The sequence below is a fragment of the Pseudomonas canadensis genome (assembly GCF_000503215.1).
Taxonomy (GTDB): domain Bacteria; phylum Pseudomonadota; class Gammaproteobacteria; order Pseudomonadales; family Pseudomonadaceae; genus Aquipseudomonas; species Aquipseudomonas canadensis.
The window spans coordinates 115,344-346,029 of record NZ_AYTD01000011.1 but is presented as its reverse complement, the minus strand read 5'-3'; the positions used below and the strand labels follow the sequence as shown (position 1 = coordinate 346,029).

194 protein-coding genes and 8 pseudogenes (2 of these 202 only partly in view) are annotated in these 230,686 nt (G+C 61.2%); 95 read left to right on the top strand and 107 right to left on the bottom strand.

The genetic code is table 11. The features are described 5' to 3' along the window. The 6 genes from U367_RS0106655 to U367_RS0106625 all read right to left on the bottom strand — a co-directional run. Nucleotides 1-342: the 5' portion of a LysE family transporter gene (locus U367_RS0106655; protein ID WP_028616241.1), read on the bottom strand. It extends 270 nt beyond the left edge of the window; 342 of the gene's 612 nt are visible here — the first part of the coding sequence; its start codon is at nt 340-342; its stop codon lies beyond the left edge, outside the window. Nucleotides 343-416: 74 nt separating this feature from the next. Then, nucleotides 417-1,226: an AraC family transcriptional regulator gene (locus tag U367_RS0106645; RefSeq protein WP_028616240.1), complete on the bottom strand. Its 810-nt coding sequence runs from the start codon at nt 1,224-1,226 to the stop codon at nt 417-419. Nucleotides 1,227-1,276: 50 nt separating this feature from the next. Then, nucleotides 1,277-1,963, bottom strand: a complete 687-nt coding sequence (gene arsH / locus U367_RS0106640) for an arsenical resistance protein ArsH (RefSeq protein WP_028616239.1) — start codon at nt 1,961-1,963, stop codon at nt 1,277-1,279. A gap of 11 nt (nt 1,964-1,974) precedes the next feature. Next, on the bottom strand, nt 1,975-2,445 hold the full coding sequence (locus U367_RS0106635) for an arsenate reductase ArsC (RefSeq protein WP_028616238.1): 471 nt from the start codon (nt 2,443-2,445) through the stop codon (nt 1,975-1,977). Nucleotides 2,446-2,459: 14 nt separating this feature from the next. Beyond that, complete coding sequence (locus tag U367_RS0106630) at nt 2,460-3,743, bottom strand: arsenic transporter (RefSeq protein ID WP_028616237.1); 1,284 nt, start codon at nt 3,741-3,743, stop codon at nt 2,460-2,462. 19 nt (nt 3,744-3,762) lie between these two features. Further along, a complete protein-coding gene (locus tag U367_RS0106625) occupies nt 3,763-4,119 on the bottom strand; it encodes a metalloregulator ArsR/SmtB family transcription factor (protein ID WP_028616236.1) in 357 nt (118 codons plus the stop codon). Between the two features lie 177 nt (nt 4,120-4,296). Between U367_RS0106625 and U367_RS0106620 the strand changes: the two genes are divergently transcribed. From U367_RS0106620 to U367_RS0106605, 4 genes are all read left to right on the top strand, one after another. Continuing rightward, on the top strand, nt 4,297-4,512 hold the full coding sequence (locus tag U367_RS0106620) for a hypothetical protein (protein ID WP_005788169.1): 216 nt from the start codon (nt 4,297-4,299) through the stop codon (nt 4,510-4,512). Between the two features lie 71 nt (nt 4,513-4,583). Then, nucleotides 4,584-5,279: an AzlC family ABC transporter permease gene (locus tag U367_RS0106615; protein WP_028616235.1), complete on the top strand. Its 696-nt coding sequence runs from the start codon at nt 4,584-4,586 to the stop codon at nt 5,277-5,279. After that, the gene (locus U367_RS0106610; RefSeq protein ID WP_028616234.1) at nt 5,276-5,587 is read left to right on the top strand and encodes an AzlD domain-containing protein; all 312 of its coding nucleotides are present in this window, start codon (nt 5,276-5,278) and stop codon (nt 5,585-5,587) included. Before U367_RS0106615 ends, U367_RS0106610 begins: the two co-directional genes overlap by 4 nt. A gap of 172 nt (nt 5,588-5,759) precedes the next feature. Then, a complete protein-coding gene (locus U367_RS0106605; protein WP_028616233.1) occupies nt 5,760-6,113 on the top strand; it encodes a hypothetical protein in 354 nt (117 codons plus the stop codon). Nucleotides 6,114-6,259: 146 nt separating this feature from the next. On the opposite strand, the gene U367_RS0106600 is transcribed toward U367_RS0106605, so the two are convergent. From U367_RS0106600 to U367_RS0106565, 8 genes are all read right to left on the bottom strand, one after another. Next, nucleotides 6,260-6,964, bottom strand: a complete 705-nt coding sequence (locus U367_RS0106600; protein WP_028616232.1) for a YoaK family protein — start codon at nt 6,962-6,964, stop codon at nt 6,260-6,262. A 69-nt stretch (nt 6,965-7,033) separates the two neighbouring features. Further along, on the bottom strand, nt 7,034-8,656 hold the full coding sequence (locus tag U367_RS0106595; RefSeq protein ID WP_028616231.1) for an ATP-binding cassette domain-containing protein: 1,623 nt from the start codon (nt 8,654-8,656) through the stop codon (nt 7,034-7,036). A 124-nt stretch (nt 8,657-8,780) separates the two neighbouring features. Then, nucleotides 8,781-9,818, bottom strand: coding sequence for a DNA topoisomerase IB (locus U367_RS0106590; RefSeq protein WP_028616230.1), 1,038 nt, complete (start codon nt 9,816-9,818; stop codon nt 8,781-8,783). Nucleotides 9,819-9,897: 79 nt separating this feature from the next. Next, on the bottom strand, nt 9,898-10,977 hold the full coding sequence (modC, locus tag U367_RS0106585) for a molybdenum ABC transporter ATP-binding protein (protein WP_028616229.1): 1,080 nt from the start codon (nt 10,975-10,977) through the stop codon (nt 9,898-9,900). Nucleotides 10,978-10,982: 5 nt separating this feature from the next. Continuing rightward, nucleotides 10,983-11,663 (bottom strand): molybdate ABC transporter permease subunit, encoded by a 681-nt coding sequence (gene modB, locus U367_RS0106580; protein ID WP_016974800.1) that lies wholly within the window; start codon nt 11,661-11,663, stop codon nt 10,983-10,985. Beyond that, nucleotides 11,664-12,422, bottom strand: a complete 759-nt coding sequence (gene modA, locus U367_RS0106575; protein WP_028616228.1) for a molybdate ABC transporter substrate-binding protein — start codon at nt 12,420-12,422, stop codon at nt 11,664-11,666. Between the two features lie 113 nt (nt 12,423-12,535). Further along, nucleotides 12,536-13,597, bottom strand: a complete 1,062-nt coding sequence (locus U367_RS0106570) for an NAD(P)H-dependent flavin oxidoreductase (RefSeq protein ID WP_028616227.1) — start codon at nt 13,595-13,597, stop codon at nt 12,536-12,538. Between the two features lie 109 nt (nt 13,598-13,706). Next, the gene (locus U367_RS0106565) at nt 13,707-14,585 is read right to left on the bottom strand and encodes an alpha/beta fold hydrolase (protein ID WP_028616226.1); all 879 of its coding nucleotides are present in this window, start codon (nt 14,583-14,585) and stop codon (nt 13,707-13,709) included. 173 nt (nt 14,586-14,758) lie between these two features. Between U367_RS0106565 and U367_RS0106560 the strand changes: the two genes are divergently transcribed. After that, a complete protein-coding gene (locus tag U367_RS0106560; protein ID WP_028616225.1) occupies nt 14,759-15,337 on the top strand; it encodes a CGNR zinc finger domain-containing protein in 579 nt (192 codons plus the stop codon). On the opposite strand, the gene ada is transcribed toward U367_RS0106560, so the two are convergent. The 4 genes from ada to U367_RS0106540 form a co-directional block, all read right to left on the bottom strand. Beyond that, on the bottom strand, nt 15,334-16,380 hold the full coding sequence (gene ada, locus U367_RS0106555; RefSeq protein ID WP_028616224.1) for a bifunctional DNA-binding transcriptional regulator/O6-methylguanine-DNA methyltransferase Ada: 1,047 nt from the start codon (nt 16,378-16,380) through the stop codon (nt 15,334-15,336). The two genes, U367_RS0106560 and ada, sit on opposite strands and share 4 nt — an antisense overlap. Nucleotides 16,381-16,455: 75 nt before the next feature. Continuing rightward, on the bottom strand, nt 16,456-17,121 hold the full coding sequence (gene alkB / locus U367_RS0106550) for a DNA oxidative demethylase AlkB (protein WP_028616223.1): 666 nt from the start codon (nt 17,119-17,121) through the stop codon (nt 16,456-16,458). A gap of 4 nt (nt 17,122-17,125) precedes the next feature. Then, entirely contained in the window at nt 17,126-17,293 is a 168-nt protein-coding gene (locus U367_RS1000000132030) for a hypothetical protein (protein ID WP_162834920.1), read from the bottom strand. Nucleotides 17,294-17,318: 25 nt separating this feature from the next. Then, nucleotides 17,319-17,621, bottom strand: coding sequence for a DUF1883 domain-containing protein (locus U367_RS0106540; RefSeq protein ID WP_003191319.1), 303 nt, complete (start codon nt 17,619-17,621; stop codon nt 17,319-17,321). Nucleotides 17,622-17,835: 214 nt separating this feature from the next. On the opposite strand from U367_RS0106540, the gene U367_RS0106535 reads away from it, so the two are divergent. The 4 genes from U367_RS0106535 (at nt 17,836) to U367_RS0106520 (ending at nt 20,231) form a co-directional block, all read left to right on the top strand. Beyond that, entirely contained in the window at nt 17,836-18,189 is a 354-nt protein-coding gene (locus U367_RS0106535; protein WP_028616222.1) for a hypothetical protein, read from the top strand. Nucleotides 18,190-18,365: 176 nt separating this feature from the next. After that, nucleotides 18,366-19,013, top strand: a complete 648-nt coding sequence (locus U367_RS0106530) for a c-type cytochrome (RefSeq protein WP_028616221.1) — start codon at nt 18,366-18,368, stop codon at nt 19,011-19,013. A 62-nt stretch (nt 19,014-19,075) separates the two neighbouring features. After that, nucleotides 19,076-19,924, top strand: coding sequence for a c-type cytochrome (locus tag U367_RS0106525; protein WP_394365117.1), 849 nt, complete (start codon nt 19,076-19,078; stop codon nt 19,922-19,924). A gap of 76 nt (nt 19,925-20,000) precedes the next feature. Beyond that, nucleotides 20,001-20,231 carry a hypothetical protein gene (locus tag U367_RS0106520; protein ID WP_028616219.1) on the top strand — a complete coding sequence of 77 codons (231 nt, stop codon included), beginning with the start codon at nt 20,001-20,003 and terminating at the stop codon, nt 20,229-20,231. 9 nt (nt 20,232-20,240) lie between these two features. On the opposite strand, the gene U367_RS0106515 is transcribed toward U367_RS0106520, so the two are convergent. After that, nucleotides 20,241-20,522 carry a hypothetical protein gene (locus tag U367_RS0106515; protein ID WP_016974790.1) on the bottom strand — a complete coding sequence of 94 codons (282 nt, stop codon included), beginning with the start codon at nt 20,520-20,522 and terminating at the stop codon, nt 20,241-20,243. 142 nt (nt 20,523-20,664) lie between these two features. Beyond that, the gene (locus U367_RS0106510; protein WP_028616218.1) at nt 20,665-20,850 is read right to left on the bottom strand and encodes a hypothetical protein; all 186 of its coding nucleotides are present in this window, start codon (nt 20,848-20,850) and stop codon (nt 20,665-20,667) included. A gap of 310 nt (nt 20,851-21,160) precedes the next feature. On the opposite strand from U367_RS0106510, the gene galU reads away from it, so the two are divergent. Both galU and gorA read left to right on the top strand, forming a co-directional pair. Next, on the top strand, nt 21,161-22,000 hold the full coding sequence (galU, locus tag U367_RS0106505) for a UTP--glucose-1-phosphate uridylyltransferase GalU (RefSeq protein ID WP_028616217.1): 840 nt from the start codon (nt 21,161-21,163) through the stop codon (nt 21,998-22,000). A gap of 105 nt (nt 22,001-22,105) precedes the next feature. Beyond that, nucleotides 22,106-23,464, top strand: a complete 1,359-nt coding sequence (gorA, locus tag U367_RS0106500) for a glutathione-disulfide reductase (RefSeq protein WP_028616216.1) — start codon at nt 22,106-22,108, stop codon at nt 23,462-23,464. Here the strand turns inward: gorA and U367_RS0106495 are convergent, their stop codons facing one another. Then, nucleotides 23,465-24,472, bottom strand: coding sequence for a DNA-binding protein (locus U367_RS0106495; protein ID WP_028616215.1), 1,008 nt, complete (start codon nt 24,470-24,472; stop codon nt 23,465-23,467). Nucleotides 24,473-24,642: 170 nt separating this feature from the next. On the opposite strand from U367_RS0106495, the gene U367_RS0106490 reads away from it, so the two are divergent. The 3 genes from U367_RS0106490 (at nt 24,643) to ahpF (ending at nt 27,971) form a co-directional block, all read left to right on the top strand. Then, nucleotides 24,643-25,569, top strand: coding sequence for a site-specific integrase (locus tag U367_RS0106490; protein ID WP_028616214.1), 927 nt, complete (start codon nt 24,643-24,645; stop codon nt 25,567-25,569). 144 nt (nt 25,570-25,713) lie between these two features. Beyond that, nucleotides 25,714-26,277, top strand: coding sequence for an alkyl hydroperoxide reductase subunit C (ahpC, locus tag U367_RS0106485; protein ID WP_003173835.1), 564 nt, complete (start codon nt 25,714-25,716; stop codon nt 26,275-26,277). Nucleotides 26,278-26,405: 128 nt separating this feature from the next. After that, nucleotides 26,406-27,971, top strand: coding sequence for an alkyl hydroperoxide reductase subunit F (gene ahpF, locus U367_RS0106480; RefSeq protein WP_028616213.1), 1,566 nt, complete (start codon nt 26,406-26,408; stop codon nt 27,969-27,971). Nucleotides 27,972-28,021: 50 nt separating this feature from the next. Here ahpF and gloA read toward each other — a convergent pair whose 3' ends face one another. Next, nucleotides 28,022-28,543, bottom strand: a complete 522-nt coding sequence (gene gloA / locus U367_RS0106475; RefSeq protein WP_028616212.1) for a lactoylglutathione lyase — start codon at nt 28,541-28,543, stop codon at nt 28,022-28,024. Between the two features lie 196 nt (nt 28,544-28,739). Here gloA and U367_RS0106470 point away from each other — a divergent pair, with 196 nt between their 5' ends. Then, nucleotides 28,740-29,276, top strand: a complete 537-nt coding sequence (locus U367_RS0106470; protein ID WP_028616211.1) for a DUF4946 domain-containing protein — start codon at nt 28,740-28,742, stop codon at nt 29,274-29,276. Nucleotides 29,277-29,388: 112 nt separating this feature from the next. Here U367_RS0106470 and U367_RS0106465 read toward each other — a convergent pair whose 3' ends face one another. The 3 genes from U367_RS0106465 to U367_RS0106455 form a co-directional block, all read right to left on the bottom strand. Further along, on the bottom strand, nt 29,389-29,754 hold the full coding sequence (locus U367_RS0106465) for a histone-like nucleoid-structuring protein, MvaT/MvaU family (protein ID WP_028616210.1): 366 nt from the start codon (nt 29,752-29,754) through the stop codon (nt 29,389-29,391). 198 nt (nt 29,755-29,952) lie between these two features. Then, a complete protein-coding gene (locus U367_RS0106460; protein WP_028616209.1) occupies nt 29,953-31,494 on the bottom strand; it encodes an EAL domain-containing protein in 1,542 nt (513 codons plus the stop codon). A 99-nt stretch (nt 31,495-31,593) separates the two neighbouring features. Continuing rightward, on the bottom strand, nt 31,594-32,463 hold the full coding sequence (locus tag U367_RS0106455; RefSeq protein ID WP_028616208.1) for a LysR family transcriptional regulator: 870 nt from the start codon (nt 32,461-32,463) through the stop codon (nt 31,594-31,596). Between the two features lie 77 nt (nt 32,464-32,540). On the opposite strand from U367_RS0106455, the gene U367_RS0106450 reads away from it, so the two are divergent. After that, nucleotides 32,541-33,464: a DMT family transporter gene (locus U367_RS0106450; RefSeq protein WP_028616207.1), complete on the top strand. Its 924-nt coding sequence runs from the start codon at nt 32,541-32,543 to the stop codon at nt 33,462-33,464. Nucleotides 33,465-33,709: 245 nt separating this feature from the next. Further along, nucleotides 33,710-34,786: a 4-hydroxyphenylpyruvate dioxygenase gene (gene hppD / locus U367_RS0106445; RefSeq protein WP_028616206.1), complete on the top strand. Its 1,077-nt coding sequence runs from the start codon at nt 33,710-33,712 to the stop codon at nt 34,784-34,786. 55 nt (nt 34,787-34,841) lie between these two features. Here the strand turns inward: hppD and rarD are convergent, their stop codons facing one another. The 3 genes from rarD to U367_RS0106430 all read right to left on the bottom strand — a co-directional run bounded on the left by rarD (nt 34,842) and on the right by U367_RS0106430 (nt 37,927). Beyond that, a complete protein-coding gene (rarD, locus tag U367_RS0106440) occupies nt 34,842-35,723 on the bottom strand; it encodes an EamA family transporter RarD (protein ID WP_028616205.1) in 882 nt (293 codons plus the stop codon). Nucleotides 35,724-35,934: 211 nt separating this feature from the next. Further along, nucleotides 35,935-36,945: an aldo/keto reductase gene (locus tag U367_RS0106435; RefSeq protein ID WP_028616204.1), complete on the bottom strand. Its 1,011-nt coding sequence runs from the start codon at nt 36,943-36,945 to the stop codon at nt 35,935-35,937. Nucleotides 36,946-37,024: 79 nt separating this feature from the next. After that, nucleotides 37,025-37,927 (bottom strand): LysR family transcriptional regulator, encoded by a 903-nt coding sequence (locus tag U367_RS0106430; protein ID WP_028616203.1) that lies wholly within the window; start codon nt 37,925-37,927, stop codon nt 37,025-37,027. A 100-nt stretch (nt 37,928-38,027) separates the two neighbouring features. Between U367_RS0106430 and U367_RS0106425 the strand changes: the two genes are divergently transcribed. Then, nucleotides 38,028-38,732: an SDR family oxidoreductase gene (locus U367_RS0106425; protein ID WP_028616202.1), complete on the top strand. Its 705-nt coding sequence runs from the start codon at nt 38,028-38,030 to the stop codon at nt 38,730-38,732. Nucleotides 38,733-39,346: 614 nt separating this feature from the next. Here U367_RS0106425 and U367_RS0106420 read toward each other — a convergent pair. Continuing rightward, nucleotides 39,347-40,657: an MFS transporter gene (locus U367_RS0106420; RefSeq protein WP_016974773.1), complete on the bottom strand. Its 1,311-nt coding sequence runs from the start codon at nt 40,655-40,657 to the stop codon at nt 39,347-39,349. Between the two features lie 161 nt (nt 40,658-40,818). Between U367_RS0106420 and U367_RS0106415 the strand changes: the two genes are divergently transcribed. From U367_RS0106415 to U367_RS0106400, 4 genes are all read left to right on the top strand, one after another. Beyond that, nucleotides 40,819-41,925, top strand: coding sequence for a sugar diacid recognition domain-containing protein (locus tag U367_RS0106415; protein WP_028616201.1), 1,107 nt, complete (start codon nt 40,819-40,821; stop codon nt 41,923-41,925). A gap of 91 nt (nt 41,926-42,016) precedes the next feature. Further along, nucleotides 42,017-43,156 (top strand): glycerate kinase, encoded by a 1,140-nt coding sequence (locus U367_RS0106410; RefSeq protein ID WP_028616200.1) that lies wholly within the window; start codon nt 42,017-42,019, stop codon nt 43,154-43,156. 53 nt (nt 43,157-43,209) lie between these two features. After that, nucleotides 43,210-44,274 (top strand): DUF1176 domain-containing protein, encoded by a 1,065-nt coding sequence (locus tag U367_RS0106405; RefSeq protein ID WP_028616199.1) that lies wholly within the window; start codon nt 43,210-43,212, stop codon nt 44,272-44,274. 61 nt (nt 44,275-44,335) lie between these two features. Then, nucleotides 44,336-44,848 (top strand): GNAT family N-acetyltransferase, encoded by a 513-nt coding sequence (locus tag U367_RS0106400; protein ID WP_028616198.1) that lies wholly within the window; start codon nt 44,336-44,338, stop codon nt 44,846-44,848. Here U367_RS0106400 and U367_RS0106395 read toward each other — a convergent pair. The 3 genes from U367_RS0106395 to ccoN form a co-directional block, all read right to left on the bottom strand. Next, entirely contained in the window at nt 44,845-45,534 is a 690-nt protein-coding gene (locus U367_RS0106395; RefSeq protein WP_028616197.1) for an aspartate/glutamate racemase family protein, read from the bottom strand. The genes U367_RS0106400 and U367_RS0106395 overlap by 4 nt on opposite strands. Before the next feature lie 90 nt (nt 45,535-45,624). Continuing rightward, complete coding sequence (locus U367_RS0106390) at nt 45,625-45,852, bottom strand: cbb3-type cytochrome oxidase subunit 3 (RefSeq protein WP_050587841.1); 228 nt, start codon at nt 45,850-45,852, stop codon at nt 45,625-45,627. Beyond that, on the bottom strand, nt 45,836-47,263 hold the full coding sequence (ccoN, locus tag U367_RS0106385) for a cytochrome-c oxidase, cbb3-type subunit I (RefSeq protein WP_028616195.1): 1,428 nt from the start codon (nt 47,261-47,263) through the stop codon (nt 45,836-45,838). The genes U367_RS0106390 and ccoN overlap by 17 nt, the downstream gene beginning before the upstream one ends. A 166-nt stretch (nt 47,264-47,429) precedes the next feature. Here ccoN and U367_RS0106380 point away from each other — a divergent pair, with 166 nt between their 5' ends. Both U367_RS0106380 and U367_RS0106375 read left to right on the top strand, forming a co-directional pair. Continuing rightward, nucleotides 47,430-47,924 carry a hypothetical protein gene (locus tag U367_RS0106380; protein WP_028616194.1) on the top strand — a complete coding sequence of 165 codons (495 nt, stop codon included), beginning with the start codon at nt 47,430-47,432 and terminating at the stop codon, nt 47,922-47,924. Nucleotides 47,925-48,013: 89 nt separating this feature from the next. Continuing rightward, a complete protein-coding gene (locus U367_RS0106375) occupies nt 48,014-48,685 on the top strand; it encodes a DUF3313 domain-containing protein (protein ID WP_028616193.1) in 672 nt (223 codons plus the stop codon). Between the two features lie 49 nt (nt 48,686-48,734). Here the strand turns inward: U367_RS0106375 and U367_RS0106370 are convergent, their stop codons facing one another. Both U367_RS0106370 and U367_RS0106365 read right to left on the bottom strand, forming a co-directional pair. Then, nucleotides 48,735-50,135 (bottom strand): DUF1254 domain-containing protein, encoded by a 1,401-nt coding sequence (locus tag U367_RS0106370; protein ID WP_028616192.1) that lies wholly within the window; start codon nt 50,133-50,135, stop codon nt 48,735-48,737. A gap of 163 nt (nt 50,136-50,298) precedes the next feature. Next, nucleotides 50,299-50,658, bottom strand: a complete 360-nt coding sequence (locus U367_RS0106365; RefSeq protein WP_028616191.1) for a response regulator — start codon at nt 50,656-50,658, stop codon at nt 50,299-50,301. 240 nt (nt 50,659-50,898) lie between these two features. Between U367_RS0106365 and U367_RS0106360 the strand changes: the two genes are divergently transcribed. The 5 genes from U367_RS0106360 (at nt 50,899) to U367_RS0106340 (ending at nt 57,472) form a co-directional block, all read left to right on the top strand. Next, a complete protein-coding gene (locus U367_RS0106360; RefSeq protein WP_028616190.1) occupies nt 50,899-54,396 on the top strand; it encodes a response regulator in 3,498 nt (1,165 codons plus the stop codon). Further along, a complete protein-coding gene (locus U367_RS0106355; protein WP_012724198.1) occupies nt 54,397-55,227 on the top strand; it encodes a CheR family methyltransferase in 831 nt (276 codons plus the stop codon). It begins immediately after the preceding gene. Further along, a complete protein-coding gene (locus U367_RS0106350) occupies nt 55,224-55,829 on the top strand; it encodes a chemotaxis protein CheB (RefSeq protein WP_028616188.1) in 606 nt (201 codons plus the stop codon). Before U367_RS0106355 ends, U367_RS0106350 begins: the two co-directional genes overlap by 4 nt. After that, nucleotides 55,823-57,016, top strand: a complete 1,194-nt coding sequence (locus tag U367_RS0106345) for a hybrid sensor histidine kinase/response regulator (protein ID WP_028616187.1) — start codon at nt 55,823-55,825, stop codon at nt 57,014-57,016. The genes U367_RS0106350 and U367_RS0106345 overlap by 7 nt, the downstream gene beginning before the upstream one ends. A 78-nt stretch (nt 57,017-57,094) precedes the next feature. Further along, nucleotides 57,095-57,472, top strand: a complete 378-nt coding sequence (locus tag U367_RS0106340; RefSeq protein ID WP_027605876.1) for a response regulator — start codon at nt 57,095-57,097, stop codon at nt 57,470-57,472. Between the two features lie 25 nt (nt 57,473-57,497). On the opposite strand, the gene U367_RS0106335 is transcribed toward U367_RS0106340, so the two are convergent. From U367_RS0106335 to U367_RS0106315, 5 genes are all read right to left on the bottom strand, one after another. Next, complete coding sequence (locus U367_RS0106335; RefSeq protein WP_028616186.1) at nt 57,498-62,273, bottom strand: hypothetical protein; 4,776 nt, start codon at nt 62,271-62,273, stop codon at nt 57,498-57,500. 116 nt (nt 62,274-62,389) lie between these two features. Further along, the gene (locus U367_RS0106330) at nt 62,390-64,105 is read right to left on the bottom strand and encodes an ATP-binding protein (protein WP_028616185.1); all 1,716 of its coding nucleotides are present in this window, start codon (nt 64,103-64,105) and stop codon (nt 62,390-62,392) included. Beyond that, complete coding sequence (locus U367_RS0106325) at nt 64,105-65,604, bottom strand: ATPase domain-containing protein (RefSeq protein WP_028616184.1); 1,500 nt, start codon at nt 65,602-65,604, stop codon at nt 64,105-64,107. The genes U367_RS0106330 and U367_RS0106325 overlap by 1 nt, the downstream gene beginning before the upstream one ends. Nucleotides 65,605-65,748: 144 nt before the next feature. Next, nucleotides 65,749-66,807, bottom strand: coding sequence for a tetratricopeptide repeat protein (locus U367_RS0106320; protein ID WP_028616183.1), 1,059 nt, complete (start codon nt 66,805-66,807; stop codon nt 65,749-65,751). Between the two features lie 70 nt (nt 66,808-66,877). Further along, complete coding sequence (locus tag U367_RS0106315; protein WP_028616182.1) at nt 66,878-67,771, bottom strand: bestrophin family protein; 894 nt, start codon at nt 67,769-67,771, stop codon at nt 66,878-66,880. A 201-nt stretch (nt 67,772-67,972) separates the two neighbouring features. Between U367_RS0106315 and U367_RS0106310 the strand changes: the two genes are divergently transcribed. Genes U367_RS0106310 through U367_RS0106295 form a run of 4 tightly spaced genes read left to right on the top strand, consistent with a single transcriptional unit; the run spans nt 67,973 to nt 71,859 of the window. After that, entirely contained in the window at nt 67,973-68,740 is a 768-nt protein-coding gene (locus tag U367_RS0106310; RefSeq protein WP_028616181.1) for an SDR family NAD(P)-dependent oxidoreductase, read from the top strand. Nucleotides 68,741-68,752: 12 nt separating this feature from the next. After that, nucleotides 68,753-69,937 (top strand): acetyl-CoA C-acyltransferase, encoded by a 1,185-nt coding sequence (locus tag U367_RS0106305; RefSeq protein WP_028616180.1) that lies wholly within the window; start codon nt 68,753-68,755, stop codon nt 69,935-69,937. A 9-nt stretch (nt 69,938-69,946) separates the two neighbouring features. Then, nucleotides 69,947-71,074 carry an acyl-CoA dehydrogenase gene (locus U367_RS0106300; protein ID WP_028616179.1) on the top strand — a complete coding sequence of 376 codons (1,128 nt, stop codon included), beginning with the start codon at nt 69,947-69,949 and terminating at the stop codon, nt 71,072-71,074. An 11-nt stretch (nt 71,075-71,085) separates the two neighbouring features. Continuing rightward, entirely contained in the window at nt 71,086-71,859 is a 774-nt protein-coding gene (locus U367_RS0106295; RefSeq protein ID WP_028616178.1) for an enoyl-CoA hydratase, read from the top strand. Between the two features lie 137 nt (nt 71,860-71,996). Here the strand turns inward: U367_RS0106295 and U367_RS0106290 are convergent, their stop codons facing one another. The 11 genes from U367_RS0106290 to arnC form a co-directional block, all read right to left on the bottom strand. Next, the gene (locus U367_RS0106290; RefSeq protein ID WP_028616177.1) at nt 71,997-73,148 is read right to left on the bottom strand and encodes an acyl-CoA dehydrogenase family protein; all 1,152 of its coding nucleotides are present in this window, start codon (nt 73,146-73,148) and stop codon (nt 71,997-71,999) included. Between the two features lie 3 nt (nt 73,149-73,151). Further along, on the bottom strand, nt 73,152-74,255 hold the full coding sequence (locus U367_RS0106285; protein WP_028616176.1) for an enoyl-CoA hydratase/isomerase family protein: 1,104 nt from the start codon (nt 74,253-74,255) through the stop codon (nt 73,152-73,154). A 141-nt stretch (nt 74,256-74,396) separates the two neighbouring features. Beyond that, the gene (locus U367_RS0106280) at nt 74,397-75,107 is read right to left on the bottom strand and encodes an HPP family protein (protein ID WP_028616175.1); all 711 of its coding nucleotides are present in this window, start codon (nt 75,105-75,107) and stop codon (nt 74,397-74,399) included. A gap of 191 nt (nt 75,108-75,298) precedes the next feature. After that, nucleotides 75,299-76,921, bottom strand: coding sequence for an ArnT family glycosyltransferase (locus U367_RS0106275; protein WP_028616174.1), 1,623 nt, complete (start codon nt 76,919-76,921; stop codon nt 75,299-75,301). A gap of 3 nt (nt 76,922-76,924) precedes the next feature. Continuing rightward, nucleotides 76,925-78,304: a UDP-glucose dehydrogenase family protein gene (locus U367_RS0106270; RefSeq protein WP_028616173.1), complete on the bottom strand. Its 1,380-nt coding sequence runs from the start codon at nt 78,302-78,304 to the stop codon at nt 76,925-76,927. Further along, entirely contained in the window at nt 78,301-78,702 is a 402-nt protein-coding gene (gene arnF / locus U367_RS0106265; RefSeq protein WP_028616172.1) for a 4-amino-4-deoxy-L-arabinose-phosphoundecaprenol flippase subunit ArnF, read from the bottom strand. The genes U367_RS0106270 and arnF overlap by 4 nt, the downstream gene beginning before the upstream one ends. Beyond that, nucleotides 78,699-79,046: a 4-amino-4-deoxy-L-arabinose-phosphoundecaprenol flippase subunit ArnE gene (gene arnE / locus U367_RS0106260; RefSeq protein ID WP_028616171.1), complete on the bottom strand. Its 348-nt coding sequence runs from the start codon at nt 79,044-79,046 to the stop codon at nt 78,699-78,701. Before arnE ends, arnF begins: the two co-directional genes overlap by 4 nt. Continuing rightward, on the bottom strand, nt 79,043-80,698 hold the full coding sequence (gene arnT, locus U367_RS0106255; protein ID WP_028616170.1) for a lipid IV(A) 4-amino-4-deoxy-L-arabinosyltransferase: 1,656 nt from the start codon (nt 80,696-80,698) through the stop codon (nt 79,043-79,045). Before arnT ends, arnE begins: the two co-directional genes overlap by 4 nt. Then, nucleotides 80,695-81,579 (bottom strand): 4-deoxy-4-formamido-L-arabinose-phosphoundecaprenol deformylase, encoded by an 885-nt coding sequence (gene arnD, locus U367_RS0106250; RefSeq protein ID WP_028616169.1) that lies wholly within the window; start codon nt 81,577-81,579, stop codon nt 80,695-80,697. The genes arnT and arnD overlap by 4 nt, the downstream gene beginning before the upstream one ends. After that, nucleotides 81,579-83,570, bottom strand: coding sequence for a bifunctional UDP-4-amino-4-deoxy-L-arabinose formyltransferase/UDP-glucuronic acid oxidase ArnA (gene arnA / locus U367_RS0106245; protein WP_028616168.1), 1,992 nt, complete (start codon nt 83,568-83,570; stop codon nt 81,579-81,581). Before arnA ends, arnD begins: the two co-directional genes overlap by 1 nt. Continuing rightward, the gene (gene arnC, locus U367_RS0106240; protein ID WP_028616167.1) at nt 83,567-84,601 is read right to left on the bottom strand and encodes an undecaprenyl-phosphate 4-deoxy-4-formamido-L-arabinose transferase; all 1,035 of its coding nucleotides are present in this window, start codon (nt 84,599-84,601) and stop codon (nt 83,567-83,569) included. The genes arnA and arnC overlap by 4 nt, the downstream gene beginning before the upstream one ends. Before the next feature lie 412 nt (nt 84,602-85,013). Here arnC and U367_RS0106235 point away from each other — a divergent pair, with 412 nt between their 5' ends. After that, entirely contained in the window at nt 85,014-85,826 is an 813-nt protein-coding gene (locus U367_RS0106235; RefSeq protein ID WP_028616166.1) for a M949_RS01915 family surface polysaccharide biosynthesis protein, read from the top strand. A gap of 108 nt (nt 85,827-85,934) precedes the next feature. Beyond that, on the top strand, nt 85,935-86,849 hold the full coding sequence (locus U367_RS0106230) for a site-specific integrase (RefSeq protein WP_016975660.1): 915 nt from the start codon (nt 85,935-85,937) through the stop codon (nt 86,847-86,849). Between the two features lie 177 nt (nt 86,850-87,026). Here U367_RS0106230 and U367_RS0106225 read toward each other — a convergent pair whose 3' ends face one another. Beyond that, nucleotides 87,027-87,884: an SDR family oxidoreductase gene (locus tag U367_RS0106225; RefSeq protein WP_028616165.1), complete on the bottom strand. Its 858-nt coding sequence runs from the start codon at nt 87,882-87,884 to the stop codon at nt 87,027-87,029. A gap of 184 nt (nt 87,885-88,068) precedes the next feature. On the opposite strand from U367_RS0106225, the gene U367_RS0106220 reads away from it, so the two are divergent. From U367_RS0106220 to U367_RS0106185, 8 genes are all read left to right on the top strand, one after another. Then, nucleotides 88,069-88,824, top strand: a complete 756-nt coding sequence (locus U367_RS0106220; protein ID WP_028616164.1) for a GntR family transcriptional regulator — start codon at nt 88,069-88,071, stop codon at nt 88,822-88,824. Continuing rightward, on the top strand, nt 88,821-90,551 hold the full coding sequence (locus U367_RS0106215) for a fumarate reductase/succinate dehydrogenase flavoprotein subunit (protein WP_028616163.1): 1,731 nt from the start codon (nt 88,821-88,823) through the stop codon (nt 90,549-90,551). The genes U367_RS0106220 and U367_RS0106215 overlap by 4 nt, the downstream gene beginning before the upstream one ends. Nucleotides 90,552-90,625: 74 nt before the next feature. Further along, nucleotides 90,626-90,871 carry a 4Fe-4S dicluster domain-containing protein gene (locus U367_RS0106210; protein WP_028616162.1) on the top strand — a complete coding sequence of 82 codons (246 nt, stop codon included), beginning with the start codon at nt 90,626-90,628 and terminating at the stop codon, nt 90,869-90,871. Between the two features lie 118 nt (nt 90,872-90,989). Then, nucleotides 90,990-92,396 carry an ABC transporter substrate-binding protein gene (locus tag U367_RS0106205; protein ID WP_028616161.1) on the top strand — a complete coding sequence of 469 codons (1,407 nt, stop codon included), beginning with the start codon at nt 90,990-90,992 and terminating at the stop codon, nt 92,394-92,396. 1 nt (nt 92,397) lies between these two features. Next, nucleotides 92,398-93,174 carry an ABC transporter permease gene (locus tag U367_RS0106200; RefSeq protein ID WP_028616160.1) on the top strand — a complete coding sequence of 259 codons (777 nt, stop codon included), beginning with the start codon at nt 92,398-92,400 and terminating at the stop codon, nt 93,172-93,174. After that, entirely contained in the window at nt 93,174-94,004 is an 831-nt protein-coding gene (locus U367_RS0106195; protein WP_032864143.1) for an ABC transporter ATP-binding protein, read from the top strand. Before U367_RS0106200 ends, U367_RS0106195 begins: the two co-directional genes overlap by 1 nt. Further along, nucleotides 94,001-94,945, top strand: a complete 945-nt coding sequence (locus tag U367_RS0106190; protein ID WP_028616158.1) for a HEAT repeat domain-containing protein — start codon at nt 94,001-94,003, stop codon at nt 94,943-94,945. Before U367_RS0106195 ends, U367_RS0106190 begins: the two co-directional genes overlap by 4 nt. Further along, nucleotides 94,942-95,250, top strand: a complete 309-nt coding sequence (locus tag U367_RS0106185; RefSeq protein ID WP_028616157.1) for a DUF971 domain-containing protein — start codon at nt 94,942-94,944, stop codon at nt 95,248-95,250. The genes U367_RS0106190 and U367_RS0106185 overlap by 4 nt, the downstream gene beginning before the upstream one ends. On the opposite strand, the gene U367_RS0106180 is transcribed toward U367_RS0106185, so the two are convergent. Continuing rightward, on the bottom strand, nt 95,220-96,428 hold the full coding sequence (locus U367_RS0106180) for a multidrug effflux MFS transporter (RefSeq protein ID WP_028616156.1): 1,209 nt from the start codon (nt 96,426-96,428) through the stop codon (nt 95,220-95,222). The two genes, U367_RS0106185 and U367_RS0106180, sit on opposite strands and share 31 nt — an antisense overlap. A 161-nt stretch (nt 96,429-96,589) precedes the next feature. Between U367_RS0106180 and U367_RS1000000132690 the strand changes: the two are divergent. After that, a pseudogene (locus U367_RS1000000132690) lies at nt 96,590-97,345 on the top strand (MCP four helix bundle domain-containing protein); the annotation flags it as partial. Further along, nucleotides 97,340-98,203: a methyl-accepting chemotaxis protein gene (locus U367_RS1000000132685; RefSeq protein WP_372514807.1), complete on the top strand. Its 864-nt coding sequence runs from the start codon at nt 97,340-97,342 to the stop codon at nt 98,201-98,203. The pseudogene U367_RS1000000132690 and the gene U367_RS1000000132685, both read left to right, overlap by 6 nt. A 60-nt stretch (nt 98,204-98,263) precedes the next feature. Here the strand turns inward: U367_RS1000000132685 and U367_RS0106170 are convergent, their stop codons facing one another. Further along, nucleotides 98,264-98,623, bottom strand: a complete 360-nt coding sequence (locus tag U367_RS0106170; RefSeq protein WP_028616154.1) for a winged helix-turn-helix transcriptional regulator — start codon at nt 98,621-98,623, stop codon at nt 98,264-98,266. A gap of 104 nt (nt 98,624-98,727) precedes the next feature. Between U367_RS0106170 and U367_RS0106165 the strand changes: the two genes are divergently transcribed. Then, on the top strand, nt 98,728-99,477 hold the full coding sequence (locus U367_RS0106165; protein ID WP_028616153.1) for an SDR family NAD(P)-dependent oxidoreductase: 750 nt from the start codon (nt 98,728-98,730) through the stop codon (nt 99,475-99,477). Nucleotides 99,478-99,587: 110 nt separating this feature from the next. On the opposite strand, the gene U367_RS0106160 is transcribed toward U367_RS0106165, so the two are convergent. Next, nucleotides 99,588-100,199: a dTMP kinase gene (locus U367_RS0106160; protein ID WP_028616152.1), complete on the bottom strand. Its 612-nt coding sequence runs from the start codon at nt 100,197-100,199 to the stop codon at nt 99,588-99,590. Nucleotides 100,200-100,284: 85 nt separating this feature from the next. Between U367_RS0106160 and U367_RS1000000130720 the strand changes: the two genes are divergently transcribed. Further along, on the top strand, nt 100,285-100,416 hold the full coding sequence (locus U367_RS1000000130720) for a DUF2256 domain-containing protein (protein ID WP_073859999.1): 132 nt from the start codon (nt 100,285-100,287) through the stop codon (nt 100,414-100,416). An 18-nt stretch (nt 100,417-100,434) separates the two neighbouring features. On the opposite strand, the gene U367_RS0106155 is transcribed toward U367_RS1000000130720, so the two are convergent. Continuing rightward, on the bottom strand, nt 100,435-100,797 hold the full coding sequence (locus tag U367_RS0106155) for a response regulator (protein WP_028616151.1): 363 nt from the start codon (nt 100,795-100,797) through the stop codon (nt 100,435-100,437). Between the two features lie 23 nt (nt 100,798-100,820). Next, nucleotides 100,821-102,260 (bottom strand): ATPase domain-containing protein, encoded by a 1,440-nt coding sequence (locus U367_RS0106150; RefSeq protein WP_028616150.1) that lies wholly within the window; start codon nt 102,258-102,260, stop codon nt 100,821-100,823. A gap of 202 nt (nt 102,261-102,462) precedes the next feature. On the opposite strand from U367_RS0106150, the gene U367_RS0106145 reads away from it, so the two are divergent. Together U367_RS0106145 and U367_RS0106140 are read left to right on the top strand one after the other, a co-directional pair. After that, the gene (locus U367_RS0106145; protein ID WP_028616149.1) at nt 102,463-103,332 is read left to right on the top strand and encodes an isocitrate lyase/PEP mutase family protein; all 870 of its coding nucleotides are present in this window, start codon (nt 102,463-102,465) and stop codon (nt 103,330-103,332) included. A gap of 185 nt (nt 103,333-103,517) precedes the next feature. Next, nucleotides 103,518-104,291, top strand: a complete 774-nt coding sequence (locus U367_RS0106140; RefSeq protein WP_028616148.1) for an SDR family NAD(P)-dependent oxidoreductase — start codon at nt 103,518-103,520, stop codon at nt 104,289-104,291. Here the strand turns inward: U367_RS0106140 and U367_RS0106135 are convergent. Further along, a complete protein-coding gene (locus tag U367_RS0106135; protein WP_028616147.1) occupies nt 104,276-105,190 on the bottom strand; it encodes a LysR family transcriptional regulator in 915 nt (304 codons plus the stop codon). The genes U367_RS0106140 and U367_RS0106135 overlap by 16 nt on opposite strands. 386 nt (nt 105,191-105,576) lie before the next feature. Between U367_RS0106135 and U367_RS0106130 the strand changes: the two genes are divergently transcribed. Continuing rightward, a complete protein-coding gene (locus U367_RS0106130; protein ID WP_028616146.1) occupies nt 105,577-106,899 on the top strand; it encodes an OprD family porin in 1,323 nt (440 codons plus the stop codon). 46 nt (nt 106,900-106,945) lie between these two features. On the opposite strand, the pseudogene U367_RS1000000132890 reads toward U367_RS0106130, so the two are convergent. The 3 genes and pseudogenes from U367_RS1000000132890 to U367_RS0106120 form a co-directional block, all read right to left on the bottom strand. Then, a pseudogene (locus U367_RS1000000132890) lies at nt 106,946-107,422 on the bottom strand (methyl-accepting chemotaxis protein); the annotation flags it as partial. Nucleotides 107,423-107,533: 111 nt separating this feature from the next. Further along, a pseudogene (locus U367_RS1000000132885) lies at nt 107,534-108,211 on the bottom strand (PAS domain-containing protein); the annotation flags it as partial. Nucleotides 108,212-108,424: 213 nt separating this feature from the next. Further along, nucleotides 108,425-108,913 carry a winged helix-turn-helix transcriptional regulator gene (locus U367_RS0106120; RefSeq protein ID WP_028616144.1) on the bottom strand — a complete coding sequence of 163 codons (489 nt, stop codon included), beginning with the start codon at nt 108,911-108,913 and terminating at the stop codon, nt 108,425-108,427. 107 nt (nt 108,914-109,020) lie between these two features. Between U367_RS0106120 and fabF the strand changes: the two genes are divergently transcribed. The 3 genes from fabF (at nt 109,021) to U367_RS0106105 (ending at nt 112,785) form a co-directional block, all read left to right on the top strand. Further along, nucleotides 109,021-110,289 (top strand): beta-ketoacyl-ACP synthase II, encoded by a 1,269-nt coding sequence (fabF, locus tag U367_RS0106115; protein WP_028616143.1) that lies wholly within the window; start codon nt 109,021-109,023, stop codon nt 110,287-110,289. 65 nt (nt 110,290-110,354) lie between these two features. Then, nucleotides 110,355-110,735: a RidA family protein gene (locus U367_RS0106110; protein ID WP_028616142.1), complete on the top strand. Its 381-nt coding sequence runs from the start codon at nt 110,355-110,357 to the stop codon at nt 110,733-110,735. A gap of 70 nt (nt 110,736-110,805) precedes the next feature. Next, nucleotides 110,806-112,785 carry a peptidase U32 family protein gene (locus tag U367_RS0106105; RefSeq protein ID WP_028616141.1) on the top strand — a complete coding sequence of 660 codons (1,980 nt, stop codon included), beginning with the start codon at nt 110,806-110,808 and terminating at the stop codon, nt 112,783-112,785. On the opposite strand, the gene U367_RS0106100 is transcribed toward U367_RS0106105, so the two are convergent. Next, the gene (locus U367_RS0106100; protein WP_028616140.1) at nt 112,763-113,665 is read right to left on the bottom strand and encodes a DMT family transporter; all 903 of its coding nucleotides are present in this window, start codon (nt 113,663-113,665) and stop codon (nt 112,763-112,765) included. The genes U367_RS0106105 and U367_RS0106100 overlap by 23 nt on opposite strands. Nucleotides 113,666-113,774: 109 nt before the next feature. Between U367_RS0106100 and U367_RS0106095 the strand changes: the two genes are divergently transcribed. Then, complete coding sequence (locus U367_RS0106095) at nt 113,775-114,215, top strand: Lrp/AsnC family transcriptional regulator (RefSeq protein ID WP_028616139.1); 441 nt, start codon at nt 113,775-113,777, stop codon at nt 114,213-114,215. A gap of 288 nt (nt 114,216-114,503) precedes the next feature. Continuing rightward, nucleotides 114,504-114,962, top strand: a pseudogene (locus U367_RS1000000130715) (REP-associated tyrosine transposase). 222 nt (nt 114,963-115,184) lie between these two features. Here the strand turns inward: U367_RS1000000130715 and xylB are convergent. Genes xylB through U367_RS0106065 form a run of 5 tightly spaced genes read right to left on the bottom strand, consistent with a single transcriptional unit; the run spans nt 115,185 to nt 121,146 of the window. Next, complete coding sequence (gene xylB, locus U367_RS0106085) at nt 115,185-116,645, bottom strand: xylulokinase (RefSeq protein ID WP_028616137.1); 1,461 nt, start codon at nt 116,643-116,645, stop codon at nt 115,185-115,187. A gap of 7 nt (nt 116,646-116,652) precedes the next feature. Next, entirely contained in the window at nt 116,653-117,654 is a 1,002-nt protein-coding gene (locus U367_RS0106080; protein ID WP_028616136.1) for a LacI family DNA-binding transcriptional regulator, read from the bottom strand. Between the two features lie 22 nt (nt 117,655-117,676). Further along, nucleotides 117,677-118,609: an ABC transporter substrate-binding protein gene (locus U367_RS0106075; RefSeq protein ID WP_028616135.1), complete on the bottom strand. Its 933-nt coding sequence runs from the start codon at nt 118,607-118,609 to the stop codon at nt 117,677-117,679. A 34-nt stretch (nt 118,610-118,643) separates the two neighbouring features. Beyond that, nucleotides 118,644-119,621 (bottom strand): ABC transporter permease subunit, encoded by a 978-nt coding sequence (locus U367_RS0106070; RefSeq protein ID WP_028616134.1) that lies wholly within the window; start codon nt 119,619-119,621, stop codon nt 118,644-118,646. After that, nucleotides 119,614-121,146: a sugar ABC transporter ATP-binding protein gene (locus U367_RS0106065; RefSeq protein WP_028616133.1), complete on the bottom strand. Its 1,533-nt coding sequence runs from the start codon at nt 121,144-121,146 to the stop codon at nt 119,614-119,616. The genes U367_RS0106070 and U367_RS0106065 overlap by 8 nt, the downstream gene beginning before the upstream one ends. A gap of 281 nt (nt 121,147-121,427) precedes the next feature. Here U367_RS0106065 and U367_RS0106060 point away from each other — a divergent pair, with 281 nt between their 5' ends. Genes U367_RS0106060 through U367_RS0106050 form a run of 3 tightly spaced genes read left to right on the top strand, consistent with a single transcriptional unit; the run spans nt 121,428 to nt 124,354 of the window. After that, nucleotides 121,428-122,768: a sensor histidine kinase gene (locus tag U367_RS0106060; RefSeq protein WP_028616132.1), complete on the top strand. Its 1,341-nt coding sequence runs from the start codon at nt 121,428-121,430 to the stop codon at nt 122,766-122,768. Further along, complete coding sequence (locus tag U367_RS0106055; protein WP_028616131.1) at nt 122,753-123,136, top strand: response regulator; 384 nt, start codon at nt 122,753-122,755, stop codon at nt 123,134-123,136. Before U367_RS0106060 ends, U367_RS0106055 begins: the two co-directional genes overlap by 16 nt. A 9-nt stretch (nt 123,137-123,145) precedes the next feature. Then, nucleotides 123,146-124,354, top strand: coding sequence for an EAL domain-containing response regulator (locus tag U367_RS0106050; protein WP_028616130.1), 1,209 nt, complete (start codon nt 123,146-123,148; stop codon nt 124,352-124,354). 328 nt (nt 124,355-124,682) lie between these two features. On the opposite strand, the gene U367_RS0106045 is transcribed toward U367_RS0106050, so the two are convergent. Further along, the gene (locus U367_RS0106045; RefSeq protein WP_028616129.1) at nt 124,683-125,483 is read right to left on the bottom strand and encodes an alpha/beta fold hydrolase; all 801 of its coding nucleotides are present in this window, start codon (nt 125,481-125,483) and stop codon (nt 124,683-124,685) included. Nucleotides 125,484-125,624: 141 nt separating this feature from the next. On the opposite strand from U367_RS0106045, the gene U367_RS0106040 reads away from it, so the two are divergent. Beyond that, nucleotides 125,625-126,482, top strand: coding sequence for an AraC family transcriptional regulator (locus tag U367_RS0106040; protein ID WP_028616128.1), 858 nt, complete (start codon nt 125,625-125,627; stop codon nt 126,480-126,482). On the opposite strand, the gene U367_RS0106035 is transcribed toward U367_RS0106040, so the two are convergent. Then, on the bottom strand, nt 126,444-127,442 hold the full coding sequence (locus U367_RS0106035) for a M14 family metallopeptidase (RefSeq protein WP_028616127.1): 999 nt from the start codon (nt 127,440-127,442) through the stop codon (nt 126,444-126,446). The genes U367_RS0106040 and U367_RS0106035 overlap by 39 nt on opposite strands. Nucleotides 127,443-127,532: 90 nt before the next feature. Here U367_RS0106035 and U367_RS1000000132305 point away from each other — a divergent pair. Then, nucleotides 127,533-128,072: pseudogene (locus U367_RS1000000132305) on the top strand (TetR/AcrR family transcriptional regulator); the annotation flags it as partial. On the opposite strand, the gene U367_RS0106025 reads toward U367_RS1000000132305, so the two are convergent. From U367_RS0106025 to U367_RS0106000, 6 genes are all read right to left on the bottom strand, one after another. Continuing rightward, nucleotides 128,028-129,026 (bottom strand): DMT family transporter, encoded by a 999-nt coding sequence (locus tag U367_RS0106025; protein ID WP_028616126.1) that lies wholly within the window; start codon nt 129,024-129,026, stop codon nt 128,028-128,030. The pseudogene U367_RS1000000132305 and the gene U367_RS0106025 overlap by 45 nt on opposite strands. Next, nucleotides 129,023-129,721, bottom strand: a complete 699-nt coding sequence (locus tag U367_RS0106020; RefSeq protein WP_028616125.1) for an ABC transporter permease — start codon at nt 129,719-129,721, stop codon at nt 129,023-129,025. Before U367_RS0106020 ends, U367_RS0106025 begins: the two co-directional genes overlap by 4 nt. Nucleotides 129,722-129,727: 6 nt before the next feature. Further along, nucleotides 129,728-130,432, bottom strand: coding sequence for an ABC transporter permease (locus U367_RS0106015; protein WP_028616124.1), 705 nt, complete (start codon nt 130,430-130,432; stop codon nt 129,728-129,730). Beyond that, on the bottom strand, nt 130,432-131,286 hold the full coding sequence (locus U367_RS0106010; protein WP_028616123.1) for a transporter substrate-binding domain-containing protein: 855 nt from the start codon (nt 131,284-131,286) through the stop codon (nt 130,432-130,434). The genes U367_RS0106015 and U367_RS0106010 overlap by 1 nt, the downstream gene beginning before the upstream one ends. Before the next feature lie 25 nt (nt 131,287-131,311). Beyond that, nucleotides 131,312-133,306: an aminotransferase class I/II-fold pyridoxal phosphate-dependent enzyme gene (locus tag U367_RS1000000132560; protein ID WP_028616122.1), complete on the bottom strand. Its 1,995-nt coding sequence runs from the start codon at nt 133,304-133,306 to the stop codon at nt 131,312-131,314. Between the two features lie 137 nt (nt 133,307-133,443). Then, nucleotides 133,444-134,427 (bottom strand): aldo/keto reductase, encoded by a 984-nt coding sequence (locus U367_RS0106000; protein ID WP_028616121.1) that lies wholly within the window; start codon nt 134,425-134,427, stop codon nt 133,444-133,446. 113 nt (nt 134,428-134,540) lie between these two features. On the opposite strand from U367_RS0106000, the gene U367_RS0105995 reads away from it, so the two are divergent. Next, nucleotides 134,541-135,467 carry a LysR family transcriptional regulator gene (locus tag U367_RS0105995; RefSeq protein WP_028616120.1) on the top strand — a complete coding sequence of 309 codons (927 nt, stop codon included), beginning with the start codon at nt 134,541-134,543 and terminating at the stop codon, nt 135,465-135,467. A gap of 57 nt (nt 135,468-135,524) precedes the next feature. Beyond that, entirely contained in the window at nt 135,525-136,877 is a 1,353-nt protein-coding gene (locus U367_RS0105990; protein ID WP_028616119.1) for a cation:proton antiporter, read from the top strand. On the opposite strand, the gene U367_RS1000000132525 is transcribed toward U367_RS0105990, so the two are convergent. The 3 genes from U367_RS1000000132525 to U367_RS0105975 all read right to left on the bottom strand — a co-directional run bounded on the left by U367_RS1000000132525 (nt 136,868) and on the right by U367_RS0105975 (nt 137,791). Continuing rightward, nucleotides 136,868-137,002 (bottom strand): hypothetical protein, encoded by a 135-nt coding sequence (locus U367_RS1000000132525; protein WP_256581760.1) that lies wholly within the window; start codon nt 137,000-137,002, stop codon nt 136,868-136,870. The genes U367_RS0105990 and U367_RS1000000132525 overlap by 10 nt on opposite strands. A gap of 11 nt (nt 137,003-137,013) precedes the next feature. After that, nucleotides 137,014-137,175 (bottom strand): hypothetical protein, encoded by a 162-nt coding sequence (locus tag U367_RS1000000132025; RefSeq protein ID WP_010210501.1) that lies wholly within the window; start codon nt 137,173-137,175, stop codon nt 137,014-137,016. A gap of 70 nt (nt 137,176-137,245) precedes the next feature. Then, nucleotides 137,246-137,791 carry a hypothetical protein gene (locus U367_RS0105975; RefSeq protein WP_028616118.1) on the bottom strand — a complete coding sequence of 182 codons (546 nt, stop codon included), beginning with the start codon at nt 137,789-137,791 and terminating at the stop codon, nt 137,246-137,248. Between the two features lie 504 nt (nt 137,792-138,295). On the opposite strand from U367_RS0105975, the gene U367_RS0105970 reads away from it, so the two are divergent. The 3 genes from U367_RS0105970 (at nt 138,296) to U367_RS0105960 (ending at nt 141,195) form a co-directional block, all read left to right on the top strand. Continuing rightward, nucleotides 138,296-139,705, top strand: coding sequence for a circularly permuted type 2 ATP-grasp protein (locus tag U367_RS0105970; RefSeq protein ID WP_028616117.1), 1,410 nt, complete (start codon nt 138,296-138,298; stop codon nt 139,703-139,705). A gap of 2 nt (nt 139,706-139,707) precedes the next feature. Continuing rightward, nucleotides 139,708-140,658, top strand: a complete 951-nt coding sequence (locus U367_RS0105965) for an alpha-E domain-containing protein (protein WP_016975680.1) — start codon at nt 139,708-139,710, stop codon at nt 140,656-140,658. A 108-nt stretch (nt 140,659-140,766) separates the two neighbouring features. Beyond that, complete coding sequence (locus U367_RS0105960) at nt 140,767-141,195, top strand: nuclear transport factor 2 family protein (protein WP_028616116.1); 429 nt, start codon at nt 140,767-140,769, stop codon at nt 141,193-141,195. On the opposite strand, the gene msrA is transcribed toward U367_RS0105960, so the two are convergent. The 3 genes and pseudogenes from msrA to U367_RS1000000130705 all read right to left on the bottom strand — a co-directional run. After that, nucleotides 141,196-141,891 (bottom strand): peptide-methionine (S)-S-oxide reductase MsrA, encoded by a 696-nt coding sequence (gene msrA, locus U367_RS0105955; RefSeq protein WP_028616115.1) that lies wholly within the window; start codon nt 141,889-141,891, stop codon nt 141,196-141,198. 63 nt (nt 141,892-141,954) lie between these two features. Then, nucleotides 141,955-142,536 (bottom strand): annotated as a pseudogene (locus tag U367_RS0105950) (cytochrome c biogenesis CcdA family protein); the annotation flags it as partial. 32 nt (nt 142,537-142,568) lie between these two features. Beyond that, nucleotides 142,569-142,670: pseudogene (locus tag U367_RS1000000130705) on the bottom strand (peptide-methionine (R)-S-oxide reductase); the annotation flags it as partial. A gap of 317 nt (nt 142,671-142,987) precedes the next feature. On the opposite strand from U367_RS1000000130705, the gene U367_RS0105945 reads away from it, so the two are divergent. Continuing rightward, entirely contained in the window at nt 142,988-143,698 is a 711-nt protein-coding gene (locus U367_RS0105945) for a response regulator transcription factor (RefSeq protein ID WP_028616113.1), read from the top strand. Next, nucleotides 143,695-145,161 (top strand): sensor histidine kinase, encoded by a 1,467-nt coding sequence (locus tag U367_RS0105940; protein WP_028616112.1) that lies wholly within the window; start codon nt 143,695-143,697, stop codon nt 145,159-145,161. Before U367_RS0105945 ends, U367_RS0105940 begins: the two co-directional genes overlap by 4 nt. On the opposite strand, the gene U367_RS0105935 is transcribed toward U367_RS0105940, so the two are convergent. The 3 genes from U367_RS0105935 to U367_RS0105925 form a co-directional block, all read right to left on the bottom strand. Continuing rightward, entirely contained in the window at nt 145,124-146,056 is a 933-nt protein-coding gene (locus U367_RS0105935) for an alpha/beta fold hydrolase (RefSeq protein WP_028616111.1), read from the bottom strand. The genes U367_RS0105940 and U367_RS0105935 overlap by 38 nt on opposite strands. Nucleotides 146,057-146,135: 79 nt before the next feature. Then, the gene (locus tag U367_RS0105930; RefSeq protein WP_028616110.1) at nt 146,136-148,391 is read right to left on the bottom strand and encodes an ATP-dependent DNA helicase; all 2,256 of its coding nucleotides are present in this window, start codon (nt 148,389-148,391) and stop codon (nt 146,136-146,138) included. Beyond that, on the bottom strand, nt 148,388-150,034 hold the full coding sequence (locus tag U367_RS0105925) for a VRR-NUC domain-containing protein (RefSeq protein WP_028616109.1): 1,647 nt from the start codon (nt 150,032-150,034) through the stop codon (nt 148,388-148,390). The genes U367_RS0105930 and U367_RS0105925 overlap by 4 nt, the downstream gene beginning before the upstream one ends. 185 nt (nt 150,035-150,219) lie before the next feature. Here U367_RS0105925 and U367_RS0105920 point away from each other — a divergent pair, with 185 nt between their 5' ends. Next, a complete protein-coding gene (locus U367_RS0105920; RefSeq protein WP_028616108.1) occupies nt 150,220-150,444 on the top strand; it encodes a YgdI/YgdR family lipoprotein in 225 nt (74 codons plus the stop codon). Between the two features lie 39 nt (nt 150,445-150,483). Here the strand turns inward: U367_RS0105920 and U367_RS0105915 are convergent, their stop codons facing one another. The 10 genes from U367_RS0105915 to U367_RS0105870 all read right to left on the bottom strand — a co-directional run bounded on the left by U367_RS0105915 (nt 150,484) and on the right by U367_RS0105870 (nt 167,337). After that, the gene (locus tag U367_RS0105915; RefSeq protein WP_028616107.1) at nt 150,484-151,896 is read right to left on the bottom strand and encodes a polyurethane esterase; all 1,413 of its coding nucleotides are present in this window, start codon (nt 151,894-151,896) and stop codon (nt 150,484-150,486) included. An 88-nt stretch (nt 151,897-151,984) separates the two neighbouring features. Beyond that, on the bottom strand, nt 151,985-155,095 hold the full coding sequence (locus U367_RS0105910; protein ID WP_028616106.1) for an autotransporter serine protease: 3,111 nt from the start codon (nt 155,093-155,095) through the stop codon (nt 151,985-151,987). A gap of 43 nt (nt 155,096-155,138) precedes the next feature. Beyond that, nucleotides 155,139-158,096, bottom strand: a complete 2,958-nt coding sequence (gene eprS / locus U367_RS0105905) for an autotransporter serine peptidase EprS (RefSeq protein ID WP_028616105.1) — start codon at nt 158,094-158,096, stop codon at nt 155,139-155,141. Nucleotides 158,097-158,126: 30 nt separating this feature from the next. Further along, nucleotides 158,127-159,461: a TolC family outer membrane protein gene (locus tag U367_RS0105900; RefSeq protein ID WP_028616104.1), complete on the bottom strand. Its 1,335-nt coding sequence runs from the start codon at nt 159,459-159,461 to the stop codon at nt 158,127-158,129. A gap of 2 nt (nt 159,462-159,463) precedes the next feature. Continuing rightward, entirely contained in the window at nt 159,464-160,777 is a 1,314-nt protein-coding gene (locus U367_RS0105895; RefSeq protein ID WP_028616103.1) for an HlyD family type I secretion periplasmic adaptor subunit, read from the bottom strand. Beyond that, nucleotides 160,774-162,525: a type I secretion system permease/ATPase gene (locus U367_RS0105890; RefSeq protein ID WP_028616102.1), complete on the bottom strand. Its 1,752-nt coding sequence runs from the start codon at nt 162,523-162,525 to the stop codon at nt 160,774-160,776. The genes U367_RS0105895 and U367_RS0105890 overlap by 4 nt, the downstream gene beginning before the upstream one ends. A 102-nt stretch (nt 162,526-162,627) precedes the next feature. Further along, nucleotides 162,628-162,996, bottom strand: a complete 369-nt coding sequence (locus U367_RS0105885; protein WP_028616101.1) for an AprI/Inh family metalloprotease inhibitor — start codon at nt 162,994-162,996, stop codon at nt 162,628-162,630. Between the two features lie 49 nt (nt 162,997-163,045). Further along, nucleotides 163,046-164,494, bottom strand: a complete 1,449-nt coding sequence (locus tag U367_RS0105880; protein WP_028616100.1) for a serralysin family metalloprotease — start codon at nt 164,492-164,494, stop codon at nt 163,046-163,048. Nucleotides 164,495-164,859: 365 nt separating this feature from the next. Beyond that, nucleotides 164,860-165,963, bottom strand: a complete 1,104-nt coding sequence (locus U367_RS0105875) for a DmpA family aminopeptidase (RefSeq protein ID WP_028616099.1) — start codon at nt 165,961-165,963, stop codon at nt 164,860-164,862. Nucleotides 165,964-165,972: 9 nt separating this feature from the next. Beyond that, nucleotides 165,973-167,337, bottom strand: coding sequence for an APC family permease (locus U367_RS0105870; RefSeq protein WP_028616098.1), 1,365 nt, complete (start codon nt 167,335-167,337; stop codon nt 165,973-165,975). 198 nt (nt 167,338-167,535) lie between these two features. Here U367_RS0105870 and U367_RS0105865 point away from each other — a divergent pair, with 198 nt between their 5' ends. Then, entirely contained in the window at nt 167,536-168,321 is a 786-nt protein-coding gene (locus tag U367_RS0105865) for a helix-turn-helix transcriptional regulator (RefSeq protein ID WP_028616097.1), read from the top strand. Between the two features lie 202 nt (nt 168,322-168,523). Here U367_RS0105865 and U367_RS0105860 read toward each other — a convergent pair whose 3' ends face one another. The 4 genes from U367_RS0105860 to U367_RS0105845 are packed head-to-tail and all read right to left on the bottom strand — an operon-like array spanning nt 168,524 to nt 172,298. After that, nucleotides 168,524-169,603, bottom strand: coding sequence for a polyamine ABC transporter substrate-binding protein (locus U367_RS0105860; protein ID WP_028616096.1), 1,080 nt, complete (start codon nt 169,601-169,603; stop codon nt 168,524-168,526). A 60-nt stretch (nt 169,604-169,663) separates the two neighbouring features. Next, the gene (locus U367_RS0105855; RefSeq protein ID WP_028616095.1) at nt 169,664-170,005 is read right to left on the bottom strand and encodes a cupin domain-containing protein; all 342 of its coding nucleotides are present in this window, start codon (nt 170,003-170,005) and stop codon (nt 169,664-169,666) included. Nucleotides 170,006-170,032: 27 nt separating this feature from the next. Then, nucleotides 170,033-171,439, bottom strand: a complete 1,407-nt coding sequence (locus U367_RS0105850) for an NAD(P)/FAD-dependent oxidoreductase (RefSeq protein ID WP_028616094.1) — start codon at nt 171,437-171,439, stop codon at nt 170,033-170,035. 49 nt (nt 171,440-171,488) lie between these two features. Then, complete coding sequence (locus U367_RS0105845; protein WP_028616093.1) at nt 171,489-172,298, bottom strand: helix-turn-helix transcriptional regulator; 810 nt, start codon at nt 172,296-172,298, stop codon at nt 171,489-171,491. A 257-nt stretch (nt 172,299-172,555) separates the two neighbouring features. On the opposite strand from U367_RS0105845, the gene U367_RS0105840 reads away from it, so the two are divergent. Next, nucleotides 172,556-172,828 carry a DUF1652 domain-containing protein gene (locus tag U367_RS0105840; RefSeq protein WP_014718395.1) on the top strand — a complete coding sequence of 91 codons (273 nt, stop codon included), beginning with the start codon at nt 172,556-172,558 and terminating at the stop codon, nt 172,826-172,828. 135 nt (nt 172,829-172,963) lie between these two features. On the opposite strand, the gene U367_RS0105835 is transcribed toward U367_RS0105840, so the two are convergent. Next, complete coding sequence (locus U367_RS0105835; protein ID WP_028616092.1) at nt 172,964-175,411, bottom strand: UvrD-helicase domain-containing protein; 2,448 nt, start codon at nt 175,409-175,411, stop codon at nt 172,964-172,966. Between the two features lie 218 nt (nt 175,412-175,629). On the opposite strand from U367_RS0105835, the gene U367_RS0105830 reads away from it, so the two are divergent. After that, a complete protein-coding gene (locus tag U367_RS0105830; protein ID WP_028616091.1) occupies nt 175,630-176,325 on the top strand; it encodes a pirin family protein in 696 nt (231 codons plus the stop codon). A 76-nt stretch (nt 176,326-176,401) separates the two neighbouring features. Here the strand turns inward: U367_RS0105830 and pgm are convergent, their stop codons facing one another. The 4 genes and pseudogenes from pgm to U367_RS0105810 all read right to left on the bottom strand — a co-directional run bounded on the left by pgm (nt 176,402) and on the right by U367_RS0105810 (nt 182,690). Then, nucleotides 176,402-178,045 (bottom strand): phosphoglucomutase (alpha-D-glucose-1,6-bisphosphate-dependent), encoded by a 1,644-nt coding sequence (gene pgm, locus U367_RS0105825; RefSeq protein WP_028616090.1) that lies wholly within the window; start codon nt 178,043-178,045, stop codon nt 176,402-176,404. A gap of 106 nt (nt 178,046-178,151) precedes the next feature. Then, a pseudogene (locus U367_RS01000000129900) lies at nt 178,152-179,558 on the bottom strand (aminotransferase-like domain-containing protein). After that, on the bottom strand, nt 179,555-180,964 hold the full coding sequence (locus U367_RS0105815) for a hypothetical protein (RefSeq protein ID WP_028616089.1): 1,410 nt from the start codon (nt 180,962-180,964) through the stop codon (nt 179,555-179,557). The pseudogene U367_RS01000000129900 and the gene U367_RS0105815 overlap by 4 nt, the downstream one beginning before the upstream one ends. Nucleotides 180,965-181,667: 703 nt before the next feature. Next, nucleotides 181,668-182,690: a zinc-dependent alcohol dehydrogenase family protein gene (locus tag U367_RS0105810; protein ID WP_025854663.1), complete on the bottom strand. Its 1,023-nt coding sequence runs from the start codon at nt 182,688-182,690 to the stop codon at nt 181,668-181,670. A gap of 247 nt (nt 182,691-182,937) precedes the next feature. On the opposite strand from U367_RS0105810, the gene U367_RS0105805 reads away from it, so the two are divergent. Then, a complete protein-coding gene (locus U367_RS0105805; protein WP_028616088.1) occupies nt 182,938-183,852 on the top strand; it encodes a LysR substrate-binding domain-containing protein in 915 nt (304 codons plus the stop codon). Nucleotides 183,853-183,928: 76 nt separating this feature from the next. Here the strand turns inward: U367_RS0105805 and U367_RS01000000129895 are convergent, their stop codons facing one another. Next, nucleotides 183,929-184,918, bottom strand: coding sequence for a helix-turn-helix domain-containing protein (locus U367_RS01000000129895; RefSeq protein WP_073859997.1), 990 nt, complete (start codon nt 184,916-184,918; stop codon nt 183,929-183,931). 232 nt (nt 184,919-185,150) lie between these two features. On the opposite strand from U367_RS01000000129895, the gene U367_RS0105795 reads away from it, so the two are divergent. Both U367_RS0105795 and U367_RS0105790 read left to right on the top strand, forming a co-directional pair. Continuing rightward, on the top strand, nt 185,151-187,202 hold the full coding sequence (locus U367_RS0105795) for a TonB-dependent receptor (protein ID WP_084651051.1): 2,052 nt from the start codon (nt 185,151-185,153) through the stop codon (nt 187,200-187,202). 204 nt (nt 187,203-187,406) lie between these two features. Further along, nucleotides 187,407-187,865 (top strand): REP-associated tyrosine transposase, encoded by a 459-nt coding sequence (locus tag U367_RS0105790; protein ID WP_028616086.1) that lies wholly within the window; start codon nt 187,407-187,409, stop codon nt 187,863-187,865. A gap of 81 nt (nt 187,866-187,946) precedes the next feature. Here U367_RS0105790 and U367_RS0105785 read toward each other — a convergent pair whose 3' ends face one another. From U367_RS0105785 to U367_RS0105775, 3 genes are read right to left on the bottom strand one after another with little or no spacing between them, the layout of a single operon-like run. Beyond that, nucleotides 187,947-190,094 carry a TonB-dependent receptor gene (locus U367_RS0105785; protein ID WP_028616085.1) on the bottom strand — a complete coding sequence of 716 codons (2,148 nt, stop codon included), beginning with the start codon at nt 190,092-190,094 and terminating at the stop codon, nt 187,947-187,949. A gap of 33 nt (nt 190,095-190,127) precedes the next feature. After that, nucleotides 190,128-193,181, bottom strand: coding sequence for a membrane protein (locus U367_RS0105780; RefSeq protein WP_028616084.1), 3,054 nt, complete (start codon nt 193,179-193,181; stop codon nt 190,128-190,130). Next, the gene (locus tag U367_RS0105775) at nt 193,178-194,062 is read right to left on the bottom strand and encodes an ABC transporter ATP-binding protein (RefSeq protein WP_028616083.1); all 885 of its coding nucleotides are present in this window, start codon (nt 194,060-194,062) and stop codon (nt 193,178-193,180) included. The genes U367_RS0105780 and U367_RS0105775 overlap by 4 nt, the downstream gene beginning before the upstream one ends. A 294-nt stretch (nt 194,063-194,356) precedes the next feature. On the opposite strand from U367_RS0105775, the gene U367_RS0105770 reads away from it, so the two are divergent. The 14 genes from U367_RS0105770 to U367_RS01000000129890 are packed head-to-tail and all read left to right on the top strand — an operon-like array spanning nt 194,357 to nt 220,604. After that, nucleotides 194,357-200,776 (top strand): non-ribosomal peptide synthetase, encoded by a 6,420-nt coding sequence (locus tag U367_RS0105770; RefSeq protein WP_028616082.1) that lies wholly within the window; start codon nt 194,357-194,359, stop codon nt 200,774-200,776. Between the two features lie 38 nt (nt 200,777-200,814). Next, nucleotides 200,815-206,271 carry a non-ribosomal peptide synthetase gene (locus U367_RS0105765; protein WP_028616081.1) on the top strand — a complete coding sequence of 1,819 codons (5,457 nt, stop codon included), beginning with the start codon at nt 200,815-200,817 and terminating at the stop codon, nt 206,269-206,271. Then, entirely contained in the window at nt 206,268-208,001 is a 1,734-nt protein-coding gene (locus U367_RS0105760) for an ABC transporter ATP-binding protein (RefSeq protein WP_028616080.1), read from the top strand. Before U367_RS0105765 ends, U367_RS0105760 begins: the two co-directional genes overlap by 4 nt. Then, complete coding sequence (locus tag U367_RS0105755; RefSeq protein ID WP_028616079.1) at nt 207,998-209,743, top strand: ABC transporter ATP-binding protein; 1,746 nt, start codon at nt 207,998-208,000, stop codon at nt 209,741-209,743. The genes U367_RS0105760 and U367_RS0105755 overlap by 4 nt, the downstream gene beginning before the upstream one ends. Beyond that, nucleotides 209,737-210,840, top strand: a complete 1,104-nt coding sequence (locus tag U367_RS0105750) for a saccharopine dehydrogenase NADP-binding domain-containing protein (RefSeq protein ID WP_028616078.1) — start codon at nt 209,737-209,739, stop codon at nt 210,838-210,840. Before U367_RS0105755 ends, U367_RS0105750 begins: the two co-directional genes overlap by 7 nt. Next, complete coding sequence (locus U367_RS0105745; RefSeq protein WP_028616077.1) at nt 210,837-211,871, top strand: class I SAM-dependent methyltransferase; 1,035 nt, start codon at nt 210,837-210,839, stop codon at nt 211,869-211,871. Before U367_RS0105750 ends, U367_RS0105745 begins: the two co-directional genes overlap by 4 nt. Beyond that, the gene (locus tag U367_RS0105740; RefSeq protein WP_028616076.1) at nt 211,868-213,538 is read left to right on the top strand and encodes a class I SAM-dependent methyltransferase; all 1,671 of its coding nucleotides are present in this window, start codon (nt 211,868-211,870) and stop codon (nt 213,536-213,538) included. Before U367_RS0105745 ends, U367_RS0105740 begins: the two co-directional genes overlap by 4 nt. Next, nucleotides 213,535-214,713 carry a cytochrome P450 gene (locus tag U367_RS0105735; RefSeq protein WP_028616075.1) on the top strand — a complete coding sequence of 393 codons (1,179 nt, stop codon included), beginning with the start codon at nt 213,535-213,537 and terminating at the stop codon, nt 214,711-214,713. Before U367_RS0105740 ends, U367_RS0105735 begins: the two co-directional genes overlap by 4 nt. Continuing rightward, nucleotides 214,710-215,855, top strand: coding sequence for a Gfo/Idh/MocA family oxidoreductase (locus U367_RS0105730; protein WP_032864150.1), 1,146 nt, complete (start codon nt 214,710-214,712; stop codon nt 215,853-215,855). Before U367_RS0105735 ends, U367_RS0105730 begins: the two co-directional genes overlap by 4 nt. Further along, a complete protein-coding gene (locus tag U367_RS0105725; RefSeq protein ID WP_028616073.1) occupies nt 215,852-216,571 on the top strand; it encodes a VOC family protein in 720 nt (239 codons plus the stop codon). Before U367_RS0105730 ends, U367_RS0105725 begins: the two co-directional genes overlap by 4 nt. After that, complete coding sequence (locus U367_RS0105720; RefSeq protein WP_028616072.1) at nt 216,564-218,162, top strand: (2,3-dihydroxybenzoyl)adenylate synthase; 1,599 nt, start codon at nt 216,564-216,566, stop codon at nt 218,160-218,162. Before U367_RS0105725 ends, U367_RS0105720 begins: the two co-directional genes overlap by 8 nt. Continuing rightward, nucleotides 218,159-218,917, top strand: a complete 759-nt coding sequence (locus U367_RS0105715) for a thioesterase II family protein (protein WP_028616071.1) — start codon at nt 218,159-218,161, stop codon at nt 218,915-218,917. Before U367_RS0105720 ends, U367_RS0105715 begins: the two co-directional genes overlap by 4 nt. After that, entirely contained in the window at nt 218,914-219,222 is a 309-nt protein-coding gene (locus tag U367_RS0105710; protein ID WP_028616070.1) for an isochorismate lyase, read from the top strand. The genes U367_RS0105715 and U367_RS0105710 overlap by 4 nt, the downstream gene beginning before the upstream one ends. Continuing rightward, nucleotides 219,219-220,604 carry an isochorismate synthase gene (locus U367_RS01000000129890; RefSeq protein WP_050587840.1) on the top strand — a complete coding sequence of 462 codons (1,386 nt, stop codon included), beginning with the start codon at nt 219,219-219,221 and terminating at the stop codon, nt 220,602-220,604. Before U367_RS0105710 ends, U367_RS01000000129890 begins: the two co-directional genes overlap by 4 nt. Here the strand turns inward: U367_RS01000000129890 and U367_RS0105700 are convergent. Further along, on the bottom strand, nt 220,585-221,031 hold the full coding sequence (locus U367_RS0105700) for an anti-virulence regulator CigR family protein (protein ID WP_028616069.1): 447 nt from the start codon (nt 221,029-221,031) through the stop codon (nt 220,585-220,587). The two genes, U367_RS01000000129890 and U367_RS0105700, sit on opposite strands and share 20 nt — an antisense overlap. Before the next feature lie 241 nt (nt 221,032-221,272). On the opposite strand from U367_RS0105700, the gene U367_RS0105695 reads away from it, so the two are divergent. From U367_RS0105695 to U367_RS0105665, 7 genes are all read left to right on the top strand, one after another. Next, nucleotides 221,273-223,693 (top strand): TonB-dependent receptor plug domain-containing protein, encoded by a 2,421-nt coding sequence (locus U367_RS0105695; protein WP_050587839.1) that lies wholly within the window; start codon nt 221,273-221,275, stop codon nt 223,691-223,693. Between the two features lie 44 nt (nt 223,694-223,737). Further along, nucleotides 223,738-225,348 carry an ABC transporter substrate-binding protein gene (locus U367_RS0105690; protein ID WP_028616067.1) on the top strand — a complete coding sequence of 537 codons (1,611 nt, stop codon included), beginning with the start codon at nt 223,738-223,740 and terminating at the stop codon, nt 225,346-225,348. Beyond that, on the top strand, nt 225,345-226,295 hold the full coding sequence (locus U367_RS0105685) for an ABC transporter permease (RefSeq protein ID WP_028616066.1): 951 nt from the start codon (nt 225,345-225,347) through the stop codon (nt 226,293-226,295). The genes U367_RS0105690 and U367_RS0105685 overlap by 4 nt, the downstream gene beginning before the upstream one ends. A gap of 3 nt (nt 226,296-226,298) precedes the next feature. Further along, nucleotides 226,299-227,198, top strand: a complete 900-nt coding sequence (locus tag U367_RS0105680; RefSeq protein WP_028616065.1) for an ABC transporter permease — start codon at nt 226,299-226,301, stop codon at nt 227,196-227,198. After that, nucleotides 227,195-228,808, top strand: a complete 1,614-nt coding sequence (locus tag U367_RS0105675) for a dipeptide ABC transporter ATP-binding protein (protein WP_028616064.1) — start codon at nt 227,195-227,197, stop codon at nt 228,806-228,808. Before U367_RS0105680 ends, U367_RS0105675 begins: the two co-directional genes overlap by 4 nt. Nucleotides 228,809-229,040: 232 nt before the next feature. Continuing rightward, on the top strand, nt 229,041-230,282 hold the full coding sequence (gene mexE, locus U367_RS0105670; RefSeq protein ID WP_028616063.1) for a multidrug efflux RND transporter periplasmic adaptor subunit MexE: 1,242 nt from the start codon (nt 229,041-229,043) through the stop codon (nt 230,280-230,282). A gap of 15 nt (nt 230,283-230,297) precedes the next feature. Beyond that, nucleotides 230,298-230,686: the 5' end (the start) of an efflux RND transporter permease subunit gene (locus tag U367_RS0105665; protein WP_028616062.1), read on the top strand. Its footprint extends 2,791 nt past the window's final position; the window shows 389 of its 3,180 coding nt (coding positions 1-389); it begins with the start codon at nt 230,298-230,300; its stop codon lies beyond the right edge, outside the window.

Sequence of the window (230,686 nt, the reverse complement as noted above, 5' to 3'; positions counted from 1 at the left end):
CGCCCCGGTGGCCAGTGCGTTTTGCCGAGTGCTGGCGGGTGCATCGTCTGACTCAGGTAGCTTCCAGGCGTCGATCAGGCTGCGAATGCCGAGCCAAGCCAGGTACAACGCACACACCACCGTCAACGGCACGCGCACGGCGTCATGCTGGATCAGCAAAGCGATGCCGGTCAGGCCGATTATCGCCCACACTGCATCGCCCACCAGTGAACCGAACTGCACCAGCAAGGCCGGTGTGAAGCCGTGCAGCAAGCCACGGCGCAAAGTCTCTGCCAACACCGCGCCGGGTGAGAGGCAGAACACGAAACCGAATACCAGTGCGTAGAAAAAGATCGTCAGCATGCCCACATTCCTTCAAGAGATGGCAGGCAGTGTGAGGATGAGCCGAGGTGGTGTCTTGGACCAGATTGCGCTGTTCAGCGTTTAACCGCGCTTTGATAGAGACCCGGGGTGATGCCGTAAGCGGAGCGAAAGTGCCGATTGAGGTGGCTTTGATCGGCAAAGCCCAGGTGATGGGCGACGTCGGAAGCTGCCATACCGTTGCGTAATAGGCCTTTGGCGCGGCGCGTACGCAACTGCATGGCCCACTCACGGGGCGTCAGCCCGGTTTCTTTCTGGAAGGCGCGCAGCAGGTGGAATTTGGAGAGACCCACCTCAGCGCCAAGGTGGTCCAGCGTCAGGGGTTGATGCAGTTGCTCGGCAAGCAGTTCCTGGGCGCGACTGATCAGAGGCTTGCCGGTGCCGGTGCCGGTGCCGGTGCCGGTGCTGCCTGGCAGACGCACACCGCTGATATCCACGACTTCCCCCAACAGCAGCACCAACGCCTCTTCATTCAGTTCGCGAACCAGCGTGTCGTTACTCAACGCGCACTTGATCGCCGTCGCCAGTCGCAGCGCAAGGTCGGGTTGGAAGCACAGTGATCGATCAAACTCCAGATGCGCCAGCCCAAGGTCCGTCGCCAATTGATCCGCGGTGGCGTACAGGCTCACAAAGTGCCAGGGCACACCGTCTGCCGCGCCGCCACCCTGAATCTGGCCGGGGTTGTACAAGGTGATGGAGCCGGGTCCGGCGTGGAACTCCCGACGGTCGAGCCAGACTTTTTCTTCGCCCAGCAGGTTCACGCCGATCACGCATTCATCATGACTATGACGGGCAAAGGTCAGGCCGGTGCAGGCGGTGCTGCTGATTTCATAGCGGCCCAGCCAGGCGTGTCGCACGGCGCTCATTGATTCAACTCAGTCAGGAGACAGGCACGAGCATACGCTGGCAAGCGGGCTCAGATCGACCGTTGATTGACGCGGTGCGAGAGTTCGTCGGCGCTTTCCTTGCGCTCCGAATAGCGGTCCACCAGGTCCGGGCGCTCGCGCAGCAGCAGGGTGAACTTCACCAGTTCCTCCATTACATCGACCACGCGGTCGTACAGGGCGGAGGGCTTCATGCGGTCCTGATCGTCGAACTCCATGAACGCCTTGGGCACCGAGGATTGATTGGGGATGGTGAACATGCGCATCCAGCGCCCCAGCACGCGCAACTGGTTAACCGTATTGAAGGACTGCGAGCCGCCGGACACCTGCATCACCGCCAAAGTTTTACCTTGGGTCGGGCGCACGGCGCCAAGGGCCAGCGGCACCCAGTCGAGCTGCGCCTTGAACACCGCTGACATCGAACCGTGGCGCTCGGGTGAGCACCACACCTGGCCTTCGGACCACTGCATCAGTTCCAGCAGCTCTTGGACTTTGGGGTGGTCACGCGGCGCATCGTCGGGCAGTGGCAAACCGCTGGGGTTGAAGATGCGCGTTTGCGCACCGAAGTGCTGCAACAGGCGTGCGGCTTCTTCTACCAGCAGCCGGCTGAAGGAGCGTTCGCGGGTCGAGCCGTAGAGCAGCAGGATGCGCGGTGGTTGGGCTGAGCCGTCCGATTTTGACGGGAACAGGGTCAGGTCCAGGTTGGGCAGGGTGGTCATAGGGCCTCCGATTACAGCTCGGCAATTCGAGCGAGTTCTGCCTTGAGTTCAGTTGGGCTGAGCTCGGCAAACGGCAGGATGAAAAACGCTCGACAGCGCGTGGCAATGGTCTTCAGCGTGGCGTCGAATGCCGCCTGCACGCGTGCATCGTCACCCTGCACATCCGAAGGGTCTTCCAACCCCCAGTGCGCCTTTACCGCTGGCCCGAAATACACCGGGCAAGCTTCGCCGGCCGCCTTGTCGCACACGGTAATCACCACGTCCGGCGGGCTGCCTTCGAACACGTCGTTGCCTTTGCTGTACAGGCCTTCGGTGCGGATGCCGGCGGCCTGCAAGGTGCTCAGGCTGCGCGGCAGGACCAAGCCCTTGGGAAAGCTGCCGGAGCTGATCGCCTCGAAACCGTCTGGCGCCAAGTGGTTGAACATCGCTTCGGACAGGATGCTGCGGCAGCTGTTGGCGGTACACATGAACAGGACTTTCATGGAGCGATCTCCTTTTAGAAACTCAGTCGCAAGGCGAGGGCGGCGAGGGTGATCAACAGCACCGGCAAGGTCAGCACAATGCCGACCTTGAAGTAGTAGCCCCAGGTGATGGTGATGCCCTTGCGTGCCAGGATATGCAGCCACAGCAAGGTGGCGAGGCTGCCGATGGGGGTGATTTTCGGGCCCAGGTCACTGCCGATCACGTTGGCGTAGATCATCGCGTCCTTGACCACGCCCACGGCATGGCTGGACTCAATGGACAGCGCGCCGATCAACACCGTCGGCAGGTTGTTCATCGCCGAGGACAGCAACGCCGTCAGCACGCCCGTGCCCATGGCTGCGCCCCACACGCCGTAAGTGGCGAAGGTATCGAGCCAGGTCGCCAGGTAGGTGGTGAGGCCGGCGTTACGCAAGCCATAGACCACCAGGTACATACCGAGGGAAAAAACCACGATCTGCCACGGCGCTTCCTTCAGTACTTTGCGCGTGGAAATCTTGTGGCCCTTGGCGGCGATCACCAGCAGGAGCACGGCGCACACGGCGGAAATCGCGCTGATCGGAATGCCCAGCGGTTCCAGTGCAAAGCAGCCTACCAGCAGGATGCCCAGCACCCACCAACCGGCACGGAAGGTGGCGCGGTCGTGGATGGCGCTGGCGGGGTCCTCAAGGTCCGCGGGGTCGTAGGTTTGCGGGATGTCGCGGCGGAAGAACCACAGCAGCACCGCCAGCGTGGCCGCGACGCTGACAAAGTTCACCGGCACCATCACGGCGGCGTATTCGTTGAAGCCGATCTTGAAGTAGTCGGCCGAGACGATATTCACCAGGTTCGACACCACCAGCGGCAGGCTCGCCGTATCAGCGATAAAGCCCGCGCCCATGACGAACGCCAAGGTGGCCGCTGGAGAAAAGCGCAGCGCCAGCAGCATCGACATCACGATCGGCGTCAGGATCAGTGCCGCGCCGTCGTTGGCGAACAGCGCCGAGACCAAGGCGCCGAGCAACACCATATAGGCAAACAAACGTCGGCCGCGTCCACGTCCCCAGCGTGCGACATGCAGCGCAGTCCAGGCAAAGAAGCCGGCTTCGTCCAGTAACAGGCTGATGATGATCAGCGCGACAAAGGTCCCCGTGGCATTCCAGATGATGTGCCACACCACGGGAATGTCAGTCACGCTGATCACGCCGCAGGCGAGGGCCAGGATCGCGCCCATCGTGGCGCTCCAGCCGACACCCAAACCTTTGGGCTGCCAGATGACCAGGACGATGGTGAAGATGAAAATGGCAATTGCGACAAGCATGAATAAAGGCTCCGATGGCTCAGCAGCAGGTGCTGGCCCGTTGTGGTCTGTCGCCCATTGCATCCAGACGCTGCGCGTCGTTATGCAACCATGGCTGGTTGGCTTGTAGGGTGGTAAGCAGCACTTCGGTCACCCACTCGGGCAATGCCGGGTTGATGCGGTAGTAGATCCATTGACCCTGACGACGATCCAGCAGCAACCCGCAACTGCGCAGTTGCGCCAAGTGGCGGGAGATCTTGGGCTGGCTGTCATCCAAGGCATGGATCAGTTCGCACACGCAAAGTTCGCCTTCACGCAGGATCAGTAACGTCAGGCGTGCCCGGGTGGCATCGGCCAGGCATTTGAAGAGGGTGGGTGGGGCGATGAGGTCCGACATGGCCAAGGCCTGTGTATATATGGTTATTCGAATATACGGATTTCCATATGTATCAGTCAAACCCCGTTTCAATTGATATGGATCAAATGCCGTGGAATCCGCCACAAGTGTTTGAAATTAAAATGAAACACGAATGTCCTAAAGTGCCTGCCCATTGCTGATGAAGGAAGAACCCGCGTGACCCGTGCCACTCGCAACCTGCGCAAGACCCTGGATTCCGTCGCGGAAAATAACGAAACCGCGGCGTTCGACCTGATGCGCGCCGTTGAAAAACTCGGTGATGAAGTGCTGCGCCAGCGCCTGCTCAATACCATTCACCGGCTCAATCAGGATGCCTATGAGTTGCGCGAAGCGCGTGATTCGGTGGAGCAGGTGTCGGTCCGGCTCGCCTGAGCAAGATCGTTCAAGACAAGCCCATTGTTGTGCTGGCATGCTTGTCGACTGTCTGTCGATGAGCCGTTTCCATGCCTACCGCCTTACCGCATTACGCCTTCGCTCGCGGCGCCATTGCCGTTATTCCCTTGTCCCTGGCCTGCGCGCCTTGGGGACTGCTGGCCGGTTCCATGGCCATCGATGCGCAGTTCAGCCCGTTGGAAGCTCAGGGGTTGTCCGCCATCGTGTTTGCCGGTGCGGCGCAATTGGTCGCCATCGGCATGGTCAAGAGTGGCGCCAGTCTGATTTCAATCGTGTTGACCACCTTGCTGCTGACCTCCCAGCATTTGCTCTACGGCATGCACCTGCGTCCGATTTTGTCGCCGCTCAAGACCCGCTGGCGCATGAGCCTGGGCTTTCTGCTCACCGATGAATTCTTCGCACTGGTCAGCCACTACGACCGTGAGACCTTCAACCGCTGGTATGCGCTGGGTGTGGGGCTGACGTTCTATATCGCCTGGAACCTGTTCACTCTGGCCGGCATCGTGCTCGGCAAGAGCATCCCCGGTCTTGACCAACTGGGCCTGGAGTTTTCCATCGCCGCCACCTTTATCGCGCTGATCACGCCGGTGGTGCGTGACGTCCCCACTGTGGTCTGCGTGGCGGTGTCACTGGTGTTTTCGGTGTGGCTGAGTTTCCTGCATTGGGAATCGGCGGTCGTGGTGTCCGGCGTACTGGGCATGAGCGCGGGTTATGCCTGCAAGCGACTGGGAGTAGGGCAGCAATGATCTACATCATGATCGTGGCGATGGGCCTGGTGGTCTTTTTCAACCGTTACCTGTTTATCGAGCCGCGCCTGCCAGTGCGCCTCAACCGAGGGGCGCGGGAATTTCTCGGGTTTGCAGTGCCGGGCATGCTCACGGCAATTTGCGGGCCGATCATTTTCCTGGCGGATCATCATCTGAACCTGAGCCCGGCCAACCCTTACCTGTTGGCGGGTATCAGCGCGGTGGGGCTGATGTACTGGACGCGCAATGTGCTGGTCACCGTGTTGTTGAGCATGGCGTTGTTCTACCTGTTCCGCTGGTTGCTCTAAAACCCAGGCGAAAAAAAGCCCGCGGGACGGCGGGCCGAAGGCAGACTTCTAAAAATGAGCGTGGCCAATATAGGCCGCGCCTTCTCCCTTTACAGTGAAACAAAGTTCATGCAGTCGTCAGTCCGGTACGCGGCAATGTTACAGTCGCGTTTTTTTCCAACGGAGCAATGGCATGCACAAGGTGGTAATTGGCGCACTGGTACTGGCGGCCCTGGCCGGTTGCGCGGGTTCGAAGATGAAAGAAGCGCGCGCAGGAACGCCCTACAAGACCCTGGCGTCGGACAAGGCCACCCTTGTCGTTGCCGAATGCGTGCAGTTCGGCTGGCAGGACGAAAGTGTGTTCGGCGTTGATGCCGGCGGCTTCAAGGAACCGATCGAGGCGGGCGGTTACACCGTGTACACCACCGCTGGCGATTACTTTGTTGATGTGCAAAGCGCGGGTGCCGGTTCTTCCATCAAGTACTACGCCGCAGAAGACAACATGCCCGCCAAGCGTCGTTTGGCCGCACTCGCGACCTGCCTGTAATCCATTGCCTTAGACGATTTAGGAAATGCCTGGCACGACAGCCGCCGGGCATTAGCTTATGATTCACCCGCTCGCCCGACATGATGGCTCTTTACCAGTACACGGACGTCGAGGCCTAAACGTCGGGCGAGCATCCCTTCCTTTCTTCAACGCGGCATGTAGCCCAAGTGCCAGCGACGGGGAATCTTCAGTGACACCAACCCCAGCAACCCCGCCAACACGCCGCTGACCATCAGCGCTTTCAAGCCCATCTGCTGTTCCAGCAGTGCGCCAATCACCGCCCCCACGAACATGCCTGCCCATGGGATCAACTGTACGCGCCAGCCACTGCGTCGCTCTCCGAGCAACCAGCGCCCCAGCCCACGACCAAAACGCGAAAGCGCCCCGGTGACATAAGTCAGCCCCACCGGCAAACCGTTGACCTCTTCCACAGCGGCATTAAGCATGCCCATCGCGATGATCGCCGCCAGCAGCGCGGGCAGCGCGTCCGCATAAGGCAGCCATGCCGCGCCGCACAACAACGCCGCAATACACAGCAGCAACGGCAAGGCGTGGCGACGGCTCATTCGACTGACCACCACCCCCAACGCGTTGCCGACCACAAATGTCGCGACCAGCAACAACAGCCGTCCGGTCAGCCCAAGATCCCCCGCGCTGATCGCCACCGCCAGACGCGTGGTGTTGCCGCTCATGAACGAAACGAAATCGCCGCTCGCCATGAAGCCGATGGCGTCGGTCATGCCCGCCAGTACCGACAGGCTGGCCACTAGCATCAGCCCGACTCGGCCCCGCCAGCGTTGCCGGTGAGCGAGTGCAGCATTGGCGTAAGGCTTGCGGGGCGAAGGCAGCATAGGGCCGGGTTCCTCGGTGAGATTATCCGGCCACTACCGTAGGACGCTTTCAGCGCGCGTGCAATGACCTCAGACAGCTTCCAACGACCAACCTGTGTGGTGCCAATCCAGGAAATGGGTGGGCTTGATCGATAGAATGAACGCCGCGTCATGGGAGACCACCAGCATTGCCCCGTTGAAACCTTGCAGCGCCTGCTCGAAAGCCATCACCGACTCCAGGTCCAAGTGGTTGGTCGGTTCGTCCAGTAACAGCAGTTGCGCCGGCACTTCGCGCCACAAGGCAATTGCCATCGCGGCCTTCAAGCGTTCGCCACCGCTGAGTTGCCCGGTGGGTTGGGTGACGCGCAAGGCATCCAGTTGCAGCAAGGCCAGGCGTGTACGCAATTCGGCTTCGGCCAGGGGGGTGTCGAGCAGGTTGAGGTGTTCGACGATGGAGCGCTGATCGTCCAGCAGCGCAAGGTGCTGATCAATGTAGGCGCAGGGCAGATGCACCTTGCATTCACCCGCGACGGCCTGCCATTTACCGGCCAGTACCTTCAGCAACGTGGACTTGCCGCAGCCGTTCGGCCCACGTACGGCAACGCGCACCGGACCTGCGAGATGCACATTCAGACAGGTCGACGGCAGCCACGGCAACTGTGCGTCCACCAACGACAACACCTGCCTCCCGTTGGGCACCGCTGATGCGGGCAATGCCAACAGCGTCGGCGTTTCTTCTTCGACCCGTTCATAAGCCTGGCGCACCTGGGTATCCAGTTCGTGTTTATGTTGCCAATGCGCGCTGCGCACGGTGCTGACGATTTCCGTGGCGGCGCCTTTCCAGCGCGCCTTGGTGAAACGGTCGACGTTGGCGGTTTCCGCATGCTTGCGTGAGCGCGCGGCGTTGCGTTGCAGGCTGTCGTGTTCCTTTTGCAGGCGCCGCCGTTCGCGGCTGCGCTCCAGGCGTGCATGGTCCAGCGCGGCGATGGCGGCCTGTTGTTCGGCATCACGCTGCAGGCGATAGGCCTCGTAGTTGCCGCCATAGACGTTTACGCCCAGGGGCGACAGTTCAATGATGCGCGCCATGGCGTTGAGCAATTGCCGATCATGGCTGACCACCACCAGGCCACCACGCCAAGCGCTGAGCACACGAAGCAGCCAGGCGCGGCCTTCGCTGTCGAGGTGGTTGGTAGGTTCATCGAGCACCAGCAGCGGCGGCGCGGCCAGCAGCGCGCCGATGATAGCGACCCTGGCCAACTGGCCGCCGCTGAGTTGGTCGGCCGGGGTATCAGAAGCCAGCTGCGACAGCCCCGCGCCGTCCAAGGCACTGCGCAAGCGTCCGGCCAGGTCCCAGCGGTCGTCGATCAATTCCAGGTCTTCGACCTGTGCGGCGCCTCGGGTCATGCGTTCAAGGGCTGCCAATATCTCTGCGGTGCCGGTGAGATCGGCGACCGTTTCCCCTGGCGCAACCGCGATGCTCTGCGCAACGTAGATCACTCGGCCTGGGCCATTCAGCGAGCCAGAGGAGGGCGCCAGCAGCCCAGCGATCAAGCGGGCGAGAATGCTTTTACCTCGACCATTGCGCCCCACAATGCCGGTAGGTGTGTGATCGATGGACAGGGTCAAGTCATCCAGCAGGGTTTCGCCATTGGCGAACTGGAAGCTCAGGTGTTGCAGGGAAACAAGGACGGGCAGCCGGTTGACGTCAGTCATCAGCACCTCCAAAAAAATGTCGGACAGGCCAACAAGCGCGCCAGGCGGCTCGTTGCAGATACATTTTGGAAGGCTTAGTGGTTCACGTCGGCGGTCGTCCTGCAGATCAGAAGGGAGGCAAAGCCTAACCCGTCTTGGCTTTTTTCGGCAAGTCCGCCGCCAATTGCTCAAGAAACATCGCCAAGGCCACTTCTTCGGCCTTGAGCCCTTTGCGCAGGCGCGGCTTGGGCAACTTGGAGAGTTCGCCGAGGCTGAAATGCTCCAGCACGGCAGGGTGGATGTAACACTTGCGGCACACCGCCGGGGTGTTACCCAACTGCTTGGCGACATCCTTGACCATCGACACAACATGCCTTTTGGCATCGGATTCGGGCTGCCACTCCAGTTCCCGCAACACGGCCAACGCCATGGCGGTGCCGGCCCAGGTGCGGTAATCCTTGGCGGTGAAGTCGGCGCCGGTGAGTTTGTGCAGGTAATCATTCACGTCTTGGGAGCTGACGGTGTGCCGCTCGCCATCCTCATCCAGGTACTGGAACAGGTTCTGGCCCGGCAATTCCAGGCAGCGTTTGACCACTGTCGCCAGTCGCCGGTCCTTAACGCTGATTTGGTGCTCGACGCCGCTCTTGCCGCGAAACTGGAACTTGATTTCGCTGCCTTTTACATCCACATGACGGGTGCGCAGGGTGGTCAGCCCATAGGACTTGTTGTCGCGGGCATACTGGGTATTACCGACGCGGATCAGCGTAGCGTCCAGCAGCGTCACCACGGTGGCCAGCACCTTTTCGCGGGTAAATCCGGGCTCGGCTATCTGCGCTTCGAGCTGTTTGCGCAATTTCGGCAGTGCACTGCCGAATTCCTGCAGCCGCGAATACTTGTCCGTGTCCCGCACTTCGCGCCAACGCGCGTGATAGCGATACTGTTTTCGCCCGCGTGCATCGCGGCCGGTAGCTTGCAGATGGCCGCGCGGGTCGGCGCAGATCCACACATCGGTGTAGGCCGGCGGGACGGCAAGGGCGTTGAGGCGCTTGATCTCGTCGGCATCCGTGATGCGTTCGCCCTTGGGGTCGAAATATTGGAACTTGCCGCGCAGCGTCTTGCGGCGTATGCCGGGCTGGGTGTCGTCAACGTAATGCAGGTCGCGGGGCAGCGCAGAGTCGGACATGGGGCGGGATTCCTTGGCAACAAATCAGGCCGGTATGTCTGATGGACCGCAGCGGTGTGCGGTCGTGCCAAAAGGTTGCTTACGCCAACACCGCGACGGCCTTGATCTGTGCCCAGAGTCTCTGGCCGGGGTGGAGTTGCAGTTGGTCGCGGGAGAAACGCGTGATGCGCGCCAGCAACGGCGTGCCACCCGCGTCCAGGCGCACCAGCACATGCGCGCTGTTGTCTGCCGAAATCTCTTGCGTGACCGTAACCGGCAGGCGGTTGAGGATGCTGCTGTGTTCCTCCGCTTGCAGGCTGAGGCTCACATCCCGCGCCTGCACCTTGATACGCAACGCTTTGCCCACCGCCAACGGCGCATGGGCTACACGCATGTGCAAGGTGCTCGCGGGCAGTTGCAGGGTGAGCAACTGATAGTGATCGTCATAGGCACTGACCGCGCCGTTGATCACCACGCCGGCATCGTCACCCAGCGCCAGGGGCAGGTCGAGCCGCGCCAGGGTTTCGCCGATGGGGCCGCTGGCCAGCGCCTTGCCGTCGCTGAGCAAGACGATGTGATCGGCCAGGCGCGCCACTTCATCCTGGGCATGGCTGACATACAGCACCGGGATATCCAGTTCATCGTGCAGGCGTTCGAGGTACGGCAGGATCTCGCTTTTGCGCTGGCTATCGAGGGCGGCCAGGGGTTCATCCATCAACAACAGACGGGGGCTGGTGAGCAAGGCGCGGGCGATGCCGATGCGCTGGCGCTCACCGCCGGAAAGGTGCTGGGGATGGCGGTCGAGCAGGTGGCCGATGCCTAGCAATTCGGTGGCATGGGCCATATCCACACGGCGTTGCTGACGGGGAATGCGCTTGAGGCCGAACTCCAGGTTGGCCCGCACCGACAGATGCGGGAACAGGCTGGCCTCCTGAAACACGTAGCCCAGGCCGCGTTTATGGGGCGGTACGAACAATCCGTTGCGGCTGTCTTGCCAGACTTCATCATTGATCTGGACAAACCCGTCTTCGGCGCGCTCCAGCCCGGCGATACAGCGCAGGCAGGTGGTCTTGCCGGAACCGGAATGCCCGTACAGCGCCGTCACACCGCGACCGGGCAAATGCAGGTCAACCTCCAGGGCAAAACCCGAATACTTGAGTTGCAGACGTATATCAATCATCGACATCAACTCCAGCCCATCTTGGTTTTACGGCTGGAATACAGCGCCAGCAACACCAGGAACGCGAACACCACCATGGAGCCGGCCAGCCAATGGGCCTGGGCATACTCCATGGCTTCCACATGGTCGTAGATCTGCACGGACACCACCCGGGTCTTGTCCGGGATATTGCCGCCAATCATCAGCACCACGCCGAACTCACCGACGGTGTGCGCAAAACCCAGGATGGAGGCGGTGATAAACCCTGGCCGCGCCAGGGGCAAGATGACGGTGAAGAACGTGTCCCAAGGATTGGCACGCAAGGTTGCGGCCACTTCCAGCGGGCGTGTGCCGATGGCGGAGAAGGCGTTTTGCAACGGCTGCACCACAAACGGCATCGAATAGATCACCGAGCCAATGACCAACCCGGCGAAGCTGAAGGTGAGGGTGCCCAGGCCCAGCCATTGGGTGAACTGCCCGAAGTAGCCATTGGGCCCCATGGTCAACAGCAGGTAAAAACCGATCACCGTCGGTGGCAGCACCAACGGCAGAGCGACGATGGCGCCAATGGGGCCGCGCCACCAGGAACGGGTGCGTGACAACCACAGGGCAATCGGAGTGCCGATGATCAGCAGGATCACGGTAGTCAGTGACGCCAGCTTGATGGTCAACCAGATGGCGGAAAAATCGGCACTCGATAACGGCATTTACTTGGCCAGCTCGTAACCATAGGACTTGATGACGGCAGCGGCTTTAGGCCCCTTGAGGTAGTCGACCAGCGCCTTGGCAGCGGCGCTGTCCTTGCCCTTGTTGAGGATCACCGCGTCCTGTTTGATCGGGTCATGCATGGCGGCGGGAACGATCCACGCCGAACCGCTGGTGACTTTGCCGTCTTTGTAGATCTGCGACAAGGCCACAAAGCCCAGCTCTGCGTTGCCGGTGGACACGAACTGGTAGGCCTGGGTGATGTTCTGGCCTTCGACGATCTTGTCTTTGACCTTCTCGGTCAGACCTTCCTTGGCCAGCACTTGGGTGGCGGCGAGGCCGTAAGGTGCAGCTTTCGGGTTGGCGATCGACAGGTGCTTGAATTCGCTTTTCTTCAACACTTCACCTTTGGCGTCGACGTAACCTTCCTTGGCGGACCACAACGCCAGGGTGCCGACGGCGTAGGTGAAGCGCGAGCCTTTGACGGTGTCGCCTTCGGTTTCGAGCTTTTGCGGCGTGGTGTCGTCGGCGCTCAAGAATACTTCGAACGGCGCACCATTCTTGATCTGGGTGTAGAACTGGCCGGTGGCCCCGTAGGCTGCGACCAGTTTGTGGCCGGTGTCTTTTTCGAAGTCGGCGGCAATCGCCTGGATCGGTGCGGTGAAGTTAGCGGCGACGGCCACCTGGACTTCATCGGCATGGGCCGAACCGAAGGCGAGGGCAGCGACCAGGATGGCCAGGCGTGAGGCGTGAATCTTCATGAAGCAGCTCCTCTGAGGGTGTACGGCTTGTTATAGGTAGAAGGCTTAACCGCTATGTATGTGAATATATAGCGGTTGGCCATTGCCGGTACAGTGCAAAGTTGCCACAGGTTCTACGGGTTGAGTTTGGCCAAGGCCTGCTCCGCCAGTTCGCGCGTCAGGTCATAGGTGGTGGTGTCTTTGCCCAGGCGCAGCGCCTGGCCGGACCATAAATTGCTGAAACCTGCTTCATCCTTGGCCTTGAGCGGGATCAATGCGCCGCCGGAGGTCGGGAATGCCGGCGCGGCTGGGTTGATTGCACCCAACTCCCGCATGACCCGGTTGACGATGCCCCGTGCCGGACGACCGGTGAACAGGTTGGTCAGCGCGGTTTCGCTGGCCTGGGCATGGCGCAATGCGTGGTGGTGCGAAGGCGTGACATTGGCTTCAGGCGTAAACAGGTAAGCCGTGCCGATCTGTACCGCCGAGGCGCCCAGGGCAAAGGCCGCGACAATCCCGCGTGCATCCCCGATCCCGCCGGCGGCAATCACCGGCACGCTGACGGCGTCGACCACTTGCGGCAGCAGGGCGAACAGGCCGATCTGGGTATTGAGGTCATCGCTGAGAAACAAGCCACGATGCCCGCCCGCTTCACTGCCCATGGCGATGATCGCGTCGCAGCCGTGCTGCTCCAGCCAGATTGCTTCTTCCACGGTGGTGGCCGAGGACAGCACTTTCGCACCCGTGGCTTTTACCCGATCCAACAGGGCTTTTTCTGGCAGGCCGAAGTGAAAACTGACGACTTCGGGACGGAATTCCTCGATGACTTGGCAAGCCGCTTCATTAAACGGTTCGCGGTTGGACACGGGCGTCGGCGCCTCAAAATCGGCACCCAATTCACGGTAGTAGGGTTCCAGCAAGTCCTTCCAGCGCCGATCACGCGCTGCGTCGGGGGCTGGCGGCTGGTGGCAGAAGAAGTTGACGTTGATCGGGCGTGGGCTGGCCTCACGGATAGCGGCCAGCGCTTCGCGCAGTTGCGCGAGACTCAGTGCGGCCGCTGGCAATGAGCCCAGCGCGCCAGCTCTATTGGCCTCGATGACCATGGCCGTGGTGGTGCCCACGGCCATGGGCGCCTGGATGATGGGCAGTTCGATCCCCAGCAGATCGATAATGCGGGTGTCTGGCCAGGTGCTCATGGGATGTCTCTCCAGCGTTAGTGAGGCTTTGCCCTGTTTTAGCAGGGCCCATGACACCCGGCCACTCTGTTTTATTCACTGGACGAGCGGCACGTTTCGTGATGTGCCATTAGTTGAAGGCGTCTCCCAGCACCGCGTGAATCCGCTCGGCGATATGGGCCGCATGGGTTTCCAGGGCGAAGTGGCCGGTGTCGAGCAGTTCCACCACCGCGTTTGGGTTGTCGGCTTGATAGGCGTGTGCACCTGGCGGGATGAAGAACGGATCGTTCTGGCCCCAGATCACCAGTGTTGGCACTTGCTTGGCCTTGAAGAAGGCCTGGAACGCCGGGTACAGCGTCAGGTTGTTGCGGTAGTCGAGGAACAGGTCCAACTGGATCTCGTCATTGCCGGGTCGCTGCATGAGCAGTGCGTCGAGCATGTAGGACTCCGGTGCCACCAACTCGGGCTGATTCACGCCGTGCAGGTACTGGTAGCGCGTGCCTTCCAGGCTGATTACCGCATTGCGGATCACCTCGCGGTTGGCCTGGCTTGGTTCGGCCCAGTAGGCGCGAATCGGTGCCCAGGCGTCCCCCAGACCTTCCAGGTAGGCGTTACCGTTTTGCGAGATCAGCGCGCTGACCCGTTCCGGGTGCGCCACTGCCAGGCGTAGACCTACTGGTGCGCCATAGTCGAAGACGTACAGCGCGTAACGCGTCAATTCCAGCGCATCGACAAAATGTCCGACGGTGATCGCCAGGTTATCGAAGCTGTAGTGGTAGTCGCGCTCGGCAGGCACCTCGGTAAAACCGAAACCCGGCAAATCCGGTGCGATCACCCGAAAGCGCGTAGCGAGCAACGGGATCAGGTCGCGGTACATATGCGACGAACTGGGGAAACCGTGCAGCAGCAACATGACCGGCGCGGAGGGGGCACCGGCTTCGCGGTAGAACATGCGTACGCCGTCGGCATCGACATGGCGGTAGTGAACGACGGAGCTTGGAAGGGTCATGATGAGAGCACCTTTGTAACTTGATTGGATTTATATACTGGTTACCGCTTTCAAAGGCTGTGCCGAAAAAAGTAACCTGTCAAACTATTTATAACGGTTTCAGATTAATTTTGTGTAACTATCCAAGTGGCTAGATAGCGGTTACTATGTCGACGCCCTGACGAGGAATGACCATGACTATCCCAGCCTCCCTTGAACCTTATGTACTCGCCGACGACCCGGTGCTGGACATGCTCAACACGCGCGCCAATGTCGACGCCCAACCGCATGACTTCTGGCAGTCCGATGCCGACGTCGAACGTTGGCTGGTGCGCCTGGGGTGGGTTGAGGAGGAGCAGGTGCCTGTGTTTGAAGCGGGCGCATTGCTCCGGGTGGGCCGGGAGTTGCGCGAGGTGATCCGTGTATTGCTGGAAGCGCGCAAGGAAGGAGCGCAAGGCGATCCAGCCGCACTGAATGGCTTTTTGCGCAAGGCCGTCAGCCATCCGCAGTTGGCTTGGCCGGCGTCGGGGGAACTACGCGTTGAGCGTCAGCGCAAGCTGCAAACCCCGGAGCAATTTTTCTCGATGATTGCTGAAGCCGCAGCGCGGTTGTTGGTGGACGGGGATTTCAACCTGATCCGCACCTGCGAACATCCGGAATGCGTGTTGTGGTTCTACGATCGCACCAAGGCCCATAAGCGCCGTTGGTGCAGCATGGCGCTGTGTGGCAACCGGCATAAAGTCGCCGAGTTTCGCAAGCGCAAGCTGGGTTAACCCTTGCGCTCACGCTCCAGCAACTGCTGCTTACGTTCCACGCCCCAACGATAGCCCGACAGGTCGCCGTTGCTGCGCACCACACGATGGCAGGGAATGGCGACCGCGAGGCTGTTCGCGCCACACGCTTGAGCCACCGCGCGGAACGATTTCGGCGCGCCAATGCGCTCTGCGATCTGCGCGTAACTGGCCGTGCTCCCCGCTGGAATTTCGCGCAAGGCTTGCCACACCCGCTCCTGAAATGCCGTGCCGCGCAGATCCAGGGGCAGGTCCAGGCCGAGCGCAGGTGCTTCGATAAACCCCACGACCTGTGCCACCAACTGCTCGAAGCGCTGGTCGGCGCCTACCAGTTCGGCCTTGGGAAACTGATCCTGCAGATCGCGCACCAATTGGCCGGGATCCTCCCCCAGCAGAATCGCGCAGACGCCACGGGCGCTCTGCGCCACCAGGATCGCCCCCAGTGAACACTGCCCGACAGCGAACAAGATCGCCGTGTTAGTGCCGCCAGCTTTGTAGTCGCTGGGTTTCATGCCGAGAAGCTGGTCAGCCGATTCATAAAAGCGGCTATTGGAATTGAAGCCGGCGTCATACAACGCGTCCGTCACCGAGTGCGAGCTTTTGAGCCCATCGCGCACCTTGCGCGAACGGTGCGCGGTGGCATAGCCCTTAGGCGTCAGGCCGGTGACGGTTTTGAACACGCGGTGAAAGTGGAAAGGGCTCAGGTTGGCCTGGGCGGCCAGCGCATTCAGGCTGGGCGGCGTCTCGGCTTGTTCGATATGTCGGCAAGCTTGCGCCACCAATTGCGCGTGGTGCGCAACCAGCAGAGTCTGGTCTCCCGCTGCACGTTTGCTGGCGCGATAACCGGCGGCTTCGGCCTGCACCGGGGTGTCGAAGAACTCGATGTTTTCCGGGCGCGGTAAACGTGAGGCGCTGCTGGGGCGACAGTACACGCCAGTGGTCTTCACGCCGTAGACGAACAGCGCATCAGCCTTGGGGTCGCGGGCGAGGATCGCCGCCCAGCGTGGGTCCTGTTCGGTTGTCATGCTTGGCACTCCTGACGGATTCCGTTCAGATTAATCGCGCCGCGCCTACCTGGCACTCTGAAGCTTGCGGTCAAATCAACCGGCAGTGCGAAACGTGAGGTTGATGCGTTGCGGCCCCATGACCGGATGCACACCGTCCTTGATCGGCATCACTCCGTGGAAGCGCAGGCGATCCACGCCGCCCCAGACCACTACGTCGCCATGAAACAGTGAGACTTTCCGGGTTTTGTCACTGCGTTCGTGTCCACCAAACAGGAAAATCGCCGGCAGGCCAAGCGACACAGATACAACCGGTTCGCTATAGCGGCGTTCGTTTTTGTCCTGGTGCAGGGACATTTTGGCGCCGGGCACATAGCGGTTGATCAGGCAGGCATCAGGGGCAAAGTCGGGAAAACCCGCCTCTGCCGCCGCGTGCACCGCCAATTGACGCAAGACATCTGGCATCTTCGGCCACGGCTGCTGGCTGCGCGGGTCGAGTGGCGAGTAGCGGTAGCCGGACGTGTCAGTGGTCCAGCCCAGGTCTCCGCAACTGCTCAATGCCGCCGACATGGTAAAGCCGCCGGGTGTGACCATTTGTCGAAACGGTGATTGAGCCAGCACCCGCCGCAGCTCCGGCAGGAGGCGCTCAATCCAGGGCAGGGCGTAGCCCCTTAATACGTAGGACTGTTCGCCAATTTGCTCACGCCCTGCGGGTTGTTGCAGGGCGTCGTCGGCGAACAGGTCAGCGGTGGGGCCGGGCATCGGCTTACAGCGCCTTGCTCACATTGATGTCGGTGATTTCATCACTGTCATCGTGAATTTTCGCCAGGGCTTGCTTGGCTTCTTCCACGCTATTGGTCTGCAGCTGGGCGAACTCAAAGCGGCGTTCGCCGTTGAGCTTGTACTTGATCACGTATTTGGTAGTGGTGTTCACGGCTATTTCCTGTGAAGTGTGCGGATCAGCTCAGCTTGGAGCTGGTACGACGCACAATGCGGATCTTGTGGGACAACGCGGGTTTGCGGGTGACGCTGATTGCGCGACGCGTGACTACGTCCAGCGTGATGTTCCAGAACCCGGTGCTCGGCGCAGTGATTTTGGCGGGGAACTTGTCGAAGGCGCCGCCGTGATAGGTGTGACGGCCGCCATTCTTGAAGCTGCGAAAATTCGCATCGCTCATCAGACGGATATTACAAGTCTGAGAGCATTCGATGACGACAATGTCGCCCTCGTTGAGGTGCTCACGCTGGTGGATGAATTTCATGGGTGGAGACTCCAGAAGGGCTTTTTCTGAAAAATCAGAACGATACGTAGGTTAAGATGGAGTTTATCAGCCCCAGCGTGTTTATTATCGGCCCGTCTTCAACGACGTCGACAATTTAAAACAGTTATTTACCGAGTTATCAGGGATAAATCCTACTTGGGCGGGAGAAAATTACCATGTCCGCTGTCGTAGGGTCTTTATCGGAGGTTTTAGTATGAAATGGAGTGTGTTGGTTCTGGCCCTGGCGATTGGTGGGTGTGCTTCGGTTGCAGATATCAAGCAGACCCCTCCGACCTTGGCAGTGATTTCCGGTAAAAAACCGAAGGAATACGCTGCGTGTGTGGTACAGAAGCTGTCGGCGACTCGCCGGCCGCCGCAGATCGAACCGCATAAGGACGGCGGTGTGCAGGTGATTGTGCCGCAGAAATTCTCGGCCGATCCTTCGGCGATCTTCGAGATCGATGAGCGCTCCAGTGGCAGTAGCATCAAGCTTTACGAGAGCATGTCCAATGTGCCGATCCGTCCGGGTGACGTGAAGAAGGCCGGCGAGGACTGCATTTCCGGCTGATCTGGCCTGCTCAACCCAGCGACTTCCAATCCGATAAAAAAGCCTGGCCGCGTATGCGTAAAGCCAGGCTTTTTTTTGTGCTGCGTTTTTGGAGTTGTCGCGAGGGGGTCATTCCCCTACCATTTGTAGGCTTATGCCGTAAGAGTCTAAGCATATAACTATAAAATGGAGCCGTGATGATGTCTCTGGAACGAGTACTGATGGGCAGTGCGCTGATGTTGCTATTGGGCAATGCCCACGCGCTGGAGGGGAGGAAGATCTTTGCCGAGGGCGGTTCGCAGCCGGGTGCCATGCCGTGTGTAGCCTGTCATGGTGCCGATGGCGCGGGGATGGCCGCAGCAGGCTTTCCCCGGTTAGCGGGTTTGCCCGCGCCGTATGTGCGTAAACAACTGGAGGATTTCAAAGGTGGCAGCCGTTCAAATCCCGTGATGCAGCCGGTGGCGAACGCGCTCACGGACGCTGAAATCGAGGCGGTCAGTCAGGCGCTGGCGGCAATGCCGGGGCCTGTTCCACAGGCGGTCTATCGCGGCGATATGCCGCTCAATGCTGCACAAAAGCTCGCACAACAAGGCGCCTGGGAACGGCAGATTCCGGCCTGTGCCAGTTGTCATGGCCCAGCAGGGACGGGGCTCGGTGACGCATTCCCGCCCCTGGCCGGCCAACCCGCCGCTTACCTGGCAGCGCAATTGATGGCTTGGCAAAATGGCACCCGCCACAACGATCCGAATGACTTGATGGGGCACATCGCTAAGTCCCTCACGGCAGAAGAAGTGCAGGGTGTGGCCCAGTATTTCGCTTCGCTGAAACTGGAGGCCAAGCCATGAGTCCGTTGATATTAGCCTTGGGCCTATTGGCTGTTCCCTCGGCTAACGCCGCCACGATCGCCATGGAAGACCAATCACAGTTGCAACCCGCCAGCCACGCTGCGGTCAGCCAATTCCGGCCGCCTCAAGAGAGCGAACTGCCCGACAATGCTTACGGCAAGCTGGTGAGAGAGGGGTATGCGTTGTTCGTGGATACTCAGCGGCTGGCACCGAAATATGTCGGTAACGGACTCAACTGCAGCAACTGCCACCTGGACCAGGGTCGTCTCGCCAACTCGGCGCCACTGTGGGCTGCGTACCCGATGTACCCGGCCTATCGGAAGAAAAACGACAAGGTCAATACCTTTGCCGAGCGATTGCAGGGCTGTTTCCAGTTCAGTATGAACGGCGGCACACCCCCGGCCGCAGACAGCTCTGAGATCGCCGCGCTTTCGGTGTATGCCTACTGGCTGGCGAGCAAGGCACCGCTGGGTGTCGAGCTGCCTGGTCGTGGCTACCCAGACGTTGCGCAACCGGCCAAGGGTTATAACCTGGCTCAGGGTGCCCAGGTGTACCAGGAGCAGTGCGCGGTCTGCCACGGCGGCGAAGGGCAGGGCCAAAAGGTCGGTGAGCACTATGTGATGCCACCCCTGTGGGGCAAGGATTCCTACAATTGGGGCGCCGGCATGCACCGCATCAATACGGCGGCGTCCTTCATCAAACACAACATGCCGCTGGGCAAGGGCGGCAGCTTGAGCGACCAGCAAGCCTGGGACGTTGCAGCCTATGTCAACAGCCATGAACGGCCGCAGGATCCGCGATTGGTTGACGGTTCTGTGGAGAAAACCCGGGTCAAGTTCCACGCCAACGATGGCGTCAATCTCTACGGCCAAAACGTAGAAGGCGTGCTGATCGGGCAGGGCATCCGTTAAACTGTTACCCGATCAATGCAAAAATGCCGCGCAAACCCTCGGTTTGTGCGGCATCTGCCTTTTTGGGAAGTCTTTCATGAAGCGTGAACACGTCAGGGCTCGCCAGGCCGAAGGCCAGATATCGGCCACTCACATCATCCAGAACCCTGCCGATCTTGGGGAGTGGATCGTATTCTTCAAGAAAAGCGGCGGCTGCAGTTTTTTCCTGGTGGACGATCAGGATGAAGTCGAGTCGTTCGCGCGCCTGGATGACCTGGTGGAGACCATCCGCAGCCTGGGCATCAAGTTTGCCGATATTCAGTTGTAAGCCTCAAGCTTATTTGCAGACCACCACTACACTGCGACTCTTGTAGTTACCCACGTCCTGCCCCAGGGTCTTGTCGCTTTCCTTGAGCGACGGCGTGCCTTCGGTACCGACGATGCGGTAGCCGGTACCGGCACACGAGGCGTCAGCCTTTTCGTAGCAGCTGGCCCAGGAATTGGCTTCGCCTGAGCAATCGATGGTCAGACCTTGTTCACCGTTTTTCAGGTAGACGTCAGAAGTGGTGGTGCAGCCGGCGAGTGCCAGTACCGCAGTCAGTGCCAGAATCTTGTTCATGTGTGTTCATCATCGAGGGTGTTGGAAGGGCGCTGACACTGTCGTGGGGCGTTTCGGCGAGATTATAGCGAACTGCCATGTACGTACAGACAAACACAAAAAAGCCCCGGTCAAACGGGGCTTTTGCGCAGCGCTTGGACGATTACTTGCCCTTCGGCCGCTTGCTCGATGCGTGGCCCGCTTCATCCACAAACACCTCAGCTACCGCGATAGCCTGGCTTTCGGTCGGGAATACCCCGGCGACGCTGTCACCGTGGAAGTTGATCAAGTGCCAACCGTCCGCTCGCTGTGTGATCAGGTAGCCGTTCACGCCTTTTGGTTCTGACATCTATCAAGTATCTCGTGGTGTGGTTCAAGGGCCTTATGATAGCGCCAAATGCAGCGATTCAGCGCAAGTTATTCCAGGTCAGTGTTCCGGTTGCAAAAGCGTGCTAAAAAGAGTGCAGCCCTTTGAAACATTGAGGTGCAGCCGTTTTTTGCCGCGGCGGTGGGAGCGCGGTCCATAAGGCCAGCGGAACTTACGCCGAGATTTTTTCTCTATGATGACATCGCAACGCCAGCAGGACCCATTGTAAGGTGACTGCGGCCTGATTAGACTGCGCCGAATTCCGTACGCACAGCCCTTTGTAAGGACTCATATGATCAAGAAATGCTTGTTCCCAGCAGCCGGTTACGGCACTCGCTTCTTGCCAGCGACCAAAGCCATGCCCAAAGAGATGCTGCCGGTGGTGAACAAGCCACTGATTCAGTACGGCGTCGAAGAGGCACTGGATGCCGGCCTGAACGAAATTTCCATCGTCACCGGCCGTGGTAAGCGCGCGCTGGAAGACCACTTCGACATCAGCTATGAGCTGGAAAACCAGATCAAGGGCACCGACAAGGAAAAATACCTGGTCGGCATCCGCAAGCTGCTGGACGAGTGCTCGTTCTCCTACACCCGTCAGACCCAGATGAAAGGCCTCGGCCACGCGATTCTGACCGGCCGCCCGCTGATCGGTGACGAACCGTTCGCCGTGGTGCTGGCGGATGACCTGTGCGTCAACCTGGAAGGCAAGGGTGTTCTGGAACAGATGGTTGATCTGTACAAGAAATACCGTTGCACCATCGTGGCAGTCCAGGAAGTGGACCCACAGGAAACCAACAAATACGGCGTGATCGCGGGCGACGAAATCGGCGATGGCCTGATCCGCGTGCGTGACATGGTTGAAAAACCAGCACCGGAAGACGCACCTTCGAACCTGGCGATCATCGGTCGTTACATCCTGACCCCGGATATCTTCAAGCTGATCGAAGAAACCGAGCCAGGCAAGGGCGGCGAAATCCAGATCACCGACGCCCTGTTGAAGCAAGCCAAAGACGGTTGCGTGATTGCCTACAAGTTCAAGGGCCAGCGCTTCGACTGCGGCGGCGCTGAAGGCTACATCGAAGCGACCAACTTCTGCTACGAGCACTTCTATAAGACTGGCAAGGCTTACTGATTCAAGCTGTAAGCGTCCCGGTCCAAAAAAGCCACCTTCGGGTGGCTTTTTCGTTTTTCAGCCCCATGTAAGTCGGTATGCTGATGTTCTGCCGAGGAGAGTGAAATGGCCTACGATTTTGACCTGTATGTGATTGGCGCCGGTTCCGGCGGTGTTCGTGCGGCGCGTTTTGCCGCAGGCTTTGGTGCCAAGGTGGCCGTGGCGGAAAGCCGCTACCTGGGTGGCACGTGCGTCAACGTCGGCTGCGTGCCGAAGAAACTGTTGGTGTATGGCGCACACTTTGCCGAAGATTTTGAGCAGGCCAGCGGATTTGGCTGGTCGCTGGGTGAGGCGAATTTTGATTGGGCCACCCTGATCGCCAACAAAGATCGTGAGATCAACCGCCTGAACGGCATTTACCGCAACCTGCTGGTCAATAGCGGCGTGACCCTGCATGAGGGACACGCTCGTCTGGTGGATGCGCATCAGGTCGAAATCAACGGCGAGCGCTTTACCGCCAAACACATCCTGATCGCGACGGGTGGCTGGCCGCAGATTCCGGAAATTCCGGGCCGTGAACATGCGATTGGTTCCAATGAAGCGTTTTTCCTCAAAGAGTTGCCCAAGCGTGTATTGGTTGTCGGTGGTGGCTACATTGCCGTCGAGTTCGCGGGGATCTTCCACGGCCTGGGTGCACAGACAACCCTGCTGTATCGCGGTGACTTGTTCCTGCGTGGTTTTGACGGTTCGGTGCGTACGCACCTGAAGGAAGAGCTGACCAAGCGTGGCCTGGACCTGCAATTCAATGCAGACATCGAGCGCATCGACAAGCAAGCGGATGGCAGCCTCAAGGCCACGCTGAAAGACGGCCGCGTGTTGGAAGCGGACTGTGTGTTCTACGCCACTGGCCGCCGTCCGATGCTGGACAACCTTGGCCTGGAGAACACAGGCGTGAAACTTGACAAGCGTGGCTTCGTCGAAGTGGATGATCTGTATCAGACCGCTGAGTCGTCGATCCTGGCCATCGGCGATGTAATCGGGCGCGTGCAGCTGACACCGGTTGCGTTGGCTGAAGGCATGGCCGTGGCGCGTCGCCTGTTCAAGCCGGAGCAATATCGTCCGGTGGATTACGCCATGATTCCGACGGCGGTGTTCAGTCTGCCGAACATTGGTACTGTTGGCCTGACCGAAGAGGAAGCGAAAGAGAAGGGTCATAAGGTGCAGATCTTCGAAAGCCGTTTCCGGCCAATGAAGCTGACCCTGACTGAATGCCAGGAAAAAACCCTGATGAAGCTGGTGGTGGACGCTGACACCGACCAAGTGCTGGGTTGTCACATGGTCGGTCCGGATGCCGGCGAGATCGTCCAGGGCTTGGCGATCGCGCTCAAGGCGGGCGCGACCAAGCAGCATTTCGATGACACCATCGGTGTGCACCCTACGGCGGCGGAAGAGTTCGTCACCATGCGCACGCCTGTGTCAGGCTGATCAGCTCTCGGGTGTTGCCTCTGGCGCCGTCGCAACGGCGGCTGCCAGGCGCAATGCCTCGATACTGGCCTGGGTTTTGATCAGTTCCAATTCCAGGATTTTATTGGATTGTTGATGTTCAGCCAACGCTTCCTGGCGTGACTGGCTCTCCAGCACCGCAACGCGCAGACGCTCCTGAAGCAGGGTGCGCTCGCTGTCAATCAGGCTCACCTGTTCGCTCAGCTTGAGCTGCTGGGCCTGGTCTTTGCGGGATTGCTCCTGCAGCGCCGTCAACTCTTTCGATGTCACTCGATGTTCAATCAGCAGTCGCTCATTGTCGCGGTGCAGTTGGGTGATTTCATCCTGGCGCACCATGGCGCTCTGCTGGGCTTGGCGCAGCTCGGCTTGGACCTGTTGCAGTTGCCCTTCGTGACGACGCTGTTCCTGCTCGCGCTGCTCCTTGATCGCATTACGGTAATGCTCCAAGGCATCCCTTGCGTGCAGGTGCTTTTCTTCCAGCGAGCGAATCTGTTCGTCCTTATCGCTGATCCGTAATTCGTAATCACTGCACGCCTGGCTCAGCCCGGCGTTACGGGTTTGTTCGGTCTGCAGGCTGGTACTGGCGGTTTGCAGGGCCGCGCTTTCTTCTGCCAGGGCGGCGGCCTGGACATCAAATTGTTGCTTGAGTTGGCCGTGTGCTTCCTCAAGGGCTTCCAGTTGGGCGAGCAGGGCGGCTTTCTGTTGCTCGAACTGCGCCAGGGCCAGGTCGATAGGCTCCTGGGCTTTCTCCTTCAAGCGTTGCGCCAGGCGCGCTACCAGTTCACCAAGCTCGTCGTCGATGGGCGCTTCGGTGATGGTGGCTCGGCTTTCGCTCTCATCCAGCTCCTTCAGATAGCGATGAATCGTGGTTTTCGAGCCGGTATTGCCCATTTCGATGCGTACGGCGTCGATGCTGGGGTTTTCGCCACGGGCGAGGATCGCCAGGCGTGCCGTCTGAACTACTGCTTTGTTAATGCCGCCGCGAGCCATGGGGTCTCCGTCGATTTCGTAATGTGGTATGTATCATGTATATACATACTATATCACAAATAAAAAATCGTTTAAATTCACGATTTAACAGATAGGATATTGGCGTATTATCCCGTGTCATTGACATTTAATCCGCCAAAGCAACTGCCAGCAGTACGAATGGGCCTTTCATGAGCGATCTGGATCGTTACCTCAACGCCGCCACACGCGATAACACGCGACGTAGTTATCGTGCGGCCATCGAGCATTTCGAAGTGAGCTGGGGAGGGTTCCTGCCCGCGACCAGCGACAGCGTGGCGCGTTATCTGGTGGCGCATGCCGGAGTCTTGGCGGTCAACACGCTGAAGCTGCGGCTGTCGGCACTGGCGCAGTGGCATACGAGCCAGGGTTTTCCCGACCCAACCAAGGCGCCGGTGGTGCGCAAAGTGCTCAAGGGCATTCGTGCCGTGCACCCGGCGCAGGAGAAGCAAGCCGAGCCTTTGCAACTCAAGCACCTTGAGCAGGTGGTGGCTTCTCTTGAAAAGGAGGCGAAAGACGCAGCCCACGACGTGTCTCGGCTACTGCGCGCCAAGCGCGACACTGCATTGATCCTGCTGGGTTTCTGGCGAGGCTTTCGCAGCGATGAGCTGTGTCGGCTCGAGATCGAGCATGTGCAAGCGACGCCTGGTGCCGGGATTAGCCTGTATCTGCCGCGCAGCAAAAGCGACCGCGACAACCTCGGCAAGACTTATCACACACCGGCGCTTTTGCGCCTGTGCCCGGTGCAGGCCTACAGCGAGTGGCTTAGCGCCTCGGCATTGGTGCGTGGCCCGGTGTTTCGCGGCATCGATCGCTGGGGCAACCTGGGGGAGGAGGGGTTGCACCCCAACAGTGTGATCCCGCTGCTGCGCCAGGCGCTGAAGCGCGCCGGCATCCCCGCCGAGCAATACACCAGCCACTCACTGCGCCGGGGCTTTGCCACGTGGGCCCATCGCAGCGGTTGGGATTTGAAGTCGTTGATGAGGTACGTCGGCTGGAGCGACATGAAATCCGCCATGCGCTATGTTGAAGCGACGCCCTTTCTTGGCATGACTCTGGCGACGCCACCGCTGCTTTGAGATTTCTTCTATTAATACAGTCACCTGATAGGGAAAACCAATCGTCAGCATCAGGTTTGCCAATGAGCCATCGGCCAAGAGAGTGGGTAGGATTCACTTCATCAACTTACTAAGCCCTTCTACAAACCTGACGGAGAGTCAACGATGCCTATCATCAACAGCCAAGTAAAACCGTTCAAAGCTACCGCCTACAAAAACGGCAACTTCGTAGACGTGACCGACGCTGACCTGAAAGGCAAATGGTCCGTGGTGTTCTTCTACCCAGCCGACTTCACCTTCGTTTGCCCAACCGAACTGGAAGACCTGGCCGACAACTACGCCGAATTCCAGAAGCTGGGCGTCGAGATCTACAGCGTGTCCACCGACACCCACTTTGCCCACGCTGCCTGGCACAACACTTCGCCAGCCATCGGCAAAATCCAGTACACCATGATCGGTGACCCAACCCTGACCATCTCCCGCAACTTCGACGTACTGATCGAAGAAGCAGGCCTGGCAGACCGCGGTACTTTCGTGATCAACCCAGAAGGTCAGATCAAGATCGTTGAGCTGAACGACGGCGGCGTTGGTCGTGACGCTTCCGAGCTGCTGCGCAAGATCAAAGCCGCTCAGTACGTTGCTGCCCACCCAGGCGAAGTGTGCCCAGCCAAGTGGAAAGAAGGCGAGGCCACCCTGGCTCCGTCCCTGGACCTGGTCGGCAAGATCTAAGTCTGTGAAGTCTCAAGGGCGGTATTCCGCACTTAAGTAAGCTGCATCCGCCCCCAAAACGCCCGGGCGAGATTCGCTCGGGCGTTTTTTTTGTCTGCAATAAACCGAATCAATAGGAAATCGCCCGTATGTTGGACGCCAATCTTAAAGCTCAGTTGAAGTCATACCTGGAACGGGTCACCCAGCCGATCGAGATCGTCGCCTCCCTCGATGACGGCGCGAAATCCCAGGAAATGCTTGCCCTTTTGCAGGATGTTGTCAGCCTCACCACGCTGATTACCCTGAAAACCGATGGTGATGATGCGCGTAAGCCGTCGTTTTCCATCAACCGCCCGGGTGCCGAGATCAGCCTGCGTTTCGCCGGCATCCCCATGGGCCATGAATTCACTTCGTTGGTGTTGGCCTTGCTGCAAGTCGGTGGCCACCCGTCGAAGGCCAGTGTCGAAGTGATTGAACAGATCCGCGCTCTTAAAGGCGAGTTCAGCTTCGAGACTTACTTCTCGCTGTCCTGCCAGAACTGCCCGGATGTGGTCCAGGCGCTGAACCTGATGGCCGTGCTCAACCCGAACATCCGCCACGTCGCCATCGACGGCGCGCTGTTCCAGGCGGAAGTCGACGAGCGCCAGATCATGGCGGTACCGAGCGTTTACTTGAACGGTGTGAACTTCGGCCAAGGCCGCATGGGCCTGGAAGAAATCCTCGCCAAGCTCGACACCAGCGGCATCGAAAAAGCCGCCGAGAAAATCAGCGCCAAAGACGCCTTTGATGTGCTTGTGGTCGGCGGTGGCCCAGCCGGTTCTGCGGCGGCGATCTACGCTGCACGTAAAGGCATCCGTACCGGCGTTGCTGCTGAGCGCTTTGGCGGCCAAGTGCTGGACACCATGTCCATCGAGAACTTCATCTCGGTACAAGAAACCGAAGGGCCGAAACTGGCCAGTGCGCTGGAAGCCCACGTACGTCAATACGATGTGGACATCATGAACCTCCAGCGCGCCAGCAGCCTGGTGCCCGCGAAAAACGCCGGTGACTTGCACGAAATCCGCTTCGAAAGCGGTGCGACCCTGAAGTCCAAGACCGTGATCCTGGCCACCGGCGCCCGCTGGCGCGAAATGGGGGTGCCGGGTGAGCAGGAATACAAGGCCAAAGGCGTGTGCTTTTGCCCGCATTGCGACGGTCCGCTGTTCAAGGGCAAGCGTGTGGCGGTGATCGGCGGCGGTAACTCAGGCGTTGAGGCGGCCATCGACCTGGCCGGTATCGTCAGCCACGTCACCCTGCTTGAGTTCGACAGCAAATTGCGCGCCGACGCCGTGTTGCAGCGCAAGCTCTACAGCCTGCCGAACGTTGACGTGATCACGAGTGCGTTGACCAGCGAAGTGAAAGGTGATGGCCAGAAAGTCACCGGCCTGGCGTACAAGGATCGCGACAGCGGCGAGTTCAAGACCATCGACCTGGAAGGGATCTTTGTACAGATCGGTTTGCTGCCCAACACTGACTGGCTCAAAGGCACCGTTGAACTGACGCCGCGCGGCGAGATCATTGTCGATGCGCGGGGGGAAACTTCACTGCCCGGCGTGTTTGCTGCCGGTGACGTGACGACGGTACCCTACAAGCAGATCGTGATTGCCGTGGGTGAGGGCGCCAAGGCTTCCCTGAGTGCTTTCGATCACTTGATCCGGACTTCCGCCCCGGCGTAAATCCGGAACCGGAAATGAAAAACCCCATGAGTGATCATGGGGTTTTTTCGTTACAGCGGTGCGGGCTGGATAATCTCGACCCAGTACGCGTCCGGGTCCTTGATGAAGGCCAGGCTCTTCATGCGGCCATCGCTCAGGCGCTTCTGGAAGTCGCAGCCCAGGGCTTCGAAACGTTCGCAGGCAGCGACGATATCCGGCACCGAGATGCAGATATGGCCAAAACCACGTGGGTCGGTATTGCCATTGTGGTAGGCAAAGTCGGTGTCGTTTTCGGTACCGTGGTTGTGGGTCAGTTCCAGGATGCCTGGGATCGACTTCATCCACTGGGTGCGCTCGGCGGCGTCGGCCGGGATCTGGGATTTGTCCACCAGGGCCAGGAAGTACAGGCTGAATTCGGCTTCCGGAAAATCACGCTTTTCAACCAGGGAAAAACCCAGGACGCGGGTGTAGAAGTCCAGCGACTTGGTGATGTCCTTGACCCGCAGCATGGTGTGGTTGAACACGAAGTTCGTGGTGGCGGTGTCCGGTTGGGCGGTAACGCCCGGGAAAGTGTTCAGTTCGTGCAGGCTCATGGGCCCTCCAGAAAAAATGGGGCAAACGCAGCTCTGAAATGTGAGCGGTTCCTTGGCTTGCGGCTGGCATCCGTGCAGCCGGACCATGATACGCAAGGCTTGCCCCAGGCGCCAAATGAAAAAGCCCATGCAGGCCTTGCGACACAGGGGCGCCGGGGCTCAAACTTTGGCGCTTGAACCTTGGGTACTTTTCGCAATGATCGCATTTCGTAAACCGCTGTTGAGCGCTGTGTGTTTGCTGGTGGGCAGTTCCTTCGTGCTGGCGGCCGACCCCGAAATTCATTGGCCCAGTGGCTGGCAGGTCGAAGAGGTCGTACCGGATGGCGAAGCGCCTTCCAAACCCCAGGTGGTGTCGCGCCAGCGTGCAATCAAGAATGATGAAAATGGCACGACCCTGATGGTGATGGAGTTGACCGGTACGCCGATTGAAGCGGGGCATAAGGTTAATCTACAAGGCGTACTGCTGGAGATGCGCAAGTCCATCCAGAAAGATTTTGCCCAGGGTGGTTATCAAAGTGTATGCAGCAAGATGCACCCTACAACATTGAGTCGTCTTGACGCGTTGGAAACTACATGTGTGATAACCGAAAACGGACGCCACGTGCTTTCGCAAACATTGGTGGGCGCGGTTGATGCCGATAAGGCGTATGTTTTTTCATACGCAGGGCAGGCGGATGCGTACGAAGCAAGCAAGGAAGAAGTCAGCTCGGTGCGCGATAGCCTCAAACTCTAAGTGTGTAATGTGCGACGTTTCTGAACATTATGAAACGTTATTTAAGTTCGGTTTCGAACCCTGGAATTAAAAAAGCCCCGCATAAGCGGGGCTCTTTCTTAGTGCAGTGCGATCAGCCGCGAAGCCAGGAGTCTACAGTGGCGGCGCCGTACTGTTCTTTCCACGCCTTGAGGCCACGGTGGTTGCCGCCTTTGGTTTCGATCAGCTCACCGGTGTGCGGGTTCTGGTAAACCTTGACCACACGTGCGCGGCGCTGTTTTGGTGCGTTGACGGCAGCAGCGCTGGACTTGCCCGGGTTTGGATCAAGGATGGAAATGATGTCGCGCAGGCCTTTGCCGTAGGTCTTCATCAGGCCCTGGAGCTTTTCTTCGAATTCGATTTCTTTCTTCAGGCCGGCGTCGTTCTTCAGGGATTCCAGCTGGGCAAGCTGCTCTTGAAGGGCTTTTTCGGCTGCGCGAAATTCGGCGAGTCTGGACAAAATAGGTACTCCAATAGTGTGTTTGGCTGATATCAACTGCAGACAAAGCTATAAGCCAAGCGCTTTAAGGCGACTCTAGAAAGAAGCCGTCCCGCGAATTCTGCACAGGCTGGAAAAATTGTAGTAGTTAATTTGCTACGAGTAAATCATGTCTTTTGGCTAAATAACATTATTTCAGTGCAGGTAGTGCATGGCTATTCAATGGCTTGCCAGAGATTTAATAAATTCATCGCTGGGCAAAGGCTTTCCGAACAGGTAGCCCTGCAAAAAATCCACGCCTTGGGCGGCCAGGTAGTCGGACTGTTCGGGCGTTTCCACACCTTCTGCTACGATGCCTAAATCGAGTTTGCCGGACAGTTCTATGATGCTGTCGAGAATATGCCGTGATAGTGCATCGGCACCGATCATGGCGACAAAACTCTGGTCAATCTTCAAGTAGTCGACATTGAAGTTACGTAAATAGCCCAGGCTGGAGTGGCCGGTTCCAAAGTCGTCAATAGCGATCATTACCCCCAGTTGATGCAGGGCGTCAAACAGGCGGCGAGTGATGTCGGTGGGCACGATCAGTTCGCGCTCGGTCAACTCCAGCACCAACGTCACTTGGCCCACGGGAAAGGCGGCGAGAAACTCACGGCAATCATCCACCAAGGCCAAATCCTGGCAGTGGCGTGCGGTGATATTGACGCCGATATGAAACCCAGGGCTGAAGCGCGCCGCATGGGGCGCCAGTTGTACGGCGGTCTGGCGCAGGAGGGCGCGAGTCATCGGAACTATCAGGCCCGAATGCTCGGCCAGGGGAATAAACAGGTCGGGCCGCACCAGGCCTTCTTTTGGATGCTGCCAGCGCATGAGCACTTCACATCCCGCCCACTCGCGAGTATCACCGCGTACCACCGGCTGGAAATACGGAATGAATTCATTGGCGCCCAACGCCCGCTGCAATTCGTGAGTCGGTGCCGAGGAGCGCTTTTGCAGCCAGTGCGCCAAAAGGCCAGCCAATACGCCAAAAAACACGATCAGACTGAACAATGCCGGGTATCGCGCCTGCATGTAGCGCCAGACTTCACCCGCCGGCATACCCGCGTCGACGCTGTAGTGATAACGCCCGGACACCAAGTGATGGTGGGCCACCGCGAACGCCGGCACCGCGGTGTCATGCACCTTGCCATCAGCCCCCAGCCAATTCGGGCCCACTTGTAATATCAGGTGGGCGTATCGGCTGATCAGACGCAGGGCGTTGGTCAAGTGGTAGCCATCAATCGACGCAAAAGCCGCCTTGTCGCCGTCAACCAGCCGGTAGACCAGCAGTGCGGTGTCGGGTGTCACCGGGTTGCCATTCATCAACCATAACCGACCGTCCACATAGTCATCCGGGTTGACCGGTGACTCGTAGTTGCTGCCGAACAACGAGCTGCAATAGATGTTTTTTTGCCAGGACAGGGTGGTCGCGCGCACAAACGGGCGACGCGTGACTTGTTCTCGCAGGGCCAGTTGCACGCCGTTATCACAGGGCAACCCCGCCAGCGGTAGCAAGGCCTGGGCGGCGAGGGAGGTATTGTCGAGCATCAGGTCGAATTGGCGCACCGCCTCCTGGGCGGTCTGGGCGGTGCTTTGTTGCAAAGTACGTTCGGCCTGCCAATGAAGGATAACGACGCCGAGCGCAATCGGTAGCAGCGCGCTCAGGGTTGTGATCAGGTAGCGAGTGGCGCGTTTTCGCGGGCCGTTGACGGTCAGGGGCATGGAGTGAACGGCCTGTTGCAGGGATCGGATATCAGTCGATGATAGATGGCTCAACCGAAATAAGCTCGCGACACCTACCCATTTGGCCAGTACGCGGCGCTACAACTCTACGCATTGGGCAATACGGATAAACGCGAGCGCTGCTGGGGAAGACTGACGCCGGTCCAGTACGGCAAGCCCAACCTGGCGCGGTACACGCGGGGATAAGGCGCGCTGTACATACCGTGTGTCATGTCCAACCGGTAACGACGCTTGCGCTACCACGCTCACTGCATCGCCCCGGCTGACGGTTTCCAGGGTACTCAGCAGCTGCGAGCAGCGATAACGCACAGTCGGGCTCAGACGCGCCTCGTTGAACAGTCGCATCACCAGCTCAGTGGAACCGGCTTCAGTCAGCGCAAAAGGGTCGTTGCACAAATCCTTGAGACTAACGTGTTCACGGGCGGCCAGTTGATGGTCAGCCGGCAGCAGCGCCACCATCTGGTCCTCGAACAGTGGGAACGTGTCGAAGCGCTCTTGTTCCAGCACAACAAAGCCGATATCAATTCGGCGTTCATCGAGCCATTGGATGACTTGCCTGTCCGGCCCTTCATCAACGTGTACCTCGATACCCGGATACTCCAGGCGGAACCGGCTGAGGATCTTTGGCAGCAGGTAGGCCGAGGAGGTGGGGCCGAAGGAGCCGATGCGCAGCGTCCCGCGTTTCATGCCCCGGGCGTCGGCGGCTTCCTGTTGCAAGGTATTCGCCAGGCCCAGCATCCCCCGGGCGCGCGCCAGTAACTGCACGCCGATGTCGCTTAGTTCGACCTGCGCCTGATGGCGCCTGAACAACGCCACCCCCAGCTCCTGCTCCAGGGCTTTAATCGCGTGCGACACCGCCGATTGGCTGATACCGAGGCGGTGGGCGGCGCTGGTAAAGCCTTGCAGCTCGGCTACCAAGGAAAAGATTTCGAGTTGGGTCAGGGTCATGAGTAATCACTCATTTTACGATGACACCGTATTACCAGAAGAATGCACGCATCCTCAAGCCATTGGAGCCCTATCCTGTGCATTCAAGCCCCGATCGCATCACTTATATGAAGCTGGCCGCCGTCACCATGATCTGGGGCGGCACCTTCGTGGCCGGTCGCTACCTGGGCGGGACGATCGACCCTCTGCTGGCGGCCAGCCTCCGGTTTGCACTGGCCAGCCTGGCATTGCTGGGATTCCTGGGCTTGGCACGCATCCCGTTGGTCCGACCCAATCCGCGGCAGCTCCTGCAACTGGTGATGCTGGGTTTCTTCGGCATCTTTTTCTACAACCTGTGTTTCTTCTATGGATTGCAGTTAATCAACGCATCGCGCGCCTCATTAATCGTGGCGCTGAACCCGGCCGTCATCGGCCTGGCGTCCTGGTGGTTGTTCCAGGAGCGCCTGGGTGCCAGCAAAGTCGCGGGGATCGTGCTCTGCCTGGCGGGTGCCGCCATGGTCATCGTCAGTCGCAACCCCCAGGTAATGAGCGAAGCAACCAACACGTGGCGTGGGGATTTGCTGATCTTCGGCTGCGTAGTGGGGTGGGGCATCTACTCACTGTTTTCCCGTGGCTTAAATCAGAGCCTGGGGCCGCTGCAGACGGTCACCTGGTCGATACTGCTGGGAACGCTGATGCTTACCGTCATCACACTGATCATGGGGCGCTTTACGCTGGAGGCGATGGGCCGCGTGTCTCTCGCGCAAGGACTGAGCTTGATGTACCTCGGCGTGCTGGGTTCTGCGCTGGCCTATATTGGTTATTACGACGGTATCCGACGAATCGGCGCGACACGTTCCGGCGTATTTATCGCGCTCAACCCACTCACCGCCGTGATCTGTGGCGCTCTGTTGCTGGACGAACCGTTGAGCCTGCCCATGCTGGCCGGCGGGGCAGTGATCCTGCTCGGCATCTACCTCTGCAACAAACCCCTTGCACGCGCCAGGGCAATGGGGATTTGATAAGACTACGGACAAACGTGGTTACGCTGTGTAGAATCGATTTACGCATACAAGAATATGGACTTGCGCTCACGCAAGCCTAAGCCGTCAGAGACTGATGACCCCATGAAGCTACTCGGCTCCCCCCTCATCTTTGGTGACTTCCTCGCCCGCAGCGTGCGAGGCCTTTCCTGTGCGCCACCCTGCAACCTCATCCTTGCTCGCCACTAATACTGTGTCTAATACAAGAATGATGAGGTGCCACCATGGCAGATCTATACGAAAACCCAATGGGCCTGATGGGCTTTGAATTTATCGAATTTGCGTCGCCGACGCCGGGCACCCTGGAGCCGATCTTCGAGATCATGGGCTTCACCAAAGTCGCGACCCACCGTTCGAAGAACGTACACCTGTACCGCCAGGGCGAGATCAACCTGATCCTCAACAACGAACCCAATAGCATTGCCTCCTACTTTGCGGCCGAACACGGCCCCTCGGTGTGCGGCATGGCATTCCGCGTCAAGGACTCGCAAAAAGCCTACAACCGCGCCCTGGAACTGGGTGCCCAGCCGATCCATATCGAAACCGGCCCGATGGAACTGAACCTGCCGGCGATCAAGGGCATCGGCGGTGCGCCGCTTTACCTGATCGATCGTTTTGGCGAAGGCAGCTCGATCTATGACATCGACTTCGTATACCTCGAAGGCGTGGAGCGCAATCCGGTCGGTGCAGGCCTCAAAGTCATCGACCACCTGACGCACAACGTCTATCGCGGCCGCATGGCGTACTGGGCCAACTTCTACGAAAAACTGTTCAACTTCCGTGAAGCGCGCTACTTCGACATCAAGGGCGAATACACCGGCCTGACGTCCAAGGCCATGAGCGCGCCGGACGGCATGATCCGCATCCCGTTGAACGAAGAGTCGTCCAAGGGCGCGGGGCAGATCGAAGAGTTCCTGATGCAGTTCAACGGCGAAGGCATCCAACACGTGGCGTTCCTCACCGAGGACCTGGTCAAGACCTGGGACGCGTTGAAGAAGATCGGCATGCGCTTCATGACCGCGCCGCCGGACACCTACTATGAAATGCTCGAAGGCCGCCTGCCGAACCACGGTGAGCCGGTGGACCAACTGCAGGCACGCGGTATCCTGCTGGACGGCTCTTCGGTGGAAGGCGACAAGCGCCTGCTGCTGCAGATCTTCTCGGAAACCCTGATGGGCCCGGTGTTCTTCGAATTCATCCAGCGTAAGGGCGACGATGGGTTTGGCGAGGGCAACTTCAAGGCGCTGTTCGAGTCCATCGAACGCGACCAGGTGCGCCGTGGTGTATTGACCGCCGACTAAACGTAAAAAAGCCCGGCCGAGGGTAACCCCGGCCGGGCTTTTTATCGCCTGCGCATCAGGCTTTGCGTTGGCGGACCAAGTGCTTGAAACCTTCGAACACCAGCACCATCACCGCCAGCCAGATCGGGATGTAGGTGAACCATTCGCCACCTTTGATCCCTTCCCCCAGGATCAATGCCACGCCCAGCAGCAGCACAGGCTCCACATAACTGAGCAAACCAAACAGACTGAACGCCAGTAAACGGCTGGCGATGATATAGCTCACCAGCGCTGAGGCACTGATCAGGCCCAGCATCGGGATCAGTGCATACAGTTTCGGGTGGGCATCCATGACCGCAAAGCCTTGCTCGCCACTCTGCACAAACCACCAGGCCACCGGCAGCATCAGCGCCATATCCAGCCAGAGCCCGCCCAGGTGGTCGGTCTGGAGGTATTTGCGCACGATGAAATAAACCGGGTAACCAATGATCACCACCAGCGTTGCCCAGGAGAATCCACCCGCCTGGTACAACTCGTTGAGTACACCGAGGGCGGCAAAAAACACGGCGATCCGTTGCAGATAGGACAGTTGTTCACCCCACACCAGACGCCCGGTCAGCACCATGGTCAGCGGCAACAGGAAGTAACCCACCGACACATCCAGGCTGCGCCCATTCAGCGGCGCCCACATAAACAGCCATAGCTGCACGCCCAACAAGGCGGAAGACAGCAACACACCCGCAATCAAGCGCGGCTTGGCCGCAAGCAGTTGCGCCAGCTCCCACACCCGTCGCCATTCGCCGCTGACGATCATGAAGATCGTCATGCACGGCACGGTGAGCAACATGCGCCAGCCGAAAATTTCCAGGCCGCTCAAGGGCGTGAGCAATGATGTGAAGTAATACATCACGGCAAACAACACTGAGGCCAAGACCGATAAAACAACACCTTTAGACACACTATCCTCGCGAAAACCGTTGATACAAAAGATGAGGGGATTATGGAGCTTTTGGCGGGAGAGGGTTGCGCTGTTTTGGGGCGTTTTTCAGGAAAATCCTGTAGGAGCGAGCTTGCTCGCGAAGAACGTCAACGATTACGCAGCGCTATTAGGTAGCCCGTGGTGTCCTTGCGTTCTTCGCGAGCAAGCTCGCTCCTACACAGTGGAGGGGTTATGCGCGTGGTATGCGACCGGAGACGAAATGCCCCACATCATTGAACCCCGGCGTGGATGAATGCCCCGGCGTCACCAACGAATCGATAAACGCCTCATCTTCGGCGCTGATCTTCACCTCCAGCGCGCCAATATAGGCATCCCACTGCGCCTCGGTACGCGGCCCCACAATCGCCGAACTGACCGCCGAGTTGTTCAGTACCCAGGCAATCGCAAACTCGACGATCCCGACGCCACGACCTTGGGTGTACTGCTGGATCTGCTGGGCGATGCGCAACGATTCCACGCGCCATTCGGTTTCCAGGATGCGTTTGTCCTGGCGCGCCGCGCGGCTGCCGGCTTCGGGGGTAACGTCCGGGGCGTATTTACCACTGAGCACGCCGCGGGCCAGTGGGCTGTAGGGCACCACACCCAGGCCGTACGCGGCTGCCGCGGTGATCTGCTCCACTTCGGCCTGGCGGTTGACGATGTTGTACAACGGCTGGCTGATCCCCGGTTTGTCGACGCCCAGGCGCTCGGCCACGCGAATCACCTCGGCGATGCGCCAACCGCGATAGTTGGACAGGCCCCAGTAGCGGATCTTGCCCTGGCGGATCAGGTCGCCAATCGCCGATACCGTCACTTCCAGCGGCGTGTTGTGGTCTTCACGGTGCAGGTAGTAGATGTCCAAGTAGTCGGTATCGAGGCGTGTCAGGCTGGCCTCCAGCGCGTTGAAAATGCGCTTGCGGCTCAAGCCGCTGCGGTTGGGCAAACCGTCCACCGGGCCGATGCCGACCTTGGACGCCACCACCCAATCCTGGCGATTGCGCACAATGGCTTCGCCGACTATTTCCTCGGAGCGACCGCCGGTGTAGACGTCCGCCGTGTCGATGAAATTGATGCCCTGGTCCCAGGCCTTGTCGATGATGCGCAGCGAGTCCTCGGTGTTGGTCTGTTCGCCAAACATCATGGTGCCCAGGGTCAAGGCACTCACCTTCAACCCGGACTGGCCCAATGTGCGGTAAATCATGGATAACTCCTCAAGGCGGGAAATGTACCCATGCAATACCAGACTCAGCCGCTCTGGGACAAGCCCTGCGCGCGTTTCTTCATGGGCTCAGCAATGTCTGGCAACGCTGCTGTAAAAAGCGATGCAGCACCTTCACGCGTTCCGACACCTGCAGACGGTGAGGGCACATCAGGTTGAAGGGCGTGGGTTCGCCTTGCCAATCCGGTAGCAAGGGCACCAGTCGACCGGCCTTGATGTCTTGGGCAATGTCCAGATTGGCCTTATAGGCGATTCCGTGACCGGCCAACGCCCAGCGTCGCACGATTTCACCGTCATCGCTCAGGTAATCGCCCGACACCTCGACCTCTTGCAGCACCGTGCCCTGGCGGAAATACCAGGTGTTGTTGGCCCGGCCCTGGCGCATGTAGCGCAGGGTGTTGTGCTGCGCCAGGTCAGCCGGAGCGAGGGGTGTGCCATGGCGCGCCAGGTAAGCCGGGCTGGCACAGGGGATGCGGTGGTGATCGGGCACCACCGGGAGCGCCACCAGGCTGGAATCCCTTGGCACGCCAAACCGCAGGGCGATGTCGACGGTGTCGCGGAACAGGTCGGCATTGCTGTCGTTGAGCAGCAATTGCAGGCGGATATTTGGATGTTCGAGCTTGAATGCATCCAGCCAGCCCAGCAACACATTGCGCCCGAAATCCGAGGGCGCCGCCAGCTGCAGCAACCCGCTGAGGCTCTGGCCCTGTTGCTTGATCGCCTGTTCGCCCTCGGACAGGGCTTCCAGCGCGACGCGCACGCTCTCGAGGTAGCGCCGACCTTCCTCGGTCAGGCGCATGCTGCGGGTGGAGCGTGCCAGCAGGCGAATGCCCAGGCGGGTTTCCAGGCGCTTGAGGGCAATACTGGCGGCCGCCGGGGTCAGGCCGAGCCCGCGTGCGGCGGCAGACAGGCTGCCGGTATCGGCGGTGCGCACGAAAACTTCAAGGTCGAGGGTCGAGCTCATTTGTAAAAATCCTTTAAAGATCTTGTCGTTTTACCGGGATTTTTCGCCGATTGCCAAGCTGTGAAGATGAACGCTCATTTTCTCACTCAGGAATTTCCCCATGACTTCTTCCCTCAACGGCAAAACCGTCATCGTGATCGGCGGCAGCAGCGGTATCGGTGCCGCCGTGGCCAAGGCCGCGGCCGCGCGGGGCGCGCAGGTGGTACTCGCCGGGCGGCGCTTGGTGTCTGGCGTGGAAAATGGCCTGCGCAGCGAACCGGTGGATGTCACCGATGCGGCCTCCCTGCAGCGCCTGTTCGAGACCGTGGGGCGCTTTGACCATCTGGTCTACACCTCCGGCCCCAACGTGCGCGCCAAGCCGCTGGTCGAGACCGACCTGAACGAGGCCCAGGAAAATTTCAATGTGAAGCTCTGGGGCTCGCTGCGGGCGATTCAACTGGCACTGCCATACCTGGACGAACACGGCAGCATCAGCCTGACCTCTGGGCAACTGGGACGTAAATTGGCGCCGGGCCAGTTCATCAAGACGAGTATCAACGCGGCGACTGAAGCGTTGGGCAAGCAGTTGGCGAAGGAGCTGGCACCGCGTCGGGTCAACGTGATCAGCCCGGGGGTCATCGATACGCCTGCGTATGCAGGCTTGGCGCAAGAACAGCGCCTGGCGATGTTCGCCAAGGCGGGCGGCGCATTGCCGGTCGGGCGCGTGGGTCAGGCGCATGAGGTCGCGGCGGGGTATGTGCTGGCCATGGAGAATGGCTTCATGTCCGGTGCCGTGATTGACATCGACGGCGGCGGTTTGCTCTGACGTAATTGTCGGCGCCGGCTGAGGGGTAGGCCTTCAGTGCATAGCTATCTATACAGTTCTGAGTACGGCGCTGGATCTGTGGCTAGGGAGCTTGCTCCCGCCAGCGCTCGTATGGACGACCGCTCTCTAACGGCTGCCCCGCCATCCGGATGTGGGGGCTTGATTGCCTGCGAAGGCGGCCTGACAGCCGACCTGGATGCTGGATCTGATCGGGTACATATCCGTTATTTAGGTAAAGGCTTCTATTGGTTCCGCCCTTACGGCGGCTCACTTTGGAAAAGCCCCAAAGTAAGCAAAGGGCTCTTGCCCCAACACTCGGCACCTCGCCTAGGCTCGGTGTGCCCGTAATCCGCCAGGTATTTGGGGGGCCGCCGCCACGCGCCATCCATGGCGCGGGGCGGCTAAACCGGCATCCCTGCCGGTTTACCCCCCAAATCCCTGTCGAATTCCGGCCAGCGTGTTTGACGGGGCGCCTAAGATCAAAGGCAACATCAAGATCAAGAGCGACTCGCTTCGCATCGTGGTTACCATGGTTGCCGTGGCTACCGTGGTTGCCACAGTGTTGTGTAGACGCCTCTACTCATCGCCGGCAAGCCGGCGCCTACAGGGCAAGGTTACGCCTTGAGGGTACGGGTCATTCGCAGCGCCAATACGCTACCGGCGACGATCACCGCTGCCAGCAGGTATAGCGCCACATCCGTGGACCCGGTGGCATCCTTCACAAAGCCGACGATATAAGGGCTGAGGAAGCCGGCCATCTGGCCCATGGAGTTGATCAACGCCAGGCCTCCTGCCGCCGCGCCGGCACTGAGCATGGCGGTGGGCACCGGCCAGAACATCGGCAGGCCGGTGAGGGCACCCATGGTGGCGATGGTCAGGCCGAGGATTGCAATCGCTGGGGTCGTGGCAAAATTCACCGCGATCACCAGGCCCACAGCGCCCATCAACATCGGCACCACCAAGTGCCAGCGACGCTCTTTGCGCAAGTCGGCGGATCGACCCACCAGCAACATGAACACGGCCGCCAGCAGGTAGGGGATCGCGCTGAGCCAGCCGATCACCAGGTTATCGCTGAACCCCAGGTTCTTGATGATCGACGGCAGCCAGAAGTTGATGGCGTATACGCCGCTCTGGATGCAGAAGTAAATCAGGCCGAACGCCCAGATCGCCGGATTCTTGAACACTTCGGCCAAGGAGTCGGTGGTGGTTTTCGGCTTGTTCGCCAGGTCGGTGGCCTGGTCGGCTTCCAGCACTGCGCGTTCGTGGGGCTTGAGCCATTTGGCGTTGGCAAAGCTGTCGCTGAGCAGGAAGTAGGCGAGGGCGCCCAGCACGACAGTCGGGATGCCTTGCAGCAGGAACATCCACTGCCAGCCCGCGAGGCCACCTTGGCCGGCAGCGAAGTGGTTGAGGATCCAGCCGGAGAACGGGCTGCCGAGCAACCCGGAAACCGGGATCGCCGACATGAACAGCGCCATGATCCGCCCACGGCGGAAGGTCGGGAACCACTGCGAGAGGTACAGCACCACGCCGGGGAAGAAGCCCGCTTCGGCGGCACCGGTGAACAGGCGCAAGGTGTAGAAGTGTGTCGGCGTGGTGACGAACAGCAGGCAGGTAGACAGCGTGCCCCAGACGATCATCATCAACGCGATCCAGCGCCGTGGACCGAACTTGGTCAACGCCAGGTTGCTCGGTACGCCGCACAGCACGTAGCCGATGAAGAAGATCCCGGCGCCGAGGCCGTACACGGTTTCGCTGAATTTCAACGCATCGAGCATCTGCAACTTGGCAAAGCCAACGTTTACCCGGTCGAGGTAATTGAACAGATAGCAGATGAAAATGAAGGGGATCAGGCGCAGGGTAATGCGCTTGTAGATGGCGTTTTTATCGTCATCGGTGGCCAGTGGGGTCGTGGCGCTCTGTGACATGGCAGTCTCTCTTTATTATGATTTTTTGCGATGCGAGGGTAACGTTGATCGCCCACTGAGTCTCGGCCACCTGGCAGGCCGCTGTCTTTGTGCTTGCGCACAGCGAACCCGGCTTTGCGCTGTGCCTATGAACAACCCCGCTTTTTAAGGAATTTAACCCCATGTTCGAGCTGGATCATGACCTGGCGCAGGATATCGTCGATCGAACCATGGCGATCCTGCCTCACAACGTCAATGTCATGGACAGCCAGGGCCTGATCCTCGGTAGTGGTGAGCCCGAGCGTATCAACACCCGGCATGAAGGCGCACAACTGGTGCTCGCCAACGGCCGGGTGGTGGAAATCGACGGCCAGACCGCCAAGCACCTCAAGGGGGTACAACCGGGCATCAACCTGCCGCTGCTGCATGACGGGCGCCTGATCGGCGTGCTCGGCATCACTGGCGAACCGGAGGGCCTGCGCACCTACGCCGAACTGGTGCGCATGACCGCCGAAATGCTGGTCAGCCATCGTCACCAGCAGGCCGAGCAACAATGGCGGCGTCAGCGCTGTGATGATCTGCTGGCCTTGCTGCTGGCGGAAACCGGCGATTCGCCACGCCTGTTGGACGAAGCCCAGCAACTGGGGCTCAAGCCGCAGCTGGCACGCACGCCGTACCTGTTTGAACTGGGCGCGGGGCAATCGGCGGAAGCGTTGAGTGCGTGGCTTGCCTCGCGTTATCCGGACAGCTGGTGTGTCAGCTCGGCGCAATACTCATTGCTGTGGTGCCGGCCGGCATCTGTGCAGGTCGACAACCCGCGCTTGCTAGAAAAACTCGAAAGCCTCGGTTGGAACATCTTGCGCGTTGCCGTGGGTGGGCAAGCGGACGGCCTGACCGGCCTGCGCCGTTGCTATCGGCGTGTCGGCGATCTGCTCGCTTATGGCCGTGATGTGCTGCCGCAGTCGCGCCTGCTGACCCTCAATCGCTATCGCTTGCCCGTTATGCTCTGGCGCCATCGCAATGACGACGCGCTCGACGAACTGCTCAACCCGCTGCGTAAAGTGCTGGCCAAGGACAGCAATGGTCAGTTGCAGGCGACTCTGCGCAGTTGGTGTGAACACGACGGGCAAAGCCAGGCCTGTGCGGACGCCCTTGGTATTCACCGCAACAGCCTGCGTTACCGCATGGAGCGTATTGCCGAACTCAGTGGTGTCGACCCGTTGACCCTGGACGGTATGCTCGCCCTCTACCTCGGCGTACAGCTGCTGCCCCAGGCTTTGTCTGAATGAACAACAAAGCGCCGTCGTACTTGTGCATCTGACCGGCGTCAGCAGCCCTGGCAACTGGCAGCATGGGCATCATAAAAACCGGAGAAAGCCCATGAAAATCATCATCGCCCCCGACTCGTTCAAGGATAGCCTGAGTGCCGAAGGCGTCGCCCAGGCCATTGCCGAAGGGTTGGCCCAGGTTTGGCCGGATGCACAGTTGGTTCAGTGCCCGATGGCGGATGGCGGTGAAGGCACGGTGGATTCGGTGCTGGCTGCCTGCAATGGCGAGTTGCGTCACCACACCGTACGCGGCCCGCTTGGCGCAGCCGTCGACGCACATTGGGGCTGGTTGGCCGACAGCCACACCGCGATCATCGAAATGGCTGAAGCCAGCGGTTTGCAGTTAGTCCCTCCGGGCCAGCGCGACGCATGCAAAACGACCACCTATGGCACCGGCGAACTGATCCGCGCCGCCCTGGATGCCGGCGCCCAGCGCATCATCCTGGCGATTGGCGGCAGTGCCACCAACGATGGCGGCGCGGGTGCGATGCAGGCGCTCGGCGTGCAACTGTTCGATGCCGAACATCAAGCGCTACCCGCCGGTGGCCTGGCCTTGGCCCGTCTGGCGCAGATCAGCCTTGAACATCTGGACCCACGCCTGGCCCAGGTGCGCTTTGAAATCGCCGCCGACGTCAACAACCCGCTGTGCGGCCACCACGGTGCGTCGGCGATATTCGGCCCGCAAAAAGGCGCAAATCCCGAGCAGGTCCACCAACTGGACGCCGCCCTCGGCCACTTCGCCGACCACTGCGCGAAGGTGCTGCCTAAAGATGTACGCGACGAACCGGGCAGCGGCGCTGCGGGTGGGCTGGGATTTGCCGCCAAGGCCTTCCTGGGCGCGCAATTTCGCGCCGGTGTCGAGGTAGTGGCCGAACTGGTCGGCCTGGACGAAGCCGTACGCGGCGCCGACCTGGTCATCACCGGGGAAGGCCGCTTCGATGCCCAGACCCTGCGCGGTAAAACTCCGTTCGGCGTGGCGCGCATCGCCCAACAACACAACGTGTCGGTCATTGTGATTGCCGGCACATTGGGCGATGGCTATGAGCAGATGTACGCCCACGGCGTGGACGCGGCGTTCGCCTTGCCTTCCGGGCCGATGAGCCTGGAACAGGCGTGCGCTGAGGCGCCGCGTTTGTTGCAGGAGCGGGCGGCGGATATTGCGCGGGTGTGGCGCGTGGCAACACGCCGCTGACGTAAAACCCCGGACATGGGACAATCCGCGCCTTTTCGACACGGAGAGTCCCCATGATGCGCCCCGCACTCCTGGCCCTGTTTCTGACAGGCGCCACCGCCCCAGCCTTTGCTCAACCACCGACCGAGACGGTCCCGCTGCTGCGGGAGATCAAGCAGTGGGTCATCGGTTGCGACAACCTGCGCAATTGCCACGCCCTTAGCGCGCCCAGTGGCGTCGACGAAGAGGATTACAGCTCGTTGACCCTGCACCTCTGGCACCAGGCCGGTCCTCAAGGGTATCTGCGTTTGCGTTTTGATCATCGAGGGGAGGACGTGGATCTGTCCACATTGCTACTGGATGGTAAGCCGCTGGGCCTGGAACTGACGCAGGACTTGCACATCGAGCTGGACGACCAGGGTGGCGACCCTGAGGTGCAGTCCTTCGGGGTGATCGAGGACGCGGCCGCGCGGCGTTGGTTGCAGCGTTTGCGCAATGGCCAGCGACTGCACTTGCCGGGCGACGAGGCGGCCCATGTGTCGCTCAGCGGCCTGAGTGCTTCGCTGCTGTTGATGGATGCTGTACAGGGACGCTTAGACAACGTGACGGCCCTTTCCCGACCCGGCAAGGGCGCGGCCAGCGAGGTTGCGCCACGCGCGCCCGCGCCGGTGCTGCGTAAGTTTACAGCCGCTGCACCGCTGACCGCAGAGGAGCAGGCGGGCCTGGTGGCTGCTGCATTGCAGGCCGTGAAGCCCGAGGAAGGTGAGCCCGAGGCCACAGTCGGCGCGTTGACGGCGCAACAGGCAATGACGGTAACGCGTTATGACTGTGCGGCCTATAACTGCGAGTTCGACGTCAGCAGCCGTGAGCGCCAGGCGCCTTACAAGGAAACGCCGATGGACCTGCAGCCGCTACCCCTGGAAGACGCCGCGCTGCAAGGCTCTGTCGGGTATGACGAAGCGTCCGGAACCCTGAGTTATTTCTACAAACAACGTGGGATCGGGGATTGCGGTGGTGGTGCATCCTGGGTGTTTGACGGCAAGCGCTTCCAGCTCAGTGAGTTCCACAGGATGCCGCGCTGTACCGGGGTCGGTTACGGTGATTGGCCAGCGTTGTGGACGACGGTGCCAGCGCCCTAGCCATCTGGCTCACATCGCCTCTACACTGGTCGGCCACTTGTCTTTCAAAGGATGAAACACAATGCACACACCTGAACCCCACATCGTGATCCAGCGTTTCAGCGAGGCCCACCTTGAAGGCGTCGCTGCGCTCTATAACGAACCGGCCGTGTGCCGTCAGGTGCTGCAAATGCCTTTCCAGTCGGTCGAGGCGTGGCGTAACAAGCTGGTACAGGACAACGAGCGGCGCCTGCAATTGGTGGCCGTGCACGGTGGCGAGGTGATCGGCCAGCTTGGCCTGGAACAATACCTGCGGGTACGCCAGGCCCATGTCGGTTCATTTGGTATGGGCGTGGCGACGGCGTGGCAGGGCAAAGGGGTGGGCTCGCGCTTGCTGACCGCCGCGCTGGACGTGGCCGACAACTGGATGAACCTGCGCCGGGTGGAACTGACCGTGTACGCCGACAACGAAGCGGCACAGAGGCTGTACCGCAAGTTCGGTTTTGAGGTCGAAGGTGTGTTGCGTGATTACGCCCTGCGTGACGGCCAGTTTGTCGACACTGTCAGCATGGCGCGCCTGCGCCAGTCGGCTTAGCCCAAGGCAAATGCCACCGCAGCCTGCGCATGCAGCTCGGTGGTGTCCAGCAGCGGCAGGTCGCTGTGCTCGGGCTTGATCAACAGGCTGATTTCCGTGCAACCGAGGATGATCGCCTGGGCGCCACGTGCGGCCAGGGACTCGATCACGCCTTGGTAGACCTTGCGTGACGCATCGCTGATCACACCGACACACAATTGCTCATAGATGATCCGGTGCACGGCCTGGCGCTCGTCCGCCCCGGGCACCAGCACGGTCAGGCCCTGGGCCGCCAGGCGCGACTTGAGGAAGTCCTGCTCCATGGTAAACGCGGTGCCGAGCAAGCCGACTGTCAGCGTGCCGGCTTCCACGGCCGCCGCACCCGCGGCATCAGCGATGTGCAGGAACGGAATCGACACCGCCGCTTCAATGCGCGGCGCTACCAAATGCATGGTATTGGTACACAGCACCACACACTCGGCGCCACCGGCCTGCAGACGGCGCGCGGCATCTTCGAGGATCAGTGCAGTGTCATCCCAACGGCCGGCGTGCTGGGCCTGTTCCACCGGGCCGAAATCCACGCTGTACATCAACAGTTGCGCCGAACGCAGCGGGCCAAGCTGGTCGCGCACGCGCTGGTTGATGATGCGGTAATACTCGGCGCTGGACTCCCAGCTCATGCCGCCGATAAGGCCGATGGTGCGCATGCGATGCTCCTGACAAGGAAAGTCGCTTCACCTTACCCAGCGGCCGGGGATTAGTCATACGCAGTTGGCCGCGAAATGACCGGTGCAGTTTTACATGTCCAGGTTGACCCAACCCGGCTTGGCTTCCTCTGGCGCTACCGCGTTGATTTGCTTGCCAGTCGCCTGCTCCACGCGTCGCGCCACCTCCGGGTCATCGGCAAAGGGCATCAGGCTGGCGTCGTCCAGGCTTTGGTCCGACTGCCCGCGCAGGCAATACTCCACCGCGCCGTACAGGCACACCATCATCAGCAGGCCCCACACGTCAGGCGATCCGCGCATCGAGCTGCGCCATTTTCAAGTCCGCGACTCGCACCGTCCGCCAGGTGTTGTAGGCCATCAGCACCATCCCCGTGAGAAAGAACACACCCCCGGCAAACCGCACCACAAACCCCGGATGGCTGGCCTGCAAGGCTTCGACAAAGGAATAGGTGAGGGTGCCGTCATCGTTGACCGCCCGCCACATCAGGCCTTGGGTAATGCCGTTGACCCACATCGACGCGATGTACAGCACGGTGCCGATGGTCGCGAGCCAGAAGTGCAGGTTGATCAGCGGCACGCTGTGCATCTGCTCGCGCCCGAACACTTTGGGGATCATGTGGTACAGCGAGCCAAAGGTGATCATCGCCACCCATCCCAGGGCCCCGGCGTGTACGTGGCCGATGGTCCAGTCGGTGTAATGGGAGAGGGCGTTGACGGTCTTGATCGCCATCATCGGCCCCTCGAACGTCGACATCCCGTAGAACGCCAGGGACAGCACCAGGAACCGTAGGATCGGGTCGGTGCGCAACTTATGCCAGGCGCCGGACAAGGTCATCATGCCGTTGATCATCCCGCCCCAACTCGGTGCCAGCAGAATAAGCGACATGGCCATGCCTAACGACTGCGCCCAATCCGGCAAGGCGGTGTAGTGCAGGTGATGCGGACCGGCCCAGATATACAGGGTGATCAACGCCCAAAAGTGCACGATGGACAGGCGATAGGAGTACACCGGGCGTCCGACTTGTTTCGGCACGAAGTAATACATCATCCCCAAAAAGCCGGTAGTGAGGAAAAACCCTACGGCGTTGTGCCCGTACCACCACTGCACCATGGCATCGGTAGCCCCGGAATACACGGGGTACGACTTGAACCAATCCACGGGGATCGCCAGGTGATTGACCACATGCAACATGGCGATCACCAGAATAAATGCGCCGAAAAACCAGTTGCCCACGTAAATATGTTTGGTTTTGCGTCGCACCACGGTGGTGAAAAACACAATGGCATACGCCACCCACACCACGGCCATCCATACCGCGCCGGAGAATTCGATCTCGGCGTATTCCTTGGTGGTGGTGTAGCCCAGTGGCAAGCTGATCAGCATGATCACGATCACCGATTGCCAGCCCCAGAAGGTGAACGCCGCGAGGCCATCGGAAAACAGCCGCACCTGGCACGTGCGCTGTACCGCGTAATAACTGGCGGCGAACTGCGCGCTGCCGGCAAAACCGAAGATCACCAGGCTTGTGTGCAAGGGGCGCAAACGGCCAAAGGTGGTCCAGGGCAAGTCCAGGTTCATTTCCGGCCACACCAGTTGCGAGGCGATCCACACGCCCATGGCCATGCCCACCACACCCCAGACGATGGTGGCGATTACGAATTGGCGGACGACTTTATAGTTATAGGCCTGCCCGATTGTTGCTGTGCTCATGCTCAGTCCTCCCACGGTTCCACGTGGCGGCACTGTAGGAAGCGTGGGTAAAACAAAACAGGCTCAGAAAAACCTCATTGTTGCGGATCAGTTTTAAGCCGTACGTTGAGCGACTGCATCTGCCATGATCAGGCTTCGCAACCTGGCTCACCCAAGGAGATCCGCAATGGACGATGTACAACAACTGGGCGAGATGCTTCGTCATTACGCAGACAGCGAAGCGCATAAAAAACAGCAATTCGATCTGCAGTCGGCCCGTTGGGCGCAAAAGCTCAATGAGTTGTTCGGCCAGATCGAACAGTGGCTTGAGCCGGTAAAGACGGTCGGGTTGCTGGAGGTGCATCGTGAGGCGTATGTCGCCAGCGGCCCCAGCGTGCCGGTGGAGACATCGACGTTCAAGACCGAGAAACTGACGGTGCAGATCACCGGCAAACCGGTGGAATTCGTGCCAGACGTGATGGGCGTGGGCGGATTGATCTCCGTGTCGGTCATGGGCTTGACCGCTGCGCGGCACGGCAGCGTTTCGCTGGTGCTGCCGGCGGATAAAAACGATTGGCTGTGGAAGAAGACCAATGGCCTGAAAGACCCGGACACCTTTGGTTTCGACGCGAATTTCCTGGCGTCGCAGTTGCAGAGCCTGATTCCACGCGAACGTGCCTGAACCTCTGGCGGTAGGCGCAGGGCTATTTTCCCAGGATTTGCTATACCTACAGCTCACTGTTCCAGCGCCGACCGCCAGGGAGTTCATCGATGAAACTAAGGCTATTGATCAGCACGCTGTGCATTACTTCGCTTGGACTGGCGGGTTGTGCCAGCAAGATTACGCAACCGGATGAATACTCCGGTTTCCTCTCGGACTACAGCCAACTAAAGGAAGCCAAGTCGCCTTCCGGCGCTGAAGTGATGCGCTGGGTCGATCCTCAATTGGATTTAAAGCGCTATAGCGCTGTGTATATCGAGCCCACGCAGTTTTACCCCAAACCCCAGGCAACGGCGAAAATTCCGGACAGCACCCTGCACGGTATCAACAATTACTTCAACCAGGCGCTCAAGCGTGAGCTGGTCAAGTCGCTGCCCCTGGCCGAGGGCCCCGGCCCGGGTGTGATCGTGGTGCGCGCGGCCATCACCGCAGTCAGCAGCAAGACCGAAGGGCTCAAACCCTATGAGTTTGTACCCGTCGCACTGGTCGCTGCCGCCGTCAGTACCGGCACTGGCATCCGTGACCAGGAAACCACCCTGGGCACGGAGGCGCAGTTTCTCGACGGCGCCAGCGGCAAGGTACTCGCTCAGGTGGTGCGCAAAGGTACCGGCAAGCCGCTGGCCAATGATTCGCAAGTGATGAAAGCGGAGGATGTGAAAGGCGTGATCGATGGCTGGGCGTCGGACCTGCACCAGTCGTTCGTCAAGCTCAAAAAGCACTGAGCCCAGCGCTGGCCGGCGTGTTGTGAAAACAACCGCCGGCCAGGCAGCATTACTTGAGCGGCGTCAACGGCGGCAGTTTCCACTGGCCGTTAGCCACCTCCGGCTTGGGCAGGTAAATGCGCAGTACGGCATAGAAGGGCGCAGGCGGTGCGGGCAACCAGTTGCTCTGTTCAGCCTTGGGCGGCTCGTGGTGCTGCAACGCCAGGGTCAGCCCACCGTCAGCATCACGCTTGAGGTTAGGCAGCATCCGCGAATTGATCAGGTAGCGTTTCTTGTGGTTGGGCGCCAATTGCCCGGTCTTGGCCTCGTACATGGTCAGTGACCAGAACGCATCGGCCGGCGGTAGTTGGTCTTTGGCAAAATGGACGGTGTAGCTGTGACGCGCACCGTTGGCCGGCTTGCCTTCGCTGTCGACCGCGTAGGTCAGGTAGGCAACTTCGTCTGGCGAGTTGCCGAACAGGCGCAGGTTGGCCCCGGCGTACCGATACAGGTAATTGTTTTTCAGGCGGTCACGGCTGCCATGCAGTTCACCACTGGTTACTTGATGGGTATCGAGCTTGTCTTTCTTGAACGCTGCAAACTCGGCCTTGGCGTCTGCGATGCCGTCTTCCAGGGCTTTGCGTTGTTCGGCGCTCAGTTGGCCGACCTTGAACGGCTCACCCGGCGCGATGCCGATCTTGGCAAAGCGAGACAGCACGTCTTTCTCGCTGTCCTGAGGCTTGGCGTAGGCCAGCATAAAGTTCAGGTATCGAAACAGTTGCGGGCTGTCTGTCATGGCTGCCGTGGGCTTGGGCCATTCGATTTTAGCCACCTTGGCCGGCATAGGTTGTTTCACGTAGCCGCTCAGCGGCTGCACCTTATAGCCGTTCTGGATCTGTTTGACTTTGGTCAGGTCTTTTTCGTCAAACAACTGCGTGCGGTAGAGCGCATACACCAGGTTGCTTTCGCTATAGATCACCCGGTCTATGTCCACCGGCTGCTGACCCTTCCAGTCAGGCCCCGCGATCATGTAGTGGCCGCCATTGTTTCCAGTGTTTCGGGTACCCAGGTAGGCGATGTTCTGGCTATAGAGATCGATCAACTGCACTGAGTAATACCGATCGTCTTCGATCCGGGGCAACGTCAGTACCAGTGGCTCCCTGCGCAGATCCATCCAGACGAAGGAGTAGGGCGTGTCCGGGTTGGGCTTGAGTTGCGACGTGTCTTTAGGCCCCAGCACCTGAGCGGAGTGACTAATACGGTTAATCGGCGTTTTGAAACCTGTGCCACCTTGATCAACGGCCTGGGTATAGAGCGTCTTGTACATCTCAACGACCGGGTAGCCGTATAGATAGGCTTCCTTGGCGATCGCCCGGGCTTCGCCTGGGGTGGCGGTGAAGTCCGCCCAGACGCCGGTGCTCATGAGTATCGAGAGGCTCGCCAACAGCAGGCGCGTCGGTTTTCCAATCATGTCGTTGCGTCCTTCGTGAGTGCGTTTTGAAGAATAGGGCTGAGTGGCGCGGGGAGGCGTTGAGTTTCCGGTTTTCTTGGCCGAAGGTCACGTTAATCTCTGTACGTTTGACGCAAAAATGCCGCCCATGCAGGCGGCACTCAAGAGCGAACGGGCATTAATGCTATGGCAGCATCGATTTGACTTTGACGCGTAATTGATCGATCGAGAACGGTTTGGCGATCAGCTGCATGCCGTCAGACACGTCGATATTCTCGGCATAACCGCTGGCGAACAGGATGGGCAGTGCAGGGCGCAATGCGCGCACTTTGGTCGCCAGTTGCTTGCCGTTCATGTCCGGCAGGCCGACGTCGGTCATCATCAGGTCGATGGTGTTATCGGTGTTCTGCACCTGCGCCAACGCCTCTTCAGCATTGGCTGCTTCCAGCACAGTGAACTCCAACTCCTCCAAGACATCGACGATGAGCATGCGCACGATGTCATCGTCTTCGACGACAAGGATGGTGGAGGTGACTGCGGACATAATATGAAATTCCCAAAAAAAGACGAGGGTTTACACGCGGCCGTTCTGACAGGCCTCTTCCTTGAGTAAGCGCGCACTCATGACAAGTTCCCGCGGGCCGTAAAAACAATGCGATAGAAAAGCCATAGAGAATAGCCTGTTCTTTTATAGGAATCAGTACAAAACCGTTCCAGAAAAATGGTCTTGCCAGCCACTTTGGGGCAAACTCCCGGTTTTTCCACACTTGGCCAAGGCATGCCCATGACTCCAGCGTCGTCCGTCGATGAAAAGAGCTTTCGTAACCTCCTGAGCCGAAACGTCGCGCTGCCCTTGAGTGTGGGCGTGCTCAGCGCGGTGTTCTTCGTAGTGCTGATCACCTATCTGTTGTCGGTGATCCAGTGGGTTGAACACACCGATCGGGTGATCAATAACCTCAACGAGTCGTCCAAGCTGACCGTTGACTTGGAAACCGGCATGCGCGGCTTTCTGATCACGGGTGACGAGCATTTCCTCGACCCCTACGAAGTGGCCAAGCCGCGCATCATTGCCGATTTGCGCAATTTGCAGGACCTGGTGGCCGACAACCCACAACAGGTGGATCGCCTCAAACGCTTGGAAGCCCTGCAACTCGAGTGGAACAAATACGCCCAGTCGATGATTGATATGCAGCGTGAGAGCGGTGACTACCGCAGCGCCGTCAAGGCCGGTCGTGGCAAGCGCCTGACGGACGAGATCCGCAAGGAATACGACGACGCGGTGGCGATGGAGCAGCAGTTTCGCATCTCCCGGAATGAAGAGGTTACCCGTACCACGGTGATCAGTGTCACCTTGTACTTGGCGTTCGTACTGGGGTTGAGTGGTTTTCTGGCCTACATCGGACGCAAGAATTTAATCTCACTATCAGAGAGTTACAGCGATAACCTCGCGTCACAACAGAAGATTGCGCGGCGCCTGGAACAACAAGCCTGGCTGCGCAATGGCCAGACCGAACTGGCCGAGCAGGTGCTCGGCCAGCTCACCCTGAACATGCTGGGCCGCAATATCCTGCAATTCTTTGCCCAGTACATGGGCTCGGTCGTCGCCGCGCTGTACGTGCGTGAAGAACATGGCGGCCTCAAGCGCGTGGCCACCTATGGTTTCTCCCGCGAGCAGGAGCAGCAGGAACAGTCGATCTACAGCGACGAGGGCATCGTTGGGCAGTCCGCCAACCTGGGTCGCCTGATTCGCCTGGATGACGTTCCGGTGGATTACTTCAAAGTCAGCTCCGGCCTGGGTGAAAGCGCTACCCGCAGTGTACTGGTGGTGCCGACCAACAATGACGAGCGGGTCAACGGAGTGCTTGAGCTGGGGTTCCTGCGCCCTCTGGAAGAGCGCGACGTCGAGCTCCTGGAGCTGATTTCCGGCAATATCGGCACCTCCATCGAAGCCGCCCGCTATCGCCAGCGCTTGCAGGAAGTGCTGGCCGAGACACAGCAGCTCAACGAAGAGCTGCAAGTGCAGCAGGAAGAGCTCAAGACCGCCAACGAAGAGCTGGAAGAACAGTCACGCATCCTCAAGGAATCCCAGGCCCACCTGGAAACCCAGCAGGCGGAGCTGGAGCAGACCAACGAGCAGTTGGCCGAGCAGACCGAAACCCTGGCCGAACAACGTGACGCCATGGACCGCAAGAACGTTGAACTGAACCAGGCTCAACTTGAGCTGGAAGATCGCGCTGAAGAACTGCAGCGTTCCAGCAAGTACAAGTCCGAATTCCTCGCCAACATGTCCCACGAGCTGCGTACACCGCTGAACAGCTCGCTGATCCTGGCCAAGCTGCTGGCCGAGAACCCCCAGGAAAACCTCAGCGCTGAACAGGTCAAGTTCGCCGAGTCGATCTACTCCGCCGGTAATGACCTGCTCAACCTGATCAACGACATCCTCGACATCTCCAAGGTTGAGGCCGGCAAGCTGGAAATGCGACCGGAGAATTCCAGCGTTGCACGCCTTGTCGACGGCCTGCGTGGCATGTTCGAGCCGCTGGCGGCCGATCGCAAACTGGCCTTCCAGGTGGAGGTGCAGGAAGGCGCGCCGGGCATGTTGTTCACGGATCGCCAGCGCCTGGAGCAGATCCTCAAGAACCTGCTGTCCAACGCGGTCAAATTCACCGAACAGGGCGAGGTCAGCCTGTCAGTGTCCCGCGCACCGGGGGAGGGCATTGCCTTTGCCGTGCGCGATTCCGGCATTGGCATTGCGCCGGATCAGCAGGAAAGCATCTTCGAAGCCTTCCGTCAGGCGGATGGCACCACCAACCGTCGCTACGGTGGCACCGGCCTGGGCCTGTCGATTTCCCGCGACCTGGCGACCTTGCTGGGAGGCTACATCAGCGTGACCAGCGAGCCGGGCAAGGGCAGCATTTTCACGCTGATCCTGCCGGAACAGTATGTCGAGCGCGAAGAAGACGCTGCCCCCATCGAACAACCGCGCCAAGTGGTGGTGACGCCTGCGCCGACACCCGTGAAGGTGTCCCCGATGCCAGTGGCCGACGCCAAGCTGATCCCGCGCTTTGCCGACGACCGCGACAAGGCGCCGTTCACCACGCGCTGCATCCTGGTGGTGGAAGACGAGCCGAACTTCGCCCGTATCCTCTTCGACCTGGCCCATGAGCTGGGCTACAACTGCCTGGTGGCCCACGGCGCGGACGAAGGCTACAGCCTGGCCGAGGAATACGTACCCGATGCGATCCTGCTGGACATGCGCCTGCCGGACCATTCCGGGCTGACCGTGCTGCAACGCCTGAAAGAACATGCCAGCACCCGGCATATCCCGGTGCACGTGATTTCCGTGGAAGACCGCGTCGAAGCCGCCATGCACATGGGCGCCATCGGCTATGCGGTCAAGCCGACCACTCGCGAAGAGCTCAAGGACGTGTTCGCGCGCCTGGAAGCCAAGCTGACCCAGAAGGTCAAGCGCGTGCTTCTGGTTGAGGACGATGACCTGCAACGCGACAGCATTGCGCGCCTGATCGGCGACGATGACATCGAGATCACCGACGTGGGCTACGCCCAGGCTGCCTTGGACCTGCTGCGCACGAATATCTACGACTGCATGATCATCGACCTCAAGCTGCCAGACATGCTTGGCAACGAGCTGCTCAAGCGCATGGCGACCGAGGACATCTGCTCATTCCCACCCGTGATCGTCTACACCGGGCGCAACCTGACCCGCGATGAAGAGGCTGAGCTGCGCAAGTATTCGCGCTCGATCATCATCAAAGGTGCACGTTCGCCGGAGCGCTTGCTGGATGAAGTGACACTCTTTCTGCACAAAGTCGAATCCCAGCTGTCCCATGACCGCCAGAAGATGCTCAAGACCGCCCGCAGCCGCGATAAGGTCTTTGAGGGGCGTAAAATCCTGCTGGTGGACGACGATGTGCGCAACATCTTCGCCCTGACCAGCGCCTTGGAGCACAAAGGTGCAGTGGTGGTGATCGGGCGTAATGGCCGTGAAGCCATCGACAAACTCAATGAAGTCGAGGATATCGACCTGGTGCTGATGGACGTGATGATGCCGGAAATGGACGGTTACGAGGCCACCGCCTTGATCCGCCAGGACCCACGCTGGAAGAAGCTGCCGATCATCGCCGTGACGGCCAAGGCCATGAAGGACGATCAGGAGCGCTGTCTCGCGGCCGGTTCCAATGATTACCTGGCCAAGCCGATTGATCTGGACCGTCTGTTCTCACTGATTCGCGTCTGGCTACCGAAGATGGAACGCATTTAAGTGGAGCGAAGTTTCTTGGAAAAAAGCAGCGACATTGAGCTGCGCCTGTTGATCGAGGCGATTTACCTCAAGTACAGCTACGACTTCCGCGATTACTCCGGGGCGTCGGTGAAGCGGCGCGTGGCCCATGCCTTGCGCCAGTTCGATTGTGCGACCATTTCCGCCTTGCAGGAGCGTGTGCTGCACGACCCGGCGGCGTTCATGCAGTTGCTGCAGTTCCTGACGATTCCGGTGAGCGAGATGTTCCGTGACCCGTCGCACTTCCTGGCGATCCGTCAGGAAGTGGTACCGCTGCTCAAGACTTACCCGTCGATCAAGATCTGGATTGCCGGCTGCAGCACGGGCGAGGAGGTGTACTCCATGGCCATCCTGCTGCGCGAGGAGGGTTTGCTGGAGCGTACGATCATCTACGCCACCGACATCAACCCGGCGTCCCTGGACAAGGCCAAGCAGGGTATTTTTTCCCTGGAGAACGTACGCGCCTACACCGCCAACTATCAGCAGGCCGGTGGACAACGTTCATTTGCCGACTACTACACCGCGGCTTACGATTACGCGATATTCGATAAAACGCTGCGCGAAAATGTCACCTTTGCCGATCACAGCTTGGCGACCGACAGTGTATTCTCAGAAACTCAATTAATTTCGTGCCGTAACGTACTGATTTATTTCAATAAAAAATTGCAGGATCGCGCGTTTGGATTGTTCCATGAGTCGCTGTGCCATCGCGGCTTCCTGGTGCTGGGCAGCAAGGAGACCCTGGATTTCTCCGCCTACGGCAAACAGTTCGAACCCTTGGTCAAACAGGAACGGATCTACCGCAAACTATGAATCAAGCGGCTGCCAGCCCGGCATCGGTCCGGGGCATAGAAGCGATCGTCATCGGCGCCTCCGCCGGTGGCGTGGAGGCGTTGCTGACGATTTTCGCCGAGCTGCCTGCCGATTTCGGCTTGCCGATCATCACCGTGCTGCACTTGCCGGACGAGCGTCGCAGCCAACTGGCTGAAGTGTTCGACCGCCGCGTCGCCATGCCCGTGGTGGAAGCCCGTGACAAGGAAGTGATCAAGCCGGGCACCCTGTATTTTGCCGGCCCTGGCTATCACCTTTCGGTCGAGCATGACCGCAGCCTGTCCTTGAGCCAGGAAGACCGCGTGCACCACTCGCGGCCGGCGATTGATTACCTCTTTGAATCCGCCGCCGATGCCTATGGCACGGGCTTGCTTGCCATTCTGTTGACCGGCGCCAACCAGGACGGCGCGCGCGGCTTGGCCCATGTCAAGCAACAAGGTGGAACCACTGTGGTGCAAGAGCCCACAGAAGCACGCGTTGCCGTCATGCCCCTTGCAGCCCTGGCGCTCCACACACCCGACCACATTCTGACGCTGAGCCACATTGGCTCATTGCTGGCTTCCCTGGAATATTCCCCATGTTAAGTACTGTCCAGGCCAAACTGCTGATCGTCGACGATCTGCCGGAAAACCTGCTGGCCCTTGAAGCGCTGATCAAGCGCGAGGACCGCCATGTGTTCAAGGCATTGAGTGCCGACGAGGCCTTGTCCCTGTTGCTGGAGCATGAGTTCGCCATGGCGATTCTCGATGTGCAGATGCCCGGCATGAATGGTTTCGAGCTGGCCGAATTGATGCGCGGTACCGAGAAAACCAAGAACATCCCGATCGTGTTTGTCAGCGCGGCCGGCCGCGAACTCAATTACGCGTTCAAGGGTTACGAGAGCGGCGCCGTGGATTTCCTGCACAAGCCGCTGGATATTCACGCGGTGAAGAGCAAGGTCAACGTGTTCGTCGACCTGTTCCGCCAAAGCAAGGCCATGAAGCAACAGGTCGAGGCCCTGGAGCGCAGCCGTCGCGAGCAGGAACTGCTGCTGACGCGCCTGCAGGCGACCCAGGCCGAGCTGGAGCAGGCCGTGCGCATGCGTGACGACTTCATGTCGATCGTCGCCCACGAAGTGCGTACGCCCCTCAACGGCCTGATCCTCGAGACCCAGTTGCGCAAGATGCACCTGGCCCGTGACAATGCCGCCGCGTTCACCCTGGACAAGATGCACGCCATGGTCGACCGCGATGAGCGCCAGATCCAGAGCCTGATCCGCCTGATCGAAGACATGCTCGATGTCTCGCGCATCCGCACCGGCAAGCTGTCAATACGTCCGGCCCACTTCGACCTGACCCAATTGGTGAGCAATCTGGTGGAGAACTTCGCCCCCCAGGTCGCCGCAGCGGATTCTTCCATGATACTGGTTGCCGACGGCCCGGTGGAAGGCAACTGGGATGAGTTCCGTATCGAACAGGTAGTGACCAACCTGCTGACCAACGCCCTGCGCTACGGGGCCAAGAGCCCGGTGGAGGTGCGCGTGTACAGAGAGCATGGCGAGGCGCGGGTAGAGGTGCGCGACCATGGGATCGGCATCAGCGAAGAAAACCAGAAGCGTATTTTCCAACAGTTTGAGCGCGTGTCCGCCAGCCAAGTGGCTGCGGGCCTGGGCCTCGGGCTGTTCATTTCCGAGCAGATCGTTGCAGCCCATGGTGGCACCATCGAGGTCGAGAGCCAGATAGGCGAGGGCGCCTTGTTCCGGGTATGCCTGCCGTTGCAGGCCGCGGCATGAATTCAATCGTCACCTCGACGCAACCTCTGCGTGACCCCATGGTCGTAACTGCAGCAACTGACCGGACTAAGGCCTCCCATGAGTGAAGATGCACAAGATGTCGTACTGATCGTCGAGGACGACGAATCCATTATGTTTGTGCTGGGTGAATACCTGGCTGGCCTGGGCTATCGGGTATTGAAGGCGATCAATGGGGAGCAAGCCTTTGAAATCCTGGCGACCAAGCCGCACCTGGATTTGATGGTGACGGACTACCGTTTGCCGGGCGGGATTTCCGGCGTGCAGATTGCCGAGCCGGCGATCAAGTTGCGACCGGAATTGAAGGTTATTTTCATCAGCGGTTACCCGCAGGAAATCCTCGACTGCAACAGCCCGATCACGCGCAACGCGCCTATCCTGGCCAAGCCGTTTGACCTGGATACGTTGCAGGAGCATATACAGCGGTTGTTGGCGTGACACGTCCTTGTGTCAATCAATGGACTCAGTCCGCGCGGTCAAACACTTCAGCCTTGGCGCGAGAATCAAGCACCTGAGGCACATGCCCGCCTTCGATCAGGTCAAACGTCCCATCTGGCTTGACATCAATGCCGGAGGCGGTGGCGATCGTGGCGGAGGCGGGTTGTCGCTTCATGATGTTCAGTAACACAGTCTCACCGTTATGGCTTTGCCCTAGCGCACTGCCCAGCCCGGAGGTGGACCTGCTTAGATCGCCTCCCACGAAAATCACTTTTCCGCCACCCGCCAAGGATGCATCCAGCTCTTTGAGTACACGATATTGTTCGGTACTTGGAACGCCGCCTTGAAAGTGCATCAATGTGCGCTTGCCGTAGATCCCCTCTTTAAGGTCGGTAAGTACGGCAATGGCCGTGCAATCACTGATCCCCCTAGTGCGAATTATCGAGGTGGAATCTGTGGCGGTGACATTTATATAGTCCGACATGTGGACTTCGTGGAAGGTGGCGGCGGGGGGAGTGTCGCCTTGGGGCTTCGTAATCGCCGCCTCCCTTGTCGGGATTCCATCCGTGGTGCCGGTCGGTTTCAGCACAGTAATGCGCTTGTCATAAAGCCCTTTGACGTTACGGGTGTCAAAGGTTGCGGCGCTCATCCACGACGCCTCGAACTCACTGATCTTGAATTCAAGCGTGTTGCGATCGGCGCTGTGCGTTTTATAGGGCGCCGGAAGTTTCTTGTCATTGAATATTCTATCCAAGCCGCGACGCATCATCTTTTCGCTCGAGAACTCGGCAACGCCATAGTTGGGATCGTAAAAAAAGAATGTTTTATTTGTGCCATCCGACGTCACACCCGCCAGCATTGCGTGGTCAGGTGTCTCGATCATAAAGGTCTTGTTACCGTCGGCGCGCGCCAAATCTTTCACCATGTCTTGATAGGATACTTGGTGGGGTGCCTTGCCGATGTGGATCGTATCCGGGTGGCCCACGGATTGTTGTAGTCGAGCCAACGAGCGCTTGAATGTTCTCGATGCTTCTTCTGTGGGCTTTGCAGCTGCGGCATATACATTGTCAAGAAAGATCCGCTCTTTACCCTCTGCCTTGGCGGACGCAAAGGCCCGTGAAAGGCCTGCACATTGCCCCTGGGAAAGCGGGTTGGTTTGGCTAAGGTAAAGCGTTTGAGGAACTGGGGTAAACGTGCCGCCCACGGAATTTACATGCGTGTCGAACATCTGTGCGCCCTTGAACCCATGCTGGACGGCCAGTCTTTCCTGCTGACGGACTAACGTACCGACTTCCTCTGCCGTTCGGCCGGGACGAATCGCCAGCTTTATGACGTCTTCTGATTTCATGCCGTTGGTGTAGCCCTCAATACGTTGCGGATCGCCTTGATCGTACCCCCGCTTATACGCTGCACTGGGCACCCCATCGCCTTGGTGAGTATCGAGCAACCGTCCCCACTCTCTTCGCGCTTGGATAGATGCCGCTGATGGAGACGTAACTGTAGTCTCCCAAGCGCCAAGCTCACGTGCGTTGCCCCGAATAGACGGTTGGAAGTCATCCAGTGCTTTGCCATAGGGACGCAGGGAGTCCGTATCAAAGGCATACCATTTATTATCCTGAAGCACAGCAATGCCATTGGAAACTGACCCGCCTGCCTTGTAAGTTCCCACCGCAGCTGCATCAAATTGTTTGCTTGCGGCCACTAAATCGTAGTTGTTCAACCCTTTCAATTGTCGGATGTCTTGAGCCGCATCGGAGATGACGCGTTTTCCGGCGCTCACCACACCACGTCCACCCGCTCGCAGTAAATCCACGGTACCGTCAAGCGGGTTCACCAGGCTGACCGCACCCAGCCCGACGGATTTTGTTATCCGTAAGGCCTTGCCTCCCGCAGAGGCGGCACTGGATGCCACTTTCGCCACTTTACCAGCCGTGCCAGCCCCGACTGTCAGTACGCCAAATATATCGAGGGACAAGTCAATGATGCCTTCCCCGATATTGCCATTGATGAAGTTGTTGATAGCCGACCTGAACGGGATCAGGTTAAGCAGGATCTCACCCAGTTTCTTGTAGAACGGTACTTCGGACTCAAACGTCGTGAGACCACGGGCCTGGGCTTCGAGTGATCGCCATGTGCTGGTATGTTTGGCAACTGTTACGCCGATCAGCGTTGTTCTCAGGCTGGCGAAGCTATTCAATGGCCCTGCGCCATCCGCTGTTTCTTGCCTCAAGTCGTCGCGAATGGAAAGGGCGATGGGTTCCATGGAACGATAAGGCGTATTGACGTTAAGTGGCACGCCGTCGTAAATACCAGGGCCGGGCTGGATGCCGGATGGAAAATCACCCAGGTCCCGGCGCTTTTCGAGCGTGTTTTTCTGAACATTGAGTTCATACGTGTGAGGGATTCCGTCGCGTATGACTTTCAACAGAACAGGCTTGCCCTTCTTGACCGGTTGTACTTTAGGCTCGTTGCCCACAAGTGCAATATCTTGCAGACCTCTCATCTCGCTGAAAGCAGAAATACTTCCCAACTCAATATTCTTGCGATCTTCCAGGGGCAACTGCGCAATCAAGTTTTTGACCTGGGTGACGACGCTTTTGTCCAAGGCAAGGCCAAAGGCTTTGTATTGAGTCGCAAACTCTGTGGTTATGTTCTTCAGGTCCTTGGTCTTACTCAGTACATCCTCAATCGTGAAGTTTGGCGTATTGGCCTCGGAGCGGCCACGGCCTCTGGCCGGCGGTGTATAGGAGGCGAGTCGCCAGGCGTTGGTCCCATTGGACCTGCCCCTTACATTCGGCGCTTTTGGCGGGTTATGGAGCATGTTTTCCATGTACAGGTCCAGAAGCGAATAAGGGCCTTCTCGATCCCTGTCGTATTTGTCGAGCACTATGCATTTCAATTCCAGGCGCACGTCATCCCCCAGTGCCTTGCGCAACGCTGCCAGGGCAAGCTCCTTGCGGGAAGAAGGTGCAAGCGTGCGTTGTGCTTCGGACGCACCGCGCAACTCGGTTACTTGCGCGTTATAGGCATCGGTGATTGTTGCCATGTCCGCAGGCGACGTGACGCTTGTGACGATGCTGTTAGTAAGACCCCACTCCTTGAGCGCCTCGTACTGGCTGACGTATTCGATCTTGCGCTGGGCATCGGAGACGGGCGCAATGTCCCCCGACATCATCACGTCCGCATAACTCATCGTCGCCGTCGCACCAGGCGCCTGCGCCTCGATACGGGCCACCGCCGTGCTAAAGCTCACGTGGGCAGGAGAGCCGTGGGTGAGCGTCGGCGGAATATCCTTCACCAGTAACTCCGGCGCCTTCGAGGCCAATCGCAAATGTGCTTGAACCAGTGCCCTCTCGGGAGATGAGGCCTCACGTACGCGGTAGTACAAGTGGTCGGCCACTCGCTGGAGCGTTCCCGATAACGGCTTGCCTTTGAGTTGCTGGCCAGCGAGGTCAAAGCCCGAAATGTGCTTTTGCGGTAAGGCACGCTGGGTCAGTAGATCCCCTACGTTCACGTTTAAGGCAGCCAATAACCAGTCGTTGATACTGCCTTTGACTGACAGTGTGTCGAACTTGGCCTGGATCGCAGTGCCCAGTGCCTGGCCCTTGGGTGACTGAATGAGCCGGTCAATCAGTTGTCGCGGCTTGCGCAGTTCGGACGGATCTATGGCAACACCCTGCATCAATGCCTCCAGCACTCCACCGGTGGTCCCGACGTTCAGATCGCCCACATTGCCGTGCAGCAAAAACGCCAACAATTGGCGCTGGCTGCCTGCATCAAGGGGTTGAGGCCAGGACAAGGCCCCACCATAGTTGCCATTGATCGGGCTGTGGAGGGTGGGTGTCAGCAGGTAAATTTTGAGGTTTTCCACCTCTTGAGCAGTCCCGGGGAGGTTGATCCCATGGTACTCAAGTAAATCTTTAAGGGTATTCAAGCCAGTTCCCGCGCGCCCCCAGTCTTGGGTATATGAGGAGTCGGGATGAGCCTCGAAAGGGGTCCCATTCAAATACTGGGAAAGGGTGGAGGCTTCACGCGTGCCCGACCTCAGTTCTTCACCCAGATTCTCCAGCCACTTGGCGGCCTCGTGCCGGTCGTGCATATTTCCCAGCAGGGTTTTCTGGCGGTTGAGTGCGTCTTCACTGCGTTGCTCGTGGACGTTGGAAAACGCGACGGGATCCAGCGTCGAAAAGGATTTGTCGCGCTCCAACTCGGCTGCGCGTTGCTGGAAAGCGGAAGGTGAGTGCAGCGCCTGTTCGAAGTAAAACTGCCCAACCAGCCAGGCCGGTGCGCGATCGATGTTCGTTGGGTGTGGCGGGCTGAAGGGCAGGCTTCTGCTGGAGACGGCCCTACCGGCTTCCATCAGCGGGCCTCTGACTGCGGCCCACGCTGGGTCCCCGTTTCCGGCGATGTCTGTACCACGCGCTGTCGTTTGGAAATAGATTCGCCCGGCAGTTGGCAGTATTTTGATCGTGCCAGTTGCACTGCTGTCACGTCTCCATGCAATAAAGTCGGGCGATTGAGCGGCTTCACCCAGCTGCTTCCACCACTGTCCGAACGTGGAGTGCGCCGGGACATCAACCATAATCGCATTGTCGTTGACGGGGACGCCTGTAAAACCGCTCAACGCCTTGCCATAGTTTTGTGCCAGTAAACTATCGCCGTGGGCACGAGACGACTCATCGCCAGCCGGAGAGGGTACGTCTGCGCGTCTGGCTTCAGAGCGTGCTTGTGTTACAGGCGCCTCAGTATGAGTGGAGAGAGGCAACAGCGAGGTGCGCGATAAACTATTCGTAATCGTCATGGCATTTGGACTCGATCTTGGGAACTGAGGCCCACTGGGTACAGATTCTGATTACCCGTGGTAATCGTTCGTACCGCTATCCCCTTGATCGATTCCGGCCAAATGCGAAAACTCTATTACTTGTTATTGCTTTGCGTCTGCGGAGGATCTGCCTCTGTGTTGTGCGCCCGTATCATTTCCCGCACCTTCGCCGTCAACAAATCAAAGGTGAACGGCTTGGTGATCAACTGCATCCCAGGGTCCAGAAAACCACCACGCACGGCCGCGTGTTCGGCATAGCCGGTGATGAACAGCACCTTGAGGTCAGGGCGGATCTGCCGGCCTATTTCGGCGAGTTGCCGGCCGTTCATGCCAGGCAGGCCGACATCGCTGATCATCAGGTCGATACGCTGATCGGATTCGATGATCGGCACCGCAGTGTTGGCGTCACCGGCCTCGACAAAGCCATAGCCCAACTCTTTGAGCACCGCGCTGACCAATACCCGCACGGCGGGGTCGTCCTCGACGATCAACACCGTTTCTCCCGCATTGGCGAAAGGCAGCAGCGCCGCGTCAGCCGCCACGTCCGCGACGATTTCCCCGATGAATCGAGGTAGAAACAGGCTGACAGTCGTGCCTTTGCCAACTTCACTGTGGATGATGACGTGGCCGTGGGATTGGCGGGCGAAGCCATAGATCATCGATAGCCCCAGGCCCGTGCCTTGGCCGATCGGTTTAGTGGTGAAGAACGGGTCAAATACACGCCCCATCACACTTTCCGGAATACCGCAGCCCGTGTCGCTGACACTCAATTCGACGTAGTCACCGGGTTCCAAGGTGCCATAAGCGGCCGTGAACACGTTGTCGAGGTGGCGGTTGGTGGTTTCCACGGTAAGGCTGCCGCCGTTGGGCATGGCGTCTCGCGCATTGATCACCAGGTTGAGCAGGGCGCTTTCCAACTGATTGGGGTCGGCCTCGGCGGTCCACAGGTGGCCGGTGAGGCGCATGTCCAGGGCGATGCTTTCATTGATGCTGCGTTGCAGCAGCTCACCCATGGACGTGACCAATTGGTTGATCTCCACAGGTTTTGAATCAAGGGATTGGCGGCGGGAGAACGCCAGCAGCCGGTGGGTGAGGCCGGCAGCACGATTGGCCGAGGTAACGCCGAGGTCGATCAGGCCGTCGAGGTCGTCCAGTTTGCCCCGGGACACACGCCTTCGCAGCAACTCCAGGCTGCCGATGATGCCGGTCAGCATGTTGTTGAAGTCATGGGCGATGCCGCCGGTCAACTGGCCGACCGCTTCCATCTTCTGCGATTGGCGCAACGCATCTTCGTTGTGACGCAGTTGGGCAGTGCGTTCTTCGACCTGTTGCTCGAGGGTTTCCAACGTACGCTGCAGGCGCAGTTCGCTTTCACTCAGTTCTATCAGGCGGTCCCGTGCTTCGTATTGCCGACGACGCCCACGCAGGGCGGTGCTGACCAGGCTGATCAGCGTCACCGGATGGAACGGACGCTCCAGGAACGTCACATTGCCCAGCAAGCCGCTGAACCGGGATGAACCGTTCTGTTCGCTGCCGCCGTGGTGGGTCATCAGGACAATAGGCAAGTCTGACCAGGCAGGTTGTTGGTGCAAATGCTCCAGCAAGGGATCGAGGTCAACGCCGCGCAGCGCTTCGGCGGCGATGATCAGCAAACCGCAGCCGTGCTCCAATGCCTCGCACAACGTGCCCAGATCGCTGGCAATGATGCCACTGTAACCGGCCTCATTGAGCATCATCAGCGCAAGCGAGCTGTCACGTCCCAGCGGCGCGAGGATGATCGCGCGCTCGGAGACAGGTGTCACGACCGTCACTAGCCCATGTCCTTGAGCAGGGGCGAGCCGGCGCCCATGTAGGTGGGAATGCCGCGCAGGACACCCTGGAAGTTGTTCAACGGCTCGCCCACGGTCATGCCACGGCTGCCGATGCGGTACTCACGAATCGTCGCCTCATGGGAGCCGGTACGTTTCTTGATAATCGAGATGGCGCGACGCACCTCGCCGAGTGCCTCGAAGTAACGCAGCAGAATCACCGTATCGGCCAAGTAAGTAATATCGACTGGCGCCTGCATGTCACCGACCAGGCCATGCTGGGCGACGGTCATGAAGGTGGCTGCGCCTCTGCGGTTCAGGTACAGCAACAGTTCGTGCATATGCAGGATCAGTGCGTTCTCTTCCGGCATTGCGGCCTGATAGCCGTTGATGCTGTCGATGACCACAGTCTTGATCCCACGCTCATCCACACAACGCCGGACGCGGTGGGAGAACTCGCCGGGAGACAGTTCAGCGGCGTCCACTTGCTCGATCAGCAGATTGCCGGTGGCTTGCAAGGCCGCCAGGTCGATGCCCATGTTCTTCATGCGCTCGAACAGCAGGCCCAACTCTTCATCGAAGATGAACAGCGCCGCCTTTTCGCCACGGGCCACGGCGGCGGCGGCGAAAATCATCGAGATCAGCGACTTGCCTGTACCGGCCGGGCCGAGGATCAGGCTGCTGGAGCCCGTCTCGATGCCGCCGCCAAGCAACGAATCAAGCTCGCGGATGCCGCTGGTGAGCGTCTCGCGGTTGTAGCCGCCACGGTGCTCGGCCGCGACCAGACGCGGGAAAACATGCACACCACCTCGCATGATGGTGAAGTCATGGAAGCCGCCACGGTACTTCTGGCCCCGGTACTTCACCACCCGTACCCGGCGACGTTCGGCGCCGTAGTTGGGCGTCAGTTCTTCCAGGCGAATCACCCCGTGGGCCACGCTGTGCACGGTCTTATCCAAGGATTCGGTGGTCAGGTCATCCAGCAGCAGCACGGTTGCGTCATAACGGACGAAGTAATGTTTGATCGCCAGGATCTGTCGACGATAACGCAAAGAACTCTGCGCCAGCAGGCGGATCTCGGAGAGGCTGTCGACGACCACGCGGGTCGGCTTGACCCGCTCAACCACCTCGAAGATTTGCCGCGTGGCTTCGCCCAGTTCCAAGTCCGAGGAATACAGCAGGCTTTGCTGATGTTCAGCGTTGAGCAGGCTTTCCGGTGGGGTCAGCTCGAAGATATGGATATTCTCGTCCAAGTCCCAGCCGTGGGATTTGGCACCTTGACGCAGTTCACGTTCGGTCTCGGACAAGGTGATGTACAACGAAGTCTCACCGTTCTTTGCGCCCGCCTGCAGAAAATGCAGGGCGACGGTGGTTTTACCGGTGCCTGGTTCACCTTCCAGCAGGAACAGGTGGCTGCGCGATAGTCCCCCGGAAAGAATGTCATCCAGACCTTCGATGCCGGTGGCGGCCTTTTCACTGAACAGCTCGTTGGATGTAGACAAGGAGTGCCCTCAGGTCACGTTCAAATAGAGGGGCGCGCCGCTCTTGGTGCGCCATATTTACTTGACCGTAGTGGCCTTTAGCGGTTCAACGTTTCGTAAAGTTTGTGCAACGATGGCTTGGGTTTACACGTTTTCAGCCTGGACCTACAGGCCTTGCTGCAACGCCGGATCATCCGGATTCTGTTGCTCAAGCTGCGCCAGCAGGACCTGGACGTTCTGCAACTGACCGCTTTCCTTCCAGTAATTGATCAGCAACACCCGTGCCTTGCGATTGGCGGGGTGGCGCTGGATGATTTCTTCCAGTTGGCGCTGGGCCGCCTCCAGTTCTTCCTGGGCGTGCAGGGTAGTGGCGAGGTCGTAGCGATAGTCCTGATTGTCCGGTTCCAGCTCAACGGCCTTGGACAGACCGAGCAGTGCATAGGGCCGCTCGCCGTGGTGCAACAGCCAAATGCCCAACGCGTGCTGCAGGTAGGCCGACTCGGGGTGCGCGGACAACTGACGCGCGAGCAACTGGCGGGACTCATCGGTCTTCCCTTGTTTATCCAGCAGTTCGATCTGCGCGACGACGGCTTGCAGGTTGTCTGGCTGCAGGCGCATCGCCTGTTCCAGGGCATTTTGCGCCTCCGGCAACAGCGCGCTGTGGATGTACAGGCGTGCCAGTTGAATCCAGCCTTCGGCCGTTTCGGGCTGGGCCTTGAGTTTTTTCACGAACTCGTCCAGTACCTGCTGCAACGGACCAAAATAGAGGCCCAAGGTATCTGGCGATAAACCGAGCAACGCGTTGGCGGCGGCAAACCGTACCTCCTCCTCGGGATCGTCCAGCACGGGGCCGAGCAACAGCGTGCGCTGACCGGTCGGGACCAGGCCGACAATACTGTGAATGGCGGCCTCGCGCACCAGGGGCGACTCGCTGGCCAAGTCTTTGTCTGCCAGCTTCAGGGCCTGGGGACTGGGATAGTTAGGCAACTCAGCATGCAACGCAGCGCGGCGCTCGGGGGACAGGTCCGGCCGGCCCAGTTGCTGGTACAACACCCGCGCCGCCCCAGGCTCGCCGTTACGCGCCTGTTTCAGGGCCTTGGAGTAACCATGGGCAATAGCGGGCGCTACAGCCACCGGGGTGGAGCGAGAGAAATACCAGGTGATCAGCACAATCAACAACAGGGCGCACAGGCCGACGAGGGAGTAACGGCGTGACTTTGACATGCAGGCGTCCGAAAGCGTGGGCAGCAAAGCCGTCAGCTTCGGTCAGACCACGGCAGGTGTCAAACCCGCATCAGGTCAGCACGTATTCCACCGGCTCCAAAGGCGGTGGCAGATCGGTTTCACCGAGGGCGGCCAATACTTCGCGCTCCAGAGTGCGCAGGAGGGCATTGCAGGGCAGGTCGTTTTCGTCAAAGCCGAACGGGTCCTCCAGGTCATCACCGATTTCATCGAGGCCGAAAAACGTGTAGCTGACGATGGCCGTGAACACAGGCGTCAACCAACCCAACGGCTCGGCCATGGCGAACGGCAGCAAGATGCAGAACAGGTAGATAGTGCGATGCAGCAACAAGGTATAGGGAAAGGGCAGCGGCGTGCTCTTGATCCGCTCGCAGGACGCCTGCACCTGGCTGAGACTGACCAGGCGCGCCTCCCACTGTGTGTAGCGCCATTCGCTGATCACGCCTTGCTCGGCCAATGCGCAAAACCGTGCGCCGACCTGTTGCAGCAGGTTGTCGGGCAGGTTGGGATGGTTGGCCTGGAACTGGCTCCACGGCTTTATGGCCTGGGCTTCATCTTCATGGCGCAGCCGTGCGACCAGGCCATGGGCGAAGCCGCACACGCTGCGCAGCAAACCCGCACGCTCGGCCGGGTCCCGCAGCACCTGGGTTTCGCGGATCAACGAGCGCACATCGATGATCATCTGCCCCAGTTGCTTGCGGCCCTCCCACCAACGGTCATAGCAGGCGTTGTTGCGAAAGCTCATGAAGATCGACAGCGACAGCCCGAGCAAGGTGAACGGCGTGGCATTGACCTTGGAAAAATACGCCGGGTGCAGGGTTTCCACCAGCACGATCACCGAGGCCAGCAGGGTGACTAACAGGCTGCGCAGGGCGATGCGCTTGGCTATCGAACCCTTGAGGGAAAACAGGATGCCCAGGAGGTTGGGTTTGGGTCGGACTATCATTCAGGGGGCGAGCTTCTGTGTTGGTGCAGCCCATCAGGTTAGAAGCACGCACTGCGCCCGTCCAATCGCTTGGGCTGACTGGCTGATCGGCGGGGTCGATGACTGGCCAAACCAGTCAGGCAGGTTGAGGGCTTTGACCATTGCCGCAGTGGCGCTCTGGGGCGACTATTTCGACGATTCGGACCGTTAAAGAGAATAACAATGCAGATTGAAAACAAGATCTTCCTGGTCAGCGGCGGCGCTTCCGGCCTGGGTGCGGCCACCGCTGAAATGCTCGTAGCGGCAGGCGCCAAGGTGATGCTGGTAGACCTCAACGCCGATGCCGTGGCGGCCAAGGCCCAGCAGTTGGGCGCGAATGCCCGTAGCAGCGTGGCGGATATCAGCCAGGAAGCGGCCGCCGAAGCCGCCGTACAGGCCACCGTTGCAGCCTTTGGCGGGTTGCATGGGCTGGTGAACTGCGCCGGCGTAGTGCGTGGCGAGAAAATCCTCGGCAAGAACGGCCCCCATGGCCTGGCCAGCTTCGCCCAAGTGATCAACGTCAACCTGATCGGCAGTTTCAACCTGTTGCGCCTGGCGGCCGCTGCCATTGCCGAAACCGAGGCGAATGCCGACGGCGAACGCGGTGTGATCATCAACACCGCCTCCGTTGCCGCGTTTGACGGTCAGATCGGCCAGGCGGCGTATTCCGCGTCCAAGGGCGCCATCGCCAGCCTCACCCTGCCGGCCGCGCGTGAACTGGCGCGTTTTGGCATCCGCGTCATGACCATCGCGCCCGGCATTTTCGAGACGCCGATGATGGCTGGCATGACCCCGGAAGTCCGTGATTCCCTTGCGGCCGGCGTGCCATTCCCGCCACGCCTGGGCAAACCCGCCGAATACGCCGCGCTGGTGCGGCACATCATTGAAAACAGCATGCTCAATGGCGAGGTGATCCGTCTCGACGGTGCCTTGCGCATGGCAGCCAAGTAAGGAGGATTTTCCATGACCGATCCCATCGTTATTGTCAGCGCCGTGCGCACGCCCATGGGTGGCTTCCAGGGTGACCTCAAGGGCCTGACCGCGCCGCAGCTGGGTTCCGCCGCGATTCGTGCGGCCGTCGACAGGGCCGGTATCGCCACCGATGCCGTGGATGAAGTGCTGTTCGGCTGCGTCCTGCCCGCAGGCCTCGGCCAGGCACCCGCACGCCAGGCGGCGTTGGGCGCCGGGCTGGACAAGGCCACGCGCTGCACCACCCTCAACAAGATGTGCGGCTCGGGCATGGAAGCCGTGATCCTGGCCCATGATTCGCTGCTGGCCGGTAGCGTCGACGTGGTGATTGCCGGTGGCATGGAAAGCATGTCCAACGCACCGTACCTGCTCGACCGCGCCCGCAGTGGCTACCGCATGGGCCACGGCAAGGTGCTGGACCACATGTTCCTCGACGGCTTGGAAGATGCCTACGACAAAGGCCGCCTGATGGGCACCTTTGCCGAGGACTGTGCCCTGCACAACGGTTTTACCCGCGAGGCCCAGGATGCGTTTGCCATTGCGTCCCTGACCCGCGCGCAGGAAGCGATCTCCCATGGCAATTTTGCCGCCGAGATCGTTCCGGTGCAGGTCACCGTGGGCAAGGAGCAGAAAACCATCCTGCATGACGAACAGCCGCCCAAGGCCAAGCTGGACAAGATCAGCAGCCTGAAACCGGCGTTCCGTGAAGGCGGCACGGTAACGGCGGCCAACTCCAGCTCGATTTCCGATGGCGCAGCGGCCTTACTGCTGATGCGTCAGTCCGAGGCGCAGCAACGTGGCCTCAGGCCCTTGGCAGTGATCCGTGGGCATGCGGCATTTGCCGATGAGCCAGGATTGTTCCCGGTGGCGCCGGTGGGCGCTATCCGCAAATTGATGACCAAGACCGGCTGGAACCTGGATGAGGTGGATCTGTTCGAGATCAACGAAGCCTTCGCCGTGGTCAGCCTGGTGACCATGAGCAAGCTGGAAATCCCCCACGCCAAGGTCAATATCCACGGCGGCGCCTGTGCCCTGGGCCATCCGATCGGCGCCTCTGGTGCGCGGATCCTGGTGACGCTGCTTTCGGCCCTGCGCCAGAACGGCCTCAAGCGTGGCGTCGCAGCCATTTGTATCGGCGGTGGTGAAGCCACGGCCATGGCTGTTGAATGCCTGTACTAAGGACTGACCATGCTGCCCAATGACGAACAACTGCAAATCAGCGACGCGGCCCGGCAATTTGCCCAGGAGCGCCTGAAACCCTTTGCCGCCGAATGGGACCGCGAGCATCGCTTTCCCAAGGAAGCCATCGGTGAAATGGCCGAACTGGGCTTCTTCGGCATGCTGGTGCCGGAACAGTGGGGCGGTTGCGACACCGGCTACCTGGCCTACGCCATGGCCCTGGAAGAAATCGCCGCAGGTGACGGCGCCTGCTCCACCATCATGAGCGTGCACAACTCGGTAGGCTGCGTGCCGATCCTCAAGTTCGGCAACGACCAGCAGAAAGAACAATTCCTCAAGCCCCTGGCCAGCGGCGCCATGCTCGGTGCCTTCGCGCTGACCGAGCCCCAGGCCGGTTCCGACGCCAGCAGCCTGAAAACCCGTGCACGCCTGGAAGGTAACCATTACGTGCTTAATGGCTGCAAGCAGTTCATCACCTCTGGGCAAAACGCCGGGGTGGTGATTGTGTTTGCTGTGACCGATCCGACGGCGGGCAAACGCGGGATCAGCGCGTTCATCGTGCCGACCGATTCGCCGGGCTACAGCGTGGCGCGGGTCGAGGACAAGCTCGGCCAGCATGCGTCCGACACCTGTCAGATTCTGTTCGAGGAGGTGAAGGTGCCAGTCGCCAACCGTCTTGGGGAGGAGGGCGAAGGCTACAAGATTGCCCTGGCCAACCTTGAGGGCGGCCGCGTGGGTATTGCTTCACAAGCGGTGGGCATGGCCCGCGCCGCCTTTGAAGCCGCCCGCGACTACGCCCGTGAGCGTGAAAGTTTCGGCAAACCGATCATTGAACATCAGGCCGTGGCCTTCCGCCTGGCGGACATGGCCACGCAAATTGCGGTCGCCCGGCAGATGGTGCATTACGCCGCCGCCCTGCGTGACAGCGGCAAGCCAGCGCTGGTGGAAGCCTCGATGGCGAAGCTGTTCGCCTCGGAAATGGCCGAGAAAGTCTGTTCGGCCGCCTTGCAAACCCTGGGCGGTTACGGTTACCTGAGCGACTTCCCCCTGGAGCGGATCTACCGCGACGTGCGGGTCTGCCAGATTTACGAAGGCACCAGCGATATCCAGCGCATGGTCATCTCACGCAATCTCTAAGGAGCCGATACATGAGTTACGAAACCATTTTGCTCGACGTCCAAGGCCGCGTCGGGCTGATTACCCTCAATCGCCCGCAAGCCTTGAACGCTCTCAACGCGCAACTGGTCAGTGAATTGAACCAGGCACTGGATGGCCTGGAAGCCAACCCGGAAATCGGTTGCATTGTGCTGACTGGCTCCAAGAAAGCCTTCGCTGCCGGTGCCGACATCAAGGAAATGGCCGAGCTGACCTACCCGCAGATCTACCTTGATGACCTGTTCAGCGACAGCGACCGCGTGGCCAACCGCCGCAAGCCGATCATTGCCGCCGTCAACGGGTTTGCCCTGGGTGGCGGCTGCGAACTGGCCTTGATGTGCGACTTTATCCTGGCAGGCGACGGCGCCAAGTTCGGCCAGCCGGAAATCAACCTCGGCGTACTGCCGGGCATGGGCGGCACCCAGCGCCTGACCCGTGCCGTGGGCAAGGCCAAGGCCATGGAAATGTGCCTGACCGGGCGTTTTATCGACGCGGAAGAAGCCGAGCGCTGCGGGATCGTCGCGCGTATCGTCCCGGCTGATGAGCTGTTGGAAGAGGCGCTGAAAGTCGCGACTCTGATTGCTGGCAAGTCAGTGCCTATCAGCATGATGGTCAAGGAAAGCGTGAACCGTGCGTTTGAAGTGAGCCTGTCGGAAGGCGTGCGCTTTGAGCGCCGGGTGTTCCATGCAGCGTTCGCGACGCAGGATCAGAAGGAAGGCATGGCGGCGTTTGTGGCCAAGCGTGCGCCCGAGTTCAAGGACAAGTAACGCGGTTGTGTGAACACTAGAGCTCAAATGTGGGAGCGGGCTTGCTCGCGAAGGCGGTGTTTCAGTCGACATCTTCATGACTGATCCACTGCCTTCGCGAGCAAGCCCGCTCCCACAATGATTTTGCACTGTGTCAATTAAAGCTGGTAGTGCTTGAGTTCCCTGGCAATCACCATTCGCTGAATCTCGCTGGTCCCCTCGTAAATTTGCGTGATCCGCGCATCCCGGTAGTAACGCTCCACCGGGTAATCCTCCAGATACCCATACCCGCCATGAATCTGCATCGCTGACGAGCAGACCTTCTCCGCCATTTCCGAGGCAAACAGCTTCGCCTGGGAAGCTTCCGACAGGCACGGTTTGCCGGCACTGCGCAGTCGTGCAGCATGCAAGATCAACAAGCGTGCGGCATTCAGCTGGGTTTGCATGTCGGCCAGCAGATTGGCCACGCTCTGGTGCTCGATGATCGCCTTATTGAATTGCACGCGGTCACGGGCATAAGCCAACGCTGCCTCAAACGCCGCACGGGCGATGCCCAGCGCCTGGGCGGCAATGCCGATGCGTCCACCTTCCAGGTTGGAGAGAGCAATCGCCAGGCCTTTTCCGCGCTCACCCAACAGGTTGGCCTCGGGCACTGTGCATTGGTTGAGGGTGACGGCGCAGGTGTCGGAGGCGCGAATGCCCATTTTGTGTTCGGTGCGGTCCACCACGAATCCCGGTGTTGCGGTGGGCACCAGGAACGCCGAGATGCCTTTTTTGCCCAGCTCGGGGTCGGTCACGGCAAATACGATTGCCAGTTTGGCGCGCTTGCCGTTGCTGACGAATTGCTTGGCGCCAGTGATCACCCACTGACCATCACGCAATTCGGCGCGGGTGCGCAAATTGTGAGCTTCGGAGCCGGCCTGGGGCTCGGTCAGGCAGAAGCAGCCGATGGCCTGGCCGCTGGCGAGGTCCGCCAGCCAAGTCTGCTTCTGTGCCTCTGTGCCGTAATTGAGGATCGGCCCGCAACCCACTGAATTATGGATACTCATCAACGCGCCCGTGGCGCCGTCGCCGGCAGAAATCTCTTCCACAGCGAGGGCGTAGGCGACGTAATCGACGTAGGTGCCACCCCATTCTTCAGGCACCACCATGCCCAGCAGACCCAGTTCGCCCATCTTGGCGACCAGGGCGTCGTCGATCCAGCCGGCTTTCTCCCAGGCTTGGGCGTAGGGCGCAATTTCGCCACGGGCAAAGTCGCGCGCCATGTCGCGGATCATTACTTGTTCTTCTGTATATTCAATGTCTTGCATGGCTTAGTTCGCAACCTGCTCGAAGTGTTGAAAGAAGCTTTCTACATGACTAAGGGAAAGCCCATGCAGGGTGGGTGGGTTCCAGCGCGGGGCCTTGTCCTTGTCGATGATCAGCGCACGCACGCCCTCAATCAGATCGCCACGTTCGAACCATTGGCGGTCCAAGTGCAATTCCAGGGCAAAACACTGCTCCAAAGGCAGGCGGCGGCCGCGACGTAGCATTTCAAGGGTAACGGCCATGGCCAGGGGGGAGCGGGTCTGCATCAGGTTGGCGGTGGTCAGCGCCCATTCGTGGCTGTCAGCCACGGTGACCTGTTGCAGTTGCTCGACAATGCTCGGCACATCCGGCAGCGCAAAGAAGTGGTCGATAGCGGGACGCAAGGCAGCCAGTGGCGCGTCGGGCAGTTGCTGCACGGCCAGCTTGGCGAGCACGCCTTGCAGATCCTTGAGCGGCGAGTCTTGCCATTGCAGGCGATCAAGCTTCTGGTCCAGGTCGGCCAGCTTGTTGCTTTCAAGGTACCAGTCCGCCAGCCCGCAGTAGAGCGCGTCGGCTGCGCGGATTTGCACCCCGGTGACGCCCAGGTAAATCCCCAGCTCACCCCGAATACGCGGCAGGAAGTAGCTGCCGCCCACGTCAGGGAAATAGCCGATGGCCACTTCCGGCATCGCCAGGCGGCTGCGCTCGGTGACCACGCGCAAGTCGGCGCCTTGCACCAGGCCCATGCCACCGCCCAGGACAAACCCATCCATGAGTGCCAGTACCGGTTTGCGGTAATGGTGGATGGCCAGGTCCAGTGCGTACTCCTCGACGAAGAAGTCCTGGTGCAGGCTATCGCCGTTCTTGAAACTGTCGTACAGCGAACGGATATCGCCGCCGGCGCAGAAGGCTTTTTCACCGGCGCCGCGCAAGACCACGGCGTACACCTGTGGGTCATCGGCCCAGGCCTGCAGTTGGGACGTCAGGCTGCGCACCATGTTCAAGGTGATAGCGTTCAAGCCGGCGGGGCGGTTGAGGGTGAGGTGGCCGATGTGGTTACGGACCTCGGCGAGGACTTCGTCCTGAAGTGTTTCTGCGTGGCTTGCCTCGGATGAAACCTGAGCAGTCATCGATAACTCCCTGCTTTTATTGTTCTTTATCAAGATGTTCGCGGACGAACCATCTCGCGATCGTACCAGTGCAAATTTGCCCAGTACAACCATGAATCATGCAGGTTGTTTTTGCATTTATGCAGGGAGTGGACGATGGCTTCAAGGCACCCGGCTGGCCAGTACTTCAGCGATGCTGCGGCGGCGCGCGTGGGTTTCTGCGGCGTGGATCAATTGTTCCAGCTCCGTAGGCTCCACGTCGTAGAATTGCTCCATTTCAGCCAGCGCGAGCTTCAAGTCGGCGGCAGTGATCGCAGGGTCTCGTGCGGCCTGCGGACGATTGAGAATAGCCGGCGGGAATTCGGCAGCGCCTTTGGGATAACGCGTGCGCGTCGCGTTGTTGTAAGCCAGTGCGCAGGCCAGCAAGGCGCTGGCGCCGAGCAACACGGCGCCCAATTCATACCAACCCAGAGCGGCGGAGGCAGGGTCGGCCAAAACCAGCGTCATGGCCAATCCACCGGCCGGGGGGTGCAGGCAACGCAGCCAGCACATCAGCACCACCGTCATGCCCGCTGCCAGGCAGGCGCCGCCCAGGGAGGGACCCAAGACACGGGCTACCAGCAGCGCAACCACACCCGCACACAGATAGCTGCCGATGATCGACCAAGGTTGCGCCAATGCACCGGACGACACGGCGAACAACAGCACCGCCGAAGCGCCGAGGGGGCCGAGCAGGTGCAACGCCACCTCCATGCCAAATACTTGGGAACACACCCAGACACTGAGCAGGGTGCCCAAGGCCATGCCGATGGCGGCGCGGCTCCATTCAGTGGGGCGAGTATTGATAGCAGCGGGGAACCAGCGAGCGAGCATTGAAAGGGGATCCATAAACAGCGGGCAAAAAAAAGGCTTGTCTGGTTGCCCGGAAAAGCCCTTTGAAAGTTCCAACATTTGGGGGAAGGAACTCATGCAGTGTGCCGACCTAGGAAGCATGGCGCCAATGCATATTGATGCAGGTTGAGTGCAAAAATAATGAATTGAATGCCGGCACTGCCGGTGCAGGGTCAAGGTTGCGGCGCTTTGGCCAAGTGCAGCAGTACGTAAGGGTTGCGGTCAAACTCACCGACCAGGGTCGGGGTAAGGGTGCGAAAGCGCGGGTCCTGCAAGCCTTCGTAATCCGCTTGACTCATCACCAACCAGGCTGGCCCCTGGATTGGCTTCAGCTCGGCTTCCAGCTGGGTAAACAACGGCACTTGGTCGCAGTCGAGGTTGACCATGTATTTGATCGCCTTGGCGTCTTTGCCCAGGCCGTGCAACACCACCGGCGCCTTTTGCTGCATGACGTGCTCATGCACTTGCAAGGTAAAGGTACGGGTGTCATAGACACTGCGTTCAAGCGGTTCGACCACCAGGATATAAGTGGCCCATACCGCCAGTACGCCTGCAAAAGCCGGTCCGACCGTGCGCAATTGAGTTTTGAACAGCGCCAGCAACGCCACTAGCTGCAGCCCACCAAGCACACCGAACACCCAGCCCAAATGGCTCAATTGTTCCGGGTAGCGCGGCCGCGCGAAGAGCAACCCGGCTATCAACAGCGTCGGCAACAACGTCCAGATACCGAGCATCAACCCACGTAACCCGGCAAACAGCCGCCCATGTGCCACCTGGAACGGATACGCGGCAATTATCGCCGCCATGGGCAGCATTGGCAGTACATACCGCGCTTTTTTCGCCTGGGGAATCGACAAGCCCAGCATCACCAGCAGACCCGCGGCGGCGCAGTACCACACCAACTGCAATGCCGGTCCCGGCACCCGGCGCCCACTGATCACCATAGCCAACAGCACCAGCACAGCCATCGGATACGCCAGGGCATAGTTGCCCATGGAGCTGGTGAAGTAATACAGCACGCCGCTGGAGCCTTCGCTGCCATCCATGCGCCCGAGGAACTGCATGCGGATTACGTCCTGCATGAAACGCTCGCCGCCGCTCAGTTTAGCCATCAGCAATAACAAGCCGACGCACGCCACCAGCAATGCCAACGCGATCAAACCAAAGCTGAACAGTTGCCGCCATTGGCGGTTGATCAGGTAATAGCTGCACAGCACGCCAGTGGGAATGACCAGCCCGATCGGCCCACGTACCGCAAAGCCGAGAATCAGCAGCAGGTACAACCAATGCAGGCGTTTACCTGCACCGAAGTGGTCGTGTGCATACCCCAGGTAGAACACCGCCAGGGCGATCGCCGCCAACATCTGGTCGAGGGACACCGCACGGGTTTCGCTGATAAAACTGCTGCTTAGCAACAGCATTGCGATGCTCAATAGACCCCAGCGCTGGGAGTAGGGTGCCGTCAGGCGATACACCAGGGTGACAATCGACGCCGAGGCAACGGCCGTAGGCAGCCAGGCAGTAAAGCGGGTGACCTCGCCAAACGGCAACGACACCAGCCACGTCATCAACGTCGACGTGGCCAGGTAATCCGCATAAGGCTGGCCGTAGGTGGTTGGGAAGAAACCAGGCCCATGGCGCAACATTTCCTGGGCAAACAGCACGAAGCGGGAGTCGAAGCCGATGATTGCCTGGTGCCAACTGCCGGCTATGAATAGCAACAACGCCAGCAATCCCAAACCGAGGGATTGGCGGCGGACCGTTGGATTTAACAGGGACGGTTGAGCTTTGTTCACGTATCAGGCTTCCACAACCTGCGGCAACCATTGTTGCTGCGGAATCGGCAACTGGCAGGAGTCGCCGCGGCCGATCGGGTAGTACTGGAAGCCTTTGCGCGCCAGGCGCTCGCCGTCGTAGAGGTTGCGGCCGTCGAAGATCACCGGGGTTTTCAGGCGTTGGTGGATCAGGTCGAAGTCCGGCGCCTTGAACTGCTGCCATTCGGTGCAGACGATCAGCGCATCGGCGCCGCCGAGGGTGGATTCCGGGGTGCCCATCAGCATCAACCGTGGATCATCGCCGTAGATGCGCTGGGTTTCCTGCATGGCTTCGGGGTCGAACGCGCGCACGTTGGCGCCGGCGGCCCACAAGGCTTCCATCAGCACCCGGCTGGGCGCATCACGCATGTCATCGGTGTTCGGCTTGAACGCCAGGCCCCACAGGGCAAAGGTTTTGCCGCGCAGGTTGCCCTTGAAGAACGCATTGATGCGTTCGAACAGCTTGCTCTTCTGGCGCTGATTGATGGCTTCCACCGCTTCCAACAGGTCGCTGGAGCAGTTGGCCTGCTTGGCGCTGTGGATCAGGGCACGCATGTCCTTGGGGAAGCACGAACCGCCATAACCGCAGCCGGGGTAGATGAAGTGGTAACCGATGCGTGAGTCGGCGCCGATACCAAGGCGTACGGCTTCGATGTCCGCGCCCAGGTGCTCGGCCAACTCGGCGATCTGGTTGATGAAGCTGATCTTGGTCGCCAACATGCAGTTGGCGGCGTATTTGGTCAGCTCGGCGCTGCGCAGGTCCATGAAGATGATGCGGTCATGGTTGCGGTTGAACGGGGCGTACAGGTCGCGCATGACCTCGCGTACTTCTTCACGCTCGCAGCCGATGATGATGCGATCGGGGCGGCGGCAGTCGGCCACGGCTGAACCTTCCTTGAGGAATTCCGGGTTGGAGACGATATCGAACTCCAGGTGCCGGCCAGCCAGGTGAAGGGCTTTTTCGATATGCGCGCGCAGGGTATCGCCAGTGCCGACGGGCACAGTGGATTTTTCCACCAGGATCACCGGTTCCTTGCGATGACGAGCGACCGCATCGCCCACCGAAAGCACGTACTTCAGGTCAGCCGAGCCGTCTTCATCCGAAGGCGTGCCCACGGCGATAAACAGCACTTCGCCGTGTTCGACCGCGAGTTTCTCGTCATGGGTAAAGTGCAGTCGCCCGCTTTCCAGGTTTTCCTTGACCATCGCTGCCAGCCCCGGCTCGAAGATCGTCACATGGCCTTTCTGCAAAGATTCGACCTTGTTTTTGTCAACGTCCATGCAGATGACATCGTGACCGACTTCGGCCAATACGGTGGCCTGCACCAGACCGACGTAACCACTACCAAATACACTGATTTTCATGGGGCATTCCTGGGACTTGTAGCGCTAGCACGACGAGAGTTGATAACCAGCACACCGAGGATGACAAGCGCCACCCCCAGGGTTTTTGAAACGGAAAAATGTTCGTTGAACACCGGCAGGCTGGCCGCCAGCAGGTACACCAAGGCGTAGCTGATGCTCAACAGCGAGTAGGCGCGGCCCAGCGGCAGGTGCTTGAGCGCGCCCAACCAGCAGAGCATCGACAGCGCGTAGGCCAGGATCGCCAGGCTTACCACGCCGAGAGCGCCAAGATTGATCTGTGCACTGAGCCAATCGCTGGGCAGCGGCAAGCGCGTCATGCTCCAGCGCATGCCCAGTTGGGCGGCACTGACCAGGCCGACACTGCCCAGGGCCAAGACAAACCCTTGAACCCGGCTCATACGTGGCGCCCCAACAACACGACACCACCGATTACCAGCGCCACGCCCAGCCAATGACGGCTGTCGATGGGCTCATGAAAGACAAACCGTGCCACCAGCGTGACCAGCACGAAGTTCAGGCTGAGCATGGGGTAGGCAATGCCCACTTCCAGGCGCTGCAACACCAGCAGCCACACCAGCAGGCCGAGGCCCAGGCACATCAGCGCCGACCACAACCACGGCGAACGCAGTTTCAGCGCCCAGCCTTCGGGCAGGTCGCGCCAACTTTCCACGGCGAATTTCTGCGACACCTGGCCCATGCAGGTCAGCAAGCAGGCAGCCAATAACAGCAGCAGGGTGATCAAGGCGTCACCTGCGGGAAGATCAGGATCACGATGTTGCCTTGCTCATAGCGCTGGCCGTCGCTGGGCAACAAAGCGATTTCGGCTCGCTCATCGTCACCTTTGACGCGCATCACCACACCGACCGTGCCTTTTTTACGCGCATCGCTCATCCACTGCTGAACCTGAGGCATATCCACCTTGTGATGCCCGGCATCCGGGTAGGCAAGGCCGTATTTGACTTCACCGACGGTGTTGTAGAGCGTCACGTCCGGCCGTGCCAGGCGCCACGACAAGGCCGAAGCGGCGCCGAGGTCATTGCTCAACAGTGCAGTGGCCGGTTGCAGTTCCTGCAGGTGATCGATGATGAACTGGTCGGGGGTCTTGTTGTAAACCACAGAGTGCGGCAGCGCGGCTGGCAACAGGGCGACCATCAGCCAACTGCCAAGCACTGGCATCGCCCACAAGCGAAGCGGCTGCGCGGCCTGCAGCAGGTTGACCAGGATCCAGCCGAACAGGAATGTGAACACCAGTACCAGGCTGAGTGTTTCCTGACCGTGTTCATACACCGGTTTTTTCAGTTGGAACCAGCTCAGCGCCAGCAGCATCACCACACCGATGATCAGGTTCAGCCAGCCGTTGATACGCAATGCGCGGTAACGACCCTGGGCCAGCTTGTCGGCCAGGGTGCTGCCCATCAGCAACGCCAACGGCAGCAGGCACGGCATGATATAGGAGGGCAACTTGCCCTTGGCCAGGCTGAAGAACGCCAGGGGCATCAGCAACCACAGCAATACAAAGCCGGTTTGTGCGCTGCGTTTGTCCTGCCAGGCCTGTTTGAGCGTGGACGGCAACAACGCCACCCACGGCAGGCAGAACGCAACCAGCAGCGGCAGGTAATACCAGAACGGCTCGGCGTGCTGGGCATCGTCGCCGGCAAAGCGCTGGATATGTTCGTGCCAGAAGAAGAAGTGCCAGTAGTCGGGCTCTTGCAGGTGCACGGCCAGCGCCCACGGCAGGCTGACGACAATCGCCGCCACCACCGCCACCAGGCCGTAAGCCAACAGCTCACGAAAACGCTTTTGCCAGATCGCATAGGGCAGGGCGATCAACACGGGGAGTAACCAGGCGAGGAAACCCTTGGTCATGAAGCCCATGCCACAGGCAAACCCCAGCAGCGCCCAAGCACCGAGCCGCCCATTGCGGGTGGTGCTGTCGAAGCAAAACCACAAGGCCACACCGGTCAGATTCACCCAGAACGTGAACTGCGGATCGAGGTTGGCATAACCGCCCAGGGCCGCCACGCTGACAAAACTCATGTACAGCACGGTGCTGATCAGGCTCTTCTGCGGGTCGTTCCACAACCGACGCGACACCCGGTACACCAACAGGATGCTCAATCCAGTGCTCAACGCCGACGCAAAGCGCACGCCGAACAGGTTCTGCCCGAAAACCGCCTGGCCCAGCGCGATCATCCAATAGCCCGCCGCCGGTTTCTCGAAATAGCGGATGCCCATGAAGTGCGGCGACGCCCATTTGCCGGTCAGCAGCATTTCCTGGCTGATCTGCGCATAACGGGTTTCATCCGGAATCCACAGGCCATGGGTAGCCAGCGGCAGCAGGAAAAACACGCCAAATGCCAACAGGAGCAGGGGCAGGGCCCAACGGCGGATCATGCCTGTTGCACTCCGAGCCAACCCTCACGGCCGGGCAAGACGCCGCGCACCAGTTGTTGCTGGGGCAGGGTAGTCAGGTCCGCCGGCAACAAGTCACCCAGCGGTTTGAAGTCGATGCCGCGCTGCCCTGCCTGGGCGAGCAACTGGCGGAAATCATTGGCCATCAGAATCCCTTCTACTTCTGCGTGGATCGTATAGACGTTGAGCTTCGACGCGGCAAAGCGGTCGAGGATGAACGTATTGAAGTCTTTGGCAGCCACCACCGGCCCGACGACTTCGTCGAAGGTAGGCAGGTCCACCGGAATTTGTGGGGTGCCCGCGCTGCCATCGGCCAAGGTTGGACGAAACAGGCTGGTGCCCCGGCAATCACTGTTGTAGCGGAAATTGAAGCCTTGCTTGGCTTGCACCACGCGCTCGTCGGCACGCCAACCGGCGGCGGCCGAACAGTCGATGCGCTCGCCGAGAATGTCGTTCAAGGTGTCGACGCCACGGCGGATCTGTTCGACCAGCTGTGCTTCGCTCCAACGCCCGGTGTTGGCCTGCCAGCCGTGGTGGTCCCACGCATGCAGGCCCACTTCATGCCCGGCGGCCTTGGCCTGGCGCATCAAATGCCCTAGGTCACGGCCGATCGGCTTGCCCGGCCAGGCGGTGCCGGCCAGCAAGATGTCCAGGCCATACAGCCCGACGGCGTTGGAACGCAGCATCTTCCACAGGAACTGCGGGCGGATGAGGCGCCATAAGTGGCGCCCCATGTTGTCCGGCCCGACACTGAAGAAGAACGTCGCTTTAACCGAGGCTTCATCCAGGGATTCGAGCAACCGTGGCACGCCTTCACGAGTGCCGCGGTAGGTGTCGACGTCGATTCGCAAGCCTGCCTGCATTACTTTTTGTCCGCTATTTCAAGCATGGCTTCACGCAGGAAGAAATCCAGCGTGTTGCCGATGGTTTCGCTCATTTCAACGGTCGGCTCCCAATTCAGCAGGCGCTTGGCGTTTTCGATGCTTGGCTTGCGGTGGGCCACATCCTGGTAACCAGTGCCGTAGAACGCCTTGCTTTCTACATCGCGGAAACCAGCGAACGGCGGGAAGTTGCCACGCAGCGGGTGCGCTTCGAACTGACGCAGCAATTCTTCGCCCAACTGACGGATGCTGGCTTCGTTTTCCGGGTTGCCGATGTTGATGATCTGGCCGTTGCACGCGTCGTTGTCGTTATCAATGATGCGCGCCAGGGCTTCGATACCGTCGGCGATGTCGGTGAAGCAACGCTTCTGCTCGCCACCGTCGAACAGGCGGATCGGCGTGCCTTCCACCAGGTTCAGGATCAACTGGGTGATGGCGCGGGAGCTGCCGATACGCGCGGAGTCCAGGCGGTCGAGGCGCGGGCCCATCCAGTTGAACGGACGGAACAGGGTGAAGTTCAGGCCTTTGGCGCCGTAGGCCCAGATCACGCGGTCCAGCAGTTGCTTGGAAACCGAGTAGATCCAGCGCTGCTTGTTGACCGGGCCGACCACCAGGTTGGAGGTGTCTTCATCGAAGTACTGGTCCTGGCACATGCCATAGACTTCGGAGGTCGACGGGAAGATCACGCGCTTGTTGTACTTGACGCAGTAGCGCACCAGCTTGAGGTTTTCTTCGAAGTCCAGCTCGAACACGCGCAGCGGGTTGCGGGTGTATTCGATCGGCGTGGCAATGGCCACCAGCGGCAAGACCACGTCGCATTTCTTGATGTGGTACTCGATCCACTCGGTGTGGATGCTGATGTCACCTTCCACGTATTGGAAGTTCGGGTGGCTGCGCAGGCGCTCGATGGCATCGGAGCCGATGTCCAAGCCATAGACTTCGTAGCGGTCGTCACGCAGCAGGCGCTCGGACAGGTGGTTACCGATAAAACCGTTCACACCCAGGATCAGCACGCGGGTACGGCGTGGCTTGCGGCCGGACTCGGCGCCGCGCAGCACGGAACCGTCGACCAGGCCCAATTCGTTGGCCAGGGGAGGACCGGCCAGATACAGACCGTTGTCGTTGCGCTGGCCGAACTTGACCACCAGGGAGTCTTCACCGCAAGCAATGCGCAGCGGGTTGACGCTGATCACACGGCCTGGCGCCAGGCCTTCGTTGCCCTTGACCACTTCGGCTTGCCACACGATCAGCTTGTGCTCGCCCACGGCGCAGAAGGCACCCGGGTACGGCTGGGTGACGGCGCGGACCAGGTTGAACAGTTCTTCAGCCGGTTTTTTCCATTCCAGCTTGCCATCGGCAGCGGTGCGGCGACCGAAGTAAGTGGCCTGGCTTTCGTCCTGGGCAGTTTCAGCCAGCTTGCCTTGGGCCAGTTGCGGCAGGGCGTCGCGCAGCAGGTTGCTGGCGGCGTCGCGCAGTTTGGCGTGCAAGGTCAGGCCAGTGTCGTTGCGCTCGATGATAACTTTCTGCTGAGCCAGGATCGCGCCGGCATCGGCACGCTTGACCATGCGGTGCAGGGTCACGCCGGTTTCGGTTTCGCCGTTGACCAGTACCCAGTTGGCCGGGGCACGGCCACGGTATTTCGGCAGCAGCGAGCCATGCAGGTTGAACGCGCCTTTGCGCGCAGTGGCCAACAGGGGCTCGCTCAGCAGGTTGCGGTAGTAGAACGAGAAAATGTAGTCAGGGTTCAGCTTGGCGATGCGCTCGATCCACAGCGGGTGGTTGGCGTCTTCCGGCGCGTGCACGGGGATGCCGTTACGTGCGCACAGTTGGGCAACGGAACCATAGAAATTGTTTTCCTTCGGGTCGTCGGCATGGGTGAACACAGCAGCAATTTCGTAACCGGTGTTGAGCAGCGCTTCAATGCCTGCACAACCAATGTCGTGGTACGCGAATACAACAGCTTTTGAACTCATGATTGGACCTGATCAGCAGAAGAAGTAGAGGTATGGGAAGACACCAGGCCGTCGACGACGACCACGGGAGCCGGTGCTGCCGGTTGGTTGCGCAGCACTTTTTCGATAAAGAAGCGTGGGCGGGCGCGCACGTCGCTGTACATGCGGCCCAGGTATTCACCCAAAAGGCCCATGCCGATGAACTGGCCGCCGGTGAACACGAACAGCACCGCGAACAGCACGAACAAGCCGTCGCCGGCCCAGTCGGCACCAAAGGCCAGGCGCATGACGATCAACGCCAGGGCAAACAGAATGCCCAGCGCCGCCAGGCTAAAGCCGACGATGGAGAGCAGGCGCAGCGGGGTGGTGGTCATGCAGGTCAGCAAGTCGAACATCAGGCTGATCAGGCGCATGGCGCTGTATTTGGATTCGCCGTGTTCACGCTCGGCGTGGTGCACCAGGATCTCGGTGGTGTGGCGGGCAAAGCCGTTGGCCAGGATCGGGATAAAGGTGCTGCGCTCGCGGCAGGCCAGCATCGCATCGACGATGGTGCGGCGGTAGGCGCGCAGCATGCAGCCATAATCGGTCATGGCCACGCCGGTGGAGCGCTGCACGGCCAGGTTGATCAGGCGCGAAGGCCAGCGGCGGAAGGCCGAGTCCTGGCGATTGTTGCGCACGGTGGCCACCACGTCGTAGCCGAGGGCGGCTTGCTCGACCAGGCGCGGAATTTCTTCGGGCGGGTTCTGCAGGTCGGCGTCAAGGGTGATCACCACTTCGCCCCGGCACTGCTCGAAACCGGCCATGATCGCCGCATGCTGGCCGTAATTGCGGTTGAGGATCACCGCCACCACGTTGCTGCCGTCTTCAGCGGCGGCGTCTTCCAGCAGTTGGGCCGAATTGTCGCGACTACCGTCATCCACCAGGATGATTTCGTATTCGTAGGCCAGTTGCTTGCAGGCTGCCGTGGTGCGGCGCAGCAATTCAGGCAGGCTCTCTTGTTCGTTGTAGACCGGGATAACGATCGACACGCAATGAATAGGGTAGGGTTTCAAAGATTCATGACCTCGGGGTTAGAGCAACTTGGCGCGTGGCAACAGCAGCAATCATTGGGCGAAAGTCCAGGCCGCAGGTTAATAAACGGCGCTAAAGATGAAGCGTAATCAAGAGGTTAGACGATATAGCGCGGTTTGCTATGAAGTGCTGTCTTTAAGATTAAGCGTAAAAATGTGGAACAGATATGAAAGGCAGATGAAAAACTCGTTTATTTGACAGGTAGACAGCTAGGGTTCAGCTAAGCAACTAACGGCGCGTCGGCTTTAGTTAGTAAGCGAAATAGGAACTGTCTGTAGGACGATTGGTTCAACTTGAGCGCCTACGCTCCACCCTCGAATTTTAGTGAAGAATCTTCTCTGCAAGGCGCCCCAAGTGCCGGTAAAGTAAGCCGTCTCTTGCCAGGGTGATCGGATGAATAGCGTGCAGCTTTTACGTGGCCAGTTGCGGCCAGTGTTGATGGGTTTGTTGTTGAGCGTGGCGTGTATCACCACCGTGCAAGCCGACGACGGGGTCGCGCTCACGAGCATCGACCAGGTGCCGGACGGGGTGGAGGTGCGTGGCAAGCAGATCGCCGCCTATACCTGGGACGACAAGCAAGGCAAGAACCTGCTGGTGCTCTCCGAGCAGGTCAGCGAGCGTGACGACGACGGCACTCAGTCGGCTTTTGTGTACGCGGCCCAGTATCTGATCGATGGCAACCGCCCCAAACGCGTGTGGATGCTCTACGACGATGTACAGCACTGCGAATTCGACGCCTCGTTGCGCTTCGACCGCGCTGCGACCAAGGTCACCGACCTGACCGGCGATGGCATCACCCAGGCCACCGTGGGCTATTCGCGTACCTGCACCAGTGATGTCAGCCCCAATGAATTCAAGCTGATCATGCATGTCGGCAAGTCGCAGAAGTACCGTTTGCGCGGTGTCGACCGGGTCGGTGCGGCCTGGTGGGACGAGGAGGCCGGCGCCTTGCGCGGCATGCCGTTGCCCAAGGATTGCAGCGTGGCTGGGCAGCAGGCGCTGGTGAGCCAGTACAAGGAACAGGGCACCGAGCTGCCGTTGCCCGGTTGCTACGGCGACGAGAAGGACTTTGCCAAGGCCCCCGAGGCCTACCTGGCGTTCATGCGCCAGCACTGGTTCGCGCTGATGCAGAAGCAAGACAGCGACTGGAGTCAGGCCCAGGTCCAGCCGCAGGACTCTTCCGAAGATGACGACACGGCCCCGTGATTTTGTGCCAGGGCCGGTCCTGGGTTAGACTCGGCCTTCGCCAATTCACTAAATACCTCGATTAAACAAAGGCTTGCTCGGGGTATTTAAGCCAAAGGCTAATGTATCTTGACTGAGTCTATCCGCAACCCGCTGACCCTTTACCTCACTCGTCTGGCGCCCTCCAGCCAATTGACCATGCGCTACGTGCTGCAAGATGCGGCCGACCGCCTGGGCTTCGAGGACATCAACCTTGAAGACATCGACTGGCACCTGCTGCAACCCGAACACGTGATCGCCTTGGTTGCCGCCTTGCGTGAGGATGGCTATGCGCCGAACACCTCATCGCTGTACGTCAATGCGGTGCGTGGCGTAATGAACGAAGCCTGGCGGATGAACTTGATCAGCCAGGAACACCTGTTGCGCATGCGCACCGTCAAGGCTGCGCCGGGCACACGCTTGAGTCAGGGTCGCAACTTGCGGCGCAGTTTGATCCGCGAAATGATGGAAGTCTGCGCCGCCGACCCACGCCCGCAGGGCCTGCGCGATGCGGCGGTGATTGGGATTCTCTATGGTTCCGGCATGCGCAAGTCGGAGTCGGTCAACCTCGACCTGGCCCAGATCAATTTCGAAGAACGCAGCTTGCGCGTGATCGGCAAGGGCAACAAGGAGTTGATCAAGTACGCGCCGGATTGGGCGTTCGCCAAGCTGCAGGCGTGGCTGGCGTTTCGCCGCGAACAGCTCAAGGAAGGCGAGCAGGACGACAGTTTCCTGTTCAACCGCATCCGCCGTGGCAGCCATATCACCCGTGAACGCATCACCAAGCATGCGATCTACTACATCGCCCGCCAGCGTGGCGAACAGGTAGGGGTAAAGATCATGCCCCATGACTTTCGCCGCTCATTCATCACGCGGGTGATTGAGGAGCATGACCTGTCGATTGCGCAGAAACTGGCACACCACACCAATATCCAGACCACCGCCAGCTATGACGTGCGCGACGACAATGAGCGGCGCCGGGCGGTGGACCGGTTCGATCTGTAGTACTGGCCAACACTATCCCTGTGGGAGCCTGGCTTGTCCGGGATACAGCCACCTCGGTATCTCAGTTGTACCGAGGTGATGCAATCGCCGGCAAGCCAGCTCCACCTTTGGATCGCAGAGTTACAGTAAGAGGGCAGCCGCCTTCGCAGGCAAGTCTGCTCCCACAGGGGGCACGGATTAGAGGATCGGCTTGCCGCCAGTCACCGCATATCGCGAACCCGAGATGTAGCTGGCTTCATCCGAGGCCAACAGCACATAGATCGGCGCCACTTCCACCGGTTGGCCCGGACGCCCCAGCGGGGTTTCGCTGCCGAAGCCCTGCACGTCCTCATCCGGCATGGTCGCCACAATCAGCGGCGTCCAGATCGGCCCCGGTGCCACACTGTTGACCCGAATCCCTTTGCTACCGAGCAACTGCGCCAAGCCACCGGTGAAGTTGGCGATCGCGCCCTTGGTGGCGGCATAGGCCAGCAGCGTCGGCTTGGGCATGTCGGAGTTGACCGAGCTGGTGTTGATGATCGAACTGCCGGCCTTCATATGTGGCAAGGCCGCCTTGCAGATACGAAACATCGCCGTGATGTTGATATCGAACGTCTTCACCCATTCCTCGTCCTCGATGTCCTCAAGGGTCTCGTGGGTCATCTGGAACGCGGCGTTGTTCACCAGCACGTCGATGCGGCCGAACTGCTCGACGGTTTTGTCCACCAACGACTGGCACACGCTTTTCTGCGCGATGTCACCGGGCAGCAACAGGCACTGGCGACCAGCCTCTTCGACCCAGCGTGCGGTTTCCTGGGCATCTTCATGCTCGTCCAGATAAGCGATGGCCACGTCGGCGCCTTCACGGGCAAAGGCGATCGCCACGGCGCGGCCGATGCCGCTGTCGGCCCCGGTGATCAGCGCGATCTTGTTGGCGAGCCGGCCGGAGCCCTTGTAGCTTTTCTCGCCGCAGTCGGGGTACGGGTCCATTTTTTTCTGCGCACCTGGGACGGCTTGGGCTTGAGGGGCGAAGGGCGGGCGAGGATAGTCAGTCATATCAATCTCCATAGCAGTGCAAAGGGGCTATGGGGTTAGTAGTGACATGCCGGGCGATAGTTGTGACGGATGCCGCCGAAGCCCGACGAGTGGTTGGCTTTAAGCTTATGCATAAACGGTATTTCCACCGCCGCCATTAGACTTCTTAAGATCACGTCATAACTCGTTATGACAAGTGAACTTGATGAACGATTCCAGCCTCTCTCCACTGTCCAGTATTCCCCTGCATGCCCAACTGCGCGACCTGTTGCGCAGTCGCATTCTCGACGGCGAATACGCGCCCAACACCCAAATGCCCTCAGAAAGCGAGTTGGGCACGCGCTTCAACGTCAGCCGCATCACCGTGCGCCAGGCATTGGGCGATCTGCAAAAAGAGGGCTTGATCTACAAGATTCATGGCAAAGGCACGTTTGTGTCCAAGCCCAAGGCCTACCAGAACGTCAGCACTTTGCAGGGCCTGGCCGAATCCATGACCGAACGCGGCTACGAAGTGATCAACCGCTTGCGCAGCTTCCGCTTCGTGCCAGCCGACAAGCAGGTGGCCGAGCGCCTGGGCGTGGAGGAGGGCACCGTGGTTGCGCAGATCAAGCGGGTGCGCCTGATCAACCGAGAGCCGGTGTCGCTGGAAATCACCTACCTGCCGCAACCCCTCGGCGAGCGCCTGGAAAAGGCTGACCTGGTCACCCGCGACATCTTCCTGATCCTGGAAAACGACTGCGGCCTGCACTTGGGGCATGCGGATGTGGCCATCGACGCCGTGCTGGCCGACAGCGACCTGACCCAGGCGCTGAATGTAGAGCCAGGCTCGCCGATCATGCATATCGAGCGCCTGACCCACACCGCCGACGGCCAGCCGGTTGACTTTGAACACCTGTATTACCGTGGCGACGCCTTCCAGTATCGCCTGCGCATCGACCGTGAACGAGGAAGCCGCCCGTGAGCCGCACAACCCTGGAGCTGGAATACGACATCGTGGTGATCGGCGGCGGTACGGCCGGGCCGATGGCGGCGATCAAGGCCAAAGAAGCCAACCCGGCGCTGCGTGTGTTGCTGGTGGACAAGGCCAACGTCAAGCGCAGCGGTGCGATCAGCATGGGCATGGACGGACTGAACAACGCGATCATCCCCGGCCACTCGACGCCGGAGCAGTACACCAAGGAAATCACCATCGCCAATGACGGCATCGTCAATCAGGCGGCGGTGTACGCCTACGCTACCCACAGTTTCGAGACCATCGAGCAACTGGACCGCTGGGGCGTCAAGTTCGAAAAGGACGAGACCGGCGACTACGCGGTGAAAAAGGTCCATCACATGGGCGCCTATGTGCTGCCAATGCCCGAGGGGCATGACATCAAGAAGGTGCTGTATCGCCAGCTCAAGCGTGCGCGGGTGACCATCACTAACCGCTTGGTGTGCACACGTTTGCTGACCGACAGCGAAGGGGCAGTCAACGGCGTGATGGGCTTCGACTGCCGCACGGCCGACTTCCAGGTGATCAAGGCCAAGGCCGTGATTCTGTGCTGCGGCGCGGCGGGCCGGCTGGGCCTGCCGTCGTCGGGTTACCTGATGGGCACCTATGAAAACCCCACCAATGCCGGCGACGGCTACGCGATGGCCTATCACGCGGGCGCCGAACTGGCGAATCTGGAGTGCTTCCAGATCAACCCGTTGATCAAGGATTACAACGGCCCGGCCTGCGCCTATGTTACCGGTCCGCTCGGTGGCTACACCGCGAACAATAAGGGCGAGCGCTTTATCGAGTGCGACTACTGGAGCGGCCAGATGATGTGGGAGTTCCATCAGGAGCTTGAAAGCGGCAATGGCCCGGTGTTCCTCAAGCTCGACCACCTGGCCGAGGAAACCATCCAGAACATCGAGACCATCCTGCACAGCAATGAACGGCCGAGCCGTGGCCAGTTTCATGCCAATCGCGGCACCGATTACCGCAGCGACATGGTGGAAATGCACATCTCCGAAATCGGTTTTTGCAGCGGGCATTCGGCCTCCGGCGTGTGGGTGAATGAGCGCGCGGAGACGTCGGTGAAGGGCCTGTATTCGGCCGGGGACATGGCGGCGGTGCCGCATAACTATATGTTGGGCGCCTTTACCTACGGCTGGTTCGCTGGCACCAACGCCGCCCAGTATGTGGTGGAAAAAGACTTCAGCGCGGTGAATGCCGAGCAGGTCGCCGCCGAACAGGCCCGTGTCTACGCGCCGCTGGACCGTGAAACCGGCCTGCCCCCGGCCCAGGTCGAATACAAGCTGCGCCGCTTCGTCAACGATTACCTGCAACCGCCCAAGGTCACCCGCAAGATGGAAATCGGCCTGCAGCGCTTCAGCGATATCGAGCGCGACCTCGACCAGATGAAAGCCCATAACCCCCACGAACTGATGCGCGCCATGGAAACCAGCGTGATCCGTGACTGTGCCGAAATGGCCGCCCGCGCCTCGTTGTACCGCGCCGAAAGTCGCTGGGGCCTGTACCACCACCGCGTCGATTACCCGCTGCGCAATGACGCCGACTGGTTCTGCCATTGCCACCTGAAAAAGGGCGATGACGGGCAAATGGTCAGCTTCAAGAAACCCGTGGAACCCTACGTAATTCCACTGGACGCCGAAGAAATGCAAGCCTACGACCGCCTGCGCGTGGGGGCTGATGCGGCCTGAAGCTCAATCTCTGGTGAACAAGCCCGCTCACCAAAACAATCAGCACAACCACAAAGTGCTAAGGACACCGTGAAATGGCCTACCAACCCCAGGAAATATTCTTTCGTTCCAACGCGCCGGTGACGATAGACGAAGACAAGTGCATCGCCGAAAAAGGCTGCACGGTGTGTGTCGACGTGTGCCCGATGGACCTGTTGGCGATCAATCCCGCGACGCAGAAAGCGTACATGGCGTTCGACGAATGCTGGTACTGCATGCCCTGCGAAAAGGATTGCCCCACAGGCGCAGTCAAGGTCGAGATCCCGTACCTGCTGCGCTGAGCGTATCAATCCAAAGCCATCCGCCATCACCGGACGCCACTGCCATACCCCTCGTTTCCCACCGTGCCTGATCACGGCGGAGACGATCCTATAACCATGATTCGAGGGGATACACCCAATGTTCTTGCGCGCAACCTTCACCAGCCTGGTGCTGGCTTCCATCAGCCTGTCGGTACAGGCTGAAACCATCCGGGTGGCCATCGGCACCCAGGACACCACTATCAACTGCGCCGCCGGCGGCTTGCTGATCCGGGAGCTGGGTCTGTTGGACAAGTACTTGCCCCACGATGGCAAGTACAAGGACGCCACCTACGATATCCAGTGGAAGAATTTCACCAGTGGCGCACCGTTGACCAATGAAATGGTGGCCGGCAAGCTGGACTTCGGCGCCATGGCGGACTTCCCCGGCGCATTCAACGGCGTGGCGTTCGAGGGCGCGGGCAAGCACAGCCTGTTTATCAGTGTGCTGTCGGGCAATATCAAGGGCAGTGGCAATGGCATCGTGGTGCCTATCGAGTCCAGCGCGCAGTCCTTGGCGGACTTGAAAGGCAAGACCATTTCCGTACCGTTCGCCTCCACCGCCCACGGCATGTTGCTGCGTGCGGTCGCTGCGCAAGGCTGGGACCCGCTCAAGGACGTGAACATCATCGCCCAGGCGCCTGAAGTGGCCGGATCGGCGTTGCAGGCCAATAAGATCGACGCGCATGCCGACTTCGTGCCGTTTGCCGAGCTGTTTCCCAACCGTGGGTTCGCCCGTAAGATCTACGACGGTTCGCAGTCCAACACGCCCACCTTCCACGGCGCCCTGGTGGATGAAAGCTACGCCCGCCAGTACCCTGAAGTGGTAGTTGCTTACCTGCGAGCCAGTATCGAAGCCAATCAGCTGCTGACGGCAGAGCCTGAGAAATACAGCGAGCTGATCGAGAAAGTTACCGGCGTCGAGGCTGAGGTCAACTACCTGTTCCATGGCCCGCTGGGCGTGCAAACCCGTGACCTGAGCTGGAAGCCGGAATACCGCCAGGCCGTCGGCACCGCCATCGACACCCTCAAGCTGCTGAAAAAAGCCGACCGAGGCCTGGACCTCAATACCTTTATCGACGACCAGTACCTGCGCGCCGCCTTCAAAGCGTCCGGCCTGGACTATCAGGCACAGCTGGGCAACTACGCCCAGAGCCCGCTCAAAGCCAACGACGCGTTGACCGGCAAGCCGATCACCGACTGGAAACACGTGGCGCAGATCTGGGTGAAAGGCGAGCCCAAGGTGCGTGACTACGCGTCGGCTGAATCAGCCTTCAGTGCGTTGGCCCGTTTGAAGAAGGACGGCAAGGACGTGCGTGCGGTCTACGCCCAGGCCGAAGACAGCGGCATCAAGCTGCTCGCCAACCAGGCCTGGTTCGCCAGTGATCGCCAGGGCAAATTGAGTGCATTCCTGCTCAAGGGCCAGGCCCAGCAATTCGCGGATGCCCAGGGCGGCCAGGTGTTCGATTTCACCAGCGCCGGCGCCCAGGCCGTGGCCGGTCGCTGATATGTCGACCTATCGCTGGCTGCCGCGCGCGGCCTCATTGCTGGTGTGCCTACTGTTCTGGCAACTCGCTGCCAGCCATCACTGGAACCTGTGGCTGGTGACCTTTGCCAACGTGCCCACGCCGGGCGCCGTGGTCGAGGCGGCGCTGGGCCTGGTGGACTCGGGCAAGCTGGCCCAGCACCTGAGTGCCAGCCTGACCCGGGTGTTTGAAGGCTACCTGGCGGCGGTGCTGGTGGGCGTTGGCCTGGGCATCGCCATCGGCCGCTCGAAATGGGCTGAAGATGTGCTGCTACCGCCCCTGGAAGTGATCCGCCCGATTCCGGCGGTGGCCTGGATACCTTTGGCAATCCTGATGTTTCCGTCGTCAGAGCTGTCCATGGTGTTCATCACCTTCACCGGCGCGCTGTTTCCGATCCTGCTCAACACCGTGCATGGCGTCGAAGGTGTCGATCCCCGGCTGATCGCTTCGGCGCGCAGCCTGGGGGCAGGGCGCGGCGCGATCCTGCTGGAGGTGATTGTGCCGGGGGCCGCGCCGAGCATCATCACCGGCCTGGCCATCGGCATGGGCACGTCGTGGTTCTGCCTGGTGACGGCGGAGATGATCTCCGGGCAGTTCGGCATCGGCTATTACACCTGGGAGTCGTACACCATCCAGAACTATGCCGACATTGTGGTCGGCATGTTGTTGATCGGCGCGCTGGGCATGGGCAGCAGTTGGCTGGTCAAGCGCCTGGGCACGGTATTCACCCCTTGGCATCGCCCGCGAGGTAAAGCCTGATGGAAGGACGTATAGCAATCAGCGGATTGTCCATTGTGCTCGGCGAGCGTGATCAGGCATTCGAGGCGGTCAAGGCGTTGGACTGCGACATCGAGCCGGGGCAATTTGTGTGCATCCTGGGGCCGTCGGGCTGTGGCAAGTCGACCTTGCTCGGCGCGTTGGCCGGACATCTGGTGCCTAATCAGGGCAGTTTGCAGATGGATGGGCAGGCGGTGGTCGGTCCGTCCCAGCAGCGCGGCATGGTGTTTCAGCAGCACACGTTATTCCCGTGGCGCACCGTGCGTGAGAACGTCGCGTTCGGCTTGAAAATGCGCGGCGTGAGCAAGGCTGAACGGCTGGCGGCGGCGGATGAGATCTTGGCGTTGGTCGGGCTGGAAGGCTTCGCCGAGCGTTGGCCGAACCAGCTTTCCGGCGGCATGCAGCAGCGTGTGGAAATCGCCCGTGTGCTGGTCAATCGACCACGCCTGTTGCTGATGGATGAGCCGTTTGGCGCACTGGATGCGCTGACCCGCATGAAGATGCAGGCCTTGTTGCTGGATATCTGGACGCGCATCCGCACCACTGTGGTGTTTGTCACCCACGATATCGATGAGGCGCTGTTCCTGGCCGATCGCATCCTGGTGATGAGCCCACGGCCGGGTCGCATCATCGAGGATTTTCAGCTGGACTTTCCGCGCCCGCGCCACACCGAACTGATGACCACCCCCGAATTCACTCTCCTCAAGCGTCATTGCCTGGCACTGCTGCATCATGAAGATGGCCGCCAGTTGCCACGGCTGAACCCGCTCGGGTTGCCTACCGATCATTCAACACCGCGATTTGCCATATGACCTATAACCTGGAAATAGAAGCCCTGCGCCCACGTCTGCAAGCCTCGGACGCCGGCATGCGCCGCATTGCCCTGATCGACCTGGCTGATCTTGAAGACCCCGACGGTTTGGAATGGCTGGTGGACAGCCTGCGCAACGACCCCAGCATAGAAGTGCGCGCCCAGGCCGCGACCTTGCTCGAAGCCTGGGAAGACGGCGAAGTGGTACAGGCCTTGTGTGAAGCCCTCACAGATACCGAGTACTCCGTGCGCGACGCCGCGGCGCAAAGCCTGAGCGTATTGAAGACCATCGAGGCGGGCAGGGTGCTATTGCCCTGGACCGGACACACCGATGCCAGCGTGCGCACCGCCATCTTCCGTGCTCTGCGCGAACTGCGCCTGGAAGCCGCTGCGCCGGCGGCCTTGCTGGCGTTGGTGGATGCTGATGCGGGTGTACGCCGTGAAGCGGTGGGTGTGCTGGGTTGGCTCAAACATCTACCTGCGCTTGAGGCGTTGGCCGCCTTGGCCAGCAGCGATCCCGACACCGAAGTCCGCCGCGCGGCTACCGGCGCACTCGGCTTGGCGAGTGATGACCTGGTCTTACCGGCGTTGCACCAAGCGTTGCTGGACCCGGCGTGGCAAGTGCGCGAGGAAGCCGCGACCACCTTGGGCAAAGTCGGTAGCCGCAATGCCGGGGATGCGCTGGTCGGCGCGCTGGCCGATGAGTATTGGCAGGTTCGTCTGCGTGCGACTCGCAGCCTGGGCCGGTTACGGTATTTACCCGCACTGGACGCCTTGGTCCAGACCCTGGGCCATAGCATCAGCAACCTGCGCAAGGAAGCCGCTCTGGCACTGGGTGAACTGGGTGATCGTCAAGCACTGACGGCCTTGCGCGATGCCGCCGACGATGGCGATCCGGAAGTGCGCAAGGCCGTGCGGATTGCCTTGGCGCAACTGCAATGACCGCCGCGCCGCACGCCATTGGCAAAGGCCGCGACGGTCGACTGCGCCTGGAGTGGATGGAAGGCGCGCAGTGGATTAACCACGCACGCCTGCGCCGCGAATGCCCGTGCTCCCAATGCCAGGCGTTGCGGTTGCGGGGCAGCCAGCCGTTGGTGTCGGAAGCGGTGAGGGTGGTGCAGATCCACCCTCAGGGTTATGGCATACAACTGGTGTTCAGTGATGGTCACCAGCGCGGGATTTATCCCTGGGCGTATTTGGCCGGGATGGGCAGCGATCAGGAGGAGGGCGGTGCGCTGGCCAAGTGAGCCGGCAGGCGGCGCAAGGTCCAAAACGTGGTGAGCATTGCGGCGATGGCGCACAACGCAATGCCAACCAGCATCGGCGCTGGCGTGTGATCCGCGAACACACCGATCACCGTCATGGACACGGCCGCCGTGATCATCTGGATCGCCCCGAGCAAGGCTGACGCAGAGCCGGCTACCGCGCCGTGGTCCTCCAGCGACAAGACGCCCGCCGCCGGTAACAGCAGACCGAGAAAACCGAAGCCGATAAACAGCAACGTCATCATCAAGGCCAGGCTGTCGACCCACAGCGTCGTGACCGCCAGCACCGCCATAACCGCCGCCACGGCCACCACCGACCAACGAATCAGCGGCGCCAGGCCAAAGCGTGCGCTGAGGCGTGCAGTGAGTTGGCTCATGGCGAAGAACGACGCAGCGTTCACGGCAAACCCCAGGCTGAACTGCGTGGGTGTCAGGCCGTAATGCTCGATGTACACGAATGGCGCGCTGCCGATAAACACGAAAAACGTCGCCAAGCCGAACCCGCACACCACCGACAAACCGATAAATACCGGGTCACGCAGCAACGCACCGTAGCTGCTGAAGGCGTTGCCCAGAGTCTTGCCCAAGCGCCGTTCGGCCGGGTGAGTTTCCGGCAGTTGTACGATGGTCATCACCAGGCACGCCACTGCGAGCACCGCCAGCACAGCAAACACTTCGCGCCAACTCCACAGCGAAATCACCAGGCTACCGGCGAGCGGCGCAAGAATCGGAGAGACGCTCATCACCAGCATCAGCAACGCCATGAGTTTCGCGGCTTCATGCCCGGTGTACAGGTCACGCACGATGGCCCGTGGAATCACCATGCCCGCGCACGCACCGAACGCCTGCAGGGCCCGAAAGGCGATCAGTGATTCAATGTTAGGCGCCAATGCGCAACCGACACTGGCCACGGCAAAAATCACCAGGCCGGCATAAATCGGCGGCTTGCGCCCGAACACATCACTGATCGGGCCGTAGAACAACTGGCACACGCCGACGATGACAAAAAACACCGTGAGGCTCATCTGCACCAACGCCGGCGAGGCGTGCAGGCTCGCGCCCAGGGTCGGCAAGGCCGGCAGATAAATGTCGATGGCGAAGGGGCCGACGGCGGTGATCAAGCCCAGCAGCAGGGCCAGGCGGGCGATACTTCGAGACATGGGCAATTCCGGGCGGAGCAAACAAAGGTCGGCCAGCTTAAGGGATCTGCGCAGATCCGCAAACTTAGGCTTCAATAAACAGTATGGATGGCCGATAACATGAGCAGCGGGGCTTCTACGGTTGGGTTCTCAACCGGCTGACCAGGCACGGGGATACCAGCATGACGATCAAACTGCGCTTGATGCTGTTGATAGCGACCGGATTGCTCACTGCCTTGATCATGAGCCTGACCGGCTACCTGGGAAACACCCGGATGGGCACTGCCGTGCAGGACAACGAAGTGAGCATGACGGTGCTGCGCAACCACATGGAAGCCGACATGATGCACGACGCCCTGCGCGCCGATGTGTTATCGGCGATGCTGGTGGGCCTGGGTAAAAGCACCAGCAGCAAGGCCGACGTCGATAGTTCTCTAAAAGAGCACGCCGAACACTTTCGGCAAGTGTTGGCAGACAACCTCAAGCTGCCGCTGGACGATTCGCTCAAGGCAAGCCTGGAAAAAATCAAACCCAGCCTGGATAACTACATCGCCACCGGCGAACGCATCGTCGCCTTGGCATTGGATAACCCTGAGGCCGCGCGGGGGGAACTGGGCACATTCAATGCCGCGTTCAGCCAGTTGGAAGATCAAATGGCGAGCCTGAGCGAGTTGATCGAAACCAATACCCAGCAGACCAGCGTCGGTACGCGACAGGCCATCAGCAACGCCAACTTCACGCTGGGCGCGGTGTTGATCGCCAGTCTTTTACTGCTGCTGGCCCAGGGGCGCTGGGTGATCCTCAGCATCATGGGCCCCCTACAGGCGGCCAGCCGCATTGCCGCCAGCATCGCACGTGGCAACTTGAGTGAACCTATCGTCGAGCCCCGGCGCAAGGATGAAGCCAGCGCCTTGATCCGCAGCCTCGCCACCATGCAAAAGGACCTGCGCGGCATGATCGAAGTGGTGCGCAGCAACGCCCATGGCGTCAATGGCATGAGCGAGCAACTGAGCCGCGGCTGCCATGAAGTTGCTGGCAGCAGCCAGCAACAGAGCGCCGGCGCCAGCACCATGGCCGCTGCTGCGAGTGAGATGACCGCGAGCATCGAGGAAATCACCCGGCACGCCGGACGCGCACTGGACATGGCCAACCAGGCGCAAACCTTGGCCAAGGACGGCGGCCGGGTGATTCATCAGGTGGTCAGTGACATGGACGGCATCGCTCGTTCCGCACAGCAATCCGCCCAAGTGATTCGCACGCTGGACAAGGAGTCCGAGGCCATTTTCAGCATTATCCAAGTGATCAAGGGGATCGCTGACCAGACTAACTTGCTGGCCCTGAATGCCGCGATTGAGGCCGCCCGTGCCGGTGAGCAGGGGCGTGGATTTGCTGTGGTTGCTGATGAAGTGCGCAACCTTGCCGGACGCACCAGCGCATCGACCCAGGAAATTGCCGCCATGGTCGGGCGTATCCAGCAGAACACCCGGGAAGCGGTGACCAGCATGGAGGAGGGCGTTGCTCAGGTGGACAAAGGCATGGCGGTAACTGCCGAAGTGGAGCGGGCAATTCGCGAGATTCTCCAAGCGACGTTGAACACCACGGAAATGGTCAACGATATCTCTCGGACCATCGGCGAGCAGAGCCTGGCCAGCAATGAAATTGCGCACCAAGTGGAGATGATTGCGGAGATGTCGCAGAGCAATAGCCGAGTGATCGAGCAGACAGCGTCGACCACCGATGAACTGTCCAACCTAGCAGGAAAGCTGTCACAGTCGGTTGATCGATTTCAAATGTAACTCATTGATTTAACTCAACTAAATAGTCATTTAGTTGAGTTGGATCTCAGGGCAGGGTGCTCAAGACTGGAAGAGGGTGGCCATACGCCGCTCGGCGATACGCTCAACGGTTTGCATATGTTCCGTGCCCCATTGGCACAGCGCGCCCAACGCAGTTGCCAAGGATCGCCCGAATGGTGTCAGCGAGTACTCGACCTTGGGCGGTATTTCCTGGAAATCCACCCGGAAAATGATCTCATCACGCTCCAATTCCTTGAGCTGCTGGATCAGCACCTTATCGGTCACGCCGCCAATCGCGCGCCTTAATTCCCCATATCGATGAACATTTTGCGCCAAGTTGAACAGCACCAGCGGCTTCCATTTACCGCCAATCACCGCCAGGGCGGCCTCGAGCCCGCAATTGAATGAGTTGTTGGCCATGATCCAGAGGACTCCGCATAGGGTACTTACTTAAAGGTGCATACTATTCAAAAGAATAGCTCAGATCTACAGTTGGGCCTCAACCTTATTCATCGGAGTTCACCATGAGCAGGCTCAACGGAAAAATCGCAGTCATTACCGGCGGCAACAGCGGCATCGGCCTGGCAACTGCCATTCGCTTTGCGGCGGAAGGCGCACACGTCGTCATTGTAGGACGTCGACAAGAGGAACTGGACAAGGCGCTGCAACTGATTGGTCCTCAAGCTATCGCCATACAAGGCGACATTTCAAAACTGGACGACCTTGATCGCGTGTTCACCCAGGTCAAAGCAGCAAAAGGCCGGGTCGACGTGCTATTCGCCAACGCAGGCCTGGGGGATTTCCAACCGATCGGCTCGATCACCGAGGAATCGTTTGACCGTACCTTCGGCATCAACGTCAAAGGCACGCTGTTCACCGTACAAAAAGCCTTGCCACTGATGAGCGCCGGCAGCTCGGTGATCCTCACGGGTTCGACCACAGGCACCATGGGCACACCGGCGTTCAGTGTGTACAGCGCAACAAAAGCGGCGCTGCGTAACTTTGCCAGGAGCTGGGCGCTGGATCTCAAAGGTACAGGCATTCGTGTCAACGTACTCTCACCAGGGCCGATCTCGACACCGGGTCTGGACCTGGCGCTTTCAGGTACTGGACAGAAAGACGCAATCATCGACGACATGACCGCGCAGGTTCCATTGAACCGTATTGGCAAGCCTGAGGAAGTTGCGGCGGCAGCGTTGTTCCTGGCATCGGATGAAAGCAGCTTCATGACCGGCAGTGAGATGTTTGTCGATGGAGGCTTTGCTCAGGTTTGAGTGAGATAGGGGTTTTGCCTGTTGAAATGTGATGGGCACTGCCCCTGATTGCGCATTAGGATATTACGCATAATGTATATTATGTTAAATTATGTATTACGCTATGCGTTTCACCCAGCGACTTTGTAGATCTCAGCAACCACCTGCTTCACTGCGTCTTCGATCGCACCTTCATTCCGGCACATCACCCAGCCATGATCCGCAACGGCCTGCTCGAACATCTCTGTGCATGCAACATGCTCTGCATACTTCTGGATTACCGTACCGCCCAATCCTCGCGACCGTGCAGCTGCCCTTGCCCACGAAATATCCGGCGCGGTGACAACGCCGACATGCACATCCGGCACTCGCACGTCCCGCTCCCGGTTCAACTGGAGAATCTCTGCAAACGAGATGGTGTGTCGAAACGCAGCATCGGACGGATACCAGCGATCAATCAGGATAATGCTGTCCAACGGCTGCTGAGTCAGTACGTTCCGGGATATCCAGCTGCGACTCTCGGCAAAACGCTCGCACACAGCCCATTCCAGATCCCGCGAGGGATTTCTGGCAAGTTCGTTAACCAGGGCCATGGTTTCCCTTCTGTAGGGATCGCTTTTTCTCTCGCAAAGTCGGATGACTTTCTTGTTATGCGCCCTCAGCGTTGCCGTTACGGCCTCCAACAGCGTAGTTTTGCCGGTGCCTTTGGGCCCATCCAGGGAAACAAAAAACGGAATATTCATTTGTCACACAGTGATCAGGATAATGATAACCACGCCTCTTCTTGTCGACGTGATTGAGTGATCGACCCAGCCGGTAGTTATATCTGTGAAAAAGAGTGAGCTTCCCGTAAAAACCTGCATGACCTGTGGACTTCCCTTCACGTGGAGGAAGAAATGGGCACGCTGCTGGGATGAAGTGCGTTACTGCTCGGAGCGTTGCCGGCGCAGCAAAAGCTGACCCTGCTCCAGCAGCTGACTAATCAGCTGCCAGGAGCTTTTTGACTTCGGCGATGATCAAGTCGATGTTGAAGGGTTTGGCCAATACAGCATCAAAAAGATCCGATCTCTCTATTCCGATATGCGCCTGAGCACCGCTTATCAAGATGATCGGCAATTGATTTGCCGAAGGCAGCGCTCGAATGGCGGTGGCGAATTCCTCGCCGTCCATGACCGGCATCATATAGTCGGTAATGATCAAAGCAGGCCGTTCTCTATCGAGAACCTCAAGTCCTTTTCGACCATTGCTCGCCGTTACGACCATGTACCCCTCATCCTCCAGCGCGAAGCTAAGGATGTCAGCGATCAAATACTCGTCGTCGACGACCAGGATGGTGGTCATGTTAATTCAACCCACACAAAAGCTTAAGAAATTGAACCGGGCGATGACTCAGCGGGGACCGATGGTTCATGTCTTGAAGCCTTTTTCAGGAAAACATCATAATCACGGATGATGACCTCAAATCGTGAGGGATCGTAAGAGCTGTCTCTTACCTTAAGAATGGATAGCGTCCGGCTTAGTTCAGAGTGATTCTCAGAAAACCGCATCAGCATCAGGTTGTCGACGATGCTAGACAGGTCAGAGTTTGGTGCGCTGACCTCGGAACCAAATAGATCGCGCATTTCCCAGGAGGCAAATACCGTAACGCCCCTGGATCGCAGCTCGTTCATCAGTGCACTGAAGAAGTCAGTAATCCGTGCGGGATTCGTCGAGACTCGCGTCATACCGCTAAGGCTATCGAGAAACACGCGCTTGATGCCCTTCTCTTCTACGAGACTCAGTAGTCGTGTGCCCAACCCATCCAGCAACCCCTCAGTAGTAGGCTGCCAGGCAATGCTCAAGGCGCCGCTGCCTTCCATGCCCTTTATATCGATACCGAGTGATTGGCCTTTGAGTCGCAACCGTTCCGGGCTTTCGTAGAAGCCAAAATGCAGGCCCGGTGCTTCCACAGTCGACTCAGCCAGAAATTTGAGACCAAGGGTGGTTTTACCAATACCGGAAGGGCCGATTACTAGAGTCACGCTGGAACTGTGCAGCCCCCCGCCTAGGATGTCGTCCAGTGATTCAATCCCACTGGCGATACGGGTCATGTCGGCGCTGTCGGGAGACGACGGGTGGCTGTAGAGACTTTCGAGTCGCGGGTAAACCACCAAGCCATTTTCGGTAATTTCACACTCGTGAAGACCGGTCATTGCTGAGCTGCCGCGAGTTTTACGAAGCTGAATTCGACGCACTGACCGAGTGCCGAACAGCTCCTCGCCCATCTCAATCACCCCATCAACCATGGTGTGCTCAGGGCTGCCGTCGTCCAGACGGGAACTGGTGAGAAACAGCACTGTGCAACCTGCGAAAGCGGCGTGCCCTTGCAACTCGGAAATGAATTTCTTGGTATCGATGTGCGAATCTGCTTTGGAGCGCGCATTGAGCAAGCCGTCTACTACCATCACTGTGGCTTTTTGACGGCTTATCTCGCGCCGCAGCAGTTTCACCACCTCGTCCAGTCCTTCGTTTTCCAACGTGTCAAACGCACTGACAAATTGGATTTCGGCGCCAACCTTGGAGGCGTCGAAGAAGCTCAGAGTCGAAAGGAATTGAAAAAGTCGGTCGTGTGATTCGGCCAGCAGCGTGGCGACCAGAACCCTTCCTCCATTGTTCGCATGATGGAACCCAAGCTGGTTGGCAAGGATCGTTTTTCCAGACCCTGGGCGCCCTTGGATGATGTATGAAGCGCCTGCTACCAGCCCACCCTTGAGCAGAGCGTCTAGCCCTTCGATTCCACTTTGAAGGCGTTTTAGCTTTTCCACGATACGACCCTGATCTGAAAAACAGGCTGTTTAAGCCGAGTGAAGCGGAATGCTAACCCCATTTTTGCTCTGGAGCCATTCCCGCCTCTCCATAACCCTAATGCTGAAACGTCATCATCCCCCGCTCTTCTGCATGTTAATCTCGCTCCACCACGAATAGACATTGATCGTCACAAGACGATGACCAGAACCAGGAAAGCCCATGCCAAAGATTTCTCACTCAGCCCTGCGCCGCAAATTCCGTGAATTGCTTGCTACCCCAACCTGCGTTGAAACCGCGTCCGTCTTTGACCCGATGTCCGCGCGTATTGCCGCTGACCTGGGTTTCGAAGTCGGCATCCTCGGTGGCTCCGTTGCTTCGTTGCAGGTACTGGCCGCGCCCGATTTCGCGTTGATCACCCTGAGTGAGTTCGTTGAGCAAGCCACCCGTATTGGCCGTGTTGCCCAGTTGCCGTTCATCGCCGATGCCGACCATGGCTACGGTAACGCGCTGAACGTGATGCGCACTGTCGAAGAGCTTGAGCGTGCCGGTGTGGCCGCGTTGACCATTGAAGACACGTTGCTGCCCGCGCAATTCGGGCGCAAGTCCACCGACTTGATTTCCATTGAAGAAGGCATCGGCAAGGTCCGCGCGGCGCTGGAAGCCCGTGTTGATCCTGAACTGTCGATCATTGCCCGAACCAATGCCGGTGTGCTGCCGACCGAAGCGGTTATCGAGCGCACCTTGGCGTATCAGAAAGCCGGCGCCGATGGGATCTGCATGGTGGGTGTGGCTGACTTCGAGCACCTGGAGAAGATCGCCGAGAACCTGACCGTGCCGCTGATGCTGGTGACGTATGGCAATCCTAAGCTCAATGACGCCAAGCGCCTGGCCAGCCTCGGTGTACGTGTGGTGGTTGCCGGCCATGGCGCCTACTTTGCCGCGATCAAGGCGACCTATGACAGCCTGCGTGCCCAGCGCCAGTTGACCCACAGCACCGATAACCTCAGTGCTACCGAGTTGACGCACACCTATACCTTGCCTGAAAACTACGTGGCCTGGGCTGAAGAGTTCATGGACGTCAAAGAGTAATACGCAAGCCGGGACGAGGGGTGCAACACCCTCCTCCTCCAGCCATTATGCGTCGTTGAGCACTGTGAACCCATAGCACATAACTCGTGTGTATTTGCATGGATTATCAGGGCTAATCACGCGCCGTAACCTGTGCTCCAAAGCGCAAGCATACCGCCTTGCGCAGCACACAAACGGAGCTTCCCATGACCCTTTCCAACACCCGTCAACTCGAAGGCAAAGTCGCGCTGATCACCGGCGCCAGTTCCGGCATTGGTCGCGCGGCCGCTGTCGTCCTGGCCCAGCGCGGCGCGAAGATCGTGGCTGCTGCCCGCCGTCAGAGCGAGCTGGACGACGTGGTTGCCGAGATCACTGCCAATGGCGGCACCGCGTCCTCCATCGTCGTCGACGTGACCCGCGAAGCCGACATCATCGCCATGGTCAAATTTGCCGTGGACACCTATGGCAAGCTGGACATCGCCTTCAACAATGCCGGCACCGAAGGCGTGTTCGCGCCGCTGGTCGAACAGGACAATGCACGCTTCGACCTGGTGTTCGAGCCGAATGTGCGCGGGGTTTTCAACTGCATGAAGTACCAAGCCAAGGTAATGCTCGAACAGGGATTTGGCAGCATCATCAATAACGCGTCCATGGGCGGCGTGATCGGTTTCGAGAATGCCGCGCTGTATATCGGCACCAAGCACGCCATTGTCGGTATGACCAAGACCGCGTCCATCGAATGGTTCAAGCAGGGCGTGCGGGTCAATGCGCTGTGCCCGGGCCTGATCGAGACGCCGTTCCACCATCGCGGGATCTGGCCGTCGGTGGACGCCCAGCACGCTTTCGCCGCCAGCACCCCGGCCAGCCGGTTTGGCACCGCCGAAGAGATGGCGACGGTGGTGGCGTTCCTAGGGTCGGAAGATGCCAGCTACGTGTCCGGCCATGCCTTGTTGGCAGATGGCGGCTACTCGGTGGCCTGACGGTTACGGGTCTGGAAGAAGTCGATAAATGCCCGGAGCTTTCCGGGCATTTGCGCACGGTTGGCGTAATACAGGTGGAAGGTCTCGGCGGGCGCCGCGCAGTGTTCCAGCAACGCCACCAGTGCACCGCTGGCGATATCCGCCTGGGCAAACGGGCGGAACACCAGGGCCACGCCGCAACCCAGGCGCGCAGCCGACAAGGTGGTGCGCATTTCATCCAGCACCAGGCGCCCCTTCACCTCAATCGCGACAGTGGCCTTGCCGATGCGAAACGTCCAATCCATGTACGGCCCGCGGCTGCTCAGGCGCTGGTGGATGCAGTCGTGGGCCAGCAGGTCTTCGGGTGTGTCCAGCGGTGCCGAGCGCGCCAGGTACGCGGGCGCCGCCACGGCCACCATCGGCTGCGACGTGCCAAGCGGCACGGCGATCATGTCGCGCTGCAAGGCCTGGCCCAGGCGAATGCCGGCATCGAAACCTTCGCCAATGATGTCGCTCAAGCCATTATCGAGGGCGATATCCAAGGTGATTTCCGGGTACTGCGTGAGGAATGCCGCCACGTGCGGCTCGATCAGCGAGGCGTAGGCCACGTAGGAACTGTTGATCTTCAATGCGCCGTAAGGGCGGCTGGCGGTGTCGTGCACTTGCTGCACCGAGAAGCGAATCTGCTCCAGTGCCGGTGCCAGGGTGTCGAGCAGTTGGCTGCCGGACTCGGTCAGCGCCACGCTGCGGGTGGTGCGGTTGAACAGGCGCACACCCAATTGCGCTTCAAGCTGCTTGATGGTCTTGGACATGGCCGTGGGCGTGACCTCCATCTCGGCTGCCGCCCGCGCGAAATTCAGATGACGGGCCACACATTCGAACGCGATCAGCGCCGGCAAGTGGGTGGATTTCAGGCTCATGCAGCGTCTCGATGGGTTAAGCCAACAGTGTTGCGCAGCATAAGTGAGTTCAACTAAGCCGCCCACTGGAAATACTGCCCACGCAAAAAATCCGCCGCAGAGTCTGCGGCGGCAACCAAAGGATTTTGTCGAAGCAGAGCGGCTAAGACAGGCCCAACGCTACACCCGCGCCGGGTTAAATACCGTGAAGTTTAATTAATCGAGTTTCATCCGGAAGACCGCTACAGGCCGCGCAGACTGGGCTTAGAATCAACCTCGGCAACCATGCCGAACACAATAAAAAACCGTAACAGCTCACCTGCAAACATCTGCCCATACCACGTTATGCACCACCAATAAGTGCGGTGTTTCTGTGCGCGCGTTCATTATTCCGGGGAAGTCACAACATGATTAAACAGTCGAGCCTGTTAGCACTGGCGGTGTGTGCCGGTATCAGCCAAATGGCCTTTGCAGAGTCCGTCAGCGACCAGGCAGATGCCAAGGGGTTTATCGAGGGCAGCAGCATCACCGGGCTGCTGCGCAACTACTACATGAACCGCAACCGTGAAGGCGGTCGGGCTGACAACCGCGACTGGACCCAAGGCGCAATGCTCAACTACGCCTCGGGCTTTACCCAAGGCACCATTGGTTTCGGGGTGGATGCCTATGCCTACGGCGGGCTGAAACTGGATGCCACCCATGAATACGCGGGCACCGGCAACCTGCCGACCGACCGGCACGGCGATCCCGAAGACGCCTACGGCTCGGTTGGCGCCGCCGTGAAAATCAAAGTGTCCAAGACCCAACTCAAATTCGGTGACATGCAGCCCACCGCCCCGGTCTTCGCCACCGGCGGCACCCGCCTGTTGCCGCAGACCGCCACCGGTTTCGACCTGACCAGCAGCGAAATCACCGGCCTGGACCTGGAAGCCGGGCACTTCACCAGCACCAACAGCGGCATGACCAGCAACCATGACCACGATATCTATGCGACCTACGCCAACATCGCCGCCAACAGCGCAAGCTTTGTCGGCGGCAAATACACCTTTACCCCGTCCCTGAGCGCCACGCTGTATGCCGGCGAGCTGGAAGACATCTGGCGCCAGTACTACACCAACCTCAACTATGTGATTGCGCTGGCGCATGACCAGTCCCTGGCGCTGGACGGCAACCTGTACCGCACCCTCGACACGGGCAGCGCCAAGGCCGGGGCGATCAACAACACCACCTACTCGGTGGCGGCAGCCTACTCGTTCCTGCAGGCGCACACGCTGACGCTGTCGTTCCAGAAAGTGCATGGCGACACGCCGTTCGACTACATCGGCACTGGCAACAACGGTGCGGGCGAAGGCGGTGATTCGGTGTACCTGGCCAACTCGGTGCAATGGGGCGACTTCAACGGCCCGGGCGAGCAGTCGTGGGGTATCCGTTATGACCTCAACGTGGCCAGTTATGGCGTGCCGGGGCTGAGTTTCATGGCGCGCTACATCAACGGTTCCGACATCAATGGCACCCACACACCGGACCACAGCGCCTACGTAGGCGACTACGGTGCCGATGGCGCCCACCACGAGACGGATGTGGAAGCCAAGTACGTGATCCAGAGCGGTCCGGCGAAAAACCTGTCGTTGCGCCTGCGTGATGCGATCGTGGCCTCAAACGCCGACCAGCGCGATGGTGATCTCAATGAGCTGCGGTTGATCGTCGATTATCCGTTTACGCTACTGTAAGTGGCCTTTGTGGTGAGGGGGCAAGCTCCCTCACCACTGGGCTGCATCAGCCCACCCAACCCACTGCGGTCTTGGGAATGACTTCCGACTCATCCAGCTTCGACGCAAACATGCTCACCGCCTCCACCGCGTCACTGGTGCTGGTGCGAATCTGCAAGATCACCGAACCCGCCTGATCAGCCAAGCTGACGCCGCGTTGCGCGCCCTCCTGGGTGGCGTTCATGCTGGTCACTGCGTCACGGGTTTCCGAGAGGATCATGCCGATCATCTCGGCAATTTCCGCGGTCGAGCGGCTGGTCCGCCCGGCCAGTTGCCGGACTTCATCGGCTACCACCGCAAAGCCTCGCCCTTGATCCCCCGCACGCGCTGCCTCAATCGCTGCGTTGAGGGCCAACAGATTGGTCTGGTCGGCAATCCCACGAATGGTGTTGACGATGGCAGTGATCTGCTCGGAACGATCGCCCAGTTGCCCCACCAGCCGCGCAGAGGCGCCGATGCTGTCGGCGATGCGGCGCATTTCGCTGGCAGTCTCCTGGATCACCTGGGTGCCATGTTCGGCAAAACGCTCGGTCTCGGAGGAAATATGGTAGGCCCGCGACGCACCACGGGAGTCTTCTTCGAATTTTTCCACGCGCTCGGTGATGTCGCTGGCGAACTTGACGATCTTGATCAGCTTGCCGTCGCCGTCATAGACAGGGTTGTAACTGGCTTCCAACCACACCACCCGGCCATGTTTGCCCAGGCGCTTGAATTGCCCGGTAAAAAATTCGCCATTGTTCAGGCGACGCCAGAAATCGGTGTATTCGTGGCTGTTGATCAGGGTCGGCTCGCAAAACAAGCGGTGGTGTTTGCCTTTGAGTTCCGCCAGCGAATACCCCATCACGTTCAAGAAGTTTGTATTCGCGTCCAATACTTGGCCGCCAAGGTCGAACTCGATCACGGCCATGGCCCGGTCCAGAGCGACCAGTTTGCTGGAGGTGGCCGCTTCCACCTCCACTTTATCGGTGACGTCCAAGGCGTACTTGACCACTTTCAGCACTTGTCCGCGTTCATCCAGGACCGGGTTGTAACTCGCTTCCAGCCAGATGGTCTTGCCGTTGGCATGAACCCGTTTGAAGGTGCCTGAAACGAACTTGCCGGCTTTCAAATCACTCCAGAATTGGCTATAGGCCGAACTACTGGTCAGCGCCGGCAAGCAAAAGTCGCGGTGGGATTTGCCGACCAATTGATCCGCGCTGTAGCCCAGGGTCTTGAGAAAATTATCGTTGGCGCGCAATACCTTGCCATTGAGATCGAATTCGACCACGGCCATGGAGCGTTCCAGCGCGACAATCAGTCCTTTGTACTCAGTGGATTCGGCCGTCCTGGCCGCCAGTTCTGTTTTGAGTGCTTTATTGAACATGACGTACCCTCAGCCGTGCGGAAAAACCGATCTCTTGATTGGCTATCGGCTGGGAAATACGCGACTTTATGCGGCATAAATGTTTATTTTTTGGCGCCAGATTATTGCTGGAGGCCCCGTTACTCAGGGCTTTGCGTCGGGCAGTGACAACCGCTCTCGCATGCCGCTGCTCGCAGCAGGGCCAGCCTGCAAAACGCACTGATCCATCGGCACGACCTGCCCCTCGGCACTTGCGAGCATTGGTTGTACCGGCCTGCCCGTCCCACGCTCCACCAACTCGACACTGGTACCCTCCTCGGCGTAATGCCGATTGCCCCAGGCCACCAGCGACATCAGCACCATGCGGAAATCCTCGCCCTTTTCCGTCGGCACATATTCGTAGCGCGGCGGACGCTCGCTGTAGGCCTGGCGTTCGAGCATGCCCGCCTCCACCAACGCGTTGAGGCGGCGCGTCAACATATTCGGCGCGATGCCCAGGCTGCGCGAGAACTCGTCGAAGCGGCGCAGGCCGTGCAAGGCGTCGCGCATGATCAGAATGCTCCACCACTCCCCTACCCGCTCAAGGCTGCGGGCGATGGGGCATTCGTCGCTGATGAGGGACTTGCGTTGCATGGGGATTCCTGTGGGTCAGTGCAAATCTGTGTGACGCCATGTTACTTTCATGATGATAGTGACGTCCATAGGGTCTGTTCCCTCACCGCAACCGGAGTCGATTGATCATGAGTAAACGCATTGTTGTGACAGGTATGGGCGCGCTGACGCCGTTGGGCGCTGACGTGGAATCTACCTGGCGCCGCCTGTTGGCCGGGCAATCGGGCATTCGTCGCCTGCCGGAAGAGTTGATCGGTGACTTGGCCGTCAGTATCGGTGGCCAGGTACAAAGCAACGTGCAGGACCCGGAAGCCGGATTTGACCCGGATCGCCTGCTCGCAGCCAAGGAACAACGCAAGATGGACCGCTTTATCCTGTTCGCACTGGCGGCGGCGGATGAAGCCTTGAAGCAGGCCGGCTGGGCGCCGAACACAGTGGAACAACAGGAGCGCACGGCGACCATCATTGCGTCTGGCGTCGGCGGTTTCCCGGCGATTGCCGATGCAGTGCGCACCACTGACAGCAAAGGCCCGCGCCGATTGTCCCCGTTTACCATCCCGTCCTTCTTGAGCAACATGGCCGCCGGGCATGTGTCGATCAATTACGGTTTGAAAGGCCCGTTGGGTGCGCCGGTGACCGCCTGTGCCGCGGGTGTGCAGGCTATCGGTGATGCGGCGCGGATGATTCGTGCCGGTGAAGTCGATGTGGCGGTGTGCGGCGGCGCCGAAGCGGCGATTCACCGGGTCAGTCTGGCCGGTTTTGCGGCAGCGCGAGCCCTGTCCAGCGACTTCAATGACAGCCCTGAGCGGGCTTCGCGGCCATTCGACCAGGCGCGCGACGGTTTTGTCATGGGCGAAGGCGCTGGCATCCTGGTCATCGAAGCACTCGAACACGCCCTGGCCCGTGGCGCGCAGCCGATTGCGGAGTTGGTGGGCTACGGCACCAGTGCCGACGCCTATCACATGACGGCCGGCCCGGAAGATGGCGATGGTGCGCGACGTGCCATGCACCAAGCCTTGCGCCAGGCAGGAATCGAGGCGGCCCAGGTGCAGTACTTGAACACTCACGCGACTTCCACACCAGTGGGCGATAAAGGCGAACTGGCGGCGATCAGGACGGTATTTGGCGCTAACGGCAGCCCGGCGATCAGCTCGACCAAATCCGCCACCGGTCACCTGTTGGGCGCTGCGGGCGGTATCGAAGCCATCTTCACCGTACTCGCCCTGCGCGATCAGGTCGCCCCGGTCACCCTCAACCTGGAAACCCCCGACGCGCTTGCGGATGGCCTGGACCTGCTGCGCGGTACAGCCCGGCCGATGCCCATTGAATACGCGCTATCCAACGGCTTCGGCTTTGGCGGCGTGAATGCCAGCGTGCTGTTCCGCCGCTGGGCGTAGTTTGCCCCTGCGGTATATTTCGGGGACCATGGGCGCCTTTCTGAACCTGCCAACGAGAGGCGCCCATGGCTAACCACGACCTGCACTACACCCCGGATCCCGATGCCGACTCGATTTCTTCGGATGTGATTGGCTTCAACGGCATCCTGGTGTCCACCCAGATCCCGACCCGCGCCGATGGCAGCCTGGAACTGGGCGATATCACCCTGCAAAGCGAATGCACCCTGCAAGCCTTGAAAGTCGCCCTGGAAAAGGCCGGTAGCTCCATGGACCGGGTGATGCACCTGACCATTTATCTGACGGATATGGCTGATCGTGCCGCCTTCAACGAGGTCTACAAACGCTTCTTTGCCAAGCCCTGGCCCGTGCGTGCGGCGGTTGGCGTTGCCGCGTTGGCGGTAGACGGCATGCGCGTGGAAGTCACCGCGATGGCCGCTCAAGCCTGAGTGGGTGCCGGTCAGGCATTTCACAGCTACAATGCGCGCCTCAACCGTGACAAGCCTGACTAAAAAAACTATGTCCTTGCCCAAGCATCACCTGGAATTGCTCAGCCCTGCCCGCGATGTCGCCATCGCGCGCGAGGCGATCCTGCATGGCGCCGACGCCGTGTACATTGGCGGCCCGAGCTTCGGCGCGCGCCATAACGCCTGTAACGACGTGAGCGATATCGCGTCACTGGTGGAATTCGCCCGTCGTTATCACGCGCGCGTCTTCACCACCATCAACACCATCCTGCATGACAACGAACTGGAACCCGCGCGCAAGCTGATCCATCAGCTCTACGATGCCGGCGTCGACGCATTGATCGTGCAAGACCTGGGCGTGATGGAGCTGGATATTCCGCCCATCGAGCTGCACGCCAGCACCCAGACCGACATTCGCACCCTGGGCCGCGCCAAGTTCCTCGACCAGGCCGGTTTCTCGCAACTGGTATTGGCCCGTGAGCTGAACCTGCAGGAAATCCGTGCCATTGCTGACGAAACCGATGCCGCCATCGAGTTCTTCATCCACGGCGCCCTGTGCGTGGCGTTCTCCGGGCAGTGCAACATCTCTCACGCACAGAACGGCCGCAGCGCCAACCGGGGTGATTGCTCCCAGGCCTGCCGTTTGCCGTACACCTTGAAAGATGACCAGGGCCGCGTCGTGGCCTTTGAAAAGCACCTGCTGTCGATGAAAGACAACAACCAGAGCGCCAACATTCGCGCACTGGTCGAAGCCGGCGTGCGTTCGTTCAAGATCGAGGGCCGCTACAAGGACATGGGCTACGTGAAAAACATCACCGCCTATTACCGCCAGCGCCTGGATGATGTGCTTGAAGACCGACCGGACCTGGCGCGCGCGTCCAGCGGCCGTACCGCGCACTTCTTCCTGCCGGACCCGGAAAAAACCTTCCACCGCGGCAGCACTGACTACTTCGTCACCGACCGCAAGGTCGACATCGGCGCCTTCGACACCCCGACCTTCACCGGCCTGCCGGTGGGTGTGGTGGAAAAAGCCGGCAAGCGTGACCTGCAAGTGGTCACCCATGAGCCGCTGTCCAATGGCGACGGTCTTAACGTGCTGATCAAGCGCGAAGTGGTGGGTTTCCGTGCCAACATCGCCGAGCCTAAAGGCGAGTTCGAGGAAGATGGCGAGAAGCGCTACCGCTACCGCGTCGAGCCGAACGAAATGCCGGCCGGCCTGCACCAACTGCGCCCGAACCACCCGTTGAACCGTAACCTCGACCACAACTGGCAACAGGCGCTGCTCAAGACTTCATCCGAGCGCCGTATCGGCCTGACCTGGGCTGCTCGTCTGCGCGAAGCACAGCTGGAAGTCACCGCCACCAGCGAAGAAGGCATCAGTGCCAGCGTCACCCTGCCCGGCCCGTTCGGCGTAGCCAACAAGCCGGAACAGGCGCTGGATACCCTGCGCGACCTGCTCGGCCAACTGGGCACCACCGAATACCATGCGACCGACATCCAACTGGATGCGCCGCAGGCGTTTTTCATCCCCAACTCACAGCTCAAGGCCTTACGCCGCGAAGTGATCGAAGCGCTGACCGCTGCCCGTGTGGCCGCTCATCCGCGCGGTGGACGCAAAGCCGAAACCACCCCGCCGCCGGTCTACCCGGATGCGCATTTGTCGTTCCTCGCCAACGTCTACAACCAGAAAGCCCGCGACTTCTACCACCGTCATGGGGTGAAGCTGATCGACGCCGCCTTCGAAGCCCACGAAGAAACCGGCGAAGTGCCGGTGATGATCACCAAGCACTGCCTGCGCTTCTCGTTCAACCTGTGCCCTAAACAGGCCAAAGGTGTCACGGGCGTGAAGACCAAGGTCGCGCCGATGCAGTTGATCCATGGCGATGAAGTGCTGACCCTGAAGTTCGACTGCAAGCCGTGCGAAATGCACGTGGTGGGCAAGATCAAGGGCCACATCCTTGGTTTGCCGCAGCCAGGCAGCGCAGTGGAGCACTTCAACCCGGAAAACATCATTTTCCAGGGTACGCACTGACCCTCTGAGAGCGGGGCCACCACCAGCCCCGCTGTAACCCCGCGGCCGCCAGCAGGATCGCCGCCACACCCAGCCATTGCAGCCAACCCAGGCGGTGTCCGAAGGCGATCCAATCGACGAAGATCGCCGCAATCGGGTAGATGAACGACAGCGCGCCGGTAATGGCCGTGGGCAGTTTCTGGATCGCGCCGTACAGCAACACGTACATCAAACCGGTATGCACCACACCCAGCGTCACCAATGCCGCCCAGGCATTGGGGGTGGCCGGCAGACTATTCCAAGGCACCATCGGCGCGAGTAACAGCGCGCCGGTGGTCACCTGGATCAACGCCATCAAATGCGGCGGTACTTCTTTCAAACGCTTGATGATCAGCGCCGCAATCGCATACAGGAACGCCGCGCCCAGCGCCAAGGCGATACCGCCCAGGTAATCGTCGCCGGTTTTGTGATCGCCATGAGCGGTGACAATCGCCAGCATCCCCAGGAACGCCACACTCAACCACGCCAGTTTCTGCACGGTAATCCTTTCCCCCAGGAACAGCGCCGCCAGCATCACCAGCATGAACGGCTGCACGTTGTACACCGCCGTGCTGATGGCAATCGACGCGCGGGAATAGGATTCGAACAGCAGCAACCAATTGCCAACAATCGCCACGCCACTGAGCATCGCCAGGCCTAGCTTGGCCCAGGTCAGCAGGTCCAGGCGCAAATAACCCAGCAGTGCACAGACCAGCAACAGCGTCAGCCCGCCGATCACGCAGCGCCAGAACACCACTTCGATCACTGACACGCCAGAGACCAGTACAAACCAGCCAATGGTGCCCGAGATCAGCATGGCGGCGATCATTTCCCACGACCCGCGACGGATGGATGTGTCCATGATTGAAGCTCCTCAAGTGAGGCTCAATTATGGCAATCTGCTCAGCAGCGGCTCCAGCGCCTAAAAAAGGCCAAACCGCTGGATTGCCTTTACTTATTAGGTGAACACCATGATTGACACCATCGACCAGCAACTCATCGCCGCCTTGATGGATGACTCGCGCCTATCCCTCAAGGCCCTGGCCGGCATTACCGGGTTGTCTTCGCCCAGTGTCGGCGAACGTTTGCGTCGTCTCGAAGAGCGCGGCGTGCTGACCCATTACACCGTCGACATCGACCCCAGGCACTTTGGCTACCTGCTGCAAGCCATCGTGCGCATCCGTCCGTTGCCCGGCAAATTGCAGGAGGTGGAGCGGCAGATCCAGGCGATTCCCGAGTTCACCGAGTGCGACAAGGTGACCGGCGAGGACTGCTTCATCGCACGGCTGCATGTGCGCACCATGGATCATCTGGACAGCCTGCTCGATAAGCTGAATGCCTACGCCGAGACCAACACCGCGATCGTTAAGAAAACCCCGGTGAAACGACGGCTGCCGCCGCTGGGGGACTGATGAATAAAGAAACAGATTTCCTGTGGCGAGCAGGCTTGTCCTGCGTTGGGCTGCGAAGCGGCCCCAAGTCCAGGCAACGCGGTTTTGCCTGAAACACTGCGGTGGTCTTGATAGGGGCCGCTTCGCGCCCCAACGCGGGGCAAGCCCGCTCACCACAACAAGCCCGTGCACCACAGGAAGCCCGTTCACCACAGAACGGGTGTAACACAAAGACACTGAACTCAACGCGACGGAGTCATCTGCGCTGCTAGCGTGAAAAATCCCTATCCATTCAAAAGGAGCAACGGATTGCCTCGCCAGCCAAACTCTCATCTTTTACGTCGTGGTCGCTATTCAGAGTCAGGCTGATCTTATCTGGTCACTGCTGTGGTGCATCGACGCCAGCCCATATTCAACGATTTCAAGCTAGGTCGGTTATTAGTCGCTGAGTTCAAGCGAGCCCATGACGCGGGTCTAGTGAACTCCCTCGCCTGGGTAGTCATGCCAGACCATTTTCACTGGTTGTTTGACCTCAATAACGCAACGCTTCCTGATGTGATGCGGCAGACCAAGTCACGCAGCACCTTGAGCATTAACAAAGCCCGTGGCAGCCGGGACAAGTTCTGGCAACGTGGTTACCACGACCGGGCTGTACGCACGGATGAGGACCTGTTGAAGATGGCTCGTTACATCATTGCCAACCCATTACGCGCGAGGTTGGTTGAGCACATTGGTGATTATCCGTTGTGGGATGCGGCCTGGTTATGAAGTGTTTGAAGACCTAGCTTTCTGTGCTGAGCCGGCCTGTTGTGGCGAGCGGGCTTGCCCCGCGTTGGGCTGCGAAGCAGCCCTAAGTCCAGGCAGCGCGGTTTTCCTGACGCACTGCTGTGGCTTTGGCAGGGGCCGCTTCGCGCCCCAACGCAGGGCAAGCCTGCTCGCCACAGGGAGACTGCTCACCACAGGAAGCCTGCTCCACAGAGAGAGCAGCCGTCAGTCGTGCAGCGTTTTCGCCGCAGTAAGCAAGCCTTGGAACTTGCGATATCGCACTTGCAGTACCGCCTGCTGCTTGGCATCCGGCAAATATCGAGCCTTCACTGCCATCCCCGCCTGCAACAACCCTTCCCCCTGCCCGATCGACAGAAATCCCAGCTTCGCGGCGCCGATGCAGGCACTCAACTCACTGCCGTGCAACGTGAAGATCTCCCGCTGAAGGATGTTGGCCAGCAACTGCGCCCAGTATTCACTGCGCGCGCCACCGCCCACCAACGCGCAGGCCCCCACATCTGCCCCCGCCGATTGCACGGCACGCAACGCATCCAGCAGCCCGAACCCCACGCCTTCCATCACCGCATAACCAAGCATAGCCGGCGTGCAGTCATGTCCAAGGCCCATGAAACCGCCGCGCAGCAGCGGGTCGTTATGCGGGGTGCGTTCACCGGCCAGGTACGGTAGGAACAACGGCGTGTCGAGCGGCACTGGCTGCTCGATCGGCAGTTGTGCCTGCACCTGGTCCAGCAAGGTTTGCTCATCCGTCGTTCCCGTGAGCCGTGTGACCCAGCGCAGGCAACTAGCACCGGCCAGCATGGCGCCCATGGTGTACCAGCGATCAGGCAACGCATGGCAGAAGCTGTGCACGGCGCTGGCCGGGTTGCCGGCGGCGTGGTCGGTAATTGCGACGATGGCAGCGCTGGTGCCGAGGGTGATGAAGCCATCGCCGGCATTGATTGCCCCGATCCCTACTGCCGCCACCGGGTTGTCACCACCGCCGCCGGCAATCACCACCGAGGGCGCCAAGCCCAGGCCTTGCGCCGTCAGCACGGCACTCGCGGCGCCACCTTCCACCAGCCGGGGCATCTGCTCCAGCGAGAGACCCGTCGCCCGCAGCATCGGCGCGAACCACTCACGTTGCGCCACATCCAGCCACAACGTCCCCGCAGCATCGGACATCTCGCTGATGCGCTCGCCACTCAAGCGCAAGCGCAGGTAATCCTTAGGCGACAGTACGCAATCAATGGCCTTGAACACCTCGGGCTCATGGCGTTGCAGCCACAGCAGTTTCGGCGCCGTCAGCCCGGCCATGGGCAGGCTGCCGGTGATGTCGGCGAACTCAGGGCCCAGCTGCTCGGCCTCGGCGACGGCGCGGGAGTCATCCCACAGGATCGCCGGGTACAACACGCGGTTGTCCGCCCCCAGTAACACCGCACCGTGCATCTGCCCGGACAGGCCGATACAGGCCACGCGGGCAAAGGCGTCATGAGTACGCAATTGCTCCAGTGCCTGCAAACACGCCTGCCACCAATCCAGCGGGTCTTGCTCGGACCAGCCGCTGTGGCGCCGCGACACACTCAAGCGCACGCCGGCATGGGCCAGCACTGTACCGTCGAGGTCCATGAGAATGGCCTTGAGTTCCGAGGTGCCGAGGTCGATGCCGAGGGAAACGGGACTGCTCATACGGGGGTCATTCCAATCCATTACAGCCACATGAATTACGCCATTGCAGGGTCGGCGCCAGGCGCACACTCTGGGTCGGTGCGCCGGGTGAAGCCATGCGTTGCAATAACAGGTTCACCGCCTGGGCGCCGAGTGCCTGCACCGGCTGCGCGATCAGTGTCAGCCGCGGCACGAAAAAATCCGCCCAGTCGAAATCATCAAACCCCACCAGCGCCATGCGCGCAGGCACGTCGATCTTCGCGTCACGCAGGGCCTGCATGGCGCCGAGGGTCATCAGGTTGTTGCCGGCCATGATCGCCGTCGGCGGTAACGCCAAGCCCAGCAACTGCACCGTGGCCTGGCGCGCCGGCTCAGTATTGGAGCCGCCATTGACCAGCAGATCCGGATCAAACGTCAGGCCCGCCCCCTGCAATGCGGCGCGGTAACCGGCGACACGCTCATCGGTGGTGCTGAAACCTTCACGCCCGGCGATAAAGCCGATCCGGCGATGGCCATGGGCGATAAGGTGTTCAACCAGCACCTGGGTAGGCTGGGCATTCTCCACCCCAACCTGATCAAAGTGCTCACTCATCATGCGGTCCACCAGCACCGCTGGAATCTCGTTGGCGCGCAGATACTCCAGGGCCTTGGAGCCGTTGGAAGGCGCCAGCACAATCCCATCAACCCGCCGATGATGCAGCGCCGTGACCACCCGCAGCTCCTGCTCCGGATCGTCATGGGTGTCGACAAACAGCATCATGTAGCCGTGCAGGGCGCACGCGGTTTCAATCGCGTGCACCGTTTCGCTGAAGTAGTGGTTGGACAGCGCCGAGATCGCCACGCCAATCGTGTTGGTGCTCGACCGGGCCAGCGAGCGCGCCAGGGTGTTGGGGATGTAGCCCAGCGCCTGGATCGCCTGCTGCACCGCCAGCACAGTGGCCGGGCTGACCTTGCGGGTGCCGTTCAACACGTGGGACACCGTCGACGTCGACACCCCCGCCCTGCTTGCCACGTCATCCATGGTGACCACGACGCTGTTCCTTCTCAGTGGATCAATGTTTGCTCGACCAACCGCTGTACGTAGCGACGTTGTCACGGGTGATCAGCTTTGGCGTGAGCAGGGTAACCGCTTCGGCCGGGGCTTTGTCATTGAGAATGTCATTGCCCACGTTCACTGCGGTCTGCGCCATGGCCCAAGGGTCCTGGCTGGACGACGCCTGGATCTGCGTCTCGGTCTTCAAGGCATTCTCGATATCCGGCGCGCCGTCCACCGAGGTGATGATGATGCCGCTGCGCTTGAGCTGCTTGGCCGCCAGGTCGCTGCCGATGGCTTGTGGGTCATTGATCGCGAACAGACCGTCGATTTTCGGGAAGCGCGTGAGGTAACCCTGCATCACGTTCAAGCCGCCTTCGCGGGAGCCTTTGCCGTCCTGGTCGTCGGACAGCACCTTGATATCCGGCGCGGCGGCCAGCGCGGCCTTGCAGCCTTTGACGCGGTCGGTCACGGCGGTGACTTGCGGGCCGTTCTGGATGATCACATTGCCCTTGCCGGAAAGCTTGTCCACCAGGTATTGGCAGGCCAGCTTGCCGGCTTCGACGTTGTCGGTCTGCACGGTCGCGTTCACGCCCTTGGCGTCCACATCCACGGCTACGACGACGATGCCGGCGTCACGGGCTTTCTTGATCGCCGAGGCCATGGCAGAGGGGTCGACGGCGTTGATCAGGATCAGGTCGACCTTGGACGAAATGAAATTGTCGATCTGCGAAAACTGCTTGCTCAGGTCGTAGTCAGCCGACACCGAAGTGACCTTGACGTTGGGGTTCAGCTCCTTGGCCCGTGCGGTTGCGCCGTCGGCCAGGGTCACGAAATACGGGTTGCCCAGCGAGCCCATGCTGATACCGAGGGCCTTCAACTCGCGGGCTTCGACGGCTTGGGACATCAAGGCAGCCAAGGCAATGACGGGAAAGATACGTTTAAGGTTCATGCGGGTCTCTCTTGTGATTGTTGTAGGAGTGAACTCAGGTCCGCGCACCGGACTGGCGATAACGATCCAGCGCCACGGCGCCAATGATCACGATGCCCTTGATGATGTATTGCCAGATATCCGACACCCCCAACAGCACCAGGCCGTTGGTCAGCACCGCGATGATCAGCGCACCAATCAACGTGCCACCGATGGTGCCGACGCCGCCGGTAAAACTGGTGCCGCCAAGGATCACCGCCGCAATCGCGTCCAACTCATAGGATTGCCCCAGTTGCAGGCCATTGGCGGCAAACAACCGCGAAGCGCTCATCACAGCGCCCAATCCGGCCAGCGCACCGGACATGGCATAGACGAACAGCAGCACTTTCCACACCTTGATCCCCGACAACCGCGCCGCTTCCGGGTTGCCGCCCACCGAGTAGATCTGCACGCCCATCACTGTTCGGCGCAGGATGAACCACGACAGCGCCACCACGGCCACGGCAATGATCACCAGCCAGGGCACGCCGAGTACCGAGTCATTGCCGATAAAGGCAAACGGCAGGTCCGGGTTGAATACGGTTTTGTCATCCGCCAATAGCCGCGCCAGACCACGCATGGCCGTCAGCGCGCCGAGGGTGACAATAAACGGCGGCAGGCGCATGAAAGCGATCAACCCACCATTAACCAAGCCCAGCAGCAAGCCAAAGCCTATACCGGCAGCTATCCCGAACATGCCGAACTGCGGTGACATCGACGCCTGCAGCGCCACCACCGCCGAAGCGGCCAGGATCGCGCCTACCGACAAGTCGATGCCGGCGGTGAGGATCACAAAGGTCATGCCCGCGGCCAGCACCACGTTCACCGACGCCTGCTGGGTGATGATCGACAGGTTCTGCACCGTCAGGAAGTTCTCACTGGCCAGGGCGAAGCCCACCAGCAGCAGGATCAGCACGGGCAACATACCGACCGTGCGCATCAACTCGCGCGCGCGTTCCGCTTTACCTGTTATTGCGATATTCAACTCAGCCATGGGCAACCACCTGATCGCCACCGGTGGCGAGGTCAATAATGCGTTCTTGGGAAATAGCCTGGCCGGAGGCGCCGCCGACTTCAGCGACGAGCTGGCCTTCGCGCATGATCAGCACGCGGTCGCAAGTGCCGATGATTTCCGGCAGCTCGCTGGAGATCACCACAATGCCGACACCGGCCTGGGCCAATTGATTGATGATGCGGTAGATCTCGGACTTGGAGCCGATGTCGACGCCGCGTGTGGGTTCGTCGAGGATCAGCACGTGAGGCTTCACCTCCAGCAGTCGCGCCAACAGCACTTTCTGCTGATTGCCGCCGGACAGCGCGCCGACATTGACCTTGCCCGAGGCCACGCGAATCGACAGCGATTTGATCGCGTCATTCGAACGCTGCAAGGCATGCCCGCGATCCAGCACGCCACCGGCATGCGCATCCGGCACACAGGCGCAGACGTTGATGTTGTCCGCCACGCTCATGTCGAGGAACAGGCCCTGGGCCTTGCGGTCTTCGGTGAGGTAGACCACGCCTGCGCGGATCGCATCCGCCGGGGTGCGCAGTTGGGTGACAGTCTTGCCGACCACTTCCAAGGTGCCCGAGGTGCGGGGGTCGGCCGCAAAGATCAGCCGCGCCAGCTCGGTGCGCCCTGCCCCGACCAGCCCGGCAATGCCCAGCACCTCGCCGGCATGCAGGTCAAAGCTGCACTGGCGCACGCGCTTGCCGTCGGCCATGTCGCGCACACGCATCACCACGTTGCCGGGGTTATACGCGGCGTGTTCCTTTTTGTAGAAACCCGACAGGTCGCGGCCCACCATCATTTTTACCAGCACTTCGGCCGACAGCGCGTCGCGGGTCAGCTCGCCGATGTATTGGCCGTCACGCAGCACCGAAACGCGGTCCGATAACTCGTAGATCTCGGCCATGCGGTGGCTGATATAGATGATTGCCAGGCCCTGGCCGCGCAGTTGCTTGATCAGCGCGAACAACCGGTCGGTTTCGCGGGATGACAATGGCGTGGTGGGCTCGTCCATCACCAGGATCTTGGCGTGGGCGTGCAGGGCGCGGGCGATCTCCACCAACTGGCGCTCGGCAATCGACAGGCTGCTGACCCGTGTCGCCGGGGTGAATTCGGCGCCGAGGCGTTGCAGCACCTCGATGCACCCCGCTTCCATGCCCTTGCGGTCGATGGTCCAGCCACGCCGCAGTTCGCGGCCCAGGTAGATGTTCTCGGCCACGCTCAGGTTGGGGCACAGGCTCAGTTCTTGATAGATGACAGCGATGCCGAGGGCTTTTGCCGTGGCGGGGTCGAAGGTCGGAACGCGTTGACCGGCAATGCGGATTTCACCGCCGGGGTCGGCTTGATAGGCGCCGGAGAGGATTTTCATCAGTGTGGACTTGCCGGCGCCGTTCTCCCCCATCAAGGCGTGGATTTCGCCGGGGTAGACCTTCAGGCCGACATTCTTGAGCACGCGCAAACCGTTGAAGGTTTTGCTGATGCCCTGCATTTCAAGCAAGGGTTCAAGGCTCATGAATGAGCTCCTGGTTTTATTATTTTTGTCTTCAGTGAGCCGACTCTAATGTAGAAACATTTCTTTACGCAAGCGCTTGCTTGAGTGTTTTTGTGCTTGAAGAAACGTTTCATCAAGCCAGTTTGTTGAATAGGCACACAAAGCATCGATTTTACCGTTTGTCTGCTATTGTCCAAGGACCTCATCTCCTCCTCATCGCCCTCCAGCGATCTTCTGCGAGCATGCTCTGCGCCATTGTCGGTTGACGATGGCGGGCCTGAACGTCACGGAAAGCCCAAGCGATGGACAAACCGTTACCCGAACAGCCGCAATCGCGCGCCGAAAAGATCGTCGAGTTCAAACGGCAGAAAACCCTGCTCAAGACCGGCGCGCTGCAAGACGCCATCTTCAACAGCGCCTACTTCTCCAGCATCGCCACCGATGAAAAAGGCGTGATCCAGATCTTCAACGTCGGCGCCGAACGCATGCTTGGCTATGCCGCCGCCGACGTGGTCAACCGCATCACCCCAGCCGACATCTCCGACCCCGTCGAGTTGATCACCCGCGCCGCTGCCCTCAGCCTGGAACTGGACACGCCCATTACGCCGGGTTTCGAAGCCCTGGTGTTCAAGGCTTCCCGCGGCATCGAAGACATCTACGAGCTGACCTACATCCGCCAGGACGGCAGTCGCCTGTCGGCCATGGTTTCGGTGACCGCCCTGCGCAACCGGCATGACACCATCATCGGCTACCTGCTGATCGGCACCGACAACACCGCGCGCAAGCAGGAAGAAGCCGAGCGCAAAGGCTTCGAGCGTGCGCTGGAAGAAAAGAACCTGGAGCTGGAACACGCCAGCCACATGAAGTCCGAGTTCCTCGCCACCATGTCCCACGAACTGCGCACGCCGTTGAATGCGGTGATCGGTTTTTCCGAGGCGCTCAAGGACGGCTTGGTCGGTGAAATGAGCGAGACCCAGCGCGAATACATCGGCGACATTTTCACCAGCGGCCAACACTTGCTGTCGTTGATCAACGACATTCTCGACCTGTCCAAGGTCGAGGCCGGGATGATGGAACTGGAGCTGGAAAGCGTTGAGTTGGCGGGCCTTTTGGCCAACAGTCTGCTGATCGTGCGGGAAAAGGCCGCACTGCAACGTATCCAATTGAAGCTGGAATGCCCCGACAACCTCGGCCACCTGAAACTGGACCTGCGCAAGACCAAGCAGATCGTCTACAACCTGCTGGCCAATGCGGTGAAATTCAGCGAACACGGCAGCTCGGTGACGCTGACGGTGCGCCAGGTCAGCCGCGAGCAGGTCGGTCAGATTCCTGGCGAATGGCCGGTGTACCGCTTTGCCTTGCCCGAAAGCCAGTACCCACAATTCCTTGAGTTGAGCGTCAGCGATACCGGTATCGGCATTGCCGAGGACGACATGGGCAAGCTGTTCAAGGCGTTCAGCCAGATCGACAGCAGCCTGGCACGCAAATTCGAAGGCACGGGACTGGGGCTGGCGATGGTCAAGCAACTGGCCGAGCTACACGGTGGCAGTGTCGCGGTGGCCAGCCGTGAAGGCTGTGGCGCTCGGTTTGTCGCATGGTTGCCGCTGCATCGTGAGCCGGAGGCGTCGTGGCCGAGATCCTGATCGTTGAAGACAATGAGGCCAATATGCGCCTGGCGCGTCTGCTGCTGGTGAACGCCGGCCACACATCGCTGTGGGCACCTGACGCCGAGACTGGCCTGACCCTGGCCCGCGAACAGCAACCGGCCTTGATCCTGATGGACATTCAACTGCCGGGCATGGACGGTCTGGCGGCCACGGCATTGATTAAACAAGACCCGCTGACCGCGCATATCCCAGTGATCGCCCTGACAGCCATGGCGATGAAGGAAGACCGCGAGAAGACTCGGCTGGCCGGTTGCGACGCCTATATCATCAAGCCGCTGCGTTACAAAGAGTTATACCAAGTGATCGACACCTTGCTGCAAAAGCCCAACAGTCCCCTCACATGAGTCCGCTCCATGCCCAGCCAACCCGCAACGTTGTTGATCGTCGATGATGAGCCCCAGGTGCGCAAGCTCCTGGAGACCTTGCTGCAACACGAGGGCTACCAGACGGTCTGCGCGAGCAGCGGTGAAGAGGCGCTGCAGGTGGTGGCGCAACAGGCGCCCGACCTTATCTTGCTGGACATCATGATGCCGGGGATGGATGGGTATGAGGTGGCCAGCCAACTGAAAAGTGACGACGCCACGGCGGGTATTCCGATCATCATGCTATCGGCACTCAGTGATGCTGGCGCGCGCGTCAGCGGCCTGGAAAGCGGTGCCGAAGAGTTCCTCAGCAAACCGATCGAGCGTATCGAACTGTCCTTGCGCGTGCGCAACCTGCTGCGGCTCACCGCTCATGGCGAGCGGGCGGATAATATACGCCAAGCCCTGCAACCCGACGTCGACCGTCGGGACCTGGAAAACGCCCTGCGCCAGGCCGTGCAGCGCAATGAATTCATCGTGCATTACCAGCCCAAAGTCGAGCTTGCGACGGGCCAGCTTTGCGCACTTGAGGCCCTGCTACGTTGGGACCGACCGGGGCATGGCGCCGTGTCCCCAGCGGTGTTCGTACCCGTGTTGGAGAGCCTCGGCTTGATCGTAGCGGTGGGACGCTGGGTGATCGAAGCCGTTTGCCAACAGATTGGCGCCTGGCAACGCACTGCCATTGGCGCTGTGGAGGTATCGGTCAACGTTTCCGGCCATCAACTCATAGAGGGCGACCTGATTGCCGATATCGCGCACATCCTGGCGCAAACCGGCGTCGAGCCGCACTGGCTGGAAGTGGAACTGACCGAAGGCTCGTTGATGGAGAACACCCAGCACACCATCGCCAGCCTGCAACGCTTGCACACCATGGGCGTGAAAATCTCCATCGACGACTTTGGCACCGGCTATTCAAGCCTGGCGTACCTGCGGCGTTTTCCCATCGATACACTGAAGATCGACATCGCGTTTATCCGCGAAGTCACCAGCAACCCCCAGGACGCCGCGATTACCCGCACCATCATTGAACTCGCCCACAGCCTCAACCTGCGGGTGGTCGCCGAAGGCGTGGAAACCCAGGCGCAATTGGCGTTCCTGAAGGACGCCGGCTGCGATCAGATCCAAGGCTACCTGTTCAGCCGGCCGTTGCCGGTGGCAACCTTGGAGCGGCTGCTGCTGGAGCGTTCAGAGACTCCGTGAAAGCTCCTCGCGCAGGCACTCGATCAATCCTCGGTGGGTCGCTGAGTGACCCCGCCAACGGTTGGAAGTGAAACCCTTTGTGGTGAGTAGGTTTACTCATGGTGAGTGGACTTCCCGTGGTGAGCGGGCTTGCCCCGCGCTGGGCTGCGTAGCAGCCCCCATAAAGACACCGCGTTTCTCCAGGTATAAACGGGTATCCGGTTTTGGGGCGGCTTCGCCGCCCAGCGCGGGGCAAGCCCGCTCACCACAGGTAAACCAGCTCACCACAGGACGCCCACTCTTCACAAGCAAGCCCGCTCACCACAGAAACCGCACTGCGCCTCGCCGGTTACTGCGCGTTGGCCTTGGCCGCGTCGTTGATGATCGCCACCACTCGCGCCGGATTCGACACCATCACCACGTGGGAAGCCCCCTTCACGTCCACGGTTTCCTTGGAGCCCGCACGGTCAGCCATGAATTTAAGCGCGGCCTCGGGAATATTTTTGTCCGCTGAGCCGTATATGAAGTAGGACGGCACAGTTTTCCAGGCCGGGTCACCCGACGGTTCCTTCAGGGCGGCTTCGGTGATCGGGCGTTGCCCGGCTGCCATCAACTGAGCTTCCTTGGGCGCCACGTCGGCGGCGAACTGGCTGTTGAACTTGTCTTGCTGGATGTACAGGTCGGTCACCCCGTCTTTGGAGACCACGGGTTTGTCCAGGGTCGGGCCGAGGGTGCCGCCAGGGTAACGGCCGGACAGCTCAAACGCGGTCTCGCCTTTTTCCGGGGCAAACGCGGCAACGTAGACCAGCGCCTTGACCTTGTTGCTGCCGTGCACGGCGTTGGAGATCACCGAGCCGCCGTAGGAATGGCCGACCAGGATCACCGGGCCTTGAGTGTGTTCAACGATGTCGGCCACGTAGTCTGAGTCGGTCTTGACGCTGCGCAGCGGGTTGGCCACGGCGACCACCGGGTAGCCTTCGGCCTTGAGCCCGGCGATCACGCCGTTCCAGCTGGAGGCGTCGGCAAACGCGCCATGCACCAGTACCACGGTGGCTTTCTGTGGGGCAGCGAAGCTGGTGGTGGCGACACCGAAGGCAAGTGCGCCGGTGATCAGGGCGGCGGCGACGCGGGAGAACTTGAAGGTTTTCATGAACGTTTGCTCCGTGGGGTTGGGCGCTCAAGGCATTGAACGTGAGGCCATGATGCCGAAACGTGTTTTACAAATGGAGGCTAATAGTCGACGATATGGCGCAGATCGTCTAAAAGATCGTTTATTGAAATCAGGTGAGCCATGGATCGTTTGTCCACGCTGCTGGTGCACTTCGGCATCGGTGCCGAAACCTTTCACAGCGGGCCGTTGCACGGTGCCCTCGACACCCGCGATTTGCAGCAGCGCGGCCGGGTCTATCTGCTCAAGGACGGCCAGGCCAGCCTGGAAATGCCCGACGGCACCCTGCGTATCCCCGAGCCCAGCCTGGTGCTGGTGCCGCGCCCCCTGCCCCATCGGCTGGTGGCGGCCAAAGCCGATTGCGCCCGGGTGGTGGCAGCTTCGCTGCGCTTTGATGGGGGGATCGATAACCCGTTGTCCGTGGCGCTGACCGATACCATTGTGATGCCGCTCAAGCAGATTCCGATGATCGCCGGCACGCTGGAGTGGCTGTTCGATGAAGCCTTCGCCGAACACTGCGGACGCGAGGCGGTGATGAACCGGCTGTTCGAGTTGATGGTGATTCAGTTCCTGCGCCACATGATGGCCTATCACAGCATGACTACCGGCATGATGTCGGGCCTGGCGGACCTGCGCCTGGCGCGGGCCATGACCCTGCTGCACAACAATCCCGAACGCCCATGGACTGTGCAGGAAATGGCGGTGGAGTCGAACATGTCCCGGGCCAGTTTCGCTGCGCACTTCCATAAAGTGGTGGGCCAAACGCCGGCCGACTATGTGCTGAGCTGGCGCGTGAGCCTGGCGCAGAAACGTCTGCGTGAAGGTCGCCCCATTGCCCTGATCGCCGATGAAGTCGGTTACGAAAGCCCTTCGGCGCTGGCCCGTGCGTTCCGGCGCAAGATCGGCACCAGCCCGCGGGAGTGGCTGCAGTTGCAGGCGCCGCTACGGGTCCAGCACGCCGCCGCTGTAGCTGTCGGATAACCGTGTGCCGGTGAACTTGGCGACCACCGAGCCCTGCGCCACCAGGCGTTCACGGTGGGCGGTGACCATGCGCCCGGCCTGAGCGGCGTGCAGGGTCACTTCGGAGGCCGGGTCACCGGGTCGGCCGATAATCCGCGCGAAACGCTGGCCTTCTTCCAGGTCGTCGCCCAAGCCCTTTTCGAACACCAGCACACCCGCGCAGGGTGCAAGGACGGTTTCCATACAGCCCATGTCGACCACCTCGCCTTGCCATTCGGCAATGTTGGCCACCTCGTCGATCACGCCATTGATGCACAACCACGCCCACAGCCCATCGGCGTCCTGTTGCGCCAGGGCATCGCTGACGTCCGCCTGCCCGCGCAGTTCAATGGTTGCCGCCAGTTGCGGCGAAGCGTGGTTGATGAGGGTTTCTTCAAAGGAGCCATCGCCACCTTCATCCCAGACAATCACCAGGTCCACCTGCAACGCCGCCGCCAGCGCCAGGCCTTGCTCGGGCCAGAAGCTGCGGTGGATGTAGAGATAGGGCAACGCCTCGTCGTCGGTGTGCAGGTCCAGTATCAGGTCGGCATCGGCGGCCAGTTGCACCAGGCGTTTCTGCCATTGCGCCAGGTTGCTCGCCGGGCGCTCCATGGCCAGCGAACAATCGAAGGCTCGGTTGAAGTTCTGTCCGGTGGCTTCGTGGAACCGACCGAGCAAGCGCCCCTGGCGGAACTGGCCGATACCAAAGGGATTGGCTTGGGGCACCACCGTGACCGTGCCCTTGAGTCGGCCCTGCTCGGCGCACGCCTGCAAGCGCGGCAGCAGTTGATGCAGCACCAGCATCCCGGCGATTTCGTCGGCGTGTACACCGGCCTGTAGATGTACCTTTGGCCCGCTGCCGTCGCCTTCGAAACGCCAGGCCCCGATATGCAACACATTGCCGGAATCGCCGGTGACCTGCCACGAAAGGTCTTTTGCCATGCCTTGCCCTCCTCTGATCAATTAATCGGTAGAGATTGAACACATGTTCAACTAACCTGAGCACTGTGCTGTTTCACCCAAGGCCTGCCCATGACCCCCGAGCTTCCCAAACTGCGCCGTGCCGACCCCGACGAACGCCGGGACCTGCTGATTGCTGCCACCCTCACCTGTCTGGCCCGCGATGGGCATGCGGGGATTTCCGTACGCCGTATCGCCTCCGAGGCCGGGGTGTCGGTGGGGTTGCTCAACCACCATTTCGGCAGCATCGATGCACTGATCGCCGAGACTTACCATAAGCTGGCCAACGAGCTGACCAGTGCCCTCTGGGCGCAAGTGGAACAGGCAGAAGGCCCTGCCGCGCGCCTGGATGCATTCCTCAGCGCCTCATTCTCGCCCCGGGTCATGGACCCCGATCTGCTCGGCGTGTGGGTAGTGTTCTGGAGCCTGATCCGCCATTCGCCCCATGTGAACCAGTCCCACGAAAACAGCTACCACGCCTACCTGGCATTGATCCAACAACTGCTGGACGATCTGGCCCGCAGTGAAAACCTGGTGATCCACGACAGCCACCTGGCCGCCATCGGTTTATCGGCGATGCTCGACGGACTTTGGCTCGAGGGCTGCCTCAACCCCGGCACTTTCAGCCCCGCCAACGGGCTGCACATCTGCCGCTGCTGGGTACAAGGGTTGCGTCACGGTGCATTCGGCGCCGACCACGTCCTGTGACACGGGATGCCGCGCGCTGAGCATGGCCAGGGTGCCGCTGATGGCAATCAACACCGCGCCGATGATCAGCGAGCCATCCATCAACGTGCCCCACACCAGGCTCGACAGGAGGAACGCCCAGATCAGCCCGGTGTACTCGAATGGCGCGAGTAACGTCGCCGTGGCGCGACGGAAACTGGCAAACAGCAGGAATTGACCGATGCCCCCGACCAAACCTGCCGCCAGCATGCCCAGCCAGGCTGGCGTGGGTGCCGGTGTGTGAGTCCAGGGCAAGGTCACGCCCATGCACAGCACAAACACGACGTTGGTGATCAGCATTTGCTCCAGCACCGAGCTGCTCGGGTCGACCTGACGCAACTGGATATAGGTAAACGCCCAGCACAGCGCCGCGCCCAAGGTCAGGGCGATGGGCCACGGGTCGAGCATATGCGTGGGACGGCACGCAATGACCACCCCGGCAAACCCGATGATCAACGCGATCCACTGTCCCCGGCTGGCGCGCTCCTTGAGGATCAGCGCGGCCAACAGCGTGACCATGATCGGCGCAGAGAAATACAGCGTGGTCATTTCTGCCAGACTCAGGTCCTTGGCCGCCGTGTAATACAACAACCACGCGAGCAACGACAACAGTCCACGAATGATCAGCAGGCGCCGGCTGACTGACGTCCAGGCACTGCGCATCAGGCCCATGCGCCCGGCGATCAAGCACGCGACAACCACCACCAGGCTGCGCCAGAACAGAATGGTGAACACCGAGTAATCGGCCACCAGCCACTTGACCACCGCGTCCTGCAGCGCCAGGAACAAATAGGCCAGCGAACACAGGGCAATCCCCTGCAACGAGCGGTCCTGTTTCATCCGGCCGACCTGCGCAGCGGCGTGCCGCGCCGTTCGGCGATGGCGTAGACACCTTCGATGAGAAAGGTCAGGCACAGGTAGACCGCCGCCACCAGCAGCAGCGGCTGGTAGATCTGCAAGGTCTGCGCGCGGACCACGTTGGCCGCGCCCAATAGGTCGACCACGGCAATGGTCGAGGCGAGCGCGGTGGATTTGAGCAACATCACCGTCTCCCCCGCCAAGGTCGGCAACAATAGGCGCATCGCCCGTGGCAAACGCACGCGCAACAAGGCCTGGCGTGGCGTCATGCCGAATGCCGAGGCGGCTTCCATTTCGCCCTTGGGCACCGCCAGCAGGCCACCGCGAATCACTTCGCCGACGTAGGCACCCACCGACAACACCAGGGCAAACACGATGTACCAGTAGCCGTCACGCAAGTACGGCCACAGAAAGCTACCGCGAATCATTGGAAACTGCGCAAACAGGCTGCCCAGCCCGTAGTAGAAAATGTAGATCTGGATCAGCAGCGGCGTGCCGCGCAACACGCTGGTGTAGGCCAGCGCGCCACGGGCCAGCCATTTGCGCCGCGACAAGCGCGCCAGCGCCACCAGCACCGCCAAGGCAAAACCCAACACCGCCGAAATCACCAGCAGCGACAAGGTGGTCTGCAAGCCTTTGGCGATCAGGCCGGCGTAGTAACTTATCCATTCAGGCATGGTCGCTCACTCGACAACCGGCATCCAGCGACGGATACGTCGCTCCAGGCGCCCGGACAGGTAGTTGGAAGCCAGCGTCACCAGGTAATACAAGGCGGCGGCCGTGAGGTAGAACAGCAAATACTGACGGGTCGAGCCCGCCGCCTGCTTGGCGGTGTACAACAACTCGTTGGTGCCGACCACGCTGATCAAGGCGCTGTCCTTGATCAGGTTGATCCACAGGTTGGACATACCGGCCAGGGCGAATGGCGCCATGATCGGCAAGGTCACCCGGCGGAACAGGCCAAACCCGCTCAAGCCAAATGCCCGTGCCGCTTCGATCTGGCCGTGGGGAATTGCCAGGATTGCCGCGCGAAAAATCTCCGAAGCGTAAGCGCCCTGCACCAGGCCCAACACCAGGATCGCCACCAGCGGGCCGCTGATGTTCATCTGCTCGAAGCCCATCCACAACATCAGCGCATTGAGGCCCATGGAACCGGCGTAATACAGCAGCAGGATCAGCAGCAGCTCCGGCACCGCACGAAACACCGTGGTGTAGCCGCGCATCAGCAGCGCAATCGGGCGTGGCGCACTGAGCTTGGCGCAGGCCACCACCAGGCCGATCAACAAACCCACCGCAAACGAACCGGCGGAGATTTGCAGGGTCATCCATAACCCTTTGAGCAACGCATTGCCCCACCCTTGTTCACCGAAGCTTAAGAGGTCGAGCATTATTCGGTCTTCTGGGCGACGTGTTGATACGGGCTGTCACAGGTCTTGCTGACAAACGCCGGGGTGTCACCGCGCTTGCACGGGCTGACCGACAGGCCGAAATAGTGCTGCGACAGGTCGTCGTAGTCCTTGCTCACCAGCAATTCACCAATGGCTTTATCCAGCCGGGCCTTGAGCGCAGTGTCTTCCTTGCGCAGGCCGGCGCCGACGCCACGGCCGATGATCGGGTCGTAAGGCACGCTGGCGATATGCGCCAGGCCGCTGGCTTCCGGGGTCTTGACCATCATCGCGATGGCGGTGTCGTCGGCCATCATGTAGTCGATACGCCCGGCGATCAGGTCGGCGTTGGCCGATTCCTGGGTGTCGTAGTACTTCAGGTCAGCGATGTTTTCGTAGTACTTCTTCAAGTAGTTGGCGCTGACCGTGGAGATCTGCACGCCGATCAACTTGCCCTTGAGGCCCGCCGGGGAAATCTCGACTTCGCTGCCTTTCGGCCCGGCGACGCCTAACAGGGAATCGTAATAGGCACGGCTGAAGGCGATCTGTTTTTCGCGCTCATCGGTCACCGACATCGACGAGAAAATCACGTCGATCTTCTTCGCCAGCAAAGAAGGAATGATGCCGTCCCACGCCACTTCCTTGATCTGGCACTCGGCTTTCATGCCTTCGCAGAGTTTGTGGATCAAGTCCACTTCAAAGCCGGACCATTGGCCGTTGCCACCTTTAACGGTGAATGGCGGATAGGGTTCTGCGGCCACCGCAAACACGATGGGCTTTTCCGCCGCCCAGGTGAAACCCGCGGTCAACACCAACACTGCACTGCTCAACCACGTTGCCATACGCTTGGATTTCATGATTTTGCCCCGTCTTTTTATGGAGTTAGCGAGTTTGATGCGCGTTGACGAACTGTCGGCAACGTTCACTGCGTGGGTCGATAAACACCGCATCCGGCGAGCCGGTTTCTTCGATCATGCCTTGGTGCAGAAACGCCACTTTCGACGACACATCCCGGGCGAACGCCATTTCATGGGTGACCAGGATCATGGTGCGGCCTTCCTCGGCCAGGGAGCGGATCACCCGCAGCACTTCACCCACCAGTTCCGGATCAAGGGCCGAGGTGGGCTCGTCGAACAACATGACTTTGGGACGCATGGCCAGCGCTCGGGCAATCGCCACCCGCTGTTGCTGGCCGCCGGACAGGAACGCCGGGTATTCGTCGCGCTTGGCGGCCAGGCCGACGCGGTCGAGCAAGGCTTCGGCGCGTTCGATGGCTTCGGTGCGGCTTTCGCGCAGGACCTGGGTGGGGGCTTCAATAAGGTTTTCCAGGACCGTGCGATGTGGCCACAGGTTGAAGTTCTGGAACACCATGCCCAGGGTCGAACGGATGCGTACCAGCTGTTTGGCGTCCGCCACCAGAGGCGCGCCGGGCCGGCCGTAGTTGAGCTTGATGCTTTCGCCGTCCACATGAATGCTGCCCTGGTCCGGCACTTCGAGCATGTTGATGCAGCGCAGCAAGGTGCTTTTTCCCGAGCCGCTGGCGCCGATCAGCGAGATCACATCGCCCTCGTGGGCCGTGAGGGAAATGCCCTTGAGCACTTCGATATTGCCGAAGCGCTTGTGCAGGTCGATGACCTCGATCATCTTTTTGGCTGCGGCCGGCTGCACCACTTCGATCCTGGGCGCCGCCGCGGTACGCGGTTCACCGGCCAGCTTGGCGACAAACCGCACGATGCGTTGGCAGGCTTCACGCAGGCGCTCTTCTCCCAGGGTGAACGACAAGCGCACGAAACCCTGGGCCGGCTCGCCAAACGCGGCGGCGTCGAGTACCGAAACCCCGGCTTCACGGAACAGGCGCCAGGCAAAGTCGAGGGAGCCCAGGCCGGTGCCGCGCACATCCACCAGCACAAACATCCCGGCTTGCGGTGCCTGCACCTGGATGCCAGGGCACCCACTCAGCCCCGACACCACCAGGTCGCGCCGGCGCCGATAAATTTCGCGCATGCCCTGGGTCACCTCGTCATGGGCCAGCACGGCAGCGGTGGCGGCTTCCATCACGAAGCCCGGCAACCCGTAGAGCATGCTAAGCACCAGGGTTTCCGCATGCGCGACCATTTGCGGCGTGGCGATGAGCCAGCCGATGCGCCAGCCGGTCATGGCATGGGACTTGGACAGACTGCCAATCACCACGCATCGCTCGGCCATGCCCGGCAGCGCTGCGAGGCTGTGGTATTCGCCGTCGAACACCAGGCTTTCATAGACCTCATCGACCACCACCCACAGGTCGTGGGCAATCGCCAGGTCGGCAATGGCTTGCAGCTCATGCGGGTTGAGTACCACGCCGGTGGGGTTGTTCGGGTTGGAGAAGAAAATCGCCCGCGTACGCGGTGTGATGGCTGCGCCGAGCAACTGGGCGTCGAGGCGAAAGCCGGATTCCGGCGAACAGGGCACACGGACCAGTGTCGCACCGCTGGCCTTGAGTGTGGCTTCGTAGGTGACGTACATCGGGTCGAGCACCAGCACTTCATCGCCGGCCTGAAGCAGACACAGGGAGGTCACGAACAAGGCGTTCTGGGCACCGGCCACGGTGATGACGTTTTCGGCAGTCAGTGGACGGCCCAGCGTCTGGCTGTAGCGTGCAGCTATTGCATCGCGCAATGCCGGGCGACCGGGGATTTCGGTGTAGTGGGTGTCACCGTCGCGCAACGCACTCACCGCGGCGTCGGTAATGAAGGATGGCGTGGCGAAATCCGGATCGCCAACGCTGAGGATGATGATGTCTTCGCCCTGGCTGGCCGCCTGGAACGCGGCGTGGTGGATGTCCCAGGCAGCTACGCCCTGCCCTGCAATTCGTTCGACGAAGGGGGAAAACCGCATGCCAGAGCCTCTTGTTCAAGAAGAAACAGCGCGAACCCGTCGGGTGGAAACGGGTGGATGCGGTCAACATAGTTCAAACTGAACAGTCGTTCAATGGGTAAGTTTGCGGCCGTGTCGTTTATGGTTCAAAGAGGTCGTTAACGCTTGGGCGGGGCCATAAATTCCGGGCCGATCGGATCTTTTATCGTGCTGGCCAGGATACGGTCGATATGCGTCAGGTCTTCGGGCGTGAGGTGCCAGCCGAAGGCTTCTTCGTAGCCCTTCAACTGCTCCGGCCGCCGTGCGCCCCACAGGGCGATGGTCGGGCCTTGGTCGAGCACCCAGCGCAGGGCCAGGGCCAGTACCGATTTGCCGTGGCATTCGCGGGCATACATATCCAGCGCGGCCACGGCGGCCAGGTATTGCTCGAAACGCGGCGCCTTGAACTTGGGGTCGAGCGTGCGCACATCATCGCCGGTAAAGCCCGTCGCCGAGTGCATGCTGCCGCTGAGCAACCCCCGGCACAGCGGACCGTAAGCCAAAACCACCAGGGAATGCTGCTTGGCGTAAGGCAGTATGTCGCTGTCGATGGCCCGTTCGAACAGGTTATAGGGCGGCTGCACCGTGGCGAGTGCGGTGTACTGGCTGAAATCGTCCATCTGCGCGGAGGAATAGTTACTCACGCCGACCGCGAGGATCTTGCCTTCGCGGCGCAGGCGTTCCAGCTCATCGGCGGTTTCTTCCTGGGCCACCAGCGGGTCGGGCCAGTGGATCTGGTAAAGGTCGATGTAGTCGGTTTGCAGGCGTACCAGGGAGTCTTCGACTTCCTTGCGGATGCGCTGGGCCGTGGCGTTGCGCCGGGGAGTGCCGGTGTCCCATTGCAGCCCGGCCTTGGTCGCGATCACCGCGCTGTGGCGCACGCCACGCAGGGCTTTGCCGATCAGCTCTTCGGACAGGCCAAAGCCGTACACCGGCGCGGTGTCGATCAGGTTGATGCCGATTGCCAGGGCATGGCGCAGGGTGCGGATGGCTTGTTCATTGTCCGCCCCACCCCACAGGTGCCCGCCCATGGACCAGGTACCGAGGGCAATCCGCGAGACCGCTTGGTCGATGCCGGCAATTCTGATGGTCTCAACGTGCATAAAAAAATCCCATGGCGCGCAATAATGCTTAGAAAAACAATTACTCTAAGTCATCCACGGTTGAATCGGGCTCAACGCCGCATGCAGCCGAATTCCTGCGCAAGAGACTTGAAATGGCTGCTTTCAACCGTTCCGAATTGGCTGATCTCAACGTGTTCATGGCGATCATCCGCCGCCGCAGCTTCCGCCACGCCGCCCATGAACTGGGCGTGACCACCTCGGCGTTGAGCCACACCATGCGCAACCTGGAAACCCGCCTGGGCGTGAAGCTGCTCTACCGCACCAGCCGCGCGGTGGAACCCACCGATGCCGGCACGCTACTGGCGGAAAAACTCATTCAGGGGTTTGCCACCATCAAGGACGGCCTCGACACCCTGGAGCTGTACCGCGAGGCCCCGATCGGCCGGCTGCGCCTGAATGTGCCACGGGACGCGGCGGTCTTGCTGTTGGCGCCGATTCTTGGGGATTTTTGCGCCGCCTACCCGCAACTGCGCCTGGACCTGATCGTGCAGGACCAGATGATCGATATCATCGCTGAAGGTTACGACGCGGGTATCCGCTACGGTGCCACCGTGCCCCAAGACATGGTCGCCGTGCCGCTGACCGGCGAACTGCGCTGGATCATGGTCGCCTCCCCCGCCTATCTTGCTCGAAGCGGAACGCCGCAGGAGCCCAAAGACCTGCTGCAACACAGTTGCATCCGCATGTACCTGGGGGACAAGACCACCTACAAATGGGAATTGGGCAACGGCGCACGGCAACAACGCATCGACGTGCCCGGCCACTTCAGCGCGGCCGACACTGAAACAATCGTCAATGCCGCGTTGCAAGGGGTGGGGATTGCCTACTGCCTGTCCAACCGCGTGGAGCAGGAACTCAAGGAGGGGCGCCTGCTGGAAGTCATGCCGGACTGGGCCTGCATGGGCGAGCCGTTGTGCATGTATTACCCCAGCCGGCGCCAGTCACAGCCGGGGTTGCGGCAATTGATGGACATGATTCGCCTGAAGACCATCGGTTCGCAATTGATCCAATCACATTGAACCGGTGACGCGCCGCAGTCCTCCAAGCTGAACAGACCACGGCCCGGTACACGTTCGATGACTTTTATTTTGTGGATGGCCGTACTGGGCGCCGTGTTGCTCACGCTCGCCCTCACCTCTTCCTTTCTGCGCTGGATGCCGGTCACGACCTCGGCGGTGTGCCTACTGCTGGGCGTGGGAATTGGCCCCCTTGGCGTAGACCTGCTGCACCTGGACATCCAGCACTCCGCACGCTGGATGGAGCACCTCACGGAAGTCGCCGTGCTGTTTTCGCTGTTTGTCAGCGGCTTGAAACTGCGCTTGCCGCTCAAGCACCGTACCTGGCGCATCGCGTTTGGCATGGCCGGGCCGGTGATGCTGCTGACCATCCTGGGGATCAGCCTCGCGCTGCATTACCTGTTTACGCTGTCGTGGGGCGTGTCGCTGCTGGTGGGCGCGATACTGGCGCCAACGGATCCGGTGCTGGCAGGCCTGGTGCAGGTCAATAACGCTCAGGATTACGACCCGCTGCGCTTCGGATTGTCCGGCGAAGCGGGCTTGAACGATGGCACCGCCTTTCCCTTTGTGATTTTTGCCCTGCTGTTCATGCAACACGGCGGGTTTGACGGCGATTGGCTAGGCGGTTGGGTATTGAAGAACTTGTTGTGGGCGGTGCCGGCCGGGTTGTTGATCGGCTACTGGATGGGCCGGGGCATCGGCCGCGCGACGTTGTGGCTGCGCATCACCAACAGTGACAGCACGCTCTCGCCCAATGACTACCTGACCCTCGCTCTGATTGCGCTGGCCTACGTGGTCGCCGAGGCAGTGGGCGGTTATGGCTTTCTGTCCGTGTTTGCGGCCGGGCTTGGTTTGCGCCAGGCGGAATTCCGCTCCACCGGAAACTCAAAAACGCCGTCGGAGCATCTGGCGTTGCCGGTGGTAGGCCATTTGGAAATCGAGCCAGACCGCGCGTTGCAAGGGGATGTGAGCGAACTGAAGGACACCCAGATCGCCGCCGGCGTCATGATGGGCGACATGCTGTCATTCGGCAGCCTGGTGGAACGCTCGATGGAGGTGTTCCTGGTGACGGTACTGGGGATCGTGCTGATAAGCCACTGGGATTGGCGCGCATTGCCGATGGCGGCGCTGTTGTTTTGCGTGATTCGGCCGATCAGTGTGCTGGCGATGCCGTGGGGACGCCTGATTGATCGTCAGCAGCGCAGCCTGATGGGATGGTTCGGCATTCGCGGGATCGGCAGCATTTACTACCTGTTTTACGCGCTCAATCACGGACTGATTGGCACCAGCAGCGCCGTGGCGGTGAACCTGACCTTGTCGGTGATCGCCCTGAGCATCGTCGTTCATGGCCTGAGTACCCAGCCTATGCTGGTGTGGTATGAACGACGTGCCCGGGTGAATACTCAGTCTTGACGCTCGGTGTTACCCACATCCGCCGCTTCATCCAGATCGTTGAGCGGCACTTCTGCATCGTCCATCAATGACCCGGGGTCTTCATTACCGGGGTCGTTGAGTTCTTCATCAAGTTCTTTGGACATGACCGTCTCCTCTAACCGCCTTGGGTGTCGATATCGGCATCGGTTTCAGGCTTGGGCTCAGGCTTGGGCTTGAAGTCTGGACTGTAGTCGTTTTCCTTGGCCTTGGGATCTTTCGCTGGCACCGGGTCTTTGGGCGCATCGGCACCGGTGGCGGGTTGTTTGTCTGTGCTCATGGCTTACCTCTCGGAAAATGTCGCCTGGGTAGAGTTAAGGTCATGCCCAGGGTGATGAAGTTCCATCGGTTTAGGACCCGGGGTTGTCGACCTGGATGTAAAACGCGTACGCAGCGAGCAGCACCCAGAACACCATGAATAACCAGGGCGCGCGCATGGAAAACAGCAACGACTTGCGATAACCCTTGTGCGACGACTCCATTTCGGAAAACAGCGGCGACTCGTCGTACGCCATGCCCATCACCGGCTCGCTGCGCAATAGCTCGCTTTGCTTGAAGTGCCAGTGATCGATGATGTCATACGCCGCACGGATCCCAGGCCATGCGTTGAGGGAGCTGAGGATGCCCAACACAGCGAGGAAAATCGGCACCACCACGGTGAACAACTTGCCCCACTCGGGGTTGAGGTTGCCCATGCCCGACACAAAGGCGATCACCAGGAAAGACTGCGCGGTGAGGTAGGCGTCGGTACGGTTGGCAAGGATGGTGGTTTCGTACTGGATTTCGCGCCGGTAAAAGTCGAGGCGGTCTTTGGGCGAGCCGAAGATCTTGGCGTTGTGCTCGCTGTGATCGGGCAGGCTCGATTCCGGGGTTTGCGGTGAGATGATTCTGGGCACGGCGGTGCTCCATGCGGGTTCGTGTCCCGTTAGAAGAATCGGGGGCGGGTGAAGTTCAAGTTGGTTCATGCACCAAGTCGGAGCATGGAGTGCACTGTGTTGAGCGGGGTTCAGTGCTGGACTGGCTTTTGGGGGTGATCTGGCTTTTGTGGTGGCCTGGCTTTTGTGGTGAGCGGGCTTCTGTGGTGAGCGGGCTTGCCCCGCGCTGGGCTGCGCAGCGGCCCCAAAATAAGCGGGAGCGCTGCGCACTCCAGCGCGGGGCAAGCCCGCTCACTACAAAAGCCTCTCAGCTCGACAGCTTGAATAGGATTTCCGGCACAAGCATTGCTTTATCCATTCATCTGCCCGGATACAGGAGCATTGGTTACCCCCCGACCCAGAGCCGACCCCATAAGAAAGTAAGGACCAGGCCCATTGGCACCCACCGCCACGGGCTCATAAAAAATGCGTTTTTTGAAACGGCAGTGCCACCCCTGTTCCCCTCGGCACTGACAAGGTACTGGAATGGCTCGATCTTTCTTTGATGAAATGAATGACGCAAACGGCGTATGCCGTGCGCATTACCAGGATTTTTCCCGCTGGCTGGCCAACACGCCGCCGGAACTGCTGGCCCAACGTCGCCGTGAAGCCGATTTACTGTTCCATCGCGCCGGGATCACCTTCACCTTGTATGGCGACGAGCAAGACACCGAGCGCCTGATCCCCTTCGACATCATCCCGCGCAGCATCCCCGCCAGCGAGTGGAGCGTGATCGAACGCGGCTGTATCCAGCGCGTCAACGCGCTGAACATGTTCCTCGCCGACATCTACCACGACCAGCGCATCATCAAGGCCGGGATCATTCCAGCGGACCAGGTGCTGGGCAACGAGGGTTACCAGAAAGCCATGGTCGGCCTGGACCTGCACCGCGACATCTATTCGCACATTTCCGGCGTGGACCTGGTGCGCGACGGTGACGGCACCTACTACGTGCTTGAAGACAACCTGCGCACCCCCAGCGGCGTGAGCTACATGCTCGAAGACCGCAAGATGATGATGCGCCTCTTCCCCGAGGTGTTCGCCAAGCAACGTATCGCGCCGGTGGACCACTACCCCAACCTGCTGCTCAAGACCCTGAAAAGCTCAAGCCGCCTGGACAACCCTAACGTGGTGGTGCTGACGCCAGGCCGCTTCAACAGCGCGTTCTTTGAACATGCGTTCCTGGCCCGTGAAATGGGCGTTGAGTTGGTAGAGGGCGCGGACCTGTTCGTGCAGGACCTCAAGGTGTTCATGCGCACCACCGACGGCCCCAAGCCGGTAGATGTGATCTACCGGCGTATCGACGACGCCTTCCTCGACCCCAAGGCCTTCAACCCTGAGTCGATGCTCGGCGTTCCCGGCCTGGTCGCCGCCTATTGCGCCGGCAATGTGGTGCTGGCCAACGCCATTGGCACCGGCGTGGCCGACGACAAATCGATCTACCCCTATGTGCCGGAAATGATCCGTTTCTACCTGGATGAAGAACCGGTGTTACAGAACGTACCGACTTTCCAGTGCCGCAAGCCGGATGAACTGTCCCACGTGCTGGCCAACCTGCCGGAACTGGTGGTCAAGGAAACCCAGGGCTCCGGCGGCTACGGCATGCTGGTCGGCCCGGCCTCCAGCGCGGCCGAGATCGAGGATTTCCGCCAACGCATCAAGGCCAGGCCCCACGCCTACATCGCCCAGCCGACCCTGAGCCTGTCCACCTGCCCCACCTTTGTCGAAAACGGCATCGCCCCACGGCATATCGACCTACGGCCCTTTGTGCTCTCGGGCAAGGAAACCCGCCTGGTCCCCGGCGGCCTCACCCGCGTGGCGCTGAAGGAAGGCTCGTTGATCGTCAACTCGTCGCAAGGCGGCGGAACCAAGGACACCTGGGTGGTGGAGGGCTGAGTATGTTGAGTAGAACCGCCGCAGATCTGTACTGGATGTCCCGTTACCTGGAACGCGCCGAGAACCTGGCGCGCATGCTCGAAGTCAGTTATTCCCTGTCGTTGATGCCCCAGGCCGGGCGCAGTGACGGGTTGGATGAACTGGCGATGTCGTTGCTCAGCAGCGGCACCCTGGACAGCTACCTGGAACGTCATAAACAGCTGGACGCCGAGCGCATGCTGCACTTTTTCGCCCTCGACGAAGAGAACCCCGCGAGCATCTACAACTGCCTGCGTGCCGCTCGCGGCAATGCCCATGCGGTACGCGGGCGCATCACCGCCGACATGTGGGAAAACCTCAACGCCACGTGGCTCGAAATGCGCAGCATCGCCGCCGGCGGCCTGGCGCGGCATGGCATCAGCCACTTCTGTGATTGGGTCAAGCAGCGCTCGCACCTGTTCCGGGGAGCGACGTCGGGGACGATCATGCGCAATGACGCCTATCGGTTTATCCGCCTGGGTACCTTTGTCGAGCGCGCCGACAACACCTTGCGCTTGCTGGATGCGCGCTACGAAATGTTTGGCGAGGAGTCGGAAGAAGTCAGCGACTTGTCGGCACGCGGTTATTACCAGTGGAGCGCCCTGCTCCGCGCGTTGTCCTCATTCGAGGCGTATACCGAGTTGTACCCGAACGCGCTGAATGCCCGCTCCGTGTCCGAGTTGCTGCTGTTGCGCAGTGATGTGCCGCGTTCGTTGCATGCCTGCATCGAAGAACTGAGCCATATCCTGGCGGACCTGCCCGGCAGTTATGGGCGTACGGCGCAGCGCCTGGCGGCGGAGTTCGAGGCGCGGCTGAGGTACACCGGGATCGATGAGATTCTTGAGGAGGGATTGCACGCCCGTCTAACGGACTTTATCGACACCGTGCGCGAGTTGGCGCGGGCGATTCACAGCTCGTACCTGGAGATGGTCTAAGTACGTTTAGGTCACTTAACTGTAAGTTAGGGTGATTGACCCTATTTGGATACCGCTCTTATGTTGGGCAGGTGAAATGCCTTCCCACCATAAGAACAGGTACAGAACATGTCCGAACTCACGCTCAACCCTGCGGCTGCACACACCCTGCAACGCTGGCACGCGATGTTAGCCAATCGTGACCTCAAGGCCCTGCCCGAACTGTTGGCGCCCGACGCCGTCTTCCGCTCGCCTATGGCTCATACGCCCTACCCTGGCGCGCCGGTGGTGTCGATGATCCTCAATACGGTGATCAACGTCTTCGAAGACTTCACCTATCACCGTGAACTCGCCACCGGCGATGGCCTGAGTGTGGTGCTGGAATTCAGCGCGCGCGTGGGCGACAAGCAGCTCAAGGGCATCGACCTGATCCGCTTCAACGAACACGGGCAGATCATCGAGTTTGAAGTGATGATCCGCCCGTTGAGCGGGCTGCAAGCCCTGGGTGAGGAAATGGGCCGACGCCTGGCGCCTTACCTGGCCAAGGCCAAACGCTGATTACTGGTTTTTCACCAGCACCGGCTCGGCGCTGTATTGCGCCGGAAACAGCTTTTTCAGTTGCGCCACTTTCGGCAGGTCGTTGATCACGATGTAGGGGTAAGACGGGTTTTCGGTGAGAAAGTCCTGATGGTAGGACTCCGCCGGGTAGAACACCTTGCCCATCTCGATTTTCGTGACGATGGGTTTGCCGAAAGCGTTGGCCTCATCCAGTTGAGCGATGTAGGCCTGAGCGACGTTTTGCTGCTCGGCGTTCTGCGCGAAGATTGCAGATCGGTATTGGGTGCCGGTGTCCGGCCCCTGGCGGTTGAGTTCGGTGGGGTCGTGGGCGACCGAGAAGTAGATCTGCAGCAGTTTGCCGTAGCTGACTTTACTCGGGTCGTAGGTGACGGACACGGACTCGGCGTGGCCGGTATCGCCTTCACTGACGGCTTCATATTGCGCGGTACTCGCCGCCCCACCGTCGTAGCCGGAGACGGCATTTTTCACCCCTTGCACGTGCTGGAATACTCCCTGCACGCCCCAGAAGCAGCCGCCGGCGAACACGGCGGTTTGCAGGTTGCCTGAGGTTGCAGGCAGGTCAAGGGCCGGTGGCGCGATGACAACGGCATCGTCGGAGGCGCCGAAGGAGAAGGCTGAGCTTTGGCCGACGAAGGCGGCGAAGGCCAGTGCGGGCAGGTATTTGAATACATTCATGGCAGGCACTCCGGGTTAACCAAAGGTGAAGGCATACGCCGACACGTTGGGGTCGAGGAATTCGATGGTGAGGATTGCGCCCCCGGCCAGCATCAACGCGCCCAGGCCCCGGCGCAGCCATTCACCTGCGCCGAGGGAGGTGGCAGCCCCGGCGGCGTAAGCCAGCAAGAGCAAGGTAGTGCCGATGCTGGCGCCCTGCAACGCGGCGCCGGTAAGCACTAGCCCCAGGATCCGCCCGGCGCACGGTGCCCACAGCAACCCGGTGGCGACGCCGATCAGCAACGATGCGCCCGGACCCGGCCTGGCATCGGCCCCGGCGGCTTGCGACAAACGACTGCCGGCGGCCACCAATGGACGCGTCAGACGTTCCGACAGCTGCGGCAACAATAGCGTTAAGCCGAACAGCGCAACGCACAGCAACGCGAGCCAGCGACCGTATTGATTGACTTGCACCACCCAGCCGCCGCCCACCGCTGCGAGCGTTGCCACCAGAGCGAATGTCACCGCCATCCCCGCTAACAGCGGCAAGCCACTGCGCAAAAACGGCTGCCCGGTGCGAGCGAAGACAAAAGGCAGAACAGGCAGGATGCACGGGCTGACGATTGTCAGCACGCCGCCCAGGTACGCGAGAACCAGCAGCCACATGGCAGGGAACCTTATAGGAGAAAGACATCGGCTTAAGTCGCCGTAAATGTCATGGCGGCGCCGTTCATGCAGTAGCGCAGGCCGGTGGGTGGCGGGCCGTCATCGAACACGTGCCCTAGGTGACCGCCACCGCGACTGGTGTACAGGAGTAATTGTCGGCGTGAGTACATAGAGTTCTCCTAAACACATTGGCCTGATGACTAGCGATGAACCTGTGGTGAGCGGGCTTGCCCCGCGCTGGAGTGCGCAGCGCTCGCGCTTTTTTTAGGGGCCGCTGCGCAGCCCAGCGCGAGCGAGTTCGCTCACCACAACATGCGCTTCGCCAAATCAATGACTTCATCCTGAGCCCTGGCCGGTCGCGGAATCCTCACGCAGAGTTAAACAATTCGTGATAACTACACTGTTGCGAAACCCGCACAATGCGCGGACTACAAGCGAAGGTTTCTCTTACATGGATCAGCCAAAACGTGTGCTGGTGGTCGAGGACGATGCCCATATCGCCGACCTGATCTGCCTGCACCTGCGTGACGAACAGTTCCACGTCGTCCACAGCGCCGACGGCACCGAAGGTCTGCGCCTGTTGGAGCAAGGCGGTTGGGATGCGCTGATCCTCGACTTGATGCTGCCCGGCGTCGACGGCCTAGAGATCTGCCGCCGCGCCCGCGCCATGACGCGCTACACCCCCATCATCATCACCAGCGCGCGCTCCAGCGAATTGCACCGCATCCTCGGCCTGGAGTTGGGCGCAGATGACTACCTCGCCAAACCCTTTTCCATGCCGGAACTGGTTGCTCGCGTAAAGGCGCTGTTACGCCGGGTCGACGCCATGGCGCGCAACCTGAAGATGGACGCCGGCAGCCTTGATCTCGGCCAATTGTTCATCAACCCGCTGACCCGTGACGCTACCCTGCAAGGCCAGCGCCTGGACCTCACGCCACGGGAATTCGACCTTCTGTACTTCTTCGCCCGTCAACCGGGCAAGGTGTTCTCACGCATGGACCTGCTCAATGCGGTGTGGGGCTACAGCCACGAAGGTTATGAACACACGGTGAACACCCACATCAACCGCCTGCGCGCCAAGGTCGAAACCGACCCGGCCAACCCGGCGCGCATCCTTACGGTGTGGGGCCGTGGCTACAAGTTTGCCGAGAGCCCACCATGAAGCTGACCCTGACCCAACGCCTGTCGGTGGTGTTCGCCGTATTGCTGCTGATTTGCAGCGGCACCTCGGCCTGGTGGCAGGTGCGCTCCAACCGCATGCATGAACTGGAGGTGGTGCAAGGCCTGTCCCGCGACCTGGCGGCGCACATTGCCCGCGACACGCAGTTGATGGACGCCGATGGCCTCAAGCCCGACGCGGTGCGCAACCTGTTCAGTCAGTTGATGCTGGTCAACCCGAGTGTCGAGGTTTACCTGCTCGACATCGATGGCCGCGTGGTCGGTAACGCCGCGCCCAGTGGTCATCTGCTGCGCGATCGAGTCGACCTCGCGCCCGTGCGGCGCTTCCTGGCCGGATTCATGCTGCCGATCCTCGGTGATGACCCGCGCAGCCTCGATGGCCGCAAGGTGTTCAGCGCCGCACCTCTCATGGCTGGCGGCCAGCAGACCGGCTTCCTCTATGTCGTGCTGCTCGGTGAGGCTCATGACGTGTATGACGCCAAGGATGCCACCGGCATGGCATTGAAGATCGCGCTGTGGTCCATAGGCCTGGTCGCCCTGCTCTGCTTGCTGGCCGGGCTGATTGCGTTCGCCTGGATCACCCGACCGCTGCGCCAGTTGACCAATAAAGTCGGCCAATTCGACATCAATGGTGCACCCAAAGCGGCTGAACCCGTTGTGCCGGAACTCACCAGCGGCGATGAAATTGCCGTGCTCGATCACGCCTTCGTGCAAATGGAAAACCGTCTGGGCGAACAGTGGCGCGCCATCACCCATCAGGACCAGGAACGCCGCGAAATGGTCGCCAATATCTCCCACGACCTGCGCACGCCATTGGCCTCGCTGCATGGCTATCTGGAAACCCTGTCGCTCAAGGATGCCAGCCTCAGCCCCGAAGAACGCCGCCGTTACCTCGGCATTGCCCTGGACCAGAGCCGCAAGGTTGGCGGTCTGGCCCAGTCATTGCTGGAGCTGGCGCGCTTGGAGCATGGCTTTGTCCAGCCGGTGATCGAAGGGTTTTCATTACCGGACTTGGTGCAGGACATCTTTCAAAAATTCGAACTGACCGCCGAAGCACGCGGCATCACCCTCACCGCGACGTTGCCGCCGCAGGTGCCAACGGTGCTGGCGGACTTGGGCCTGATTGAACGCGTACTGACCAACCTGCTGGATAACGCCCTGCGCCATACACCGCTGAACGGCGAAATCGAGGTGACGCTCGCGCCTGAAACCCAGGCCGTCGCCGTCACGGTCAGCGACAGCGGCCCAGGCATCGACGCCGAGCTGCGCGAAGGCTTGTTCCTGCGCGCCTTTACCATCGGCGGCGCCCGTCGTGACGGCGGCCTGGGCCTGCGCATCGTGCACCGCATCCTGCAATTGCATGGGCGCAGCATTCGCCTGGTGGATCAACCGGGTCGAGGAGCAACCTTTACCTTTTCCTTAGAAAGCCGAGCATCCGGGCATTGACCTGTTGGGCTTGTTCGTTCTGGATCCAGTGACCACAGTTCGCCAACACATACTGCTCAAGCTGCGGCACTGAATCCGGCATGCGTTTGATTGTGTGGGCTTCGAAGACCCCGACCGGGTCGCGGTCGCCGATCAGGAACAGTGTGGGCTGCAGCACTTTCTGCCCAGCGAGGGACTCGGTGCGTTGCCAGTTGCGTTCGAAGTTGCGATACCAGTTCAGTGGGCCACGAAAACCGTGCTCGGCGAAGGTTTCCACATAAACGTCCAGGTCCTCCTGGGAGCACCACAGCGGCAATGCTCCGGGCGCTGAAACACCTTCGAGCAAGGTCGCGGTCGCCGGCTTCTGTTGCAGAAACACGTCCTGATCCTGCATGAACAGGCGCAATGTGCGCTCGATATCCGCATCCAACTCCTGCTCGGCAACGCCCGGCACCTGGAAATACAGGATGTAGTTGAAGCGGTCAGCGTACAGCTCGCGCATGATTTCGATCACCGGTCGACGGGCGCGCCCAGCGAAAGGCACGGACATCGTGATCAGGCGTGTGACACGCTCAGGCTCAAGCAAGGCCAGATGCCAAGCCACCACGGCGCCCCAGTCATGGCCGACCATCACCACCTGCGTATGGCCGAAGTGGTTCATGGCCTGCTGGATATCGCCACACAGCGTCAACAGGTCATAGTCGGCAATTTCAGCCGGTGAACTGCTGCGCCCGTAACCGCGCATTTGCGGGGCAAACACCCGATAACCCGCCGCCACAAGCGCGGGAATTTGCTCGCGCCACGAGTGCCAGCATTCCGGGAAACCGTGAAGCAGCCAGATCGGCGCACCCTGTTCGGGCCCCGCACTATAAACACTTAACTCAATACCGTTGACGCTGATGAGGAGCTGGCGCATGGGCATGGCCTTTTGCAGGTTTTTCCCAGCGTGGACCATGACTGCTCAAGCCGCCAGCATCATTGACGACAGGAATGACTCAAGCCACCGCCCACCAGCGCGGCAACAATTGACGTACCCGAGCCTCGCCAAATCGGTCATCGATCAACATCACCACACCCTGGTCCTGCTGGCTGCGGATCACCCGACCCGCCGCCTGCACGACTTTCTGGATACCAGGGTACAGGTAGGTGTAGTCGTAGCCCGCACCGAAGATCGCGCCCATGCGCACTTTCATCTGTTCATTGATCGGGTTCAACTGGGGCAAGCCAAGGGTGGCAATGAATGCACCGATCAAGCGGGTGCCGGGCAAGTCGATGCCCTCACCGAATGCACCGCCGAGCACGGCAAACCCGATGCCCTGGCTGTGTTCGGTGAATTGGTCGAGAAAGGCCTGGCGCTCGGCCTCAGCCATGCCGCGTGACTGTTGCCACAGCGTAATGGCCGGATGTTTCTCGGCCAGCAACTGCGCCACTTGTTGCAGATAATCGAAACTGCTGAAGAACGCCAGGTAATTGCCAGGCTGCTGGGTGTACTGGCGGGCGATCAGCTCGACGATAGGCTCCAGCGAGGCCTCGCGATGCACGAAGCGCGTGGAGATTGCATCGACGATGCGTACCTGCAATTGCTCAGCCTTGAACGGCGACTCCACATCGATCCACGCCGTATCAGCGGGCAGACCCAGCAAGTCGGCGTAGTAATGCCGTGGGCTCAGGGTCGCGGAAAACAGCACGCTGCTGCGGGTGGCCGTCAGCCGTGGGCGGATGAACTCGGCAGGCACCACGTTACGCAGGCACAGGGTCGAGCTGCTGCGTTTGCCGCTGAACTGCCGCTTGCTGATATCGAAAATGAAGTGTTCGTTGAACAATTCGGCGACCTTGCCGAATTGCAGCACCTCGAAATAGAAGCTTTGCAGGTCGCCGCTGAGAGACTCGGGGTGATCGTTGAAGTACTCGCCCATGGTGCTGGCGCACAGGCTCAAGGCCTGCAACAGTTTCTCGGGGCGAGCGGTGTAGGCCTGGTACGGCGCAAGTTGGTCCTTGTGCAGCGCGTTCCACTCACGGTTGAGGCGCTGCAAGGGTTTCTTCAAGGGTTCGGGGGCTGTATCGCGCAGGGTCTTGAGGTGGTACTGGTCAAGGCTGGCGCTGTACATCGAGCGGGCCCGATCGACCAGGTTGTGCGCCTCGTCCACCAGCACCGCCGCGCGCCACTGGTTGAGCTGGGCCAGGCCGAACAGCATGGCGCCGAAATCGAAGAAGTAATTGTAGTCGGCGACCACCAGGTCGGCCCAACGCGCCATTTCCTGGCTCAGGTAATACGGGCAAACGTCATGGGCCAGGGCCACATTGCGCAGAGTGCGCTGGTCCAGCAGGCGCACCTTGGAAGCCGCGATGCGTGCGGCGGGCAGACGGTCGTAGAAGCCCCTGGCCAACGGGCAGGAATCGCCGTGACAGGCTTTTTCCAGGTGCTCGCAGGCTTTGTCCCGCGCCACCAACTCCAGCACACGCAAAGGCAGGCCAGGGCTGCTGGCATGCAGCACTTGGGCAGCATCCAGGGCGAGCTTACGGCCGGGGGTCTTGGCGGTGAGAAAGAACAGTTTGTCCAGTTGCTGGGGCGCCAAGGCCTTGAGCAAAGGGAAGATCGTACCGATGGTTTTGCCGATGCCGGTCGGCGCCTGGGCCATCAGACAACGGCCGGTGCTGACCGCCTTGTACACCGACTCGGCAAGCGAGCGCTGGCCAGGACGGAAACCGGCATGGGGAAACGCCAGGGTTTGCGCGGCGCTGTTGCGCGCTTCGCGGTGCGCCATTTCCTGCTCGGCCCAGCCCAAAAACAGCGCGCATTGCTGGTTGAAGAAGGTTTCCAGTTCGGTGGCTTGAAAGCGTTGGTCGAGCACCGTCTCGCCTTCACCGACGATATCGAAGTACACCAGCGCCAGGTTGATCTCTGACAGGTTGAGCTTCTGGCACATCAGCCAGCCATACACTTTGACCTGGGCCCAGTGCAGTTGCCGGTGGTTGGCGGGCTGGGCGTCGAGGTCGCCGCGATAGGTCTTCACCTCTTCCAGGCGGTTGGCGTCCGGGTCATAGCCGTCCGCCCTGCCCCGCACCTTGAGCTGCTGGTACTCGCCTTCAAGCGCGACTTCATTCTGGTAGTGCGCGCTGCGCCGTGAGGCGACGGTGCGGTGGCCGGCAATGCCTTCCTGGGCGCTGGGCGACGGTGTGAAGCGCAGGTCGAGGTCACCGACCTTGGCCGTGAACTCGCACAGCGCCCGCACGGCAACGCTGTAGCTCAAGCGGATTCTGCCCAGCGCACATAGCAGACGGTCACCGGCATCTGGTATTCGCCACAGAATTCCAGCCAACGCAGTTGGTTGTCCTGCAGGCGATCTCCGGGGCCCTTGACCTCGATCATGCGGTAGGTTTTTTGCGCCGGCCAGAACTGGATCAGGTCGGGCATACCGGCGCGGTTGGCACGGATGTCCAGTAGCAGCCGTTCAAACCAATAGCGCAGGTGTTCGGCGGGCAGGCAGGCCAGGGCCTGCTCCAAGAGGTCTTCGCTGAGCAGGTTCCAGAACACGAAAGGTGACTGGATCCCCCACTTGTCGCTGTAACGCTGGCGAATGGTGGTTTTGTAGCGTTCGTCCTGTAATTGCTCGAAACACGCAGCGAACAGCGGTGCACGGCGCTGATGGAAGTCTTCGCTGTGCAGGTCTGCGGGACCGCGTTGGAACGGGTGGAAAAATGAACCCGGCAGCGGTGTAAAGATCACGTCCCAGCACAGCAGCCCGAACAGTGAATTGATCAGCCCGTTTTCAACGTAGTGCACCGGCCCATCGGGCTCGCTGAGGTGAGCCTGCACGCAATACTCCACCGACATCAGCGGCTCGGGTAGCGCAAGGGCAAGGTCCAGGCGCACGACCGGGCGTGGCTTCACTTTCGGCAAGGCCGGTTCACCCAGTTTGCGGCGCAGGCGTGGCATGACACGCAATAAGTGCTGCTGCTCGGCGGCGCTTTCCGGCGCCTGTTGGGCGGCGCTCGCCAGGGCCATGGCTTGGCCGTAGTCCTCTTGACGTTCCAATACCCGGATCAATCGTGAGCGGGCACCGGGATAGGCACAGCTGCGGTAAATCTGTTCCGCCAACGCCAATTCGGCAATGCGCTCGCAATATTGACCGACCTGGAACAACAACTTGGCCCGGCGTTTTTCCAGCCAGGGGTTGTCGGTACTCAGGGTTGCGACCCGGGCCAGCACCGCCTCCAGCGCTTCACCGGTTTCAAAGGCCTGCTGGCACTGGTGCAGGAACAGAAAGCCATGCACATCATCCCGGCTGCGCAGGCCACGGGACTCTGCGCAGAACTCGACTTTTTCGTAGGTGTAGATGCCCAGGTCAGCCAGCACGAATTCCGACCAATCCTGATGCAGGTTGCCGAAGAACATCAGGCGCAGGCGATCACACAATTCCATCACGGTAAGGCTCAAGAGCGTGTCGGTAAGGTCCGGGCACCAACCGGCAAAACTGCGGCTGTCGGTGAATTGTGCCGCCAGCCCTTCCAACCAATCGGACTTCCTGCCCCTGGGCTGGTCGATCCACGGCTTGAACGCGCCGAATATCTCGCCTTTTTGCAGCAAGCCGAACAGCGTTTCAAAGGCCAGCATGGATTTGTTGTCGACCCAGCCCAATGCAAGCAATGGCGCAGCAGCGGTGTGCGTGCAGCCGATCTCCACGTAATTGAGTTTGCTCGCCCGAAAGTGCACACCCTTGCGCATCACCATGCGCACCAAAAGCGCCTGGGACGCCTGCGGCAACCTGTCAAATTGCTGAATGAAATGCTGTTCGTCTGCATCGAGCAGATCGGCATAGCGTTGCCCCAGCCAATGCAGGACCTGGCGGAAGTTATGCAGGTAATAGAGCGGGTCTTCGAGGGTTTTGGCCATGGTGTACAGCGATCAAATACTGGTTATGCATACAGAGTGCCGTCGCCAAGGCGAGGTTGCAATCGCTAATAGATAAATGGCGCCTGCAACTTTTTGCATAAAAGTGATCAGATGGTGAAGTCGATGGCGTAACATTTGTCGCCCACGCCTCTGGCATGGGACTTTTCAAGGTTAAGGTAAGGGTTATGAACATGAAGAATTTGGGTCTGCCACTGGTTGCACTCACTTTTCTGGTATTGGCCGGTTGCGCGACGCAAACCGTAGTGACGCTGCAAAATGGCACACAGTATTTGACCAAGGACACCCCAAAAACCAAGACTGCCGATGGCTTCTACGAATTCACTGATATTGCTGGCAAGCATGTACGGGTCAAGGCGGCTGACGTGGCCACCGTGCGCAAGGAAGACTAATGAATAATGGTGTGGGGGCCAGGCCCCCACACGCCTCCCTTACGCGATAACCATCCCCTCCCCCGACCAGCCACTCACGCCCACCAGCGTCACCGAATCCCCGCCAACACTGATCACCGTATCCCCACCGTGCTCACGGTAGTCCACACTCCCCTGCACATCCTTGAACACCAGCTTGTCCGTCGATTGATAGCCAATCACCCGGTCCTGGCCAAAATGCCCGCTGAACAGAAAGGTGTTGTGCCCGCTGTTATCGCGGATCGTGTCATTGCCCTTGCCGCCCTCGATAAAATCCGCGCCCTTACCGCCCTGGATCAGGTCATTGCCGTCGCTGCCGATGATGAAGGTGTTGCCCTTGTGCGGCTCGGCATTGCGGTTGAGATCCTGCACCCAGGTGTTGGCCCGCGCCGGGTCGGACAGGTTGGCGACGATCACGGTGGAGTCGCGGGTCATCTGCTCGTAGAAGCCTGACTCAAGCACCCGCGTCATGCCATCGCCGTAAACGGTGGGCAGGTGCGAAACCCAGGTCGGAAGATTGACAATGGAAAACGGCAGCACATTCCACAGCGTCGAGGCGTAGTGGTCGTTGAAGCTGACGATATTGTCGGTGGTCGACTCATGGGGTTTGTCGTGCACGCCCAGGGACGACAGGTTGAAGGACGAACCCTCCAGCGCACGGAACACCGGGTCATTCTCGTAGCCAATGTTCAGCACCTTGTCGCCGGCGCTCTGGGTCGGCGAGGCATAGGCCACATAATTGGCGTCCGTGTAGAACCCCGACCATTTGTTGTTGCTGAGATCGGCCATGCTATTGACCGCCAGCCCGCCCAGACTGTGGCCGCTGACCACCACATCCTTGCCGCTCAAGCCATGGGCACTGGCGTAGTCGGCCACATTTTTGAGCAAAACACCGAAGGCTTCCCCGGTGTAATTTTTCGCGTAGTCCTTGGGGCCGAGCGCTGCCAGCAGGTCGCTGACCAGGTCACCGATGGAATCGCTGATCAAGGTTTCCCGAGGCCCCGAGGTGCCGCGAAAACCAATGCCGATTTCCAGCAACTTGCCGGCGTCATCGTACTTGCCCAGCACCTCGACCTGGGCCGTGGTGTAGCCCGCCTTTTCGCCAAAGAAGGTGCCTCGCGCATCGACTTTGCCACCGTAACCCAAGGTGCTCGCACTGATCGGCGTCCAACCGGCGTTTTGTACCGCGTCCAGCGCGGCTTTTTCCGAATCCGGGTTCCATGGAATGCCGGGGATCACGCCCTGGGAGTCTGTGCTGCCCAGCAACGCGCCGACCAGCGTCGCCGGCAAGCCCAACCCCAGGCCGTTGTGCTGGTAACCCACGGCAAAGCCGTTATCCAGGTTGTGGTAGGAATACAACGTGATCGCCATGGCATCGGCGAACAACGCTTTGGAGCCCTCGGTGCCGAGGTTTTTATAGTCAAAGATACCCATTGGTAGTGCCTCTCTTTTGTTGGAGTTGTAGAGAAAGCCAAACCTGCGGGCACCGGTGGCGCCGACACCCGCAAAGGTCGCTAAACCATCAGAACGCCCAATCCAGGCTCAAGCCCACGCCATGGACTTTTTCTTTGCTGGCCAGCAGGCCGTTGTAGTCAAAGTTGACCCGCGCATCCTTGCTCAGCGCAAGGCTGACCCGTGCGCCAACCAGCGCCGCGTCACGCACCATCGGCGCACTTTCCACCGTAAACGACGGGCCGCCCGAGGCAAATGCCAAGTGTTGCTCGGCATCGGTGCTGCTGAGGGTGTGCTGCCAGCCCAGGGTGCCGGATACCTCCAACTGCTGGTGGTCATTCACATTGAAGGTTTTCAAGGCACGCAGACCCAGCGTGCTCGACACCTGGTCGCGTGTGTCGTCGCGACTTTTCAGCGCCGCAGCGTCGCCTTTTTCGGTAAAGCCATCGCTGTCCAGGTGCACGTAGGCCAGGTTGGCGAACGGTTCCAGGGCCAACGGTTGCAGGTTGATGCGGTAGGCCGCTTCGGTGAATACCTGGGTGCTGCGTGCATCAACCTTGGCTTTCTGTTTGCCGGAGACATTGCCGTATTGCAGGTCGCGTTTCACGTCTGCGCGGTGCCAACTGTAAGTGGCGCCACCGCTCAGGCGCCAGGCGCCGATCTCATGCCCGGCATAGGCGCCGAAGTGGTAGCTGTCGACCGAAGCACGGGAATGCGTGCCGCTACCCATGTTCAGTGACGTGTCGCTGTAACCGGCGACCAGGCCGATGCGCGTGGACTCGTCCAGTGCACCGTCCACCCCGGCGAGCATGCCGCCGATGGACGTGGTGTAGCCGGCTGTATCGCTGCGGCTGTCGGTCTTGCCCCAAGCGCCCAGGGCCTTGACCCACACGTTGCCACGACTGTCGAGCGTCTCGCTGGATGCCCCCATCTCGCCATTGCGCAGGCGTTCGCCCACGGCTTCGCGCACATAGCGGCTGTCATTCACCAAAGCGGTTTCCAGGGCCGGGTAGATTTCTCCCGACAGTTGTTGGAAAGCACCTTGTGCCGACGCCGCATTAGGCGCCAACAGCAGGCTTTCATACACCGCGTTGCCGGCGCCCAATTGCTCGGCGGCAGCGGCCACGGCGCGCTGGTTGTCGGTGGCGCCCACGCTGGCAAAACTGTTGGCGTTACGTGCCACGTCCAGTTGCACGCCGTTGGCCGCGTAGTTCAGGTTGCCGCCGAGGAACAGGTAGTTGGGCAGCACCGCACCAAAGCTGCCGGTAATGCCACCCGCGGCTTGCAGGATGTTGTACTGGCGCCCGATCAGGCTTTGCGCCTGTGCGCCACTGAGCAGCGTCGGGCTGTTTTCCAGCGCGAGGGTCACCGTGCCCCCGTTCAAGGTGGCAGTGCCTCCCGCCACAATGCGGTCGCTGCTGGTAGGCGACAGCTCCACGGCATAGGTCGACCCGGCCTCAAACGTCACATCCCCTGCGACGTTCAAAGTGCCGATGGAGTTGCCCGGCGCCACGGTGCCGCCGTTTTTCGCCAGCAACGAACCGATGCGGCCGGAACCCCCGACTACCCCGCTCTGGCTGACGGTCACCTGCGAAGTAAGCGAGCCATTGATGGCCAGCAAGCCTTGATTGACCAAGGTCGGGCCGCTGTAGGTGTTGGCGCCGGTGAGTACCAGCGTGCCAATGCCCTGTTTGGTCAGGCCGCCGTGCCCGGAGATGTCATTGCTCCACAAGTCCAGCCCGCAATGCACATCGTTGCAGATTCGCTGAGTCGGCTTGCCGGCATCGACCACCGCGCCCACGCCCGGTAAATCCGCGACAAACTGTCCGCTGCCATAAGCGCCGTCAATGCGGAACTCGGCCGGAATGTCTTCGGCCGTGACAAACATTCCCGGGCCGTTGATCGCCTTGCCCAGGTTGATCATGCCCCAGCCGTACAACGAGTCGATGCCCGGCGCGCCGAGGTCCGTAGCGGTGGTCTTGAGCAGTGTCGAGATCTGGTCGCCGCTCATGTACGGAAAACGCTGCATCAGCACGGCCGCACTGCCGGCCACGTGGGGCGCGGCCATGGACGTGCCGTTGAAGTTGGCATAGTCGGTGGTGAGGTTGTCCAGGCTGGTGCCATTGATGACAGAACTGTAGATCTTGGTGCCGGGCGCCGACACGCAGAAACTCGCCGCATAGCCGCAACGTGAGGAGAACGTACTGATCACATACGGATCGGCGCTCGTGGTGTCCGGGTTCTGCTGCAACGCCGCGACGGAGAGCCAGTTGGGCGCAATCTCTGGCACAAAGTACGCCAGCCCGGAAATCGCGTCCGGATTGTTGCGATTGTAGTCGTTGCCAGCGGCGAAGATCGTCAGCACGCCGCTGCGGGCCGCATCGATCGCGCCCTGGTAGGCGCCACCGGCAATGGTTCCGAGGATCGGCCGGATGTTGTTGAATTGTGCCTGTGCTTCGTTGACCGTGAAATTTGGAAACGCTGGGTCGCGCCCGCCCTTCGCATACTGCTCACCAATGCCGATGCCCCAGCTGTTGTTGATGATCCGCGCGCCGCTGGCGACCAATGCGTCCCAGCCGGCCTTGTACACCGCGCCATCGTTGCCGAGGATGATGCCGTCTTCCGGGCCCGGGTCACCGTTCTCGGCGCTGATGATTTGTGCATCGAAGGCCACGCCGTGCATCGGTCCGCCATCGCGGTTACCCGCTGCAATCCCGCCGACATGGGTGCCATGGTTGCCCAGCTTGCCGTTCGAACCGAGCGAAGGCGTGCCGTCGTAACGAAACGCATCGCCGGCCTTCACCGGGATGTACGGGTCGGTGTACTGACGGATGCCCTCGGTGACAATCGTCACCACCTTGCCAGGGCTGGCGAACTCCGGGTGCTGGGCGTACACCGGTTGGTCGAAGATCCCCAGCTTGACGCCCTTGCCGGTGTACCCGGCGGCGTACGCGGTATCGGCATGCACGGCGCCCAGGCCCCAGTCGGCCTTGAACTCATTGCTGCGCCAACTGGCGGCATCGCCCAGTTTGCCGGTTTCCACATAGGGTGCGGCCTGGGCGGTTCCCAGGCTTGCCAGGCAACACAGCAACGCACCGTATGGCGCGCTGCGGCTGGCCTTGGGCGGGTAGCCCAAGGCGGTGTGGATGGCGGTAGTTAACCCTGACTTGCGTGTTTTCACGGTGACCTTCCTTAGTTTTCTTATTGCACATGTGTAAATCGCTTCAGAACTGCCAGTTGAGGCTCAGCCCCACCCCTTGGGTTTTCTCCCGGCCACCCCATTGGCCGCTGTAATCAAGGTTGACCCGTGTGGCCGGGCTCAGCGCCAGGCTGGCCTGCACACCGACCAGCGCGGCATCGCGCAGCAACGGCGAACTGCGCACGGCAAATGACGGCCCGCCTGCGACAAACGCCAAGTGCTCTTCGGATTCAACGGCGGTGAGGCTGTGCTGCCACCCCAGCGAACCGGAGAGCTGCAGCTGCTGGTGGTCATTGAGGGCAACGGTTTTCAGGGCACGCACGCCAAGCGTGCTGAGCACGGCGTCCCGCTGATCGCTGCCACGTTCCAGGGCCGCGGCATCGCCTTTTTCATGGAACCCATCACTGTCCAGGTGCACATAGGCCAGGTTGGCGAAGGGCTCCAGTGCCAAAGATTGCAGGTTGATCCGGTAGGCCGCCTCGGTGAACAGTTGCGCCGTGCGCGCCTCCAGCTTGGATTTTTGTTTGCCACTGACAGCGCCGTATTGCAGGTCGCGCTTCACGTCACCGCGATGCCAGCTGTAGGCGCCACCGGCACTGACGCGCCAATCGCCCAGCTCGCGCCCGGCGTACGCACCGAAGTGATAACTGTCGATGGATGCCGAGGAATGCGTGCCGCTGCCCATATTCAATGAGCTGTCGCTGTAACCGGCGACCAGGCCCACACGCGTTTGCTCGTCCAGCGCGCCATCGACGCCGCCCAACAGACCACCGAGGGAGGTGGTGGAACCCGCCGTCTCACTGCGGCTGTCGGTCTTGCCCCAGGCGCCGAGTGCCTTGAGCCACAGGTTGCTGTCAGCGGCGACCGGCACCTGGCGCAAACGCTCGCCCACCGCGTCGCGCAGTTGCAGGCTGTCGTTGATGAGCATGGCGCCGATCGCCGGGTAGACTTCACCGGACAACTGCTGCAAGCCTTGTTGCGCAACCGCAATGGACTCCGACTGCAGCAGGCTTTCGTACACCGGGTTGCCCGCGCCCAATTGCTCTGCGGCCGCGGCTACGTTGCGTTGGTTGCGCGTCGCCGCGACGCTGGCGAAGGTGGCGTCATTGCGGACCACGTCCAACTGCACGCTGTCGGTGGCATAAGCGAGGGTGCCGCCAAGGAATAGATAGTCGGGCAACACCTGGCCAAACTGACCCTGGATGCCGCCAGCCGCCTGGAGGATGCTGTACTGGCGACCGATAAGGCTTTGTGCCTGTGCGCCGCTGAGCAGGGTCGGGCTGTTTTCCAACGCCAGGGTGACGTTGCCGCCGCCCAGGATCGCCTTGCCGCCGGCGACGATACGGTCGCTGCTGGTGGGCGTAAGTTCCACCGCATACGTCGAACCTGCCCCCAGGTTCACGTCGCCCGCCACCTGCAAGGTGCCTACGGAATTGCCGGGAGCCACACGGCCGCCTTGGTTGACCGACAGCGCGGCAATCCGACCGGAGCCGCCCAGGGTGCCGTTGCTGTTGACGGTCACCGCAGACGTCAGCGACCCGTTCACCGCCAGCAGCCCGCCGTTGACAATGGTCGCCCCGCGATAGGTGCTGGCGCCACTGAGTACCAGCGCACCTGCGCCGGACTTGATCAGGCTGCCTTCATAGATCCGCGTCGCGGCCGCCTGATCGCGTGCCGTGCCGATGGCGTAGTCCGTCTGGTCCTGCTGGCTGGCGCCGGCGCCCACGCCGTTTTGCCAGCCCTTGTCGATCAGGGTCTGCTGCCAGGCGCCGTGCTCGGCAGTGTCTTCGGCCTGGCGCTGCAGCAAGGCCTGGTCGGAGATGCCGTTACTCCAGACATCGCCCTGCCCGGCCGCGAGGCTGACGTTCATCGGTCCGAGTAACTGCCCCGGGCCGTGCATCGCCCGCCCCAGGTCCGGTACACCCCAGCCTACGCTGGTGGTGGGCGCCTGGGTGATGGAACCATCGAGCTGCGTTGCGGTGGTCAACAACACCTGCAACGCCTGCTCGTTGGTCATATAGGGGTAGCGTTCCATCACCAGTGCCAACGCACCGGTAGCATGGGGCGCCGACATCGAGGTGCCGGATTTCACGCCGTAGCCGCCGTCGGGAATGGTGCTGTTGATCAACGCACCGGGGGTGGAAATGCACCAGTATTTGGCAATGCCGCACTGGTTGTATTTCTGATTGTTGGCCTTGTCCAGCCCCGACACCGCCAGCCAGTGCCCTTCCAGTTCCGGCTGGAAATACGGCAACGCCGAACGCACGCTGGCATTCGCGTAACCACTGTTGCCGGCGCTGAAGACATTGATCACACCGGCCTTGGCCACGTCCGCCGCCGCATCCAGCCAGGTGCCCTGGTTGTAGTGCTGGGCGTAGGCCGCGTGCAGGTCGGCAAGGGTCCGGTAACTGACGTCCTTGGGCTGGCTGCCCCAGCTGTTGTTGATCGCCCGCACACCGGAGTCCACCAAGGCGCTGTACACCGCCTTGAAGTATTTGGGGTCGGGTGTCGGGCCAAACAGGAAGCTGTCGTTGGCGTTGGTATTGCCCACGTAGAGTTGCGCGTTGTACGCCACGCCGTGCATGCCCACGCCATCGCGGGCGGCGCCCATGGTACCGGTGACATGGGTGCCGTGAGAGTCGTTGTTGGGGTTAAGCGCACCCGTGGTATTGAAGGGAACGCCGTCCACGTAACTGCCGCTGGCGGTGACCGCGTGATAGCGGTCTTTGGAAGCTTCCGGGTGATTGGGATCGAAGCCTGAGTCCAGCGCACCGATCTTTACCCCGCTGCCGGTGATGCCGGCGGCGTAGGCTTCATCGGCCTTCATGCGCCCAAGCCCCCAGTCACTCTGGAACTCGGTGGAGCGCCAACTGGCGGCGTTCCCCGGTTGACCGGTCTCGGTATAGGCCGCCTGCGCCGCAACGGACAACAGCAGCAAGGAACCGGCGGTAAACGGTTTGAAACGGGGTGAATCGGTGATCATCGAAACCATCCTTATTGTTGTTATGGAGGCTTACTTCAGGGGGCCGAACGCCTCATCGACCTTCGCCAGGTCGGTGTCCCGCAGGTTGCCGGCGTAGTAATGCAACTTGGTCCAGGCCATCAGGTAGTCATAGCGCGCTTGCGCCAGGTCGCGGCGGGTGCTGTAAAGCTGCTGCTCGGCGTTGAGTGCATCGAGGTTGACCCGCTCGCCACCGAGGATGCTTTGCTGGGTCGACACCACCAACGCCTCGGCCGACACCAGCGCCTTCTGGTACGCACGCAGCTTGCTCACCCCCGACAAACAGGCACTGAACTGCCGGCGCAGCTCGATCAGGGTTTCGCGGGTTTTGCCTTCCAGTTCGTACTCGGCCTGCTCCATGGCACGACTGGCCTGGCGGGTGGAGGCCGAGATGCCGCCACCGGCATACAGCGGCACGCTGACTTCAACGCCGATGGTGTTGGTGTCGTAGCGCTGGTTGTAGGTGTTGCCGCTGTCGGATTCCTGCTGACGCGAGCTGGCATAGGCCGTGACCTTGGGCAAATGCCCGGCGCGGTTGCGCTCCACTTCATAACGCGCCACTTCCAGGGCCTGGCGCTGCGAGGCCAGCGTGGGGTTGTTGCTGATCGCCAGTTCGTGCCAGGTGTCATAGTTGGCCGGGGTCAGGGTGAAAGCGGCAAAGCCCTGGTTCAGCGGGGCCAAGTCGTGGATGTTGACGCTCTGCACGCCAATCAATGCGCCCAGCTCCCGCAGGGACGCGTCCTGTTCATCCAAGGCCTGAATCTCTTCGGCGGTGGCCAATTCGTAGCGGGATTCGGCTTCCAGAATATCCGTGCGTGTGCCCTCGCCTTGCTGAAACAGATGCTGGTTCTGCTGGAATTGCTGCTCGAACGCCTTCTTCTTTGCGCGGGCGATGTCGATCTGGTCCTGGGCGAACAATGCCTGGGTGTAATACGTCAGCACCCGCACCAGCAGTGCCTGGCTCTTGTCGCGAAAGCTTTCATCGGCAAACAGCGCCTGGGCCACGCCTTTGCGGTAGTTGGCGTAGGCCTCGTAGTCGAACAGCGGCTGTTGCAAGCTGAAGGTGGAGCCATAACTGTTGTAGTTGCGGTCGTCGCGATAGCTACCGCCGCGCCCATCGGGCAAGTGGGCCTCGGAATTGTTGCGCCCCTTGTTGTAGTTGTACGACAGCCTGGGCAGCAGACCGGCGCGGCCGATGGCGCGGTTTTCCAGGCCGGCGTCGCGCTCCTTGATGGCACCGAGGAACACCGGATCGTTACGCAAAGCCTGCTCGTACACATCGAACGGCCCCATGGCGGCCTGGGCACTCGCGCTGGTCAACAGCAAGGCGATAAACACGTGCTTCATGTCTATTCCTCGGTCAACGCGGAGCCGGCGCGGTCGAGCAGCGGCTTGAACAGGTAATTGAGCAGCGAGCGCTCGCCGGTGCGCACGAACATCTCGGCGGGCATGCCCGGCTTGATCACCAGCCCGTGGAGTTTTTCCAACGCCGCTTCGCTCACCGTAGTGCGCAGCACGTAGTAGGCCGCGCCGGTTTTTTCATCGAGCATCTGGTCGGCGGAAAGCAGGCTGACCTCCCCCGGCACACGCGGTGTGCGGCTTTGGTTGAAGGCGGTGAACAGAATGTCGACCGGCAGGTGCGTGCCGACCTTGTCGACCAAATGCACCGGCAAACGCCCTTCCACTTCCAGGCGCGTGTCTTGGGGCACGATCTCCAGCAGGGTTTCACCCGCGCGGACCACGGCGCCCTCGGTATGCACGCTGAGATTGACCGCGATGCCATCCGCCGGGGCGTTGATTTCGCTGTGTTGCAGGTCGAACCCGGCCGAGGTGAGTTGTTGTTCCAGAGTCAGGCTGCGCAGTTGTGCGTCGGCCAACTGACTGCGTACTTCCTTCTGGTATTCCTCACTGTGCTGTTGCAGTTTCAGCCGTGACTCGAGGATGCCCTGCTCTACCCGGCCACTTTCGCCGGTGTTTTGCGCCAGATCCTGTTGCACTTGGGACAACTGCCGTTGGTAGTCCATCAGCCGGTTGCGCGGGATGTAGCCGTTGTCGGCCAAGGGTTGCAGATTGCTCAGTTGATCACGCAGGGACTGCGCCTGGGCGGTCAAATCGCTGCGGGCGCGGCGCATGCCGCCCAACTGCGCGGTGGCGCCGTCGATATTGGCGCGGATACCGGCCTGTTCACGGGCAAAGGCTTCGCGACGGCTGCTGAACAGTTGGCGCTGACCTTCCAGCACCAACGCCAGGGCCGGGTCGGGATTGGCGCTGAGTTCGGTGGGAAAGGTGATGCTGGACTGATTGTCACGTTCACTCTGCCAGCGCGCCACACTGGCCCAGGCCATGCGGTACTGGGCTTGCAGGGACTGCACGTCGGCCTGGTGCTGAGTCTGGTCGAGACGAAACAGCGGCTGGCCTTGCTTCACCCACTCGCCCTCCTTCACCAGAATCCGGCTGACCACGCCGGGGCTGAGGGTTTGCACCGCCTTACGCTTGCCCGACACCACCACCGTGCCTTGCACCGGAATACCCTGGTCCAATGGCGCGAGGCTGGCCCACAGGAAAAAGCCGCCAGCCCCGACCACCGTCAGCAACCAGCCCATGCGTGCGAAGAAATTAGCGTCGTGTTCTTTAAAGCGTGGTTCAACAGTGATGTTGCTCATGCGCCTGGATTCCTTCCGGCCTGGTACTGACGACTGAAACTCACGCCCGGTCTCTCCTTGGGCGGCTCTTGCTGTCCGGACAACGCCCGCAGCACTTCCTGGCTCGGCCCGAACGCCTGCAAATGCCCTTCGCTGAGCACCAGCAACTTGTCGGCCTGGGCCAGCGCTGACGAACGATGGGTGACCAGCACCACACTGCTGCCCTGGGCTTTCATCTGCACGATGGCACTGGCCAGCGCAGCTTCGCCGACGGTGTCGAGATTGGAATTGGGCTCATCCAGCACGATCAGGCGCGGCCCGCCGTACAGGGCGCGGGCCAACGCCACCCGTTGTTTCTGGCCGCCGGACAGGCCGCCGCCGTTGTCACCCAGCACCGTGTCGTAGCCCTGGGGCAAGCGCAGGATCAGTTCATGCACGCCAGCCTGCTGCGCCGCCTGCACCACCTGCTCGGGGTCGGCTTCGCGAAAGCGCGCAATATTGTCGGCAATGCTGCCGCTGAACAGCTCGATGTCCTGGGGCAGATAGCCAATGTGCGGGCCGAGGTCGTCGCGTTCCCAGCGATGAATGTCCGCGCCATCCAGGCGCACCGTTCCGGCCAGCGTCGGCCAGACGCCCACCAGCACACGGGCCAGGGTGGATTTACCGGAGCCCGAGGCGCCGAGCACACCGAGCACTTCACCCGCGCCCAGGTTGAAACTAACTTGATGCAAGGTCGCCATCCGCCGCCCAGGCGGGCCTGCACTGACCTGTTCAAAGCTGACCTGGCCTTTGGGCGGCGGCAGCTTCATCTGCTCGACTTCCGGCGGAAATTCGCGCAACAGATCATCCAGCCGCTGGTAGGCCAGCTTGGCCGAACTCCATTGCTTCCACACCGCAATCAACTGGTCGATGGGGCTGAGCACCCGGCCCATCAGAATGGAACCGGCGATCATCATCCCGGCGGTCATGTCCCCCTTGATCACTAACAAGGCCCCCAGGCCCAGCACCAAGGATTGCAGGCACAACCGCAGGGATTTGCTCAGGGAAGTCACCACGGAGCCGGTATCACTGGCCTGGTTTTGCAAGCCTAGAAACTGCGAGTGCACCGCAAACCAGCGCTGGCGCAGCGCACCAAGCATGCCCATGGCCTGGATCGTCTCGGCATTGTGCAAGTGGCTGGTCGCCAGTTGCGTGGACTGCTGGGAATAACCACTGGCCTCGCCCAACGGCTTTTTGGTCAGGTATTCATTCAGGCATGCGAGGGCGATCAACAGCACCGCGCCCGCGGTGGCCAGCACACCGAGCCACACGTTGAACAGGAAGATCACAAATAGATAAATGGGAAACCACGGCGCGTCGAAAAACGCGAACAACGCTGGCCCCGTGATGAATTGGCGGATATGAGTCAAGTCGCCCAACGCCTGCCCAGCATGCCCCTGCCCGCGTTGCAGGTTGCGCTCGAACGCGGCCTTGTACACGCGCAAGTTGAAACGCCGCTCCAACTGGCTGCCGATGCGGATCACGATAAAACTGCGAATGACCTCAAGCGTGCCAATAAACGCAAAGAAGCCCACCACCATCAACGTCAACATCACCAGGGTGGTTTCATTCTGGGAGGACAGCACGCGGTCATACACTTGCAGCATGTAAATCGACGGCACCAGCATCAGCAGGTTAATCAATGCTGTGAAACAGCCAACACTGATCAACATGCTTTTGTATTCATCCAGCGCCTTGAATAAGGGCGCGACGGCATGGGACTTCGCCATGGTTTCTGATCTTCCCTGAAACAAATTTCGCGCAATAGTTTCCCCAACCCCAAACAACGGAGCGGTCAACTAATAAATTCAGTTATATAGTTATAACGACAACTAAGGTGTGCGTTGCAATACAACTTCCAGGCCCGTAGGCGTGCGGCCTTTATACTCGTCCGCCTGCTCTCGATTGAGATGGGTTATCCCGCTGCCTTCGGCGTTCATCAGCCAGATACCATCCGGTGTGGGTGTCCAGGTCAGGGGTTTCTCACCGAGCCATTGCGCGACACAAGCGAGGTCGCCGTCCAAGGCATTCGCCTGCTCCAGCAGGTCAAGTGCGCACACCTTATCCTTTTGGTGCAACTGCCAATGCCCGGCCAACTGGGCGGTGGTGGGTAATACAAGACTGCTCGCCATGACGTGGGCTCCTGCCGACACGAACATCACCTGCAACACGCGGGTGATCACTGTGAAAAAACGCTGCATCTTCACGCTCCATCGGTAAAGCGCGGCGCCGAAACGCCGCGCCCGTGCATTACGCCACGATGTCGCTGACGGCTGCCTGGCCGACGGTGGTGACGAGGAAGTCCGCCACGCCGTGCCCGGAGAAGTCTACTGCCAAGGTGCCCAGTTTGGTGCCTGCGGCATAGCTGAGTACAGCATCGCCGGCATGCCCGGTGAAGGCATTGACGAAGGTCAGGCCTGCACCCTTGGTAATGCCCGACAGGTCGATCTTGTCCGAACCGGAGGTGAAGTCAAAGATCTTGTCCGCAGCGCCTGGCTTGGAATCGGAACTGGCACCAAACACAAAGGTGTCGTTGCCCGCGCCGCCCCACAGTTGGTCCGCACCGCCGCCACCGTAGATGAGGTCGTTGCCGGCCCCACCCTTGATCACGTTGGCCGCGTTGTTGCCAATGATCAAGTCATTGCCGGCGCCGCCGAAAGCGTTCTCGACGGTCACGCCCTTGGCGATGGACACGTTGCCCACCAGGCCGCCAACGTCGGAGAACGACGTTTCATTGAGGTTGATCTTCTGGTTCTGGGTAAAACCGGAGAAGTCCAAGGTGTCATTGCCACCACCGTCCCACACCGAGAACACCAGCTTGTCGGCGTTCGAGGTGGCGCTGAGGAAATCACGCCCGGTGTTGGAGTTGAAGCCGTAGGTGGTGTCGCCGGCGCGGGTGTTGTAGTTGGCGCCGTAGAGCTTCTGGATCGCTGCGATGTCGTCGATCAGCGGGCCGGACGCGTAAGCTTCGACGCCGCCCTTGCTGAAGTTCTGGTTGGTGTTGCTCTCGCTCCAGTAACTCATGACGCTGTAGCCACGCGTGTCCTGTCCATAGTCCGCGTCTTTGTAGGAAGGGTTGCCGGTCCCGGCGTTGTAGTCGCCAGGGTGGTCCAGCCCCAGGGTATGCCCGATTTCGTGGGTCAGGGTCTGCCGGCCGTAGTTGTTCAGGTCCGGCGTCTTGTTTGGCGTGTAGCTGCTGTTGGTCAGGTACCATGAGGTGCCGTCCAGGCCACTTTGGTGATACTTGTCGTTGGTGCCCGGCAGGTAAGCAAACGCGGCCGCGCCGTCCTGGCCTCCGCTGTAGTTGCCGAAGGTCATGTGGAAGTCACCGCCCGAGGCTTTCTCGGTGAAGGTCACATTGGCCACATCCGCCCAGGATTGCATGGCCAATACGGCCTGTGCTTTCTGCTGGGTGTTGAACTGGCTGAACCCGGTGATGCCATGTTTGTTCATGGTTGCCGAGGACGCCGAGGTGAGAAAGGTGTAAGTCAGATCGATCTTGCCGTTGCCATCCACGTCGCGATAGGCCGCATTTTCACGCAACAGGTGGTCAGCCGCCTGGTCCACGGAAAACGAGGGTTTACCGTTGACCGTGAGGTTGCCGCCACGGTCGTACAGATGGCTGAAGCTATCGATTTGCGAGTAAGCGGTGCTGGCTTGCGCCGCCGACACGATAGCTTTGTCTTTTACTTTTGACATAAACGTACTTCCTTGTTTGCAAGTGCATCAGTCTTTGTTCGATAGGAACCTCGCGGGCGAGATCGTCCTATCACTCGCCTCTTTTGAAGGCGTAAGAAAACTGACACAACTTGAAATCTTTCGTCTACATCTTTTCCCGCACTAAAACCGGGCAAGCAAACAACTGAAACAAGTTCAGCGCCGTGTTTGTTGGCCGGTATTGGCTTTCGCCCTGAAAAAAGCAGCGCGATTATTTAAATATTAAATAGCACTAACGCCGCTCAAATTGAGCGGCGCCGTTAGTTAATGGATCCAATATATTGGCAGGGTGTCATTGGCAACATTAAACAGCCACTACTTGTATTAATAACTTGGCGTGCCCCCTATTACCGGGACACACTCCAGCCCGTCTTGTGCAATACCGCCAATAGCGTTTCACCTTCCAGTCCGGGCACCAGGACACCTTGATCGGTGAGCATGCTCTCCCCAGCCAGGATCGCGTTGATGATCGCCTCTTCCACCGCCTCAGCCGCCGCGCTGAACAGCGGCGAAATATGGTCGTTGTTGACCATCTGCAAGGGGCTGCTGAACGGCAGGCCCTTGCGCCCATAATCCGCTGGCGGCAGATCCTGGTTACCGGTGGCAAAGGCCAGGAACAGGTCACCGCTGGAATCTTCGGTGCCGCCGCCAGTGCGGGCGATACCGATGGACGCGCGCTGCGCCAGGCGCTGGCATTGGTGCGGCAACAGCGGCGCGTCGGTGGCCAGGATTACCACGATCGAGCCCATGCCCGGCGTGCCTTGCTCGGCAAAGGGCGAAGAAATTTCCATCAACTGGCGCCCCACCGGGTAGCCATCCACCCGCAGTTCCTGGCGCTTGCCATGGTTGGCCTGCACCAGCACGCCGACAGTCCAGCCACCCTGTTCCGCCGGCAGGCGCCGCGAGGCCGTGCCGATGCCGCCTTTGAATTCATGGCAGATCATGCCGGTGCCGCCGCCGACTGCGCCTTCCTGCACCGGGCCGGTTTCGGCGTTGTCCACGGCTTCGCGCACATGCTCGGGGCCGACATGCTGGCCCCAGATGTCATTGAGCAGGCCGTCATAGGTTTCCATCACCACCGGCATGCACCAGTACACCGCCGGGTCCGCCAGGCGCTCGCGCTCCAGGGCGATCAGGCTGTCGCGCACAATGCCGATGCTGTGGGTGTTGGTGATGGCCAGCGGCGTGGTCAACAGCCCCGCTTCGCTGATCCACTCAAGGCCGGTGGCGTCGCCATTGCCATTGAGCACGTGATAGCCGGCAAAGCACGGTTGCTGGCGTGCCTCGCCAGCACGCGGTTGGATCACGCTGACGCCAGTACGCACGTGCTTGCCGTCGATAAGTGTCTTGATCGTGCTGTGCCCGACCCGGACACCTGGCACATCGGTGATGGCGTTCCACTCACCGGGCGTGCCCAGCCCCAACGTGATGCCCAATTGACGTGCGCGCATAACCACTCCTTACAATTTCTGGAAGACCGGACTCGACCGGCCACTGATGCAATACAGAATCACCGACAGGGCCAGCAAGCCGATGATGATCATGATGTCGCGGATCGAGGCCGCCGCCACCAGCGTGACCAACAGATAACCCGCGCCCAGTACCGCAACCAACGCCGGCAGCGGCCACAGCGGCATGCGATAGGGATGCTCGCGATCACGCAGCAGCACCCGGCTCATCAACGCACTCAACGCCACCACCAGGTACACCAGCATGATCAGCAACACGCTGAACGAAGTCAGGTCGGCCAGGTTGGAGCTGAAACTCAACAATGCTGAAGGAATCGCCAGGAACAGCGTAGCCAACCAGGGCGAATCCCAGCGTGGGTGAATACGTGTAAAGAGTTTGTTGATGCTTGGCGTCCACAGCGCGTCGCGTCCGCTGCTGAACACCACGCGGCCAATCTGGATCACGATCGCGACAATCGCATTGAACACCGACAGGAAGATCCCGGCACTGACCAGCCGCGAGAGGGTTTCATTGCCATGGCTGGTCAACAGGTAACCGATGGGGTCCGGGCTGCTGATCATCTCACTGAGCGATGGCGCACCGATCAACAGCGCGGTGATCGGCACCAGTTCGATGATCACCACCAAGCCCAAGGACCACAGCACTGCCTTGTGCACGCCTTTGCCGCCGCATTTCATGTCTTCAGCCAGCAACACTGCTGGGCCATAGCCGTTGTAGGAAAACAGGCCGATGCCCACCGCGCCGATCACCAGGGCCCAGGGCGCCAGGTGCAGCACGCCGTTTTCGACGATTTGCGGCTGGAACAGCACGCTGGCCGGCTGTACCGGGTTGCCGAAACCAATGACGACGATCACCAGCAACGCCGCGACTTCCAGTAACAGGCAGGTGCCGGTGATCCAGGCATTCAGCTTGATATTGAGAATGCCCAAGGCGTAACTGCACACCACAATCACCAACGCGACGGTCTGGGAATCGAACTTCGTGCCAAGGGCGTTATTCAGATAGGTTGCCGCGCCCGTGGCGAGAACTGGCGGGATAAACAGCAACATCACCAGCACGGTCAGGAACGTCGCATAGCCCGCCATGCCACCAAATACGCGCTTGGCGTACACATACTCGCCCCCAGCGCTGTTGTGGGCGCGGCCCAGTTCGGCGTAGCAAAAGGCAAACATCAACGCGAGCAAACCCGCCATCACAAACGCCAGGAACACGCCGCTACCGGCCTGTTGGATGGCAAAGGGCGCGATCACAAATACGGAACTGGCCGGCGTCACCGCCGACACGGTAATGGCGACCACATCGAAGACACTCAAGGTGGGTTTCAGCACGCCGTCGGGCGTGGGGGAAGTGCTCATATCGTTATCCTCTGTCGTTGTTCTTGGTGTGAGGCAGAAACGAAACGTCTGATAATTGCGGGATATGTTTCCCGCTGAATGATGAGGACAATAAACACGACGTTCATGTCGGCCAATTCCCCTATTGGCGTACTCCCCTTGACGCCACCCGGCAAAAGCCGAACCCTTGGCCGATCTTTTGCGGTGGGAGCCTGTCATATGAGCCTGTTTCGAGAAGTCGGCATGCACGCCGGCTTGGGCCGCACCGTCGCGCACATCGGCACCGAGCGCTTCTGGAAACAGCTGGTGTTGTTGCTGCATCAGTGCTTGCCCTTTGATAACGCCCTGGCGATCTACTACCCGGTGGATGGCCCGCCCCAGGCCCTCGAAGAATACGACGCCCAACCCAGCAGCAAACCAGCGTCGATGCTGGTGTACCTCAATGGCTTGTATTTGCTCGACCCGTTTTTCCAGGCCTGTCGCGAGGGCAATGCCAGCGGCGTGTACCGCCTGGAGGAAGTGGCGCCGGATCATTTTCGCCAGAGTGAATACTTCCTCAATTACTTCCATGACAACGTGCTGGAAGACGAGGTGCAGTTCATCTTGCAATTGCCGGGCGCGGGGACGTTATCGCTGTCGCTGGGCATGCAACGACGCTTCAGTTTTGAAGAAACAGGGCTGATGACCACTGTGGCCGCCTGGGTGTTACCGCTGATGCAACAGCACTGGCAGCAAAGCACCCAGCGTGCGCCGGCGATGGACAGTCAGATCAGGGATGCGTTGAGTCAGTTCGGTTGCGGCGTGCTCTCGGACCGCGAGCTGGAGATCGCCCGCCTGGTGTTGCGCGGATTTTCATCCAAGGCCATGGCCGAGCGGCTGAACATCTCGCCGGATACAGTGAAGGTGCATCGTCGGCATTTGTACGCGAAGCTGGATATCTCGTCACAGCCGGAGCTGTTTTCGTTGTTTATCCAGTCGTTGGGTCATGATCTGGAAAACCCTTGAGCCGTGTTTGGGCTGCTGTTGCGAGCGGGCTTGTTGTGGTGAGCGGGCTTGTCCCGCGCTGGGGGGGGCGAAGCCGCCCCAAACGGTACACCTCAGTCTTACTGAAACACAGCAGTGCCTGAACTTAGGGCCGCTTCGCGCCCCAGCGCGGGACAAGCCCGCTCACCACACAAGCCCGCTCACCACAATTTAGAACAGGTGTTCAGCGCCCGGTGCGGATGGTATTCCACACGCGCGTACGCACCCGGTCGATATTCAACGGCATCGCTTCCAACGCGAACAATTTGCCCATCATTTCCGGGCTCGGATACACCTTGGTGTCAGACTTGATGGCTGGGTCTACCAGGCTGTCGGCGGCTTGGTTACCGTTGGCGTAATGCACATAGTTCGTGATGCTGGCCATCACTTCCGGGCGCAGCAGGTAATTCATGAAGGCATACCCGGCTTTTTCATTCGGTGCGTCGGCAGGCATGGCGACCATGTCGAACCAGATCGCGGCGCCTTCCTTGGGAATGTTGTAACCGATGTTCACGCCGTTTTTGGCTTCCTTGGCACGGCTTTCGGCCTGCAGGATGTCGCCGGAGAAGCCCACCGCCACGCAGATATCGCCGTTGGCCAGGTCTGCGGTGTATTTCGAGGAGTGAAAGTACGCAACGTAAGGACGCACTTTCATCAGCAAGTCTTCAGCCTTCTTGTAGTCCTCAGGCTTCTTGCTGTGGTGCGGCAAGCCCAGGTAGTTCAGCGCAGCCGGCAGCAGTTCCGGGCCGTTGTCCAGAATGGCCACGCCGCATTTCTGCAGCTTGGCCATGTTCTCCGGCTTGAAGATCAGGTCCCAGGAGTCAACCGGTGCGTTGTCGCCCAGTACCGCCTTGACCTTATCGATGTTGTAGCCGATGCCGGTGCTGCCCCACAGGTACGGGAAACCGTGGGCATTGCCCGGATCGTTGTTTTCCAGGGCCTTGAGCAGCACCGGGTTGAGGTTCTTCCAGTTGGGCAACTGACTCTTGTCGAGCTTCTTCAGCGCGCCGCCCTGGATTTGCCGGGCCATGAAGTGGTTGGACGGAAACACCACGTCGTAGCCGGATTTACCGGTCATCAGCTTGCCGTCGAGGGTTTCATTGCTGTCATACACGTCGTAGGTGAAACCAATGCCGGTTTCTTTCTGGAAGTTCTTGGTGGTGTCCGGCGCAATGTAGTCCGACCAGTTGTAGATTTTCACCGTCTCGGCGGCCTGGCTGATAGAGGCCACCAACATCAAGGGCAACAGGGCAATGGCTTTCATGGTTCGATTTCCTGGCGGTTTTAGGGCTGTTTTTATGGCAGGCGATCAAGGATCAAAGCGTTACAGGATCAATACGTAGGTCTTGCGCACGGTTTCCTGGATGTCCCAGATGCCGGTGCTGTTGGCCGGCAACATCAGTGCATCACCGGCTTGTATGTGGACGATTTCACCGTTGTCTGGGGTGAAGGTGCAGCGGCCCTGTATGAAGTGGCAAAACTCCTGGGATTTGATCTGCCGACGCCAGACGCCTGGGGTGCACTCCCAGATGCCGGTTTCGACGCCATCGTTGCGTTCGACGCTCAGGGTCGAGGCCACGGCGATGAGTTCACCCAGCGGCACGGCGACGGGCGACGAGTCCGGCAGGTGGGCGTTCAGCGTGTCTTTGAATTGCGTGATGCTCATGGGATTTTCCCGTGTGAGTAAAACGACTTAGTGCATGAAACCTTCCATGAACCCGGCCACGCCGGTCGCCAACTTGCGGCGCCAAGGGGCGGTGTTGGGGTTGGCCAACACCTGGTCTTCATGGACGAAACTGCGAATGATCGCGTTGTAGCCCAGCCAGCGGCAGGGTTCGGGCTCCCAGGGCTTGAGCGCGTCCAGGCCGCGTTCGCGGATCACCCAGGGTTGATGGGTCAACGGCGTGTCGCGGCCCAGGATCAGGTCGGCCAGGGTGCGGCCGCCGAGGTTGGTGGCGCCAACGCCCTCCCCGCCATAACCACCGGACAGTGCGATGCCGGTCTTGTGGTCGCACAGCATGTGCGGTCGGAAACTGCGCGACATGCCCAGGTTGCCGCCCCATGAATGGGCAATCTTCACGTGCTTGAGCTGTGGGAAAAGCTCACCGAACAGGTAGCGACGCAGCTCCACTTCGCTGTCGGTCAGATCGAAGTTGTGGCGCAGTTTCCCGGCGAACTGGTAACCGCCACGGGCACCGAACACCAGTCGGTTGTCCGCAGAACGCTGTCCGTACGTGACCTGCCGACTGCTTTCGCCGAAGGCTTGGCCGTGGCTCAGGCCGATTTCATCCCAGGTACTGGCCGGTAACGGCTCGGTGGCGACGATCAGGCTTTGCACCGGCAGTTGATAACGGCCCAAAGGCGGCAAGGTGTTGGCATAGCCCTCCACTGCCGGCACCACCCAGGCTGCACGGACACCGGCCTTCGCCGTGCGCAGGCCGCCGGATTGCCACTGAGTCACTGGGCTGTTTTCGTAGATCGCCACGCCCATGCTTTCCACCACCCGCGCCAGGCCACGCACCAGCTTGGCAGGGTTGATGGTTGCCACGTGGGGCGCGTAGATACCGCCATAAGGCTTGGCGATGCGAATCTGTTCGGCCAGTTGCTGTGGGCTGAGCCAGCGATAGTCGGCTTCGGTCAGGCCCTGGGCGTAGAGTTTGTCCAAGTAGCGACGCAGGCTGCCCTCCTGCTCGGGGTAACGCGCGGCGCAGTACAGCGCGCCGCCCTTGCGGTAGTCGCAGTCGATGCCCTCACGCGCGAGTACCTGGGCCACCTCATCCGGGATGGCGTGCAGCAGGTCAAACGAGGCGCGCCGTTGTTCGGGGTTCAGGCCGGCCAACAGGCGGTCCTCGCCCAGCAGGTTGCCCATCAGCCAGCCACCATTGCGGCCGGAGGCGCCGAAGCCGGCGGTTTGCGCTTCGATGATCGCGATGTTCAGTTCGGGCGCCTGGCGTTTCAGGTAATACGCGGTCCACAGCCCGGTATAACCGGCGCCGATGATGGCCACGTTGACGTCCAGGTCCTGTTCCAGCGACGGCCGCGCATGCAGCGGGTCATCCAACTGGTCCATCCATAAGCTGATGTTGCGCCATGCCGGCATGCCGGGCTCCCCTACCTCGTTTCGATAGGGTGGATCCTAGAGCGCAGCGTTATGGGCTGTCTTGCGCGCGTGCACGCAGGGAAAATTGTTTGACGTAGGCCTTGGGTGACTGCCCCGTGTGCTGGCGAAACGCACTGTAGAACGCCGAGAGCGAGTTGAAACCGGCGGCAAATGCCAGGTCGTCGACCTTTATCGGCGGCAAGGCGTTGTCCAGTGCGGCCAGCAAGTGGTGGAGCCTGGCCTGGTTGACGTAGCGATAGAAGCTTTGCCCCAGCACCTGGTTCAGCAAATAGGAAATCTGATTGCGACTGTAGCCACACTCCTTGGCCACCCGCTGCAAGTCCAGCTCCGGGTCCAGGTAGGGTTGCTTGCGTTCGAAATACTGCTGCAGGTCATTGGCCATATGCCCCAATTGCTGGGGTGACAAGCCTAAACGGCTGACCGAAGGCCGCGCAGCCTGGACGGGTTGCTCATGCACCAGGGAGGCGTATTCATTGACCCGCCAGATCAGCCCGTCGCGCACCGTGATGGCTTCGCTGGTGCGAAATGACACCAAGCCATGGCCGCCACGCAAGGTGATGCGGTACTGGATGAAGGCCGTATCGCCATCAGCGCGGATGCGGTCGGTATGCTCAATGGCTTCATCGGCCTCGCGCGGCATGCTGGCTCGCAGGTAATCACGCAACTGCGCGTGACCGACGACTCGGTTCTGGAAAAAGTCGTGGTACTGGATGTCCGGATGGTAGTAGGACATCACGCCCTCCAGATCCCGATGGCGCCAACACAGGTGGTGGCGCAGCACCAAATCGCGGGTGGCGTGGGATTGCTGGGGCTCATCGTCTGGAGCGATGTCGGGCATAGAGGGGCTCTGCGGCGGGTAGACCTTGGAGATTGCCGAATTTTGCCGGGAGCTTCAATGGCCAATTGGCACTTCTGACTAGTGGCCTATTGCCCAGCCTCCAGTGGGACATGACCTACATCAAACTTATGAAAGACAACCGCCGAACGGGGCTCAAAAAGTCACCTTGCCGTTGCGAACGGATGCTATTTTTAAGTTCTGCGACGCCATGACCAGTGAAGGTCTTGGCCCCTGCCGCGAGCTAAAGGAAGCGCTCAATGAACAAGGTGGGCAACATGAACAAAGTGACGTTCCCCAACGCCTGCCAGCTGATGCGCTGGCATTTTCACCCAATGGGCTTCGAGGGCAGCATGGATGCGCCTGGCAGTATGATCGCGCGATTGTTCGACCGCGCCAGTGGCGAGACGCTGATCGCCATCGCCGGCATTCCCTGCGCTACGGTGATGAATGCCGCCGATGTGGAGCGCATCATCGAGGCCGTGGAGGATGAGCTGGAGTCGTTTGTGCCGCCGGTGTCACTAAGGGCATGACCCAAACCCATCAAGCAATGAGTTTCCAATGTGGGCGCGGGCTTGCCCGCGAAAGCGGAGTGTCAGTCACTGGATGCGTTGCTGATACACCGCATTCGCGGGCAAGCCCGCTCCTACATTAGGTCCGGCGCGCCTTCAGCTGCGCTGATCATCAAAGAAGGCTTTCTTGCCATCCACCCGCTCCGACGCCTTGGGCACATTCAGGGCCTGACCTTCGGGTTTTTCCACGTACCAATAGCAATGGCTCACGGCGCGGGTAATCCCCACATAAGCCAGGCGCAACACTTCGTCCTTTTGCGCATTGTCATAGGGCTCGCTGTCGCCAGCCTTGCCCAGGCCCGCCATCCGGTACACCTGGTTTTTATACGGCGAGCTAGTGACATGCTGACAATCCCCAAGCAGAAACACCGCGTCAGCCTGCAGGCCCTTGGCGCTGTGATAGGTCAATTGTTTCAGCCTGCGCGCCTGAGGCGGCAAGCTAGAATCCACATTAACTACCGATTGAATATGCTCTTGAATCAGTAACTTATCGCTACTTTTTCGATAAAGCATCAAGATCGAATCACCCTTCTGATAATGCTCCGACAACCGTCGCCCCAATGCCGCATCGTCCCGCTCCAGCACCGCGACTGGTACCAACGCCTTGGGCGCGCCACTTGCCTTGGCTTTCTTGCCAGCAATCGCCGGCGCCGCGCGCACGATGTGCTCGGCCGCATCAATGATGTGCTGATGACTGCGGTAGTTCTCGCCCAGCATCACGCGGGTGGTCGATGGCGATGGGAACTCCCTGTCGAATTCCATGAAGTACTTGGGTGAACTGCCGCGCCAGCCATAGATCGACTGCCAGTCATCTCCCACACACAACAACGATGAACGTTGGGCGCCGCGCCCCACATGCATGGCCGGACCACGGCTGCGGATCTCGCGCAGGCTGGCACGGATCCATGAGACGATCTGCGGCGAAACGTCCTGGAACTCGTCAATCATCAGGTGCGACAAGGGGCGCAGCAGCGGATCGCTGAGCAGCTTGAGGTTTTCCGGGGTGTTCTCTCCGAACAGCGAGAACATCCGGTTATAGGTCATGATCGGGGGGGATTGGTCCAGCAAGTGATCTTCCAGGGCTTTCCAGAAGATGCTCAGGGCTTCGAAGAAGAAGCGGTCCGGATCATCCTTGGCAAAGCTCATCTGCCCGACCGCGGTGGGTACGTCCAGACCAAGGTTCTCGATAAATCCGGCGGCCATCACGAAACTGTCCAGCAGCGGCGCTGATGCCAACTCGCCTTTGACCTTGTAATCAAAGCCGGGGCCGGCCGTAGCATCACCGACCAAACTGCTCAGCAGGCGCTTCGATGACCCGTAACTATCTAGCCATATCAATGGCTTACGACAGAAAGCTTGAAACAAGGTGCGCTTTACCGCCCATTCTGCGCGCACCGACAGCTTTGAGTGAGGTCGGCTGGTCTGCGCGTTTTCCCGCGAGTCGAAGCCCAGCACCACCCAGGCATCCAGCTCAGGAATGTAGCCATGACAATGAAATTGCGCGCCGTTGATTTCAACGGTCTGGCGGTTAGGTTCGATCCCCTTGATCGGCCAGGCGCCTGCACGAAACCAAAGGTCCTCGATCACATCGCAGAGTTCTTCATCGCGTTTGGCCGCCAGTTCGGTCACGGCCACCCGTTTTTGCACATCGGGATGGTCACGCTCCAGCTCCTTGAGCTGCAGCCCGTGCCGCGCCAGCGGCGCAATCAGCTCACGGAATCGCGGGTGCTGCCCCTGTAGCCGGTGAAAGCAGGCATTCATCTGCTGGCGCTGGGCATCGTTGATACGCAGGTCAAAAGGATTGCTGTCGGCGTCTTCAACACCGGCATTCAGGTTTTCGAAGGCTTGCAAGCGCTCGAAGCCCGGCAGGCTGCGCACCATGGGCAGGATGCGCGAGTGAAAGGTACGCACCACGGCTTGCGCTTCTTTCATACCAAGGGGTTGGCCCCAGAGGTTGAGAATTTCCATGAGCTTGTTGATGAAGTCCTTGCGCGATTCACGGGTGAAGGTCACCACCGTCATCGAGCTCAGCTCAAAGCCCAGGTAATGGGTGAGCAGCAAAATGCGCAGTACCAGCGACGTGGATTTGCCGGCCCCGGCCCCCGCGATCACTGAGGTGGACGGCGTCTCGCTGAAAATCATCTTCCATTGCGCCGCGCTCGGCTGGGCATGAGCCGGCAGCAATCGCGCGACATCGACCTTAATGCGTTTCTTCAGCTCGGTGGTGAGCGGCAGGCGCCAATCATCGAACAGGCTGTCATCCACGCCCGGCGCACGGTGCTCATCCGGACGGAAATCGCGAATCAACAGCACCTGGCGACCTTCTTCGATGCCGTCGGCTTTGCCTTCGCGATAGCCGTACTCCACACCCGCCTCATGCCCACTGCGAAAACCGTCGGCCTGTCCGTGCAACCACGAAAACCGATGCTGGGCGCGCAAACGGGTCAAGCCATGGCCAAACAGGCGCGCAGCCAAGCGTTTGAATAACGGCATTTCAGCCAAAGGGCGCAGTTCGGGAGGAAGATCAGGCTTTTGTTGCGACACGCGGACTCCTGCGATGAATTGGGTTCAAACAAGTGCGCCATGGTCGCCGGAATCGTCGCTCAGTTCCAGCCAATTGCTTTGCGGTCATGCAGTTAGACGGTGAACTGAAAGTCAAAACGCCACTAATCAATCTAATCGACTGATAGGAATCAGGCAGTTTTTACGCTTTTTATCGATCATGAGCTGCAGGATCATAGGGCAATCCACAGGAGACGATCATGCTTGAACTTCGACCTTTCAACTCCCTGGGCGGCGCCCACCACGGCTGGCTTGACGCTCATCACCACTTTTCGTTTGCCGAGTACCACGACCCCAAGCGCATGCACTGGGGCAACCTGCGCGTATGGAATGACGACATCATCGCGCCGGGTACTGGTTTCCCGCAGCACCCGCATCGCGATATGGAGATCATCACTTATGTGCGTGAAGGCGCGATCAGCCATGCCGACAACCTTGGCAACAAGGGCCGCACCGAGGCGGGTGATGTGCAAGTGATGAGCGCAGGCACCGGGATCGCCCACAGCGAGTACAACCTGGAAGACATGCCGACTAAGATTTTCCAGATCTGGATCATTCCGAACGAGGCTGGTTTACCGCCTTCCTGGGGCGCCAAGCCGTTCCCCAAGGGTCATCGCGAAGGTTTTGTAACGCTGGCGAGTGGCAAGGCTGGGGACACCGAGAGCCTGCGCATTCGTGCTGATGCACGGCTGGTCGCGGCGAACCTGAAGGCAGGGGAAAGTGCCGAGTACCGGCTGGACAGCGGGCGTCGGGCTTATCTGGTGCCGGCGACTGGCGCCATTGAAGTCAACGGCTTGCGTGCACAAGCTCGAGATGGTGTCGCGATTGAAGATGAGCAGGTGTTGCGGGTGACGGCGGTTGAAGACAGCGAGATTGTCTTGGTTGACCTCGCTTGACTTTGCAGGAGCCCGGCTTGCCGGCGATAGCGCTCAAACGAAGGCCATCGCCGGCAAGCCGGGCTCCTACTATCGGTTATTGGCTGATAGCACCGTCTACCAGCACCTGCGCCTCTTCCACCAATTGCTTGAGGTGATCCTCACCGATAAAGCTCTCGGCGTAGATCTTGTAGATATCTTCGGTGCCCGATGGCCGTGCGGCGAACCAACCGTTTTCGGTCATCACCTTCAACCCACCGATCGCCTGGTTGTTGCCCGGCGCGTGACTGAGAATCTGCTGGATGCTTTCCCCGGCCAATTCGGTAGAGGTCACCTGGTCCGGCGACAACTTGCCAAGCAAGGCTTTCTGCGCCGGAGTGGCCTTGGCGTCCACACGAATCGCGAACGGCTCGCCCAGGGCATCCGTCAGGCCGCGGTAGATCTGGCTTGGGTCCTGGCCTGTGCGCGAAGTCATTTCTGCAGCCAGCAACGCCGGGATCAGGCCATCCTTGTCAGTACTCCATACAGTACCGTCCTTGCGCAGGAACGAAGCACCGGCGCTTTCTTCGCCACCAAAGCCCAACGAACCTTCGAACAAGCCATCAGCAAACCACTTGAAGCCTACGGGCACTTCATACAGACGACGGCCCATGCGTGCGGCGACGCGATCGATCAAGCCGCTGCTGACCACGGTCTTGCCCACGGCGGCGTCTGCGCGCCAGTCAGGACGGTTCTGGAACAGGTAGTCGATGGACACCGCCAGGTAGTTGTTGGGCGCAAGCAAGCCACCGGACGGTGTGACGATGCCGTGGCGGTCGTGATCCGGGTCACAGGCGAAGGCCACGTCGAAACGTTCCTTAAGACCGATCAAGCCTTGCATGGCGTAGCTGGAGGAAGGGTCCATGCGGATCTGGCCATCCCAGTCGACGCTCATGAAACGGAAGGTGGAGTCGACTTCAGTATTCACCACGTCCAGGTTCAGGCGGTAATGCTCGGCAATCGCCGACCAGTAGCGTACTCCTGCTCCGCCCAGCGGATCCACGCCCAGGCGCAGGTCGGCGCTGCGGATAGCGTCCATGTCGATCACATTGACCAGGTCAGCCACATAGCTGTTGAGGTAGTCATGGCGGTGGGTGGTGTCGGCCTTGAGCGCCTGGGCGTGGGTGATGCGTTTGACTCCGGCCAGTTTGTTGGCCAGCAGTTCGTTGGCCTTGGCTTCGATCCACTTGGTGACGTGAGTATCAGCCGGTCCGCCATTAGGAGGGTTGTATTTATAGCCGCCACTCTGCGGCGGGTTGTGCGACGGGGTGATAACAATGCCGTCGGCCAGGCCGGTGGTGCGGCCACGGTTGTAGCAGATGATGGCGTGGGAAACAGCAGGCGTTGGCGTGTATTCGTCGCCTTCGGCCAACATCACATGCACGCCATTGGCCGCCAGGACTTCCAAGGCGCTGGCACCGGCAGGTGTCGACAGCGCGTGGGTGTCCAGACCGACGAACAACGGACCGTTGATGCCCTGCGCTTCGCGGTACAGGCAGATGGCCTGGCTGATGGCGAGCACGTGCCATTCGTTGAAACTCAATTCAAACGAGCTGCCACGGTGCCCGGAAGTACCGAACGCTACGCGCTGAGTGGAGATTGCTGCATCAGGCTGGCCCGTGTAGTAGGCCGTGACCAGTCGCGGGATATCCACCAGCAGTTGAGCTGGCGCCGGCTTGCCCGCAAAAGGACTGATTGTCATGCATAAACCTCGGAAAGAAGAATTCAGGATAAAACGGCAGTTTACTGGGAGTTGGACTGCTGCGCGATGTAATCGATCCTACAATAGCCAGAGAAACTTCACGCATTTATCCCAACTGGGCCTGACGCAACGCTTCGCTTAGCGCCGTCAGGACAATATCCAGGTCCGGTTGCGACTGAAAGGTATGGCTCAGGCGCAAATGCTGCTGATGCAGGCCGTTGACGCTGAACAGTTCGCCGGGGGCAATCACCACTTGCTGGGAAAGTAGCCGCTGGAACACCTGGCGCATATCTACTGTCCTCGTGGAGGCCAGCCAGAACGCCGCGCCGGCAGCGGGCGCACGGTAGGTCAATTGGTCTCCCAGATGCCGATCCAGACGCTCGCACATTTCGTCCGCCTGCTCGCGCAATTGAAGGCGTAGTCCACGCAGGTGCTGGTCGATTCGCCCACTGTGATAAAGGCGCGCAATGGCGCGCTGGCGGATCGGCGACAAACGAAAGCAGCGCAACAGGAAATGACGCTGCAATTCGCTGTTCATACGCCGAGACAGCAGATAGCCATAGGGCGCCTCCGAACCCAACACTTTCTCGAACGAGGAAAACACTATCAGCCGTTCAGGGTTCACCAGCTCGCGCAATGCGGTCTGTGGCTCGTCGAAACCCAACTCGCCAAAGGTGTCGTTTTCCAGCAGCCAGCAGCCATGCTGCTCCAGCATTCGCGCAATGGCCAGGCGATCTTGGGGCGGCATTGAAACGCCAGCCGGCACGCTGACCCTTGATGACAGCACCACCAGATGCACCGACTTGGCACATAACAACTGATCAAGATTTACCAGATCCAGGCGTCCTTCTGGCGTCCAGGGCAGCTCGACAATATGCACGCCAGCATCCTGAAGCAGGCGCAGGACCAGCCAATCGCAAGGCGATTCAACAATCACCGACGTCCCCCTCAAGCCCAAGACTTCAATGAGGATGTCCAGTACACCGCGCAAGTCGGCACCGATGTAAACATCGTCGGCCTGCCAGCAGCGGGTCGGCGACGACGTATAACGCGCCGCCAACGCTGCGCGCAGCTCCCAGACACCGCAAGGCTGAGACTAGGGTTGCGGATGGCGCGGATACTGGCGGACCAGCTCACGCTCCAGACGCAACAGGGTGCCATCCAGCGAAGCCAACAGCGCGGGTTCATCTCCGCTGAGCACCACCATGCCGGGGCGCCGCGCCGCTGCGTAGAGTCGGTCAAGCAGGTCACCGCTGGCGCCTGCCAGCGGATTTGTGGAGAGTGGCCAGGCGTAATAACCGGATTTGGCTACCGAATAGACCCTGCCCTCTTTTTCAAGCAGCGCGTAGGCGTACTGAACCGTCGAGATCGACACGTTCAAGCGTCCTGCCAATTGCCGCAGGGAGGGCAGTTTTACCCGTGCGTCGGTACTGACTTCGTTGATCAGGTTGATCATGTAGCGATAGACCGCCTGATACGCGAAATCCGCTTGTCGTTCGCCGCGCAGCGTCATCGCCCGGACGATAGACAGGCTTGCGCGCTGCCATGGGCCATGGCGCCAGCACTGCGCAGTTTGCCACTCGAGTAGCCTGACGGACGTTTGCGATAGAGTTGCTGCAACAAAGGCATGGGTAAACCGCTGGTATCGGTAAGCCATTGTTGCAGCATGTCGGCAGACGGCTTGCCCTGCAGCACTTTGTGCATTTCCGGCAAGGCCACCAGCATGCCTGGGTGACATTGTCGCAAATAGCCTTCCAGCCGTTCACCATGATGGATAAACGGGGAAAACAGCAGGCACACCAACTGAGTCTCGTCCAAGCCGAAGTACTGCTGGGCGTAGGTGCTCGACAGGATGCGCCGTTCACTGACGTTCATCTGCGTGAGCAATGCCTCGGGCATGTATTGTGCAGCTTGCTGGATAAAACCCTGCACCCCTTCCTCATATTCCAGGTCACGCAGGCATTGGGCCTGCAGCCCACGCAGGTGTGCCATCAACTGCGGGTTCGAATAGGTGGGATGGCTGAAGTGAAAACCCTGCGGGTCAGGCGTGAAGGCCATGAACACGTTGAGCATGGACGAGGATGGCAGGTCTACATCGTCCAGCAAATCGGCGATACCGATGTAGGCCAAGTGACGATGGCTTGTCTTGCTGGGGTTTTCACTCGGCACATAATGGTCTGCGTATAGATCACGGTAATAATCGGTACTCATTTCGTCCATGCGTGCGAACAGCCCGGTGAGCGACGACGGCCAAATCTCCGGTATCGCAATACCCGCACCGAGCACTGTGTTCTTGAGCCAGGCGAGAAGCTGAGCCTGCTTGCGTGGCGAGTCACCGCTGACCAACGCATGCACTCCGCCATTCCAGGAGGTGACGCGCTGGTAGAAATCCCCAAGCGCCAGGTAGGTATCACTGCACAACGTGGCGCGGCAGTCGCCAGAACTCAGGTGGCCGACCATCAACATATTGCGCTGGCTGATTTCTCGTCCCAAGTTAGATGCGGGCCGCAGATGATTGAAGGGCAAAACTTCCTGGTTTTCCACCATCAGCAGCTCAACCCTTGGATCATCGTGGAGAAACAGCCGACTGTAGGCCTGATTAATATCCTCAAGCATGCCCTCGGTCATTCCTGAATGCCGCAATGTCGCAACCCGCAACTGAAAAGTTCGCGGGGCTCGGCCAGCGATGGTCAATTGCGCGGCCCGCAGCAAGGCCAATGTGTAGCTACTCACTTTGCCGCCGCCGTGGGCCACCAGCACTTTGTAACCCCCTACTTGCTCCATGCCGCCTGCCGCCACCACGATTCGCTGGACCAACAACTGGAGTGCCGTGCGTTCTTCACGAGCAAAGTGCCCGATCAAGCGTTGTAGCACTTGCTGATAAACATAAGTCATAGCCTGTTCGTGAATAGTGCTCATCATTCTATTACCTGAGTTTGGATATTAGTTTCAAGCAACTGCTTGCAGTATTTGCTCGACCTATAAGGCGTGTAAAAAATTCGCGCGCAGCTTTGCGCGCCAATGACCAAACACTAGCACCACACAACAATATGACATCAGTCCCGTCGTATTAGAGTTGCGCCCTGCAAGCGCCAAAAGCGCCGTGTGTACTGGCCTCTGACAAGCAGGGTTGCGATCCTAGGATATTTCCGACAAATTCTTACACCCATATTGGCAACCACCTAGGGAAGCGTCTTACAAATAACCGCAACCAACTTTCCAACTTATTTTGTTGAGGATTTACATAGGCACCTGTATCCGCCTGGCATCCTGCGCTTTGCGCGAGATCAGTTTCAACTCGCAATAGCGGCACTGGATATTCAATCATTGCTCAATCCTTGAGATGAAAGTGAAGGCGCAATTATCAGTGCTGGAATAATGATTAATAGATACAGAACGCTGCTGAAAACCAGTGCAGATGAATAACAACAGACCTGTAAAACACGCGCATACAAAAACGCCGCACTGGAATTCAGGGCGGCGTCGGTGAAAAGATCAGGTTTTAGGGGTTAACGTGCCAGTCTGGCTGCTGTCGGGCACCACCGTTTCACTCCCGTCAAATGGCGCTTTTGCCACCTATGACAGGTGTAAGAAACACCCTTTTTGAGAATATTCCTACACCCTAAACAGCTTCAACCTGCAACGCAACGCGTTCGCGGCAAGGGCATTCATCCATGTAACGGTGTGCTTCCACGAACTGATTGAACGGAAACACCGTGGTTTTCAGCGGTACCAGCACACGGTCGGCGGTCAGTTGGTTGATATCCCGGAGCGCTCTCTGCAAGGCGACCTGGTCTTGGATAATGCCCAGCTCAGGCTTGCCGGTGAAATTGCCAATACAGTGCACAAAGAACTGAATGTTCTTCTGGAACGCTGCACAGGCTGGAAATGGCGTCTGGTTGCCGCCCTGCAAGCCGTAAAGCACCAGGCTGCCACGCGGTGCGAGGACATCACCGAGCAGCGACATCTGCGGGCCGCCCAAACCGTCGAACACTACATCAACTCCACGGTTGTCGGTGAACTTGTTGATTTGCATCAACAGGTCCTGCTCTTCGGTGACGATGACCTTTTCCGCACCCAGGGATAGCAGGTATTCACGCTCATCGCTGTCTTTGGTGGCGGCAATCACTCGTACACCCAGGGCTTTGCCCAGTTGTACAAAGGAAGGGCCGGCGCAGTGGCTGGCATCAGTCACCAGCGCAAATTGCCCAGGCTTGACCCGTGCCAGATCCACGTAGGCAAAGTAGGCAATCAGCAACGGCGTGTAGTGCACGCTGGCCTCGATAGGACTCAAGACATCCGGATAACGGGTCAGGGCCGAACGGGGCAGGACGATCTGTTCGCCATACACCGGGTAATCATTGGGACTCTCGGCCGGAAAACTGGCCACCTTGTCGCCCACTGCCAAATCATCCACGCCATCGCCGACAGCGACCACGACTCCGGCCATCTCATGGCCGAGGCCGGACGGCAAACGTGCATGGGAAGACGCCAGGTTCTGGCGCCACAGAATGTCGTACCAGCTGATGCCAATCGCTTCGACACGCACCTGCACTTCGCCCGGTGCGGGCTGCGCGGCTGCATGCTCTTCGCATTTGAGCACCTCGGCCGGACCAAACTTGTGAAAACGGATCGTGCGGGACATCGCAAACCTCGTCAAAGTAACCTCTAATGCCATGAACTCTATCTGGGCTTTCCGGGTAAGACCACCGGTCGCCATTAATAGTCGACATGCCTGTCATTGATTCCGCATGTGAGGAATAGACCTCAGCTATCGTAGGAAAACTCAATTATCCTGTGCAGAGTACCAGCCTTTCCCCGTAAGATTCATGCCGGCCATTGTTTACATATGGCCGCTCTCGTCAAGTTTGCTGACTCTTCCAGGACACAAGATGAACCGTAACGACCTGCGTCGTGTCGACCTTAACCTCTTGATCGTATTCGAAACCTTGATGCATGAGCGCAGTGTGACCCGCGCCGCCGAGAAACTGTTCCTCGGCCAGCCGGCCATCAGCGCGGCGTTGTCGCGCCTGCGCGGGCTGTTTGACGACCCCCTGTTCGTGCGCACCGGCCGCAGCATGGAACCATCGGCCCGGGCGGTAGAAATCTTTGCCCTGCTCTCTCCGGCCCTGGACTCGATTTCCACCGCCGTCAGCCGCGCCGCCGAATTCGACCCGGCTACCAGCACCGCCGTATTCCGCATCGGCCTGTCCGACGACGTCGAATTCGCCCTGCTGCCGCAACTGCTCAAACGCCTGCGCGCCGAGGCCCCCGGCATCGTCCTGGTAGTACGCCGCGTCAACTACATCCTTATGCCAGGCCTGCTGGCCTCCGGCGAGATCTCCATCGGCGTCAGCTACACCGCCGACCTCCCGGCCAACGCCAAGCGCAAAGTACTGCGCCGCAGCCTGCCGAAACTGCTGCGCGCCGACAGCGTGCCGGGCTCCCTGAGCCTCGACGACTTCTGCGCCCGCCCCCACGCCCTAGTGTCCTTCGCAGGCGACCTGAGCGGCTTCATCGATGAAGAACTGGAAAAACTCGACCGCAAACGCCACGTGGTATTGGCCGTGCCGCAGTTCAACGGATTGGGTACCTTGCTGGCAGGCACGGATATTCTGGCGACCGTGCCGGACTATGCGGCCGAGGCGCTGACCTCAGCCGGTGGCTTGCGAGCAGAAGATCCGCCGTTGCCAGTGCGTAGCTTTGAGCTGCATATGGCGTGGCGTGGGTCGCAGGATAATGACCCGGGGGAGCGGTGGTTAAGGTCGCGGATTCAGATGTTCTTCGGGGATCCCGATAGCCTCTAGCGAATGCTTGACTTCAGCTCCATGCCGCATCCGCCCATGCGTCAAACGAAATCAGTGCGCTTAGGCACATCTTCATTTACGACGCATTAATACCCAGTGATTTGCTCCTCCCGCCATTCTTGAGCGTCGACGGGTTGATTCCGAACTGCTTACGAAACGCTGTCGCAAAATGACTGGCATTGGCGTAGCCCAGGTCCGAGGCGATGCGCATCACGGAGTCATCACCGCTCATCAAGCGGCTGCGTGCCTGGATCATGCGTGCTTGCTGGAATACGCCGTAGACACTGTTGAAGAACAGTTGCCGAAACCCGCGTGTCAGTTTGGGTTGGCTCAACCCGGACTCACGCGCCAACTCAGACAGGCTCGGCGCCTTGCCCAGGTCTTCAAGCAGACGCTCACGGGCACGCACCAGCCGTTGGCGATCGGTGTTACTGACGCGGCAGGTACACTCGGCGTCCTGGCGTACTTCCAGGAACAAGCTCACTAGCGTAACGCTCTGCCCGTAAAGCCACAGACTGCTGCGCGGCTGGGCCGGGGGCAATCCGGCACCCTGGTCCATGGCGGTACCGAGCAGGTGCGCAGTCGCGCTCATTTCGCCACTGCGATGTCCATCGAGAAAGCAATGGTCACAGGCCAATGCTTTGTTCAGCAGTGGGTCGAGTTTCAGCTCCCACTGCTCAAGCACTTCAGGGCGAATCATCACCGTGATGTTATCGATCTCGCCGTGCTGATGATAAAGACCATGGCGGCAACGACCAAAGCTGATGCTGCCGGCGCCCTCGTCAATCGCATAGCGCCGTTGCCGACGCCCCTCTTGAAAGCTGCACGAGGCCTTGCCCTTGAGCAGGTTGGTGAAACTGAAATGGATGCAATCGCTGTCGTCCTGCAAGGGCAACTCGATCGGCTGTTCGAACGTGCTTTGCCACCGCACGATGTCCAGCCCGTCCTGCAGCGACACGCGGGTGACGCGACAGTGCGCCCCTGGCCCGAGGTCGCTTCCATATCCTCCCGTAATGATTCGCGAGACCGGCATCGGCTCCCCTGCGCCTCCTTGAACGGCTGACATCGTAAATCTCCTGGCTGACCGGATACGGCTCGAATCAGATCACATCGGGGTAGATGTGTGCAATTGATAATTATTAGCATCTGGCGCGCCGCAAAGACTCCGCCAAATCGCCGCTGCCACCCCGCAACGCGCGCCGATCAGAATCCTCAGTCAAGGTCCCATCATGTCTGCACGATGCAACACGACGGCTACCCGCCAATCTTGCTATAAACGTAATACTATAACAATAGCCATGAGCTTCACACTTGCCAATTCCGCGCTCGCCGCCACCGCCGAGCCCGTGCAACTGCCGGCCTCGACGGTGACTGCGCGCATGGAGCAGGAAGACCCGAAAGAAGTCCCAATCAGCCTCAGCGTGATCAGCGGCGAGCAACTGCGCACCCAGCGCCTCGACACACTGGAAAGCGCGCTGCGCAACACGTCCGGCGTGAGCGTCAACTCCTCCGGAGGCCCGAATGACTTCAACGTGCTGATCCGTGGCGTCGGCTCGCTCTACCAGATGTCGATGGATGACAGCTCAGTGGCGTTCAATATCGATGGCGTTCCAGTGTCGTCGCGCAGCCTCGGTTTCGGCACCCTCGACGTCGAGCGCATTGAAGTGCTCAAGGGGCCTCAGGGCACGTTGTCCGGTGCGATTGGCCAGGCGGGCGCGGTGAATATCACCACGCGCCAACCTACCCGCGAACTTGAGGGTTATGTGCGTGGCGAAGTCGGCCAGGAAGGCCAGTTCCTCACCGAAGGCGCCATCGGCGGGCCGATCAGCGACAGCCTCAGCGGTCGCCTGGCTGTGCGTCGTGCCGGCTATGACAGCTGGATCGACAACGACCAGACTAACCACTCCATCACCAAGCCGCGTAACGAAGCCTACCGAGGCAGCCTGCTCTGGGACCTTAACGATGACACCCATGTGTTGGTCAGCGCCGAACGCCAGAAAACCGAGCGCGCCACGAACTCGCTGGTGTTGCGCCCTTACGGCAGCGACCCCAGCCTGAACCTGACGCCAGGCCTGTTCGACGACAACTACAAGACCACCGAGCGCTATACGCTCAAGGTCGATCACGACTTCGCCAACAGTCGCCTGACCTCCACCACCGCCACGTCCACCGCCGACTTCGAAGGCTTGATCGCCTACGACAGCAAACTCATGGGCGCCCTGTACGGAACCCCTGGCGAATTCTGGGTGGTGGACAGATCCTTCGAGCGCAGCTGGAGCCAGGACCTGCACCTGAGCTCGCTGCCCGACTCCGACGTGTTCTGGGTGGCAGGCCTCGCCGCCAGCCGCAACGAGCGCAGCTACGACACGCCACGCAACACCTACGGCGCCTCCGGCGCCAAATACCGTGACTTCACCACCACCACCTACGCCGGCTACGGCGAAGTCACCTTCCCCCTCACCGAGCGCCTGAAACTCACCACCGGCTATCGCCACTCCTGGGACCGCAAGACCTACGACGGTCAGTACTTCTCCGGCAGCAGTGCGGTGCAAGACTCCCGCAAGCTGACCGACGACTATGGCACCGGCCGCGTCGCCCTGAGCTACGCCCTCACGCCGCAAACCAACGTCTACGTGCAACTCGCGCGGGGCTATAAATCCGGTGGTTTCAATGACTATGCCTCACAGGTCACCGACAGCGAACCCTACAAGGCCGCTGTCAGCAAAGCCGTGGAGCTGGGCTTCAAGAGTGAAACCGAAGACCGTCGCGGCAGCCTCAACGGTGCGCTGTTCTTTACCCGTGTGCACGACGATCACCTGCTCGGCTACGACGCAGCAACCTTCGCCACCAATGCCTTCAACGCCGACACCCGCACCCGTGGTGCCGAATTGGAAGGCAGCTGGCGCTTCGATTACGGCCTGACCCTGGCCGCCAGCGCCACCTACCTGGATGCCAAGATCACCAGCGGCGTGCAAGGCATCCAGGCCGGTGACGTCGCTGCCGGCAACCGCACCCCGGATGTTCCGCGCTGGAGCGGCAACGTCAACGCCAGCTGGAAACACCCGCTGGGCACCTTCGCCAGCCTCGGTGAAACCACCCTCAACACCAGCCTGAACTATCACTTGGTGGGCGAGCGCGCAGCCGACCCGCAAAACCACTTCAACTTGGACAACTACGAGAAACTCGACCTGCGCGCGGGCCTGGAAAGCAAATACGGCGAAGTCTATGCCTTCGCCGACAACCTGCTGAACCAGACTTACGACACCTACGGTTTCTACAGTGACGCGGTGGCCTACGGTGCACCGGCACGCCGCCGTACCTTGGGCGTAGGCTACACCTATCAGTTCTGACCCCACCCCTCACTGTAGGAGCGAGCTTGCTCGCGAAGAACGCTCAGGCACCGCATTTGTTCTGGATGCGTGCGTCATCGTTGACGCTCTTCGCGAGCAAGCTCGCTCCTACAGGGTCGGGACATATCTGGTACTACTGTTAAACGGCAATAGACGCTGATGGCTCCTACCGTTTCTCTTCCATCCACAGAAGAGGACGAAGGAATGTCCACCCAGCAAAACGCACATCGCCTGCGCTTAGGACGCTACTCCAAAACTGGCCGTATTTACCTGCTTACCGCTGTTACCCACCAACGACAACGAATCTTTCAGGATTCGCGCATCGGTCGGCTACTGGTCAGCGAATTCAGGCGAGCCCAAGTAGACGGCGAGGCAACTTCACTGGCCTGGGTCATCATGCCGGATCATTTTCACTGGCTGGTGGAGTTGCACAACGGTGATTTGCCGAGGTTGATGCGAATAACCAAATCGCGAAGTGCACGAACGATCAATGCCGTGAAGGGCTTCCATGGAGCGCTTTGGCAGAAGGGCTACTTTGATCGGGCATTGCGTCGCGAAGACGACATGAAAGCCATGGCCCGCTATATCATCGCCAATCCTTTGCGCGCTGGCCTAGTCGAGCACATCGGTCAGTACCCATTGTGGGATGCGATCTGGCTGTAGGCGCGAGCTTGCTAGCCGGACAACCTGATATATCTCGATGCCTGGGCGCTCTTCGCGAGCAAGTTCGCTCCTACAGGTCGGTCAGAACTGGTAGCTATACCCCACGCCTGCCGAACGCCCGCGTCCCGGCATGCCGGTCAGTACCTGGTCGGTGGAGTACGAGCCGTACAGGTCGTAGCGTGCATCCAGCAGGTTGTCGCCCCACAGGTAAATCTCTGAGCCGCCACTCTCCAGGCCCAGGTGCAGGTCCAGCTTGGCGTAGCCCTTGAGGTCGTAGTGGTTCTGCGGGTCGGCCGGACGGTTTTTCTGTACGCGGTAATTGAGCAAGGTGTTCAGGCGCGGCGCCGGCAACCCGAGCAAGGCCCCCAGGTTCTTTTGCCAGGCGACGCTGAAGTTGCCGCTCCACAGCGGCACATCCGGCACGCGACTGCCCGCCGCCACGTCACCGCCGGACACACCCGGCGCATCCGACGTCACCACCGCATTGGTGTAGCTCACGGCACTGCCCAAGGTCAGTTCATCGGTGACGTGCCAGGTGGTCGACAACTCGGCGCCCTTGCTGCGGGTGTCGGCGTTCACTGCGCTGACCGCCAGGGTGTTGAAGTCGTAGCCCAGCAGGTGGTCGTCCTGCACGCGCGTGATGAACAACGCCCCTTCCAGGCTCAGGTCGCCCCCGGCACTTTCATGTTTGAAGCCCAGTTCGGCGGAATTCACCTTGGCGGCCTTGTAGGGCTCGCTGTCCTTGATCGACGTGGCGTAGTCGTTGAACCCCGCCGACTTATAGCCCCGTGACAGCACCGCGTACACGTTGGTCTGCGGCGTCAGCGCGTAGCTCAGCGCCATGCGTCCGGTGCTGTAGTTGTCCTGCAAACGCCGGCTGTCGCTGATCTGCGCGCCGCCACTGGAATAATCGGCACCATAGGTCTTGCGGTCCCAGGTGTGGCGCAGGCCGGTGGTGAGTTTCCAGTCTTCGGCAATCGGGTACGTCACCTCGCCATAGGCCGCGTAGCTGTTGGTGCTGAAGTCGCGCAACTGTTGCGCGCCATTGGTGAAGTTGTTGGAATCGAAACTGCGTTCGGAGCGCGACAGGTTGAGACCCGTCACCCAAAACACATCGGCATCCGCCAGTGATCCCAGGCGCAGGTCCTGGCTCCATACCCGCTCATGGGCCGAGTCTTCGATCAAGTATTCGAACGGGGAACCGTACAACGCCCGCGTGATGTTGCGATCGTAGCCTTTGACGGCATTGAAGTCGGTGCTGGTGTAGGCGCTGATCGAGGTGATGCGCGACTGCGCCAGGTCGTGGTTGAGTTCGAAGGAGTAACGCTCGTTGGTCTTCTGGTTGCCATCAAAGGTACCTGGCGTGTAGTCCAGGCTCGGGCGATTGCCAAACGGACGCAGCAGTTCCAGGCCCGCATAGTGCTCGGCGCGCTGGCGCTCGGCGGTCAAAAGGCCGGTGGTGCCCTGGTCGTTGTCCCACAGCAGGCTGCCGCGCAGGGCCAAGTCACGGGGTTTGGTCAGCGGGTCGCCGTCCTGTTGGTCATCGACCCAGTTATCAAAGCCGCTGCGACGCACCGCGATACGCCCGGCCAGCGAGTCGGTCAACGGCCCGCCCACGGCGCCTTCCGTCATGAACTGGCCTTGGTTGCCCACTTCGCCGCGCACATACCCCTCCAGCTCGCGCGTCGGTTTGCGGGTGGTGACGTTGATCGCGCCCGCCTCGCTGTTGCGCCCCAGCAAGGTGCCCTGCGGGCCCTTGAGCACCTCCACCTGCTGCACGTCGAGCGTCGCCAGCGCGGCATTGCGCACTGACATCGGCACGCCGTCCACATTCAACACCACCGAACCGTCATCCATGCTCATCTGGTTCAGTGAGCCGACAGCACGAATACGCACATTGGCGTCATTGGCGCCGCCCCAGGAGTTCACGTCCACCCCCGGCGTGGTGCGCAGCGCATCTTCCAGGGTGCGCAGGCGCCGGGTCTCGAGGGTTTTCCCATCGATTACCGAAAGGCCAAAGGGGATGTCCTTGGCACTCTCCTGACTCAAGCGCGCGCTGACCGTCAGCGGTGCCAGTTCGATGGCCTCCGCGGAGGCCTGCGGCTGATAGTCAGCGGCATAGGCCGTGCACATCTGGCTGGACAAGCCCAGCGCCATGGCCTGGGTCAAGACGTTGGCCCGCCAGCCGAGGGGACGGCGCAGCGGCTGGATAAACAGTGCAGATGACATGACAAAGCTCCAAAAGGCAGGGATGGTTCGAATTCATTGCGCAGGGCCCCAGCGCTCAAGCGCAGCGGCAATCGCGTGAGGATCAGGCGCGCCCAACAAGGGCTGGATCGCAGCCGGCCATCCCTGGCCGTTTCGGATGGCGGCGGTCATTGCCGTCAGTTGTTCGGGGTTTTGTTCGGTGGTCCATGCCAGGCTCGCCAGCGCTGCATAAGTGGCGGCCCAACCCTGCTCGCGGGCATCAGCCAGGGTGCCGACGGGTTCGCCGTCATTGCCCAGCGCGCGGGTCAGGTCATCGGCCATGAGTTTCACCAGTGCCGCGCGCGCCTCAGGACCGTCTACATCCGCCACACACAGCAAGCCGATCGCGCCCGCCACGCCCTGGCTCAACCACAGGTAACCCGGCACTTGGCGCAGGTCGCTGGCGTCAATCAACACCCGGCGGGCAAGCAACTCGGCAATATGCGCACGGCGTGCCGAACGCCCGACGCCGGTCGCGGCCACGTCCCAATCCGGCGATTGGGCGAGCAACAGCTGACCGTGGCTCAAGCGGCTGTCGCCCATGCCGGTCGGCCACTGGCTCACGCCCTCCACCACCGGGCGACTGCCCAGGCGTCGCGCCACACAGGCGCTCATCAGGTCCAGGTCTTCGCGCACTTCAACAGCCGTTTGCTGGCGACTGGCATCCGCCTTTGCCTGCAAGCTGTAGGCAAAATCCAAGGGCGCCGCGCTGTGACCGTTGAAGTCCTGTCCATCAATCTCAACTTGCCATTGCCAGTCGCCCGCCGGCGCGATGGCCTCCACGGCGACGGCGGAACCTGCCGCCAAGGTAGGCACGTCGGCCGCCAAACCGACCTCGCTGCGTTGCACCGGCGCACGCAGTAGCCGCTCACTGTCCAGCCCCAGGCGCGGCATAACGCGGCGCGCTTGCAGCCACACACCCTGCGGCCCCAACCAGAACGCTTCGCCTTCCGACGGCCAGCCGTTGGCGCTGACCGTCCAGTTCAATGCCACAGTGCAGGCGTTCGTCGCACAAGGTGCCAGGGGCACGCGCAGGTGCTCGGTCGCCTGTTCGAACGTGACCGGTTGCCCCATCACGCTGACTGCCGTCACCTGCAAGCCTGGCGGCAACTCGGCATCCAGTTGGCTGGCCACCACGGCGTCCAGCGTCCACTGGCCCTCAACCTGACGCGCAGCAGAATCCACGCGCAGCTGCACGCGCCCACCCGCCACCTGCCAAGCCGTTGCGCCCGGCAGCCAGCGCTGTTCCCAGGCGGCGCGTTCAACACGCTCCTCGGCCACCGATTGGTAGTCGCCCTGCTCCACCAGGTGATGGTGCAAAGCCACGCCACTGCCCAGCAGACTCAAGGCGCCCAGGGCCAACACGGCGAGCGGCAACGGCTGGCGCACGTCAGCGAAACGGCGGCGCTCGGGACCGCGAGGCAACACCAGTGCCGCCACGCCGACCATCACCGCGCAACCTGCAAGTTTCCAGCCTGCCAGGGTGCCGAGATACGGTAACCAGAGCGCCCAGCCGGCGAGTTGCGACAACGCCACATGCGCCGGTATCCCTATCGCATAGGCGGGGTAGCTGACCAGCCCCAATTCGTGGTTGAGCACCAGGAAAAACGTCAGCAGCATCGACGTGGCGTACGCGAGCCCCGAGCGGCGAATCAACGCGTGCACCAGCACCGTCAGCGCGGCCAGTTCCAGCAGCGGCGGCGCGAACACCAGCGCTTGGTAGACCAGTACAAAGCCCGGCGCCATGCTATCGGGCGCAGCGATGGCGCTGATCAGCAGGCTGGCAATGCCTGGCACCAGCGCCAAGGTCAGGGTCGCCAACAACACACAGGCCGTACGGCCGAACAATCGCAGCCAGGTCGGTGCGGGGGTCGCCTGCAACATCGCCCCGAGGCCTTCGACGTCATCACGCCGACACACCAAGCCCACCAGCGCCGCGATAATAAAGGCGATCACCAGGAACAACGCGCTCGACAACAGCGGCAGGGTCAGATCCGCCCGTGGCACCATCGGCCCGCGCGCATGCCACACGCCGTGGACAAAACCACTGAGCACGCCCATCACCAGCAGCAAGCCGAGCGCCACCCACCAGATCCGCCGTGCAAACAACTGGCGTACCTGCCAGCGCGCTTCATGCCACAACGCGTGCGTCCAACGACTGGCCGTCAACGGACCCGGCAATTGCACGTCACGGCTGCGCAGCATCGGCGGTTCCGCCAGCACCGCACCGCTGCGCCGGCCCATCAGGCCCTGGCGCGTGGTGCGCGCCAACACCACGGCCAGCACCAGCAGCGGCAACACACACCACAATGCGCGGTTGAGCCAGAACCCTGGCGTCAGCGCCAGCAGCGACTGCGACTTCTGCGCGGCGCTCCAGGTTTCGACCTGGGCCTGGGCAAAGGTAAATAGCGACGGGTCCAGGCTGGCCGCCAACAGCGGGTTGATATGCCCGCCCTTGAGTACGACCACCGCAAACATCCACAGCAGCATCAATACCGTCGCCAGGGCAAAGGGCGCAGCCAGGCCACGGCTGCGCAACGCCAGCAGGTAATACAACGCACCGATCCCCGTACTCACCGGCAACAACAAGGCAACCCAGGCAAAGGCCAACGCCGACCACACCGGCGCACCGATACTCGCCGCTGGTACCCAACCGAGCCAGCCCAATACCGGGCTGACCAGAAAGCCAACAATCAACGCACTGGCGAGCAACCCACCCACCAGCGCCGCGCCGATAAAACGCCCCCACAGTAGCGCCGGCAGCGACAGCGGCAAGGCCAGCAGCACCTCTTCCAACTGCGCCTTGCGGTCGCGCAGGGCCGGCTGCGCAAACACCCAGGCCCAGGCAAAAAACAGGAAGAACATGCAACCGCACGACATCAAGTAAATCAGGCTGGGTGCATTGCGGGCGATGTCGCTGGCGCCCATTTTCTGCACATAGTCGGCATTCGTCAGGGACATCAGCAGGTAGCCGGTGAGGCCAAGAAACACCAACAAGGGAATGCCACTGCGCAGCCCGGCGCGGACTTCCACCCAGGCTTCACGCACCAGCAAGGCGAAGGTATTCATGCGTCCACCGCCTCGCCGGCCTGGGCCAGCGCCAGGTAATAGATATCCTCCAGGCGCGGCGCGTGGGGGCTGAAACGCGAGTCTGCCGGACGCTCGCCGTGCACGATCACGCGACTGCCTTGCGGGCTGGCGGCCACATGCAATGCTTCGGGCAACGATTCACCACGGCTGAACGGCGCTTCCCACAAGCGGCCCTGTTCGGCAGCGAGCAAGTCGGCCGGGCGACCTTCGACAATAATCTGCCCGCCGGCCAACACCGCCAGGCGGCTGCACAGGTTCTCGACGTCTTCGACGATATGGGTCGAGAGCAGCACGATGGATTCGGCGGCGACATCCGCCAGCACTCGATGAAAACGGTTGCGTTCGGCCGGGTCGAGGCCCGCCGTGGGCTCATCGACGATCACTAAGCGCGGCGAGCCCACCAGTGCCATGGCGATACCGAACCGGCGCAACATGCCGCCCGAATAGGTCGCCAACGCACGGTGGGCCGCCTGCTGCAAGTTGACCTTATCCAGCAGGGCCTCGATTTCCTCGCGGCGCTGGCGGTTATCGGTACGGCCCTTGAGCCAGGCGAACCGGTCGAGCAAATCCCGCGCACTCACGCCGGGGTACGCGCCCAGTTGCTGCGGCAGGTAACCCAGGCGGCGACGCAGATGGTCGGGGCCGCGTAGAACGTCCACGCCGTCCAGGTGAATGCTGCCGGCGTCCGGCAGCTGCAGGGTCGCCAGGGTGCGCATCAGGCTGCTCTTGCCGGCGCCGTTGGGACCGAGCAAGCCATACATCCCGGGGCCAACACTCAGGTCCACGCCGCGCAGCGCTTCGACGCCATTGTTGTAGCGCTTGCGCAGGCCGCGCACTTGTAAACCCGAATCGACAGACATCCGCAACTCCATGAAGAGGCCCTGCAAGAGGGCGGCGAGCGACGGTAGTCAAGGCCGTGGGCCGGGCTCTACCCGATTCAAGTCATTTTCCAACCGCATCGCGCGGCGTATCGGCGCCATGTCCCGCAACTGCGCCCGTGCAATCGGCACTGGGCAAACGGATACGGGGCAAAAACGATTCGATCCGGGTAGTCGGCAAAATGAGAATGACTAGCATCTCCCCCATGCATTTGCCTGCCCCCAGCGCCTGGGCCAACCCCGGCCCGGGCCCTAGCGATGAGAAGACGTTGAGCCATGGCCACTCCCAGCACCTCAACCGCAACACTGCTGCGCCAATCCCTGTCCGACGCCCTTGGACTGCCCGCCGACCAGGTGCCCCTGGAGGCCAACCTGATCGAATGGGGCCTGGACTCCGTCACCCTGATCCGTCTTGCCGGCCAATGGCGGCGCCAGGGCCTGGCCGCGCGTTTCGCCGACTTGGTGGCGGACCCGCGCCTATGTAGCTGGCTGGCCCTGCTTGACACCGCCCCCACGGCCCCCGCGCCGGTCAGCGCTGCTACCGATGACGGGCTGCCGTTCGAACTGGCGCCGATGCAGCACGCTTACTGGATCGGTCGCGCCCCTGGCCAAGCGCTGGGTGGCGTGGCCGCGCACTTCTATAACGAGTTCGATGGCCACGACGTTGACCCGATACGGTTGGAAGCCGCGGTGCGTGCCCTGCTCGCGCGGCACCCGATGTTGCGGGCGCAGTTTCTCGATGACGGCCGCCAGTTGGTCCTCGCGCACAGCCCGTGGCCGGGGCTCACGGTGCATGACCTGCGCCAGGCCGGCGCCGAACAGGTGCAACAACGGCTGGCAGCCTTGCGCGCCGAGCTGTCCCATCGCAAGTTGGCCGTGGAGCAAGGCCAGGTGCTGGATATCCAGCTGTCGTTGTTGCCCGACGGCACCCGCCTGCACCTGAACCTCGACATGCTCGCCGCCGATGCCTTGAGCCTGCGCACCCTGCTCGGCGACCTGGTGCTGTTGTACCGCCAACATCCCCTACCCGCGCTGGACTACACCTTTGCCCGCTACCTGGCTGACCTGCGCCAGGAACAGGCCAGCACCGAGCAGCGGGATCGTCACCAACAGGCGCGCGACTACTGGTTGCAGCGCCTCGATCAATTGCCCGGTGCGCCGAGCCTGCCGATCAAGCCCCAGGGCGATGACCGCCAGGTCTGCCGCCGTCACCATTGGCTGCCGCCGTCAGAACGCCAGGCATTCGAACGCCAGGCGCGGGAGCATGGGCTCACGCCGGCCATGGCGTTGGCAGCGGTGTTCAGTGAAGCTCTTGGTGCTTGGTGCGATACCCCCGAGTTGCTGCTCAACCTACCGCTATTCAACCGCACGCCGCTGCATGCCGACGTTGATCGCCTGGTCGGGGATTTCACTTCGTCGATCCTGCTGGCCTGGGACGGCCGGGTCGCCGGCACGTTTGCCGCACGCGCCACCACCCTGCAACGCCGCTTCCACAGCGATGTCGCACACAGCGCGTTTTCCGGCCTGGAGGTGTTGCGTGAACTGTCCCGCCAACGCGGTGAACAAGTGCTGGCTCCCGTTGTATACACCAGCGCACTGGGCCTGGGTGAGCTGTTCGCCGAGGGCGTACAGGCCAGCTTCGGCCAGCCGGCCTGGATCATTTCCCAAGGCCCGCAGGTGTGGCTCGATGCGCAAGTCACCGAGCTGGACGGCGGCATCCTGGTCAACCTCGATGCGCGTGAAGGGCTGTTCGCCGACGGTGTGCTGGATGGCGTGTTCAAGGCCTATACCGACCTGCTGCAACGCCTGTGTTTTGACCCGGACGCCTGGCATCAGGCACCGCCTGCGCTGGTCCCCGCCGAGCAACTGGCCCTGCGCCAAACCATGCAAGGCCAGCCTGCTGCCCTGCCCGTCAAGCGCCTGCATGAGGCTTTTTTTGCCCAGGCACGCCTGACGCCCACCTTGCCCGCGCTGCTGCAGGGCCACTCTACCGTCATCGGCTATGGCGAGCTGGCCGAGCGGGCCCTGCAAGTTGCAGCGTACCTGGAAGACCAAGGCATCCAGCGCGGCGATGTCGTGGCGCTGCAACTGCCCAAGGGCCCCGAGCAAGTCATCGCGGTACTGGGCATCCTCGCCTGCAGCGCCACGTACCTGCCGATCGGCATCGACCAGCCCGACGCACGCTGCCAGAAAATCTGCGAAAGCTCAGATGCGCGGTTGCTGCTCAAGGCCCTGCCACCTGCGGGCCCCGCGCTGGACGCGCCCCGGCCCGGTGCGGTCAGCGACCTGGCCTACATCCTCTATACCTCCGGTTCCACTGGCGAACCCAAGGGCGTGGAAATCAGCCACCTGGCCGCCGCCAACACGGTGGAAGACCTGCAACGACGCCTCCAACTGACCGCCGATGACCGCATCCTCGCGCTCTCTGCGCTGGAGTTCGACCTGTCGGTGTTCGACCTGTTTGCTGCGCTGTCCACCGGCGCGGCGGTGATTGGCATCGAGCCCGAAGCGCAGCGCGATGCCCCGCGCTGGCGTGAACTGGCCTTGCAGCACCGCGCCAGCGTGCTCAACTGCGTGCCGGCGTTGCTGGACATGTTGCTCGGTTGCGCCCCGGCCGACGCGCGCCTGCCGCTGCGTGCGGTGTTGCTCGGCGGTGACAAAGTCGCCCCGGACCTGGCGCCACGGTTGTGGGCCCAGGCGCCGGGCTGTCGCTTCATGGCCTTGGGCGGCGCCACCGAAGCGGCGATCCACTCGACGCTGTTCGAAGCCCTACCCGGCCAGCCATTGGCTTGGCACTGCCTGCCTTACGGCAAACCGCTGGACAACGTCAGCCTGCGCATCGTCGACCACCAGGGCCATGACTGCCCGGACTGGGTGGCCGGGGAGCTGTGGATCGGCGGCGCCGGGGTGGCCCAGGGTTATCGCGGCGACCGCGTACGCAGCGCCGCACGTTTTGTCGATTATCAAGGCCTGCGCTGGTACCGCACAGGCGACCGGGCGCGCTACCACCCCGACGGCACTGTGGAGTTCCTCGGGCGTAGCGACTTTCAGCTCAAGCTACATGGCTACCGCATCGAGGCCGGCGAAGTCGAGCAGGCGCTGCTGGCCTGCCCAGGCGTGGAGCACGCGGTCGTGTTGCTGACCGGCCAGCAATTGGCGGCGGTGGTCCGTCTGGCGCACGGCGCCATGCAGCCTGTGCAGATCGACCTGCCGGGCCTGGCCGAGCGCCTGCCGGCGTATATGATTCCCTCGCTGATCCTTGGCTGCGCGCAGCTGCCCTTGACCGGCAACGGCAAGGTCGACCGCAAGGCCTTGCACGCGTGGCTTGCCGAGCATAGCCCGGTGCAGCAGGCCAACCTGACGGCGCCCTGCGGCTTTATCGAACAACAGGTGGCCCGCGCCTGGCAGCAGTTGCTTGGCTGTGGTGAGGTGTGCCGCGAACACAGCTTCTTTGCCCTGGGCGGCGACTCCCTGAGCGCCACCCGCCTGGTGCGCCTGCTCGCCGAACAAGGGCTGGGCGGTGCACGTATCGCCCAGGTTTTTGCCAAGCCGGTACTGGCGCAGTTTTGTGTCGACCTGCATCAACAGGCACAGGCCGAACCCGCACACACCGTTGTTGCAGACCTGGCGCAACGCCACGCGCCCTTCCCTATGACTGAGGTGCAGCAGGCCTATTGGCTGGGCCGCGACCCCAGCCTGGTGCTAGGGGGCGTGAGTTGCCACTTCTACCGTGAATACGACGTCGAGGACCTTGACCTGCCACGCCTGCAACACGCCTTGCAGTGCTTGATCGAACGCCACGAAATGCTGCGCGCTGTGTTCGATCACAGTGGCCAGGCGCGCATCCTGCAACAAGTGCCGGCCTTCGTGATCGGCCAGGGCCACGCCAGCCTGGAAGAGCTGCGTGAACACTGTGCCCATCGCGTGTTCGCCCCTCACCAATGGCCGCTGTTCGATTTGCAAACGGTGCCCCACGGCCGGCACACACGCCTGGCGATCAGCCTGGACAATTTGATCCTCGACGCCCTGAGCATCCTGCGTTTCTACACCGAACTCGATGCGTTGTACCGCGAGCCCGACATAGCGCTGGCCCCGTTGGATCTGTCGTTTCGCGATTACCAACTGCAGTGCGCCGCAGCACCTGAAGAGCTGCACGCCGCGCAGCGCTTCTGGCAGGAACGCCTGCCCGAATTGCCGCCGCATCCGCAGTTGCCGCTGGCCGCCGACCCCGCCAGCCTGGGCCGACCACGCTTTGAACGCCTGCAAGGGCAGATTGATGCCAGCGCCTGGCAAGCGATCCTGTCCAAGGCCCAGCAACAGGGGCTCACCGCCTCGGCGGTACTGCTCTGCGCTTTTGCCGAAACCCTCGGCCGCTGGAGTGCACGCCCGGACCTGAGCCTCAACCTCACACTGTTCGATCGCCGCCCCGTACACCCTCAGATCGACCAGGTAATGGGCGACTTCACATCGCTGACCCTGCTCGGGTATGTGCCCGTGGCGGGTGATCGCTGGGTTGACCGTGCACGGCGTACGCAACAATCCCTGGGCGAGGCGTTGGAGCATCGCTGCGTGGGTTCGGTCAGCCTGCTGCGCCAGCTGGCCCGGGGCAATGGCGAGCAACAGGTGAGCATGCCGGTGGTGTTCACCAGCGCCCTGGGCGTGCCGGATGGCACGGCGGCGCCGGTGGACGGCCCGTTTGCCCACCAAGTGTTCGGCCTGACACAAACCCCGCAAGTGTGGCTCGACCACCAGGTCGTCGAAGCCAACGGTGGCATTGCCCTTAACTGGGACCGTGTGGTCGGCCTGTTTCCCGAAGGCCTGGTTGAAGCGATGTTCGACGCTTACCTGCAGAGCCTCAACTGGTTGGCCGAGTACACCTGGGACAGCGCGCCACCCGACCTGCTGCCCCAGGCCCAAGCGCAACGGCGTGCCCAACTCAACGCCCCGGTCGACTGCGTGCCGGGCGACCCGACGCTGCACCAGGGTTTCTTTGAACAGGCGCGCCACGCTCCGCAGCGCCCCGCCTTGTTATGGGGTGAACACGGCACGCTGAAGTACGGCGAACTGGCCGACCGCGCGCTGCGTATCGCCCACAGTCTGATGGACGCAGGTGTCGCACCCGGCGACCTGGTGGCCGTGTCCCTGGCCAAAGGGCCGCAGCAGGTAGCCTGTGTGCTGGGCATTCTGGCGGCCGGCGCCGCCTATCTGCCGGTGGGTGTCGATCAGCCGTTGCAGCGTTGCCAGCGCATCCTGCAACAGGCCGGCGTGACCCTGATACTCGCCGAGCACGACCCGCAACTGCCCGGCGTCAAACACCTCAAGCCCTCCACCGCGTTGAAGGCCGAACCGCTGGCGGCTCCACGGCCTCTCGCAGCGGGTGAACTGGCCTATGTAATCTACACCTCCGGCTCCACCGGCCAGCCCAAGGGCGTGGAAATCACCCACCGCGCGGCGATGAATACCGTGGCCGAAATCAACCGCTGTTATGGCGTCCAAGCCGCCGACCGGGGCCTGGCACTGTCGGCGCTGGACTTCGACTTGTCGGTGTATGACCTGTTCGGCCTGCTCTCGGTGGGCGCCGCGGTGGTGCTGATCGACGAAGACCAGCGCCGCGATGCCCGCGCCTGGCTCAAGGCATTGCAACAGCACCGCGTGACCCTGTGGAACAGCGTGCCGGCGCTGCTCGACATGCTGCTGGAAGCCAACGCTCAAGATCGCCAGCCCCTGGACCTGAGGGTCGCTCTGCTGTCCGGCGACTGGATAGGCCTTGATCTGCCGCAACGCCTGCAAGAGCAGGCCCACGGTTGCCGCTTTATCGCCCTCGGCGGTGCGACCGAAGCGGCGATCTGGTCGAACCACTTTGAAGTACGCCAGGCAATGCCGGGCTGGCGTTCGATCCCCTACGGCGTGCCGCTGGCCAACCAGGCCTACCGGGTAGTCGATGCCCTGGGCCGTGACTGCCCGGACTGGGTCACGGGGGAACTGTGGATCGGCGGTGCCGGCGTCGCGCGTGGTTATCGCCACGCGCCGCAGCTGAATGCCGAGCGTTTTGTCGATGGCTGGTACCGCACCGGTGACCTCGGCCGCTACCACCCCGATGGCCTGTTGGAGTTTCTCGGGCGCGCCGACAGCCAGGTGAAGGTCCGTGGCCATCGCATCGAACTGGGCGAAATCGAAGCCGCCCTGGCGCGTCACCCCTGTGTGAACAGCGCCGTGGCGCTGGTCGCCGACCACCGACTGATGGCCGCCGTTACGGCCAGCACCTGCGCCGAGGTGCTCGCACAGCATCTGGAGCAGTGCCTGCCGGCCTACATGCGCCCGGAACAGATCCTGGTGCTGGAACGCCTGCCCTTGAGCAGCAATGGCAAGGTCGACCGCCGTGCGCTGCTCGCCCCCTTGAGCGCCGCTGCCCAGCCACGGGACGCAATGGATGAGCAACCACTGAGCGCCGGCGAACAGGTGATCGCCGAGCTCTGGCAGCACTTGCTCAAGGTGCCGAGCGTCTCGCGCCACGACAACTTTTTCCGCCTGGGCGGCGACAGCCTGCTGGCCACGCGCTTTCTCGAAATGCTGCGCAGCCGTCTGGGCGTGGAACTGCCCATGGGCCAGTTATTCGGTGCCGCCAGTCTGCTGGAAGTGGCGCAGACCCTCGAACGCCTACCCACCCCGCACACCGTTGAAGAAGGCGTTATCTGATGCCCGCGCAACCACCCTTTTTTCCAGGAGCTGTCCCCATGCCCGCCGCCAAACTGCTAAGCGAACTCAAGTCCCTGGGCGTCGAACTCTGGCCCCAGGATGGCCAACTGAAATTCCGCGCGCCCCAGGGCCTGCTCGACACCGAACGCCTGGCGCAACTGCGCGAACACAAGCAACAGATCCTGCATCTGCTGGAGACACAGGAACGCCCGCTCGTGCAGGCCGATCCGGCGCAGCACCACACGCCCTTCCCCCTCACCGATGTGCAGAATGCCTACCTGCTGGGCCGCCAATCGTCCTTCGGCTACGGCAATGTCGCCTGCCATGGCTACCTGGAACTGAGCTGGCCAACCCTGGACCCGCAGCAGGTGGAACAGGCCTGGAACCGCCTGATCGCCCGCCACGACATGCTGCGAGCGGTGATCGCCAGCGAAGGTTCGCAGCGTGTGCTGCCCGCCGTCGACCACTATCCTCTGGCCATCGCCGATCTGCGTGGCGCCACCCGCGAGCAGCACCAGCACGCGGTGCAACAGATTCGCCAGGCCATGGAGCAGAAGCTCTACCCCCCCGAGGTCTGGCCGCTGTTCGAACTGCGTATGAGCCGCAGCGACAACGGCGACACACTGCACTTCTCCATGGACTCCCTGATTGCCGACTGGGCCAGCGCGCAGCTGCTGTTCAATGAGCTGGAGCTGTTGCTACAGGATCCACTGGCAACGTTGCCAGCCCTGGACATCACCTTCCGCGACTATCTACTGGCCGAGCGCAGTTTGCTCGAAGGCAGCCGCCACCAACGTGACCGTGACTACTGGCTGGCCCGCATCGACGCATTGCCCGCCGCCCCACAACTGCCGACGCCCCTGAGCGGCGAAGACACCCGGGTGCCCCGTTTCCAACGGCACTCGGCGCAGCTTGAGTCGCAGCCATGGGCCGCCCTGAAAAGCGCTGCCAGCGAACGCGGTCTTACCCCATCCATCGTTGTGCTGGCGGCCTACGTCGCCACGTTGCAACGCTGGAGCCAGCAGCCTGCCTTCAGCCTCAACCTGACATTGCTCAACCGCCTGCCACTGCACCCGCAGGTGGATCGCCTGGTGGGCGACTTCACCTCGGTCAGCCTGTTGCAGGTCAACGATCCCGAAGGGCTGGACTTCACCGCCCAGGCACGCCAGTTGGGCAGCCAGTTGTTTGCCGACCTGGAGCACCGGCTATTTTCCGGCATCCAGGTCATGCGCGAAATCGGTCGCCGTCGTGGGCGTGAAGCGGCGGCCATGCCGGTGGTCTTCACCAGCGCCATCGGCCTGGGGATCGAGGCACCGCCGGCCAGTCAACGCCGGGTGGGCCACGGCATCACCCAGACGCCGCAGGTCACCCTCGATTGCCAAGTGATGGATGACGCCAACGGCCTGCACATCCATTGGGACGTGCGCCAAGGCGTATTCCCCGACGGCCTGGTGGACGACATGCAACAGGCCTTTGTCGCCGAACTGCAGTTGCTCGCCCTTGATCCGGCCGCCTGGGAACATCCGGTGCAAGTGCCGCTGCCGGCCTGGCAACAGCGTGAACGCCTGGCGGCGAATGCCACCGCCGCCCCGTTGCCCACCGGTCGCCTGCATGACGGCCTGCTGGCCATGGCTTGGGAACATCCTCACGCCCTGGCGGTGATCGATGCCAGTGGCAGCCTGACCTACGCCGCCCTTGCCGAACGCGCACTGGCCGTGGCCGCCACCCTGCGTGAGGCCGGGTGCGACGCGCAGGAACCGGTGGCGATCCTGATGCCCAAAGGTCTCGACCAGGTGGTGGCGGCTTACGGCGTGTTGCTCGCCGGCGCGGCCTATCTGCCCCTGGACAGCAACGCCCCGGCCGCACGCCGCGACCGCGTACTGCTAAGCGCCAAGGTGCGGCATGTGCTGGGGCATTCCCTGGCGCAGCCGAACACGCCGTTGCCCGAGACATTGCAATGGCACGCCGTAGACCGGTTGCCCTCGGCGGGCGCGGATTTCGAGCTGATCGAGGGCGGCCCCGAGGACCTCGCCTACGTGATCTACACCTCCGGTTCCACCGGCGAACCCAAGGGCGTGATGATCAGCCATCGCGCCGCGCTCAATACCGTGCAAGACATCAACCGACGCTTCGACGTCAACGCCGATGACCGCGTACTGGGCCTGGCGCAGTTGAGCTTCGACCTGTCGGTGTATGACCTGTTCGGGCCCCTCGCCGTGGGCGCAACCCTGGTGCTGCCCGACCCGGCACGTGGCGCCGACCCGTCGCACTGGGCCGAACTGGTGCAGCGTCATCAGGTCACGCTGTGGAACTCAGTGCCGGCACAACTGCACATGCTCGCCGACTACCTGCACGCCGAACCCCGCCCACTGGACAGTCTGCGCCTGGCCTTGCTGTCCGGTGACTGGATCCCGCTGAACCTGCCACCGCAACTCCAGGCGTTGCTGCCCAACCTGAAACTGGTAGGCCTGGGCGGCGCCACCGAAGCCTCGATCTGGTCGAACCTGCACCCCATCGGCGCCATCGACCCGGCGTGGCGCAGCATTCCCTACGGCCTGCCGCTGGCCAACCAGGGCTTTCGGGTACTCGACAGCCACTGGCGCGATGCGCCGACCTGGGTGGCGGGCGACCTGTATATCACCGGTGTCGGCCTGGCCCAGGGCTACCTGGGCGATCCGACATTGAGCGACGCACGTTTCTTTGCTCACCCGCTCGACGGTCAGCGCCTGTACCGCACCGGTGACCGTGGCCGCTATTTGCCGGGGGGTGAACTGGAATTCCTGGGCCGTGAAGACGGCCAGGTGAAAATCCGCGGCCATCGGGTGGAACTGGGTGAGGTCGAGGCCGCACTGCTCGCCACCCCTGGCGTGGACAGTGCGGTGAGCCTGGTCAGTGGCGACCTGTTGGCGTTCGTCACCGCCGCACGCGCCGAACCCGAGCCGCTGCCAGGCGCGCCGTTGCTCACGGCGGTCAAACGTTATGCCGACAGCCAGGTGGGCAGTTTCGATGCGCAACAGGTGCGCGAGTACCAGGCTGACCTGAGTGCCGCCGCATTGAGTTCGATGCTGGAGGTGTTGCTCAAGGCCGGACTGTTCAGCGGCGAACGGGCCGAACCGGACGCCGCCACAATCCTGCACGCCTTGCAGGCCGAGCCGCGCCACCATTGGCTGGTTCGCCGCTGGTTGGGCGCGCTGTGCGAGGCTGGTCTGCTGCACTACACCCACTCGCACTACCGCCTCGCGCAACCCGCGCCCAACCCGGCGCTGGCGTGGGGCCGGGTGGAACAAGCGGTCGCCTCGGGGCTGTGCAGCCAGGCGCTGCTCGACTACCAGCTCAACCATGTGTGGCAATTGCCGCAGTTGCTCAAGGGCGAGGTCAACCCGTTCGACTTGCTGTTCCCCCAAGGCCAACTGGACTTGGCCTTGCAGCTGTACGGCGGGGATGCCGTGTCGCGCTACAACAACCACAGCATCGCGGCGCTGATCAACCGCCTGGCCACCCACCATCAAGGCGACGGCCCGCTGCGCATCCTCGAAATCGGCGCGGGTACTGGCGCTACCAGCGCGCCGGTCATCGGCCTGCTCGATGGGCTGGAAGTCGACTACCTGTTTACCGACATGACCGCGTTTTTCCTGCCGGCGGCCAAGCAACGCTTTGCTGAACAGGCCTGGGTGCGCTATGGCGTGTTGGACATCGACCAGGACATCCGCCCCCAGGGTTTGGCCAGCAACAGCGTGGATATCGTGCTGTGTGCAGGCATGCTCAACAGCGTCAAGGACATCGACAATGCCCTCGGCCAGATCACCGAGTTGCTCAGCCCTGGCGGCTGGCTGGTGTTCAGCGAACCGACCGGCGAATGGCCGCCGATCCTGCTGACACAGGGCTTCATGATGACGCCGGCCAATGGCGACCACGACCAGGGCCGCAGTGGCCTGCGTGACGCCGATATCTGGCGGGCGCGGGTCAAGGCCTTCGGTGGCGAATGCCTGCCTGCCCTGCCCCAGGCCGATCATCCGCTGGCCGCCCTCGGCATGCAGGTATTCGCTGCGCGCTTCAAGGCCGGCGTGCAGCGTCTGAGTGTCGACAGCCTGCGCCGCGCCCTGGCCGAGCGCCTGCCGGACTACATGCTGCCAGCGCACCTGCAGGTACTCGACCGCTTGCCGCTGACCGCCAATGGCAAGGTCGACCGCAAGACCTTGGCCGGCTGGCGCCCTGCCGCCGATGCCCAGGCCTCCAGCAGCCAGGAAGCGCCGAGCGATCCGCTCAGCGCCGAGTTGTGCCGCCTGTGGGCCGACGCCCTGGGGCTGGCGCAGATCGGCGTCGAGGACAGCTTCTATGAAAAAGGCGCCGACTCGCTGATCCTCGCCCGCGTCGCTGGCCAACTGCGTGAGCAACTGCCCCAGGCCCAACGCCTGAGCTACGACACCTTGCTGCGCCAGATGCTCAACGAGCCGAATGTCGCCGCCCTCGCGCGCTTGCTCAATCAGGGCGAAGCCACGCCGGGCGCGATTGCCGCCAGCGGTGAAGCGCAACGTTCGTCAAGCAGCAACGCGCTGGTGGTGCCATTTGGCGGGGGTGACGTCGGCCCGGTCCGGGTGATGTTCCACGCCGCTCTCGGCACCCTGGATTACTTCCAGCACCTGGGCCGCGCCCTTGCCGACCAGCAGGCCGGTCCGGTGATTGGCTTTGCCGTGGCTGACACCGAACAGTACCTGGCGCTGGAGCCCAAACGCCTGATCGAGCGCGTGGCCGAGGACTACGCCGAGCGCTTGATTGCCGACGGTCATCAACGTTTTCAGCTGATCGGCTACTGCCTCGGCGGGCTGCTGGCCACTGAGGTTGCCCGGCGCTTGCTCGAACGCGGCATGGAGGTGGTCGACCTGAGCCTGATCGACAGCATCCCGATGTTCATCGACACCGACGAAGAGCTGGCCTACGAGGCGATCTTCGTGCCCAACCTGAACCTGGACCCAGTGAAAACCGTGTTCGGCGCGCACATCGAAGACTACGACGTGTACCGCGCCATCGACTGGTTGATGGCGCGCGACAACCGCCGCGTGCCGGCCGGGGCCATGGCGGCGTTGAGCGGCGATCCGGGGCTGGACGCGCTGGCGCTGGCGGTCCAACAACAATCGGCGCGCAGCCAGGAGGAGCGCCTGGCCGAATACGCACGCCTGGCCTCGGGCCAGGCCGGGGTGCCGATCGGCCCCGAACTGGTACCGACGCTGTTTCGTGTGTGCCGCCACAGCATGCGGGCGGCGCGGTTCGACCCGCCGCCGTTCCTCGGCAACATGACCTACCTGCGCTGCCTGGAGCAGCAATCGTTCGGCATTACCGGCGGCGTCGGGCATTTGGCCGCGCCGTTCTGGGAAGACGCGTGCCTGGGCCGCTTCGAGCTGATCGACGTGCCTGGCAACCACTTCAGCGTGATCGAACCGCCCCACGTCCACACCGTTACTGCGCACCTGCTTGAGGCCCTTCGGAAAAACTCATGACCACTGCCTTGGATACTCTGAAACGCCCGGTCAATCGCCTCATCCGTCTCGGTGTGGCGTTCGCCGCCCTCGGCGCATTGGTCAACCTGGTGCCCTTTATCGGCCTCACCGAACTGGGCCGCTTGCTGTTGGCCGGCAGCGCCGACAGCAAGACCCTGTGGCTGTGGGCCGCGCTGGTGGTGATCGCCCTGAGTGTGGGGTGGATGGCCAGTGGCGTGGCGCTGTGGTTGACCCATGTGGCTGACCACCGGCTGCAATCGCGCTTGCGCGAAGCCATGGTGCGCAAGCTCGGGCGCGTGCCGTTGGGCTGGTACACCGACACCACCTCAGGCGCCGTGCGCAAGGTGGTGCAGGACGACCTCGAAGACCTGCACCACCTGGTCGCCCACCACGCGGTGGAACTCACCGCAGCCATCGTCACGCCGCTGGCGGGCCTGCTGTGGCTGGCGACGCTGAACTGGCGGCTGGCACTGCTGGCGGTGCTGACACTGCCCATCTACGCGGTGGCCTACACCCTGATGATGCGCGGTTTTGGCGCCAAGATGCAGTTGCTGGACAAGAGCATGACCAGGGTCAGCGCGGCCATTGTCGAATTCGTGCACGGCATTGCCGTGGTCAAGGCGTTCGGCCAGGTCGGCCAGGCGCACCGTAGCTATCAGCAGGCGGTCAACCAGTTCAGCGAGCAGTACGCCGGCTGGGTCAAGCCGCTGCTGCGCCTGGAAGCCTTTTCCTCGATGGCCTTGAGTGTGCCGGTGATCCTGCTGGTGAGCCTGGGGGTGGGTAGCCTGTTGCTGACGCACGGTTGGATCACACCGCTGGAGCTGTTCGCCGAAACCCTGGTGGCGGTGGTCATCCCGCAATCGTTGCTGGTGATCAACCAGAGCCTCACGGCCCAGCGTACGGCCCTGGCGGCAGCGGATCGCATCGAAGCGCTGCTGGACGTTGAGCAATTGCCTACGCCCAAGGCCTGCGTCCAACCCCAGGGCAGCGACATCCGCTTTGAACAGGTGCAGTTCGGCTACGACGCCGAGCACCTGATCCTCAAGGGTGTCGACCTGCACTGCCCGGCCGGCAGCGTGACCGCATTGGTCGGCGCGTCCGGCGCCGGCAAGTCGACCCTGGCCAAGCTGGTGCCGCGTTTTCATGACGTCAACGCCGGCCGTATCTGTGTGGGCGGCGCCGATGTGCGCGAGATCGATCCGCGCCAGTTGTATCAACACGTGGGCTTCGTGTTGCAGGACGCCCAACTGGTGCACGGCACCGTCGCCGACAACCTGCGCCTGGGCCGCCCGGATGCCAGCGATGCAGAGGTCGAGGCGGCAGCGCGCTCGGCGCAGATCCATGCGCGTATCCAGGCCTTGCCCCGGGGTTATCAATCGGTGATCGGCGAAGATGCGATCTTCTCCGGCGGCGAGGCGCAGCGCGTGTCCATCGCCCGCACGCTGCTGGCCGACACGCCAGTGCTGATCCTCGATGAAGCCACCTCCCACGCCGATCCCGAGTCCGAAGCATTGATCCAGGATGCGCTGTCTGCCTTGGCACGTGGCCGCACGGTGCTGGTGATTGCCCATCGCCTCGCGAGCATCAGCGGGGTCGATCAGATCGTCGTCCTCGATCAGGGCCGCGTACTGGAAAGCGGCCGCCATGAACACCTGCTGAACGCCAATGGCGCCTATGCCCAACTGTGGCGAGCCGGCAACGAAACCCCTGCCGTGGAGATGTCCCTGTGATTCGCAGCCTTGTGACCTTACTGGGCCCGGCCCATGCCCCGCGCCTCTACCGTTACCTGGCGTGGCTGGTGACCAGCGCCGTGCTGCAAGGCCTGGCCGTGGCGCTGCTGGTGCCGATCCTGCACGCGTTGTTCGCCGGCGACCTGCCCACGGCCACCGCCTGGCTGGCGGGCCTGGCGGCCATGGTGGTGCTGACCTGCATCGCCCACTACCAGCAGGCCATGAAGGGCTTCGCCCTGGCCTTGCTGGTGCTGACGACCTTGCATGATCGCTTCGGCCAGCACCTGGTCAGCCTGCCGTTGGGCTGGTTCAACTCGGAAAAGGTCGGGCGTCTGTCACGCAGCGCTACCAGCGGTACGTTGATGGTCACCGGTTTGTTTGCCCATTACCTGGGGCCGGTGGTGTCGGGGGTGGTGGTGCCGGCCACCGTGGCGCTGACGCTGTTCGTGTTCGACTGGCGCCTGGGCCTGACGGCTGTGTTGTGTGCGCCGCTGATCTACTTCACCCATCACTGGTCGGCCGCCGCCATCGGCAGCAACGATGCGCGAGTGGAAGCCGCCGCGAAACTGGCTGGCAACCGGGTGGTGGAGTTCGCCCGCTATCAGCAAGTGCTGCGCGCATTTGGCCGCACCCAGGACGGCTACGCGCCGTTACAGGCGGCCAATCAGGCGCAAAAGCTGGCGGGTGGTTCGATGCTGTCGCAGACCTTTCCCAAGCTGCTCGCCGGTGGTTTGACCGTGCAGCTGGCCTTTGCGCTTCTGGTCGGCGTGGGCATTGCACTGGCGGCTCATGGTGAAATCGATGCGATCCAGTTGGTGGCCCTGCTCGCCCTGGCAGCACGATTCGTGGGGCCATTGGCCGAAGCCGCAGCACGCAGCGGCCTGTTGCGCATGGCCGGCAACGACCTGGATCAATTGGTGAGTATCCTGCGTGAGCCGCCGTTGCCCGAACCCGCCGTCAGCCTGCCCCTGTCAGCGCCCGGCAGCCTGGCCTTCGAACATGTGAGCTTCGCCTACCCGAGTGGCCCGACGGTGTTGCGCGACCTGACCTTCAGCGCACCGGCGCATTCGATGACCGCGATTGTCGGCGCGTCGGGCTCGGGCAAGACCACCGTCACCCGCCTGTTGATGCGTTTTTTCGATACCACGGCGGGTAGCGTCAAGGTCGGCGGCGTGGACGTGCGCGAGCTGTCCAACGCGGCGCTGATGGCGCAACTGTCGCTGGTGATGCAGGACGTGTACCTGTTCGACGACAGCCTGGAAGCGAATATCCGCGTCGGTAGCCCGGACGCCAGTGCCCGCGACGTCGCCGAAGCGGCACGGCTGGCCGGTGTCGAGGAAATCGTCGCCCGCCTGCCGCAAGGCTGGAACACACCGGTGGGCGAAGGTGGTGCATCGTTGTCCGGCGGTGAGCGCCAACGCGTGTCCCTGGCGCGCGCCTTGCTCAAGCGTGCGCCCATCGTGCTGCTGGACGAAGCCACCGCCGCGCTCGACCCACACAACGAAGCCTTTGTACAGGCCGCGATTCAACGCCTGATGCAACACTCGACCGTGCTGGTGATCGCCCATCGTTTGCCGACCATCATGGCCGCCGACCAGATCCTGGTCCTGGACGAAGGTCGCCTGGTGGAGTCAGGCACCCACGCGCACCTGCTCAGCCTCAACGGTCGTTACGCCGGGTTCTGGCATGACCGTCAGCGCGCCGGTGGCTGGCGCCTGAATGCGCAGGCCCAGCCATGCTGATCGGGGTGCTGGGCGCCAGTGGCGACGTCGGCGTGGCCAGCGCACAGGCCTTGTTAAGCCTGGGCCTGCAGGACCTGCGCCTGGGCGGGCGTGACGCGCACAACGGCGCGCGCTGCCTGGCGCTGCTCCAGCAACAATGGCCCGAAGCACGCCTGCAATGGACGGCCGTGGATTTCAACGACACGCCAGCCCTGGCCAGGTTTGCCCGTGGCTGCGACGTCTTGCTCAACTGCGCCGGCCCCGCCTGGCGCGTGGCGGACCGTGTCGCGCAGGCCGCCTTGAACGCCGATGCGCATTACGTCGACGCTGCGGGCGATATCCAGCTCGACCCGGCTTTATGGCGCGGGCGCAGCGCGGTGCTTGGTGCGGGTCTGCAACCGGGCCTCACCGGCTTGCTGCCACGCTGGCTGGCGCTGCAGGGGTTTACACGGGTGCTGGGGCTGAACAGCTATTTCGGTCTGCGTGACCACTTCACTGCAGTCGCCGCCGACGACTTCCTGCAAGGGGCGGTAGACGGCACCAGCGAGCCCTTGGCGGCCTGGCACAACGGCCGTTGCAGCCGCGCACTGCGACGCAGGCGCGATGTGCTGCTGCCGTGTTTCCCCGGGCCGGTGCATGTGCTGCCCTACCTGAACCGGGAAGGCGAACGCTTGGCCAGGGACCTGCGCCTGGAAACAGGCCAGTGGTTCAACGTGATGACCGACGGCCATGTACTCAAGGTCCTCGACCAGGCGCACAGCCTGACGCGTGCCGAAGCGGTGCAACGCTTATGCACGGCCAGCCAGCTGGACCTCAGTGGCCAGCCTTCCTTTGTCACGTTGTTGCTGCAACTCGATGGCCTCTGCGACGACCAGGCGTACACCCGCAGCTTGGTCGTCAGCGGCGCGGGCAATGCGCCTCTGACCGGCGCCATGGCGGCAGTCACGGTGGTGAGTGTGCTCGAAGGCGAAATCCGCCCAGGCTGCCATGACGCCGCGTACGCGTTGCCGCCCGCCGCCAGCCTTGAGCGCCTGCAACGTACTCAGGCGATCCGCGCACTGACCCTGCTGGACCACCCACTCGCACACCTGCAACACGCCGAAGAAGGTTGCCTATGAACACCGCCCTTAACGCACTGGAACAACTGAGCCTGGGTGTCATGGCCGACGTGCTCTTGCGTACCCAGGCCTTGCCGATGCAGGTCTGGCGAACCGCCGCACAGCTTAACCAAGCGCTCGGCACCGCACCGCGTCACGCCTGGATCGTGCGGCGCTGGCTCGCGGCGTTGTCGCATACCGAAGCCGTGCAGGTAGACGGCGAGCGGTTGGCCTGGAATGGCACGCCGCCTCAAGCCGCCATCGGCGATTTGCCAGGGTTGTATGCCGAGCTGGGTTTCCCGTCGAGCATGGCGCAACTCCATGCCCAGGTCATCGAGTGCCTGCCCGAGTTGCTGCGCGACCGCATCGCCCTGGCGCCGTTGCTGCTGCTCGCCGGGGACCCGGTGGCGGTACTCGGTGCGTACCAGCACAACCACTTCACCGCCGCGATCAACCAGACGCTCGCGGCCCGTGCGCGGGAAGCCAGCGCCGCCGACGACGTGTTGCAGGTGCTGGAGCTCGGCGGCGGGGCCGGCTGTACAACGCGTGCCGTGCTGGCAGCCCTGGAGAACCGTGAAAAAGCTTATCGCTTCACTGATATCAGCTCACTGTTCACCGGCGCGGCTCAGCGCGCATTCCGCCTGGAGCCCGGTATGCAATTGGGCCTGCTCGACCTGGACCGCGACTTCAGCGCGCAAGGCATCGCGCCCCGTAGCCAGGACCTGGTGATCGCCGGCAACGTGCTGCACAACGCCTGCGACCTGCCGCGCAGCCTGGCGCGAATCCGCGCTTGCCTGCGCGACGGCGGCACCTTGCTGTTCAGCGAATCCATCGCCGACAACCCGGCGATGCTGACCTTCATGCACCTGTTGCTGTCTCCGCCGGCCGGCGCGCCGCTACGGGCCACCGATGAGGTGTTCATGCCACCCGAAGTCTGGCGCCAGGCCTTGCACGTCGCGGGCTTTGAGTTGCTCGACCTGTGGCCCGCGGCGACCGACCCGCTGGCCGCCGCCGGGCAACGTCTGTTCCATGCCACCGGAGTTTCCCGATGAACGTCGACACCCTGCTGATCGACCTGCCCACTGCGCCCTGGCAACTGCCTGCGTTTACCGACCTGGGCGTTCATCAATTGGCGCCGGCCCGGCTGTTGGCCTTGCTTGAGCGCCAACGCCCGGCTGTGGTGATGATGAGCGCCGAACAGCTGGAGCGCCTGCTGGATTTCCCCGCATTGGCGTTGAGTGATTTGAGCCACCTGCAACAGGTGCTGTTCGTCAGCCACCGCCCGGGTGACTGGCAGCTCGCAGAGCGTGCGGCGGCGCAACTCGATTGCCGCGTGCAAGGTTTCACGGAGCAATGGCACGACTTGGCCCGCGTCAAGCTGGCGCATCAGCGCTGGCGTGAGCGCGCTTTGGGCCATCCGCAAGTCAGTGCCGTTGCCCTGCACGGCCAGACGCTGTTCGTGGTGCCGCGTCCCTGCCCGAGTAGGCCGGTGGACGATCACCTGGCCGCAACCGAGGCCGCCCTCGACCAAGCCTTTGAACCCGCGCAACTGGTGAAGGCGGTGCGACTTAATGATCGACTGGGTCACGCCGCGCTCCTATCCATGCTCAATGGGCTTGAGCAGTGTGGGTTGCTGCCGGCACCGCTTAATGACGTGGCCCACAGCCTGGCACTGGCGGGCATTGCCCCTGGTCACCGGCCGTTGATTGCGCGCTGGCTGGATGTGCTGCAGTCCCAAGGCCTGTTGCAACGCGTCGCCGATCGGTTGCAGCCCACCCTCGACGCGACTGCCTGGAGCGATATCGCCCTGGAAACTATCTGGGCGCAGTTGAGCGTGGAGTGGGCGCGCAACACAGGCGGCAGCGGCACCCTCGACTATGCGCGGGAAAATGCGCGGCAGTTGCCGTTGTTGATGCGCGGTGAGTGTGCGGCAGTGCACCTGCTGTTTCCCGAAGGCCGCACCGAACGTGCGGCGGCGCTGTACCGCGAGAGCCTCGCAGCGCAATACCAGCACCGCGCCGTCGCGCACTGGATCGGCGCCTGGGCCGCACGCCAGCCGGCCGGTGTGCCGCTACGCGTGCTGGAAGTCGGCGCGGGCACCGGGTCCACCACCCAAGCGGTGTTGCCCGCCTTGGCGAATGCCAGCGTGGACTATCTGTGCACTGACGTATCGCGCTACTTCAGCGAGCAAGCCGCCGAGCGGCTCAAGGACTGGCCATGGGTGCGTCACGGCGTGTTCGATATCGACCGCCCGGCCCTGGCCCAGGGTTACCCCAGCCAGAGCTGGGACCTGATCGTTGCCGGGGGCGTACTGAATGCAGCCCGCGACACCGAGCGGTCCCTGGCCACCCTGCTCGCCTTGCTCAAGCCGGGCGGCTGGCTGGTGTTCAGCGAACCGACCCAAGAGGAATTCTGGGTGATGGCCTCCCAGGCTTTCATGCTCAACCAGGCCAGCGACGAACGCCAGCTCAGCAGCGCCACCTTCCTCGACCTGTCGCAGTGGCAAAGCGCATTGGCGCGGGCCGGATTCCACGGCAACCGCAGCATGCCCGCCGCCACACACCCGCTGGCGCGCCTGGGCCATCGCGTATTCGTGGCCCAGGTCCCGGCCCAACGCCTGAGCCGCGCCGCACTGGCGGCCCATCTGGAAGACCCCGAATTGCAGCTTGAGCTGCTCGACCATTTGCCCGACCTCAGCACCGCCAAGGACTTGCCATGACCCCGCTGGCCTACCCGTTCAACCGCTTCACCGACCTCAAGCTGGCGCAACCCTATCGCCATGCCCAACAGGCACCGGGGCTGTTGCGCATCCAGATGCCCATCGGCACCCCCGCCTGGCTTGCCACTCGCTATGACGACGTACGTCTGGTGCTCGGCGACCGGCGCTTCAGCCGCAGCGAAGCGTTCCGCCGCGACGATAGCCCGCGTGCCTTCCCACGCATCGCCGGTGGCATCGTGATGATGGATCCGCCGCAACTCACGCGAATCCGCTCGCGCGCCGCCCAGGCTTTCACCCGCCGCCGCGTCGAAGCCCTGCGTCCCCACGCCCGCGACTACGCCCATCAGTTGATCGACCGCATGCTCGCCGCCGGCCCGCCGGCCGATCTGGTCAACGACTACGCCTTGCCGTTGCCTCTGGCGCTGATCTGCGAGCTGCTGGGTGTGCCGGTGCAGGACCGTGACCGTTTCAAGGTGTGGAACGACTCCCTGCTGTCGACCCGCCCTGAAGACGCGGATCAGACCCAGCGTCACTTGGGCGAGCTGGCCGTATACATCAAAGGCCTGGTGGCCGAACGTCGACGAGCGCCACGGGATGACTTCATGACCGCCCTGACCCAGGCCGACGAAAAAGGCGAGTCCCTCAACGAGGAGCAATTGCTGCTGTTGTGCATTGCGATCCTGGTCGCCGGTTACGAAGGCAGTGCCTCGCAGATCCCCAACTTTATCCAGGTGCTGCTGGACAACCCCGCGCAGTGGCAACAGCTCAAGGCCGATCCCGAGCAGATACCGCAGGCGGTCGAAGAGCTGCTGCGGTACATCCCGCTGGCCTCGGCGGCGATGTTTGTGCACTACGCGCTGGAAGACATTCAGGTCGGTGAAACCCTGGTGCGCCAGGGCGACGCGGTGTTCGCCTCGATCGGCGCCGCCAACCATGACCCGGCCCGCTTTGAAAACCCACAGGCGCTGGACCTGCAACGGGATGCCAGCGGCCATTTCGGCTTCGGGCACGGCCTGCATCACTGCATCGGCTCAGCCCTGGCGCGGGTCGAATTGCAGGAGGCGCTGCACGCCCTGGTGGTGCGCCTGCCCAGCCTGCAGCGCTGTGGCGACGTGCAATGGAAAACCGCGACGTTCTTTCGCGGCGCCCACTGCCTGCCGGTGACCTGGTCATGAGCCGCCCGACTGCACGCAAACGCGTGATCGTCGCCGGCACTGCGTTTGGCCGTATCTACCTGCAAGCGCTGGCACGCGCCCAGGCCGACTATGAACTGGTGGGCATCCTGTCACGCGGCAATGCCTACTCGCGCGCCTGCGCCGCGCACTACGGCGTACCGTTGTACGAGGCGGTGGAGCAAATACCGGATGACGTCGACATCGCCTGCGTGGTGGTGCGCTCCGGCGCCACAGGCGGTGCCGGCAGCGAGCTGGCCCAGCAACTGCTGCGACGCGGCATCCACGTGCTGCAGGAACACCCGGTGCACCACCGCGAAATCGCGGCGTGCATGCAGGCCGCTCGTCAAGGCCAGGCAGCCTACGCGGTGAACACGCTGTACCCGAACATCCTCGCGATCCGGCGTTTTCTCGCCGTGGCCGAGTACCTGCGCGAACAGCAGGGGCTGGCGTACATAGACGCGGCCTGCAACAGCCAGGTGGCCTACCCGCTGCTGGACATTCTCGGGCGCCTGGCCGGTGGCCTGCGGCCCTGGGTGTTCGCAGCGCCTGCCGCCGGGGTCGGGGCGCAGCCTTTCACGCGGCTCAACGCGAGTTTCAACGGGGTGCCAATCAGCCTGCGCATCCAGAACCAGGTGCACCCCCACGACCCGGACAACCATTCCTTCCTGTTGCATCGCCTCGAAGTGGGCTGCGAAGCCGGCGTGCTGAGCCTGGGCGACACCCATGGCCCGGTGCTGTGGAACCCGCGCCTGCATGCCCCACGGGACAACACTGACCGCCTGATCATGGCCGGCCCCGGCAGCGAACGCCTGGCCGGCCCGACAATGGTGGTGCTCGACCCGCAGATTCCAGCGAGCTACCACCAGGTGTTCAACCAGCTCTGGCCCGACGCGGTCAGCCTTGCGCTGGGTGAACTGTGTCGCGACATCGACGACCCCGCACGCCGCCTGCGCAGCGGCGTGTGGGCCACCGAGGTGTCCATGGCCTGGCGCGAAATGAACGGCCTGATCGGCATGCCCGAACTGATCGAGCCCAGGGTGCCGCGTGCGCTGTCACTGGCCGAACTCCATGCCCGTGCCGACGCCGTACAACCCCCTTGCGGTGACGACACCGCCCAACTGCTGGGAGCCCTGCCGTTTTGAACACTGCCCTATCCTCTTCCGCCTGCAGCCATGTGCTGCTGTGGGTGCGCGACTTGCATCAGGCCGTGGCGAATTTTCGCGCCGCCGGCTTTGAGGTCACTTACGCCACCGCTGAAGCCAGCGCACAACACGCGCACATCTGGTTCAGCCAGGGGCCGATCATCGAACTGCTGACCACGCCGCGCCATGCCTGGCTGTTCAAGTGGCCCATTGACTGCCTGGCCGGCCGGGGGGCCGGGCGGCGCATGTTGCGTTGGGCCGCACAGGGCGAAGGCTTCTGCGACCTGGCCCTGCTGTGCGAAGACCCGGTCCTGGCGCCACGCCTCAAGGGCCTGGCGGCTTGCGGCGTGAGCATGGGACGTACGGTGAATTGGCGGCGCACCTGCGTCGATGGCAGTCAGACGCGCTTTCGTTTCGTGTACCCGCGCCATGATCGCTTGCCGTTCCTGGTCACGCCCTACTCACCGTCCCAGCACCCGGCGCACAGGGTCCACCCCAATGGCGCTACCGGGTTGGCCGCGATTCACTTGGGCGTACACCCCGACGATCACGCCGCCCTTCACCTGCTGGCTGGCGATGATCCGCTGCTGCGCCTGCAACCGGCCACGCACACCGGCGTACAGGCGGTGCAAGTCACCGGCCTTGCGCACCCGCTGAATCTGCACGGTGCCCAGTTGCTGGGCTGCCCGACTGCCCAAGGAGATTGCCATGCTTGATGGATGCACTGACTGGCCCGACGACTTTATTCGCCGCTACCGCGAGCAAGGCTACTGGCGCGGCGTGCCCTTGGGCGAACTGCTGCGCGAGCAGGCCCGGCGCACGCCAGACAAGGAGGCGCTGGTAGACGGCTCGCGGCGCTGGAGCTACGCCGAGCTCGATCATGAGGCCGACCGCCTGGCCGCCGGCCTTTCCGAGCGCGGGCTGGTGGCTGGCCAGCGGGTGCTGGTGCAGTTGCCGAATATCGCCGAATTCTTCAGCCTGACCTTCGCCCTGCTGCGCCTGGGCGTGATCCCGGTGTTTGCGCTGCCGGCCCATCGCGAACATGAACTGGCGCACCTGGCACACCTCAGCCAGGCAGTGGCCTATGTGATTGTCGATCAGCATCTGGGCTTTGACTATCGCCCGTTGGCGCGCACGCTGCGCGAGCAAGTGCCGAGCCTGCAACAGGTGTGGGTGGTCGGTGCCGCCGAGGAATTCGTGCCGCTGGCGCAGTGCGTGGCCAGTCCGCGCGAACTGCCTGCGCCGGATTCGCGGGAGGTGGCGGTGCTGCTGTTGTCTGGCGGCACCACCGGCCTGCCCAAACTGATCCCGCGCACCCATGACGACTACGCGTGCAATGCGCGCCTGGCCGCCCAGGCGTGTGGGTTCGATGCCGATACCCGATACCTCGCCGCACTGCCGGTGGCGCACAACTTCCCCCTCGCCTCTCCCGGTGCTTTGGGCGTGTTCAGTGTCGGCGCTACCCTGGTGTTGGCGCCGGAACCGAGCCCGGACACCGCCTTTGAGCTGATCGAACGCGAACGCATCACCCACACGGCCCTGATCCCACCGCTGGTGTTGCTGTGGCTGGAAGTCGCGCAATGGTCCGATGACGACCTGAGCAGCCTGCAATGGCTGCAGGTCGGCGGCGCCCGGCTCAAGGCCGAGATCGCCGCACGCATCCGCCCGGTCTTGGGCTGCGGCCTGCAACAGGTGTACGGCATGGCCGAGGGCTTGCTGTGCTTCACGCCACTGGATGATCCGCAGGCGCGGGTGTTCGACACCCAGGGGTTGCCGCTGACCGCCGACGACGAGATCCGCATCGTCGACGCCGACGACCAGCCGGTCGCCCCCGGCACCGTCGGTGAATTGCTGGTGCGCGGCCCTTACACCATTCGCGGCTATTACAACGCCGCCGAGCAGAACCAGCGCGCGTTTACCGCCGACGGTTTTTACCGCAGCGGCGACCTGGTGCGGCGCCTGCCCGAAGGGCATTTGATTGTCGAGGGTCGCAGTAAGGATGTGATCAATCGCGGGGGCGAGAAAATCCCTGTGGAAGAAATCGAGAACCTGCTGCTCGGCCATCCGTTGATTCGCGATGTGGCGCTGGTGGCGCTGGCCGACGAGTTGCTCGGCGAACGCAGTTGCGCCTGTGTGCTGGCCCATGGCGAGCGGGTTGACCTGGCCTCGATCAACGCCTGGCTGCGCGAACGTGGGCTGGCCGCCTACAAGTTGCCGGATCGCTTGCAGGTGCTGCGCGAGTTCCCGTTGACGCGCCTCGGCAAGGTCAACCGCAAGGCCCTGGCAGAACAGGTGCTGGCGCTATGAGCGGCGCTGCATCGCCATGGCTGCGTGTGCTGCGAGAAAGCCAACAGGCGCGGGCACGCCTGGTGTGCCTGGCCCATGCCGGGGGCAGCGCGAGTTTTTTCCGTCCGTGGCTGGCGCACCTGCCGGGGGATATCGACCTGCTGGCCGTGCAATCTCCGGGACGCGAAGAGCGGTTCAACGAAGCGCATATCCCTTGCCTGGATAGTCTCGCCGGGCACATTGGCGCAGCACTGCAAACGTTGCCCGCCCGGCCTTTGCTGCTGTTCGGCCACAGCATGGGCGCCGCCCTCGCCTACGCCGTGGCAGTGCGCCTGCAAGCGGCGGGCTGTGGCGCCGCCCATGTGTTCGTCTCGGGTCACGCGCCGCCACACCGGCAACCAGACAGTGACCTGCACCGCCAGGACGACGCCGCGCTGATCGCCGACATCCTGCGCCAGGACGCCGACGCCGCCGGCCTATGGGCCAATCCCCAATTGCGTGCGTTGTTCCTGCCAACCCTGCGCAGCGACTACCAGGCCATCGAAACCTGGCGCCCCCAGCAGCTTACCCGCTTGTCGGCGCCACTCGACGTGCTGCTGGCCCGCGATGATGCCGAAGTCAGCCTTGAGCAGGCCCGTGCCTGGGCCGACCTCAGCGACCACACCCCGGATATCCGCCTGTTCGACGGCGACCACTTTTACCTCAAGCATCAGCCGCGACCGGTGATCCATCACCTGTTGCAACGCACTGCCTACCTACAGGGAGACTCGGTATGAAAACCCCGGAACACTGCACTGGCCTTTCGGACATTCGTGAAGCCATCGACAGCCTCGACCAGCAGATAATCGAGGCCCTCGGCCTGCGCATGCAGTACGTCAAGGCCGCCTCCGCGTTCAAGCCCGACCAGGCCAGCATCGCCGCCCCGGAACGTGTCGCGGCGATGCTGCCGCAACGTCGGCAATGGGCGCAGGAGGCTGGATTGGACGGAGAGTTTATCGAGGGGTTGTTCAACCAGATCATCCACTGGTACATCGCCGAGCAGACCGCCTTCTGGTTGCAGAAAAAGAGCAAGGTGGTATGAACCTGGACGCGTTGCTCAAGGTATTCCAGACCGCGCACCAGCGTGCGGTCGCGTATCAACGGCCAGTCATCGCCGTATCTTCACACCCCGCACCGACGCTGGAGGCCCTGGCCCTTTACGAAGCCCACCGGCAGGGTTTCTTCTGGCGCGCGCACTCGCCAGACCTGACACTATTCGGCCTGGGCTGCGCCTGGCAGATCGAGGCCAGCGGCCCCCAGCGCATGCTAGACGTCGACCGGAAATGGTTCGCCCTGTGCGCCGACGCGGTGATCGACGGGCCCAAGGCACCCTTGCTGCTGGGCGGCATGCGCTTCGATGAACAACGGCCGTGCGCACCACATTGGGCCGCCTTCGCTGACGCCAGTTTTCATCTGGCCCATTGGCTGCTCAGCGAAGACACCGACGGCTGCTGGCTACGCTGCCAGCAAGTGGTCCAACCCGACAGCGACCCGCAGGCATTGGCCCGCGACAGCATCGCGGCCTATGCGCAACTGCTCAACCCGCCCGCCGCGACGGCCACTGCGCCGGACGTCATCGAACGCAACGCGCTGCCCTCACACCAGTGGCAGAGGAAGGTTGAAACGGCGCTGCAGGCCATTTCAGGCGGCGACTTGAGCAAAGTAGTGTTGGCGCGGCATATCGAGTACCAGTTGGACGCGCCCCTCGACAGTGGTGCAGTGATGCAGCGCCTGCATGCACGACGCAACGCCTCCCACCTGTTCGCGCTGCACCGTGGCGAGCATTGCTTCATGGGCGCCACCCCCGAACGACTGCTCAGTTGTCAGGCGGGTCGCCTGACCACCCACGCCCTGGCAGGCAGCGCGCGGCGAGGCATTACGGCCGACGAGGATCACGTTATCGGTGAACGGCTATTGGCCGATCCCAAGGAGCAACATGAACACCGACTGGTGGTACAGACCATTACCCAAGCCCTGGACGGCAAGGTCAGCAACCTCAAGGCCGCGTCATCCCCCCACTTGCTCAAGCTGGCCAACGTGCAGCACCTGAGCACGCCGATCATGGCGCAACTCAACCCGGACAAGCGTTTGCTGGACGGTATCCACGCACTGCATCCAACGCCAGCGGTGGGTGGATTGCCAAGTGCGACCGCCATGGATTTCATCCGCAGCAACGAAGGCTTCGACCGAGGCTGGTATGCGGCGCCGGTGGGTTGGTTGGACTCACAGGGCAATGGGGATTTCCTGGTCGCTCTGCGCTCGGCGCTGATCACTGCAAACCACTGTCATTTGTTCGCAGGGTGCGGGATTGTCGAGGGCTCCGCGCCTGCCAATGAATATGAGGAAACCCAAATCAAGCTTGCCAGCATGGAGCAGGCATTGTTGTCTGATCGCCACCCCGACGCTAATCGAAAGCACCATTGAGCACCTCATAAATGAGGCCGGAAGCAATGGCGACGAGGATCAAATCCGTACCCGCCTGCCGCCACTCATAGCCGTCGTAATGTGGCAACCTGCCCAGCAAGCGACCATCCAACTTCTTGGCAATGCCCGGAGGCATAGGTTTTCCTCGCGCCAGATTCTTCTGTATCCCAGGCGGCAGTGATGGGGCTGGGCTCCAATAGTCACGATAGCCTCCGACCACACCCAGGATGCTGCCCCGGTCGATGCTGGGGCCGCGCCGCCAATCATCTACGTCGGAGCCCTTGCCCTTATGACCTTGGCCCCCTTGTGCGTTGCCTTTTGCGTGGCCTTGACCCTTGCCGTTGCCAGGGTCGGCTACAGTCGCCACCGAGCCCATAAGCAAAACAGTGCCGGTCAATGCAACTGCCAGCATGCGAGATTTGAACATGGTCGTCTTCTCCAGATGGGAACTACTCTAGGAATGTAGACGATATTTACCTATGAACCCTGTGCCCGCCCTAAGACATAATAAAAACAGTTAATCATATGGTTAAATTAAATAATATTAACTGATAATTAGCTTATTCCAAAATAGCCTTTCACTCAGGTTTTTTATAGGATTATCTTCGCTCTACAGACCGACCCCATACCTGGCGGAGGACGTATTCCCTATCCCCCAGGTCGCCTACATGCCAGACATCGCACTCCCCACCTCCCTTAACAAATTTCACCTGTCACTCTTGGCCAGCTCCATGCTGATGGCAGCGGCGCCCGCCTTCGCTGAAGACGCCAAGCTCGACACCGTGACGGTGATCTCCACCGGCCTGCGCGGCCAGGAGCGCACCGTCGCCGACAGCCCGGCGCCCATCGATGTGATCAACAGCGACCAATTGCTCAAGACCGGTCGCGCCGAGCTGTCCGAGGCAATTGCCAAGCTGCTGCCATCGTTCAACTTCGGCACCAACATCGCCGGCTACAACTCAGTGACACGTCCCCTGAGCAACCGCAGCCTCGGCCCGGCCTACACGCTGGTGCTGGTCAACGGCAAGCGCCGCCACAACGGCGCGACGGGACAGCGCGGCTCGATCGACAACAGTGGCGCGAATGCGGTGGACATCGACCTGATCCCGGTCAGCGCGGTGGACCATATCGAAGTGCTCAAAGACAGCGCTGCCGCTCAATACGGCTCCGACGCGGTGGCGGGCGTGATCAACATCATCCTCAAGAACACCAAGAGCGGCGGCCACCTGGAAACCAGTTACGGCCAGCTGTATTCCGGCCAGGGCGAGACCATCAAGGTCGCGGGTGACCAAGGCTTCGAACTGGGCCAGGGCGGCTTTTTCCACTTCTCGGCGGATGCGCGCAAACGCGGCAGCGCTTCCTGGAACGACAAGGCGGACAGCAGCGTGCGGGCGTTCAGCGACCCGGCCAAGGAAGCCGCCTGGGATCGCGTCGCGATCAAGAACGGCGACCCGGATCTCAAGGCCTTCAACCTGGCCTATAACGCCGAACTGCCGCTGGAAGACCTGACGCTGTATTCGTTCTCCACCTACGGCGAACGCGATGCCGAGGCCGCCAACTACTTTCGCCTGCCCACCGGCACGGCCGCAGTGCCCGAGGTTTTTCCGGACGGTTACTTCCCGCTCAACAACATCAAGGACCGCGACTACCAACTGCTGTTGGGCGGCAAGGGGTTGGTGGCCGACTGGAACTGGGACCTCAGCACCACTTACGGACGCAACAACGTGCACCACTCCAGCGACCTCAACATCAACCCATCGCTGGGCACAGCGTCACCGACCAAGTTCGATAACCTGGCGACCTTCCGCTTCGAGCAATGGGTCAACAACCTGGACTTCACCCGCCGCTACGACAGCCTGTTCAACCTGACGCCGCCGGTGCAGGTCTCGGCGGGCCTAGAGCATCGTTGGGAGCATTTCAGTACGTTCGCCGGCGACCGCGAGGCCTATATCACCGGCACCTACCCCGCCGCTTCCGGCGCGCAGGCCGCCGTGACGATTCGCCCGGAAGACGAAGTGAGCCTGATCCGCAATAACTACGCAGGTTACCTGGACCTGGGTTTCGACCTGACCGACCGTTGGTTCCTCGACGTCGCCGGCCGTGTGGAACATTACGACGATGACTCGGGCAACACCTTCGGCCTGAAACTGAACTCACGCTATGAATTGACCGACACCGTGGCCGTGCGCGGCACCGTGGGCACCGGTTTCCGTGCACCGTCCCTGACCCAGATCGGCTACACCGTGGCCGATAACCGTGTGGCCATCGATGCGAACGGCAACGTGGTGCCAGCCGTAACCCGCCTGACCCCGTCCGGCAGCAACCTGGCCAAAGCCCTCGGTGGTGATGACCTCAAGCCGGAGAAGTCGCGCAACCTCGGGTTGGGCCTGACCTGGCAACCGGCGCCACGCACCAGCATCACCGCCGATGCCTACCTGATCGACATCGACGACCGCATCGCCCTGACCAGCAATATCTACGACCGTGGCAACGGCGCGATCAACGCCATCCTCGCCGCCCAAGGCGTGCCCACTGGCACCTGGGTCAACTACTACACCAACGCGTTCGACACCCGCACCAAGGGCCTGGACGTGGTCGCCGACCACACCACGCCACTGGACGCCTGGGGCGATGTGCGCTGGAGCCTGGGATTCAACTGGAACAAGACCACCATCGAAGGCACACGTGACACGCCGGGTGCGCTGGCCGGTTCAGGCGTGACCCTGGTGGGCCGTGACCGTGAAGGCGATCTCACCGATGCGTCACCCAAGACCAAGTGGATCCTGGGCGCCAACTGGAAGGTCGAGGACTTGGCGGTCAACCTGCAAACCGCCCGTTACGGCGCGGTCAAGACATTGGCGGTTAACCCGAGCGGCGACCGCAGCTTCGGCGCCAAGTGGATCACCGATCTGGACATCAGCTACACCTTCGTCGACAGCCTCACCGTCAGCATCGGCGGCACCAACATCTTCGACGTACGCCCCGACAAGCACGCGGTGTACAGCAACCTCGGCCTGGCCGCCTATGGCAACCCGCCGTTCTACCCCGGCGGCGGCTACTGGTACACCAAGCTCGCCTACGACTTCTGATCCAAACGCCACCTGAGGGCACCCCATTGAATACCTCCAACTTGATGAGCCGTCTGTTGGCCCCCTGCGCCTTGGCGCTGAGCCTCGCTGCCTGCTCGCCCGGGACTGACACCCAGGCGGGCAAGACCCTGAACATCGCGTTTTTTGGCGACAACACCACCCTAGTCAGCATCGACCCGTTCCAGGTGTATTGGTTGGAACACCGCGTGCTGTTGCGCAATGTCGCCGAGTCTTTGACCGACCAGGACCCGGAGACCGGCAAAATCATCCCCTGGCTGGCCAAACGTTGGGAAGTCAGTGACGACGCGCTGACCTATACCTTCCACCTGCGTGAGGACGTCACCTTCAGCAATGGCGAGCGCTTCGATGCCAAGGCGGTGAAAATCGCGTTCGACAGCGACAAAGCACTCGCCACCGAGCTACCCGCCACCTTCGGCGCCACCTACCTGGCAGGTTACGACCATGCCGAAGTGGTCGATGACTTCACCGTCAAGCTGGTGCTGTCCAAGCCCAACGCGGGTTTCCTGCAGGCGACTTCCACCACCAACCTGGCGATCCTCGCGCCCGCCTCCTACGCACTGACGGTGAAAGAGCGCTCCCTGGGCAAGATCATCGGCACCGGGCCGTTCGTATTGGCCAGCTACACGCCGGAAGTCGGCGCACATTTGACCAAACGCAAGGGCTACGCCTGGGCTTCGGCCAATATGAAAAACCAGGGCGAAGCGCATCTGGACGCGGTAGACATCAGCTACATCCCCGAGGAAAGCGTACGAAACGGCCTGTTCCTGCAAGGCAAGGCCGACATCCTGTGGCCGCGCAACCCGTTCTCCGAAGTTGACCTGAAGCTGTTTCAGTCCAAGGGGGCGACGATCCAGAGCCGATCGTTGCCGGGCCCTGCGCTCAACCTCTTCCCCAACACCCGTGGCGAGCGCCTGCTGGCTGACAAACAAGTGCGCCTGGCCGTGCAAAAGTCGATTGATCGCAAGAGCTACGCCAGCACGGTGTACAACGCCGAATTCCCGGTGGTAGACAGCGTGTTTGATGTGACCACGCCGTATGTCAAAAGCCAGGCCGCCAAGCTCGGTTATGACCCGGCCGGTGCAGAGCGCCTGCTCGACCAGGCCGGCTGGGCCAAGGGCGCGGACGGCTACCGGCAGAAAAACGGCAAGCGCCTGAGCCTGAGCTACAACATCAGCCCGGCCGAGACCGCTGGCGACGTGCTGATCCAGGACCAACTGCGCAAGGTCGGCATCGAGTTGAAACTCAGCGTGGTCACCCGCGCCGAATGGGTCGCCAATAACTCCGCCGGCAACTACGACCTGACCATCAACTACATGACCCGCGCCGACCCGATCATCCTGCAAACCATCCTCGATCCGCGCAGCGCCAACAGTTCCACCGTGGCGACCAATACCTTCGAACCGGCGGTACTGGATAAAGCCAAGGCGTTGTTTGATGCCGGCATCACCGCCACCCAGAGCCCGCAGCGCGCAGCCGCCTATGGTGATCTACAAGACCTGCTGATTGACGAAAGCTCGGCGTTCCCGATCTACGAGCGCGTGTGGCAGGCGGCAACCTCGCCCAAGGTGAAAAACTTCCGCTGGACCGCCGAGGGTTTTGCGCTGTTGGGTGATATCGAGATCGGCACGCCATGAGCCGTTATCTGATCGGCCGGGTCGGACAAGCCTTACTGGTGCTGTGGGGTGCCTACAGCATCACGTATTTCATCCTTTATCTGCTGCCGGGTGACACCTTGTCGATCATGCTCAGTGCATCGGGTATGGAAGCCGACTCGCTGTCGGTGGAAGACCTGGCCAAGGCGCGGGCCTATTACGGCCTGGACAAGGGTTTGTTCGAGCAGTATTTCGACCTGCTGCTGGGAGCGCTGCGGGGGGACTTCGGGCAGTCACTTTCATTGAACCGGCCGGTCGCGGACCTGCTGGCCGAACGTTTGCCGCAAACCTTATCCCTGGCAGGCCTGGCCATTGTGTTGTCGCTGCTCGGCGGAATCGGCCTGGCGTATCTGACCGCCTACCTTCGTTGGCAACCGTTGAAAAAGACACTGGCACGCCTGCCATCGCTGGGCTTTTCAGTGCCGGTGTTCTGGATGGGGTTGTTGCTGATTCAGGTGTTTGCGTTCGGTCTGGGCTGGTTTCCCGCAACCGGTAGCAAGGGCGTTGAAAGTCTGGTGTTGCCTGCCATCACCTTGGCAATTCCCAGTGCGGCGGTGTATGCCCAAGTGTTGCAACGCAGTTTCCAGGGTGTCTGGCGAGAGTCCTATATCGCCACCGCCTACGCCAAGGGCCTGAGTCGTGGGCAGGTGCAGGCGCGGCATGGGTTCAAGAATGCCGCGCTGCCGATCTTGACCCTGATCGGCTTGCAGGTCGGCAATACGGTGTCCGGTGCGGTGTTGGTGGAGACCATCTTTGCGCGCTCAGGCATTGGCCGGCTGGCCCAGGAGGCCGTGCTGCGCCAGGACATTCCGGTGGTGCTGGCGATCGTTTCGGTGTCGGCAGCGGCCTTTGTACTGGTCAACCTGCTAGTCGACCTGCTTTACCCGTGGTTCGACCCGCGCATCACCCACACGCCAAAGGTGTCCTAGACCATGAACATGCTTGAGCAGAACCTGGGCCGCAAAACCATGTCCGCTAGCCCTGGGCTGTGGCGCCGCCGCAGCCGCCTGCAACGCGTGACGGCGACGCTGCTGCCCCTGTTGCGGCGGCCGGGGTTTAGTCTGGCGCTGCTGGTCGTGGTGTTTTCATTGGTGGCGGCCATCGCACCGCACCTGTTGAGCAGTTTCGACCCCTACGCCACGTCGCCCGTCGACAAGCTGCGTGCGCCGAATTTGATCCACTGGTTTGGCACCGATGAGCTGGGACGCGACCTCTATACCCGCGTGGTGTTTGGCTCAAGCCTCTCGGTGCTGTCGGCGTTTCTAGCCGTGGGCATCGCCCTCTTGGGTGGCCTGGGCCTGGGCATTCTGTCGGGCTTTGCCGGTGGCCGCGTTGACGCAGTGATCATGCGCTTCGTCGATGTGCTATTGGCCTTGCCCGGCCTGCTGCTGGCCCTGGCGATTGTCACAGCCATCGGCTTCGGCACGGTACCAGTGGCGATTGCCGTGGGTATCGGCATTGTTCCAGGGTTCGCCCGTACTACCCGCGCTGAGGTGCTGCGGGTCAAGACGCTGCCGTACGTCGAGGCCGCGCGCCTGGGCGGCGCAAGTTGGGGACGCACCCTGCTGCGACACATCCTGCCCAATGCCTGGGGGCCGGTGGCGGTGCTGGCAACCCTGGACTTTGGCGCCGCCATCCTCGCCACCGCCGGCCTTAGCTTTCTCGGTTTCGGCGCCGCGCCGCCCGCCGCCGAATGGGGCACGCTGATTGCCAACGGCCGACACTTCCTGATCACCGCCCCGTGGGTGTCCCTGCTACCAGGCCTGTTCCTGGTGGCCGTGGTGTTCAGTCTCAACCATATCGCCCGCACCTTCGAGGAAACCCAGCGATGAATGCTTTAGTGGATATTCGCCAACTCAGTGTCCGCTATCGGCACGGCAACACGGCGGTCAATCGCCTGTCCTTGCGCGTCGCCCAGGGCGAGACCGTGGCGATTGTCGGCGAGTCCGGCTCGGGTAAATCGACCCTGGCCAACGCTATCCTGGGTTTATTGCCGGACAGTGCGCAGATCACCGCCGGCCAACTGTGGGTAGACGGCCAAGACCTGACCCACGCCAGCGAACGCCAAAAGCGTGCCTTGCGCGGCCGCACCATCGGCCTGGTGCCCCAGGACCCGATGGTCAGCCTCAACCCCACGCTGCGCGTGGGCCAGCAAATCGCCGAGGCGCTGATTCTGGCCAAGGGCAAACGCTACCCGGCTGTGGATGCAGACATTGTCGAGCTGCTGCAACAGGTGGGTATCGACAACCCCGTGCTGCGCGCACGCCAGTATCCCCATGAACTGTCCGGCGGCATGCGCCAACGCGTGTTGATCGCCATTGCCCTGGCCGGCAACCCGCGCCTGATCATCGCCGACGAGCCCACCAGCGCCCTCGACGTCACCGTGCAGCGCAAGATCCTCGACCACCTGCAACGCCTGGTCAGCGAGCGTGGGATTTCGCTGCTGATCATCACCCACGACCTGGGCGTGGCCAGCGACCGCGCCGACCGAATCCTGGTGATGCAACAAGGCGAACTGGTCGAACAGGGCGCGCCGCGGCAGATTCTCGACGCGCCGCAACACGACTACACCCGCGCACTGATCGCCGCCGCTCCTGCTTTCGCAAAGCGGCGGGAACCGCTGATTCATATCGACCCGATGATAGAGCCCATCCTGAGCCTCAAAAACGTCGGCAAGACGTTCGCCTTGCCCAAGGTCAAGGGTGAAGACAACACATTCGTGGCCCTGGAAAACCTGAGCCTGGAGGTATACCCCGGCCAGACCTTGGCCATCGTCGGCGAATCAGGCTCGGGCAAAAGCACCGCGTTGCGCATCGCCCTGGGCCTTGAGAAACCGAGCCAAGGCCAGGTCTGGTTCGAACAACAGGATGTCACGCACCTGAGCTGGCGCGACTTCCGCCCGCTGCGCCAGCGCCTGCAACTGGTGCAACAAAACCCATTTGCCGCGCTGGACCCGCGTTTCACGGTGTTCGATAGCATCGTCGAGCCGTTGGTGTCGTTCGGGCTGCTCAAAGGGCCCGCGCTGGAACAGGCCGCCCGCGAATTGATTTCCCGCGTTCACCTGCCAGCCAGCTACCTTGACCGCCTGCCGCGCGAACTGTCCGGCGGCCAATGCCAACGCGTCGCCATCGCCCGGGCCCTGGCGTTGAAGCCGGGCCTGTTGCTGCTGGATGAGCCGGTGAGTGCGCTCGATGTATCCGTGCAGGCGCACATTCTTGATTTGCTGGAAGAGTTGCAACGGGAGATGGGCATTGCGTATGTGCTGGTGTCCCATGACCTCTCGGTGGTGGCCAACTTTGCACATGAGGTGCTGGTGTTGCGCAATGGCAAGGTAGTCGAACAAGGCAGCGTGGAGCGGATCTTCAACCACCCCGCCAACGAATACACCCGTGAATTGATTGCTGCGATCCCTGGCCGACACGTCGCCACAAGGGCGGCATAATCAAGGACGCGCTCGCGAGAACACCGGCGAGCGCGCGAGTTCCTTGCAGTCCTTGCAACAGTCCTTTGCCATCAAGCCCATTGATAACCTCCTAACGAAACCCCCATGCTAGAGGGCTAATCTCGCGCTTATATCATTCCGAATGATAGTTACCTTTGCTTCATTCGATTCGTGACATAGCACATCGCCGCGCATGATCCGCCCATCTCAAATACATTGGCGGATGCACCTCATGGAACAGTCACTCAAACATTTGCGCTTCCCCCTGGCGATTTTGGCCGTGGTGGTGATGAGCGCGTGCGGCAAGACCCCGGAACAAGCGGCCGCCATGCCAGCTGCCAAAGTCAGCGTGGCCAAGGTGCTGGAACAACCGGTCAACGAGTGGGATGAGTTCTCCGGTCGTCTGGAAGCCCCGGAAACCGTGCAGATCCGTCCTCGGGTCTCTGGCCAGATTGACCAAGTCGCTTTCACCGAAGGCGCTTTGGTCAAGAAAGGCGACCTGCTGTTCCAGATCGACCCGCGTCCGTTCCAGGCTGAAGTGCGTCGCCTTGAAGCTCAGTTGCAACAAACCCGCGCCGCCGCCACCCGTAGCGATAACGAAGCCCAGCGTGGCGAACGCCTGCGCCAGAGCAATGCGATTTCCGCCGAACTGGCCGACTCGCGCACCACCGCCGCTCAGGAAGCCCGCGCCGCTGTCGCCGGGATCCAGGCGCAGTTGGACCTGGCCAAGCTGAACCTGAGCTTCACCCGCGTCACGTCGCCGATCAGCGGCCGTGTCAGCCGTGCCGAAATCACCGCCGGCAACTTGGTGACCGCTGATGTCACCGCGCTGACCAGTGTGGTCTCCACCGACAAGGTCTACGCCTACTTCGATGCCGATGAACGTGTGTTCCTCAAGTACACCGAACTGGCTCGCCAAGGCCGTCGCGGTGCGACCACCCCGGTGTACCTGGGCCTGTCCAACGAAACCGGCAACCCGCACCTGGGCCAGATGAACTTCGTCGACAACCAGGTCAACCCGGCCACCGGCACCATCCGTGGTCGCGCCGTGTTCGATAACAGCAAGGGCGAATACACCCCTGGCCTGTACGCCCGCCTGAAGCTGGTCGGCAGCGGCACCTACTCCGCCGTGTTGATCAACGACGAAGCCGTCGGCACCGACCTCGGCAAGAAGTTCGTATTGGTGATGGAAGGCGACAAGCCGGCGTATCGCTCGGTAGAACTGGGGCCGAAAATCGAAGGCTTGCGCATCGTGCGCAGCGGCCTCAACAAAGAAGACACCATTATCGTCAAGGGCCTGCAACGCGTGCGCCCAGGATCGCCGGTCGCTCCGGAAACCATTCCGATGGCCAGCAAGGAAACCCTCGCCGCCTTGGCCCAACAACGACAAGCGCTTGAAGCCAGCAACCTGGAACAAGTGGCGCCGGATAAAGCCGCGCCGAAACTTGCCAGCGCTGCGACTCCACGCGGTTAAGGGATACGACTCAAGATGAATTTTTCCAAGTTCTTCATTTCGCGGCCGATCTTCGCAGCGGTGCTTTCGCTGCTGATCCTGATCGCCGGTGCAATTTCGCTGTTCCAACTGCCGATCAGCGAATACCCGGAAGTGGTGCCGCCGACTGTCGTGGTGCGCGCCAACTTCCCGGGCGCCAACCCCAAGGTCATCGGTGAAACCGTGGCCGCGCCGCTGGAGCAAGCCATCACCGGCGTCGAGAACATGCTGTACATGTCCTCGCAGTCGACCGCCGACGGCAAGCTGACCCTGACCATCACCTTCGCCTTGGGCACCGACCTGGACAACGCGCAGGTGCAAGTGCAAAACCGCGTGACCCGGACTCAGCCGAAACTGCCTGAGGAAGTGACGCGCATCGGTATCAC

Excerpts from the sequence above, each read along its gene's own strand:
- U367_RS0106160 (WP_028616152.1), bottom strand. The coding sequence starts at position 100,199 with ATGAATATTCCGTTTTTTGTTTCCCTGGATGGGCCCAAAGGCACCGGC.
- U367_RS0106000 (WP_028616121.1), bottom strand. The coding sequence starts at position 134,427 with ATGCACGTTGAGACCATCAGAATTGCCGGCATCGACCAAGCGGTCTCG.
- U367_RS0105900 (WP_028616104.1), bottom strand. The coding sequence starts at position 159,461 with ATGAAGCACGTGTTTATCGCCTTGCTGTTGACCAGCGCGAGTGCCCAG.
- U367_RS0106200 (WP_028616160.1), top strand. The coding sequence starts at position 92,398 with ATGTCGACCTATCGCTGGCTGCCGCGCGCGGCCTCATTGCTGGTGTGC.
- U367_RS0106235 (WP_028616166.1), top strand. The coding sequence starts at position 85,014 with ATGAATAGCGTGCAGCTTTTACGTGGCCAGTTGCGGCCAGTGTTGATG.
- U367_RS0105740 (WP_028616076.1), top strand. The coding sequence starts at position 211,868 with ATGAACGTCGACACCCTGCTGATCGACCTGCCCACTGCGCCCTGGCAA.
- U367_RS0106410 (WP_028616200.1), top strand. The coding sequence starts at position 42,017 with ATGAAAATCATCATCGCCCCCGACTCGTTCAAGGATAGCCTGAGTGCC.
- U367_RS01000000129890 (WP_050587840.1), top strand. The coding sequence starts at position 219,219 with ATGAACCTGGACGCGTTGCTCAAGGTATTCCAGACCGCGCACCAGCGT.
- U367_RS0106045 (WP_028616129.1), bottom strand. The coding sequence starts at position 125,483 with ATGAAAACCTTCAAGTTCTCCCGCGTCGCCGCCGCCCTGATCACCGGC.
- U367_RS0106635 (WP_028616238.1), bottom strand. The coding sequence starts at position 2,445 with ATGAAAGTCCTGTTCATGTGTACCGCCAACAGCTGCCGCAGCATCCTG.
- U367_RS0106425 (WP_028616202.1), top strand. The coding sequence starts at position 38,028 with ATGACTTCTTCCCTCAACGGCAAAACCGTCATCGTGATCGGCGGCAGC.
- U367_RS0106285 (WP_028616176.1), bottom strand. The coding sequence starts at position 74,255 with ATGACTGCTCAGGTTTCATCCGAGGCAAGCCACGCAGAAACACTTCAG.
- U367_RS0106535 (WP_028616222.1), top strand. The coding sequence starts at position 17,836 with ATGAAATGGAGTGTGTTGGTTCTGGCCCTGGCGATTGGTGGGTGTGCT.
- U367_RS0106420 (WP_016974773.1), bottom strand. The coding sequence starts at position 40,657 with ATGTCACAGAGCGCCACGACCCCACTGGCCACCGATGACGATAAAAAC.
- U367_RS0106610 (WP_028616234.1), top strand. The coding sequence starts at position 5,276 with ATGATCTACATCATGATCGTGGCGATGGGCCTGGTGGTCTTTTTCAAC.
- U367_RS0106430 (WP_028616203.1), bottom strand. The coding sequence starts at position 37,927 with ATGAGCTCGACCCTCGACCTTGAAGTTTTCGTGCGCACCGCCGATACC.
- U367_RS0106130 (WP_028616146.1), top strand. The coding sequence starts at position 105,577 with ATGATTAAACAGTCGAGCCTGTTAGCACTGGCGGTGTGTGCCGGTATC.
- U367_RS0106395 (WP_028616197.1), bottom strand. The coding sequence starts at position 45,534 with ATGCGCACCATCGGCCTTATCGGCGGCATGAGCTGGGAGTCCAGCGCC.
- U367_RS0105775 (WP_028616083.1), bottom strand. The coding sequence starts at position 194,062 with ATGTCTGTCGATTCGGGTTTACAAGTGCGCGGCCTGCGCAAGCGCTAC.
- U367_RS0106305 (WP_028616180.1), top strand. The coding sequence starts at position 68,753 with ATGACCGATCCCATCGTTATTGTCAGCGCCGTGCGCACGCCCATGGGT.
- xylB (WP_028616137.1), bottom strand. The coding sequence starts at position 116,645 with ATGAGCAGTCCCGTTTCCCTCGGCATCGACCTCGGCACCTCGGAACTC.
- U367_RS0106460 (WP_028616209.1), bottom strand. The coding sequence starts at position 31,494 with ATGCCCCTGACCGTCAACGGCCCGCGAAAACGCGCCACTCGCTACCTG.
- U367_RS0106380 (WP_028616194.1), top strand. The coding sequence starts at position 47,430 with ATGGACGATGTACAACAACTGGGCGAGATGCTTCGTCATTACGCAGAC.
- U367_RS0105715 (WP_028616071.1), top strand. The coding sequence starts at position 218,159 with ATGAGCGGCGCTGCATCGCCATGGCTGCGTGTGCTGCGAGAAAGCCAA.
- U367_RS0105700 (WP_028616069.1), bottom strand. The coding sequence starts at position 221,031 with ATGTTCAAATCTCGCATGCTGGCAGTTGCATTGACCGGCACTGTTTTG.
- U367_RS0105885 (WP_028616101.1), bottom strand. The coding sequence starts at position 162,996 with ATGCAGCGTTTTTTCACAGTGATCACCCGCGTGTTGCAGGTGATGTTC.
- arsH (WP_028616239.1), bottom strand. The coding sequence starts at position 1,963 with ATGACCACCCTGCCCAACCTGGACCTGACCCTGTTCCCGTCAAAATCG.
- U367_RS0105915 (WP_028616107.1), bottom strand. The coding sequence starts at position 151,896 with ATGGGTATCTTTGACTATAAAAACCTCGGCACCGAGGGCTCCAAAGCG.
- U367_RS1000000132685 (WP_372514807.1), top strand. The coding sequence starts at position 97,340 with ATGCAAAAGGACCTGCGCGGCATGATCGAAGTGGTGCGCAGCAACGCC.
- U367_RS0106040 (WP_028616128.1), top strand. The coding sequence starts at position 125,625 with ATGGATCGTTTGTCCACGCTGCTGGTGCACTTCGGCATCGGTGCCGAA.
- modA (WP_028616228.1), bottom strand. The coding sequence starts at position 12,422 with ATGAAGATTCACGCCTCACGCCTGGCCATCCTGGTCGCTGCCCTCGCC.
- arnD (WP_028616169.1), bottom strand. The coding sequence starts at position 81,579 with ATGCAGGCAGGCTTGCGAATCGACGTCGACACCTACCGCGGCACTCGT.
- U367_RS0106435 (WP_028616204.1), bottom strand. The coding sequence starts at position 36,945 with ATGATTTACCGCACATTGGGCCAGTCCGGGTTGAAGGTGAGTGCCTTG.
- gorA (WP_028616216.1), top strand. The coding sequence starts at position 22,106 with ATGGCCTACGATTTTGACCTGTATGTGATTGGCGCCGGTTCCGGCGGT.
- U367_RS01000000129895 (WP_073859997.1), bottom strand. The coding sequence starts at position 184,918 with ATGTCAGCCGTTCAAGGAGGCGCAGGGGAGCCGATGCCGGTCTCGCGA.
- U367_RS0106540 (WP_003191319.1), bottom strand. The coding sequence starts at position 17,621 with ATGAAATTCATCCACCAGCGTGAGCACCTCAACGAGGGCGACATTGTC.
- U367_RS0106050 (WP_028616130.1), top strand. The coding sequence starts at position 123,146 with ATGCCCAGCCAACCCGCAACGTTGTTGATCGTCGATGATGAGCCCCAG.
- U367_RS0106060 (WP_028616132.1), top strand. The coding sequence starts at position 121,428 with ATGGACAAACCGTTACCCGAACAGCCGCAATCGCGCGCCGAAAAGATC.
- U367_RS0105940 (WP_028616112.1), top strand. The coding sequence starts at position 143,695 with ATGAAGCTGACCCTGACCCAACGCCTGTCGGTGGTGTTCGCCGTATTG.
- U367_RS0106590 (WP_028616230.1), bottom strand. The coding sequence starts at position 9,818 with ATGTCCGACTCTGCGCTGCCCCGCGACCTGCATTACGTTGACGACACC.
- U367_RS0106405 (WP_028616199.1), top strand. The coding sequence starts at position 43,210 with ATGATGCGCCCCGCACTCCTGGCCCTGTTTCTGACAGGCGCCACCGCC.
- U367_RS0106180 (WP_028616156.1), bottom strand. The coding sequence starts at position 96,428 with ATGTCTCGAAGTATCGCCCGCCTGGCCCTGCTGCTGGGCTTGATCACC.
- U367_RS0106645 (WP_028616240.1), bottom strand. The coding sequence starts at position 1,226 with ATGAGCGCCGTGCGACACGCCTGGCTGGGCCGCTATGAAATCAGCAGC.
- U367_RS0106155 (WP_028616151.1), bottom strand. The coding sequence starts at position 100,797 with ATGACCACCATCCTGGTCGTCGACGACGAGTATTTGATCGCTGACATC.
- U367_RS0105805 (WP_028616088.1), top strand. The coding sequence starts at position 182,938 with ATGAACCGTAACGACCTGCGTCGTGTCGACCTTAACCTCTTGATCGTA.
- U367_RS0106280 (WP_028616175.1), bottom strand. The coding sequence starts at position 75,107 with ATGCTCGCTCGCTGGTTCCCCGCTGCTATCAATACTCGCCCCACTGAA.
- U367_RS0106320 (WP_028616183.1), bottom strand. The coding sequence starts at position 66,807 with ATGTCAAAGTCACGCCGTTACTCCCTCGTCGGCCTGTGCGCCCTGTTG.
- U367_RS0106100 (WP_028616140.1), bottom strand. The coding sequence starts at position 113,665 with ATGGACACATCCATCCGTCGCGGGTCGTGGGAAATGATCGCCGCCATG.
- U367_RS0106565 (WP_028616226.1), bottom strand. The coding sequence starts at position 14,585 with ATGACCCTTCCAAGCTCCGTCGTTCACTACCGCCATGTCGATGCCGAC.
- alkB (WP_028616223.1), bottom strand. The coding sequence starts at position 17,121 with ATGCCCGGCCCCACCGCTGACCTGTTCGCCGACGACGCCCTGCAACAA.
- U367_RS0105875 (WP_028616099.1), bottom strand. The coding sequence starts at position 165,963 with ATGCGCGCACGTCAATTGGGCATCACGTTGGGGCTGGGCACGCCCGGT.
- U367_RS0105730 (WP_032864150.1), top strand. The coding sequence starts at position 214,710 with ATGAGCCGCCCGACTGCACGCAAACGCGTGATCGTCGCCGGCACTGCG.
- U367_RS0106490 (WP_028616214.1), top strand. The coding sequence starts at position 24,643 with ATGAGCGATCTGGATCGTTACCTCAACGCCGCCACACGCGATAACACG.
- U367_RS0106095 (WP_028616139.1), top strand. The coding sequence starts at position 113,775 with ATGATTGACACCATCGACCAGCAACTCATCGCCGCCTTGATGGATGAC.
- U367_RS0105785 (WP_028616085.1), bottom strand. The coding sequence starts at position 190,094 with ATGTCATCTGCACTGTTTATCCAGCCGCTGCGCCGTCCCCTCGGCTGG.
- U367_RS0105810 (WP_025854663.1), bottom strand. The coding sequence starts at position 182,690 with ATGTCCCGCACGATCCGTTTTCACAAGTTTGGTCCGGCCGAGGTGCTC.
- U367_RS0106525 (WP_394365117.1), top strand. The coding sequence starts at position 19,076 with ATGGAAGACCAATCACAGTTGCAACCCGCCAGCCACGCTGCGGTCAGC.
- U367_RS0106300 (WP_028616179.1), top strand. The coding sequence starts at position 69,947 with ATGCTGCCCAATGACGAACAACTGCAAATCAGCGACGCGGCCCGGCAA.
- U367_RS0105965 (WP_016975680.1), top strand. The coding sequence starts at position 139,708 with ATGTTGAGTAGAACCGCCGCAGATCTGTACTGGATGTCCCGTTACCTG.
- U367_RS0106315 (WP_028616182.1), bottom strand. The coding sequence starts at position 67,771 with ATGATAGTCCGACCCAAACCCAACCTCCTGGGCATCCTGTTTTCCCTC.
- U367_RS0106035 (WP_028616127.1), bottom strand. The coding sequence starts at position 127,442 with ATGGCAAAAGACCTTTCGTGGCAGGTCACCGGCGATTCCGGCAATGTG.
- U367_RS0106360 (WP_028616190.1), top strand. The coding sequence starts at position 50,899 with ATGACTCCAGCGTCGTCCGTCGATGAAAAGAGCTTTCGTAACCTCCTG.
- eprS (WP_028616105.1), bottom strand. The coding sequence starts at position 158,096 with ATGATCACCGATTCACCCCGTTTCAAACCGTTTACCGCCGGTTCCTTG.
- U367_RS0106185 (WP_028616157.1), top strand. The coding sequence starts at position 94,942 with ATGACCGCCGCGCCGCACGCCATTGGCAAAGGCCGCGACGGTCGACTG.
- U367_RS0106105 (WP_028616141.1), top strand. The coding sequence starts at position 110,806 with ATGTCCTTGCCCAAGCATCACCTGGAATTGCTCAGCCCTGCCCGCGAT.
- U367_RS0105895 (WP_028616103.1), bottom strand. The coding sequence starts at position 160,777 with ATGAGCAACATCACTGTTGAACCACGCTTTAAAGAACACGACGCTAAT.
- U367_RS0106600 (WP_028616232.1), bottom strand. The coding sequence starts at position 6,964 with ATGCTGCCTTCGCCCCGCAAGCCTTACGCCAATGCTGCACTCGCTCAC.
- galU (WP_028616217.1), top strand. The coding sequence starts at position 21,161 with ATGATCAAGAAATGCTTGTTCCCAGCAGCCGGTTACGGCACTCGCTTC.
- U367_RS0106595 (WP_028616231.1), bottom strand. The coding sequence starts at position 8,656 with ATGACTGACGTCAACCGGCTGCCCGTCCTTGTTTCCCTGCAACACCTG.
- U367_RS0105695 (WP_050587839.1), top strand. The coding sequence starts at position 221,273 with ATGCCAGACATCGCACTCCCCACCTCCCTTAACAAATTTCACCTGTCA.
- U367_RS0105680 (WP_028616065.1), top strand. The coding sequence starts at position 226,299 with ATGAACATGCTTGAGCAGAACCTGGGCCGCAAAACCATGTCCGCTAGC.
- U367_RS0106400 (WP_028616198.1), top strand. The coding sequence starts at position 44,336 with ATGCACACACCTGAACCCCACATCGTGATCCAGCGTTTCAGCGAGGCC.
- U367_RS0105890 (WP_028616102.1), bottom strand. The coding sequence starts at position 162,525 with ATGGCGAAGTCCCATGCCGTCGCGCCCTTATTCAAGGCGCTGGATGAA.
- U367_RS0106495 (WP_028616215.1), bottom strand. The coding sequence starts at position 24,472 with ATGGCTCGCGGCGGCATTAACAAAGCAGTAGTTCAGACGGCACGCCTG.
- U367_RS0106365 (WP_028616191.1), bottom strand. The coding sequence starts at position 50,658 with ATGTCCGCAGTCACCTCCACCATCCTTGTCGTCGAAGACGATGACATC.
- U367_RS0105690 (WP_028616067.1), top strand. The coding sequence starts at position 223,738 with ATGAGCCGTCTGTTGGCCCCCTGCGCCTTGGCGCTGAGCCTCGCTGCC.
- U367_RS0106290 (WP_028616177.1), bottom strand. The coding sequence starts at position 73,148 with ATGCAAGACATTGAATATACAGAAGAACAAGTAATGATCCGCGACATG.
- U367_RS0106065 (WP_028616133.1), bottom strand. The coding sequence starts at position 121,146 with ATGAGCCTTGAACCCTTGCTTGAAATGCAGGGCATCAGCAAAACCTTC.
- U367_RS0106225 (WP_028616165.1), bottom strand. The coding sequence starts at position 87,884 with ATGACTGACTATCCTCGCCCGCCCTTCGCCCCTCAAGCCCAAGCCGTC.
- U367_RS0105850 (WP_028616094.1), bottom strand. The coding sequence starts at position 171,439 with ATGCCGGCATGGCGCAACATCAGCTTATGGATGGACCAGTTGGATGAC.
- U367_RS0106335 (WP_028616186.1), bottom strand. The coding sequence starts at position 62,273 with ATGACGATTACGAATAGTTTATCGCGCACCTCGCTGTTGCCTCTCTCC.
- arnA (WP_028616168.1), bottom strand. The coding sequence starts at position 83,570 with ATGAGTTCAAAAGCTGTTGTATTCGCGTACCACGACATTGGTTGTGCA.
- U367_RS0106010 (WP_028616123.1), bottom strand. The coding sequence starts at position 131,286 with ATGAAATCCAAGCGTATGGCAACGTGGTTGAGCAGTGCAGTGTTGGTG.
- arnT (WP_028616170.1), bottom strand. The coding sequence starts at position 80,698 with ATGATCCGCCGTTGGGCCCTGCCCCTGCTCCTGTTGGCATTTGGCGTG.
- U367_RS0105685 (WP_028616066.1), top strand. The coding sequence starts at position 225,345 with ATGAGCCGTTATCTGATCGGCCGGGTCGGACAAGCCTTACTGGTGCTG.
- U367_RS0106390 (WP_050587841.1), bottom strand. The coding sequence starts at position 45,852 with ATGCGCGGATCGCCTGACGTGTGGGGCCTGCTGATGATGGTGTGCCTG.
- U367_RS0105795 (WP_084651051.1), top strand. The coding sequence starts at position 185,151 with ATGAGCTTCACACTTGCCAATTCCGCGCTCGCCGCCACCGCCGAGCCC.
- U367_RS0106270 (WP_028616173.1), bottom strand. The coding sequence starts at position 78,304 with ATGAAAATCAGTGTATTTGGTAGTGGTTACGTCGGTCTGGTGCAGGCC.
- U367_RS0106075 (WP_028616135.1), bottom strand. The coding sequence starts at position 118,609 with ATGAACCTTAAACGTATCTTTCCCGTCATTGCCTTGGCTGCCTTGATG.
- U367_RS0106170 (WP_028616154.1), bottom strand. The coding sequence starts at position 98,623 with ATGGCCAACAACTCATTCAATTGCGGGCTCGAGGCCGCCCTGGCGGTG.
- U367_RS0105830 (WP_028616091.1), top strand. The coding sequence starts at position 175,630 with ATGCTTGAACTTCGACCTTTCAACTCCCTGGGCGGCGCCCACCACGGC.
- U367_RS0105970 (WP_028616117.1), top strand. The coding sequence starts at position 138,296 with ATGGCTCGATCTTTCTTTGATGAAATGAATGACGCAAACGGCGTATGC.
- fabF (WP_028616143.1), top strand. The coding sequence starts at position 109,021 with ATGAGTAAACGCATTGTTGTGACAGGTATGGGCGCGCTGACGCCGTTG.
- U367_RS0105710 (WP_028616070.1), top strand. The coding sequence starts at position 218,914 with ATGAAAACCCCGGAACACTGCACTGGCCTTTCGGACATTCGTGAAGCC.
- U367_RS1000000132525 (WP_256581760.1), bottom strand. The coding sequence starts at position 137,002 with ATGTCCAAAGAACTTGATGAAGAACTCAACGACCCCGGTAATGAAGAC.
- U367_RS0106140 (WP_028616148.1), top strand. The coding sequence starts at position 103,518 with ATGACCCTTTCCAACACCCGTCAACTCGAAGGCAAAGTCGCGCTGATC.
- U367_RS0106025 (WP_028616126.1), bottom strand. The coding sequence starts at position 129,026 with ATGAAACAGGACCGCTCGTTGCAGGGGATTGCCCTGTGTTCGCTGGCC.
- U367_RS0105750 (WP_028616078.1), top strand. The coding sequence starts at position 209,737 with ATGCTGATCGGGGTGCTGGGCGCCAGTGGCGACGTCGGCGTGGCCAGC.
- U367_RS0105815 (WP_028616089.1), bottom strand. The coding sequence starts at position 180,964 with ATGAGCACTATTCACGAACAGGCTATGACTTATGTTTATCAGCAAGTG.
- gloA (WP_028616212.1), bottom strand. The coding sequence starts at position 28,543 with ATGAGCCTGCACGAACTGAACACTTTCCCGGGCGTTACCGCCCAACCG.
- U367_RS0106210 (WP_028616162.1), top strand. The coding sequence starts at position 90,626 with ATGGCCTACCAACCCCAGGAAATATTCTTTCGTTCCAACGCGCCGGTG.
- ahpF (WP_028616213.1), top strand. The coding sequence starts at position 26,406 with ATGTTGGACGCCAATCTTAAAGCTCAGTTGAAGTCATACCTGGAACGG.
- U367_RS0106625 (WP_028616236.1), bottom strand. The coding sequence starts at position 4,119 with ATGTCGGACCTCATCGCCCCACCCACCCTCTTCAAATGCCTGGCCGAT.
- U367_RS0106455 (WP_028616208.1), bottom strand. The coding sequence starts at position 32,463 with ATGACCCTGACCCAACTCGAAATCTTTTCCTTGGTAGCCGAGCTGCAA.
- U367_RS0105770 (WP_028616082.1), top strand. The coding sequence starts at position 194,357 with ATGGCCACTCCCAGCACCTCAACCGCAACACTGCTGCGCCAATCCCTG.
- modC (WP_028616229.1), bottom strand. The coding sequence starts at position 10,977 with ATGATTGATATACGTCTGCAACTCAAGTATTCGGGTTTTGCCCTGGAG.
- U367_RS0106070 (WP_028616134.1), bottom strand. The coding sequence starts at position 119,621 with ATGGCTGAGTTGAATATCGCAATAACAGGTAAAGCGGAACGCGCGCGC.
- U367_RS0106415 (WP_028616201.1), top strand. The coding sequence starts at position 40,819 with ATGTTCGAGCTGGATCATGACCTGGCGCAGGATATCGTCGATCGAACC.
- U367_RS0105745 (WP_028616077.1), top strand. The coding sequence starts at position 210,837 with ATGAACACCGCCCTTAACGCACTGGAACAACTGAGCCTGGGTGTCATG.
- U367_RS0105720 (WP_028616072.1), top strand. The coding sequence starts at position 216,564 with ATGCTTGATGGATGCACTGACTGGCCCGACGACTTTATTCGCCGCTAC.
- U367_RS0106560 (WP_028616225.1), top strand. The coding sequence starts at position 14,759 with ATGACTATCCCAGCCTCCCTTGAACCTTATGTACTCGCCGACGACCCG.
- U367_RS0105845 (WP_028616093.1), bottom strand. The coding sequence starts at position 172,298 with ATGCCCGACATCGCTCCAGACGATGAGCCCCAGCAATCCCACGCCACC.
- U367_RS0105880 (WP_028616100.1), bottom strand. The coding sequence starts at position 164,494 with ATGTCAAAAGTAAAAGACAAAGCTATCGTGTCGGCGGCGCAAGCCAGC.
- U367_RS0106110 (WP_028616142.1), top strand. The coding sequence starts at position 110,355 with ATGGCTAACCACGACCTGCACTACACCCCGGATCCCGATGCCGACTCG.
- U367_RS0106015 (WP_028616124.1), bottom strand. The coding sequence starts at position 130,432 with ATGCTCGACCTCTTAAGCTTCGGTGAACAAGGGTGGGGCAATGCGTTG.
- ahpC (WP_003173835.1), top strand. The coding sequence starts at position 25,714 with ATGCCTATCATCAACAGCCAAGTAAAACCGTTCAAAGCTACCGCCTAC.
- U367_RS0105925 (WP_028616109.1), bottom strand. The coding sequence starts at position 150,034 with ATGGCCAAAACCCTCGAAGACCCGCTCTATTACCTGCATAACTTCCGC.
- U367_RS0106510 (WP_028616218.1), bottom strand. The coding sequence starts at position 20,850 with ATGTCAGAACCAAAAGGCGTGAACGGCTACCTGATCACACAGCGAGCG.
- U367_RS1000000132560 (WP_028616122.1), bottom strand. The coding sequence starts at position 133,306 with ATGCGGTTTTCCCCCTTCGTCGAACGAATTGCAGGGCAGGGCGTAGCT.
- U367_RS0106530 (WP_028616221.1), top strand. The coding sequence starts at position 18,366 with ATGATGTCTCTGGAACGAGTACTGATGGGCAGTGCGCTGATGTTGCTA.
- U367_RS0106165 (WP_028616153.1), top strand. The coding sequence starts at position 98,728 with ATGAGCAGGCTCAACGGAAAAATCGCAGTCATTACCGGCGGCAACAGC.
- U367_RS0105790 (WP_028616086.1), top strand. The coding sequence starts at position 187,407 with ATGTCCACCCAGCAAAACGCACATCGCCTGCGCTTAGGACGCTACTCC.
- U367_RS1000000132025 (WP_010210501.1), bottom strand. The coding sequence starts at position 137,175 with ATGAGCACAGACAAACAACCCGCCACCGGTGCCGATGCGCCCAAAGAC.
- pgm (WP_028616090.1), bottom strand. The coding sequence starts at position 178,045 with ATGACAATCAGTCCTTTTGCGGGCAAGCCGGCGCCAGCTCAACTGCTG.
- U367_RS0106020 (WP_028616125.1), bottom strand. The coding sequence starts at position 129,721 with ATGCCTGAATGGATAAGTTACTACGCCGGCCTGATCGCCAAAGGCTTG.
- U367_RS0105855 (WP_028616095.1), bottom strand. The coding sequence starts at position 170,005 with ATGAGCATCACGCAATTCAAAGACACGCTGAACGCCCACCTGCCGGAC.
- U367_RS0105675 (WP_028616064.1), top strand. The coding sequence starts at position 227,195 with ATGAATGCTTTAGTGGATATTCGCCAACTCAGTGTCCGCTATCGGCAC.
- U367_RS0106195 (WP_032864143.1), top strand. The coding sequence starts at position 93,174 with ATGGAAGGACGTATAGCAATCAGCGGATTGTCCATTGTGCTCGGCGAG.
- U367_RS0106515 (WP_016974790.1), bottom strand. The coding sequence starts at position 20,522 with ATGAACAAGATTCTGGCACTGACTGCGGTACTGGCACTCGCCGGCTGC.
- U367_RS0106345 (WP_028616187.1), top strand. The coding sequence starts at position 55,823 with ATGTTAAGTACTGTCCAGGCCAAACTGCTGATCGTCGACGATCTGCCG.
- U367_RS0106295 (WP_028616178.1), top strand. The coding sequence starts at position 71,086 with ATGAGTTACGAAACCATTTTGCTCGACGTCCAAGGCCGCGTCGGGCTG.
- U367_RS0106520 (WP_028616219.1), top strand. The coding sequence starts at position 20,001 with ATGAAGCGTGAACACGTCAGGGCTCGCCAGGCCGAAGGCCAGATATCG.
- U367_RS0106630 (WP_028616237.1), bottom strand. The coding sequence starts at position 3,743 with ATGCTTGTCGCAATTGCCATTTTCATCTTCACCATCGTCCTGGTCATC.
- U367_RS0106190 (WP_028616158.1), top strand. The coding sequence starts at position 94,001 with ATGACCTATAACCTGGAAATAGAAGCCCTGCGCCCACGTCTGCAAGCC.
- ada (WP_028616224.1), bottom strand. The coding sequence starts at position 16,380 with ATGACAACCGAACAGGACCCACGCTGGGCGGCGATCCTCGCCCGCGAC.
- U367_RS0106120 (WP_028616144.1), bottom strand. The coding sequence starts at position 108,913 with ATGCAACGCAAGTCCCTCATCAGCGACGAATGCCCCATCGCCCGCAGC.
- msrA (WP_028616115.1), bottom strand. The coding sequence starts at position 141,891 with ATGAATGTATTCAAATACCTGCCCGCACTGGCCTTCGCCGCCTTCGTC.
- U367_RS0105945 (WP_028616113.1), top strand. The coding sequence starts at position 142,988 with ATGGATCAGCCAAAACGTGTGCTGGTGGTCGAGGACGATGCCCATATC.
- U367_RS0105995 (WP_028616120.1), top strand. The coding sequence starts at position 134,541 with ATGGCTGCTTTCAACCGTTCCGAATTGGCTGATCTCAACGTGTTCATG.
- U367_RS0105920 (WP_028616108.1), top strand. The coding sequence starts at position 150,220 with ATGAACATGAAGAATTTGGGTCTGCCACTGGTTGCACTCACTTTTCTG.
- U367_RS0106370 (WP_028616192.1), bottom strand. The coding sequence starts at position 50,135 with ATGATTGGAAAACCGACGCGCCTGCTGTTGGCGAGCCTCTCGATACTC.
- U367_RS0105735 (WP_028616075.1), top strand. The coding sequence starts at position 213,535 with ATGACCCCGCTGGCCTACCCGTTCAACCGCTTCACCGACCTCAAGCTG.
- U367_RS0105765 (WP_028616081.1), top strand. The coding sequence starts at position 200,815 with ATGCCCGCCGCCAAACTGCTAAGCGAACTCAAGTCCCTGGGCGTCGAA.
- U367_RS0105860 (WP_028616096.1), bottom strand. The coding sequence starts at position 169,603 with ATGAAAGCCATTGCCCTGTTGCCCTTGATGTTGGTGGCCTCTATCAGC.
- U367_RS0106350 (WP_028616188.1), top strand. The coding sequence starts at position 55,224 with ATGAATCAAGCGGCTGCCAGCCCGGCATCGGTCCGGGGCATAGAAGCG.
- U367_RS0105870 (WP_028616098.1), bottom strand. The coding sequence starts at position 167,337 with ATGAGCACTTCCCCCACGCCCGACGGCGTGCTGAAACCCACCTTGAGT.
- U367_RS0105865 (WP_028616097.1), top strand. The coding sequence starts at position 167,536 with ATGAGCCTGTTTCGAGAAGTCGGCATGCACGCCGGCTTGGGCCGCACC.
- arnF (WP_028616172.1), bottom strand. The coding sequence starts at position 78,702 with ATGAGCCGGGTTCAAGGGTTTGTCTTGGCCCTGGGCAGTGTCGGCCTG.
- U367_RS0105840 (WP_014718395.1), top strand. The coding sequence starts at position 172,556 with ATGAACAAGGTGGGCAACATGAACAAAGTGACGTTCCCCAACGCCTGC.
- U367_RS0106340 (WP_027605876.1), top strand. The coding sequence starts at position 57,095 with ATGAGTGAAGATGCACAAGATGTCGTACTGATCGTCGAGGACGACGAA.
- U367_RS0106570 (WP_028616227.1), bottom strand. The coding sequence starts at position 13,597 with ATGAGCACCTGGCCAGACACCCGCATTATCGATCTGCTGGGGATCGAA.
- U367_RS0105780 (WP_028616084.1), bottom strand. The coding sequence starts at position 193,181 with ATGAATACCTTCGCCTTGCTGGTGCGTGAAGCCTGGGTGGAAGTCCGC.
- U367_RS0106605 (WP_028616233.1), top strand. The coding sequence starts at position 5,760 with ATGCACAAGGTGGTAATTGGCGCACTGGTACTGGCGGCCCTGGCCGGT.
- U367_RS0105935 (WP_028616111.1), bottom strand. The coding sequence starts at position 146,056 with ATGCGCCAGCTCCTCATCAGCGTCAACGGTATTGAGTTAAGTGTTTAT.
- U367_RS0106615 (WP_028616235.1), top strand. The coding sequence starts at position 4,584 with ATGCCTACCGCCTTACCGCATTACGCCTTCGCTCGCGGCGCCATTGCC.
- ccoN (WP_028616195.1), bottom strand. The coding sequence starts at position 47,263 with ATGAGCACAGCAACAATCGGGCAGGCCTATAACTATAAAGTCGTCCGC.
- U367_RS0105960 (WP_028616116.1), top strand. The coding sequence starts at position 140,767 with ATGTCCGAACTCACGCTCAACCCTGCGGCTGCACACACCCTGCAACGC.
- mexE (WP_028616063.1), top strand. The coding sequence starts at position 229,041 with ATGGAACAGTCACTCAAACATTTGCGCTTCCCCCTGGCGATTTTGGCC.
- U367_RS0106220 (WP_028616164.1), top strand. The coding sequence starts at position 88,069 with ATGAACGATTCCAGCCTCTCTCCACTGTCCAGTATTCCCCTGCATGCC.
- U367_RS0106310 (WP_028616181.1), top strand. The coding sequence starts at position 67,973 with ATGCAGATTGAAAACAAGATCTTCCTGGTCAGCGGCGGCGCTTCCGGC.
- U367_RS0105760 (WP_028616080.1), top strand. The coding sequence starts at position 206,268 with ATGACCACTGCCTTGGATACTCTGAAACGCCCGGTCAATCGCCTCATC.
- U367_RS0106470 (WP_028616211.1), top strand. The coding sequence starts at position 28,740 with ATGATCGCATTTCGTAAACCGCTGTTGAGCGCTGTGTGTTTGCTGGTG.
- U367_RS0106135 (WP_028616147.1), bottom strand. The coding sequence starts at position 105,190 with ATGAGCCTGAAATCCACCCACTTGCCGGCGCTGATCGCGTTCGAATGT.
- U367_RS0106375 (WP_028616193.1), top strand. The coding sequence starts at position 48,014 with ATGAAACTAAGGCTATTGATCAGCACGCTGTGCATTACTTCGCTTGGA.
- U367_RS0106145 (WP_028616149.1), top strand. The coding sequence starts at position 102,463 with ATGCCAAAGATTTCTCACTCAGCCCTGCGCCGCAAATTCCGTGAATTG.
- U367_RS0106205 (WP_028616161.1), top strand. The coding sequence starts at position 90,990 with ATGTTCTTGCGCGCAACCTTCACCAGCCTGGTGCTGGCTTCCATCAGC.
- modB (WP_016974800.1), bottom strand. The coding sequence starts at position 11,663 with ATGCCGTTATCGAGTGCCGATTTTTCCGCCATCTGGTTGACCATCAAG.
- hppD (WP_028616206.1), top strand. The coding sequence starts at position 33,710 with ATGGCAGATCTATACGAAAACCCAATGGGCCTGATGGGCTTTGAATTT.
- U367_RS0105990 (WP_028616119.1), top strand. The coding sequence starts at position 135,525 with ATGACTTTTATTTTGTGGATGGCCGTACTGGGCGCCGTGTTGCTCACG.